The 230,686-nt window shown below is 44.4% G+C and carries 216 protein-coding genes, 5 tRNA genes, 1 other RNA gene, 1 riboswitch and 1 other annotated feature (1 of these 224 cut by a window edge); of the genes, 93 read left to right on the top strand and 129 right to left on the bottom strand.

Features of this window, described 5'->3' with window-relative positions; all coding sequences use genetic code 11:
- A protein-coding gene (locus L4C44_RS01235; RefSeq protein ID WP_428804195.1) for a helix-turn-helix domain-containing protein crosses the window boundary here: on the top strand, window positions 1-1,768 show its 3' portion. Its footprint begins 92 nt before the window's first position; 1,768 of the gene's 1,860 nt are visible here — the last part of the coding sequence; the start codon falls outside the window, past its left edge; the stop codon is at window positions 1,766-1,768.
- A gap of 17 nt (window positions 1,769-1,785) precedes the next feature.
- Here L4C44_RS01235 and L4C44_RS01230 read toward each other — a convergent pair whose 3' ends face one another.
- Entirely contained in the window at window positions 1,786-2,652 is an 867-nt protein-coding gene (locus L4C44_RS01230; RefSeq protein ID WP_327783984.1) for a LysR family transcriptional regulator, read from the bottom strand.
- 142 nt (window positions 2,653-2,794) lie between these two features.
- On the opposite strand from L4C44_RS01230, the gene L4C44_RS01225 reads away from it, so the two are divergent.
- A complete protein-coding gene (locus L4C44_RS01225) occupies window positions 2,795-3,169 on the top strand; it encodes a YybH family protein (RefSeq protein WP_146491895.1) in 375 nt (124 codons plus the stop codon).
- Window positions 3,170-3,383: 214 nt separating this feature from the next.
- Here the strand turns inward: L4C44_RS01225 and proX are convergent, their stop codons facing one another.
- The 3 genes from proX to proV are packed head-to-tail and all read right to left on the bottom strand — an operon-like array spanning window position 3,384 to window position 6,669.
- A complete protein-coding gene (gene proX / locus L4C44_RS01220; RefSeq protein ID WP_285952948.1) occupies window positions 3,384-4,391 on the bottom strand; it encodes a glycine betaine/L-proline ABC transporter substrate-binding protein ProX in 1,008 nt (335 codons plus the stop codon).
- On the bottom strand, window positions 4,384-5,478 hold the full coding sequence (gene proW / locus L4C44_RS01215; RefSeq protein WP_327783987.1) for a glycine betaine/L-proline ABC transporter permease ProW: 1,095 nt from the start codon (window positions 5,476-5,478) through the stop codon (window positions 4,384-4,386). The genes proX and proW overlap by 8 nt, the downstream gene beginning before the upstream one ends.
- A 3-nt stretch (window positions 5,479-5,481) precedes the next feature.
- The gene (gene proV / locus L4C44_RS01210) at window positions 5,482-6,669 is read right to left on the bottom strand and encodes a glycine betaine/L-proline ABC transporter ATP-binding protein ProV (protein ID WP_428804194.1); all 1,188 of its coding nucleotides are present in this window, start codon (window positions 6,667-6,669) and stop codon (window positions 5,482-5,484) included.
- Window positions 6,670-7,310: 641 nt separating this feature from the next.
- Between proV and L4C44_RS01205 the strand changes: the two genes are divergently transcribed.
- Window positions 7,311-8,048 carry an HAD-IIB family hydrolase gene (locus tag L4C44_RS01205; protein WP_146491891.1) on the top strand — a complete coding sequence of 246 codons (738 nt, stop codon included), beginning with the start codon at window positions 7,311-7,313 and terminating at the stop codon, window positions 8,046-8,048.
- Window positions 8,049-8,097: 49 nt separating this feature from the next.
- Here L4C44_RS01205 and L4C44_RS01200 read toward each other — a convergent pair whose 3' ends face one another.
- Window positions 8,098-8,310, bottom strand: coding sequence for a TIGR02450 family Trp-rich protein (locus tag L4C44_RS01200; protein WP_017065368.1), 213 nt, complete (start codon window positions 8,308-8,310; stop codon window positions 8,098-8,100).
- A gap of 176 nt (window positions 8,311-8,486) precedes the next feature.
- Here L4C44_RS01200 and L4C44_RS01195 point away from each other — a divergent pair, with 176 nt between their 5' ends.
- Both L4C44_RS01195 and L4C44_RS01190 read left to right on the top strand, forming a co-directional pair.
- A complete protein-coding gene (locus L4C44_RS01195) occupies window positions 8,487-8,762 on the top strand; it encodes a nitrogenase-stabilizing/protective protein NifW (protein WP_146491890.1) in 276 nt (91 codons plus the stop codon).
- A gap of 136 nt (window positions 8,763-8,898) precedes the next feature.
- Window positions 8,899-10,023, top strand: coding sequence for a M14 family metallopeptidase (locus L4C44_RS01190; protein WP_146491889.1), 1,125 nt, complete (start codon window positions 8,899-8,901; stop codon window positions 10,021-10,023).
- A gap of 137 nt (window positions 10,024-10,160) precedes the next feature.
- On the opposite strand, the gene L4C44_RS01185 is transcribed toward L4C44_RS01190, so the two are convergent.
- Window positions 10,161-10,517, bottom strand: a complete 357-nt coding sequence (locus tag L4C44_RS01185; protein WP_048658352.1) for a hypothetical protein — start codon at window positions 10,515-10,517, stop codon at window positions 10,161-10,163.
- A gap of 232 nt (window positions 10,518-10,749) precedes the next feature.
- The gene (locus tag L4C44_RS01180; protein WP_428804193.1) at window positions 10,750-11,376 is read right to left on the bottom strand and encodes a LysE family translocator; all 627 of its coding nucleotides are present in this window, start codon (window positions 11,374-11,376) and stop codon (window positions 10,750-10,752) included.
- A gap of 209 nt (window positions 11,377-11,585) precedes the next feature.
- Between L4C44_RS01180 and L4C44_RS01175 the strand changes: the two genes are divergently transcribed.
- From L4C44_RS01175 to L4C44_RS01165, 3 genes are all read left to right on the top strand, one after another.
- Window positions 11,586-12,824 (top strand): DEAD/DEAH box helicase, encoded by a 1,239-nt coding sequence (locus tag L4C44_RS01175; protein ID WP_428804192.1) that lies wholly within the window; start codon window positions 11,586-11,588, stop codon window positions 12,822-12,824.
- Window positions 12,825-13,077: 253 nt separating this feature from the next.
- A complete protein-coding gene (locus tag L4C44_RS01170) occupies window positions 13,078-13,299 on the top strand; it encodes a hypothetical protein (protein WP_146491886.1) in 222 nt (73 codons plus the stop codon).
- Window positions 13,300-13,426: 127 nt separating this feature from the next.
- Window positions 13,427-13,729: a thiamine-binding protein gene (locus L4C44_RS01165; protein ID WP_061018985.1), complete on the top strand. Its 303-nt coding sequence runs from the start codon at window positions 13,427-13,429 to the stop codon at window positions 13,727-13,729.
- Between the two features lie 74 nt (window positions 13,730-13,803).
- Here L4C44_RS01165 and L4C44_RS01160 read toward each other — a convergent pair whose 3' ends face one another.
- The gene (locus tag L4C44_RS01160) at window positions 13,804-13,971 is read right to left on the bottom strand and encodes a hypothetical protein (RefSeq protein WP_186728085.1); all 168 of its coding nucleotides are present in this window, start codon (window positions 13,969-13,971) and stop codon (window positions 13,804-13,806) included.
- A gap of 109 nt (window positions 13,972-14,080) precedes the next feature.
- A complete protein-coding gene (locus L4C44_RS01155) occupies window positions 14,081-14,341 on the bottom strand; it encodes a DUF1289 domain-containing protein (RefSeq protein ID WP_032545919.1) in 261 nt (86 codons plus the stop codon).
- Window positions 14,342-14,532: 191 nt separating this feature from the next.
- On the opposite strand from L4C44_RS01155, the gene L4C44_RS01150 reads away from it, so the two are divergent.
- The 5 genes from L4C44_RS01150 to L4C44_RS01130 all read left to right on the top strand — a co-directional run bounded on the left by L4C44_RS01150 (window position 14,533) and on the right by L4C44_RS01130 (window position 19,457).
- The gene (locus L4C44_RS01150) at window positions 14,533-14,979 is read left to right on the top strand and encodes an META domain-containing protein (RefSeq protein WP_004734625.1); all 447 of its coding nucleotides are present in this window, start codon (window positions 14,533-14,535) and stop codon (window positions 14,977-14,979) included.
- A 382-nt stretch (window positions 14,980-15,361) separates the two neighbouring features.
- Window positions 15,362-16,528 (top strand): ABC transporter substrate-binding protein, encoded by a 1,167-nt coding sequence (locus tag L4C44_RS01145; protein WP_146491885.1) that lies wholly within the window; start codon window positions 15,362-15,364, stop codon window positions 16,526-16,528.
- 5 nt (window positions 16,529-16,533) lie between these two features.
- On the top strand, window positions 16,534-18,234 hold the full coding sequence (locus L4C44_RS01140; RefSeq protein WP_428804191.1) for an ABC transporter permease: 1,701 nt from the start codon (window positions 16,534-16,536) through the stop codon (window positions 18,232-18,234).
- Complete coding sequence (locus L4C44_RS01135; protein WP_146491883.1) at window positions 18,200-18,850, top strand: ATP-binding cassette domain-containing protein; 651 nt, start codon at window positions 18,200-18,202, stop codon at window positions 18,848-18,850. The genes L4C44_RS01140 and L4C44_RS01135 overlap by 35 nt, the downstream gene beginning before the upstream one ends.
- Window positions 18,840-19,457 carry a CDP-alcohol phosphatidyltransferase family protein gene (locus L4C44_RS01130; RefSeq protein WP_146491882.1) on the top strand — a complete coding sequence of 206 codons (618 nt, stop codon included), beginning with the start codon at window positions 18,840-18,842 and terminating at the stop codon, window positions 19,455-19,457. The genes L4C44_RS01135 and L4C44_RS01130 overlap by 11 nt, the downstream gene beginning before the upstream one ends.
- Before the next feature lie 66 nt (window positions 19,458-19,523).
- Here L4C44_RS01130 and L4C44_RS01125 read toward each other — a convergent pair whose 3' ends face one another.
- From L4C44_RS01125 to L4C44_RS01115, 3 genes are all read right to left on the bottom strand, one after another.
- On the bottom strand, window positions 19,524-20,477 hold the full coding sequence (locus L4C44_RS01125) for a class I SAM-dependent methyltransferase (RefSeq protein WP_146491881.1): 954 nt from the start codon (window positions 20,475-20,477) through the stop codon (window positions 19,524-19,526).
- 8 nt (window positions 20,478-20,485) lie between these two features.
- A complete protein-coding gene (locus tag L4C44_RS01120) occupies window positions 20,486-21,184 on the bottom strand; it encodes a TIGR01621 family pseudouridine synthase (protein ID WP_146491880.1) in 699 nt (232 codons plus the stop codon).
- A gap of 306 nt (window positions 21,185-21,490) precedes the next feature.
- The gene (locus L4C44_RS01115; protein WP_080967341.1) at window positions 21,491-22,924 is read right to left on the bottom strand and encodes a sodium-dependent transporter; all 1,434 of its coding nucleotides are present in this window, start codon (window positions 22,922-22,924) and stop codon (window positions 21,491-21,493) included.
- Window positions 22,925-23,291: 367 nt separating this feature from the next.
- Here L4C44_RS01115 and cls point away from each other — a divergent pair, with 367 nt between their 5' ends.
- Window positions 23,292-24,746 (top strand): cardiolipin synthase, encoded by a 1,455-nt coding sequence (gene cls / locus L4C44_RS01110; RefSeq protein ID WP_428804190.1) that lies wholly within the window; start codon window positions 23,292-23,294, stop codon window positions 24,744-24,746.
- 181 nt (window positions 24,747-24,927) lie between these two features.
- On the top strand, window positions 24,928-26,112 hold the full coding sequence (locus L4C44_RS01105; protein ID WP_050645075.1) for a cystathionine beta-lyase: 1,185 nt from the start codon (window positions 24,928-24,930) through the stop codon (window positions 26,110-26,112).
- A gap of 86 nt (window positions 26,113-26,198) precedes the next feature.
- Here L4C44_RS01105 and L4C44_RS01100 read toward each other — a convergent pair whose 3' ends face one another.
- The 9 genes from L4C44_RS01100 to pspA form a co-directional block, all read right to left on the bottom strand.
- A complete protein-coding gene (locus L4C44_RS01100; RefSeq protein ID WP_146491878.1) occupies window positions 26,199-26,669 on the bottom strand; it encodes a hypothetical protein in 471 nt (156 codons plus the stop codon).
- On the bottom strand, window positions 26,660-27,598 hold the full coding sequence (locus L4C44_RS01095; RefSeq protein ID WP_428804189.1) for a winged helix-turn-helix domain-containing protein: 939 nt from the start codon (window positions 27,596-27,598) through the stop codon (window positions 26,660-26,662). Before L4C44_RS01095 ends, L4C44_RS01100 begins: the two co-directional genes overlap by 10 nt.
- Before the next feature lie 109 nt (window positions 27,599-27,707).
- Window positions 27,708-28,274: a DNA-3-methyladenine glycosylase I gene (locus L4C44_RS01090; RefSeq protein ID WP_428804188.1), complete on the bottom strand. Its 567-nt coding sequence runs from the start codon at window positions 28,272-28,274 to the stop codon at window positions 27,708-27,710.
- 76 nt (window positions 28,275-28,350) lie between these two features.
- Entirely contained in the window at window positions 28,351-31,461 is a 3,111-nt protein-coding gene (locus L4C44_RS01085) for an efflux RND transporter permease subunit (RefSeq protein WP_146491875.1), read from the bottom strand.
- A complete protein-coding gene (locus L4C44_RS01080) occupies window positions 31,454-32,539 on the bottom strand; it encodes an efflux RND transporter periplasmic adaptor subunit (RefSeq protein WP_146491874.1) in 1,086 nt (361 codons plus the stop codon). The genes L4C44_RS01085 and L4C44_RS01080 overlap by 8 nt, the downstream gene beginning before the upstream one ends.
- A 1-nt stretch (window position 32,540) precedes the next feature.
- The gene (locus L4C44_RS01075) at window positions 32,541-33,575 is read right to left on the bottom strand and encodes an efflux RND transporter periplasmic adaptor subunit (RefSeq protein ID WP_146491873.1); all 1,035 of its coding nucleotides are present in this window, start codon (window positions 33,573-33,575) and stop codon (window positions 32,541-32,543) included.
- Window positions 33,576-33,732: 157 nt separating this feature from the next.
- On the bottom strand, window positions 33,733-34,119 hold the full coding sequence (gene pspC / locus L4C44_RS01070; RefSeq protein WP_428804187.1) for an envelope stress response membrane protein PspC: 387 nt from the start codon (window positions 34,117-34,119) through the stop codon (window positions 33,733-33,735).
- On the bottom strand, window positions 34,112-34,345 hold the full coding sequence (pspB, locus tag L4C44_RS01065) for an envelope stress response membrane protein PspB (protein ID WP_004734605.1): 234 nt from the start codon (window positions 34,343-34,345) through the stop codon (window positions 34,112-34,114). The genes pspC and pspB overlap by 8 nt, the downstream gene beginning before the upstream one ends.
- Before the next feature lie 14 nt (window positions 34,346-34,359).
- Entirely contained in the window at window positions 34,360-35,031 is a 672-nt protein-coding gene (gene pspA / locus L4C44_RS01060; protein ID WP_010440091.1) for a phage shock protein PspA, read from the bottom strand.
- A gap of 272 nt (window positions 35,032-35,303) precedes the next feature.
- Here pspA and pspF point away from each other — a divergent pair, with 272 nt between their 5' ends.
- From pspF to L4C44_RS01025, 7 genes are all read left to right on the top strand, one after another.
- On the top strand, window positions 35,304-36,326 hold the full coding sequence (pspF, locus tag L4C44_RS01055; RefSeq protein ID WP_428804186.1) for a phage shock protein operon transcriptional activator: 1,023 nt from the start codon (window positions 35,304-35,306) through the stop codon (window positions 36,324-36,326).
- A 102-nt stretch (window positions 36,327-36,428) separates the two neighbouring features.
- Window positions 36,429-38,051 carry an ABC transporter substrate-binding protein SapA gene (gene sapA / locus L4C44_RS01050; protein WP_428804185.1) on the top strand — a complete coding sequence of 541 codons (1,623 nt, stop codon included), beginning with the start codon at window positions 36,429-36,431 and terminating at the stop codon, window positions 38,049-38,051.
- The gene (locus L4C44_RS01045; protein ID WP_060982810.1) at window positions 38,051-39,013 is read left to right on the top strand and encodes an ABC transporter permease; all 963 of its coding nucleotides are present in this window, start codon (window positions 38,051-38,053) and stop codon (window positions 39,011-39,013) included. Before sapA ends, L4C44_RS01045 begins: the two co-directional genes overlap by 1 nt.
- Window positions 39,000-39,887: a putrescine export ABC transporter permease SapC gene (gene sapC / locus L4C44_RS01040; protein WP_060982811.1), complete on the top strand. Its 888-nt coding sequence runs from the start codon at window positions 39,000-39,002 to the stop codon at window positions 39,885-39,887. The genes L4C44_RS01045 and sapC overlap by 14 nt, the downstream gene beginning before the upstream one ends.
- Window positions 39,887-40,888 carry a peptide ABC transporter ATP-binding protein gene (locus L4C44_RS01035; RefSeq protein WP_060982812.1) on the top strand — a complete coding sequence of 334 codons (1,002 nt, stop codon included), beginning with the start codon at window positions 39,887-39,889 and terminating at the stop codon, window positions 40,886-40,888. Before sapC ends, L4C44_RS01035 begins: the two co-directional genes overlap by 1 nt.
- Window positions 40,885-41,667 (top strand): peptide ABC transporter ATP-binding protein, encoded by a 783-nt coding sequence (locus L4C44_RS01030; protein ID WP_017060304.1) that lies wholly within the window; start codon window positions 40,885-40,887, stop codon window positions 41,665-41,667. The genes L4C44_RS01035 and L4C44_RS01030 overlap by 4 nt, the downstream gene beginning before the upstream one ends.
- Window positions 41,668-41,703: 36 nt before the next feature.
- A complete protein-coding gene (locus L4C44_RS01025) occupies window positions 41,704-42,483 on the top strand; it encodes a DUF2927 domain-containing protein (protein ID WP_146491870.1) in 780 nt (259 codons plus the stop codon).
- 97 nt (window positions 42,484-42,580) lie between these two features.
- On the opposite strand, the gene L4C44_RS01020 is transcribed toward L4C44_RS01025, so the two are convergent.
- Window positions 42,581-42,970 (bottom strand): DUF2750 domain-containing protein, encoded by a 390-nt coding sequence (locus L4C44_RS01020; RefSeq protein WP_428804184.1) that lies wholly within the window; start codon window positions 42,968-42,970, stop codon window positions 42,581-42,583.
- A 149-nt stretch (window positions 42,971-43,119) separates the two neighbouring features.
- Window positions 43,120-44,025 carry a manganese-dependent inorganic pyrophosphatase gene (locus L4C44_RS01015; protein ID WP_146491869.1) on the bottom strand — a complete coding sequence of 302 codons (906 nt, stop codon included), beginning with the start codon at window positions 44,023-44,025 and terminating at the stop codon, window positions 43,120-43,122.
- A gap of 199 nt (window positions 44,026-44,224) precedes the next feature.
- Here L4C44_RS01015 and L4C44_RS01010 point away from each other — a divergent pair, with 199 nt between their 5' ends.
- A complete protein-coding gene (locus tag L4C44_RS01010) occupies window positions 44,225-45,439 on the top strand; it encodes a putative manganese transporter (protein ID WP_428804183.1) in 1,215 nt (404 codons plus the stop codon).
- A gap of 295 nt (window positions 45,440-45,734) precedes the next feature.
- Here the strand turns inward: L4C44_RS01010 and torA are convergent, their stop codons facing one another.
- From torA to torE, 3 genes are read right to left on the bottom strand one after another with little or no spacing between them, the layout of a single operon-like run.
- Complete coding sequence (gene torA, locus L4C44_RS01005; protein ID WP_146491867.1) at window positions 45,735-48,197, bottom strand: trimethylamine-N-oxide reductase TorA; 2,463 nt, start codon at window positions 48,195-48,197, stop codon at window positions 45,735-45,737.
- Between the two features lie 24 nt (window positions 48,198-48,221).
- Window positions 48,222-49,403, bottom strand: coding sequence for a pentaheme c-type cytochrome TorC (gene torC / locus L4C44_RS01000; protein WP_146491866.1), 1,182 nt, complete (start codon window positions 49,401-49,403; stop codon window positions 48,222-48,224).
- A 50-nt stretch (window positions 49,404-49,453) separates the two neighbouring features.
- On the bottom strand, window positions 49,454-49,636 hold the full coding sequence (torE, locus tag L4C44_RS00995; protein WP_008222628.1) for a trimethylamine N-oxide reductase system protein TorE: 183 nt from the start codon (window positions 49,634-49,636) through the stop codon (window positions 49,454-49,456).
- A 436-nt stretch (window positions 49,637-50,072) separates the two neighbouring features.
- Here torE and L4C44_RS00990 point away from each other — a divergent pair, with 436 nt between their 5' ends.
- Window positions 50,073-50,867 carry an ABC transporter permease gene (locus tag L4C44_RS00990; protein WP_428804182.1) on the top strand — a complete coding sequence of 265 codons (795 nt, stop codon included), beginning with the start codon at window positions 50,073-50,075 and terminating at the stop codon, window positions 50,865-50,867.
- A gap of 321 nt (window positions 50,868-51,188) precedes the next feature.
- On the opposite strand, the gene focA is transcribed toward L4C44_RS00990, so the two are convergent.
- Both focA and L4C44_RS00980 read right to left on the bottom strand, forming a co-directional pair.
- Window positions 51,189-52,031, bottom strand: a complete 843-nt coding sequence (focA, locus tag L4C44_RS00985) for a formate transporter FocA (RefSeq protein WP_048614492.1) — start codon at window positions 52,029-52,031, stop codon at window positions 51,189-51,191.
- Between the two features lie 362 nt (window positions 52,032-52,393).
- Entirely contained in the window at window positions 52,394-53,701 is a 1,308-nt protein-coding gene (locus L4C44_RS00980) for an ATPase (protein ID WP_146491864.1), read from the bottom strand.
- Window positions 53,702-53,958: 257 nt separating this feature from the next.
- Between L4C44_RS00980 and L4C44_RS00975 the strand changes: the two genes are divergently transcribed.
- The 3 genes from L4C44_RS00975 to L4C44_RS00965 all read left to right on the top strand — a co-directional run bounded on the left by L4C44_RS00975 (window position 53,959) and on the right by L4C44_RS00965 (window position 55,816).
- Window positions 53,959-54,189 carry a TIGR02647 family protein gene (locus tag L4C44_RS00975; RefSeq protein WP_428804181.1) on the top strand — a complete coding sequence of 77 codons (231 nt, stop codon included), beginning with the start codon at window positions 53,959-53,961 and terminating at the stop codon, window positions 54,187-54,189.
- A 114-nt stretch (window positions 54,190-54,303) separates the two neighbouring features.
- Entirely contained in the window at window positions 54,304-55,158 is an 855-nt protein-coding gene (locus L4C44_RS00970; RefSeq protein ID WP_428804180.1) for an NAD(P)H-binding protein, read from the top strand.
- Entirely contained in the window at window positions 55,151-55,816 is a 666-nt protein-coding gene (locus L4C44_RS00965; protein WP_327784003.1) for a YdcF family protein, read from the top strand. The genes L4C44_RS00970 and L4C44_RS00965 overlap by 8 nt, the downstream gene beginning before the upstream one ends.
- 105 nt (window positions 55,817-55,921) lie before the next feature.
- Here the strand turns inward: L4C44_RS00965 and L4C44_RS00960 are convergent, their stop codons facing one another.
- Window positions 55,922-56,500, bottom strand: coding sequence for a thymidine kinase (locus tag L4C44_RS00960; protein ID WP_017060277.1), 579 nt, complete (start codon window positions 56,498-56,500; stop codon window positions 55,922-55,924).
- Window positions 56,501-56,597: 97 nt separating this feature from the next.
- Window positions 56,598-57,983 carry a cysteine--tRNA ligase gene (gene cysS, locus L4C44_RS00955; protein ID WP_017060276.1) on the bottom strand — a complete coding sequence of 462 codons (1,386 nt, stop codon included), beginning with the start codon at window positions 57,981-57,983 and terminating at the stop codon, window positions 56,598-56,600.
- Between the two features lie 190 nt (window positions 57,984-58,173).
- Between cysS and L4C44_RS00950 the strand changes: the two genes are divergently transcribed.
- The 4 genes from L4C44_RS00950 (at window position 58,174) to L4C44_RS00935 (ending at window position 61,458) form a co-directional block, all read left to right on the top strand.
- Entirely contained in the window at window positions 58,174-58,668 is a 495-nt protein-coding gene (locus L4C44_RS00950; protein ID WP_017060275.1) for a peptidylprolyl isomerase, read from the top strand.
- A 77-nt stretch (window positions 58,669-58,745) separates the two neighbouring features.
- Window positions 58,746-59,480 carry a UDP-2,3-diacylglucosamine diphosphatase gene (gene lpxH, locus L4C44_RS00945; protein ID WP_146491861.1) on the top strand — a complete coding sequence of 245 codons (735 nt, stop codon included), beginning with the start codon at window positions 58,746-58,748 and terminating at the stop codon, window positions 59,478-59,480.
- A gap of 123 nt (window positions 59,481-59,603) precedes the next feature.
- Window positions 59,604-60,821, top strand: coding sequence for an EAL and HDOD domain-containing protein (locus tag L4C44_RS00940; RefSeq protein ID WP_285952928.1), 1,218 nt, complete (start codon window positions 59,604-59,606; stop codon window positions 60,819-60,821).
- A 127-nt stretch (window positions 60,822-60,948) separates the two neighbouring features.
- A complete protein-coding gene (locus tag L4C44_RS00935; protein ID WP_372384433.1) occupies window positions 60,949-61,458 on the top strand; it encodes a YchJ family protein in 510 nt (169 codons plus the stop codon).
- 182 nt (window positions 61,459-61,640) lie between these two features.
- On the opposite strand, the gene hisIE is transcribed toward L4C44_RS00935, so the two are convergent.
- From hisIE to L4C44_RS00890, 9 genes are all read right to left on the bottom strand, one after another.
- Complete coding sequence (hisIE, locus tag L4C44_RS00930) at window positions 61,641-62,291, bottom strand: bifunctional phosphoribosyl-AMP cyclohydrolase/phosphoribosyl-ATP diphosphatase HisIE (RefSeq protein ID WP_428804179.1); 651 nt, start codon at window positions 62,289-62,291, stop codon at window positions 61,641-61,643.
- Window positions 62,288-63,061: an imidazole glycerol phosphate synthase subunit HisF gene (gene hisF / locus L4C44_RS00925; protein WP_017060270.1), complete on the bottom strand. Its 774-nt coding sequence runs from the start codon at window positions 63,059-63,061 to the stop codon at window positions 62,288-62,290. Before hisF ends, hisIE begins: the two co-directional genes overlap by 4 nt.
- The gene (gene hisA / locus L4C44_RS00920; protein WP_372384457.1) at window positions 63,043-63,780 is read right to left on the bottom strand and encodes a 1-(5-phosphoribosyl)-5-[(5-phosphoribosylamino)methylideneamino]imidazole-4-carboxamide isomerase; all 738 of its coding nucleotides are present in this window, start codon (window positions 63,778-63,780) and stop codon (window positions 63,043-63,045) included. Before hisA ends, hisF begins: the two co-directional genes overlap by 19 nt.
- Before the next feature lie 43 nt (window positions 63,781-63,823).
- Window positions 63,824-64,438, bottom strand: a complete 615-nt coding sequence (gene hisH / locus L4C44_RS00915; protein ID WP_060982828.1) for an imidazole glycerol phosphate synthase subunit HisH — start codon at window positions 64,436-64,438, stop codon at window positions 63,824-63,826.
- A gap of 9 nt (window positions 64,439-64,447) precedes the next feature.
- Window positions 64,448-65,536: a bifunctional histidinol-phosphatase/imidazoleglycerol-phosphate dehydratase HisB gene (gene hisB / locus L4C44_RS00910; protein ID WP_285952925.1), complete on the bottom strand. Its 1,089-nt coding sequence runs from the start codon at window positions 65,534-65,536 to the stop codon at window positions 64,448-64,450.
- A 131-nt stretch (window positions 65,537-65,667) separates the two neighbouring features.
- Complete coding sequence (gene hisC / locus L4C44_RS00905) at window positions 65,668-66,708, bottom strand: histidinol-phosphate transaminase (protein WP_048609393.1); 1,041 nt, start codon at window positions 66,706-66,708, stop codon at window positions 65,668-65,670.
- A gap of 9 nt (window positions 66,709-66,717) precedes the next feature.
- Window positions 66,718-68,019 carry a histidinol dehydrogenase gene (hisD, locus tag L4C44_RS00900; protein ID WP_102433208.1) on the bottom strand — a complete coding sequence of 434 codons (1,302 nt, stop codon included), beginning with the start codon at window positions 68,017-68,019 and terminating at the stop codon, window positions 66,718-66,720.
- Entirely contained in the window at window positions 68,019-68,915 is an 897-nt protein-coding gene (gene hisG, locus L4C44_RS00895) for an ATP phosphoribosyltransferase (RefSeq protein WP_048617711.1), read from the bottom strand. Before hisG ends, hisD begins: the two co-directional genes overlap by 1 nt.
- A gap of 53 nt (window positions 68,916-68,968) precedes the next feature.
- Window positions 68,969-69,104 (bottom strand) — a sequence feature (His leader region).
- 190 nt (window positions 69,105-69,294) lie between these two features.
- On the bottom strand, window positions 69,295-70,887 hold the full coding sequence (locus L4C44_RS00890) for a Na+/H+ antiporter NhaC family protein (protein WP_132744986.1): 1,593 nt from the start codon (window positions 70,885-70,887) through the stop codon (window positions 69,295-69,297).
- Window positions 70,888-70,999: 112 nt separating this feature from the next.
- Window positions 71,000-71,177: riboswitch (Lysine riboswitch) on the bottom strand.
- 364 nt (window positions 71,178-71,541) lie between these two features.
- Here L4C44_RS00890 and L4C44_RS00885 point away from each other — a divergent pair.
- The gene (locus tag L4C44_RS00885; protein ID WP_017060262.1) at window positions 71,542-71,952 is read left to right on the top strand and encodes an H-NS family histone-like protein; all 411 of its coding nucleotides are present in this window, start codon (window positions 71,542-71,544) and stop codon (window positions 71,950-71,952) included.
- 193 nt (window positions 71,953-72,145) lie between these two features.
- On the opposite strand, the gene L4C44_RS00880 is transcribed toward L4C44_RS00885, so the two are convergent.
- Both L4C44_RS00880 and L4C44_RS00875 read right to left on the bottom strand, forming a co-directional pair.
- The gene (locus L4C44_RS00880) at window positions 72,146-73,450 is read right to left on the bottom strand and encodes an inosine/guanosine kinase (RefSeq protein ID WP_017065317.1); all 1,305 of its coding nucleotides are present in this window, start codon (window positions 73,448-73,450) and stop codon (window positions 72,146-72,148) included.
- A 102-nt stretch (window positions 73,451-73,552) separates the two neighbouring features.
- Window positions 73,553-73,822 (bottom strand): hypothetical protein, encoded by a 270-nt coding sequence (locus L4C44_RS00875; RefSeq protein WP_010439986.1) that lies wholly within the window; start codon window positions 73,820-73,822, stop codon window positions 73,553-73,555.
- Window positions 73,823-74,026: 204 nt separating this feature from the next.
- On the opposite strand from L4C44_RS00875, the gene mnmA reads away from it, so the two are divergent.
- From mnmA to purB, 3 genes are all read left to right on the top strand, one after another.
- On the top strand, window positions 74,027-75,163 hold the full coding sequence (mnmA, locus tag L4C44_RS00870; protein ID WP_048609389.1) for a tRNA 2-thiouridine(34) synthase MnmA: 1,137 nt from the start codon (window positions 74,027-74,029) through the stop codon (window positions 75,161-75,163).
- Between the two features lie 43 nt (window positions 75,164-75,206).
- The gene (hflD, locus tag L4C44_RS00865; protein WP_428804178.1) at window positions 75,207-75,824 is read left to right on the top strand and encodes a high frequency lysogenization protein HflD; all 618 of its coding nucleotides are present in this window, start codon (window positions 75,207-75,209) and stop codon (window positions 75,822-75,824) included.
- Between the two features lie 143 nt (window positions 75,825-75,967).
- Window positions 75,968-77,338: an adenylosuccinate lyase gene (purB, locus tag L4C44_RS00860; RefSeq protein WP_019822492.1), complete on the top strand. Its 1,371-nt coding sequence runs from the start codon at window positions 75,968-75,970 to the stop codon at window positions 77,336-77,338.
- 266 nt (window positions 77,339-77,604) lie between these two features.
- Here the strand turns inward: purB and htpX are convergent, their stop codons facing one another.
- The gene (htpX, locus tag L4C44_RS00855) at window positions 77,605-78,468 is read right to left on the bottom strand and encodes a protease HtpX (RefSeq protein ID WP_060982833.1); all 864 of its coding nucleotides are present in this window, start codon (window positions 78,466-78,468) and stop codon (window positions 77,605-77,607) included.
- Between the two features lie 277 nt (window positions 78,469-78,745).
- On the opposite strand from htpX, the gene L4C44_RS00850 reads away from it, so the two are divergent.
- Window positions 78,746-78,913 (top strand): hypothetical protein, encoded by a 168-nt coding sequence (locus tag L4C44_RS00850; protein ID WP_186728084.1) that lies wholly within the window; start codon window positions 78,746-78,748, stop codon window positions 78,911-78,913.
- Window positions 78,914-78,996: 83 nt separating this feature from the next.
- Here the strand turns inward: L4C44_RS00850 and bioD are convergent, their stop codons facing one another.
- Genes bioD through bioB form a run of 4 tightly spaced genes read right to left on the bottom strand, consistent with a single transcriptional unit; the run spans window position 78,997 to window position 82,731 of the window.
- Window positions 78,997-79,680 carry a dethiobiotin synthase gene (gene bioD / locus L4C44_RS00845; RefSeq protein WP_327784007.1) on the bottom strand — a complete coding sequence of 228 codons (684 nt, stop codon included), beginning with the start codon at window positions 79,678-79,680 and terminating at the stop codon, window positions 78,997-78,999.
- Window positions 79,677-80,480, bottom strand: a complete 804-nt coding sequence (gene bioC / locus L4C44_RS00840; RefSeq protein ID WP_428804177.1) for a malonyl-ACP O-methyltransferase BioC — start codon at window positions 80,478-80,480, stop codon at window positions 79,677-79,679. Before bioC ends, bioD begins: the two co-directional genes overlap by 4 nt.
- Complete coding sequence (bioF, locus tag L4C44_RS00835) at window positions 80,481-81,692, bottom strand: 8-amino-7-oxononanoate synthase (protein ID WP_146491935.1); 1,212 nt, start codon at window positions 81,690-81,692, stop codon at window positions 80,481-80,483.
- Window positions 81,679-82,731 (bottom strand): biotin synthase BioB, encoded by a 1,053-nt coding sequence (gene bioB, locus L4C44_RS00830; RefSeq protein ID WP_016792500.1) that lies wholly within the window; start codon window positions 82,729-82,731, stop codon window positions 81,679-81,681. Before bioB ends, bioF begins: the two co-directional genes overlap by 14 nt.
- 158 nt (window positions 82,732-82,889) lie before the next feature.
- Between bioB and bioA the strand changes: the two genes are divergently transcribed.
- Window positions 82,890-84,167 carry an adenosylmethionine--8-amino-7-oxononanoate transaminase gene (gene bioA / locus L4C44_RS00825; RefSeq protein ID WP_428804176.1) on the top strand — a complete coding sequence of 426 codons (1,278 nt, stop codon included), beginning with the start codon at window positions 82,890-82,892 and terminating at the stop codon, window positions 84,165-84,167.
- A 105-nt stretch (window positions 84,168-84,272) separates the two neighbouring features.
- Here bioA and L4C44_RS00820 read toward each other — a convergent pair whose 3' ends face one another.
- The 6 genes from L4C44_RS00820 to lrp form a co-directional block, all read right to left on the bottom strand.
- Window positions 84,273-84,539, bottom strand: coding sequence for a DksA/TraR family C4-type zinc finger protein (locus tag L4C44_RS00820; RefSeq protein ID WP_146491846.1), 267 nt, complete (start codon window positions 84,537-84,539; stop codon window positions 84,273-84,275).
- A 221-nt stretch (window positions 84,540-84,760) separates the two neighbouring features.
- Window positions 84,761-86,068, bottom strand: coding sequence for a serine--tRNA ligase (gene serS / locus L4C44_RS00815; RefSeq protein WP_048658298.1), 1,308 nt, complete (start codon window positions 86,066-86,068; stop codon window positions 84,761-84,763).
- A gap of 142 nt (window positions 86,069-86,210) precedes the next feature.
- The gene (locus tag L4C44_RS00810) at window positions 86,211-87,560 is read right to left on the bottom strand and encodes a replication-associated recombination protein A (RefSeq protein WP_428804175.1); all 1,350 of its coding nucleotides are present in this window, start codon (window positions 87,558-87,560) and stop codon (window positions 86,211-86,213) included.
- Window positions 87,561-87,630: 70 nt separating this feature from the next.
- Window positions 87,631-88,227: an outer membrane lipoprotein periplasmic chaperone LolA gene (lolA, locus tag L4C44_RS00805; RefSeq protein ID WP_285952917.1), complete on the bottom strand. Its 597-nt coding sequence runs from the start codon at window positions 88,225-88,227 to the stop codon at window positions 87,631-87,633.
- 81 nt (window positions 88,228-88,308) lie between these two features.
- The gene (locus L4C44_RS00800) at window positions 88,309-91,470 is read right to left on the bottom strand and encodes a DNA translocase FtsK 4TM domain-containing protein (protein ID WP_146491844.1); all 3,162 of its coding nucleotides are present in this window, start codon (window positions 91,468-91,470) and stop codon (window positions 88,309-88,311) included.
- A 163-nt stretch (window positions 91,471-91,633) separates the two neighbouring features.
- Complete coding sequence (gene lrp, locus L4C44_RS00795; protein WP_004734558.1) at window positions 91,634-92,128, bottom strand: leucine-responsive transcriptional regulator Lrp; 495 nt, start codon at window positions 92,126-92,128, stop codon at window positions 91,634-91,636.
- 156 nt (window positions 92,129-92,284) lie between these two features.
- Here lrp and ald point away from each other — a divergent pair, with 156 nt between their 5' ends.
- Entirely contained in the window at window positions 92,285-93,409 is a 1,125-nt protein-coding gene (gene ald / locus L4C44_RS00790; protein WP_428804174.1) for an alanine dehydrogenase, read from the top strand.
- A 192-nt stretch (window positions 93,410-93,601) separates the two neighbouring features.
- Here ald and L4C44_RS00785 read toward each other — a convergent pair whose 3' ends face one another.
- Both L4C44_RS00785 and cysB read right to left on the bottom strand, forming a co-directional pair.
- Window positions 93,602-94,804: a methyltransferase gene (locus L4C44_RS00785; RefSeq protein ID WP_428804173.1), complete on the bottom strand. Its 1,203-nt coding sequence runs from the start codon at window positions 94,802-94,804 to the stop codon at window positions 93,602-93,604.
- 145 nt (window positions 94,805-94,949) lie between these two features.
- Complete coding sequence (gene cysB, locus L4C44_RS00780; RefSeq protein WP_017060244.1) at window positions 94,950-95,924, bottom strand: HTH-type transcriptional regulator CysB; 975 nt, start codon at window positions 95,922-95,924, stop codon at window positions 94,950-94,952.
- Window positions 95,925-96,246: 322 nt separating this feature from the next.
- On the opposite strand from cysB, the gene L4C44_RS00775 reads away from it, so the two are divergent.
- Window positions 96,247-97,011, top strand: a complete 765-nt coding sequence (locus tag L4C44_RS00775) for a DNA repair protein (RefSeq protein WP_146491842.1) — start codon at window positions 96,247-96,249, stop codon at window positions 97,009-97,011.
- Between the two features lie 102 nt (window positions 97,012-97,113).
- On the top strand, window positions 97,114-97,908 hold the full coding sequence (gene miaE / locus L4C44_RS00770) for a tRNA isopentenyl-2-thiomethyl-A-37 hydroxylase MiaE (RefSeq protein ID WP_285952914.1): 795 nt from the start codon (window positions 97,114-97,116) through the stop codon (window positions 97,906-97,908).
- Window positions 97,909-97,997: 89 nt separating this feature from the next.
- Here the strand turns inward: miaE and pyrF are convergent, their stop codons facing one another.
- The 11 genes from pyrF to L4C44_RS00715 all read right to left on the bottom strand — a co-directional run bounded on the left by pyrF (window position 97,998) and on the right by L4C44_RS00715 (window position 109,605).
- On the bottom strand, window positions 97,998-98,693 hold the full coding sequence (pyrF, locus tag L4C44_RS00765; protein WP_061031782.1) for an orotidine-5'-phosphate decarboxylase: 696 nt from the start codon (window positions 98,691-98,693) through the stop codon (window positions 97,998-98,000).
- Between the two features lie 126 nt (window positions 98,694-98,819).
- Window positions 98,820-99,995: a lipopolysaccharide assembly protein LapB gene (gene lapB / locus L4C44_RS00760; protein WP_060982844.1), complete on the bottom strand. Its 1,176-nt coding sequence runs from the start codon at window positions 99,993-99,995 to the stop codon at window positions 98,820-98,822.
- Window positions 99,996-100,007: 12 nt separating this feature from the next.
- The gene (locus L4C44_RS00755; RefSeq protein WP_010439925.1) at window positions 100,008-100,280 is read right to left on the bottom strand and encodes a LapA family protein; all 273 of its coding nucleotides are present in this window, start codon (window positions 100,278-100,280) and stop codon (window positions 100,008-100,010) included.
- Between the two features lie 129 nt (window positions 100,281-100,409).
- Window positions 100,410-100,694, bottom strand: coding sequence for an integration host factor subunit beta (ihfB, locus tag L4C44_RS00750; RefSeq protein ID WP_010439923.1), 285 nt, complete (start codon window positions 100,692-100,694; stop codon window positions 100,410-100,412).
- A 121-nt stretch (window positions 100,695-100,815) separates the two neighbouring features.
- The gene (gene rpsA / locus L4C44_RS00745) at window positions 100,816-102,486 is read right to left on the bottom strand and encodes a 30S ribosomal protein S1 (RefSeq protein ID WP_010439921.1); all 1,671 of its coding nucleotides are present in this window, start codon (window positions 102,484-102,486) and stop codon (window positions 100,816-100,818) included.
- A 106-nt stretch (window positions 102,487-102,592) separates the two neighbouring features.
- The gene (cmk, locus tag L4C44_RS00740) at window positions 102,593-103,273 is read right to left on the bottom strand and encodes a (d)CMP kinase (RefSeq protein WP_017060237.1); all 681 of its coding nucleotides are present in this window, start codon (window positions 103,271-103,273) and stop codon (window positions 102,593-102,595) included.
- 293 nt (window positions 103,274-103,566) lie between these two features.
- Window positions 103,567-104,313, bottom strand: coding sequence for a 3-deoxy-manno-octulosonate cytidylyltransferase (kdsB, locus tag L4C44_RS00735; RefSeq protein WP_146491841.1), 747 nt, complete (start codon window positions 104,311-104,313; stop codon window positions 103,567-103,569).
- Entirely contained in the window at window positions 104,313-104,492 is a 180-nt protein-coding gene (locus L4C44_RS00730) for a Trm112 family protein (protein ID WP_004736429.1), read from the bottom strand. Before L4C44_RS00730 ends, kdsB begins: the two co-directional genes overlap by 1 nt.
- Window positions 104,473-105,480: a tetraacyldisaccharide 4'-kinase gene (gene lpxK / locus L4C44_RS00725; RefSeq protein WP_146491840.1), complete on the bottom strand. Its 1,008-nt coding sequence runs from the start codon at window positions 105,478-105,480 to the stop codon at window positions 104,473-104,475. The genes L4C44_RS00730 and lpxK overlap by 20 nt, the downstream gene beginning before the upstream one ends.
- A 14-nt stretch (window positions 105,481-105,494) precedes the next feature.
- A complete protein-coding gene (gene msbA, locus L4C44_RS00720; RefSeq protein WP_146491839.1) occupies window positions 105,495-107,243 on the bottom strand; it encodes a lipid A ABC transporter ATP-binding protein/permease MsbA in 1,749 nt (582 codons plus the stop codon).
- A 31-nt stretch (window positions 107,244-107,274) separates the two neighbouring features.
- Window positions 107,275-109,605: a DNA internalization-related competence protein ComEC/Rec2 gene (locus L4C44_RS00715; protein WP_428804172.1), complete on the bottom strand. Its 2,331-nt coding sequence runs from the start codon at window positions 109,603-109,605 to the stop codon at window positions 107,275-107,277.
- A 17-nt stretch (window positions 109,606-109,622) separates the two neighbouring features.
- Here L4C44_RS00715 and L4C44_RS00710 point away from each other — a divergent pair, with 17 nt between their 5' ends.
- Window positions 109,623-110,135: a DUF2062 domain-containing protein gene (locus tag L4C44_RS00710; protein ID WP_086712207.1), complete on the top strand. Its 513-nt coding sequence runs from the start codon at window positions 109,623-109,625 to the stop codon at window positions 110,133-110,135.
- Between the two features lie 170 nt (window positions 110,136-110,305).
- Here L4C44_RS00710 and lolE read toward each other — a convergent pair whose 3' ends face one another.
- From lolE to lolC, 3 genes are read right to left on the bottom strand one after another with little or no spacing between them, the layout of a single operon-like run.
- A complete protein-coding gene (lolE, locus tag L4C44_RS00705) occupies window positions 110,306-111,550 on the bottom strand; it encodes a lipoprotein-releasing ABC transporter permease subunit LolE (protein ID WP_061018948.1) in 1,245 nt (414 codons plus the stop codon).
- Window positions 111,551-112,243 (bottom strand): lipoprotein-releasing ABC transporter ATP-binding protein LolD, encoded by a 693-nt coding sequence (gene lolD / locus L4C44_RS00700; protein ID WP_146491837.1) that lies wholly within the window; start codon window positions 112,241-112,243, stop codon window positions 111,551-111,553.
- Window positions 112,236-113,444: a lipoprotein-releasing ABC transporter permease subunit LolC gene (gene lolC, locus L4C44_RS00695; RefSeq protein ID WP_285952909.1), complete on the bottom strand. Its 1,209-nt coding sequence runs from the start codon at window positions 113,442-113,444 to the stop codon at window positions 112,236-112,238. The genes lolD and lolC overlap by 8 nt, the downstream gene beginning before the upstream one ends.
- Window positions 113,445-113,671: 227 nt before the next feature.
- Between lolC and L4C44_RS00690 the strand changes: the two genes are divergently transcribed.
- The 4 genes from L4C44_RS00690 to L4C44_RS00675 all read left to right on the top strand — a co-directional run bounded on the left by L4C44_RS00690 (window position 113,672) and on the right by L4C44_RS00675 (window position 119,236).
- Complete coding sequence (locus L4C44_RS00690) at window positions 113,672-114,241, top strand: PilZ domain-containing protein (RefSeq protein WP_146491835.1); 570 nt, start codon at window positions 113,672-113,674, stop codon at window positions 114,239-114,241.
- A gap of 6 nt (window positions 114,242-114,247) precedes the next feature.
- Window positions 114,248-117,709, top strand: coding sequence for a transcription-repair coupling factor (gene mfd, locus L4C44_RS00685; protein WP_428804171.1), 3,462 nt, complete (start codon window positions 114,248-114,250; stop codon window positions 117,707-117,709).
- Between the two features lie 62 nt (window positions 117,710-117,771).
- Window positions 117,772-118,539 carry a peptidoglycan binding protein CsiV gene (locus L4C44_RS00680; protein WP_146491833.1) on the top strand — a complete coding sequence of 256 codons (768 nt, stop codon included), beginning with the start codon at window positions 117,772-117,774 and terminating at the stop codon, window positions 118,537-118,539.
- A gap of 151 nt (window positions 118,540-118,690) precedes the next feature.
- The gene (locus tag L4C44_RS00675; protein ID WP_327784020.1) at window positions 118,691-119,236 is read left to right on the top strand and encodes a GNAT family N-acetyltransferase; all 546 of its coding nucleotides are present in this window, start codon (window positions 118,691-118,693) and stop codon (window positions 119,234-119,236) included.
- A gap of 110 nt (window positions 119,237-119,346) precedes the next feature.
- Here L4C44_RS00675 and L4C44_RS00670 read toward each other — a convergent pair whose 3' ends face one another.
- From L4C44_RS00670 to hinT, 7 genes are all read right to left on the bottom strand, one after another.
- Window positions 119,347-120,636: an NAD(P)/FAD-dependent oxidoreductase gene (locus L4C44_RS00670; protein WP_060982856.1), complete on the bottom strand. Its 1,290-nt coding sequence runs from the start codon at window positions 120,634-120,636 to the stop codon at window positions 119,347-119,349.
- Between the two features lie 489 nt (window positions 120,637-121,125).
- On the bottom strand, window positions 121,126-121,665 hold the full coding sequence (gene ycfP, locus L4C44_RS00665) for an alpha/beta hydrolase YcfP (RefSeq protein ID WP_060982857.1): 540 nt from the start codon (window positions 121,663-121,665) through the stop codon (window positions 121,126-121,128).
- A gap of 108 nt (window positions 121,666-121,773) precedes the next feature.
- Entirely contained in the window at window positions 121,774-122,628 is an 855-nt protein-coding gene (locus L4C44_RS00660; RefSeq protein ID WP_146491831.1) for a phosphotransferase, read from the bottom strand.
- Window positions 122,629-122,831: 203 nt separating this feature from the next.
- Complete coding sequence (gene lpoB, locus L4C44_RS00655) at window positions 122,832-123,422, bottom strand: penicillin-binding protein activator LpoB (protein WP_048658277.1); 591 nt, start codon at window positions 123,420-123,422, stop codon at window positions 122,832-122,834.
- An 86-nt stretch (window positions 123,423-123,508) separates the two neighbouring features.
- Window positions 123,509-123,892, bottom strand: coding sequence for a YcfL family putative periplasmic lipoprotein (locus tag L4C44_RS00650; protein ID WP_017060222.1), 384 nt, complete (start codon window positions 123,890-123,892; stop codon window positions 123,509-123,511).
- On the bottom strand, window positions 123,892-125,283 hold the full coding sequence (locus L4C44_RS00645; RefSeq protein WP_146491830.1) for a COG3014 family protein: 1,392 nt from the start codon (window positions 125,281-125,283) through the stop codon (window positions 123,892-123,894). The genes L4C44_RS00650 and L4C44_RS00645 overlap by 1 nt, the downstream gene beginning before the upstream one ends.
- Before the next feature lie 224 nt (window positions 125,284-125,507).
- Entirely contained in the window at window positions 125,508-125,858 is a 351-nt protein-coding gene (hinT, locus tag L4C44_RS00640; RefSeq protein WP_004736268.1) for a purine nucleoside phosphoramidase, read from the bottom strand.
- Between the two features lie 277 nt (window positions 125,859-126,135).
- Between hinT and L4C44_RS00635 the strand changes: the two genes are divergently transcribed.
- On the top strand, window positions 126,136-128,127 hold the full coding sequence (locus tag L4C44_RS00635) for a methyl-accepting chemotaxis protein (RefSeq protein ID WP_428804170.1): 1,992 nt from the start codon (window positions 126,136-126,138) through the stop codon (window positions 128,125-128,127).
- A 197-nt stretch (window positions 128,128-128,324) separates the two neighbouring features.
- Complete coding sequence (locus tag L4C44_RS00630; protein ID WP_146491828.1) at window positions 128,325-129,491, top strand: DUF1887 family protein; 1,167 nt, start codon at window positions 128,325-128,327, stop codon at window positions 129,489-129,491.
- A gap of 212 nt (window positions 129,492-129,703) precedes the next feature.
- Here L4C44_RS00630 and udp read toward each other — a convergent pair whose 3' ends face one another.
- The 4 genes from udp to L4C44_RS00610 all read right to left on the bottom strand — a co-directional run bounded on the left by udp (window position 129,704) and on the right by L4C44_RS00610 (window position 135,310).
- Window positions 129,704-130,462, bottom strand: coding sequence for a uridine phosphorylase (gene udp, locus L4C44_RS00625; RefSeq protein ID WP_061018938.1), 759 nt, complete (start codon window positions 130,460-130,462; stop codon window positions 129,704-129,706).
- Between the two features lie 283 nt (window positions 130,463-130,745).
- Window positions 130,746-133,103, bottom strand: a complete 2,358-nt coding sequence (locus L4C44_RS00620; RefSeq protein ID WP_146491827.1) for a zinc/cadmium/mercury/lead-transporting ATPase — start codon at window positions 133,101-133,103, stop codon at window positions 130,746-130,748.
- 153 nt (window positions 133,104-133,256) lie between these two features.
- Window positions 133,257-134,720, bottom strand: a complete 1,464-nt coding sequence (locus L4C44_RS00615) for an MATE family efflux transporter (RefSeq protein WP_285952903.1) — start codon at window positions 134,718-134,720, stop codon at window positions 133,257-133,259.
- Between the two features lie 173 nt (window positions 134,721-134,893).
- Window positions 134,894-135,310 (bottom strand): CBS domain-containing protein, encoded by a 417-nt coding sequence (locus tag L4C44_RS00610; protein WP_060982864.1) that lies wholly within the window; start codon window positions 135,308-135,310, stop codon window positions 134,894-134,896.
- Window positions 135,311-135,613: 303 nt separating this feature from the next.
- Between L4C44_RS00610 and L4C44_RS00605 the strand changes: the two genes are divergently transcribed.
- Both L4C44_RS00605 and L4C44_RS00600 read left to right on the top strand, forming a co-directional pair.
- A complete protein-coding gene (locus L4C44_RS00605) occupies window positions 135,614-135,847 on the top strand; it encodes a hypothetical protein (protein ID WP_146491825.1) in 234 nt (77 codons plus the stop codon).
- A 184-nt stretch (window positions 135,848-136,031) separates the two neighbouring features.
- Window positions 136,032-136,328 (top strand): hypothetical protein, encoded by a 297-nt coding sequence (locus L4C44_RS00600; RefSeq protein ID WP_285952901.1) that lies wholly within the window; start codon window positions 136,032-136,034, stop codon window positions 136,326-136,328.
- Window positions 136,329-136,427: 99 nt separating this feature from the next.
- On the opposite strand, the gene L4C44_RS00595 is transcribed toward L4C44_RS00600, so the two are convergent.
- On the bottom strand, window positions 136,428-137,414 hold the full coding sequence (locus tag L4C44_RS00595) for a glycosyl transferase family protein (RefSeq protein WP_428804169.1): 987 nt from the start codon (window positions 137,412-137,414) through the stop codon (window positions 136,428-136,430).
- A gap of 287 nt (window positions 137,415-137,701) precedes the next feature.
- Here L4C44_RS00595 and L4C44_RS00590 point away from each other — a divergent pair, with 287 nt between their 5' ends.
- The 5 genes from L4C44_RS00590 to L4C44_RS00570 all read left to right on the top strand — a co-directional run bounded on the left by L4C44_RS00590 (window position 137,702) and on the right by L4C44_RS00570 (window position 141,557).
- On the top strand, window positions 137,702-138,076 hold the full coding sequence (locus L4C44_RS00590) for a hypothetical protein (RefSeq protein ID WP_060982868.1): 375 nt from the start codon (window positions 137,702-137,704) through the stop codon (window positions 138,074-138,076).
- Between the two features lie 89 nt (window positions 138,077-138,165).
- Window positions 138,166-138,765 carry a thiol:disulfide interchange protein DsbA/DsbL gene (locus tag L4C44_RS00585; protein ID WP_428804168.1) on the top strand — a complete coding sequence of 200 codons (600 nt, stop codon included), beginning with the start codon at window positions 138,166-138,168 and terminating at the stop codon, window positions 138,763-138,765.
- A 215-nt stretch (window positions 138,766-138,980) separates the two neighbouring features.
- Window positions 138,981-139,475 carry a peptidylprolyl isomerase gene (locus tag L4C44_RS00580; protein WP_285952898.1) on the top strand — a complete coding sequence of 165 codons (495 nt, stop codon included), beginning with the start codon at window positions 138,981-138,983 and terminating at the stop codon, window positions 139,473-139,475.
- A 232-nt stretch (window positions 139,476-139,707) separates the two neighbouring features.
- On the top strand, window positions 139,708-140,850 hold the full coding sequence (locus L4C44_RS00575) for a BamA/TamA family outer membrane protein (RefSeq protein ID WP_285952897.1): 1,143 nt from the start codon (window positions 139,708-139,710) through the stop codon (window positions 140,848-140,850).
- Between the two features lie 278 nt (window positions 140,851-141,128).
- Complete coding sequence (locus tag L4C44_RS00570; RefSeq protein WP_052879847.1) at window positions 141,129-141,557, top strand: MarR family winged helix-turn-helix transcriptional regulator; 429 nt, start codon at window positions 141,129-141,131, stop codon at window positions 141,555-141,557.
- A gap of 45 nt (window positions 141,558-141,602) precedes the next feature.
- Here L4C44_RS00570 and L4C44_RS00565 read toward each other — a convergent pair whose 3' ends face one another.
- From L4C44_RS00565 to L4C44_RS00550, 4 genes are all read right to left on the bottom strand, one after another.
- Entirely contained in the window at window positions 141,603-142,469 is an 867-nt protein-coding gene (locus L4C44_RS00565; protein ID WP_428804167.1) for a DMT family transporter, read from the bottom strand.
- A gap of 110 nt (window positions 142,470-142,579) precedes the next feature.
- Complete coding sequence (locus L4C44_RS00560) at window positions 142,580-143,677, bottom strand: alkene reductase (RefSeq protein WP_146491819.1); 1,098 nt, start codon at window positions 143,675-143,677, stop codon at window positions 142,580-142,582.
- Between the two features lie 14 nt (window positions 143,678-143,691).
- Window positions 143,692-144,069, bottom strand: coding sequence for a lactoylglutathione lyase (gene gloA, locus L4C44_RS00555; RefSeq protein ID WP_428804166.1), 378 nt, complete (start codon window positions 144,067-144,069; stop codon window positions 143,692-143,694).
- 216 nt (window positions 144,070-144,285) lie between these two features.
- Complete coding sequence (locus L4C44_RS00550; RefSeq protein ID WP_428804165.1) at window positions 144,286-145,221, bottom strand: LysR family transcriptional regulator; 936 nt, start codon at window positions 145,219-145,221, stop codon at window positions 144,286-144,288.
- Window positions 145,222-146,266: 1,045 nt separating this feature from the next.
- On the opposite strand from L4C44_RS00550, the gene L4C44_RS00545 reads away from it, so the two are divergent.
- The 4 genes from L4C44_RS00545 to L4C44_RS00530 all read left to right on the top strand — a co-directional run bounded on the left by L4C44_RS00545 (window position 146,267) and on the right by L4C44_RS00530 (window position 150,809).
- Window positions 146,267-146,878 carry a magnesium transporter gene (locus tag L4C44_RS00545; RefSeq protein WP_327784026.1) on the top strand — a complete coding sequence of 204 codons (612 nt, stop codon included), beginning with the start codon at window positions 146,267-146,269 and terminating at the stop codon, window positions 146,876-146,878.
- Window positions 146,878-147,867 (top strand): efflux RND transporter periplasmic adaptor subunit, encoded by a 990-nt coding sequence (locus tag L4C44_RS00540; RefSeq protein ID WP_327784027.1) that lies wholly within the window; start codon window positions 146,878-146,880, stop codon window positions 147,865-147,867. Before L4C44_RS00545 ends, L4C44_RS00540 begins: the two co-directional genes overlap by 1 nt.
- A 321-nt stretch (window positions 147,868-148,188) precedes the next feature.
- Entirely contained in the window at window positions 148,189-150,165 is a 1,977-nt protein-coding gene (locus L4C44_RS00535) for an alkyl sulfatase dimerization domain-containing protein (protein ID WP_327784028.1), read from the top strand.
- A 155-nt stretch (window positions 150,166-150,320) separates the two neighbouring features.
- Entirely contained in the window at window positions 150,321-150,809 is a 489-nt protein-coding gene (locus L4C44_RS00530; RefSeq protein ID WP_428804164.1) for a hypothetical protein, read from the top strand.
- A gap of 77 nt (window positions 150,810-150,886) precedes the next feature.
- Here the strand turns inward: L4C44_RS00530 and cyoE are convergent, their stop codons facing one another.
- The 7 genes from cyoE to L4C44_RS00495 all read right to left on the bottom strand — a co-directional run bounded on the left by cyoE (window position 150,887) and on the right by L4C44_RS00495 (window position 160,621).
- Entirely contained in the window at window positions 150,887-151,807 is a 921-nt protein-coding gene (gene cyoE, locus L4C44_RS00525; RefSeq protein WP_428804163.1) for a heme o synthase, read from the bottom strand.
- On the bottom strand, window positions 151,768-152,079 hold the full coding sequence (gene cyoD / locus L4C44_RS00520) for a cytochrome o ubiquinol oxidase subunit IV (RefSeq protein ID WP_114633190.1): 312 nt from the start codon (window positions 152,077-152,079) through the stop codon (window positions 151,768-151,770). Before cyoD ends, cyoE begins: the two co-directional genes overlap by 40 nt.
- On the bottom strand, window positions 152,079-152,696 hold the full coding sequence (cyoC, locus tag L4C44_RS00515) for a cytochrome o ubiquinol oxidase subunit III (protein WP_016786087.1): 618 nt from the start codon (window positions 152,694-152,696) through the stop codon (window positions 152,079-152,081). The genes cyoD and cyoC overlap by 1 nt, the downstream gene beginning before the upstream one ends.
- Entirely contained in the window at window positions 152,686-154,767 is a 2,082-nt protein-coding gene (cyoB, locus tag L4C44_RS00510; RefSeq protein WP_372151909.1) for a cytochrome o ubiquinol oxidase subunit I, read from the bottom strand. The genes cyoC and cyoB overlap by 11 nt, the downstream gene beginning before the upstream one ends.
- A 5-nt stretch (window positions 154,768-154,772) precedes the next feature.
- Window positions 154,773-155,669, bottom strand: a complete 897-nt coding sequence (cyoA, locus tag L4C44_RS00505) for a ubiquinol oxidase subunit II (RefSeq protein ID WP_080968015.1) — start codon at window positions 155,667-155,669, stop codon at window positions 154,773-154,775.
- 729 nt (window positions 155,670-156,398) lie between these two features.
- On the bottom strand, window positions 156,399-159,497 hold the full coding sequence (locus L4C44_RS00500; RefSeq protein ID WP_428804162.1) for an efflux RND transporter permease subunit: 3,099 nt from the start codon (window positions 159,495-159,497) through the stop codon (window positions 156,399-156,401).
- 8 nt (window positions 159,498-159,505) lie between these two features.
- The gene (locus L4C44_RS00495; RefSeq protein ID WP_428804161.1) at window positions 159,506-160,621 is read right to left on the bottom strand and encodes an efflux RND transporter periplasmic adaptor subunit; all 1,116 of its coding nucleotides are present in this window, start codon (window positions 160,619-160,621) and stop codon (window positions 159,506-159,508) included.
- Window positions 160,622-160,825: 204 nt separating this feature from the next.
- Here L4C44_RS00495 and L4C44_RS00490 point away from each other — a divergent pair, with 204 nt between their 5' ends.
- The gene (locus L4C44_RS00490) at window positions 160,826-161,440 is read left to right on the top strand and encodes a TetR/AcrR family transcriptional regulator (RefSeq protein ID WP_327784033.1); all 615 of its coding nucleotides are present in this window, start codon (window positions 160,826-160,828) and stop codon (window positions 161,438-161,440) included.
- Window positions 161,441-161,527: 87 nt separating this feature from the next.
- Here L4C44_RS00490 and L4C44_RS00485 read toward each other — a convergent pair whose 3' ends face one another.
- Together L4C44_RS00485 and L4C44_RS00480 are read right to left on the bottom strand one after the other, a co-directional pair.
- A complete protein-coding gene (locus L4C44_RS00485) occupies window positions 161,528-162,046 on the bottom strand; it encodes a lipocalin family protein (RefSeq protein WP_146491805.1) in 519 nt (172 codons plus the stop codon).
- Window positions 162,047-162,193: 147 nt separating this feature from the next.
- On the bottom strand, window positions 162,194-163,054 hold the full coding sequence (locus L4C44_RS00480; protein ID WP_428804160.1) for a helix-turn-helix transcriptional regulator: 861 nt from the start codon (window positions 163,052-163,054) through the stop codon (window positions 162,194-162,196).
- A gap of 154 nt (window positions 163,055-163,208) precedes the next feature.
- Between L4C44_RS00480 and L4C44_RS00475 the strand changes: the two genes are divergently transcribed.
- The 3 genes from L4C44_RS00475 to L4C44_RS00465 all read left to right on the top strand — a co-directional run bounded on the left by L4C44_RS00475 (window position 163,209) and on the right by L4C44_RS00465 (window position 166,067).
- A complete protein-coding gene (locus L4C44_RS00475) occupies window positions 163,209-163,385 on the top strand; it encodes a hypothetical protein (protein WP_428804159.1) in 177 nt (58 codons plus the stop codon).
- Window positions 163,386-163,509: 124 nt separating this feature from the next.
- Window positions 163,510-165,228, top strand: a complete 1,719-nt coding sequence (locus L4C44_RS00470) for an amidohydrolase (protein ID WP_428804158.1) — start codon at window positions 163,510-163,512, stop codon at window positions 165,226-165,228.
- A gap of 143 nt (window positions 165,229-165,371) precedes the next feature.
- A complete protein-coding gene (locus tag L4C44_RS00465) occupies window positions 165,372-166,067 on the top strand; it encodes an outer membrane beta-barrel protein (RefSeq protein ID WP_428804157.1) in 696 nt (231 codons plus the stop codon).
- A gap of 236 nt (window positions 166,068-166,303) precedes the next feature.
- Here L4C44_RS00465 and L4C44_RS00460 read toward each other — a convergent pair whose 3' ends face one another.
- Window positions 166,304-166,960, bottom strand: coding sequence for a hypothetical protein (locus tag L4C44_RS00460; protein ID WP_428804156.1), 657 nt, complete (start codon window positions 166,958-166,960; stop codon window positions 166,304-166,306).
- 480 nt (window positions 166,961-167,440) lie between these two features.
- Between L4C44_RS00460 and L4C44_RS00455 the strand changes: the two genes are divergently transcribed.
- Window positions 167,441-167,806 (top strand): YgiW/YdeI family stress tolerance OB fold protein, encoded by a 366-nt coding sequence (locus tag L4C44_RS00455; protein ID WP_146491801.1) that lies wholly within the window; start codon window positions 167,441-167,443, stop codon window positions 167,804-167,806.
- Window positions 167,807-167,907: 101 nt separating this feature from the next.
- Here L4C44_RS00455 and L4C44_RS00450 read toward each other — a convergent pair whose 3' ends face one another.
- A complete protein-coding gene (locus L4C44_RS00450) occupies window positions 167,908-169,413 on the bottom strand; it encodes a trypsin-like peptidase domain-containing protein (protein WP_428804155.1) in 1,506 nt (501 codons plus the stop codon).
- A gap of 435 nt (window positions 169,414-169,848) precedes the next feature.
- Window positions 169,849-170,328 carry a hypothetical protein gene (locus L4C44_RS00445; RefSeq protein ID WP_146491799.1) on the bottom strand — a complete coding sequence of 160 codons (480 nt, stop codon included), beginning with the start codon at window positions 170,326-170,328 and terminating at the stop codon, window positions 169,849-169,851.
- A gap of 304 nt (window positions 170,329-170,632) precedes the next feature.
- Between L4C44_RS00445 and L4C44_RS00440 the strand changes: the two genes are divergently transcribed.
- Both L4C44_RS00440 and L4C44_RS00435 read left to right on the top strand, forming a co-directional pair.
- A complete protein-coding gene (locus L4C44_RS00440) occupies window positions 170,633-171,895 on the top strand; it encodes a metal-dependent hydrolase family protein (RefSeq protein ID WP_285952875.1) in 1,263 nt (420 codons plus the stop codon).
- Window positions 171,896-172,129: 234 nt separating this feature from the next.
- On the top strand, window positions 172,130-173,380 hold the full coding sequence (locus tag L4C44_RS00435) for a lipase family alpha/beta hydrolase (protein ID WP_428804154.1): 1,251 nt from the start codon (window positions 172,130-172,132) through the stop codon (window positions 173,378-173,380).
- Between the two features lie 173 nt (window positions 173,381-173,553).
- Here the strand turns inward: L4C44_RS00435 and blaGMA are convergent, their stop codons facing one another.
- The 4 genes from blaGMA to L4C44_RS00415 form a co-directional block, all read right to left on the bottom strand.
- Complete coding sequence (blaGMA, locus tag L4C44_RS00430; RefSeq protein ID WP_428804153.1) at window positions 173,554-174,402, bottom strand: GMA family class A beta-lactamase; 849 nt, start codon at window positions 174,400-174,402, stop codon at window positions 173,554-173,556.
- Between the two features lie 303 nt (window positions 174,403-174,705).
- Complete coding sequence (locus L4C44_RS00425) at window positions 174,706-175,719, bottom strand: manganese-dependent inorganic pyrophosphatase (protein ID WP_428804152.1); 1,014 nt, start codon at window positions 175,717-175,719, stop codon at window positions 174,706-174,708.
- Between the two features lie 201 nt (window positions 175,720-175,920).
- Window positions 175,921-176,373 carry a septal ring lytic transglycosylase RlpA family protein gene (locus tag L4C44_RS00420; protein ID WP_428804344.1) on the bottom strand — a complete coding sequence of 151 codons (453 nt, stop codon included), beginning with the start codon at window positions 176,371-176,373 and terminating at the stop codon, window positions 175,921-175,923.
- Between the two features lie 308 nt (window positions 176,374-176,681).
- Window positions 176,682-177,173 (bottom strand): VOC family protein, encoded by a 492-nt coding sequence (locus tag L4C44_RS00415; RefSeq protein ID WP_008220945.1) that lies wholly within the window; start codon window positions 177,171-177,173, stop codon window positions 176,682-176,684.
- Window positions 177,174-177,655: 482 nt separating this feature from the next.
- Between L4C44_RS00415 and ahpC the strand changes: the two genes are divergently transcribed.
- Both ahpC and ahpF read left to right on the top strand, forming a co-directional pair.
- Complete coding sequence (ahpC, locus tag L4C44_RS00410; RefSeq protein ID WP_016798107.1) at window positions 177,656-178,213, top strand: alkyl hydroperoxide reductase subunit C; 558 nt, start codon at window positions 177,656-177,658, stop codon at window positions 178,211-178,213.
- A gap of 198 nt (window positions 178,214-178,411) precedes the next feature.
- Window positions 178,412-180,004 (top strand): alkyl hydroperoxide reductase subunit F, encoded by a 1,593-nt coding sequence (gene ahpF, locus L4C44_RS00405; RefSeq protein ID WP_428804151.1) that lies wholly within the window; start codon window positions 178,412-178,414, stop codon window positions 180,002-180,004.
- Window positions 180,005-180,140: 136 nt separating this feature from the next.
- Here the strand turns inward: ahpF and L4C44_RS00400 are convergent, their stop codons facing one another.
- Window positions 180,141-180,740, bottom strand: coding sequence for a LysE family translocator (locus tag L4C44_RS00400; protein ID WP_285952865.1), 600 nt, complete (start codon window positions 180,738-180,740; stop codon window positions 180,141-180,143).
- Window positions 180,741-180,862: 122 nt separating this feature from the next.
- Here L4C44_RS00400 and L4C44_RS00395 point away from each other — a divergent pair, with 122 nt between their 5' ends.
- Window positions 180,863-181,348, top strand: coding sequence for an Lrp/AsnC family transcriptional regulator (locus tag L4C44_RS00395; RefSeq protein ID WP_428804150.1), 486 nt, complete (start codon window positions 180,863-180,865; stop codon window positions 181,346-181,348).
- Between the two features lie 127 nt (window positions 181,349-181,475).
- Here the strand turns inward: L4C44_RS00395 and L4C44_RS00390 are convergent, their stop codons facing one another.
- A complete protein-coding gene (locus L4C44_RS00390) occupies window positions 181,476-183,017 on the bottom strand; it encodes a sodium:solute symporter family transporter (protein ID WP_285952864.1) in 1,542 nt (513 codons plus the stop codon).
- Between the two features lie 348 nt (window positions 183,018-183,365).
- On the opposite strand from L4C44_RS00390, the gene L4C44_RS00385 reads away from it, so the two are divergent.
- From L4C44_RS00385 to L4C44_RS00370, 4 genes are all read left to right on the top strand, one after another.
- Entirely contained in the window at window positions 183,366-184,661 is a 1,296-nt protein-coding gene (locus L4C44_RS00385) for an MFS transporter (protein WP_409438327.1), read from the top strand.
- Window positions 184,662-184,804: 143 nt separating this feature from the next.
- The gene (locus tag L4C44_RS00380) at window positions 184,805-185,821 is read left to right on the top strand and encodes a nuclear transport factor 2 family protein (protein ID WP_017629761.1); all 1,017 of its coding nucleotides are present in this window, start codon (window positions 184,805-184,807) and stop codon (window positions 185,819-185,821) included.
- Window positions 185,822-186,055: 234 nt separating this feature from the next.
- Window positions 186,056-187,132, top strand: coding sequence for a porin (locus tag L4C44_RS00375; protein ID WP_146491784.1), 1,077 nt, complete (start codon window positions 186,056-186,058; stop codon window positions 187,130-187,132).
- Between the two features lie 256 nt (window positions 187,133-187,388).
- Entirely contained in the window at window positions 187,389-188,420 is a 1,032-nt protein-coding gene (locus L4C44_RS00370) for a LacI family DNA-binding transcriptional regulator (protein WP_428804149.1), read from the top strand.
- Window positions 188,421-188,584: 164 nt separating this feature from the next.
- On the opposite strand, the gene L4C44_RS00365 is transcribed toward L4C44_RS00370, so the two are convergent.
- The 3 genes from L4C44_RS00365 to L4C44_RS00355 form a co-directional block, all read right to left on the bottom strand.
- Window positions 188,585-188,986, bottom strand: coding sequence for a globin (locus L4C44_RS00365; protein WP_285952861.1), 402 nt, complete (start codon window positions 188,984-188,986; stop codon window positions 188,585-188,587).
- Window positions 188,987-189,105: 119 nt separating this feature from the next.
- Window positions 189,106-189,486, bottom strand: a complete 381-nt coding sequence (locus L4C44_RS00360) for a VOC family protein (RefSeq protein ID WP_146491779.1) — start codon at window positions 189,484-189,486, stop codon at window positions 189,106-189,108.
- Between the two features lie 76 nt (window positions 189,487-189,562).
- A complete protein-coding gene (locus tag L4C44_RS00355; protein WP_327784050.1) occupies window positions 189,563-190,447 on the bottom strand; it encodes a LysR substrate-binding domain-containing protein in 885 nt (294 codons plus the stop codon).
- 104 nt (window positions 190,448-190,551) lie between these two features.
- Here L4C44_RS00355 and L4C44_RS00350 point away from each other — a divergent pair, with 104 nt between their 5' ends.
- Window positions 190,552-191,880 (top strand): 6-phospho-beta-glucosidase, encoded by a 1,329-nt coding sequence (locus tag L4C44_RS00350; RefSeq protein ID WP_428804148.1) that lies wholly within the window; start codon window positions 190,552-190,554, stop codon window positions 191,878-191,880.
- 109 nt (window positions 191,881-191,989) lie between these two features.
- The gene (locus L4C44_RS00345) at window positions 191,990-192,754 is read left to right on the top strand and encodes a carbohydrate deacetylase (protein ID WP_428804147.1); all 765 of its coding nucleotides are present in this window, start codon (window positions 191,990-191,992) and stop codon (window positions 192,752-192,754) included.
- A 17-nt stretch (window positions 192,755-192,771) separates the two neighbouring features.
- Here the strand turns inward: L4C44_RS00345 and soxR are convergent, their stop codons facing one another.
- Window positions 192,772-193,212 (bottom strand): redox-sensitive transcriptional activator SoxR, encoded by a 441-nt coding sequence (gene soxR / locus L4C44_RS00340; protein ID WP_102315208.1) that lies wholly within the window; start codon window positions 193,210-193,212, stop codon window positions 192,772-192,774.
- Window positions 193,213-193,366: 154 nt separating this feature from the next.
- The gene (locus L4C44_RS00335) at window positions 193,367-194,326 is read right to left on the bottom strand and encodes a LysR family transcriptional regulator (RefSeq protein WP_428804146.1); all 960 of its coding nucleotides are present in this window, start codon (window positions 194,324-194,326) and stop codon (window positions 193,367-193,369) included.
- Window positions 194,327-194,456: 130 nt separating this feature from the next.
- Between L4C44_RS00335 and L4C44_RS00330 the strand changes: the two genes are divergently transcribed.
- A complete protein-coding gene (locus tag L4C44_RS00330) occupies window positions 194,457-195,269 on the top strand; it encodes an enoyl-CoA hydratase/isomerase family protein (protein WP_428804145.1) in 813 nt (270 codons plus the stop codon).
- Window positions 195,270-195,399: 130 nt separating this feature from the next.
- Here the strand turns inward: L4C44_RS00330 and L4C44_RS00325 are convergent, their stop codons facing one another.
- The 3 genes from L4C44_RS00325 to L4C44_RS00315 all read right to left on the bottom strand — a co-directional run bounded on the left by L4C44_RS00325 (window position 195,400) and on the right by L4C44_RS00315 (window position 198,519).
- On the bottom strand, window positions 195,400-195,921 hold the full coding sequence (locus L4C44_RS00325; RefSeq protein WP_146491772.1) for an NADPH-dependent FMN reductase: 522 nt from the start codon (window positions 195,919-195,921) through the stop codon (window positions 195,400-195,402).
- 253 nt (window positions 195,922-196,174) lie between these two features.
- The gene (locus tag L4C44_RS00320; protein ID WP_428804144.1) at window positions 196,175-197,737 is read right to left on the bottom strand and encodes a glutamate synthase-related protein; all 1,563 of its coding nucleotides are present in this window, start codon (window positions 197,735-197,737) and stop codon (window positions 196,175-196,177) included.
- A 224-nt stretch (window positions 197,738-197,961) separates the two neighbouring features.
- Window positions 197,962-198,519: a YceB family lipoprotein gene (locus tag L4C44_RS00315; RefSeq protein WP_146491933.1), complete on the bottom strand. Its 558-nt coding sequence runs from the start codon at window positions 198,517-198,519 to the stop codon at window positions 197,962-197,964.
- Between the two features lie 285 nt (window positions 198,520-198,804).
- Here L4C44_RS00315 and L4C44_RS00310 point away from each other — a divergent pair, with 285 nt between their 5' ends.
- Window positions 198,805-200,148 carry a sigma-54 interaction domain-containing protein gene (locus tag L4C44_RS00310; protein WP_428804143.1) on the top strand — a complete coding sequence of 448 codons (1,344 nt, stop codon included), beginning with the start codon at window positions 198,805-198,807 and terminating at the stop codon, window positions 200,146-200,148.
- A 114-nt stretch (window positions 200,149-200,262) separates the two neighbouring features.
- On the opposite strand, the gene L4C44_RS00305 is transcribed toward L4C44_RS00310, so the two are convergent.
- A complete protein-coding gene (locus tag L4C44_RS00305; protein ID WP_327784055.1) occupies window positions 200,263-202,053 on the bottom strand; it encodes a hypothetical protein in 1,791 nt (596 codons plus the stop codon).
- A 396-nt stretch (window positions 202,054-202,449) separates the two neighbouring features.
- Here L4C44_RS00305 and L4C44_RS00300 point away from each other — a divergent pair, with 396 nt between their 5' ends.
- From L4C44_RS00300 to L4C44_RS00285, 4 genes are all read left to right on the top strand, one after another.
- Window positions 202,450-202,836, top strand: coding sequence for a thiol-disulfide oxidoreductase DCC family protein (locus L4C44_RS00300; protein ID WP_146491768.1), 387 nt, complete (start codon window positions 202,450-202,452; stop codon window positions 202,834-202,836).
- 221 nt (window positions 202,837-203,057) lie between these two features.
- Window positions 203,058-204,380, top strand: a complete 1,323-nt coding sequence (locus L4C44_RS00295) for an ABC1 kinase family protein (protein ID WP_146491767.1) — start codon at window positions 203,058-203,060, stop codon at window positions 204,378-204,380.
- Between the two features lie 97 nt (window positions 204,381-204,477).
- Window positions 204,478-205,023 carry a glutathione peroxidase gene (locus L4C44_RS00290; RefSeq protein ID WP_428804142.1) on the top strand — a complete coding sequence of 182 codons (546 nt, stop codon included), beginning with the start codon at window positions 204,478-204,480 and terminating at the stop codon, window positions 205,021-205,023.
- Window positions 205,020-205,487, top strand: a complete 468-nt coding sequence (locus L4C44_RS00285) for a DUF3429 domain-containing protein (RefSeq protein WP_428804141.1) — start codon at window positions 205,020-205,022, stop codon at window positions 205,485-205,487. Before L4C44_RS00290 ends, L4C44_RS00285 begins: the two co-directional genes overlap by 4 nt.
- Window positions 205,488-205,528: 41 nt before the next feature.
- Here the strand turns inward: L4C44_RS00285 and L4C44_RS00280 are convergent, their stop codons facing one another.
- From L4C44_RS00280 to L4C44_RS00260, 5 genes are all read right to left on the bottom strand, one after another.
- Window positions 205,529-205,963, bottom strand: coding sequence for a GNAT family N-acetyltransferase (locus L4C44_RS00280; RefSeq protein WP_146491764.1), 435 nt, complete (start codon window positions 205,961-205,963; stop codon window positions 205,529-205,531).
- A 48-nt stretch (window positions 205,964-206,011) separates the two neighbouring features.
- Window positions 206,012-206,626, bottom strand: coding sequence for a LysE family translocator (locus L4C44_RS00275; RefSeq protein ID WP_285952847.1), 615 nt, complete (start codon window positions 206,624-206,626; stop codon window positions 206,012-206,014).
- Between the two features lie 109 nt (window positions 206,627-206,735).
- Entirely contained in the window at window positions 206,736-207,089 is a 354-nt protein-coding gene (locus L4C44_RS00270) for a hypothetical protein (RefSeq protein ID WP_146491762.1), read from the bottom strand.
- Window positions 207,090-207,202: 113 nt separating this feature from the next.
- Entirely contained in the window at window positions 207,203-208,639 is a 1,437-nt protein-coding gene (locus L4C44_RS00265; protein WP_285952846.1) for a lipopolysaccharide biosynthesis protein, read from the bottom strand.
- A gap of 16 nt (window positions 208,640-208,655) precedes the next feature.
- On the bottom strand, window positions 208,656-209,582 hold the full coding sequence (locus L4C44_RS00260) for a glycosyltransferase family 2 protein (RefSeq protein ID WP_428804140.1): 927 nt from the start codon (window positions 209,580-209,582) through the stop codon (window positions 208,656-208,658).
- Between the two features lie 316 nt (window positions 209,583-209,898).
- On the opposite strand from L4C44_RS00260, the gene L4C44_RS00255 reads away from it, so the two are divergent.
- Window positions 209,899-211,047, top strand: a complete 1,149-nt coding sequence (locus tag L4C44_RS00255; protein WP_146491759.1) for a glycosyltransferase — start codon at window positions 209,899-209,901, stop codon at window positions 211,045-211,047.
- A gap of 193 nt (window positions 211,048-211,240) precedes the next feature.
- Here the strand turns inward: L4C44_RS00255 and L4C44_RS00250 are convergent, their stop codons facing one another.
- The 5 genes from L4C44_RS00250 to L4C44_RS00230 form a co-directional block, all read right to left on the bottom strand.
- Complete coding sequence (locus L4C44_RS00250) at window positions 211,241-212,014, bottom strand: ribonuclease H1 domain-containing protein (protein WP_428804139.1); 774 nt, start codon at window positions 212,012-212,014, stop codon at window positions 211,241-211,243.
- An 81-nt stretch (window positions 212,015-212,095) separates the two neighbouring features.
- Window positions 212,096-212,401, bottom strand: coding sequence for an NIPSNAP family protein (locus tag L4C44_RS00245; RefSeq protein WP_146491757.1), 306 nt, complete (start codon window positions 212,399-212,401; stop codon window positions 212,096-212,098).
- A gap of 50 nt (window positions 212,402-212,451) precedes the next feature.
- Complete coding sequence (locus tag L4C44_RS00240; protein ID WP_050644634.1) at window positions 212,452-212,781, bottom strand: AzlD domain-containing protein; 330 nt, start codon at window positions 212,779-212,781, stop codon at window positions 212,452-212,454.
- A gap of 2 nt (window positions 212,782-212,783) precedes the next feature.
- A complete protein-coding gene (locus L4C44_RS00235; protein ID WP_285952844.1) occupies window positions 212,784-213,512 on the bottom strand; it encodes an AzlC family ABC transporter permease in 729 nt (242 codons plus the stop codon).
- A gap of 145 nt (window positions 213,513-213,657) precedes the next feature.
- Complete coding sequence (locus L4C44_RS00230) at window positions 213,658-214,491, bottom strand: AraC family transcriptional regulator (protein WP_428804138.1); 834 nt, start codon at window positions 214,489-214,491, stop codon at window positions 213,658-213,660.
- Window positions 214,492-214,738: 247 nt separating this feature from the next.
- On the opposite strand from L4C44_RS00230, the gene L4C44_RS00225 reads away from it, so the two are divergent.
- The 4 genes from L4C44_RS00225 to L4C44_RS00210 all read left to right on the top strand — a co-directional run bounded on the left by L4C44_RS00225 (window position 214,739) and on the right by L4C44_RS00210 (window position 218,949).
- A complete protein-coding gene (locus L4C44_RS00225) occupies window positions 214,739-215,077 on the top strand; it encodes a hypothetical protein (protein ID WP_428804137.1) in 339 nt (112 codons plus the stop codon).
- Between the two features lie 330 nt (window positions 215,078-215,407).
- A complete protein-coding gene (gene gad, locus L4C44_RS00220) occupies window positions 215,408-216,802 on the top strand; it encodes a glutamate decarboxylase (RefSeq protein ID WP_076671228.1) in 1,395 nt (464 codons plus the stop codon).
- A 74-nt stretch (window positions 216,803-216,876) separates the two neighbouring features.
- Window positions 216,877-218,604: an aspartate:alanine exchanger family transporter gene (locus L4C44_RS00215; RefSeq protein WP_428804343.1), complete on the top strand. Its 1,728-nt coding sequence runs from the start codon at window positions 216,877-216,879 to the stop codon at window positions 218,602-218,604.
- A 93-nt stretch (window positions 218,605-218,697) separates the two neighbouring features.
- Complete coding sequence (locus L4C44_RS00210) at window positions 218,698-218,949, top strand: GlsB/YeaQ/YmgE family stress response membrane protein (protein ID WP_017105442.1); 252 nt, start codon at window positions 218,698-218,700, stop codon at window positions 218,947-218,949.
- Window positions 218,950-219,037: 88 nt separating this feature from the next.
- On the opposite strand, the gene ffs is transcribed toward L4C44_RS00210, so the two are convergent.
- Both ffs and L4C44_RS00200 read right to left on the bottom strand, forming a co-directional pair.
- An RNA gene (gene ffs / locus L4C44_RS00205) (signal recognition particle sRNA small type) lies at window positions 219,038-219,134 on the bottom strand.
- 196 nt (window positions 219,135-219,330) lie between these two features.
- Window positions 219,331-220,074, bottom strand: coding sequence for a VP0952 family biofilm-associated protein (locus tag L4C44_RS00200; protein WP_428804136.1), 744 nt, complete (start codon window positions 220,072-220,074; stop codon window positions 219,331-219,333).
- Between the two features lie 51 nt (window positions 220,075-220,125).
- On the opposite strand from L4C44_RS00200, the gene L4C44_RS00195 reads away from it, so the two are divergent.
- Window positions 220,126-220,428, top strand: a complete 303-nt coding sequence (locus tag L4C44_RS00195) for an MGMT family protein (RefSeq protein ID WP_102464422.1) — start codon at window positions 220,126-220,128, stop codon at window positions 220,426-220,428.
- Window positions 220,429-220,533: 105 nt separating this feature from the next.
- Here the strand turns inward: L4C44_RS00195 and L4C44_RS00190 are convergent, their stop codons facing one another.
- Window positions 220,534-220,974, bottom strand: a complete 441-nt coding sequence (locus L4C44_RS00190; RefSeq protein WP_327784081.1) for a YbaY family lipoprotein — start codon at window positions 220,972-220,974, stop codon at window positions 220,534-220,536.
- Between the two features lie 168 nt (window positions 220,975-221,142).
- Here L4C44_RS00190 and tesB point away from each other — a divergent pair, with 168 nt between their 5' ends.
- On the top strand, window positions 221,143-222,003 hold the full coding sequence (gene tesB, locus L4C44_RS00185; RefSeq protein WP_029405291.1) for an acyl-CoA thioesterase II: 861 nt from the start codon (window positions 221,143-221,145) through the stop codon (window positions 222,001-222,003).
- Between the two features lie 125 nt (window positions 222,004-222,128).
- On the opposite strand, the gene L4C44_RS00180 is transcribed toward tesB, so the two are convergent.
- Window positions 222,129-222,785, bottom strand: a complete 657-nt coding sequence (locus L4C44_RS00180; protein WP_285952840.1) for a hypothetical protein — start codon at window positions 222,783-222,785, stop codon at window positions 222,129-222,131.
- Between the two features lie 72 nt (window positions 222,786-222,857).
- Window positions 222,858-223,313 (bottom strand): Lrp/AsnC family transcriptional regulator, encoded by a 456-nt coding sequence (locus L4C44_RS00175; protein WP_017056968.1) that lies wholly within the window; start codon window positions 223,311-223,313, stop codon window positions 222,858-222,860.
- Window positions 223,314-223,460: 147 nt separating this feature from the next.
- Between L4C44_RS00175 and L4C44_RS00170 the strand changes: the two genes are divergently transcribed.
- The gene (locus tag L4C44_RS00170) at window positions 223,461-224,528 is read left to right on the top strand and encodes a PLP-dependent cysteine synthase family protein (protein WP_017064069.1); all 1,068 of its coding nucleotides are present in this window, start codon (window positions 223,461-223,463) and stop codon (window positions 224,526-224,528) included.
- Window positions 224,529-224,611: 83 nt separating this feature from the next.
- Here L4C44_RS00170 and L4C44_RS00165 read toward each other — a convergent pair whose 3' ends face one another.
- From L4C44_RS00165 to L4C44_RS00155, 3 genes are all read right to left on the bottom strand, one after another.
- Entirely contained in the window at window positions 224,612-224,932 is a 321-nt protein-coding gene (locus L4C44_RS00165) for a DUF1244 domain-containing protein (protein WP_004736423.1), read from the bottom strand.
- A 127-nt stretch (window positions 224,933-225,059) separates the two neighbouring features.
- A complete protein-coding gene (gene vexH, locus L4C44_RS00160) occupies window positions 225,060-228,173 on the bottom strand; it encodes a vibriobactin export RND transporter permease subunit VexH (RefSeq protein WP_428804135.1) in 3,114 nt (1,037 codons plus the stop codon).
- Window positions 228,173-229,249 carry an efflux RND transporter periplasmic adaptor subunit gene (locus tag L4C44_RS00155; RefSeq protein ID WP_428804134.1) on the bottom strand — a complete coding sequence of 359 codons (1,077 nt, stop codon included), beginning with the start codon at window positions 229,247-229,249 and terminating at the stop codon, window positions 228,173-228,175. The genes vexH and L4C44_RS00155 overlap by 1 nt, the downstream gene beginning before the upstream one ends.
- Before the next feature lie 549 nt (window positions 229,250-229,798).
- Here L4C44_RS00155 and L4C44_RS00150 point away from each other — a divergent pair.
- The 5 genes from L4C44_RS00150 to L4C44_RS00130 all read left to right on the top strand — a co-directional run bounded on the left by L4C44_RS00150 (window position 229,799) and on the right by L4C44_RS00130 (window position 230,634).
- Window positions 229,799-229,883: transfer RNA gene (locus tag L4C44_RS00150), tRNA-Tyr, on the top strand.
- Between the two features lie 103 nt (window positions 229,884-229,986).
- Window positions 229,987-230,071 (top strand) — tRNA-Tyr (locus L4C44_RS00145).
- Window positions 230,072-230,174: 103 nt separating this feature from the next.
- Window positions 230,175-230,259: transfer RNA gene (locus L4C44_RS00140), tRNA-Tyr, on the top strand.
- Between the two features lie 103 nt (window positions 230,260-230,362).
- Window positions 230,363-230,447: transfer RNA gene (locus tag L4C44_RS00135), tRNA-Tyr, on the top strand.
- Between the two features lie 102 nt (window positions 230,448-230,549).
- A tRNA-Tyr gene (locus L4C44_RS00130) sits at window positions 230,550-230,634 on the top strand.
- Window positions 230,635-230,686: the final 52 nt, after the last annotated feature.

The raw sequence follows: 230,686 nt of genomic DNA, 5'->3' as shown, positions 1-230,686 counted from the left end.
TGAATTTAATGCGGTTGACGTCGTAACGATAAATCGTTGGGAAAACAATAAGGTAAAGCCAAGTACATACAAAGTACTCAAGATCTTACAGTATCTTGGCGGAGATTTGTTTGAGACAATAAAGAGCTTCAAGTCCGAACAAAAAGATACACTAATCGAAACGTTTTTTAACGAATCCCATGGCTCATTTCAAAGTCGAATTTCAGCTCTAGCAGGCCTCAATAAAAAACAAGGCCAACGAAATTTTAAGTCACAGCCTTTAATGTCAGAGCCGTGTGACACTAGCGTTATCGACAGAATCAAACTACTTTCTAAATTCACAAAAGTCGACATTTCGCCACTGGACCAAATTGATTTATATCTCTATTACCGTGAGAAAAAAGCACACGGTCACAAGCTCATCAATACAGATGGTGACATTGTGAGTCACAACGTAGGCTTTTTCTTTGAAGACCATCAATTTGAGATATTAAAAACTCAAGAGCTAGATCTCAGAATGGCCTGCTCTTTAAATTCAAGCAAAAGCATAAATTATTTTAATATAAGCTCACACTCAGAGACAAAAGATCATGTTATTGAGCATATAGTTTCAGATATACACTTACTTTCTCAGAACAAAAATATTAAAAAATATTCTGTTTTAGTAAAAGATCCCAACATGATGAAACTCTTGAAGGGCCTAGGGTTTGAAGTATTTAAATTTTCAGAACCTTCTGCTAAAAAATGTAATATCACATTCAAAGATAAACATTATAGCTACTGTATATTAACGATTGATAAAATAGACTATCTGACGAATCGGAACGTAATGTCACTAATCAAAGATGAATACTCTACCATGATGAAATTTCCGAAATTACTTCGCGAAGCGCGCAAGAAATTGAAGTTAACGCAAAAGGATTTTGCGGCATACATTAATCACTTAGATGATGAATTCAGCTCTGTAGATGTCGTAACGATAAATCGATGGGAAAATAGCAAAGTAAAGCCAAGTAACTACAAAGCCCTAAAGCTATTGGACTGCCTTGGTCTAGACTTGTATACAACGTTGAAGTCCTTTGATTCCGAAGAGAACGAAGACACTGCACTACTTGAAGATTTCCTGAGTGAACGGTTTTTTTCATTTCAAAGCCGAATATCATCTATCACTAAAGGGGATATTGAAGAAGGCTGTAACTGTAAGATCATGCCATTGATGACAGATCAGAATGACAAAGCAGTAATAGATAGAATAAAGCTGATTTCACAATATACAAAGGTGGATCCTTCAGCCCTCGATACTATCGATCTGTTTCTCTATTACAGTGAAAAAAAGGCGCATGGCAGAAAACTGGTCAATGTTAATGGCGATATTGTTAGTCATAGCCTAGGTTTTTTCTTCAACGAAGAGGTATTCGAGCAATACCAAAATAAGCATCTGCATATTAAGCAAGCCTGCTCTTTAGATTCTAATCATAACTTAAATTATATTGTGGTTAGCGGTCACTCTGAGAAGCGCGAACAATCTATTGCGAATCTAATTTCCGATATGAAGCTTCTTGCAAGAAATACTAAGATTAAAAAGTATTCCATGATCATCAAGAACCCAAGTGCATTGGAACTTATGAAGAACATCGGATTTGAAATATGGAAGTTTTCAGAACCAACAGAAGAAAAGTCGAACATCAACTTCAAAAACAAAAACTACCGCTACTGCGTACTGACTATCGACAAGATTGAATTACTGAGCAATAAACATGTTATTTCTTTTGTTAGTAAATATGGTTAAACACCGGGTATTAATAGCTATGCTAAGTTCTGCTTGAGCTTCTCTTCTAACGCTTGAACACACAATTGGATAGCGATTGGCGTATTTGAAGTAAACGGATTCAACGCATAAACCGTGTTAGTGGGTAATTGAAAACTAGGCATAATGTCGACCACCTCATCGGATAGCTGATGAAGGTAGAAATCTGGAATCACACCGATGCCAACGCCCGACTTGATCAAGGCAAGGCAACTGTGAAAAGAGTTGGTGGTACAGCTGGCTTGCTGTTGGTAGACAAAGTCTTGTTCATTTTGAGAACTAAAGTGATGAGTCACCTGTTTCCCCTGCCAAGAATTTGCGATGTAAGGGATGGATTCAAGTTCACGAACTCGCATACCTTCGACGCCACACAGCACGTCTTTAAACTCACCTAACCTCTTCTGCTTTAGGTTGCTATCACGTGAACTGCCCACTCGTACCGCGAGATCAATATCATGTTCCATGAAGTCTAGATGCTGGTCATCACTGATCAGTTCTGGTTTTAGCTTTGGGTATTGCTTCATCAGCTCTGCAATAACAGGCGCAACCAATAGATCCATCAACGCATTCGGAGCCGTAATTCGAATTCGACCTTGTGGCTCTTCTAACTCAGCTTTGGCCATATCCCAAGCCGAGTCTGCAATCACGTTAATGTCTTTGCAACTTAAATAGAAACGCTCACCCATACTGGTCAGGGTTTGTCTTCGTGTTGTGCGCTTGAGAAGTGAAGCCCCTAACTCTTGCTCCAGAATTTTGAGGTGCTGACTGACGACGGACTTAGATAACTCAAGCTTTTCAGCCGCAGCTGATACTGAACCCTGCTCTACGATGTGAGCGAAAATCGACATCTGCTTTAGCTTACTCATTTTATTGTTCTCTTTTTACATACAGTATTTTCTATTATCTCTGTTTTTCAAATTAATTTCCAAGACTAAACTCAATCCAACTTATCGAGACACTCAAATCAAAGACACAGTGTTTGAAAAAAGACTGCTATGGAGAAAAGCAATGTTAAACAACCAAGTATTAGAAGCATGTAAGCAAGGCATTAACGCATGGCAGAAAGCATTCAACAGCCAAGATGCAAAAGGTTGTGCGGATCAGTACTCGGAGTCGTGTGTGATGGAAGCTCGCCCATTTGGTACCTTTGAAGGTCGTGAAGCGATTCAAGCGTTTTGGCAAAATATCATCGACCAAGGCTTCAAAGACGTTGATTACACCGATGTTAAGTGGGAAGAGCACCCAGAAGGCGGCTACATTCTTACCGCTAGCTGGACAATGAACAAGGCGTTTGGTGTTGTACATCGTGAGCACTGGGCACTGGAAGCGGATGGCTGCGCTCGTTTAATAAGTGATGACTTCGAAGTTCAAGGCGAACGCTAGAGCTATAACTAAAAACTAGAAGCTAGAAGCTAGAAGCTCAAGAATAGAAACAGAAAACAAAAAGCCAGCAATCCAAATTGGACTGCTGGCTTTTTTAATGTTCACTCTGTCGCCATTTCACTTGATTTGAAGGTGATTGAGTGACTCTACACAATCACTCAACACGCTCATCAAATCAAAATGTCTTGTAAGACAGAGCAAATACAAGTCAAAGTTACAACGCTGCTTTCTTCGCTTCTGTAATCCAACCATCGAACGTACTTTGGTTCGCTTTGATCCAACCGTTTACGTGCGCTTCGATATCCGCAGAGCTGTTTTTACCTTTGCTCATCATCATGTTCTGAGCACTTACATCATTGATGTTAAGTTTGATGATTTCGAAAAGTTTAGCCGCTGATGGGTTGTTCTTAGCAAACTCTTTGTTCGCAATAATGCGCATTGAGTTCATTTCGAAGCCGTAGTTTTTACCATTAGACAAAGTAGTATCAACATTCGCACGCTCACCTGGTAGTGAAGAGAACGGAACTTCTAGCCATACTACATCTTCGTTAGGCACCAATACGCCACTCACCCAATAAGGTGTCCACGTGTAGTAAAGGATTGATTCACCTTTCTGGTAACGTGAAATTGTGTCGGCAATGATCGCCGCATAGTTACCTTGATTATGAGTTACCGTATCGTCCAGCTTGAATGCCGATAGTTGGTGTTCGATAACCATTTCACAGCCCCAACCTGGGTTACAGCCCGTAAGATCTGCTTTCCCATCACCGTCAGCATCAAACAGCTTGGCGATTTTTGGATCAGTCAGTTGACCAATATTAGTGATGTTGTACTTTTCTGCCGTTTTCTTATCGATTAGGTAACCTTGAGCAGCACCACTAACATATTGGCCTTCGCGGTAGAATTTGTCATCGCCGCCCGCCATTTTGTATTTATCAGCATGAAGCGGGAACCAACCTACCGTTAGGAACGTCGCGTCACCTTTTGCGATAGAGGTGTAACCTACATTGTAATCCACTTCTTGCGTAGATTTCACGTCGTAGCCAAGCTCTTCAAGAGCGCGGTTAACAATCAACGTTTGGAATGTTTCTTCCGCAACAGACGATTGAACTGGCTGAACTGATACACCTTCACCCGGTAAGCTTGCTGCCCACACGTTCGTTGATACTGCTAATGTAGAAACGATGCTAACTGCGAGTTTGCTCTTCCATGAATTATTCATTGGTGTTTTTCCTTAGTTGTAGTTCTGATTGTTTACCGCGATTTAAAGCTTTTAGCACAAGAGAAACAGGCCCCATGTGATACCAGCGTAATTTTGTATTGCCTGCATTTACCCCAAGAACTTGGGTAATGCGGTCAAGTAGGATTGCCAAAATAACAATGCCTAGACCACCAACAGCGGCCAATCCCATATCTAAACGGCCGATACCTCTCAGTACCATTTGACCTAAACCACCTACCGCGATCATTGATGCGATAACCACCATCGATAGCGACAACATTAGTGTTTGGTTTACGCCTGCCATGATGGTTGGCAACGCCAATGGCAATTGAATTCGATATAGCATCTGCTTTTTGCTTGCGCCGAATGAGTGACCCGCTTCGATCAAATCTTCCGGCACCTGTTGAATACCCAAGATAGTCAAACGTACAACAGGAGGAAGTGCGAATATGATGGTCACCACGACACCCGGAACGTTACCGATACCAAACAACATTACGATGGGTACAAGATAAACGAAGGCTGGCGTCGTTTGCATGGCGTCGAGAATTGGGCGTACGAATTTAGCCGCAGTATTACTACGCGCGAGCCATATCCCCATGGGCAAACCAATCAACAGACAGAAGAAGACCGACGTCATAACCAGTGAAAGTGTGGTCATCGCTTCAGACCAAGCGCCAATCAAGCCAATGAACGTCAACGATACTGCGGTAGCCACGCCAAGCTTCAGATTTGAAAACTGCCATGCGACGAGAAACAAGATGATCAACATAAACGGAGCTGGTGTAGACACCAACGCCGTTTCAAATGAACTTAGGATGAAATCGATAGGCACACGTATTGCTTGAAATAACGGACGTCCGTGTTCAACTAACCAATTTAATCCAGACTCAACCCAAGTATCAACAGGCAGAACTGCTTCTGCAAATGGGTTAAGTGGATCAAAAGGTGTCGTTTCGACGGTTTCGCTGCTTAGCCAATCTGCAGATGGTGAAGTATCAGCGGCTTGGCCCCAAGGATCACTTGCAGGTTGAGCGGCAGGAGTAGACTGTGACCATGGGTCATTATTTGTTTGTTCAGACGACATGATCTATCCCTTATCTAATGTTTGTAGCAGTCGTGACTTAGTCACAACGCCAAAGTAATTACCTTGCTCGTCCACAACAGGAACGGAATAAGGCACACCGCCAACAAGGCCAAGCACATCATTGATTGGTAAATCAGGGTTCAGCGTTAAACCATCATCGAGCTGCGCGCTGACGAGTGATTTGTTTTCTTTATGTGCTTTACGAAGGGAATCAATAGAGACGATGCCGGAGTAACGACTGGTCTTCTCAACTACGATGCCGTATTCGCGGTCGTTATCCATCAAAATTTGTAGAGCGGACGCTGGGCCATCGTGTTCTGATTTTTTAAATACCGCAGCTGGCTTCTTACGCGCAATGTCTTTCACAGTAAGCACGCTTGCTACGTTTACACCACGGAAAAAAGCTTCGACATAATCGTTAGCTGGGTTATTAAGAATATCGTCTGGAGTACCTACTTGAACCACTTCGCCATTTTGCATAATTGCAATTCGGTCACCGATACGCATCGCTTCATCCAAATCATGCGAGATGAAAACAATGGTTCGTTTATCGTCATTTTGCAGGCGAATTAGCTCGTCTTGCATTTCAGTACGAATCAAAGGATCGAGCGCAGAAAAGGCTTCGTCCATTAACAGAATATCGGGGTCGCATGCTAGAGCACGAGCCAAACCAACACGCTGCTTCATACCGCCAGACAATTCATCAGGGTAAGATTCTGAATACGCGCCAAGACCTACTCGCTCTAACGCTTCCAATGCTGACTGTTTTCGCTTATCGACTTCAACACCCGCTAGCTCAAGACCAAACGCGGCATTTTCAATTACTGTCATGTGAGGCATCAATGCGAAGTTTTGGAAAACCATTGAGATGTTGTTGCGGCGGACTTCGCGGAGTTCATCTTCTGAGATGTGGGCAATGTCTTTGCCTCGAAGAAGCACATTACCTTTGGTAGGTTCAATCAAGCGGTTAAGAAGGCGTACTAGGGTTGATTTGCCAGATCCTGACAGTCCCATTATTACGAAAATCTCGCCTTCTTGAATACTAAGAGAAACATCGTTAACGCCAATCGTTAAACCTGTTTCTTCGAAAACTTTATCTTTGTTCGCGCCTTCATTAATCATTGTAAAAGCACGGTCGGTGTCTTCACCAAACACCTTGTACAGTCCCTTAACTTCCAGTATGGGATCCATGTAATCTAATCCTTTCTCAGTTATTTAAACTTAAAAATGGTTATTTAAACCCGAAAAACGATTAGCACTCTAAGTAATTAACAAGTGTAAATCAAGGAGCTTCGTTCGGCAAAGAAAGGAGATAACCAGAAACCACACCAATAACGCCAAGTTCAAAAAACAAGCCAACACACAACAAGATATTGATAATTAAAAGAATAAATTAAACAAACATACGACCAATATTATGTATTGCTTACTCATAGATTATTGAATATTAATTTTACATTAGAGCAATTAATAGGCTGGATGAACCAAGAAAACCCACAATTAGTTCGTGCACAAATAATTCGAATACAAACTATTTATTAAGCTTTCATGGCGTTTCAGAAGCGAAAGTTCATTCGGCAACAAAGCTAAAATCTACTCTCAATCTCTACCTAAAAACCAAAGGTCAACCGGCTAAAGTCAGCGAGTCTAAATCAACTTTTTCAACCAAGAATTTTAATACACCACACCAACTGTGATACTTGCTGCAAACTCTCAATTGGTGATTACCTAAGCTGGATATCAACTTGTAGAGTGCTCATTGCTGAGCCATTCTTTATAAAAGAAATAAACATTTTCCCGTGACGAAATAGAGAAAAAGACAAGGAATTCGAATGATAAAAATGTTGGTGTGTGACTTTGACGGTACGCTTGATGGTGGTTCATCTCACGGTGTTAACCAGTTGTTTGATTACCTCACAGAGCAACCTGATATCCGCTTTATCATAGCGACGGGAAGAACATTACCTTCGATTCGAGTGGGTTTAGAATCGGATAACTACCCGAAACCACACAGTATTATTAGCGATGTGGGCACGAAAATTCATCATGTTCATTCCCAAAAACCAGACCATGTTTGGCATAACCAACTGGAAGCTTCTTGGAACAAATCAAAGGTAGAGACGGCTCTCGCACCACTTGATTTTATGGGTGAGCGCTTCGAAAACCATCAAGGTGATTACAAGATTACTTTTGAAGGGAAACTGTCTGATCCTCAACATGAGTTGATCGAATCAAGTTTGGAATCGCACGGATTGGATGTACATCTCACCTACTCTCACGACTGGTATCTGGACATCACCCCGAAGGGCGTCAATAAGGCTACCGCGATTCATCATCTGCTCAAACAACATGATTTGAGCGTTGCGGAAGTGTGCGTAGCGGGTGATTCTGCTAACGACACCTCGATGCTCACCATTGAGGGCGTAAACTCGATATTGGTCGCTAATCATTATCCTGAGGTTGCTCACCTATCGGATAGAGACAACGTATACACGAGTAGAGCAACACACGCTGAGGGTGTGTTAGAAGGCCTTAAATACTGGCAAGGGCGTGCGTCGAGTATCCGATAAACGCCAGTTCGCCATTAACAACAGATTAGAATCAAACAGGCTTCTAGCCCTACTTCCAGCCTGGGAGCCAATTTTGATTATCAGTAAGCTCTCGCCAATTGATGTTTTCTTCTCGTTTAGTCATTACTGCCTCTATCATGCAGCGCACTACTTCCCCTTCATCAAATTCAACTTCTGTGACCATAAAGTGCTTTTCTTTCTTCAAAGGGCTAACGGCCGTCCATTTACTGCGAAGTAGTTTCTTTGGATTGATTCGATTCATTGGTTCTGTCCTGTCTTAGTTTTTTAATACTTTATCTATAATCCTCAAAGAGTTAAAAAGATCACTTCAAGTTAAAAAAGCCCACGATTCAAACCCAGGTAAGTCATAACTAAAATCAATAAAACAAATCGTAAACTCGATACAATAGTTGTCACCAGAACAGAAACCTACTTCCCATGAGCCAAACAGAATTCCAACAAAAAATAGCGAGTTTCACTGCCATCGAACAAGCGCTTGATTACTTTGAGATTGGCTTTGATAGCAAGTTCATCGACCAAAATAGAGTCGAGCTTGTGAAACGCTTTAATGGTTATCTGATTCTTGCGAAACCTGATGATTGGTTTTCTGGACGAAGGGCATTGAAAAACGCTTATTGCAAGGTGCAACGCAGCAAGTTAGATCGCCACACACGTTCTGCCTGTCGCGGGTGTACGACTTGCCAGCGCCGATAGATTGGAAGTAATTGTTCAAAATAGACAACTAAAAAGTAGATAGTTGAAATAACATCTCATTACGATTTAGTTAGTGGTTTGCTCGAAAAAAAGTGTGCTAGTCTTACGGCAACTCAACTACGAGATAAAAACTACAATGAAAATTTTCAGCAATTTCGAAAGCGGCAACATTCACGTCGTTTCAGCAGATTCACCACAAAACATTCAACTGACTATCCCAGCAGACAACCAGACTGAAATCTCTCAGTGGTTTCACTTCCGTTTAGAAAGCGATGCTCAACAAGCACACCACTTTGAAATCGGCCAACTGGCAACGTCTGCATACCCTGAAGGCTGGAAAGATTACGATGTAGTTGCATCGTATGACCGCGAAGAGTGGTTCCGTATCCCATCTCAATTCGATGGCGACACACTAAGCTTTGATATCATTCCAGAGCACGATTCAATGTACTTCGCGTACTTCGCACCGTACTCATATGATCGTCATCAAGATCTTCTGCACAGTGCTCAAACGCACCCGGCTTGTAAGCTTGAAACTCTGGGTCATACGCTAGACAACAACGACATCACTTTGCTAACTATCGGCGAGCCAAGTGAAGAGAAGAAAAATATCTGGGTTATTGGTCGCCAACACCCTGGCGAGACTATGGCTGAATGGTTGATCGAAGGTCTACTTCAACGTCTACTCGATGAGACAGACACAGTGGGTCGTTCACTATTAGACAGCGTTGTATTCCGTGTTGTGCCTAACATGAACCCAGATGGCAGCATCCGTGGCCACCTGCGCACCAACGGTATTGGCGTTAACCTAAACCGTGAATGGCAGTCACCTTCTATGGAACGCAGCCCTGAGGTTTTCCTTGTACGTGAGCGCATGCTAGAAACTGGCGTTGACCTATGTCTAGACATTCACGGCGATGAAGCGATTCCATATAACTTTGTTGCTGGTAGCGAAGGCACACCTTCATACAATGAGCGTATTGCTAAATTAGAGAACCACTTCAAGCAAGCGCTACTGACGATCACGCCAGAGTTCCAAGATGAGTTTGGTTACGACAAAGACGAACCAGGCAAAGCGAACATGACCGTTGGTACAAACTGGATTGGCGAGCAGTTCAAGTGTTTGGCTTACACGGTTGAGATGCCATTTAAAGATCACATCAGCCACGCTGACGAACTTTACGGCTGGTCGCCAGAGCGTAGTGCCGCATTTGGGCACGACATGCTAGCAGCAGTTTGGGCAACAGTAGACGAGCTATAGATTAGCCATGCTCTTTATTTGACTCTCTATCTAGTTTGGTCAATATAACAAAGCCCAGCACTTATGAAAGTGCTGGGCTTTTTAATCTCTGCTTAGAATAAGCTATTTGCGCCTTAAGGAACTTACGTCAGCCGCTTTTAAGCCACTCTCAGGCTTGCAAAAAATACCGGGTATCTTTGCCTAATATGCCTTTGTTCAGACACCATATCTTTGAAGCTGGGGCCTTGTGATAACTGAACGATCACTTCATCGCCCTCTTGTCTCAATACAGCACCACTAATATCGACACTGTTGTTGTCATGCAGCCTCAAGGTGCCGGCCATTGAAAAGCCACGATAAACCGGAATGATGTTGCGCATCATCAGGCGTACACCTTTTTCAGACACTTCACTGACATGAAAAAGCTCATCCTTAATTCGCATCACCGGGCGTGCCTTTTGAGGGTACTTTAAGCGGTAATATTTGCGTTTCTGGGTGAATGAATCTTCACGCATTAATGACTCCCTGTCTCTGTTATTCGGTCAAGCAATAAACTTTAGCTTCAATTGGTTTCAAACAAACACATTCACCAAATTGATAGCTGATTATTATATCGACTTACCGGGATAATGCTTTAGAGATTTATACAGAGAAACAAGGATTGCTTAGCATTCAGTAGAAAATGAGAACTGAGACGGAAATCAGAACTGAACCGATAGCTAAATAGCCAATTCTTCACGTCGCCCCCTAAAGCTGAAACAACGCCAACTGGATGCTGAAGCCCACGAATAGAACACCACAAACGATGTTCATCATTTGTGAGATTCGCTTTTGAACCAACAAGCGCTTAAACGTATCCGCCATTAAGATCACAACCAAGAACCACATCGATACCACTGACGCCTGAATCCCACCAAGCATGAGACTGTTTGCCACAATCGCATCTTTTGAAACAAATTGAGGAAATATAGAAAGATAAAACAGGACGATTTTAGGATTCAGAAGATTAGTGAGGAGCCCTTTGAAAAATTGGTTATATAACTTACTTCCCGATGCACTTACCACAGAAAGTACGCCCTCTTGAGCGCGCAGTGCCGCACGAAAATGGTTATACCCAAGCCAGACAAGATACAAAACCCCAGCCCATTTTAGCCCTTCAAAGGCCATGGGGGTGTTCGACAGTAACAGACTTATGCCGTTGGCCGAGATAAAGGCATGAAAAAAGAAACCACATGACACGCCCAACACGTTCACAAATGCGAACAGCTTCCTTTGAGTTAAGGCTGTGCTTAATACCAATAAAGCATTAGGCCCCGGAATAATGGCAATAAAAAACACGATAACAATAAACAGCCAGATACTGTCCCAACTCATTTCGATCTCATTTCATGAACATTTTTAGGGCGGACATTGTACGTCCATTCATTGCCATTACAATATGACAAACGCTTAATTATCACGTATGGCTAACATATATAATTCGCGCGTATAATCAATACGTTTATCGTGTAACGTACAAAACTGATTCTCTAACATTTGCAGCCCTGTTAGACTCCACATCCCTTTTGATACTTGGTTCATTTATGTCATTTGATAGCCTAACCCTTAACGCAAAAACCGTGTCCGCGCTCCCATCTCAATTCAATAAGCCGACAGAGATACAGCAAGCGGTAATTCCTACAATTATTACGGGGAAAGACGTACTTGCATTGGCTCAAACGGGTAGCGGTAAAACATTGGCCTTCGGCTTACCTTTGCTGAACAACATCAATCATGATGTAAATGAACTGCAAGCACTTGTTATCGTTCCAACACGTGAACTTGCGTCTCAAGTCGCTGAGTCTTTAGAACCCATCGCAACTGCTCTTAATATCAGAACGATTACGTTAACTGGCGGTGTGAACGCAGATGACCAACAACAGCAATTATTAACGGGGCCACAGCTTGCTATCGCAACACCGGGCCGATTGCTGGCTGTTATCAAAAGTCACGAATTAGAGTTAACTCAATGTGTGTCATTGGTTCTTGATGAAGCAGACCGATTGATCGACATGGGCTTTTGGCCTGATATTCAAGCGATCATCGAAGCTCTGCCAGCGAAACGACAGTCACTGCTATTCTCAGCGACACTTCCTCCAGAGTTGGTCAATCAGGCTGAAGCGCTTTTATCAAACCCAGAGAAGATCACGATTCACCAAGAAAACAGCGTTGTCGAAACCATTGAAGAAACACTGTATCTCGTGAACAAAGGCAACAAGGCTCAAGCACTGATTGCCCTACTTAATCAAAACCAATGGCCGCAAGTGTTGGTTTTTATTGGCGCCAAAGACAATGCAGACGCATTAACCAAGCGATTGAACAAAGCCAAGATCAGCGTAAGTGCGTTACATGGCAACAAGAGCCAGGAAGAGCGCGCACAGGCATTAGAGAGTTTCAAAAATGGTGAAACTCGCGTGCTTATCGCAACCGATGTGATGGCTCGTGGCATCCATATTGATCAGCTACCTGTTGTGATCAACTTTGAATTGCCCTCTCACTCAGCAACTTATGTACATCGCGTAGGAAGAACGGCGAGAGCAGGAAGCGCAGGCTGTGCTATCTCGCTGGTTAGCCACAGTGAAAACGAGCACCTCAATGCGATTCGAACTCTGACTAATAAGCCACTTCCGTTGCAATCGTTGGAAGGTTTCCCTGTAACTGATAAACCTGCATCAGAATCAACAGCTCGTAAGCGTCCGCCAAAAGACAAAATGGCCAATCGAAGAACAGCCAAAAAGAAGAGCATTAAGCAGTTTAAAAGCAAAACAAATAGCTCAAAGTAACCAGGAATAGCTCTAAGCAATCAGAAATAGAATGGTCAGCTCAGTTTGCACTGGGCTTTTTTATATGCAACAAAACATAAATCCACACCCAAAAACTTCCCTAAAGCTGCCAACTTAAATGACACTTTTGTGAATTACGATGCCAACGTATTGATTCTTGGTTGCTCAAAAAAAATACTATCAAATCACGTTGACGCCCCTATATCTGGCAACTAGATTTTTCTATTAGTGTCTACAACAGGAGGTCATTGAAATGAAACGTGCTAGCTCTACATATCGATTACAACTGATTAAGGAAGTGGCAACCCGCCGAGATCGTCAACGTTCCAATGACCCGATGGCAAACTACATACAAACCCTATTAGATAACAAAGATGATTGTGATACCTCGGTGGAACGCAACCAGAGGTTCAGTGGCAGTCATTTTGATGAACACATAGGTGGTTGGGTAAGCGACCACTGGGGTAATAAGTAGAACAATAAGAGTAATCCAACCAGCATAGCCGCTGTAGTATTTATCTCCGCATTAACCTATCATCTGCAACAATTCCCTATCCTAGAGTAAGCAGAAAGTGTCTGAGTTAAAAAGAGAAAAAGAAGTGATGGTTGCCTTCCAAGTAATACCTCGCGTTAAAGAAGGCAACAACTTCGAAGTGGTTGATAAAGCCATTGAAGTTGTGAAAGCATCCGATGTGCCGTTCCAGGTTGGTGCAATGGAAACCACGATGAAAGGTGAACTCAACCAATTACTCGATATCGTTAAAAAAGCAGAGCAAGCTTGCTACGATGCAGGGGCTGTTGAAGTCATCACAAACATTAAGATCCATAGTAAAACCACCGAAGCCGATGATACATTTTGCACGTATCATCGTGGTGTAACGAAAGCGAATCACATGTTTGTTTAATAATATGTTTATTTCAGAAAGCTGTTTATTTAAGAAAACAGGGGTTTAAGAAAGACTCTGAAGAACCAGTGGTGTTATTGAAAAGGCATGTCTGAAAGGTGAGAAAGGATTTCCATTCGTTCTTCTTCTGACATCGAATGCCAATCACGCGGAGCCTCTTCAGGGTCATCTTTCGCCCCGATCGTTTTACGATCCAGTGCTTTGACTGGCTCTTTTTTGAGTTTTACGTTCTTTTTATTCATACCGACACCACTCCTTCAGGTACAAAGGTACCTATCTTAATATTACACCCCAACCATTATGTAAAGTAATAGTTACATCGGAGTTAAATAAAATCTTAATACATCCTCTTTAGCCAAAAAGATCTCTTTGGGGACTTGTATTTCCCTCTTCGTCGACCGACTTACCAACCAAGTTTTTTTGCTTCATTATTTTTCGTCTATAGCGCTGACGACACAGCTTTATCACGTGCAATTGTTCTGACGGTGTCATCGACATCCAGTTAAAGCGCTCTTCTCTCTTGCGCATACAACCATTGCAATAGCCTTTGTCATCGCTTGAACAAACCCCAACGCAAGGGCTTGGAACTTGGAAAAACTCTAACTGCTCCACCGTGCCTCCTTACACATTCAAAATTACGCTTACTATCTCAAAAATAAGCGATTAATTTATCGCCTAGCTCATGAAATCCATACTAAACTATGACCTTATACTGACACATATAGTGTTTTGTAAACTATACTTTGAACCCATCAAGTTACACTTATTCGGTAACTTCGTTCTTTCCTTTGGAGCCTTATAATATGAAGTTTAGTTCAAAAAAATTACTAGCAGTAGCCGCTTTACCTATGATGCTAGCAGCATGCACAACAACAGGTGACAACGCGATGCAAGTAACACCAACCGATCTACAGCACCATAATTGGGAACTTGCGCAAATTGATGGCAAGGACATTGTGAAAAGCGAAGACCAAGCAGCTCCTCGTCTAGAGATCGGCGAAAAGATGACTGCAAACGGCATGGCTGGTTGTAACAACTTCTTCGGTCAAGGCGAGCTGAAAGACGGTCAATTCCGTATCAAGCAAATGGGCATGACAATGAAAATGTGTCACGGCTCTGCGATGGAAATCGAACAGTCGGTTTCTGCTACTCTAAGCGAGTGGAGCGACGTAACCCTAACAAACGATACGCTAGTACTGAAAAACGATGTACACACGCTAACGTACACAATTCGTGATTGGGTAAACTAATCCGTTCTCGAAATAGATATTGATTAGAGGAGCCTTCATGGCTCCTTTTTTATTGCCTGCTTACCCTCACAACACCTTCAAAATTAACACTCATCGACTACTTTTCGTACCAACCTCCAATAAACCTCAAATATCTCTCATTTAGATGCAATAAATTCACTGGTTTATCGGTCTATTGCTAGGATGGTAAGAGCCTAAAGTCTGTCGAGCTTTCGAGACGATCGCATATCGAACAAACTCAACCGCGAACTCCCTGCCTGTTCTCAAGTAATTGATTGAATTTACTGTTGAATTAGAATTTATTTGAGAAACGGATAGAATAACTATTAGGGCGTTCGAAAACACAATGCTCTTGCCCGTTCACTACCAAATGGAAAAGTTTATGAACAAGATAGTAAGTACGTTAGGAATCATGGCAACCGTTGCATACAGCGCAACCACTTATGCTGATGAAGCAACATCCACCGACAGTTGGAACCAAATAGAACAGCAGGCAGAGGGAGAAACTGTCTACTTTCACGCTTGGGGCGGTAGCCAAGAAATCAATCGTTACCTACAGTGGGCGGGCAAGAAATTACAAAGTGAGTATGGTGTTACCTTAAAACATGTGAAAGTAACCGATATTGCAGAAACTACCACTCGCTTACTCGCAGAAAAGGCAGCAGGAAAGAACACTGAAGGCAGTGTTGATATCGTTTGGATCAATGGCGAGAACTTCCGCTCAATGAAAGACAACGCTTTGTTGTTTGGACCATTCACTCAAACACTTCCAAACTGGCAGTACGTGGATAAGTCTTTGCCGATTGATGTCGACTTCTCTGAACCAACAGAAGGCCTTGAAGCACCTTGGGGCGTTGGGCAACTTGTCTTCATCCACGATCAAGAAACACTGCACAATCCACCACAATCGTTTTCAGAGATGTTGAGCTACGCTCAGGCTTTCCCGAATCGCTTAAGCTACCCGCGCCCACCAGAGTTTCATGGTACGAGCTTCATTAAGTCTCTACTGATTGAGCTAACAAACAACAGTCCTGCGCTTGCTAAACCCGTTTCAGAAGATACCTTCCAAGAAGTTACGGAACCACTGTGGGCTTACTTAGATAAATTCCATAAAGTGGCATGGCGAGGCGGAAAGCAATTTCCTGCAGGTACATCTGAAAGCATTCAACTTCTGGATGACGGACAGCTCGACCTCGCGATTACGTTTAATCCAAACTCTGTTTATTCAGCACAAGCAAGTGGTCGCCTAGCGGAAACCACTAAGGCTTATGCTCTAGATAGCGGCGCTCTATCTAACATTCACTTCCTTGCGATTCCTTGGAATGCCAATGCAACCGCAGGTGCTCAAGTGACCATTAACTTCTTGCTGAGCCCAGAAGCACAGTCTCGCAAAGGTGACCTTAATGTTTGGGGCGATCCTTCGGTTTTGAGCAGCAAGTACCTCACTGGCAGCGCTAAAAACACCCAGCAATTTAAATCGATTGATGAACCGCATCCTAGTTGGCAAAACGCGCTCGAGAAAGAGTGGCTTAAGCGATACGGTAACTAACCTCCATGCTACGCGCTCTATATTTTGTTGTTATAGCTGTGTGCATTATCCCAACCATTCCTGGGGTAGCGGGAGTCGTGGCTTCATCACTGAGTTTCATCCCGCCCCTAGGTTTAGATGAGCCAACACTCAACGGTTTTAGCCAAGTCTTTCAATGGGAAGGGGCTTGGCACTCTATTGGCTTAAGTCTAGGTTCAGCGATTGCAAGCAGCTATATTGCCTGCTTCCTGACCTTTTGTATTCTTCAAGCCTCTTGGGGAAACCAATTTTGGAGAAAGATTGAGTTAACGCTATCGCCAATGCTTGCCATTCCACATGTGGCTTTCGCCATTGGCTTTGCGTTTTTATTTAGCCCAACAGGCCTTGGCGCAAGAGCCGTACATCACTTACTTGGTGAATCGGCTACGAGTTCTGAATTAGCTTTGTTGATCAAAGACCCATACGCATTCGGCCTCATCATCATGTTGGCGCTTAAAGAAGTCCCTTTCTTATTGTTGATGAGCATATCGATACTTCAGCAAATTGATGTAGAGCGTATCACTAAGGTCAGTGCATCTCTGGGTTATAGTCGTGCTCAGAACTGGTGGAAATGTATTTTCCCACAATGGTTTACTAAGCTTCGATTCCCAATGTTGGCGGTATTCGCCTACAGTGTGTCGGTTGTCGATATTGCTCTGATCATTGGCCCAACCAACCCGCCGACCTTTGCCGTTTTAGTATGGCAATGGTTCAACGATCCCGATCTTAATCTACTCCCGCGAGCTGCTGCTGGTGCTATCGTTTTGTTTGGCTTAGCTTCATTGATCATCGCCTTGGCGCGTTTAGTTGAATGGGCAATTCTTAAGTACTTTCGAACTTGGCAGTATTCAGGAAGAACAGGGGCTAACTTGCCGGGGAAAACCATATTCACTGTCCTTGCTAGCCTTTCATTGCTGGTCATTCCTTTAATGGCAATTTGGAGCGTTGCTCAGCGCTGGCGTTTCCCTGATTTACTGCCGAGCCGCTACAGCGTGCGCTTCTGGGAGTTCGAGTGGGATGGCATCATGAGCACCGTTAGTCAAAGCTTATGGATTGGTCTGATTGCGGCTTCAGTCGCTTTGTTGCTTGCGCTGGTTGCTCACGAATACCGAATCAAATACAAGTGGCAAGTTCCGGGCTTTATTATCGCGATTCCCATGTTGATACCTCAACTCTCAGTATTGTTTGGCATGCAAGTGACCACCCTATACATAGGCAGCAACGCCTATGAGTTTTGGGTGATTTGGGCACACGTATTCTTCGCCTTTCCATTTGTGTACTTGTCTTTGGACGGCCCATGGAAAAGCTTCAATGATGGGCTGATAAAAGCTTCACTGAGCTTGGGTAAATCGCCATTTCAGAGTTGGTATTCAATCAAACTGCCAATTTTGCTTCCTGCTATCGCCTTTGCTTGGGCGGTCGGAATCAGCGTGAGTTTGGCTCAGTATTTGCCAACATTGATGCTCGGTGCGGGTCGCATTAACACGATCACAACCGAAGCCGTTGCCCTAACCAGTGGTTTCGACCGCAGGGTGACAGCAATCTATGCCATTTGGCAGGCCCTATTGCCTCTGTTCTTTTTCTCTTTAGCGATATTAGTCAGCCGACTTCAACTTAGATATCGCCGTCTTACTTTTAAAGGTTTCCTAAATAATGAGTCTGTACCTCAACGACCTCACCATCCGTAAAACCGATGGCGAATCGCTGTTTTCAGCGCTAAACGTAACATTAGAATCAGGCCAAATATTGGCGTTGATGGGGCCAAGCGGCTGCGGAAAATCGACTTTGTTAGATGCCATCGCGGGTCACCTGAATGACGAGTTCTCATACTCTGGCACCGTTATTTTGAACGATATTCAGCTAGACGAGCTCCCATCACATCAGCGTGAAGTCGGCATTCTGTTTCAAGATGACTTGTTGTTTCCACACCTAAAAGTATGGGAGAACTTGGCCTTTTCGTTACCAAACTCGGTTAAGGGATCAGATCGCCAACAACAAGCAATGGAAGCGTTAAAAGACATTGAACTGACCCGCTTGGCGGAGTCATTTCCCGACCAAATATCTGGCGGCCAGCGAGCGAGAATTAGCTTAACTCGTATGCTATTGGCGAAACCGAAATTGGCGTTGCTTGATGAGCCTTTTAGTAAGCTCGATCAAGAACTCAGAGCTCAGTTTCGCGACTGGGTATTTGAGCAACTCACTAAAGCGGATATTCCGACATTAATGGTGACGCACGACCAAGCCGATGTGCCTCAAGGGGCAAAAGTTTTGTCTTGGCCATGGAGAAGTAACCATGTTGGATAAGTACTCTATTAAGGTCATTAAGTGGCCATTAAATCAATCAGCCAAACTACTTAATAGATTCGGCATCACAGCCAACCAAACCACCCTGTTTGGGTTTCTGGTTGGATGTTTAGCGTTTCCAGCATTGGCATTTCAACAATACGAATGGGCGTTAGGGTTTATTGTATTTAACAGGGTTTGCGACGGGCTTGATGGAGCCTTGGCTCGAATCCAAGGCATTAGTGATGCGGGCGGTTTCCTCGATATCAGCCTAGATTTCCTATTCTACTCATTAATCCCCTTTGGCTTTGTTATCGCCAACCCAGAACACAACGCTATTGCCGGTGCATTTTTGATTTTCTCTTTTATCGGCACAGGCAGCAGCTTTTTAGCGTTTGCGGTTATGGCTGGTAAGCGAGGCATTGAAAACCCAGTCTATAAACATAAGTCTCTGTATTACATGTCTGGACTAACCGAAGGCACAGAAACCATCGCTTGTTTCATTGCTTTCTGTATTTGGCCTCAACACTTTGCGGTTATCGCCTACACCTTTGGTGCCGCGTGTTGGCTAACCACATTTATGCGTATCTATTTTGGATTCCAGACCCTCAAGAATCAAACCAGCTAGTATTAGTTTATAAACAAAAACGCCGCTCAGATGGGCGGCGTTTTTTTAGCTGATTCTGAAATTCAATTAAGCATCGGCAGAGGCTTTAATTTGAAATCTCAATACCTTTAGACTTGAATCAAGATCGACATCCACAAACTCAGGTGGGTTATCTAAGCGTTCAATAAACTCAACGTTTGGCGCTTCTTCTGCCATCGTCTCGATAAGGAAGTTAGGTGACACTGCAGGTGAGTTCACACACGCAATCACTTCACCGCCTTCCGTTAGAAGCTCTGGCAAACGACGTAAGATCTTTTTGTAGTCTTTAGTTAGGGCGAAACTGCCTTTTTGGAACGAAGGTGGGTCGATAATCACCAACTCATAAGGACCGCCTTTCTTGATTTTGCCCCACGACTTAAAGATATCGTAACCAAGGAAATTCACCGAGCGCATGTCATGTTCGTTCAAACGGTGGTTATCACGGCCTTTGTTCAGTGAGCCACGTGACATATCCACGTTCATGCATTGACGGGCACCACCAGCGATAGCCGCTATTGAGAAGCCACAAGTGTATGCAAACAGGTTAAGAACGTTCTTATCCTTAGCATTATCTTGTACCCACTGACGACCATTACGCATATCTAGGAACAGACCAAAGTTCTGATTACGACCAATGTCTAACTGATACTTAAGGCCATGCTCAACAACCACTGGAGAGTCGTTAAGCTCACCCCACAGTACTTCCGAAGGTGCACCGTCAGCATAGCGGTGTTGCAGAACAATGCTTGTGCCCTGCTTTGATTGCCAGATATCTTTGTCGGTGAGTTCAACCAATCCAGCTTTGAGAGATGACAAGAATTCGTCGTCTACCTCTTTAAACACGTTAACCAGTAACTGTCCATCAACCCAGTCACATGTCAGTTGCTCTAGACCAGGCCAAAACTTACCGCGGCCGTGGAAAATACGGCGAAGTTCGTTTGGCACTTCATTTAATTGCTGTTCAATATGACTAAAAAACAGAGGTAAAGCTGATGCTTCCATTATTTCACTCACTTAGTGTTTAGCTTTGGCCAACTTAATGACCAAGGTTCAAGCCAACCGTCCAAACCGCTAGATACGGTTTCTTGGTGCCACTTCTCGCCTAAAGAGTCTAGGCTCCTTGGGTCACAGACATATTCGTAGGCTTCTGATTGATAAGTAAATCGAATCGCGAAGGCGTGCAGATAACCTCTGTCAGCCTCACTCGATGGATTATAAATAGGGTCACCAACAATGGCTGAGCCGATCGATTTCATCGCGACACGGATCTGGTGAGTTCGCCCTGTATAGGGTTTGCATAACAGCAGACGTTCACCGGGTTCCGCTGTTGCAGATAGAAATTGGGTAATCGCCGGGTTTTCTTTAGTTGCCAGAAGTTTCCAGCTAGAGCGTCTTGAACGCTCCATATCACCAGAAATCAGCCCCTGCTTTTTCTTTGGCTTCTTAGAACCGAGCGCAAGGTAGTATTTCTCTACTTCACGCTTTGCAAATAGCTGTGAAAGCTCGCTCGCCGCCGACGCACTTTTTGCTAGCAGCAGAATGCCCGAGGTCATTTTATCTAACCGATGAACGAGATACAGCTTAGGCTCATTGATTGCCTTAGCAACTTCTTGAAGTAACATAGTATCGCCATCGTCTTTGTGGACGCTGACTCCAGGATGCTTATTGATAAGTAAAAAATCAGAGTGGTTCAGAAGAATATCGAACATGTAAAGGCTAGCTCCATTGTAGAACGTGGAGTATACCGTGTCTGAATCCAGATTCCAGCTACGAAAAAGCCCAACTCATTCAATAAACATTGAATCATTGGGCTTCTTTTCAACCTGTACCAGTTAGTGCCTAGTATTTGCTCGATTAGATTTAAGTAATTCGCACAAAGCAACTCGCCCTATGCAAGATTTTATTTTTCGTCGAAAATCAAATTTCAGAAATAAAAAAACGGAAGCCAATGACCCCCGTTTCTTAATTTACTTTAGCTCGCGATTGTAGCTTCTAAGAATTATGGTTTCTAAGAACTATAGCTTCTTAGAGATTACCGCAGAGCCAGCAATGATACCAATACCTAGTAGCATGATTGCACCTTTACCGCTGTCAAAGCCAGAAGAGATACCCATAAACGCAACGATAGCGATAGCTACTGGGATGATGTACTTAACTAGTGTGTACCATAAACCGAATAGTGGGAAAGATACTTCACCGTCGTTAGTGATCTCTTTCTCTAGGTCAGCGCGGTTTAGTCTCCAACCAGCGAAGATACATACCAACATACCGCCAACTGCTAGGAAGATCTTATCAGTTAGTAGGTCGAAGATATCGAATGCGCCAGTACCGAACAGTGTAGGACCGAAGCCACCAAGTGATAGAGAAGCGAAGATACATAGAATCGCCATTACTACACTTGCAGACAGTACCGCAGTCACACGCTTCATGCCTTTCTCATCGATTAGGTAAGAAACCACAACTTCAAGTAGAGATACTGAAGATGTTAGTGCCGCAACACTTAGACCCACGAAGAACATAAGAGCAAACAGAAGACCAACTACGCCGCCCATTTCAGCGAATAGCTGAGGAACAACAACGAACACTAGACCAGGACCAGCTGCTGGCTCCATACCGAATGCGAACATTGCAGGGAACATTGCAACACCAGCTAGGATAGCAACGCCTGTATCCATTGCTGTAACCATAGCTGTAGTTTGAACTAGGTTCTCTTTCTTCTTCAGGTAAGAACCGTATGTCAACATACAACCCATACCAAGAGATAGTGAGAAGAATGCTTGACCTAATGCAGCTAGGATTACACCGCTGTCTACTTTAGAGAAGTCAGGGCTGAATAAGAACTCTAGACCAGCCATCGCGCCCGGAAGCATGATGCCTTTGATGGATACTACAATCAGGATGATGAAAAGAAGTGGCATCAAAATCTTACCCGCTTTCTCAATACCTCCAGAAATACCCTTCATAACGATTACAACGTTAAGTAGTAGGTATAAGCCCATCCACATAAGTGGTTGAACTGGGTTTGAGATAAAGCCACCAAAGCTGTCACCAATTGCTTCAGGTGCGTCTAGTAGACCACCAGCAATTTTACCGATGTATGCGATAGACCAGCCACCTACTACAGGGTAGAAACCCATGATTAGCAGGCCACTTACTACGCCGATTACACCAGCGAACGTCCAGCGACGGTCAGTTGATTTAAATGCACCTACTGCTGATCTCTGCGTATGACGGCCAATCGCAAACTCAGTCAGCATGACACTGAAACCGATAAAGATTACAAAAAACAGGTAAATTGCAACGAATGCACCGCCGCCACTTTCGCCTGCTGTGTATGGGAATTTCCAAATGTTACCTAAGCCAACAGCAGAACCTGCTGCAGCCATTACGAATCCTAACTTCGAACCCCAGGTATCGCGGGGTGTTGTGGTTGTATTACTAGTAGCCACGTTTACTCCAAACTTTTGTGTTATGTGATGTTGTGTTTTGCTTTGGGTGGCGTCTTTAAAAGATAAGGTGTACATGAAAATTTACACACCTAAAAGATTTGATTGACGCTCGTTATATAGCAAGTAAACCAGTTTAAGAATAAAATTGGAAGCCCGAACCGTATAAATTTCGTTACCAATGTAAATTTTTATGGTTAAATGCCGCCTTTTCATACAAAACAATCGTTTTCGTCTTAAGTTAACCAAAACTTAACAACTATAACCTGTTTACAGCTTTAGCTCTAATTTGTAAATAGTTGATTCCTTAAATTCCCATATCCGTAAAATAGCATTACTATCTAAGTGTCTCTTTTTTCGAGTATTCAATGTGGAAAAGCTCTACCATTTTTTAACTTTAGCCTCTGTCGCTTTGTACTGGGTACTTGTAGCCGGTGTGACTTTTCGTGTCGTACTAAAACGCCGCTCTGTCAGCGTTTCTCTCGCGTGGCTCATGGTTATCTACATTATCCCAATAGTTGGTGTGGCTTGTTACTTCCTTTTCGGAGAGCTAAACCTAGGCAGAAAGCGGGCTGAGCGCGCACATCGCATGTTTACTCCGTTTGGCGATTGGTTCCGAAAACTAGATGATTGTCAGCTCCACCTTCCAGGAAAGGTCGGCTCCCCTATCCACAAGATTGATGAACTTTGTAACAATCGGATGGGCATTCCTGCACTCAGCGGAAACACGCTTTCACTGCAAGCTTCTCCCAATGAGATCTTACACGCAATTATCGAAGATATAGAAAATGCCCAAACTAGTATCAAGATGGTTTTCTATATTTGGCACCCAGGAGGCTTAACTGATTCGGTTGCTTCCGCTCTCATTCGAGCTGCCAAACGTGGCGTAGATGTTAAGGTTTTACTTGATTCTGCAGGTAGCCCGCGCTTTTTCAAAAGTCACTGGCGCTCAATGATGAAAAACGCCGGTGTGCAAGTTGTACAAGCACTGGAAGTAAGCCCTTGGCGTATTTTCTTACGCCGTTTAGATCTGAGGCAGCACCGTAAGATCATCGTGATTGATGAAACCATTGCCTATACCGGTTCAATGAACATGGTTGACCCTGCTCACTTCAAACAGAGTTCAGGTGTTGGCCAGTGGATTGACGTAATGGTTCGCGTAACTGGCCCAACCGTAAATGTGCTGTCAGCCATTCATGGTTGGGATTGGGAAGTCGAAACAGGTGAACGAATCCTTCCTGATTTACCAGAGTGTCCGGTCGAAGAGGTAATAACGCATCACCCTGTTCAAGTAGTGCCATCAGGTCCTGGCATGCCGGAATATTTGATCCTACAAGTTCTGACCATTGCGATTAATCAGGCAAACCATTCTGTTCGCATCACAACCCCCTACTTTGTACCGAGTGCCGATTTATTAGAGACACTGAAAATGACGGCGCAACGTGGTGTAAACGTAGAACTGATCATTCCACATAACAACGATTCACTGATGGTTAAGTGGGCTTCGCGCGCGTTTTATACCGAACTACTTGAAGCAGGCGTGAAGATTTACGAGTTTTACGGTGGGCTTCTTCACACCAAATCGGTAGTGATTGATGAAGAGTTTTGTTTAATCGGAACGGTCAATATCGACATGCGCAGCCTTTGGTTAAACTTCGAAGTGACGCTCGCCGTTGACGATGTACACTTCACTCAACAGCTCTCTGAGCTACAGCAATCGTACATTGAATTATCTCACCCAGTTGTACTGGACCAGTGGGAACAGAGAAAGTTGCGAAATCGCTTCTTTGAAAGATTGTTCTATTTGTTCAACCCTCTGCTGTAATACCTATGATGAGTCGATTGCGGCTCATCACTTCCTCCCGTAAGTTTTTAACCTTTCACCATTAATTAAGTGAAAGGTTAAAAAGCGAAAGAAAAGCGTAAAAACTCCCGCTCCCCTCTTGCTTTGAAGGCTATTGGCATGTTTTAAATAGGACATAACCGATTGATAAGGAATTCACAGCATGTCCGAGAACAAAACCACTAAGCTGATCACTGCAGGTCGTGATAAGAAGTGGACCAATGGTGTCGTTAACCCACCAGTACAGCGCGCTTCAACTGTCGTATTCAACTCAGTAGAAGAGAAGCGTAAAGCTACGATTAACCGCGCTAACAAAACACTTTTTTACGGACGCCGTGGAACCAATACTCATTTCGCCTTCCAAGATGCCATGGTTGAAGTTGAAGGCGGCGCAGGCTGTGCACTCTACCCTTGTGGTACAGCTGCCATTTCTAATGCTATCCTCTCTTTCGTAGAAACAGGTGACCATATTCTGATGGTCGATACCTGCTACGAACCGACACGTGATTTCTGTGACACCATCATGAAAAAGATGGGAGTCGAGACAACTTACTACGAGCCAACGATTGGTGAAGGCATCCAAGACCTTATTAAGCCAAACACTAAGGTTCTGTTTACCGAATCTCCGGGTTCAGTCACCATGGAAGTTCAAGACATTCCAACGCTCGCGCGAATTGCCCATGAACATGACATCATCGTTATGTTAGACAACACTTGGGCAGCCGGCGTTAACTTCTCACCATTTGATTTCGGTGTTGATATCTCGATCCAAGCAGCGACTAAGTACATCGTGGGCCACTCTGATGTGATGTTAGGGACTGCGGTCGCCAATGAAAAATGTTGGGACCAACTGAGAGAACAGAGCTACCTGATGGGCCAGTGTGTATCGCCAGATGACGCTTACCTAGGACTACGCGGTATTCGTACTCTTGATGTTCGCCTACGCCAACACGCAGAAAGCAGCTTGAAAGTCGCAAAATGGTTAGAGACTCGCCCTGAGGTTGACCACGTTCGTCACCCTGCGCTTGAGTCTTGTCCTGGCCATGAGTTCTTCAAACGAGATTTCACCGGTGGTAATGGCTTGTTCTCTTTCGTACTGAAGAACTCCAACACAAAGGCGACCACAGCGCTACTTGATGGTATGACGCACTTTAGTATGGGTTACTCATGGGGCGGCTTTGAGAGTTTGATTCTAGCAAACGAACCGAACAGTTTTGATAGCCTAAGAACAGTAGCGAACCCTAACTTCGAAGGTACCTTAATTCGCGTTCATATCGGCTTAGAAGATGTTGATGACCTGATTGCAGACCTAGAAGCAGGGTTAGAGCGTTACAACGCACTCGTTTAATTTAAAGCGTTAACAGACTCAGACCAAAAAGGCAGGATATTCCTGCCTTTTTCAGATTAGCGTATTAGACACATAGCTTTAAAAAGCTATTGAACGTTAAAACAGGCCCAATTGAAAATTTCAGAACGGTGTTCATTGAACATATACAACGACTGTTCCTTTACCACAATGGCGTAGTCTATTGTCACCCCTTTATACTCACTGTAATCCTGATTAATAATAGGATCATGAAAAGGGGTCGCCGTTCTCACATCAATAATGCTCATCGACAAACGATTACCATCAAGGCCATAGTACCCGGAATACAAATTTTCCATTGTACTCTCCTTCCCATCTTGTTCGGTAATCGTCACAAACTCTCTCATACTGAAAGTATGGTCAGACTGAAAAGTAATACTTATACGCTCATAAAGTGATTGGTATGGTTGGAATGCCTGAGATAAAAAATCAGTTTTGACCGTTTTACAGTGCCATCGAGTACCTGCTAGTACGTTTTGTTCCAACAAAAAGCTCGCAGCAGCGATTGCAACAAGAACGAGTAAGCCAATTAGTCGCAAAAGTAACTCCTCTTTTCCATGTACTGAGCAAATGAATCAAAAGATGACTCTACATTGAAAATTGAAGCACCGTAATTCAAAGCTTCCCCATTTTCTCTCTGAACCAGCATATATAACGCATCACTTTCCGGTTGATCGACTGATGGATAGATACGGACAAACACATCAACATTACACTGGCTAGGTATCACATCCGTTAGCTTTTGAGTAATCGCAGGCAACGAATAGGAATCATTGTGCGCAATATGGAAAAAGTAGTGATTGGTATTATCTGTGTAGCTGTCGCGATATTCCGTCTTATCCACAAAATAAGGCTGTGGCGTATAATAGGTTTGGAAAAGGTTGAACGCCGTTACGACGACACAAATCAATGCGACTAAATAGCCCGCTTGAACGACATGAGAATTACTTTTTGAATTTGAAGGTTCTAATTCAGTTGAGTTCGGTTCTTGGTTGGAAGGCGTCTTGAAACCAGTATCAGTTACCGTTGCCGTGTTAACATCTGTAGATATTTCAGTTGCAGCCAACACTTCTTTAGCGATAGGCGAAGAGTTTGATTTAGATGCCTTCGCAGTCACTTGAGAAGGCAAAATTTCAGTTTTGCTTGGCTTTATCGACTCGTCGATTTCAAGTGAATAACCCGTTTTACTGACCGTGCGAATGGTCGCACAGCCACAAGTCACTCGTGACAGCGTTTTTCTAATCTTAGATATCACGTTAGTGAGCGCTTGCTCTGAGACAATCACATTGCCCCAGCACCTATCAAATATCAGGCCTCGTTCAATGCACTCACCTTCATTTTCAAGTAAGAACAGAAACACCTTACCTTCTATCGGCGCGATAGTTTCTACGTGGCCATCTTCACGCACAAACTGCCTAAGCAAAGGATCATAACGAGCATCACAGATTTGGTAGCTTTGTTGTTTCACTATCGTCTTCTAGGTTTGAATTTGGTCGCATATGATATTGAATAGTTTATAAATGACCAGTAAATTTTCCTATATTAACGCAATTATTTTTCGACAATAAATAACACTTTTATTTGTGCGGACAACCCACAACATGGTCATTAACCATGCCTGTCGCTTGCATGAACGCGTAACAGATTGTTTCCCCTACAAACTTAAAGCCTCTCTTCTTCAAAAACTTACTCATCGCTTTAGATTGCTCGGTAGAAGCGGGAACTTGAGACATCTCAGTCCATTGATTCACAATCACCTTGTTATCGACAAACTGCCATAAAGCATTTGAAAGAGAGCCGAACTCTTGCTGTAATTCAAGCGTTGCTCTCGCATTATTGTATACCGAAGCAATCTTGCCCTTGTGCTTAACCACATCGAAGTTTTCAATGATGTGCGGCACGTTGTCTTCATTCAACTCAGCTAACTTATTTAGATCGTAATTATCAAATGCAGCACGATACCCTTCACGCTTTTTAAGGATCGTAATCCAACTCAGACCCGCTTGAGCACCTTCTAAGGTAATGAACTCAAATAGAGCTTGGTCATCATAAACAGGTACGCCCCACTCTACATCGTGGTACTCCCTTTCAAGCTCGTGTTTAAGTGCCCATGCACAGGTTCTATCCACTGTATTCGCTTCCATTTCGATAGTCTCTTTTAGTAATCGTACATAAAAATAATGCCCCATTCAGGGGCATTATTTCAAAGGTTAATTAGCGTTAAGCCACTTCAATTTTATGGAACAGACGATACAGCACGGGTACCACGATTAGCGTCAGTACAGTCGCAAAGCCCAAACCAAACATAATGGTCACCGCCATTGGTTTGAAGAAGATATCCGGCAATAGAGGGATCATACCAAGAATGGTTGTGATCGCTGCCATACATACCGGACGAACACGACTCAGTGCCGCATCAACAACCGCTACATACGGGTCTTTGCCTGATTTCATCTCAATCTCAATTTGATCAAGCAGCACGATTCCGTTCTTCAGAAGCATCCCAGATAGACTCAAGAAACCCAACAGCGCCATAAAACCAAATGGTGTATTCAAGGCTAACAAGCCTGTCGTCACCCCAATCAACGCCAATGGAACCGTTAACCAAACAATCAGAGGCTCTTTAACCGAGTTAAACAAGAACACAGTGATTAAGAACATAAACAAGTAACCCAGAGGCATGGTCGTGAACAGTGACGCCTGCGCATCCGCTGATGACTCATATTCACCACCCCACTCCAGTGAGTAACCCGGCGGCATCTCAATCGCTTCAATCTGTGGTTGTAAGCGTTTCTGTAAAGTTGATGCTGTCTCTTCACCCAGTAGATCTGGATCCGCCATTACTGTCAGCATGCGCTTACGGTTCTTACGAATGATCAGTGGATCTTCCCACTCCAACTCGTAACCTAAAGTCACTTGTTGCAGTGGGATGTATTCACTTAACGCAGGGCTCCAGATCTTCATGCCTTCGATGTTACGAATATCAACACGCTCATCTTCAGGCAAACGAGCCACAATCGGCATCAGCGTTGTACCATCACGGTATACACCAATTGATTTACCAGAGAAAGACATCGCTAGGAAGTCATCGACATCAGACTTGGTGATACCGTAACGACGCGCTTGGCTTTCGTTGAACTGAGGTTCTAAAACCTTAGTTCTTTCACGCCAGTCGTGACGAACGTTAAATGCACCGCTATCGGCACGCATTACATCCATCACTTGTGCTGCGATTGAACGTAACACCGTTGGATCAGAACCCACAATACGAGCTTCAATCTTCGCACCGCCACCAGGACCTAACTCAATCTGTTTTAGCTTGTAGTCGATCTCTGGGAATTGGCCGTTTACATGTTCACGGAAACGCTTCATCAACCCTTCAAGCACTTCGTAACTCTTCACACGAACCGTTATCTCGCCGTAAGCGCTATAACTTTTCTCTGGCGCATAGGTCAACATAAAACGTTGCAGACCTTTACCCGCCGTTGTCGTAATGTGTTCAACTTCGTCCTGCTCAGCTAACCAACTTTCAAGCACTTTAAGCTTGGTATTCGTCGCTCGAATATCCGTCCCTTCCGGCATCCACACATCAACTTGGAACATAGGTGTCGTTGAAGAGGGGAAGAAAGCTTGTTTCACAAAGCCAAAACCGTACACACTCGCGCCTAAACCAATAATCAGGACAAACATGGTGAGCCAAGCACGCTTCATGCAGAACTCAAGGAAGTTTTTGTAGATAACAAAAACCATCCCGTTGTATGGGTCTTTACCTTCGCTATCTGGGTCGACCTTCTGACCTTTAAAGAACATGTCAGCAAAGAACGGCGTGAGCGAGATGGCAGTAAACCAACTCAGCATCAAGGAGATAAGTAGAACTGTGAACAAGGTTCCACAGTATTCGCCAGTTGAGTCTTCAGATAAACCAATTGGAGCAAATGCGGTTACTGCAATGACGGTAGCACCAAGCAAAGGCCATTTGGTTTGGGTTACGATATCGGTGGCGGCCTGCATCCGGGTTCGCCCTTTCTGCGTGCCGATCAATATCCCTTCCACCACCACAATGGCGTTATCCACAAGCATCCCCAAGGCGATAACCAATGCACCTAATGAAATACGCTGGAGGTCAATCTTGAAGTACTGCATGAAAATAAAGGTACCGAACACGGTCAACAGCAGTATCAAACCGATCAACAGACCTGAGCGTAGACCCATGAAGAACAGTAGAACTACAATTACGATCGCAACCGCCTGCCCTAAGCTCACCACGAAGCCGCTTACTGACTTATCTACTTCCTTCGGTTGGTTGTAAACCTCTGAAATATCGATCCCGACCGGCTGTTGGTATTTCAATTCAGCAAGTCTGCGGTCAAACGCTTCACCCACTGCGACCACGTTCACACCTTGAGCAAAGGACACCCCAAGGTTAAGTGCGAGTTTACCGTTGTAACCGATGATGTTGCTCGGTACTTCAACATAGCCACGAGTGACGTCAGCTACGTCTTTCAAATAGATAAGACCTTGAGCACCGCCTTCAGTCAGAATCAAATCGCCAAGCTGTTCTACATTCTGGAACTCACCCGTTGGATGGATTCGAATGTATTCGTCACCAATTCTTACCGCACCCGCACTTGATACAATGTTTTGAGTCGATAAAAGATTAAATACCGTGCTTGGAGACAGACCTAAGGAGCTTATTCGCTTCATTGATATTTCAATGAAAACTTGCTCTTGTTGTTGACCAGAAACAGAGACCTTACTGACCCCATCAACCAACTCCAGCTCTCGCCTTAGGTAATCGATATAATCCAGCAGCTCTTTATAGCTGTAGCCATCACCCGTTACCGCCAGCAAAATACCGTAAACGTCACCGAAATCATCGATAACTTGAGGGTCATTCACGCCCGGTGGCAGTTCGACCTTCAAATCATTCACTTTTCGACGAAGTTCATCCCATATTTGCGGAAGATCATCGGGGCCGTAGTTATTCTTCATCGTTACCGTTACCTGAGACAAGCCACGGCTAGAAATAGAGTTCACTTCATCGACATAGGTAAGCTGTTGAATCGCTTTCTCTAGTGGGTAAGTCACTTCTTCTTCCACCTGCTGAGGCGTAGCCCCTGGGTACGAAGTCACTACCATTGCATCTTTGATGGTAAAGGCAGGGTCCTCTAAACGACCCAAACCGAAGAAGGCAGAAACACCACCAATAAGAAAGATCAGAGACAGCATCCAGCTGATGACTTTGTTACGTATAAAGTAAGCAGCAACACCTGTGATCTGTTCATCACCTTGTTGAGCGTCATTTTGGGGCTTGTTATTCTCTTCACTCATTGTTTGTCTCCTGAGATAGTACTTCCACTGTCATCCCATCTCGCAATCGCGATACGCCTGCAACAACCACATGCTGCCCCATTTCTAATCCTTTCGTAACCTGCAATGTTTTCTGATTTGCTTTTCCTAACACGACTTGCTGTTTCGATACAGTCTTGTCGTCGTTAAGCACCCATACATATGAGTTTTGACGAGTTAATTCATCCCCATCAGCGTTAAAAACTGCTTCAATAGGAATAAGTACACCGGCTTTTAAGTCCAATCCGATATCTCTACCGTTTGACGTCACTTCAACTGCCATACCATCAAGAATCAAATCATCTTCTGGCATAGGTAGAGCAAGCGTAACGGTGAATGTACCTGTGCTTGGGTCAGGCTCAGTAGTGAACTCCTTAATACCTGCTGTGTATTCATTTCCACTGGGTACTCTAACCACAGCTTCAACGTTCGCGAGCAATTGTTCGTTCGGTTGATTCACATAGATTTGATCAGGGAGTTGAATCACAACCTCAACATCTTCAACACTGTGAATATTAACGACCTGTTGACCTACCTGAATATTTTCATATTGATCGACACTGACACGTGAAATAATCCCATCAACAGGAGCACGAAGCTTAGTGAACGACAAGCGAAGTTTTGCTAACTCTAATTCGGCATAAGCAATCTGACGTTGAGCTGCGATTTCATCAAACTGCGACTTAGCCAATAAGCCTTTCTTCACTAGCGGGCTTGAACGTCTGTATTGACTGTTGATTACCGTGTAACGCGCCTGAGCGTTGTCGACATCCAATTGATAATCGGTTGGGTCAAGCTCTGCAATGATGTCCCCTTTAGAAACACGTTCACCCTCTTTGACATCAAGCTTATTAATTTCACCAGCCACACGAAAACTGAGGTGAGCTTTCTCAGCAGCGTTTGCTACTGCTGGGAAATAGAGTTTGTCACTAAAATCGATGACTGAAATCTCGATAGCTTTAACCAAGGGCGAATTATTCACCTCTGCAGCTTGCTTATCTTTACAAGCCGTAAGTAAGACCAAACACGACAGGCCAGCGGCCACTTGAAGTATTTTCATGTTATAGCCCCCTTTCCTTTATCCACTCTCGAACTTTAATGCCCGATTCAAGACCATTGACGCCAGAAGTCACAATGCGATCGCCATCGTCCAGTCCAGAGACAATATGGCGTTTTTCATCGATGACGATTGAGACACTCTCAACAATGCCATCGCTGTTAACACGCCAAACAGATACATCATCCCCGTCGACTACCATTGCTGACGTTGGAATTTTGGTGGCGGCTGCTAACGCTGAAACCAAATTTACCGTGCCAGACATGCCCGGCAAAATACCCACATCGGTTGGTCTTTCCATTACCATAGTGACTTTGTACGAACCTGTTTTCGGGTCTGCTTCGGTATCCACTTCTTGGAAGGTTAGAGCATAAGAGTTTTCAGGAAATGCATCAAAAACCATGGTTGCATCCGTCTCAAACCCTGAAGAAAAGCGCGTAATAAGTTGGTCGGGTAATAAGAAGACGACTTTAAGAATTTGATTGGTTTGAATATTCATCACGCCTTCTTTAGCAGCAATGTATTCATGGTTTTCAGCCGGAATAATGGAAATTGTTCCATCGTAAGGCGCAACTAGAGTGGTATAGCGAAGGTTTGCTTTGGCTTGATTAAGCATCGCTTTAGCAGAATTGTGATTGGCTTTCGCTTGATCGAAATCTTGCTCTGATACCACTCGGTCTTTACGTAGCTTAATCGAACGTTGGTATTGAACATCAGCAAGCTTAAAATTGGCTCTTGCTTGCTTCTCTAACAGCTGATATTCGTCAGGGTTGAGCGTTGCAAGCCCTTCACCTTTGCTGACCTTTTGACCAGAGGTGACATCGATAGTCTGAAGCAATCCAGGAACACGGAATGCAAGTACCGCTTTGTCACCGGCTTCAGTGGTGGCTGGAAAGCTACGTTCAAAGGCATTACTACCGACAGAGACAGTGAAGAGTTTGGCGGGTCTAGAATCAGGTTCAGGTACGGGAGGAAGCTCCTTACCACACCCAGACAACCCAGCTAAAGCTGTCAGAAGGACAACGGAGGCTCGATACATTGGTGATCATCCATATCTATAAATATTTTTATAACATAGATTAATCACATGTAACTTACCAGTTATCGTAAGATTTATTTAGACAAAATTATTAAAAAAAATAACGGCTTGGGATAAATTTTCCTAAACCGTTATCTAATCTTTTTTAGACTTATCGTTACATGTTCTTAAAAGCGCGGTCGACTTTGAAAGTGTCGGAGGTCACATAAGCTTCCATGTTGCGGACACTGGTCTCTAACTTCTGGAAATCACCCTCTAAAGTGCCCAGTAACGACTCTGCCGTTTGCCCTTTTTCCCAAGGTTTTTGCTTGAGTGTGTGCTCTTGCTTGGCTTTCATCTCATCAACATAGTGAGGTGGTTGTTTTTCAAGCATAAATGTCAAAGCTAAATACGCTAATAACACCAGAAAGCTACCACCAAGCAGTGCCGTAGAGATAACTAAGATGCGAACCAACCACACTTCAAGGCCAAAGTAGTTCGCTAACCCTGCACACACACCAGACAATTTGCCGTTAATCGTGTCGCGATACAGTTCTCTACTCATAGTTTCGTCTCCAGTTAGGCGACTCCGCATCCAGTATTTTTTCTAGCGTTTTCACTCGGTCTTGCATGGATTCGGCTTGCGCAGAAAGCTTATGCAGACGTTGAAGGTCGGTTTCTGAAAGACCATTGCTGGATTTCTTCTTGCTGCGGTAATGTAAGAATAACCATAGCGGTGCCACGAAGATTAAGAAGACAATCAGTGGACCTGCAATTAGAAATGTTGACATAGACAACTCCTAAATTATTTATCGCGGTTTTCAACTTGTTGCTTCAGTTTCGCTAGCTCTTTTTCGATTTCATCTTGAGCTTGTAGTTCGGCAAACTCTTGGTCTAAAGATTTTGCGTTACCCGTTTTAGCGTAAACGTCCGCTTCAGCTTCTAATTCATCCACTTTACGCGAGAATTGCTCAAACTTCGCCATTGCTTCGTTGGTTTTGCTTGAATGCAGATGTTTTTGAACATCACGACGATTGCTCGCCGCATTATTACGAATCATTAATGCTTGTTGCTTTGCGCGAGTTTCTGCAATTTTAGTTTCAAGCTTGCCGATCTCACTGGTTAGCTTTTCGATGGTTTCATGAACCAAAGTTTGCTCGGTGTGCAGGCTCTTGATGATGTCTTCCAGTTTTTGCTTTTCGATTAGAGCCGCTCTAGCTAAATCTTCTCGTTGTTTAGTCAGTGCTAGAGTCGCTTTATTTTGCCAATCTAGAATCTGAGTTTCGATAGCTTCAACTTTACGTGCTAACTCTTTCTTATCTGCGATCGCTTTTGCGGAGTTAGTGCGAACCTCAACCAGCGTATCTTCCATTTCTTGAATAATTAGGCGAATCATCTTTTCAGGATCTTCAGCCTTATCTAATAGTGCACTGATGTTTGAATTTACAATGTCTGCAAAGCGAGAAAAAATGCCCATGAGGAACTCCTTAATTACAATGATGGCAAATGTGTTTTAAATCGTTATTCGACTCTCAATCCACTTGCTCAAAAATTTACGTTAGTTGTTAAACCTACCATAAATAATCCAAGTTGCGTGCCAACTTTTAAGGCATTGTTTATCAGTCACTTACGATAAAATGGTGATTAACTCGAATCATGCTATGATGAATTTAACCAAGTATTGGTATTTTTCACCACTACAGCCTTAACATGACCTTCTTCAGTACTTAAATCGCATAAGGACCCGCTATGCAGCAGAACCTCATTGGTGAGTCACCTAGCTTTCTCTCTGTTTTAGATAAAGTTTCTCAGCTGGCTCCAATCGAAAGACCTATTCTGATCATTGGCGAGCGAGGTACGGGTAAAGAGCTGATCGCACAAAGGCTGCATTACCTTTCAAAACGCTGGGATCAACCTTTGATCTCATTGAACTGCTCAACCCTCAGTGAAGGTTTGATTGACTCAGAACTGTTTGGCCATGAATCCGGTTCTTTCACGGGCTCAAAAGGTCGTCATCAAGGTCGTTTTGAGAGGGCCGAAGGTGGGACACTGTTTCTGGATGAGCTCGCGACCACTCCCCTTGCCGTTCAAGAGAAATTGTTGCGTGTTATTGAATACGGACAATATGAACGTGTCGGTGGACAAAAAGCCTTAAGTGCCAATGTAAGGTTGGTGTGCGCGACCAATGCCGACTTGCCAGACATGGCATTAAAGGGTGAATTCAGAGCCGATTTATTAGATCGACTGGCGTTTGACGTGATTACTATCCCTCCTCTTCGTGAGCGAAAAGAAGACATCACGCTGCTAGCAGAATACTACGCTATTAAGATGTGTCGTGAATTAGAGTTGGAGCTGTTTGTCGGCTTTGCTCCGTCTGCTGTTGAGGCGCTGCTGGATTATTCTTGGCCGGGGAATGTTCGAGAACTCAAGAACGTCATTGAGCGTGCTATCTACCAACACGGTAAAGATCCATATCCTATTGAATCTTTGGTGTTTAACCCATTTAAGCCCGCATGGGAAACAGAGCAATATTCCACGCAGGAAACTGGCAATGAGCCGTCTAACAGCCATACTTCATCAGAGAGTTCGTTTTCTTTGCCGCTTGATTACAAAGCATGGCAAGAACAACAAGACATCAAGCTACTCAATCAAGCCCTAAAACAGAGCAAGTATAGCCAGAAACAAGCCGCAGAATTACTTGGGTTAACCTACAACCAATTGCGTGGAATGGTGAGGAAGTATGCGATTGTCGGACAAGCTAACGATAAATAGCTGTCCACACTTGATTATTATTTGGAGCCGAATAAATAAAATGTTAAATTGTCCGGATCTTGAGGCTCCTCTAACGCCTCGTTTCGAAAAGTATTTCTTTTTATGAAAGCACTAATAAGACTATCACTGAGCATCTGTACGCTGAGCTTTCTAGCTGGATGTGGTGAGAGTGTGAATCACGAGCAAATCCGCGAAAAAGGCTTCATTTATTGCGGCCAAGGTAATCCTAGTACCTTCAACCCACAACTGGTTGATAGTGGTATTACCGCAGAATCGCTGAGCCCTCAAATCTTCGATACACTGCTCACTCTTGATCCAATGACTTACCGACCAAGACAGAACTTGGCGACAAGTTGGTCTGTTGATAAATCAGGTACAGAGTACACTTTCAAACTGCGCCCAAATGTTGCGTTCCAAACTACAGACTGGTTCACCCCAACTCGTAGCATGAATGCACAAGATGTGGTGTTTAGCTTTGAACGTGTCATTGATAGTTCAAACCCATTTCATTATGTGGGCGGCGGCCTATATCCATGGTTTGCCGGCATCGACTTCAAAAACCTGATTGTCGATATCACTGCCATTGACGACTTAACGGTGAAATTCCAATTAAGTCGCCCAGACAATTCATTTCTCAACAATATCGCCACCAGCTATGCGGTCATTCACTCTAAAGAATATGCCTACAAGCTCATTGCAGCGGATGAGAAAAATCAAATCGATTCCAACCCTGTCGGCACCGGACCTTTCTACTTAGATGAATACCAAATCAATGATCTAGTTCGCTTAAAAAAGAACAAGCATTACTGGAAGGGTGACGTAGAAATGGACCAAGTTGTGTTTGACACATCACAACGAGGGACTGGGACACTTGCCAAACTCCTTCGCAGTGAATGTGACGTGTTGAACTCACCGATTTCTAGCCAAATTCCTATTATTCAAGCTCATGAAGAATTGCAGATTTCCGCCACGCCTGCGGTCAATGTCTCTTTCATCGCGCTAAATACTGAGCACCCAGCCCTGCGTGACTCTCGAGTACGTAAAGCATTGAATTTAGCCATCAACCGTCAGAACATTCTTGATTCTGTATATTACGGTACCGGTACTAAGGCCTATACATTGCTTCCTCCTACTTCTTGGGCTCACCAAAAAGACAGTGTTCAAGTTCGCTACGACCGAAACTATGCGATTGCGCTTCTTAAAGAAGCCGGTGTCGAGCCCGGATTAGAGCTTTCGATGTGGGTACCACTAGAGCCACGCGCATACAATCCAAGCCCAAGAAAAACGGCAGAGCTGATCCAAGCAAACTTGGCCGATATAGGTATTGAATTGAAACTCTATACCGACGACCGATTTGACCGCACACAATTGTCTTCTATTTCCTCAACAGATTTGTTGCTTACAGGCTGGATAGGCAATACGGGTGATCCTGATAACTTCTTACGTCCGCTTCTCTCATGCAGCTCTGAACGTGCAGGGTTAAATGTCTCTATGTGGTGTAATTCAGACTTTGATTTCCTCCTCGACTTAGCATTAGAGATCAATCAACAAAGGCACCGTGTGAACTTGTATCGACAAGCCCAAAATATTCTCAATGAAGAAGTTCCTGTTATCCCCCTGGCTCATGGCGTGCAATTCCGCGTGCACGATCGTTCACTAACCGGTTTTAAGCAGAGCCCTTTCAATGCTCAACCTTTTGATCAAGTCAGAAGAGAGGTGCAGTAATGTTTTGGTATACATTAAGACGTGTAAACTTATTCATTATTACGTTAGGAATTCTGACATTAGTGGGTTTTGCTCTGCTTCGATTAGACCAAACCTCACCTTGGGCAATTCAAGATTTTTGGCCCGGTTGGCTTAGTTATATCACTGAATTGTCGACACTAAACTTTGGTCTAAGCAAGCATGGTGTCCCTATCATCGATGAGTTAGCCGTGGTTTTCCCTGCAACGCTAGAACTGTGCTTCTTTGCCTTTGTGCTTGCGCTGTTTATAGGTATCCCTTTTGGCACGATTGCAGGTATGAGGCAAGGCAAGTTCGTCGATACCACCATTTCCTTCACCTCAATGGCTGGTTACTCTGCACCTATCTTTTGGGTCGCATTGCTGATGATCATGGTGTTTTCACTGCACTTTGAAATGTTCCCAGTTGGTGGTCGATACGACCTGCTTTACGAAATTGAACACGTGACTGGCTTCGCGATGATCGACGCCTTTTTTGCCGAAGGTCGCTACCGCGCACACGCATTACAAAGTGTTATCGAGCATATGGCGTTGCCTTGTCTTGTTTTAGCGCTGGCGCCAACCACTCAGGTCATCCGATTAATGAGAGCGTCAGTGGCTGAAGTAATGACGCAAAACTACATCCGTGCTGCGCGAATTAAAGGTCTTTCTACGAGAGAGATCATCACGCAGCACGTGCTAAGAAACGCGATACCTCCGATTATTCCTAAGGTCGGTGTTCAACTATCGAGTATGTTGACGCTTGCTATTATTACCGAGTCTATCTTTAACTGGCCGGGCATTGGCCGCTGGTTATTGGATGCATTATCGAATCAAGATTACGTTTCTATTCAAGCAGGCGTGATTGTGGTGGCAACCTTGGTTTTGACCGCAAACATTTTGTCCGATCTACTGGGCGCGATGATCAACCCACTGGTAAGGAAGGAATGGTATGCTAACAAATAACGTCTACCAAGAAGAACAAATTCCAACCCAGTTCGAACGTTTCTGGCGCAGCTTCCGTAGCAATAACCTGGCTATGTTTGGCTTGTGGTGTTTGGTGCTTATCATTCTGGTTACCGTCACCTCTCCGTGGCTAGCACCCCATGATGCACAAGAACAAACCGGTCACCTATTAACACCACCCTCTTGGGATCCTGCTGGCACGGTCGAATACTTTTTAGGTACCGATGACTTAGGTCGAGACATTCTTTCTCGCCTGATTATTGGCTCTCAGCTTACTTTCGGCGCTGCGGTGGTGATTACCTTTATCGCAGCAGTCATTGGTTGTCTGATTGGCGTACTCGCCGGGATGACTCGTGGATTGCTATCAAGCACGCTAAACCACCTGCTTGATACCGTTATGTCGATTCCATCTCTTCTGCTGGCGATTATTTTCGTGGCGTTCCTGGGCTTTGGTGAGTTTAATATCTTACTGGCCTTGTGTTTGGCATTGATTCCGCGCTTTATACGCTCAGTGTACATTGCCGTGCATGCTGAAGTAGAAAAAGACTATATTTTGGCTTCTCGCCTTGATGGCGCGAACGATTTCTATCTACTCTGGAACTCAATCCTTCCTAACATTCTTACCGTGGTGGCACTTGAAATTACACTGGCACTATCAGTCGCAATTCTTGATATCACAGCCTTGGGTTTCTTAGGGCTTGGCGCTCAAGCACCAAGTACTGAATGGGGATCAATCTTGGGTGATTCAGTCGAGCTGATTTACCTTGCGCCATGGACAGTAACCCTACCCGGCTTAGCTATTATGTTTACAGTTATCGTGATTAACCTCGTCGGTGAAGGTGTTCGCCAAGCGCTAAATGCAGGAATCGAATAATGCCGTTACTTGATATTCGACATCTAACTATCGAAATTGAGACTCCTCAAGGGATGGTTAAAGCCGTAGATCGAATGAGTATTACCCTCAATGAAGGGGAAATTCGTGGCTTAGTGGGTGAATCAGGCTCAGGTAAGAGCTTGGTTGCAAAAGCGATCGTCGGGGTTTGTAAAGAAAACTGGAAGGTTTCTGCAGACCGAATGCGCTTAGGTAATATCGACCTACTGCAACTGACTCCTAAAGAGCGCAGGCGTGTAATTGCTCGTGATATCGCGATGATCTTCCAAGAACCTTCTACGTGTCTTGATCCATCGGAAAAAGTGGGCAATCAGCTCATTGAAGCGATTCCTTCACACGCATTTGAAGGTCGTTGGTGGCAGCGATTTAAGTGGCGTAAGAAGCAAGCGATCGCGTTATTGCACAAAGTGGGCATCAAAGACCACTCTCGTCTAATGGACAGCTACTCTTATGAACTGACCGATGGTGAGTGTCAAAAAGTCATGATCGCAATGGCAATTGCTGCCAAGCCAAAAGTCTTGATTGCAGATGAGCCAACCAATGATTTGGATCCGATTACTCAGTCTCAGATCTTGCGTTTATTGAGCCGAATGAATCAGATCAATAACACGACCATCATTCTGATCGGCCATGACTTAACCACCATTACTCAATGGGCGACTCGCATTACCGTTATGTACTGTGGTCAATCTGTAGAATCAGCTGATACGCAGAAGCTATTGGATGCACCCAAACACCCATATACCGTTGCTCTGCTAAAAGCGATGCCAGACTTTAACGACTGGATTCCCCACAAAGAGAAACTGCAATCTTTGCCAGGATCAATTCCGCCGCTGCAGCATCTTCCTATTGGTTGTCGATTAGGGCCTCGTTGCCCGTATGCGCAAAGGCAGTGTGTCGAGATCCCACATACCAAGCGAATCAAAAACCACAAGTTTAACTGTCACTTCCCTCTGAATATGGAGAAGAAAAAGAAATCATGAGTGCATTATTAGAAGTCAGTGATTTGTCTAAAGACTTTACGACTCGCTCTGGTCTTTTCCGTAAAAAGATCCATCAGGCGGTGAAGCCAGTTAGCTTTTCCCTCGAAGCAGGTCAGACGATAGGTTTTATCGGTCAGAATGGCTCTGGCAAATCAACATTAGCAAGAATGCTCGCAGGCATGGTTGAACCAACCGCAGGCGAGATCCGCGTGAATGGCGAAAAGCTAGAGCACAAAGACTACTCGACTCGTTGTAAGCTGATTCGAATGATCTTCCAAGATCCGAATACCTCGCTAAACCCACGCATTCAGATCGGTCGAATTCTTGAAGGTCCATTAAAACGAAACACCAACATGCCACCAGAAGCCCGTATGCGTCGTGTGAAAGACACACTACTGCGCGTGGGGCTTCTACCAGAACATGCTTACTTCTACCCTCAGATGCTTGCGGCAGGCCAAAAACAAAGGGTTTGTTTGGCTCGTGCCTTAATACTTCAGCCATCCATCATTGTCGCTGATGAAGCGTTGAATGGTTTGGATATGGCAATGCGCTCGCAAATCATCAACCTGTTCTTAGAGTTACAAGAAGAGATGGGCGTATCGTTTGTTTATGTATCCCAACACCTCGGTATTGTTAAGCACATTACCGACAAGATCATTGTCATGCACGAAGGTAATGTGGTTGAGAGTGGGGAGACGGATCAAGTGTTGACCAATCCAACTCACCAAATCACCCAAAGATTGGTTGAGAGCCATTTCTCCAAAGCGCCGAACCACTAATCTGTAATCACGCTTCATTCAGCAGAGGGGAAAAGTATGTTACGAACAGCTTCAATGCTTCCCCTCTTGTTGGTACTGTTTTCCTTTAACGCAACAAGCACACCACTCACTTGGCTAGATAGAACCTTCGTCGAAACTGCCTTTTATAACGTCGCGCTTCAACACGAATATTCCCAAGGCACCAAACCGCTCGCCAAATGGAAACAACCGATCAAGATTTGGATCGATCACCGCGTCGGTGATGAGGAACTACACCAAGAGCTCACAGAGCTTCATATCCAACACCTATCTGAAGTCACTCAACACCCGATAACAATCGTCAGTAAAGAGTCCGAAGCGAACGTTAAGTGGATATACACGAGGCAGAGCCAGTGGATATCTGAGGCGAAATCAGTGCTCAAGCTCAAATCAACTCAGCATTTAAATAGCGCCATCTGTACGGCAGGTTATCAAACCAATTCTAAAGGTGAGATTGTTTACGCTGGGATTGTAATTCCCGTTGATCAGGCAAGATCGCGAGGTAAGTTAGTCGCATGTATCGTAGAAGAGATCACACAAGCTCTAGGCCTGCCGAATGATTCAGATAAAGCCTACCCTTCTATTTTCAATGACCATACACCAGAAGACTTGATATCGCCCTTAGATGTGGTGCTATTGCAACTACTGTATGAACCCGAATTGAAAGCTGGAATGACAAAGTCTGAAGTAAAGCCTATCGTTCGAAAGATACTCAAGAGATACAGCAAAACAGGTGTGCTTCAACAAGCTTCTAAAGCCGCACAACAAGCGCCCTTGTATCAGTTGATTGGGTATTGAAGAAAATACGTTGAAACAGCTTAGGTGAGATAATTGAATGATAGCGCTGCCTAAGAAAGGCAACGCTGACTTACGATGTTACAGTATTACGAAAGAACTAGCGCTTAGCAGCCTGCTTTTTCAATTCGAAATCGAACTCATCCGGGAACAAGATAACGCCTTCTTCTTGCTCGTTCGGGAATACTACAACAGCAAGCTCGTCCTCTTCTAGACCATTCGTCCAGCGACTGTGCCATTTGTTTAGCGAAATAGACTCAGCTTTACACTCAGACCAATCACCCGTTGCCCATGATTCTGCGAACTCTTGGTTTGGCCATACTGGAACACAGTCTTCATCTTCTGTGTTCAGCATTACACAACCGTGTTCATCGGTTAAGATCCATACTTCACGGTTTGCTACGATTTCTTTCACACAGTATTTCAGGCGTTGCTCGCCTGTATACTTGTTGATTTCAGCGATTTTTTTATCGTCTAGCTGTGTAGTCATCTTAATTTCCTACTTTAGTCAGTAACTTTGCTCTCAAAGCTATTCTATGCCGAGTGCTTTTAACTTCAAACATTATCGATGAAGAAGAAAATCTACTTCAAAGAAAAACGCCTGCTAAAGTAGCAGGCGTTTATTATTAAGTGACTTGATTAAACAAGCTCACCTTGCAGCCAAGGCCAGCCTTGCTTCTTACGGCTTAGTGTATTTTCCATCATCAATACGCCGTCTTTCTCGTGCTTAACCAATTTCTCAGCCCACTCACCTTTGTAAAGAAGGCGAGTTTGCGCAGTAGTGATGTCAGTTAGCATTACCGCAGCAAATGCTAGACCATCTTTCTCACAACGCTCTTCAAGATCAGCTTCTAGCGCTTCGATCATGCCGTCTACTTGCTCAAGAGTCGCAAGTTCAACTTGACCAACAACAACATCACGACCGTTGAATGGGTAGCCTTTAAGGTCTTTTTCTACTAGCTGTGCAGCAGATAGGCCTTCAATGTTTGTTTTAGCGATTAGAAGTGCTTTGATGAAAGCATCAACGTCTGTTACGCCAGCGATTTCAGCAAGCTCAGCAACAGCGTCTTTGTCTTTTTGAGTACATGTTGGAGAAGCAAAACCAACTGTGTCTGAAAGAATTGCAGACATCATTAGTTTAGCGATTTGTTGAGAGATAGAGTGGCCTTCAATCTTGAACATGTTGAAAAGTACAGTGTTTGTACAACCAACAGGCCAGATCCAAGCTTCCATTGGATTTACTGTCATCACGTCGCCTAGACGGTGGTGATCGACAATACCTACGATCTCTGCTTCAGCAACATCATCTGGTGCTTGTGCTAGATCTGAGTAGTCTACTAGCCAGATTTTCTCACCAGCAACAGAAGTACGAAGTTCTGGCATTTCAGCACCAGCAACTTCAAGAATGTGTTGAGTTTCGCGGTTGATCTCGCCTTGGCGAATTGGTGTCGCTTCCTCGCCACGAGCTTTAAGAAGCTCAGTTGCAACTAACGCACTACAAATACTGTCACTATCAGGGTTTTTGTGACCAACAACTAAAATCATGTTTCTTCCTATTACATAACAATTATGACTCTACCTTTAGAGCCTCTCTTTATTACCCATACTTTACCTCATTTTTTTAGATTGGTCATGTTTCGTAGGTTTAGCCAATAGTAACAATAGATAAAAAACAACAAATGCAATTGATAATTATTATCATTCGTATATATTTATCTTAAGCCACTAATTTTGAGTAACACCTATGGATCGACTAATCTCTTTTTTACCAAGCAGTAGCGCTGCGAAAACAACTCAGTTTTCACTGTCATTTAAACGGCTACTATTACCTATCTCACTTGCAGCATTGGTTGCGGCGCCTGCTACGCGAGAACTGACGGTCACTACTTTATCTGACGCCTTCTGGGCAGTGTCATGCTATGTGGCTTTAACCTTGGCGATTTACCACTGGTTAAGCCTGTACATCAACAAAGATAACGTCTTCAACAAACTCGTCCATCAATCCCGCTCCAACCAAGTTGTCTTCGCAGCACTTATGGGGGCGCTACCCGGCTGTGGCGGTGCGATCGTGGTGACCACACAATTTATCTCGGGAAGACTCGGATTTGGTGCGGTAGTTGCTGTACTTGTCTCCACCATGGGCGATGCCGCCTTCTTGTTGATAGCAAGTGAACCCAAAACAGGTTTGGCTATGATGGCGATGGGTGTGATTGTGGGTACTGCGTCAGGTCGAATCATTAACCTATTCCATGCGGATGACTTCTTACGTCCAAAACAAGCTGAGCAAAATGAAGCCGTTCGCAGTTGCTCATCTCAATCCCAAGACAAAGAATCCGTATCTAAAAAGGCGATCAACCTGCAAGGCTACCTATGGTCTGTACTCATTATTCCCGGCGCTGCAGTGGCCTTACTTGGCTCTTTCCAAGTAGATGTAAACGAGTTACTCGCGTTGCCTGAAATGTCGATGGAATGGACGGGAACAATTTTACTGATTAGCTCAATGTTTCTATGGGGTCTCACTCGCGAAATTGAAGATTACAAATCAGCAGTAAGTGAAGATGAGAAATGTTTAGGCTCTCATCCACTGCAAAAAACCGCTCAAGACACCAACTTTGTCACAGCGTGGGTTGTGGTTGCCTTTCTCTTCTTCGAATTTGGCTCTGTGCTAGCAAATGTGGATTTTGCGACGCTATTCTCAAGCTGGGGCATTATGCTCCCCCTGGCAGGGGTCCTGATGGGCTTGCTACCGGGCTGTGGACCGCAATTATTGGTGACTAGCCTTTACCTTTCAGGTGCGCTTCCACTTTCTGCTCAGGTAGGTAATGCAATTTCAAATGATGGAGATGCGCTATTCCCTGCGATTGCGATGGCACCGAAAGCAGCACTGGTCGCAACCTTGTATTCAAGTGTGCCCGCTTTAATCTGTGCTTATGGCTATTGGTTTATGTTTGAGATCTAACTTGATCAGAGTTAACTACATAGGCTTCTGTAAGGTCGGTACTTTGTATCGGCCTTTTTGTTTCCGTCTGCTTAAGTTTTTCCACAGGTTCTTTTTGCATTCCCTTCCTGCTTCACTGCTTCTACCACCTCTCTCAAACAGCGCGTTACAGCCTGCTCAAAACTTCCTCTATTAGCCCTGTTACAATGCTTATTTAATAAACACTAACACAGACATCTAAAATACAAAAAACCCCTGTAAGAGTGCTTACAGGGGCTTTAATTCAAGCTTTAATCTTAGCTTTTAAGCGAGATGCTTAAGAAACTTCGATTGGACCACCGAATGAAGTTACTGGAGGCAGCTTGCCTTGGAACTTCTCGAAGTCGACCAAACATGTGTTTGCTGACGTTGCTTGAGCAAGTTCAGACGTACCGATGTCTTGAGTCAGTGTGTTTGGATCGCCGTATGTATCTAGCGCGCCCACTTTCTCGTTGATCGGACCGTACCAAGCACCTTCTTCGATACGAACAACACCAGGAGCATAGCTATCCATTAGAACAGCACCCGCTAGTAGTTGACCACGGTCGTTGAACACACGTACTACATCGCCATCTTTGATGCCTTTCTTCTTAGCATCTACTGGGTTGATGTAGATTGGCTCACGGCCTTGTACCGCGTAAGTCGCACGCCACTCTTCAGATTCACACATCTGAGAGTGAAGACGCTTGTCTGGGTGACAAGATTGTAGCCAGTACGGGTGTTTGTCAGAGCCTGGACCACCGTGTGAACGTTCAGATTTCTCGAACCACATTGGGTGTTCTTGACAGTGCTCGTAGCCCATATTGCCAACAGTACGGCTTGTGATTTCGATGAAACCAGAAGGTGTACCTAGTGCGTTGATCTCTGGATCTTCACGGAATGAAGCGTGACGAGTCCATGGCTTACCTTTACCGAAGTCTAGGAAACCTTTCTCCCAGAACTCAGCAAATTCAGGCATTTCAAAGCTGCCTTCATTTGAAGCGCGACATTCGTCGTACAGTGATTTAACCCACTGCATTTCGTCCATACCACGCGTGTAATCGTCGTAACGACCCCAACGCTTAGTCAGGCTAGACATGATCTCGAAGTCAGTCTTAGACTGGAACAGAGGATCCACTAGCTTGTGCATCGCGATCAAACCACGACCAGAGTATGCGCCATAACCATCAATATCGTTTCGTTCCCACTGAGTACATGCAGGAAGCACGATGTCAGAGTGACGACAAGTTGCAGTCCAAGCAAAATCAACAGCCACTACAGTTTGTAGGCTCTTGAATGCTTTACGCATCTTGTTGCGATCTTGGTGGTGGTGCCACGGGTTGTTACCACTAAATACCATCATCTTGATATCAGGTAGTGTTACCGTTGAACCATTCGCTTTGATCTTCTTACCAGGCTCTAGCAAGCTATCAACCCAACGAGCAACTGGGATTACGCGGCTGTAGCCGTTGTAATCTGTGTTGGTGTACTTAGGTGATTGACCTTGGTCGATGTTCAGCGGGAAAGAACCCGGAGCAGCGAAGCCAGTTGAAGATACACCGATACCAGAGTAGTGGTGACCGTAAGAGATACCACCGCCCGGTAGACCAATTTGGCCAACCATTGCTGCGATAACTGCACACATCCAGTAAGGCTGTTCACCGTGCTCTTGACGTTGGATACTCCAACCCACAAGAATCTGTGTACGACCGTTAACCAGCATCTTAGCGAAGTCACGGATAGAGTCCGCGCTTGCGCCACAGATAGCAGAAGCCCACTCAGGTGTCTTCTCAACTTTATCTTTCGTTTCACCTTGAACGTACTTGATGAAGTCTTCAAAACCTAGACAGTAAGTTTCGATGAACTTCTTGTCGTATAGGCCTTCGTTGTAAAGCACGTGAGCAACACCAAGCATGAACGCCACATCAGTTTGTGGGTTGATGTACATTTGCTCGTTTTCTAGGTAACGACCTGTTTTGTTTTTAACAGGGTCAACAGAAACAACGTTGATCTCTTTCTTAGCAACTTTTTCTTTCAGCTGTTCTAGGTATGCGAACGACTCGTGAGTCTCACATGTCCAACCTACTTGCAGGTTTTTAACTGGATCGTTACCCCAAAGAACAATGTTGTCACTGTTTTCTAAGATAAGTTCCCAAGATGTACCTTGTGCGTAAACTTCAGTAGAACCTAACACGTAAGGCATGATCGTTTGACCTGCACCTGTTGAGTAGTCACCGATTTTCTTCACAGAGTAACCGTGAAGTGCCATTGCACGTTGCATGTGGTTAGTACAGCTGTGGAACTGACCCGTTTGTCTCCAACCAGTTTGACCTGTGTGAAGCGCCCATGGACCGTAATCTTTCTGTACGCGCTCTAGCTCGCGGTAAACAAGGTCTAGTGCCTCATCCCAAGTCACACGAATAAAACGGTTGTTACCACGCGTGTCTGCGCTGTATTTATGCTTCTTCAACCAATCTAGGCGAACCATTGGGTAACGCACACGTGATGGGCTGTAGATAATACCTTTAATACCTTTCAACATCTCAGTTGGGTGTTGATCGATTTCTAGAGGTTTAATTTCTTGTACTTTACCCGCATAAACACGAGCTCGGAATGCACCCCAGTGAGAACCAGAGACTTTCCACGCACCGTCTGTTTCTGCTGCAGACGCTGATGCCGACGCCAATAAGCTTGGACCGATAACCGATGCCGCACTTGTAGTAGCGACACCTTTCAGAAAACTTCTTCTTGTAATTGCCATTGTGTTACTCCAATTGACGTCTTATTAGTGATGGCCTTCAGAAAAATCTGATGAGTGCTTCTGTAGATACTTAAGAACTAGTGCTTCTGTATCTGTATCGAAGTTAACGAATGCAATCATACCATCTAGCATGCCTACCCAACCGTTAGCGCTGAAGTGAGCTTCATCTGGCTGTGAGTGACACGTTGAACAGTTAGATTGGTACGCTTGACCCGCTGCGTTCCAGATTGGATCGAAGTTATCAACCATAGACTCTTTCTTCATCCAAAGTGCTAGGTTAACTTCTTCCCATGGAAGGCCAGTAAGCTCATCTTCTTTCTTCTCACCAACAGTGATAACGTCACTTTGAGATACTTCTTTCGTCAAGATTGCAGTTGAGATGTTCATACCGAAGTCTTCTTGGATTACACGTCCGAAGCCTTTCGCTTTACGCCAACCGTCGATTTGAATCTTGATCATGTCGCCTTTTTCGTCGATAACCGCAACTTTACTTGCAGGGCTTAGTAGACCCGCTTCTACTGTTGCTGTTTCATCTGTGTACATTGGTAGGTGACGAATAGAGATCACGTCAGAACCATTTGTGTAAGATGTGCTGCTTGCTACGTTTTCTAGCTCGCCAACAATGCCGCTTGCTGATGCCATATCCATTGGAAGGTTGTGAGCAATACCTTTATGACAGTCAACACAGCTTTGATCACGTTCTGCTGCATTCTTCATCTGGATACGCGCTGTTGGGCGCATGTTCTCGAAGTCCATTGAATCGTAGTTGTGACAGTTTTTACACTCTAGAGATTTGTTCGAAGAGAAACGATCCCATTCGTGTTTAGCCAGTTCGATACGACGAGCTTCGAATTTCTCAGGTGTATCTAGGTCACCAAATACTTGAGCGAATACTTCTTTAGATGCTTGCATCTTACGAGCGATTTTTGCTGTCCATTCATGTGGAACGTGACAGTCAGGACAAGTAGCACGCACACCAGAAGTGTTTTTCCAGTGAACCGTTTCTTGCAGTTCTACGTACACGTTGTCACGCATCGTGTGACAGCTTACACAGAACTCTTCTGTATTTGTGTGTTCTAGCGCTGTATTGAAACCGCCCCAGAAAATAACACCGGCGATAAAGCCACCCATAGTTAGTACACCAAGACTGATGTGTACTGCAGGGCGAGTCATTGTGCGCCATAATTTAACTAAAAATGATTTCATGTTTAGCTCTCTTAAATATTGATTTTAAAAAATGTTGTTACTAGAGGGCATTACATGCCGCCGTGAGCACCAGGAGGTCCGAATACAAACACTTGCAGTGCCCAAACTAGGAAGCCGTAACCGCCTACAAAAGCTACACTTAATATTGGAAAGAGAACCACCGCGATGAAGAGGAAAGACTTCCACTCCAACGAGCGTTTTTCGCCAGTTTCAATTTTATTAACATCACTCATACATTTTGCCTATTTTGTATTTAGTAATTTCGAGTAACCCATTCTATGGGGCTAAAGTTCTTGAGTATCTAACAACAAATTTTAGACCATACACAAAGTAGGGTTCAATCAAATCCCCCGTTATAACCCTTGCTAATCAATACTTTTTTGAGGTCATCCAAACTTGTTTTCAGTTAAACAAAGTTATTAAAAAGTATTAACAAATGTGAAGAATTAAGTATATTTCACAAATGTTAAAAACCAACATACACGCAACCATCTGACAACCAATTTTAACTTTTTACCTACTAAGTAGTAGCTAAAAAAGCCTCAAACAACCACTATTTTGTGTTTTGTTTGTTAAATGATTGATCATTTTTAGAATTGGTGACTTTACAGTTGAAATGCATGATTTGGTACTTTCAGATATGATGGAGACCACTTAAAAGGAATCATTATGCAAGACGTTATTGATATATCTTGGTGGCAGTTATTGTTCTTCAGCTCACTTCTCTTGCTACCCATTACCATCAACCACAAATTAAAACTCGGCCTTGGCAAAGAAGCTTCTATCAGCATAATTCGCATGGCTGTTCAATTATTTCTCGTTGGTCTTTACCTAGAATATCTGTTCACGTTGAATAGCTTGGGGGTCAATTTACTGTGGTTGCTTGCGATGATTGTCGTCGGAGCAAGCTCGATTGTTGAAAAGTCTAGGCTACCAAGAAACCTACTTTTGGCTCCTGTCGCCATTAGCCTTGCGGTAACTTGTGTACCTATTGTCTTGTTCATCTGCTTTTTCATCATTAAACCAACACCGGTTTTTAACGCGCAATACCTTATCCCGATAGCAGGGATGTTATTGGGTAATAGCTTAAGCAGTAATATAGTGGCATTGCAGAACCTGTTTGATGCTTTTGAAACGCAGAAATCAGAATATGAAGCGGCAATCGCGTTAGGAGCCTCACCAAGCTATGCAGCTTCGCCTTTTGTACGTAATGCAATACAGAAAGCGATGTCTCCGATTATGGCTTCTATGGCTACGACAGGCTTAGTGACACTACCAGGAATGATGACAGGACAAATTCTTGGTGGGGCGTCACCGATGATCGCGATTAAGTATCAACTGATGATCATGCTGGCTATTTTCGTGATGATGAGTTGCTCTTTGGCACTTGCTCTTCACCTTTCATTGAAGAATTGCTTGACGAAAGAAGGACGAGTTCTCGCTAAAATACAGCCTTCGAAATAACCTCCCCACTCCCTTGAGGCCTGGTTACTCACTGAATTTGAGACAGGTTATCCACAGAAATTGTGGATAACCAAATCAATATAGATCCTTTTTTGTCCATTTCCATCCAAAGAACGATCATTACCGTTGATCCTTCGGTGTTTTCAAAGACATATACACATACGTTGAGTAATACTATTGAGCGTTCACATGACAATTTGAGAAATGAGTGAGTAGGTTTTCCACAAATAAAAAACGGCCTGCAATGCAGACCGTCTTCTGGTAAATGTCATAAGTCAGTTCAGTATTGTCACTGAGCTTCAACTAATCCCGTAAACTGAATTAGTCACGTAAATAGATTAGCCAATACCACATACCAACAAAGATACCACCGCCAATGATGTTACCGATGGTAACGGGCAGCAAGTTGTTCATCAAAAAGTCCATCATGTTCAGGTCAACATAGTCCGCTGGGTTAGCGCCTGTCATTGTCCAGAATTCAGCTGGAGCAAATGTTTTAATGCCGATAGCTAAAGGGACTTGGAACATATTCGCAATACAGTGCTCGAAACCAGCCGATACGAACATCGCAACAGGTAAAATCATTACTGCGATTTTGTCGGTCAGTGTACGTCCACTAAACGTCATCCATACCGCGATACAAACCAATACGTTACACATGATACCAAGCGCGATAGCTTGGATAAAATCGTGGTGCATCTTGTGTTGGGAAATCGCCATTGCATTTAAACCAACCTGGCCATGGTCAAACATGTACTGTTTGGTCAGAAGCATACATGCCACCAGCAACAATGCGCCAATCAAGTTACCTACATAAACCGTAGCCCAGTTCTTGACGAGCGTGCGCCAAGTAATTTTGCCACTTGCACGAGCAACCAGAGTAAGCACCGAGCTGGTAAATAACTCACCACCGGTAACAACAACGAGAATTAAGCCCAAGCTAAATGCAAGGCCACCTAATAGGCGAGTAATACCCCAAGGCAAATCACCAGCACCGGTCGTTACGATGGTGTAGAACACAAACGCAATACCGATATGTATGCCAGCGGAAATCGCTAAGAGAAAAGATTTGATTGGGTCTTTGGTTGCTTTACCTACGCCAATATCTGCAGCGCGCTCAGCCATTTGTGGCGGTAATAATGAGTCAAATTGGTTTAGATTCATGATGATTTACATTTTGAAACATGTCGTCGGGAGCGCGATAATCCTCTCTTTCATTTCTGAATTCAAGAGCTATTTTAGGCTCAAAATGCCTCTCACAGCCTTGTTGAAAGCAAATAGTCCGAGTTATTCCAAATTCATACGACTTTAGTAGTAAAAAGAAAACTCTGCTGAATGATTAGTTATCAGCATAGAAAATAACACACCTATAAATATCAACAAGTTACATTAAAACCAAAAGAATGACGTACACTATAACGACTCACTGAGCGCTTTTATTTGTAGATTTTGATATAGATCAACAGAACGCAAAAAAGCGCCCTTAGGCGCTTTTAACTCAATCACAAATAAAGAAATTAGTGATACTAAACCGAAGGTTCAATCACTCCTTCTGATGATTGTTCTAAGGTTGCATCCTCTAAATTAGATTCAATAGTCGGGGGCATCACATCAGAGTCACTTTCGTTGGCAACTTTGCCACCTAAGCTTTTCAAACTATCCACTAACTCTTCTAAGCTTTTTATGTGAGCATCACTCTTCGTAATCTGCTCACCTAGAAACTCACTGTGCTTGGTTGCTTCAGACAATTGCTGCGCTTGCTTCTGGTTTTCAGACTCCAGCAGAGCTAATTGCTCAGTTAAAGTTTCAATCTCTGACTTTAACAGCTCTGTCATATCGGAGTTTTTTAACGCTTTAACACTCGCTACAATCTTCTGTGATTGCTGACGTAGCCCAACATCACGGTAATCTTCATCATTGACGATTTGTGAAATGCTCAATAGCTGATTCTCAGTATTCAAAACCGACTGTTCGAACTTGTCGCCTTTTACACTCGCGAGCACTTTGACTTCATGAGCGACACTGCGCACGTGATTCAATTCAAACTCTGCAGCGTGAACCGCGTCTTCAATGATCGACTTTTCACGAGGGCTGGCTTTCACTTGGCTTTCGGCCAACGCAATTTGAGATGTCGCCTTCGCAAAGGTCAGCGGAGCAACATCATCAAAATCTTCATCTTCCAAGAACTCTAATTCGTTCTTCAAAGGTTCGATGTATTTCTTATGCGCCACTTTAACTTCGAGTAAACGAGCATTGTTAAGAAATTCGACCTGCGCTTCTTGAGCGTCTTCAAGCTCATCGACCAGCACATACTCGAACAACTCACTGTATTCTGAATACAAACGTTTATAGCTCGAGGTAAACATGGTATCTGCGCCAAGGAACTTTAGGTAATCCATTTGGACAATCGAATCAGCGAGTACTCGGTCAGCCTTCTTCTTTAACACTAAGATCGAGTCATAGTTTGATTTGATCAAAGCGATTTTTTCATCGAAGGCTTCAGCGTAAGTTAGGCTCGAAAAAATGGAGTAACTCTTGGTTATTCGAGTTTCGTCTTTCAATAAGTCCGCATAAATGCTTTCAGCATCATCCCATGCGTCTAATAGTTCATTGTAATTCTCTGGTGCATAGAGAGACAATTGAGCATGGTCTTCAAGCTTAACTTCCCATTCGGAGTAAACGCTTTGGACAGACTGAAATGAACGGACTTCTATTGTAGATTCATTATTGTTGTTTGTGTTTTGGTTCGCGTCTGTCTGCTCTGAGGGTGTGCTTTGACAACCTGAGATAGCAAATAGCATACTGATCGTTAATGCTACTTTGTTCGCTCTCACTTATGCATATCCTTTTTATACAATATTCGCTCAATGCAAATTATTTCTAGTCACAATATATTACAACCACTTAGCAATAAACATCACTGATGATTTAAGTGGGTGCAAATCACCCAATATAAACAAAATAAACTCATCACTCGATGATTAATCAATCAATTTGGTATCACTTATCAATTCTCTTTATTTGCTATTGCCTGAGCCGAGAATGCGCACTAAGGTGAAGGTAGAGAACGTTATGAATATATAGGTTAATTATGAAGTACAACGCTGAACATATTGCTGATTTAAACCTCCTTCTTCAATTTGATGTAAGTAGCGCAGCTACGGGCATTAAAGTTCATCAAGAGGCTACTCAAGAAACTCAAGACGCTGTTAAGCGCCTATTCGAAAAGAACCTTTGTACTCAGCCAGACGGCGGTTACCTAACAGATGAAGGTATCGAAATGGCAGAGCGCGCAGACAAACTACTTCGCGTACTTAAATAAAGCTTCATTGTTCTAGTAAAAACTCCACTCGCTTCGGCCGTGGAGTTTTTTCATTTTTGGCCAAAGGTTTGTTAGGCTTATTGTAAATTCGTCCTTTGCAGTTGGGAGGTACAGATGGCTTCTATATTTATTGTCGGTGCAGGATGGGTAGGCGCGCCTTTATCTGAGCATCTAGAGAGACATGGTAACCGAGTGGTCGTCACCAAGACGACCCAAGCGGGTGCAAACACTATCGGTAATGAGCGTATTCCCTGTGAGGTATTCAGCTTTAACGCATCACAGGCTGACCAAACTATCGGACAACTCTATTCGCTATTACTCGAAAACAATGCCGAGATTGTAATAGGCAGTTTCCCACCTGGTTTTCGAAAAGGTGCAGGTCAAGAGTATGCCGATTACTGGCAGCAACTAACGAGTGCTTGTCAGAAGGCGAACGTTAAGAAGCTCATTATGGTTAGCTCAACCACGGTTTATCCGACTAAACCCGGTGTATTAAATGAGCAAGACGCCTCACTTCTCCTCTCCACCTCAGATAAAGAGCACGCATCTTCATTTTCTGATAATGCGCGCGTCATGCTACAAGCTGAACAATTGGTGATAGATTCAGGTATCGATTACACCATTCTTCGTTTTAGTGGCTTGATTGGCCCAAGTCGCCACCCATCAAGGTTTGCAAGTAAACTGAAGCAAGTGAGCACTCAAGCTCCGGCCAACATGCTTCATCTTGATGATGCCATTGGCGCAGTCGACTTCGCTATCAACCAACTACATAATGAAGTGGTTAATGTTACTACCCCAAACACCGTGAGCAAGGCGGAGTTTTATGCCGCGGCACTGAAAAGCGCGAATAGCAGCGAGCCTCTACCCGCCGTTGTTGATACGCCAGACAAACTGATCTCTTCAAAAAAGATTCTCGACTTAGGTTATTCATTTAAATTCGAATTCACACTGGACGCACTTCATGACTGAACAATCTATAGCTAACAAAGATCCCAACATAAAACTGCATCGCTCAGTCGACACCCTTTGGAACTTTATGTCTATGGGTCACAAGGTTACGCCTTCAGACTGTATCTTTGTATTGTGCAGTAATGATACTCGCGTCGCTGAGTACGCAGCGGATCTGTATAACCAAAAGGTCGCGCCATACATCGTTTTTTCCGGTGGTGTTGGACGCTTCACTGAAGGCAATTTTGAACGTTCAGAAGCAGAAACCTTTGCCGCGATAGCGCGAGACTGTGGCGTGCCAGATTCAGATATTGTCATTGAAAAACAAGCGTCTAATACTGGAGAAAATGTCCGTTTCACATACGAGTTGCTTACTGAGCGAGGCCTATCACCAAAGAGGATGACCTTAGTGCAAAAGCCGTTTATGGAGAAACGAACCTACGCTACCTTTAGCAAACAGTGGCCTGAAGAAACGACAGAAGTCACGGTGACTTCAAAATGGCAGGATTGGGTTGATTACTTTAACGAAGAGTTGCCGTTAGACATGGTGTTAGGTGCATTAATTTCTGATTATGAACGAATCAAATCCTATCCAGATAAAGGGTTTCAGATTGAAATGCCAATACCCGACGACGTTGATCACGCTTATCAAGCGTTGAAGAAGCTCGGATTCGAATAAATCAAAAGCTCTGATTGGAATAAAGAAACAGCACTGGCTCAATAAACAAAAACGGTGACACTTGGTCACCGTTTTTCGTTTTAGCTAGCTGAACTATAAATCGACTTATTTACCTAACGCTTCTTTGTAGTGCAGGCGGCAAACAGAAACGTATTTGTCGTTACCACCAATAGCCACTTGGTCGCCTTCAGCAATCGCGACACCGTGCTCATCGGTACGGATTACCATGTTCGCTTTACGGCCACAGTGACAAATTGTTTTAAGCTCAACAAGTTTATCTGCCCAAGACAGTAAGTAACGGCTACCTTCAAACAGTTCACCCAAGAAATCGGTACGTAAGCCGTAACAAAGTACAGGGATGTGCAGTTTATCAACCACTTCTGTTAATTGGTACACCTGCTCCTTCGATAAAAATTGGCACTCATCGATCAAAACACAATGACGCTTTTCTTCCTCATTAAGCTTTTTGATCGCATCAAACATGTTGGTGTCATTTTTAAACAGCTGAGCTTCAGATTGCAGACCAATTCGTGAGCTCACTTTACCGATACCATAACGGTCGTCCAACGCTGCCGTAAAGATCACTGGCGTCATGCCACGTTCTTGGTAGTTGAATGAAGATTGAAGAAGCGTTGTTGATTTACCCGCATTCATTGCCGAGTAATAAAAATACATCTGAGCCACAGAAATATTCCTGTTAATTAAAAGTTGAAGATAGAAAGGTGAAAATAGAGAATTCGTGCTAGAAAAAAGGGCTGAAAATCAGCCCTTTTTATAAGATTTACTTACGACGCCAAGTCGTACCTTCTGGGCCATCTTCCAGAACAATACCCAACTCGTTTAGCTTGTCACGTGCAAGATCGGCGTTTGCCCAATCCTTTGAAGCACGAGAGTCGTTACGCAGTTTGATCAACGCTTCGATTTCAGCCACTTCATCGTCATTACCTGCCGCATCACCTTGTAGGAAGGCTTCTGGCTCTTGGTGAAGAATACCGATGATGTCTGCTAGTTCACGCATCAATGCACCAAGTCCACTCGCTTTTTCGATGCTTTCAGGCTTGATACGGTTGATTTCACGAGCCATTTCAAACAGTACTGAATAAGCTTCAGGCGTGTTGAAATCGTCGTTCATCGCTGTAGAGAATCGAGTCACGTACTCTTCGCCACCAGCAGGAGCTGCTGTAAGGTCTAGGCCACGAAGTGACGTGTATAGACGCTCTAATGATGCGCGAGCTTGGTTTAGGTTATCTTCGCTGTAATTTAGCTGGCTACGGTAGTGACCAGACATTAGGAAGTAACGTACCGTTTCAGCATCGTAATGTGCTAGCACATCACGAATAGTGAAGAAGTTACCAAGTGACTTAGACATCTTCTCTTTGTCTACCATCACCATACCGCTGTGCATCCAAGTATTTACATACTGAGTGCCGTGAGCGCAGCAAGACTGTGCGATTTCGTTCTCGTGGTGAGGGAACTGTAGATCTGAACCACCACCGTGGATATCGAAGTGGTTACCAAGAATAGATGAATTCATTGCTGAACATTCGATGTGCCAACCTGGACGACCCGGGCCCCATGGCGATTCCCATGTAGGTTCACCAGGCTTAGACATCTTCCAAAGAACGAAGTCTAATGGGCTACGTTTTGCAGATTCAACATCAACTCGAGCACCCGCTTGAAGCTGATCAAGGTCTTGCTTAGAAAGCTTGCCGTATTCGTCGAATTTCTTTACTTCGAACATCACGTCGCCGTTGCTTGCAACGTAAGCGAAACCACGTTCAATCAGCTTTTCAACAAGCTCGATGATTTCAGTGATGTATTCTGTAGCACGAGGCTCAACGTCAGGACGTTTCATGTTCAATGCATCAAAGTCTGCGTGCATTTCACCGATTAAACGCTCAGTCAGAGAGTCACAAGACTCACCGTTTTCGTTAGCGCGTTTGATGATTTTATCATCGATATCTGTGATGTTACGAACGAAGTTCAAATCGTAGCCAAGGTAACGAAGGTAGCGAGTTACTACGTCGAAAGAAACGAACGTACGACCATGACCAATATGACAGAGATCGTATATGGTTACCCCACAGACATACATACCGACTTTGCCAGCTGTAATTGGTTTGAATTCCTCTTTCTGTCTTGTGAGCGTGTTATATATCTTCAGCATGATCTCTATCTATTTTATGGATTAATCAAAAATAAGCTCGCAGTATAACAAGTCATACCTTAATAGGTAATACCTTTCACCACCAAATCGGCTAAACTCCTTGTTATCTATTGACGATTTCGTATTTTGAAACTCAATCAAACTAGGCTAGAATCGCTTTTCATATTAAAAAGACAGTAAGGTAACAATCATGATCATCCTTCACACAAATTTTGGTGACATCAAAGTTCAACTTAATGAAGAAAAAGCACCAGAAACAAGTGCAAACTTTCTACAGTATTGCCGTGACGGTTTCTACGACAACACACTATTCCACCGTGTTATCGATGGTTTCATGATTCAAGGCGGCGGCATGACTTCTGGCCTTAAAGAAAAAGCGACTCGTGCAACGATCAAGAACGAAGCAAACAACGGTCTTGCGAACAAAGTTGGTACGCTAGCAATGGCTCGTACTATGGAACCGCATTCAGCGAGCTCTCAGTTCTTCATCAACGTTAACGACAACTCTTTCCTAAACTTCCGTAGCGAAAGCCTAGACGGTTGGGGTTACTGTGTATTCGCAGAAGTTGTTGAAGGCATGGACATCGTAAACAAGATTAAAGGTGTTAGCACTGGTTCTATGGGTATGCACCAAGACGTACCTCTAGAAGAAGTGATCATCACTGGTACTACAATCGAAGCTTAATTCATCGCTTTCGGTTAGTATTGATGAGCCGATAAAATCAGGATATAGGGAGCGAATCGCTCCCTTTTTTTAGACCTATGAAAACATATTTTATATCAGACTTGCACCTTGCTCCGTCACGACAAGACATCACAGACTGCTTCTTAACCTTTATGAGGAAGGAAGCCATCGAAGCAGATGCACTATACGTGCTAGGCGACCTTTTCGAATTCTGGATTGGTGACGACGACAAGAGTGAGTTCGCGACTTCTATTCGCCAAGCGTTTATCGATTTGGTGAAAACAGGCGTACCTTGTTACTTCACTCAAGGGAACCGTGATTTCCTTGTCGGTAAAAAATTTGCCAAGCAAACGGGCGTTCAACTTCTCGACGAAGTATCGACAATCGATATCTACGGGCAAAAAGCAGTGGTGTTGCATGGTGATACGCTATGTACTGAAGATGTAAAGTACCTCGCCTTCCGCGAAAAAGTGCATCAGCCATGGTTACAATGGGTCTTCAATCGAATTCCATTTTTCATCAAGAAGAAAATTGTTTCGAAGGTTCAATCTGATATCAAAGATGACAAGCAGACCAAGTCTCTCGACATCATGGATGTGACACAGCAAGAAGTTGAAGATGTGATGGAACGAAACAATGTCGCTCTGATGATCCACGGTCATACTCATCGTCCAGACATCCACACATTCAGTGCCAATAATTGCACTAAAACCCGTATCGTACTTGGCGATTGGTATACGCAAGGTTCCGTGCTGGTGTTCACGCCGCAAAGTTTTGAACTACAGAATCGAGCGTTTAGCAATAGCTTTTAACGTCACTCTTAAACTTTCAGTTTGATTATTATTGTCGGTCAGACTTTCTTAGAAAGTGTATGGTAATTTCTACTGAATTAGCTATTATCTCTCTACCAGAAATAAACCGAACACAGTACCAAGTTGAAATATTCATACGTAGCGCGTCAACCAATACTCGATACAAGCAAGAAAACCATAGGTTACGAGTTGCTATTCAGGGACGGTCCTAAGAACACTTTCCCTGAAGTAGAGCCGGAGCTCGCTACTAGCCGTTTGCTTTCCGATCACTTCTTATCAACTCACTATAATACGTTGGGTGATAAGCTTGGGTTCGTAAACTTCCCTTACGCAAGCCTAATCAACTTAGTCCCTACTCTGTTCCCCAAAGAAAGCCTCGTTGTAGAGGTTCTTGAAGACTGCGAACCAACAGACGAATTACTTGAAGCAATCAAAACAATCTATGACGCGGGTTACACGATCGCGTTAGACGATTTTGTGCCAAGTAAAGCTTGGAAACGCTTCTTACCCTTCGTTTCGATTATCAAGTTTGATATCCGTTTGACTCCAATTGCCAAAGCGGCGATGTTTATGAACTCTCTCAAAGGGCTAGATATCACGTTCCTTGCCGAAAAAGTAGAGACATACGAAGAATACCAAGAAGCGAAGAAAGCCGGCTTTACCTACTTTCAAGGTTACTTCTTTAGCAAACCAGAGATGATCCAAACCCGTGCGCTCAATCCTGCATTTCTGACTACCGTTCAACTGTTAAAAGAGATTGCACACGACCCTATCGATTTTGGTGAAGTAGAGCGTTTAATTACGCTTGATGTGACCATGTCGTATAAGCTGCTTACGTACGTAAACTCCGCAGGAGGATCAGCAACGACAATTCGTTCATTCCGCCAAGCGCTTATTTACCTAGGTGAACAGAAGCTACGTAAGTTCGTTTCACTAGTGGCTATCGCATCCGCGAAAGAAGATAAGCCCGACTCTCTTTATGGTTTAGCGGTAATACGCGCACGTCAGTGTGAACTCTTAGTCGAAAAGATGAATGTTAAGGTTGAGCCTGGACAAGCCTTTTTGACTGGTATGTTCTCTCTATTGGACTCACTCTTTGACCAACCATTGAAACAAGTACTCGATTCAGTGCCGATAGACGTAGAGATCAAACAAGCCTTAATTCAACGTAAAGGCGTGTTAGGTGCTGTATTGGCAATGGTCGTTGCTTATGAACAAGCTCGTTGGGATGAAGCGACTCGTATTCGCCAGCTTCTCAAACTGAGTGAAGCTCAACTTGGTCAAGCTTATGACGAAGCGACAACTTGGGCCCAAGAGCTATTGGCTCCAGCCCTGAAATAACATACTTCGTACTATAGCTTTAATAGTTTCAATAGAAACTAAGCTTTGGTGAGCGATCGTTTCTTGGTAAACTCCCACGTATTCATTTATGGCCTCTTAATAGAGGCCATTTTTACAGGACCTGACTATGTCTTTATGCCCATGCGGTAGCAACAATACTTACCAACAGTGCTGTGAATCAGCGCACCTTAACCACAGTGCCGTTGAAACACCAGAGCAATTAATGCGCTCTCGTTATTCAGCACACGTGCTGGGTTTGGTTGACTATGTTGTTGCGACTTACCACCCTAGCTGCAATGCAGAAGCACAAAGAGAAGGCATTGCCGAATCTATCGACAGTGACTGGGCAGGTTTAGAAGTCATCGATACCGCGGCAGGCTCGCACCAAGACGAAGGCTTTGTTGAATTTAAAGCTTACTTCAATGAAGACGGCGCGCAGTACTGTATGCAAGAGCGCTCGCGTTTCGTTCGTAAAAACGGCCTATGGTTTTATATCGACGGTGAATTCCTAGAACAAAGCCAACCAGAACCAGAAATCGATCCTCGCCTAAACCAAACGGTTGAAAGCTTCAAGATCGGCCGTAATGATCCGTGCATTTGTGGTAGTGGGAAGAAATATAAAAAGTGCTGCGGGTAACTCGCACAACTAGGAAGTCAGATTAATAGAAGAGATTCCTGATGTCGCTTAGGCTCCTCGGAATGACGAGGCCTAAAAGTGAAAATATATACTCAGGAGTTGAACGCTAAAAAGCCCCGTAAACGACAACGCTTACGGGGCTTTATCTATCTGTTACGTGGTTCGATTAATCCTAAGAGAGCTTACTTATGGCGCTCTTTTAATTTGTTCACCACATCGTTCATCGATAAGCCTTGGTCTTGAAGAAGAACCATTAGGTGGTAAATCAAATCTGCTGATTCACACACTAATTCCGCCTTATCGCCCGACGTCGCCGCAAGCGCGACTTCAACGCCTTCTTCGCCCACTTTTTGCGAAATACGCTTGGTGCCACGGGCATATAGGCTGGCAGTATAAGAAGACTCAGAGTCTGCGTCCTTGCGGGCAGCCAATAGCTGCTCAAGCTGATGAAGCCACACCATCTGAGACTCTTCTTGCTTGTCTCCATCCCAACACGTTGTTGTACCTGTGTGGCATGTTGGGCCAATGGGATTAACCTTAATCAGTAAAGTGTCGCTGTCACAGTCCAAGGCGATGTTTTGTAGTTGCAATACGTTGCCTGACGTTTCACCTTTCGTCCAAAGGCGCTCTTTTGTGCGAGAGAAAAACGTCACATTGCCAGTTTCACCTGTTTTCTCAAGTGCTGCTGGGTTCATGTATCCCATCATTAAAACTTGGCTCGATTGGTAATCTTGAACAATAGCTGGCACTAAGCCATCTACTTTTTCCCAGTTAATACGCTCTGACAATGCGCCTACTTCTGTTTTTGATAAGCTTGCGGTTTCAAAACTCATAGTCGCACCTCTACATCTTGTTGTTTTAAATACTGTTTAAGTTCACCAATATTGATGACTTGCTTGTGGAATACCGAAGCTGCTAACGCTCCATCCACGTTGGTCTTCTTATAGGCTTCAGCAAAGTGTTCCATTGCACCCGCGCCACCAGAGGCAATCAACGGCACATTACACACTTCACGCACCATGTTTAGCTGATCGATGTCATAGCCGTTACGAACGCCATCTTGGTTCATCATATTTAACACAATCTCACCTGCGCCACGTTTCTGTACTTCCTGCACCCAATCTTTAGTTTCCCATTTGGTTGCTTTAGTACGCGCCTCATCGCCAGTGAATTGGTAAACCTGATATTTACCGGTTTCTTTATCGAAGTATGAGTCGATACCGACGACGATACACTGCACGCCAAACTTATCAGCAAGGTCAGTGATCAGTTGTGGATTAGCCAATGCCGGTGAGTTAATAGACACTTTATCCGCACCAAACTCAAGAATGCGCGCTGCATCTTCTGCAGATTTAATACCACCAGCCACACAGAAAGGAATATCGATCACTTCTGCTACGCGTTTTACCCAGCTCTTATCAACCACGCGACCGTCACTTGATGCGGTGATGTCATAAAATACCAGCTCATCGGCGCCCTCTTCTGCATAGCGTTGTGCTAGCGGAACGATGTCACCAATAATTTCATGGTTACGGAACTGAACGCCCTTAACCACTTGTCCATCACGGACATCCAAACAAGGGATTATTCGCTTTGCCAACATGCAAATGCCTCCTCTGCGGTAAACTTGCCATCAAGTAGCGCGCGACCCACAATCACACCAGCCACACCGCTACCTTTTAGAGCTTCGATGTCTGCTAGGTTGCCAATGCCGCCCGATGATTGGAATTGCACTTGTGGGTACTGCTTACAAAGATCAACATAGAGCTCTACGTTTGATCCTTCTAGCGTACCGTCACGTGAAATATCGGTACACAGAACGTGTTTAAGGCCAACCGTGAGGTAGTCTTCAATTAGCGCTTCAATGGTCACGCCTGAATCTTCTTGCCAACCTGAAATCGCGACTTTACGTGTACCGCTTTCGTCAATGTTGATGTCCAGAGCAAGCACGATTTTTTCCGCGCCGTATTTCTCCATCCAGCCTTTCACCAACTCAGGTTGTTTTACTGCTGTAGAACCAACCACAACACGCTGTGCACCCGCTTCTAGCAGATCAACGACATCTTGTTCGTTACGCACGCCACCACCAATCTGGATATTGGCAGGCGTGCTAGCCAGTAACTTAGCAATCAAGTTTAACTGACGAGCCGTTGTGTCTTTTGCACCCGTTAAGTCAACGAGGTGAAGCCAACCTGCACCAGCTTGGTGGTACAGGTTAAACTGCTCTGCTGGGTCTACTTTGTATTCTGTTACTTGCCCGTAATCACCTTGGAATAAGCGAACTACTTGGCCTTCAATTAAATCTAACGCGGGAATAATCATTTACATTCCTTATATGGCAACGTTAGCCGCTGCCTAATCCTTATTACAATTCCAAGAAGTTCTGAATCAGCTTAGAGCCAGCTTTTGACGAGCGCTCCGGGTGGAACTGAACACCATAATAATTGCCACTTTGCACCGCTGCAGTGAACGGATTACCGTAATCACATTGTGCGATTGTGTAGTCACCCACTGGCATTGCGAAGCTGTGAACAAAATAGAAGTACTCACCTTCTTCAATGTCTTTAAACAAAGGGTGATTCGGTGTTGCCGTTACAGTGTTCCAACCCATGTGTGGTAATGGCAAGTCGCCCGTTTCAAGTAAACGAACTTCACCATCACACAAACCTAAGCATTCAACTAACTCGTCAGCCTTTTGGCCTTTCTCTTGAGACAGTTTGCCTAACAGTTGCATACCTAAACAGATACCTAGCAGAGGCTTCTCTACTTGCTTCACAAGGCTAACAAGGTCGCGCTCTTGTAGGTTCTTCATTGCCTCACTTGCTGTGCCTACACCGGGTAGGAATAACTTATCGGCAGCAAGAACAACTTCTGGTTCTTTTGAAATTTCAACTGCGTAGCCCAGACGTTCAATCGCAAACTTCACTGAAGAAACGTTGGCACAACCAGTATCAATAATAACTACTTTCTGCTCTTTCATACCGATCCCTTACAGAACGCCTTTGCTGCTTGGTAACTCATTACCTTCAACTTTGATTGCTTGGCGAAGAGTACGACCAAACGCTTTAAACAGGCTCTCAATGATGTGGTGATCATTATTACCATTAGAAGAAAGGTGTAGCGTACAAGCCAGTGTGTCGGTTAGAGAGCGGAAGAAGTGAACCACCATCTCGGTTGAAAGATCACCCACTTGCTCACGGCTGAACTTAGCATCGAATTTCAGGTATGGACGACCAGAAAGGTCTAGCGCACACTGAGCCAAACACTCGTCCATTGGCAGGCTAAAACCAAAACGGCCGATACCACGCTTGTCACCTAGTGCATCTTTCAATGCTTGGCCTAAAGCCAGAGCGGTATCTTCTACTGTGTGGTGATCATCAATGTGCAGGTCGCCCTTCACAGTCAGATTCATTTGGAAGCCACCGTGTGTCGCGATTTGGTCAAGCATGTGGTCGAAAAAGCCCATGCCTGTATCGATCTTGTTGCCACCAGTTTCATCAAGGTTTACTGCCACCTTGATATCTGTTTCTTTAGTGGTACGAACTACCTCGGCAATACGCGCATTAACCGTCAGATCTTTAACGATTTGTGGCCAGTTAAGCGTGCCTTCAGTTTCCGCATCTGGGCCATATTGGATACCGCGGATAGCCATGTTTTCAGCCAGTTGAAGATCCGTCATTCGATCGCCAATCACAACAGAGTGTTGGAAGTCGACTTTACCGCCTTGTAGATACTCTTTAACCATACCCAGTTTAGGCTTGCGGCAAGAGCAATTGTCTTCGTCAAAGTGAGGGCAAATAAGGACTTCATCAAACTTAACGCCCTGAGATTCAAAGAACTCCATCATCATATTGTGCGGAGCATCGAACTCTTCTTGTGGGTAGCTATCTGTGCCTAGACCATCTTGATTCGTTACCATCACCAAGCGGTAACCAGCATCTTGCAGTGCAAGTAGGCTAGGAATCACTAGCGGTTCAAATTTTAGTTTGTCTAAACGGTCTACTTGAAAGTCAACTGGCGGCTCAACAATTAAGGTGCCGTCACGGTCTATAAAAAGTATTTTCTGTTGTTTACTCACTTGAACTTCCTTTTAATTTTAAATCTGGTGGCCTAGCTAAAATCAAACGCTAACCCAAAATATTGGTTTCACTTGCCAGCCTGCGATTAATCAACTCAAACTGGCAAATGTTATTACTGGTAAGCCTTTCGTTACTGATAAAAGTTACGAATGAATCCAAGTGTCTTTTCGCACTCTTCGCGGTTACCAATACTAATACGAACACAGTCTTCAATTGGTGAATTACGCAAGATGATGCCCGTATCCCAAGCCGCTTTAAACAACTCATCGCCGTTCGGGAATTTAACCAGTAAGTAGTTACCCCAACCATCAAATACCGTCACTTGAGGCATGCCTAATAGACCCGCTTGCAAATACGCTCGGTTAGCACTTAAATCCAGAACTTGGAACTTAGCTCGCGCTAGTCCTTGTTCTGAAAGTGCTTGAACGGCTATGTCAGCAACAGGGATTGGCACAGGATAAGGAGCAATCACTTTCAACAGCACATCGATAAGCTCTTTATTCGCTAGCGTAAAACCACAACGTAAACCCGCTAAAGCAAAAGCCTTCGACAAGGTGCGCAGGATCGCTAGGTTTGGATATTGCTCAAGCAAATCAACGGTTGAAGCTTCTGGACAAAAATCGATATACGCTTCATCCATCACCACAATCGCTTTGTCTTGTGTCATTTCAAGCAGCTTGATGATGTCTTTACGATCAACCAAATTACCGGTTGGGTTATTTGGACTACAAACAAAGACCACTTTTACGTTGTCGAGTTGAGCTTCAATCGCTGGAAGATCCAATTGCCATTCAGAAGTCAGAGGCACAACTTTACGCTCAACACCAATCGTCTCTGCACTGATTGCGTACATACCGTAAGTGGGTGGGCAGTAAAGAATAGCGTCTTCGTTCGGCTCACAGAAAGCACGAATCAGTAATTCAATGCCTTCGTCAGCACCACGCGTTGTCAGTGTTTGTTCTGATTTCACACCAGCGTATTGGGCGTAAGCGTCAATCAGCTCTTTTGGCTGACACTCGCTGTAGCGGTTAAGACGAGACAAGTTCAGGTTGTACTCATTATCAAACGGAGATTCATTGGCGTTCAACCATACATCTCCACTGCCACCAATGCGTCTTGCAGACAAGTAAGGTGTCAGAGCCTGAACTTGTTTTCTTGCTAACTTTTCCATGCCCTACCCTTATTTTGCTTTATTTAACTTTTCAACTCGGATGGTCACAGCGCGTTTGTGTGCATCCAAGCCCTCGGCTTCCGCCATTGTTACTACTGTTGGCGCTAGGCCTTTCAAACCATCAGCCGTTAGCTCTTGAACCGTCATTCGCTTAGAGAAATCAGCCAAACCTAGACTCGAATAAGTCTTGGTATAGCCGTAAGTCGGAAGAACGTGGTTTGTGCCTGATGCGTAGTCACCTGCAGATTCTGGAGACCAGTCACCAAGGAAAATTGAGCCTGCATTATCTAACAATGGCAGCAATTCACGTGGATTCTTAGTTTGAACAATCAAGTGCTCAGGACCGTAGAAGTTCGAAATCGCAATAGCTTGAGTGATAGATTCAGCAATGATGATTAGGCTTGAAGCCAATGCTTGCTGAGCGATGTTCGCACGAGACAGTTCTTTCAGTTGCTTCTGAACCGCTTCTGTTACTTGGTCTGCAACCACTGGAGATGGTGTTACCAGTACAACCTGAGAATCAGGACCGTGCTCCGCTTGGCTCAACAAATCCGCAGCAATGAAGTCTGCATCTGCAGTTTCATCGGCAATCACTAACACTTCAGACGGGCCCGCAGGCATGTCAATCGCTGCGCCGCGGAAGTCATTGCTTACTTGACGTTTCGCTTCCGTTACATAGGCATTACCCGGGCCGAAGATCTTGTCGACCTTAGCCACGCTCTCGGTACCGTAAGCCATTGCAGCCACCGCTTGACCACCACCAACGTTGTATACCTCGTCGATCTTACAAAGCTTGGCGACATACAAGATTTCATCAGCGATTGGCGGAGGTGAACAAAGCACAACCTTACGACAACCTGCGATTTGAGCTGGAACACCTAACATAAGAACCGTTGACGGAAGTGGCGCACTGCCACCTGGAATATAAAGGCCAACAGTATTAATGGCGCGCGTCACTTGCTCACACACAACACCAGGCTGTGTCTCAACCTTAATTGGCTGTGGCTTTTGAGCTTCGTGAAACTTAGCAATATTGCTATAAGCTTGCTCTAACGCTTGCTTCATCTCTGGTGTTAGACGAGCACACGCCTCTTCGATCTCACCCGAGCTGACACGGATAGACTCTGGAGTCACACCATCAAACTTTGCAGTCAGCTCTCTAAGCGCGGCATCGCCTTCATTTCGTACTTTTGCAATCACATCAGAAACAGTCGCTGTGATGTTTGCACCTTCAGTAATAGCTGGACGCTCTAATACCGAGTCTTGCTGTGATTCACTTAAAGATTGCCAAACAACGGTTCTCATCGTCACTACCCCATCATTTTTTCGATTGGTAATACTAGAATCGAGCTAGCACCCAACTCTTTCAGCTGTTCCATTGTTTCCCAGAACAAGTTCTCTGTACTTACTAGGTGAACGGCAACTTTGTCTTTGTCTGTAGATAGTGGAAGAACAGTCGGATCTTCAGCACCGGGTAATAGTGCTTTGATTTGCTCTAGCTGAGATGTTGGCGCGTGAAGCATGATGTACTTCGACTCTTTCGCTTGTTGAACACCCTGCATACGAGTCAGTAGTTTTTCAATCAATGCGGTTTTGTCTGCGTCGAACTCACCAACACGTTGAATCAGTGTTGCTTTAGATTGGAAGATAGCTTCTGCTTCTTTTAGGCCGTTTGCTTCTAGCGTTGCACCTGTAGAAACTAAATCTGCGATAGCGTCTGCTAGACCTGCACGAGGGGCAACTTCAACCGAACCTGTTAGCATACAAGTGCTGAATTCAACACCCTGCTCATCCATGTAGGCTTTTAGTAGTTGTGGGTAAGTTGTCGCAATACGTTTGCCCGCGAGATCTTGTGGGCCGTTGTATACTTCATCTTTGTTGATTGCGATAGAAAGGCGGCAACCACCGAAATCTAAACGACGTAGTGTACGAAACTCTGATGGCTCTTTTAGAGCAACACGGTCTAGGCGAACTTCTTCTAGTTCATTTTCACCGATAAAACCAAGGTCAACCACACCATCCATGATAAGACCTGGGATGTCATCATCACGAACTAATAACAAGTCGATTGGCATATTTAATGAATGAACAACTAGGCGCTCACCCATGATGTTAAATTTAACACCACATTTTTTAAGTAGATCTTGGCACTCTTTACTTAAGCGACCTTTCTTTTGAATTGCGATTCTTAGGCGTTGTGTCTGCATTGCTGTATCCCTGTGCAAATATTTGAATTTATTGATTATTTAAAAGCGCTAAAACTAAAAAACCCTCGGAAGACTTTGTCATCCCGAGGGTTTAAATCTAAATTCTTTGACTTAACCTCCGGGAGAATTCTTGCTCCCGGGTATACGTAAATCTCCCCGAAAGACTAGATAGGGTGATGATGGTGATGAATGTTCATTACTAATTTACGCATACTTATAAGCTCTTCAGTTGTTTGCTGTCTTGTCTCCACACTAACTAAGCTGAGATCCTTTTTCAACCATTTATTCGAACTTTTTTCACGAAACTTAAAATTAAATTAACAAGCACAAAAAAGGGAGGCTAACGCCTCCCTGATAGTTTACTGATTAGCTTTCAGTTTTAGCTTTTGCACGTCGCCATTTTACAGCGAGAGAAGTAAGCCAATGCAAAACATACAGCGACAAACGTTAGAGACGCTGCGCCAAATGCGATGCTAATTGAAGATGTCATACCTAGGGTAATGAAACCAATGCACGATACGAACGCCACAGACAGCGCGTATGGAAGCTGAGTCGATACGTGGTCAATATGGTTACAACGAGCACCAGTAGAAGACAGAATCGTTGTGTCTGAAATTGGAGAGCAGTGGTCACCAAATACAGAGCCCGCAAGAACCGCACTTAGCATCGGCAAAATTAGCGCGATGTCAGATGCTGCAGCCATGTCACCCGCAATAGGTAGCATGATACCGAACGTACCCCAAGATGTACCTGTCGAGAAAGCCATCAAACCAGCAAGAAGGAACAAGATAACTGGTAGCCAGTGGTAATCAATATTGCCAGTTGCTAAAGATGATAGGTACGAACCTGTTTTCATGTCGCCGATAACAGAGCCGATAGTCCAAGCGAACACAAGAATTAGGATAGCGCCAAACATAGAGCTTGCACCGATCCACATTGTTCTTGCGATGTCTGCCATAGACAGCTTTTGCTTAAATACAGTCGCTAGCGCCACAAGTAGACCGATGATGCCACCGTAAACAAGAGACTTACCTACATCCGTGTTTTCAAACGCACCTAAAAGGTTAAATGCTTGACCGTCAGCAGTAAGCGCTTGCCCACCTGTGTAAAGCATCGCGGCAACGGTCGCTACGATTAGCGATACGATTGGCATAACCAGATCAGAAACAGAACCATTCTCGCTCTCTTCGATATCTAGTTCTTCATTTAGATCATGCGCTTGCTTTTGATCGTTGTCGCCTTCAAAGCCACGGCCTTGAGATGCTTCGATCTCATGCTCACGCATTTTACCAACGTCTAGGCCGAACCATGCAACGGCAAACACCATTAACAGAGCGAATACAGCGTAGAAGTTCATTGGGATAAGACGAACGTAAGCACCCAGTGCAGAATACTCTGTCACACCGTGTGTCACTAAGATGCCACCAATGATAGTGATGATGTAAGCACCCCAGCTAGAAGCAGGCATGATCACACACATAGGAGCAGCCGTTGAATCTAGGATATAAGCAAGCTTAGCGCGAGATACGTAAAAACGGTCTGTTACAGGACGAGAGATGGCACCAACCGCTAGGCTGTTAAAGTAGTCATCAACAAAGATGAATACACCTAAGAAAGCAGCAAGTAGTTTTGAACCACGTTTGCTCTTAACGCGAGACTGTGCCCATTCAGCAAATGCGCGAGTACCGCCAGACAGTGTTAATAGTGCAGTTGTCATTCCAAGAATAATTAGGAATGCAATGATGCTCATATTCCAAGTGTTGATGCCACCATCTTCGATGAAAACACCCGATGCTTTAGTAAACACGTAGCTAGCTGCGTTACCTACTGAGTAATCAGCAAGTAGAATCGCACCCATAACAATACCGACACCCAAAGAAACCAATACACGTCGGGTAACAATAGCAAGAGTCAATGCAACCAAAGGAGGAAGCAGTGATAAAGGCGATGTTGCAAAATCTATTAAATTCATGATCTTCAAAAACCAGTTTTTTATTTGGCTAGAGATCTACTGCAGACAAACTTGATACGGCTGACCAAGTTCATGTTGAACTAAGCGAAAGGGAAGTGAACACTTCACCCAACCCTACAGTAGCGCTCCATAGTTTAAAATTAAGACTATGGCAGTGTTGTACCTATTGAGCACAACCCCAGCAAATTGCTTAGATATACAATTTACTTCGGCAATTACACCTTTCATTCCCGCTCATTGGCATCACCCCAACGGAAGTTACTTTTTATAATTGCACCTCTACGTGCGATAACATTATTAACCGTGTAAACCAGAGTTTAACAACAGATTAACCAAAGCCTCGCATCAGGTAGCCGCAATTGTACTCATGAAGAGCAACAATGCAACATATCATTCCGAGAAAAATAGCTTTTTGTTAATGAAGCAATCAATAACAGAATAGTCAACTCTGGTGAACTACTCCACCAGTCACATATCATTTTTTAAGATAATCTTAATAATTATTATAAATTCGATAGGAATACAACGTTGAGTTTTCAACTATTCATCTCACTTTTATATTTTAATATGTAATAGAAGAAATACTATTTGTTTTATTCTTAGGCTCTGTTTATTATTAGGAGGATTATTTAGTTTACCTTGATGGAAAATATCATGTCTGAATTAACAAAAACTCTATTAAATATCCGTAGCCTTCGTGCGTTCTCACGTGAATTAACTCTTGAGCAACTTGAAGAAGCGCTAGACAAGCTAACTATTGTTGTACAAGAGCGTCAAGAGTCAGAAGCTGAAGAGCGTGCGGCTAAAGCAGAACAAGAAGCTAAACTTTCTGCTATTGCTGAACAAATTGCAAAAGACGGAATTGATGTTGCCGATCTTATTGCTGCACTTTCTGGTGAAGCAAAATCTAAAACAACAAAAGCTAAACGTGCTCCTCGCCCAGCGAAATACAAATATGTAGATGCGAACGGCGACGAGAAAACTTGGACAGGTCAAGGCCGTACGCCTTCAGCTATCCAAGAACAGCTAGATGCTGGTAAATCTCTAGAAGAGTTTGCTATCTAAGCATTTAGTTTACTTAGTGAGTAATCAATTACACACTAAGCAATAGAATTAATATTTAAGTCAACCAAAGTATTATTTACGACTTCAATATATTCAGAAACAAAAAAGGCTCCTTTCGGAGCCTTTTTTATATTTATACTATCAGTATTAAAATGAGCTGATACTGATAGTACTACTGATTAAAGAAAGTAGCTTATCTTTCCCAGTACGCTTCTTCTAGGCTATCTTCTCTTTCAGGAAGGCCGCGAGATAAACGTGGAGAGTGTTGAACTAACACTTCATAGCTCGCACGGTTTGAATATTTACAAACTTGTGAGAAAGAAGAGTACGTCAAGAATGAATGTTGGTGCTTACTTGAGTTTGGTACGTTTTCTTTGTGGTACTTATTAGCAGCCATATCATGTAATAAAGCTGATAACGCAGCATCACCTGCACCGTTAGTGTTTTTGATCTTTTCAGGACCACCCATGTATGGCGCAATGTGCGAATACACTTTAGTTGGGTTTTCACATAAATCTTTATGCGCAGGACGACTAAATTCAAAACGGTTGAATTCCGCAATTGAACCTGGAAGTAAAGGCAGTGACGTTTCACGCTTAGCTGCATCTTCCGTATAGCCAGCCATAAATAGACCAACAGGTCCCGCAGTGCATAGAACAAGATCTACCCACTCTAACGCTTTATCTGATGCAGCCAGTGGATCGCTTTCACCCGTTAATGCTTCAGCTTCGTCTTCATTCATTGCAACAACCGTTACGTGTTGCTCAAGGAAATCTTTCCAGAATTCTGGATCATCTTGAATAACGAACTTAGTACCCAATGTAAGAACTACTGGCACATCGTATTTCTTCGCGTACTCGATCGCTTTCATTGTTGCTTCAGGCATAGGGTCACCTGGTTTACAACGAACTAAATAAGCCGTTAAAACTAAAGCAGAAGCACTTTTGAAGATTTTTTCAGGAATGCTTTCTGGTTTTAATTGGTTCATTTGTCCTTCGCTAATTGCGAAAGTACGTTCACCGTCTTCTGTAATTAATGCAAAACAGCGACCGATTGCACCATCTACCCCTTGTAAATGGTTCAGATCCATTCTGCTTGATGTATTACATAAATAGCGGTAACCGTAGCTACCAATCTTAATATCTTGGCTCATGACACCCAGTAGAGTAGAACGGTCATCCGCTAGCACTGAATAGTTGTGTAATGTGTTACCAATTGTGCCACCAGCGTATTCATTGGTAATCAGGCACTGTTCTTTTAATTCTTGATATAAAGATTCAGCGGCTGCGTCACCAATAACCAGTGAATGTCCCTTGCTCAAACCATACTTCTCAATAAGTTCAGAACTCACCTTTGCTTCAATATCCACCAATGTTTGGTCAATACCGATAATATGAGTGCGTGACATTCTTTTACTGCTTTGAGCTTGGCTCACTAGAGGATCACGAGCGTGAACCGGAAAGTAGTGCTTTGATTTACGTTGTCCAGGGAATTTCATAGGGCTAGTCTAAGTCAAGGGGAAATAGGTGGCGGATTCTACCGCGCTATATTTAACGCGGCAATCTTTCAAACTATAGCAAACGTTTGCTGAAGGTTTTTTTTATTCGCCTTCCATAAAGCTTAAATCAGGCAGCATGCCCAAATGCTCTGCGTAACGTTTCTGATTAAACTCCGCGCCGTTTTTCATAACGTCAAATACTTCAATTGCCAATGCACATGCCATAGCCGCAATTGCCTCTTCACGAGGAGTACCAGTCATCATTAAACGCATCAACGTCTCTTTCACTTTCACTGGCTCGCCATCTTCAAGCTGGTTCTCGATAATCTCAATCAGCTCTTCTTCTTGCATAAATTCATTTTGTTCAGACATTTTTTTATCTCAGGTCTTGGATTTCGAGCGACTATGCCACATATACTTCTGACATCCTAGCGACTCACCTCGCTCTCATGCGATTCTCTAACAAAGTCAGCGCACTATTTGTGCAAATGAAACTGTGATTCCGGTCTCGGATCTGTCACGGCGTTTCTCTTTCTGTTAGAATCTGCGACCAAGTAATAGTAACGGTGTTTAGACATGTCAGATATCAGCTCTGGAAACAGCGAAAAGAAAGTAATTGTCGGTATGTCCGGCGGTGTAGATTCGTCAGTATCGGCGTATCTTCTTCAGCAACAAGGCTATCAGGTAGAAGGCCTTTTCATGAAAAACTGGGAAGAAGACGATAACGAAGAATACTGCACGGCAGCTGAAGATCTTGCTGATGCTCAAGCGGTATGTGACAAACTAGGTATCCACCTTCACACTATCAACTTTGCTGCAGAATACTGGGACAACGTATTCGAATACTTCCTTGAAGAGTACAAAGCAGGCCGTACGCCTAACCCAGATATCCTTTGTAACAAAGAAATCAAATTCAAAGCATTCTTAGAGTTTGCGGATGAAGTGCTAGACGCAGACTACATTGCGATGGGTCACTACGTTCGTCGTACTTTCCCAACTCAAGAAGAGCTTGATGCTGGCGTAAAACCAGAAATGCTACGCGGTCTAGACAGCAACAAAGACCAAAGCTATTTCCTATACACGCTAAGCTCAGATCAAGTGGCACGCAGCCTATTCCCTGTCGGTGAATTAGAGAAGCCAGAAGTACGACGTATTGCTGAAGAGCAAGACTTGATCACAGCGAAGAAGAAAGATTCAACAGGCATCTGCTTTATCGGCGAGCGTAAGTTCACTGAGTTCCTAGGCAAATACCTACCAGCACAACCTGGTAACATCGAAACACCTGAAGGCCAAGTTATTGGTCAACACCAAGGTTTGATGTACCACACGCTAGGTCAGCGTAAAGGCCTTCATATTGGCGGCACTAAAGGTGGCGGCGGTAACGAAGAGCCATGGTTTGTTGGTGAAAAAGATCTCAAGCGTAATGTTCTGATCGCAGTACAAGGTAAAGACCACCCTCTTCTAAAATCAGAAGGTTTGATCGCATCTCAACTTCATTGGGTAAATCGCACACCAATTACTGAAGTTATGACATGCACGGTAAAAACACGTTACCGTCAAACCGATATTCCTTGTACAATCATCCCAATTGATGATGAGAACATTAAGGTTATTTTTGATGAACCACAGATTGCTGTGACCCCAGGTCAATCGGCAGTGTTCTACCTAGACGATGTTTGTCTTGGTGGTGGTATCATCGAAAAGCGCATCTAATCGAACGAACAACAAACGATAGAAGACAACTAGGAGTTACTACGTGGCTAATACACTTTATGACCGTACGATTGCTTTCGCCGGAATTTGCCAAGCTGTGGCTTTGGTTCAGCAAGTAGCGAAAGACGGCCATTGTGATAAAGATGCCTTCGAAGCTTCACTCAGTGCTATTTTAAATACCAACCCGGCGAACACTGTGGGCGTATTTGGACGTGAAGCGAACCTAAAGCTAGGTCTTGAGTGCTTAGTAAAAGGTATCGATAGTACTCCAGCTGGTGGCGATATTACTCGCTACATCATCAGCTTGATGGCTCTTGAGCGTAAGCTATCTTCTCGTAACGACTCAATGTCTCAGCTTGGCGATCGCATTCAAACTGCAGAACGCCAAACTGAACACTTTGATCTGTTTGACGAGCAAATGATCAGCAACCTAGCGAGCATCTACCTTGATGTTGTTAGCCCTATCGGCCCTCGCATTCAGGTTTCTGGCACACCGTCTGTACTTCAACAGACATCGAGCCAACATAAGGTTCGTGCACTGCTTCTATCAGGAATTCGAAGCGCTGTGTTATGGCGTCAAGTTGGCGGCAAACGTCGCCACCTTATCTTCGGTCGCAAGAAGATGATCGAGCAGGCTCAAATCCTACTAGCTCGAATGTAATTTATTAGCTCGCGCCTCGTCGCGAGCTTGTTTTTTGTATCAACACAACTCTCACGCAAACGATTGCGCAATGTGCGTGACAATTGAGATTGTTACTGGTATAAACCTCTCAAAATTTAGAAAACTCAATTCAGGAGAACACCATGGAACTGTCAGCATTGACTGCTGTTTCACCAGTAGACGGCCGTTACGGAAGTAAGACTATTGCATTACGCAGCATCTTTAGTGAGTTTGGACTACTAAAGTACCGCTCTATCGTTGAAATTCGTTGGTTACAAAAGCTTGCAGCAACTGATGCAATCAAAGAAGTACCAGCGTTCAGTGCAGAAGCTAACCAGTTTCTTGATGAACTAGCCGCTAACTTCAGCGAAGAAGACGCTCTGCGTATCAAAGAGATCGAGCGCACGACAAACCACGACGTAAAAGCGGTTGAGTACTTCTTGAAAGAGAAAGTTGCGGGCGTTCCTGAGCTTCACGCAGTTAACGAATTCATTCACTTTGCATGTACTTCTGAAGACATCAACAACACCTCTCACGCGCTTATGCTTAAAGAAGCTCGTGACACAGTGATTCTTCCAGAAATTCGTAACGTAATCGATGCTATCAAAGCACTTGCGAACGAGTACCGTGATATTCCTCTTCTTTCTCGTACACACGGTCAGCCAGCTTCTCCTTCGACTATGGGTAAAGAGATGGCGAACGTTGCGTACCGTATGGAACGTCAATTCAAGCAAATCGAAAGCGTTGAGATCCTAGCGAAAATCAACGGCGCTGTAGGTAACTACAACGCTCACCTTTCTGCATACCCTGAAGTTGAATGGCACCAATTCAGCGAAGAGTTCATCACTGAATCTCTTGGCGTAACTTGGAACCCGTACACAACTCAAATCGAACCTCACGATTACATCGCTGAGCTATTCGACGCTGTTGCTCGTTTCAATACAATTCTTCTAGACTTCGACCGTGACGTTTGGGGCTACATCGCTCTTGGTCACTTCAAGCAGAAGACTATTGCTGGCGAAATCGGTTCTTCTACAATGCCGCATAAAGTAAACCCAATTGACTTCGAAAACTCTGAAGGCAACCTTGGCCTAGCTAACGCAGTATTTAGCCACCTTGCACAAAAGCTTCCAGTTTCTCGCTGGCAACGTGACCTAACTGACTCTACGGTTCTTCGTAACCTAGGTGTTGGTGTTGGCTACGCAATCATTGCATACACTTCAACTCTGAAAGGTATTAGCAAGCTAGAAGTTAACCGTGAAGCGCTACTTGCTGAACTAGACAAGAACTGGGAAGTACTAGCTGAACCAGTACAAACAGTGATGCGTCGCTACGGTATCGAGAAGCCATACGAGAAGCTAAAAGAGCTAACTCGCGGTAAGCGTGTAGATGGCGAAGGCATGCGTGCATTCATCGACGGTCTTGAAATCCCTGCAGACGAGAAAGTTCGCCTGAAAGAGATGACACCAGCGAACTACATTGGTCAAGCAATCGAGCTGACTGACAAACTGTAAGATTCGAACAAACGAATAGACGAAGGCTTCCCATGTGGAAGCCTTTTTGTTGCGTAGAACAAATATCTCGAACAGCAGTGCCCTAAGTAAAGCAACAGCCGTCAATCAAACCTGGCATATCCAACTAGCCTCTCCCATTCAAGTACTGTAAGTCGTATTAAACAAACACCCGTTCCTTTTCTTAAGCAGCAAGTACAAAAAAGGCCTCCCGAAGGAAGCCTTTAGAATACATATTGCCGCTTAACGATAGCAGCTTGTGTTAGAAATTACATGTTACGTAGAGACGCAATACGTTTATCTAGCGGCGGATGGCTCATTAGAAGCTCTGTAAGAGACTTCTTACCGTTGATACCAAACGCCATCATAGAACCTTCTAATTGTGGCTCGTGGCTCACTTTTAGACGCTCTAGCGCTGCAATCATCTTCTCTTTACCTACCAAGTGCGCAGCACCTGCATCGGCATGAAACTCACGATGGCGGCTGTACCACATCGTAATGAAGCTCGCTAGGAAACCAAATACCAGTTCCAACACCATAGACACACCGAAGTACACCATCATGTTGCTGCCACCCTCTTCTTCATTGTCATTCGACGCAACAATATTCGCAATGAAACGAGATAGGAAGATAACGAACGTGTTCACAACACCCTGCATTAGAGTCATTGTCACCATATCACCATTCGCAATGTGGCTAACTTCGTGAGCTAATACCGCTTCAGCTTCGTCACGCGTCATGTTGTGTAGCAGGCCCGTTGATACTGCGACCAATGAATCGTCACGCTTAGCACCTGTAGCAAATGCGTTGATATCTGGCGAGTCGTAGATCGCCACTGTTGGCATACCAATACCAACTTGTTGAGATTGACGGCTTACCGTCTCCATCAACCAATGTTCTGTTTCGTTACGTGGGCTTTCAATGACCATGCCGCCTACAGAGCGTAGCGCCATTTTCTTCGACATCATTAATGAAATGAATGAGCCGCCAAAACCAAATACCGCAGCCATCACCAATAAGCCTGATAGGCTACCGGGTTGCATACCTGTGACTGCGTATACAATATTAAGAACAACACTTAGTACCAATACAACCGCTAGGTTGGTTGCAAGGAACAACATTACTCGCTTCATTACTTATCTCCGCATGAAAGCTGTTTTTATAAAACTTATTGTTATAGACAAGGCAGACAGCAATAGATTCCAACCTTGAAGACTTATACTTACTTATACATATAGTCTTAGATTAAGAAAACAAGGTTAAGCATTAAATTGCAACATTTGATTACGAGATTATAGCTGAGTTAATCACGGTCTATTAGACCTAAGTCGTATGGTGTCGATATAACAATCCGTTTACAGTGACTTCAGATGATTTATTGGCTAGTCCATGTACAAAAAGGGAAGGATCATGGTTGAAGGTACTAACACTCAAATGGCTATCGATTTACTGTGCTGTCACCTAGGGATTACTGAAGAAGAAGCGAAAAAGCAGATCGGTATTCTTACGCCAGAAGCAGCGCAAGCAAACATCACAGAGACACAGCAAGCACTAATGGGACTCACTAAAGAGCACTAATCCCTCGCTTGACTCTATAAAGGCTTAAATAGCAAAAGGGCTGCAATCGCAGCCCTTTTCTTGTTCTATGCCCTAATAACCAATTACAGTGCTAGCAATGGTTGAACATCGATGTACTTACCAATGTTCTTAGACTTAGCTTTTGGTACGTAAGGGATCTCACCTAGCTTTGGCGCACCTAGTTTGTCTTCAAGCATCGCAATAATATCAGCGTAGTGCTCAGTGCCTGGATTAATGCGGTTTGCTACCCAACCAACTAAGTTTAGCCCGTCAGCACGAATCGCTTCTGCCGTTAATAGAGCATGGCTCAAACAGCCAAGTTTAATACCCACAGTAAGTACTACTGGCAGCTGCTCTTTTTTAACCCAGCTAGAGAGATATTCATCGTCTGAAACAGGTACACGCCAGCCACCCGCACCTTCAACTAGGACGATGTCAGAGTTTTGCTTATGCTCGTCTAGCTTCGCTGATAATATCGCTTCATCAATCACGACACCGTCATGCTTGGCTGCGATGTGAGGTGATGATGGTAGTAACAATGCGTACGGGTTAACGTCTTCGTAAGCAATGTCTTGTGTCGCCGCTTCTTGAAGATGCAGTGCATCACTGTTACGTAACCCTTCAGGGTATTGCTCACACCCTGCAGCAACTGGCTTGTAGCCAATTGTTGATAAATCTTGTGCGGCTAAAGCTTGAAGAATCGCTTTTGAAACCACAGTTTTTCCCACTTCGGTATCCGTACCTGCAATGAATAATGCATCAATCATAATTGAATAACCCCTAAACAAACTTGATATGTTGCTGGTAAGAAACCTTGATGGTTTTTAAACTCTCGATATTCCCGTTCAACAAGCTGCAACATGCGACGACTTGTTAAACCTTGTGAGCGACCACTTACGTGATTAGCGCCGATACCTTTAAGGTCGCGCATCAGTTCAAACGCAGTATCGTACCAAACGGTGATGGTGGGCAAGTCTAGTTGATGAACCGTACAGCTAGATTGCGCTAACGCAATTTTTACCTGATTGATTGTAATAAAATGGTTAACGTGTTGATGTGCGTCAATTTTGGACCACGACTTTTTCAGCTCAAACAGTGACCCATCAAGCAAAGTTGAGAAAATAACACGCCCACCAACCGCTGTAACACGCTTCATCTCTCTCAAAGGTGACGATAAGTCGTCACACCATTGCAACGCAAGGCTAGAGAAAACGATGTCAAAACACCCATCTTCAAACGGTAATTGTTCAGCATCGGCTTGTTGATATAAAGAGACAGATGCACCACAACGCTTCTCTGCGGTTTCTAACATTCCAACAGAAAGATCAGCGCAAACCACTTCAGCGCCTCGTTTCACCATCTGTTCGGAGAAATAGCCAGTGCCACAGCCTAAATCGAGCACCTTAAAGCCTGACAGATCGCTGGGTAACTTATCCAGCAGTCTGTGGCCGACATCTCGCTGGAATTCAGCGTGTTTGTCATAGGTTGTTGCTGCTTTACCAAAGGCTTCGGCAATCGCACTTTTGTCTTGGCCGACGTAATTATCCACTACTGCTTCTTGTGACATTTACTGAGCCTCTTTAGTTGATTCAAAGCTTGGATGGATACCCGATTTAACGCCTGAGTCGATGTTTCGTTCAATGGCTTGATGCAACGACCTGGTTAACTGGAGAATCTGTTTTTGGCTATGTTTAGCCGTTAACGTGATTCGTAATCGAGCGGTTCCAGCAGGAACGGTTGGCGGCCTTATTGCGGTCACCCAAACTTGGTTTTGCTTTAACTCTTCAGCAATAGATAGTGCAGACTGGGCTTCGCCGATTAAAAACGGCTTGATCGGCGTCTGAGTATCCACAAAACCTTTCAAGCCGCTCATTTGCTCTGCATAGAGAGAGCCTAACTCCGCCAGCTTTTCTCGGCGCCACTCTTGATTTTGAATCATCTGACAGGCATGAGACAAAGCCACCGCTTGTGAAGGTGGCATTGCCGTAGAGTAAACGTGATGACGAGCAAATTGAGTTAAGTAATCACCCACCTCTGACGAGCACAAAATCGCAGCACCAGAGAGGCCAAATGCTTTACCAAAGGTCACCACCAAGATATCAGGTGAGACTTGTGCCGCACTGCAGCTCCCAGCCCCTTTATCACCTAATACGCCGATACCGTGGGCATCATCAACCGCCAACCAATTGTCGTATCGATTAGTCAGGTTAAATATCTGGCTAAGAGGTGCTTGGTCGCCATCCATGCTAAACACACCTTCAGTAACGACTAACGATTGTGGAGAGCGGCTTAGTAAAGACTCGAGGTGCTGAGTATCGTTGTGCTTGAAACGTTTCATTGTTGCAGGACAAAGCATCCCCGCTTCCATCAAAGAGGCGTGGTTAAGTTTGTCTTGCAGCAGAGAGTCGTCTTTTTCGAGCAGAGAAAACAACAAGGCTTGGTTCGCACTGAAACCAGAACTAAAGAGAATGGCACGTTCAAAACCTAACCATTCACAAAGTTGAGCTTCTAAATTTCGATGAGCAGGAGTAAACCCCGTGACCAATGGCGATGCCGCACTACCAGCACCATACTGAGAAAGTCCCGCTTGCCACGCCTCCACCAATTCAGGATCGCTCGCCAAGCCTAGGTAATCATTACTCGAAAAATTAATGAAGCTAGAACCTTCGCTAGTAAGCAAAGGACCATTACTGTTTTCTAACACCTTAAGTTGGCGAGTTAACCCTTGCTCACGGCGATGAGCAAGAGCTCTTTTGATACGAGATTTAAACAGTGGCATCGTAGAACATGTCATCTTTCGTTGGACGAGCAGCAACGCGCTCCACCACTTGATCTAACAGTTCGTTTTCTTGAATTTCATCAGGCTTCTGAGCCACTTGTTGGCTGTTGATCCCTAACTTCTTAAATAACTGCATGTCCGTGTCTTCATCTGGATTTGGCGTAGTCAGTAGCTTACAGCCGTAGAAAATAGAGTTCGCGCCAGCCATAAAACACATCGCCTGCATCTGTTCATTCATATTTTCACGACCGGCAGATAAGCGAACCGCAGACATTGGCATCATGATACGAGCAATCGCAATCAACTTAATGAAGTCAAAAGATTCAACATCATCGACGTTTTCCATCGGTGTGCCTTTCACTTTCACGAGCATGTTGATTGGCACACTCTCTGGGTGTACAGGAAGGTTCGCTAGCTCTACCAGCAAGCCTGCACGGTCATTAGTACTTTCGCCCATACCGATGATGCCACCAGAACAGATCTTCATCCCGGCATCACGTACGTGAGATAGCGTATCTAAGCGATCTTGGTAAGTACGAGTGGTAATAATACTACCGTAGAATTCTGGCGACGTATCAAGGTTATGGTTGTAGTAGTCCAAACCTGCGTCTGCAAGCTCACCTGCTTGATCAGGCGTTAACATACCTAGTGTCATACAAGTTTCTAGGCCCATGCCCTTCACACCTTTGATCATGTCAGTTAGGTGAGGCATATCGCGTTCTTTCGGGTTTTTCCATGCAGCGCCCATACAGAAACGAGTTGAGCCCGCATTTTTGGCTTTTTGCGCCGCATCCAAAACACGCTCAACTTCCATTAAGCGTTCTTTGTCGACATCCGTTCGGTAGTGAGCACTTTGAGGACAGTACTTACAATCTTCAGGGCAAGCACCAGTCTTTATCGATAACAGCGTACTCACCTGCACGTGGTTGTGCTCTTGGTACTGTCTATGAACCACTTGAGCTTCAAACATTAAATCCATAAACGGTTTTTCAAGCAGCGCTGTTACTTCAGCAACTGTCCAGTCATGACGAACTTCCACGTGTCGATCCTTTTTATTATTTGATGTTGCATCTCCATCACTAGAGATTGCATTTATGCTTGGCTAGTCTACCGACAAGCTTTAGACTGTCAACACATTGATAATATCAAAAGTTTACATTTGGTTATCTTTTAATCACATCAGGAATGGGAATTACTATGGATCTCGCCTTTGATCGCCAGCATATCTGGCATCCTTATACATCAACGTTAACACCTCTGACCTGCTACCCAGTCACCAACGCAGACGGTGTTTACCTAGAATTAGAAGGCGGAAAACGAATTATTGATGGCATGTCATCTTGGTGGTCAACCATTCATGGCTACAACCACCCAGAACTAAACGCTGCGGCTCACAGTCAAATTGATAAAGTTTCACACGTTATGTTTGGTGGTATCACCCATCAGCCCGCTATCGATTTGTGTAAAAAGCTTTTGAATCTCGCACCAAGTAATCTTGAACATGTATTCTTGGCTGATTCAGGTTCAGTCGCGGTAGAAGTAAGCCTTAAAATGGCGCTTCAATACTGGCATGCCAAGGGGCAACCTCGTTCGAAATTCCTCACACTCAGAGATGGCTACCACGGTGATACCTTTGCAGCGATGTCAGTGACCGATCCTGACAACTCAATGCACAGCCTCTATAAAGGTTTTCTGCCGGAACACATTTTCGCTGATTCACCAAAAACTGGCTTTTGGGATGAGTGGGACGCCAAAGACATTGATAGCTTTCGCGAAAAGTTGACCGTACACCATGAAGAAATCGCTGCCGTGATCCTAGAGCCAATTGTTCAAGGTGCTGGCGGTATGCGCATCTACCACCCTGAGTTCCTAAAACAGGTTCGATTGCTGTGTGATGAATTCAACGTATTGTTGATTTTGGATGAGATTGCAACTGGATTTGGCCGCACAGGGAAACTGTTCGCGTGTGAGCATGCCGACATTCAACCGGACATCTTATGCGTTGGAAAGGCTTTAACTGGCGGCTATATGACCCTTTCAGCAACGCTGGCGAGTAAAGAAGTTGCTGACACGGTATGTGGCGGTGAAGCGGGCTGTTTTATGCACGGGCCAACCTTTATGGGCAACCCATTGGCTTGTGCAGTCGGTGCGGCAAGTTTATCCATCATAGAGCAAGGCCATTGGCAAAATCAGACTCAACAGATTGAACAGATCTTTTCAGAATTGCTGCCACCTTTGCGAGAGCATGATCTGGTGAAAGACGTACGCTGGTTGGGCGCGATTGGTGTAGTTGAAACGCATTCGCCTGTCGATATGGAAACCATTCAAGCTCACTTTGTTGAACAAGGTGTTTGGATTCGCCCATTTGGTAAATTGATTTATATGATGCCTCCCTTTATTAGTAAGCCAGAACATATCGAGCAGCTTGTTTCAGCCATTGAAAGTGTATTACAGGATAATAACTGCTTTAAGTAAAACTAACGGAGTTTACTCTTATCTTCCTTTGTTAGTGAATCTCATAAATTAAAAGGCCTTACGTGAAAGTAAGGCCTTAGTATATTTTCGGTGATAGTTAACAATTTAACGTAATTGGCTATCTTTACTTGCTCGACGGTTAAACAATGAATGTCGATGTGCGTCATGCTCTAATATTGACTGACATTCAATACAGAAACGTACGCCTTTAATCGCAAGACGTCTTTGTTCTGGTATCTCATCACCGCATTCATCGCAATAACGCAAGCTTTCTCCGCCTTGAATGTTACCTCTTACTCGAGAGATCTCATCATCAATGGTATTTTGAATTTGCTGGCTGACACTATCGTCACCAGCCCATCCTACGGCCATAAGCCCTCCTCAGTATTTGAACGAGAAAATCTATACCTACCGCGGTAAGAGCATATTATAGCCACATTTAAGGATTGTAATAATTATCAAAATTAATAAAACACTATTACGCACAGGTAACAAAAGTTATTTATTTCTCGCCACCGCACTATTCTATAGGCAATAAAAAACCCAGCCTGCTGGCTGGGTTTTATGAGCAATCTGATGCTTAATCAGTCTAATTAACCGATGTGCGTTACGCCGCCCATGTATGGCTGAAGCACTGCTGGGATAGCAATACGGCCATCAGCTTCTTGGTTGTTCTCAAGAATAGCAACCATAGTACGACCAACAGCAAGACCAGAACCGTTTAGTGTGTGTACAAGTTCAGGTTTCTTCTCGCCTTTACGACGGAAACGAGCTTGCATACGACGTGCTTGGAAATCCCACATGTTTGAACAAGAAGAGATTTCACGGTAAGTCTCTTGTGCTGGAACCCATACTTCTAAGTCGTAAGTTTTCGCAGAACCGAAGCCCATGTCACCTGTACATAGAATCACTTTACGGTAAGGAAGCTCTAGAAGTTGAAGTACTTTCTCAGCGTGACCAGTTAGCTCTTCAAGCGCTGCCATTGAGTCTTCTGGCTTAGTGATTTGTACTAATTCAACTTTGTCGAATTGGTGCATACGGATAAGACCACGAGTGTCACGACCGTAAGAACCCGCTTCAGAACGGAAACACGGCGTGTGAGCCGTCATCTTAAGTGGCAGTTCAGCTTCATCAGTAATTGTGTCACGAACCATGTTCGTTACCGGAACTTCCGCAGTAGGGATAAGCGATAGAGTCTTAAGAGGCACATCACTTACTTGCTCAGTTAGCGGGCTTGTGTGGAACAAGTCTTCGCCGAACTTAGGAAGTTGACCAGTACCGTAAAGGCTATCGTGGTTCACTAGGTACGGTACGTACATTTCTGTGTAGCCGTGCTCATCTGTGTGAAGGTCCAACATGAACTGAGCAATAGCACGGTGTAGACGCGCAAACTTGCCTTTCATCACGATGAAACGAGAACCAGAGATTTTAACTGCGCTAGCAAAATCAAGACCGCCAGACATTTCGCCAAGATCTACATGATCTTTCACTTCAAAGTCGTAAGCCTTAGGTTGACCCCAACGAGAAACTTCTACGTTGTCGTCTTCATCTTTACCATCTGGCACTTCTGCATCAGGTAGGTTAGGAATAGACATTGTGATCGTTTCTAGCTCAGATTGAAGATCAGCCAATGCTACTTTAGCTTGGTCTAGTTCTGCGCCTAAGTTGCCTACTTCTGCAAGGATACGCTCAGCTTCTTCATGGTCGCCTTTTGCTTTCGCTTGACCAATGGACTTCGATCGAGAGTTACGTAACGCTTGTAGCTCTTCAGTTTTCATCTGAAGGGACTTACGTTTTTCTTCAAGTTCACGAATTGTCTCTACATCAAGGGTGAAGCCTCGACGTGCTAATTTTGCCGCTGTTTCATCCAGCTCAGCTCGAAGTAATTTAGAATCCAGCATTGCTAATCCTATGCTTTAGTTATTTGAATATTCAGTAGTTTGCTACTGAATCACTGCTAAACCTCTAAAACTGGTGCTATTTCGACCAACTTTTAACGATTTAATTGAATTTTTATGACTAGGTAACGATATCCAAAAAAGACTACTTTTCATAGCGTTTTTGTGGGCTTTTTGCGTCCAAATCCGCCAGATAATCTAGCTTCTCGCCAATTTTGGTCTCTAAGCCTCGTTTTGTTGGGAAATAGTATTGCTTCTCTCCCATTTCAGGAGGCAGATACTTTTCGCCAGCCGCGTAGGCTCCAGGTTCGTCATGAGCATAACGGTATTCTTGCCCGTAGCCCATGTCCTTCATCAAAGTTGTGGGTGCATTCCGCAAATGATAAGGGACTTCATACTCAGGCAGATTGTGCGCGTCTGTTAACGCTTGCTTCCAAGCTGTATAAACGGCGTTACTCTTTGGTGCACACGCGAGATAAACAACCGCCTGTGCAATCGCACGCTCCCCTTCAGCAGGGCCAATACGTGTAAAACAATCCCAAGCCGACATCGCGACTTGCATTGCGCGAGGGTCAGCATTGCCAATATCTTCAGAAGCAATCGCCAGCAAGCGTCTAACGATATACAGAGGATCGCAACCTGCCGCAATCATGCGTGCCGACCAATATAAAGCGGCATCAGGGTTTGAACCACGAATTGACTTATGAACTGCAGATATTAGGTCGTACCAAATGTCGCCTTTATTATCAAAACGAGCGACCTTCTCACCGGCCACTTCAGCCAGCAACTGCAAGGTTATCGCTTTCTCGCCTTTATCGTTGTCTTCTGCCATGTCATACAGCAGTTCAAGATAGTTAAGCGACATACGCGCGTCGCCGTTAACCAGTTCTGCAAGGCGATCTAAAACATTATCAGCAAAATCAGCAGGCACATCACCTAACCCGCGTTGCTTATCTTCAATCGCTTGGCGGATAACGAGGGAAATATCCTCGGTATTGAGAGAAGTCAGTTTGTAGACACGCGCACGTGACAACAAAGCATTGTTCAATTCAAAAGAAGGGTTTTCTGTCGTCGCACCAATAAAGGTCACGGTACCATCTTCGATATGAGGCAGAAAAGCATCCTGCTGACTTTTGTTAAAGCGATGGACTTCGTCCACAAACAGGATGGTTCTGCGCCCTGCTTGCTTGTTCTCGCGCGCTTTTTCAATCGCAATACGAATGTCTTTTACGCCCGAAGTTACCGCCGATACGCGTTCAACTTCTGCATTCGCATAGTTTGCTGCTACTTCGGCTAACGTCGTTTTACCGGTGCCCGGAGGCCCCCACAAAATCATCGAGTGGATATGGCCCGCTTCCAATGCTCTGCGAAGTGGTTTACCTGGGCCTAATATATGCTGCTGACCGATGTACTGCTCGACAGTTTCCGGTCTCATACGAGCAGCAAGGGGACGAAAATCTTCGTCCCCCGCAAAATCTAAGCTGTAATTACTCAATTGCAATCTCTTGATTCGTTGATGGCATTAATGCCTATCGACGTACTACCAAACGATCTGCTTGTTTAGATCAGTTTCTTTGGTCGTCGACCTCGACACCTTCCGGCGCCACAAAAGTAAAACGGTCTGCTGCAGGTTTACCCAAGTCAACATTGCTAAAGGTAAACTCACCTTTTTGACCGTCTTGTTCAATCACATTAAAGCCCTGAACAATGCCGCTCTCGGTGATATTAATCTGGAAGTCACCCTGATTAGAGTCCGCTGCCGTTGGTGTTAGTGTAAATTGGTTACCCGTTTGCGCTACGTTGTAGTTATCCCAATCGCTTTCTTGGTTACGAGTCAGCAGTACGAAAGGCGTTTGCGACGTCGCTTGTTCTTGCCAGTAAATGCTCACTTGCTCAATGAACGGGCTGTAGTACCACAAGCTTTGGCCATCAGATACCAATAGGTTTTCATCAGGGAACGTGGTTTCCCAGCGGAATAAGCTAGGGCGCGCAATCTCTACAGTGCCCTCGCCTTCCATTACTACATCACCATCAGGGCTGGTCACAACTTGTTTAAAGTCAGCACTAAAACCTGCGTTCAATGCCAAACGGCTACTCAACTCTTCTTTCGGAGAAGCAAATACTGAGAAGCTCATAAATAAAAGTGCAAATACTTTTTTCATCAATAATCCTGTTAAAACATAAGTCGGTCATATTCTCGATTTGACCGACTTAATGGACATAAGTTCATAGGGCGTGTTGACCTAATCTTTTGGTGGCGCTGGTGCTAATACTTCTCGGTTACCGTTATGGCCCGGAGCACTCACAATACCTTGAGCTTCAAGTTGCTCGACAATACGTGCAGCACGGTTGTAGCCAATCTTAAATCGACGTTGCACGCCTGAAACTGAACCACGACGTGAATGAACAACGTGCTCTACCACTTGATCAAACAGAGGATCAACCTCTTCATCACCTTCCATCTTCTCACCCGGAAGTAAGGTTTCAGGAGTTTGTTCACCGTTGGTGATTTCATCAATATAATTTGGCTTACCACGCGCTTTCCAGTTATTCACGACTGCGTGTACATCGTCATCAGACGCAAAGGCACCATGAACACGAGTTGTATGACTAGAACCCGGCGGCAAGTAAAGCATATCACCCATGCCCAATAGTGATTCGGCACCACCTTGGTCAAGGATAGTTCGTGAATCCGTTTTGGTTGATACCGTAAAGGCCACACGAGTTGGAATGTTCGCTTTGATAAGGCCGGTAATAACATCCACCGAAGGACGCTGCGTCGCTAGGATCAAGTGAACACCCGCCGCACGAGCTTTTTGTGCCAAACGTGCAATCAGTTCTTCAACCTTCTTACCGACCACCATGATTAGGTCGGCAAATTCATCAACGATAACCACAATGTAAGGCAGCTTCTCAAGCAATGGCGCTTCAGGGTCCATGCTGTCGCCCGGCTTCCACAGTGGATCGTGAATTGGATGACCCGCTTCCGCAGCCATCTTAAGCTTATCGTTGTAACCTTTAATATTACGAACGCCTAACGCTGACATCAGCTTATAACGGCGTTCCATCTCGCCTACACACCAACGAAGGGCGTTCGACGCATCTTTCATGTCGGTTACCACTTCAGACAATAGATGAGGGATGCCTTCATAAACCGATAGCTCAAGCATTTTCGGGTCGATCATGATGAATCGAACATCTTCCGGTGATGCTTTGTAAAGCATACTCAGAATCATTACGTTCACACCTACCGACTTACCAGAACCGGTTGTACCAGCAACCAGAACGTGAGGCATTTTCGATAGATCAGCAATGACCGCTTCACCTGCGATGTCTTGTCCTAGAACCACTGTCGTCGGCGATTTCGCTTCTTGGAACTGGGGGCTAGCAACCACATCTGAGAAGAATACCGTTTGACGACTCATGTTCGGCAGCTCTAAGCCAACATAAGGTTTACCCGGAATCACCTCTACAACACGTACAGCCAATGCAGAGAGCGAACGAGCCAAGTCCATAGAAAGGCCCGAAATACGGCTCACTTTCACGCCTGGAGCCAGATCAAGTTCGAATCGAGTGATTACTGGACCTGGGAAAATATCAACCACATCAGCTTTGATCTTATAGTCCGCTAGCTTAGATTCAACAAGGCGAGCAATCGCCTCTAATGCATCACGGTCAATAAAGGTTTCACGCTTTTCAGGGTGGAATAACAATTCAAGCGTTGGTAATGGCTCAGCAGGTTTCGGTAAATTAACATCTTGTTGAACCAAGAACGGGTTCTGCGCCGCTGCCATATTCGCTTGTGCTTCAGAAACAATGCTTTGGAATGCGGCGACATCTTGATCTTGATGCGAAGGTTCTTCTTCCGTTACCTCTTCCCAAGGAAGATCAACAGCTGGTTCTTGGCTTTGCTCTGTTGGTTGTTCAGGTTCTGAATGTTCTTCTTGGTAAGAGAAAGGTTCAAACTGCTCGTCGGTTAATGCTGCGTCAGCTAACTCAGCTTCAGTCTGTTCAGATTCAAGATCTGAAGCCTGTTCGTAGCTTTGATCTTCCGTTACATCAAACGGTGAAGGTTGTGCAGAGAAATCGTCTTCCACTGTTGCTTCTGGCTCGCCTATAGGTGAAGCGTATAAAGATTCAGGCTGAACATCTTCAGCACCGAATTCGCCATTTACTTGTGGTGAGCTATCTAACTCTGGTTCAGCACTTTCAAGTTCAGCATGAGTAGGGCTAACTTCTGATTGTTCGTTCTGCATGTATTGTTGGTACGCAACCTGAGACTCATGCGCGTCGACCTGATCTTGTTCCGCTAGATCATCTTCATACATGGCCGCATTTTCTAGCTGCTCTATCGTTGCATTCAACTGCTTCGAGCGCTCAATACCTTCTTCTAATGGCTCTTCTGGCGTTTGGTAAATAGGAGCAGTAGGGATCGGTTGCTCTGGCTCAATTGCAGCTTGAAGCTGAACCTGAGGTTGTTCATGAACAGCAACATCTTGCTTCGCAGCAGCTTCGACTGGCATGTGAATATTGTAATGACGCTTCGGCGATGCAGCATTGTCTAGCGCACTTGCCGCCACACCTGAAGAATCATTAGTCGCGGAAAAGCTCATCGCAGGATCTAGCGGGTCATGCTCTGTTGATTCTTTGTTGTCTTCTAAAGCAGGAACATCACGGTAAGTCGGCTCTTGATGACGCTCTTCGATTAAATCGCGGTCTGCTGATTCTCTTAACTGAGGCTCTAGTAGCTCTTGATCTTGGCCACGAGCCTTATTAACAGCAGATGTGAAGAATTTGATGGCACATTCACCCAGCCATTCCACAATGCTTAACCAAGAAATACCGGTTAATAGAGTAAAGCCAGCACCCCATAAGAAAAGAAGGACTAGCGTACTACCAAGAACATTCAACGTCGGAAGTGCAAGGCTGGTTAAGACGTCGCCCACTACGCCACCTGATGAAAAGTACCAGATGTCGTCAAAGTTGATATCCGCTAGACCACAACTAGTAAGGATTAAGATAGTCAGGCCGAGTAAGCGAGTGCCCCACAGCATGAAGTCGATCTGCTCGTCTTCATTACGTTTGCGGAATAATACCCACGCAGCAACCGTCACTAAGATAGGCAAAGGGTAAGCCAAAGAACCAAATACGAAGAAAAGCGTATCCGCCAACCAAGCACCTAGGTAGCCACCCGCATTTTGAATGTCACCACCCCACGCCGTTTGCGACCATGATGGGTCTGCAGGACTAAAAGTTAATAACGCAACGGCAAGTAGAATAGAGAAGAGAACACCGAGAATCAGACTGCACTCTTTGAGACGTTGAGAACCACTCAAACGAGGAGACTGGGGCTCTTCACTCGTTTTAATGATTGTTTCTACTTTATTACTGCTCTGCTTGAACATAAACCAACTTAATAATTAAACGGGATAAAAACATCTCGAGCGGCCGAAGCCGCTCGTTTCAATGAAACTACTGTTGATTTAACCATATCAAACAGAAAAACCCAATTCCAGAAAGCAAGAAAGCGGAACAAATGTCCGCTTTCTTTCATTTCACCAATTGTGACTAACGAGTTTTAATCACAAGTTGATTGGTTTGTTTCACTTCTTCCATTACTACGTAAGTTCGAGTGTCGTTTACGCCCGGTAGACGAAGTAACGTATCACCCAGTAGCTTACGGTAAGCACCCATATCAGATACACGTGTTTTTAGAAGATAGTCAAAATCACCCGACACTAAATGACACTCTTGGATGTCATCCAGTTTCTGCACAGCGGTGTTGAATTGTTCGAACACATCTGGCGCACCACGGTTCAACGTAATTTCAACAAACACTAAAAGTGAAGCATCAAGGTACTGTGGGTTCAGCAACGCTGTGTACCCAGTAATGTAACCTTGACGTTCTAAACGACGAACACGTTCAAGACATGGAGTCGGAGAAAGTCCTACTCGTTTTGAGAGTTCAACGTTTGAGATACGACCGTCTTTTTGCAACTCATTAAGAATGTTGCGGTCAATACGATCTAGTTCCTTGGACGGCTTCTTATAATTGTCTGCCATTTTTTATTCCACCTTATTACTTCCTTGCAAAAAAATATACTACAACTTTTTAATATTCAGTATCAAATTTTATCTGAACCTATCTATACTAGATATTAATTCGACAGAATTACCCTACACATAGATAAAACAACCAAAATAAAATGAGGAGTCAGGATGATCATTGGCGTACCTAAGGAAATCAAGAACCACGAATACCGCGTTGGTATGACCCCAGCTAGCGTGAGAGAACTAATCTCACACGACCACCAAGTTTTTGTAGAAACCAATGCCGGTACTGGTATCGGTTTTTCAGACGATGATTACATCGCCGTAGGCGCATCCATTCTTCCTACTGCTGCTGACGTTTTCGCGAAAGCAGAGATGATTGTAAAGGTTAAAGAACCTCAAGCTGTCGAGCGAGCTATGCTTCGCGAAGGGCAAATATTATTTACCTATTTACACCTTGCACCAGATTTTCCACAAACTGAAGAGCTTATCAAGAGCAAAGCTGTCTGCGTAGCCTATGAGACTGTAACAGATAATATGGGTCGCTTGCCACTATTAGCACCAATGTCTGAAGTAGCTGGTCGTATGTCTATTCAAGCAGGTGCACAAACATTAGAGAAATCTAACGGTGGTTGTGGTCTTCTTCTTGGTGGCGTTCCAGGTGTTGAACCAGCAAAAGTTGTTGTTGTTGGCGGTGGTGTTGTAGGTGCTAACGCAGCACGTATGGCTGTTGGCCTTCGCGCTGATGTTACAATTCTTGACCGTAACGTAGATACTCTTCGTCGTCTTGATGAAGAATTCCAAGGTCGCGCAAAAGTGGTTTATTCTACTGAAGACGCTATCGAGAAGCATGTTCTAGAAGCAGACCTAGTGATTGGTGCAGTACTAATCCCTGGTGCAGCAGCGCCTAAACTGGTTACAAAAGAGCACATCGCTAAGATGAAGCCAGGTTCAGCTGTTGTTGACGTTGCAATCGACCAAGGCGGTTGTTTCGAGACATCTCACGCAACCACTCATGCAGACCCAACTTACATTGTTGATGACGTAGTTCACTACTGTGTTGCAAACATGCCAGGTGCTGTAGCGCGTACTTCAACTTACGCACTAAACAATGCAACACTTCCTTACATTGTTAAGTTAGCGAACAAAGGCTACCGCGAAGCACTTCTGTCTGATGAAGGCTTCCTAGAAGGTCTAAACGTCATTCACGGTAAAGTAACTTGTAAAGAAGTTGCAGAGAGCTTTGACCTTGAATACGTAGATCCAGCTGAAGCAATCGCAATGTTTAACTAATGATGTAGTGGTTAACTGAACGTAATAATTTTCTCGTTGAAGCGTTCAGTTGATTAATACACATTAAACAAAAAGCCAGTACGACATTATGTCGCGCTGGCTTTTTTGCGTTTATGACTTTATTTGTATCTATAGCTTTATTTTGCATTAATGGATTTAGGTCGAAAAAACACGTAATAGTACGGTTTACCACTAGTGCTCGATTTTAATCCCATGAATCAATAGGTTTCTTGGCGTAATACTGCGTTCGCAGAACTCTTCAATCGAGGCTTCATAACCTTGCTCTTGTAGATAGATAGCGCGATCTAAAGCTAGCCATACCTCTAAAGGTCTTCTAAAGACTTGTTGAACCAAACTCAGCTTTTCCATTTCCCAGAAAAGCACTTCGCCTTGAACCAAATAAGAGTCAAAATCGATATCTGAACCAAGCGACATCTCTTTCACATCAGATGCCCAGCGGCAGAATGATTCAAAACCCTCAGCTAACTCTGATTTTTTGATGCTCGGTACAGGAATGTATTCTTCAATATGAAGTTCAGCCTTAAGTAACTGGCTGAAGCCTAGACGATAGCTCATCTCTAGTTGGCGATGTCTCTTTACTCTTTCACCACCAGTTACGGTTTCTTGAAGCGGGATTCTTAAGTCGCTCTTACTTAACGTTAATGCTGATCTTTTCGCGACAGAAGACATCGCTTGGTAGTTTTCGCTTCGAATAAGATGATAACAACAAGGGGAAATCGTGACCGCGGGTAGCCCATGTGACACTGACTTTTTAACCAGCTCAACATGAAGATCGCCACAAGCATGAAGGGCTACGGCATGCTGGTTTGAGTTAAATACGTCATCGGCATCGTCAGAAAACGCATCACCTTGAACAAAGTTCATCTCTAATTTCTGGTCATCCGCAATCTTTTGTCCGCTTTCGCATAACGATTGCTGCCATTCAAAGCTAGTGACTTTTTGATCAGATTGTTGAGATAGAATTCGACCAAGAAAGCCTTTACCAGAACACCACTCGAGCCACTCTTTGCCATGGTGATGATCTAATACAGCCTCGCCCATCGCGATAACTTGATATAGCTTTCGGCCAGGAATACCCTCAGCAGTACCACGAGGGAGGTCTAAACCAACCAAAGCTGTGTTATCGAACTGGATATTCTGAGTGGCACTATCTAATTCAGGGAGGAATCGAGTCAGTTCCTCAACCAAAAGCTTGGGCTGCTCTTTTAAAGTTTGAATGCTTTCATTATTTAAGCTTTCTAACCAATCAACGAGTGGACGATTGACCTCTTTCCACGGCTGCTGTTGAGTTTGGCATAGGTGAAAAGGCTCTGAACGCCAGTAAATCTGGTGCTCTAGCAAAAATGAATCGAGTATTTTAAATCGTGAATGCATGCTTCCCCCTATGATGCGTGGATTGTAGGGGGAAGAGGTCAAAATGGAAAGGGGCGATAACGAGAACTAAAACGAAAGCTAAAGCCCAAAAGAAAAACGGCCTGCAAATACAGGCCGAATAAAAATCTAGATTTACACGATGAGATTAACGAACAGGTAGCTCAATATCTTTAAACATCTCTTCGATCTCTTCATTCGATTTCAAAGAAATAGCTTGCTCAACCACTGGGCGAGTTAGGTGCGGCGCAAAACGCTCCATAAAGTCAAACATGTAAGAACGCAGGAAGGTACCTTTTCTAAAGCCAATGCTGGTTGTGCTTGCACCAAATAGATGGCTCGCATCAATCGCAACCAAGTCAGTATCTTGCTCGTGGTCAATCGCCATACTTGCGATGACACCAACACCAATGCCCATACGAACGTAGGTTTTGATGACGTCTGCATCGGTTGCGGTAAACACAACGCGCGGTGTTAGACCAACTTTGTTGAACGCCGTATCAAGCTCAGAACGTCCAGTGAAACCAAATACGTAGGTCACTAGGGAATAAGCCGCAAGATCTTCAATCGTGATATTGCGCTTCTGTGCCAGAGGGTGATCTTTGGTCACGACGATCGAACGGTTCCAGTGATAACAAGGCAGCATAATTGCGTCTTGGTATAGGTGCAGCGCTTCCGTTGCAATCGCAAAATTCGCTGTCCCCTTAGCGACTGCTTCTGACATTTGGCTTGGTGTGCCTTGGTGCATGTGAAGCGATACTTTTGGATAGCGCGCCGTGAAACCTTTAATCACATCAGGCAGTGCATAACGAGCTTGAGTATGAGTGGTTGAGATATTCAACGTGCCCATCTCGGGATGAGTGTGCTCGCCGGCTACGGCTTTAATACTTTCAACACGAGCCAAAATCTCTTGAGAGATACGAATGATATCCTCACCCGCTTGGGTAACCTGTGTTAAATGCTTACCACTACGCTCGAAAATCTGAATACCTAGCTCATCTTCAAGTAATCTAACTTGCTTACTAATGCCAGGCTGAGATGTATACAAACTCTCTGCTGTCGCTGAAACATTTAGGTTATGGTTTACAACCTCAACAATGTACTTCAGTTGCTGTAACTTCATATCTAACCTCGTAATCCTTTACTCATTTCTGTGCTAACTTATTTGCAAAGAGAGCGTGATAGTCTCGTGTAATATAATTATTAGTTATAACGCTTCGAGCACAGAAATGACAGAAAAATTGAATTTTTATAGCTCAACAAACAAAAACATCACTAACGCTTTGCAACCAAGTCCTCATTCTCATACATTAGTTGGTAAATTTTGATTGCCGATTTCGCTCAACAAGAGATAATCAGAAATTGCAATTTACGAGTGCCGATACACAATGGAATCGTGTATCCTCTCTAGTTAGCTATAGAAAACAATAAGCAGACACAACTATATGAATATTGGTTTAATAATCGCCTTAGTAGCCGTTCTTTTGGTGTTGGTTTTAGGCTACAACATCATGCTTCAATACAAAGTTAAGGTAGAAACAGCGAAGAAACAGGAAGCATCTCGTTATCTAACCATTATTGACGGAACAGAAGAGCTGATTGGCAATGCTCACCATATGCCGTTTAGCCAAGATCTTCTTATATGCTTAAACAATCGAATTCTTGATGCATTAGAAAACATGTATCAACTCGATCCAAAAAATAAGCAGCTTGCCCAACGCATTGAAAGCGTAAAACAACAGATCACGCAACTTAAAGAGAACTACCAAGGTGGTGAAAGCACTACTTTCCGCGTGCCAAGCAGTGACAAGCAAGCAATCATGATGCTTAAGCTAGTTAAGCGCCTACGTGACACGGTACGTAACGAGCACAATAAAGGCCGCTTCGAGACTCAAGCTTATGTGGTTGAAAACGCTCGTCTAGAGACGATTCAAATTCGCATCAACATCGAAAATGTTATCAAGCGTGCAAACGACTCGATTTCTCGCGGACAACCAGGAACGGCAATTCAGTTACTGCGTAAAGGTATTGACGCACTAGCCACCAAGAACGATTCATATTCAACTCAAGCAAAAGAAAAGCTTCAGCAGATGCTTAACGAGCTTGATCAGAAGCGCCAAGATAAAAACGCGCAAGATTTACAACAGATCGAATCTAAAGAGCGTGATGACGACATGGATGCCCTCTTTGGTCAGAAGAAGAAATGGTAACAGTCTAACTCAACACTTAAAGGCCGCCTTATTTACACAAATAGGCGGCCTTTTTTGTGCCTGTCGAATTTCCTTTCTCTGTATAGGGAGATCTCTTGAGCTGTGATAAAATCTCGTATTATCAACAAACTTGCCCTGACCATGTATCAAGAATTATTAGCTCCAATCCACTCTTTTCTTAAAGCTGAAACGCCAGATTCATGGATCGATGAAGCCAAAAAGCCTGAAAATCTGCACATCATTCTACGCGACCACATGCTTTGTGAACTTAAGGCGGCACAGAGTGCTTTGTTCCTTATCCGCAAGTACGCCGTTGATAAAGAAAGTGCAAAGCAACTGAATGAATGGATTTTGCCATACGAGCAATTTGCTTACCGTCGTATCGGAGACTTAGAGTCTCTGCGTGGTAAAAGCAACGTATCCAAGCAAATCACAGCGAAAGAAGGCTGTAATTACGGTGCTGACCTGATCGATAAGATGGTACTACTGATCAAAGAAGAGCTGCATCACTTCTACCAAGTCATGGAGTTGATGGAGAAGAAAGGCGTGACTTACCAACCGATCGAGGCGGGTCGTTATGCTAAAGGCTTGATCAAACAAGTTAAGACTTACGAACCTGATGCTTTAGTTGATAAGCTTATCATCGGCGCGTTTATTGAAGCACGCTCTTGTGAACGTTTTGCAAAACTGGCCCCTTTCTTAGAAGAAGACATGGAGAAGTTTTACGTATCCCTACTTCGTTCAGAAGCTCGTCACTACCAAGATTACCTTGAGTTAGCAGAGCAAATCGCAGGTAAAGATATCTCGGAACGTATCGCCCACTTCGCTCAAGTAGAAGCGGATCTGATCACCTCAGACGACAGCGACTTTAAATTCCACAGTGGCGCACCAGTATAATCCGCTAAGAAAGCACGCTCCAATCCAAACAAAGAAGGCCAGCTATTTGCTGGCCTTCTTATTTGTTTCGCGCTAGCTATAAGAGAAAGTTAAGCTAGCGTGCCGTTGATCTCAGCAAGCACAGCTGCAGGGTCTACAGCTTGAGTAATTGGACGACCGATAACCAAGTAGTCAGAACCTGATTCAATCGCTTTAGAAGGCGTCATGATGCGCTTCTGATCACCAACATCAGCGCCAACAGGGCGGATACCTGGAGTCACTAGTTTAAACTCCTGACCAAGCGCACCTTTCAATAAAGAAGCTTCTTGTGCTGAACACACCACACCGTCGAGACCAGAGTTTTTTGTAAGAGAAGCTAAACGCATCACTTGTTGCTGTGGTTCTAGATCCAACCCGATACCCGCTAGATCCGATTGCTCCATGCTCGTCAGTACTGTTACGCCAATCAGCAATGGACGATCTTTACCGTAAGGCTCCAAAATTTCGCGAGAAGCCGTCATCATGCGCTCACCGCCACTTGCGTGTACATTTACCATCCATACGCCTAGTTCAGCGGCTGCACGAACGGCTTTTGAACATGTGTTCGGGATATCGTGGAACTTTAGGTCCAAGAATACTGAAAAACCACGCTTGTGTAATTCACGAACAAACTCAGGACCAAACAGGGTGAACATCTCTTTACCCACTTTAAGGCGGCAAGATGCTGGGTCAATACGATCAACAAAGGCTAACGCATCCGCTTGGTTGTCATAATCCAAGGCTACAATGATTTTTTGGTCGTTCATTTCATCTCCTAACGCAGTTAACTTTCTTAAAAAATATCTATCTACCCTTGCAGGCGATATATAACAGTCATAAAAATGCAGCCCGAAAGCTGCAATTAATAATTTGGTCTTTTAATGACCACAAATCTATTCACCATCCAACCCACGAATAGGCTTGATCGTTCCCCACCCCTTACATGAAGGGCAGTGCCAATACATTGAGTGTGTTGAGAATCCACACTGACGACAACGATAATGAGGCTTAACCTTAAGCTGTTCACCAACCATAGATTGAAGCGTAGTTAAACTTTCTTTTGCTCGACCTTCTTCGGCTTCTGCTAGGTGATAATCGATTAATCGATAAAAACCTTTCATAGTTGGGTTTTTGACAAGCTGCTTGGTCAGTAACTCTTGAGCAGAACCAATGTCTTCATGATGCGCGACCAACTGAGCAAGCATCAATTCAGCGGATACACCGGCTTTATTCTGGATACACGCTTTAAGGAACTCGACCAGTAGTGCTTCTTGCCCAAGTTTGTGGTAACACTCAGCAAGGGTTGGCAACACCTCACTAATAAAATCGATATCTTGTTCGAGTACCGACTCCAGACAATCAATTGTCTTTTGGTAATCTTCATTCGCTAAGTGGAACTTACCTAAAGCAATACTGGCACGGACACATTTAGGGTCTTCAGAAAGCGCCTTCTTGAAGTGCTGAAGTGCTTTTGAGCGATTGCCATCAGCTTGTTCCTGCATCGCAAGTTCACACCAAAAATGCGCTACTGTCGCACGCATCTTCATTTTCTTCTTACCAAGCTTAACGAGGATATTTCCGTAATGGATAGCCTTATTCCACTCTCGAGTTTGCTGATAAATAGCAACTAACTGCTGCAAAGCACCCTCTTTGTGGTCGGGTTCTTCTACAAGCTGTTCAAAGATTTTTTCGGCGCGATCAAGAAAACCAGAGACCATGTAGTCTTTAGCTAATTGTTGCAGTGCGAGATTTTTCTGGTCGAGAGTAAGCCCCGAACGGGAGATAAGATTTTGGTGAATACGAATAGCGCGGTCGACTTCGCCTCTTGAGCGGAACAAGTTGCCCAAAGCCAAGTGAGTATCAATGGTTTCATTGTCTACTTGAAGTAGTTCAATGAAGTGATCAACCGCTTTGTCAGATTGGTCTGACAGTAATAGGTTCAAACCCGTCACGTATTGACGGGAGATCTGGTGTGATTGCTTTTGTTTTTCTTGCTGAGCATTACGATTACCCATATACCAACCATAAGCGGCTGCGATGGGCAAAAGTAAGAACAGTAACTCTAACATCAAATATAGCCTTTAAGCTTTAGTATCAGCAGCGACCTGCTTTGATTGCTTATTGAGTTGCTTCTTCAAGCGATGAATTTTTAGCTGAGACCGCATGTGCATATTGCCAAAGACTAACCAAGCAAGGCCGAAGCCTGAAACGAACACAACGCCTAGTAAACTTGATAGATGGAAGTCACCTTGCGCTAGCAGATAGTTGAAATTCACAGTTGTTTGGTTTTGAGAGCCTAAAGCCAGTGCAATTAGGAAAAGTGCGATAACGGCGACTATTTTTATAATTTTCATAGTTCATCACTCATTGGTTAGTTAGCTGTACGATTATGCAGGAAAATTACTAATCAGACCACCATATTATGGTCATAAAAAAGCGGCATACATTATAGTATGCCGCTTTTCTTAATTCCGATAAGTAGGCTACAGTCCTGAGTTTACTCGTTCACGTAGCTCTTTACCTGGTTTAAAGTGAGGAACGTATTTGCCTTCCAACTCAACCTTGTCACCAGTTTTAGGATTACGTCCAACACGAGGCTCACGGTAATGCAGAGAAAAGCTGCCAAAGCCGCGAATTTCGATTCGATCACCACTTTCTAGTGTTGAAGCCATGTGCTCTAAAATGTCTTTTACAGCGTCTTCAATTTCTTTTGCAGAAAGATGCGTTTGCTCAGCGCATAGTCTTTCAATCAATTCAGACTTAGTCATAGTTACCCTCGTTGGTTTTCTTTTTAGAAATTATAGACCTATCGGAAAAATAAGCAAAAAAAAAGGAGCCTTACGGCTCCTTTCTTGGCTAGATAGCTATAATTCTCTTAATGAGAAGCTATTATTCGCCTTTAGCAGCTTTGAATGCGTCTGCCATTGCGTTACCGAACGCGCCTTCTTCAGACTTGTTCAGTGAAGCCATTGCTTCTTGCTCATCAGCTTCATCTTTAGCTTTGATAGATAGGTTGATTACGCGGTTCTTACGGTCTACACCAGTGAACTTCGCTTCAACGCTGTCGCCAACGCTTAGGATTAGAGATGCATCTTCGATACGGTCGCGAGAAACTTCAGAAGCGCGGATGTAACCTTCAACGCCTTCGATTAGCTCGATAGTAGCGCCTTTCGCGTCAACTGCAGTAACAGTACCGTTTACAAGAACACCTTTCTTGTTGTCAGCAACGTATGCGTTGAACGGGTCGTTTTCCATTTGCTTAACGCCAAGAGAAATACGCTCACGCTCTGCATCTACTGCTAGAACAACAGCAGAGATTTCGTCGCCTTTCTTGTATTCACGTACAGCTTCTTCGCCTGCAGCGTTCCAAGAAATGTCAGATAGGTGTACTAGACCGTCGATACCGCCTTCTAGACCGATGAAGATACCAAAGTCAGTGATAGACTTGATCTTACCAGTAACTTTGTCGCCCTTAGCTTGCATTTCTGCAAATGACTGCCATGGGTTAGCTTTACACTGTTTCAGACCTAGAGAGATACGACGACGCTCTTCGTCGATATCAAGAACCATAACCTCAACTTCGTCGCCAACATTAACAACTTTAGAAGGGTGGATGTTCTTGTTAGTCCAATCCATTTCAGAAACGTGTACTAGACCTTCAACGCCTTCTTCGATTTCAACGAAGCAGCCGTAGTCAGTTAGGTTTGTAACACGACCAGAAAGCTTGTGACCTTCTGGGTAACGCTTAGCGATTGCTACCCATGGATCTTCGCCTAGTTGCTTAAGACCTAGTGAAACACGAGTGCGCTCACGATCGAACTTAAGAACTTTAACTAGGATTTCGTCACCAACGTTAACGATCTCTGATGGGTGCTTAACGCGCTTCCAAGCCATATCTGTGATATGTAGAAGACCGTCAACACCGCCAAGGTCAACGAATGCACCGTAGTCAGTAAGGTTCTTAACGATACCTTTAACTTCAGTACCTTCTTGTAGAGTTTCAAGAAGTTCGTCACGCTCAACACTGTTTTCAGATTCGATAACAGCACGACGAGAAACAACAACGTTGTTACGCTTCTGGTCTAGCTTGATTACTTTGAACTCTAGCTCTTTGTTTTCTAGGTGAGCAGTGTCACGGATAGGACGTACGTCTACTAGAGAACCTGGAAGGAAAGCACGGATACCGTTAAGTTCAACAGTGAAACCGCCTTTAACTTTACCGTTGATGATACCAACAACAGTTTCAGCTTCTTCGCAAGCTTTCTCAAGTACGATCCAAGCTTCGTGACGCTTAGCTTTCTCACGAGAAAGTTGAGTCTCACCGAAACCATCTTCAACAGCGTCTAGAGCTACGTCTACTTCAGCACCAACTTCAACTTCAAGTTCGCCAGCAGCGTTCTTGAATTGTTCAGCAGGGATAGCAGATTCAGACTTAAGACCAGCGTCTACAAGAACGAAACCGTTCTCGATAGCTACTACAGTACCTTTAACGATGCTGCCTTGTTGGAATTCAGTTTCAGATAGAAACTCTTCAAAGAGTTGAGCAAAAGATTCAGTCATTATTTAATCTTCAATAATTAAACGTCCATGGGTATCCTACCGCATGGGGTTGATAAATTCGCCGGTCATCATCCTTGCGACCAACGTTCGTACTAGCTCGGCGAAATTACCCAGCCAGTTTCGATTCAATATAGTGTAGTGCTTTTTCTACTACCTGCTCAATATTCATTGAGGTGGAGTCAAGCACTAGAGCATCCTCTGCAGGGCGAAGTGGCGCCACTGGGCGATTACGATCTCGATCGTCTCGCTCTTGGATCTCGCTCAAAAGGTCGTCAAATTTAACATCTAACCCCTTCTGTTGCAACTGTTTAAGGCGGCGACTCGCACGCTCTTCAGCACTTGCATCTAAAAATATTTTCGCTTCAGCTTCAGGAAACACAACCGTTCCCATGTCACGGCCATCTGCAACCAAACCAGGCGCGGCGCTGAATGCACGTTGACGACGAAGCAGTGCTTCACGAACGCGAGGTAAAGCAGCAACTTTTGAAGCCGCCATGCCCGTCTCTTCTTTACGAAGTTCACCAGACACATCTTCACCTTCTAGTATAACCTTAACTAAGTCGCCTTCAGCAATAAACTGCACGTCTAAGTGTGTAGCAAGCGGTACTAAAGCATCTTCTGATTCAGTATCCACACCATGGTGAATTGCCGCTAAAGCCAATACGCGATAGATCGCGCCTGAGTCTAGAAGATGAAAGCCTAGCTTATCTGCTAGCAACATACACAGGGTACCTTTACCTGCACCACTTGGTCCATCAACCGTAATCACTGGGCTTTGAGAAGGCATCTTTTACTCCACGTTTTGTCGTAAGTTTTATTCTGTACTAGCGATTCGCCACTACTTTATAGGCGGCATATTATAGAGAAAAATTGAAAGTCGAGCGAGGTAAATCTCAGATAATTCCGTGTTGATGATGCATAAACCAATGCAACCGACTCAATATCCGTTTGCTTAGGTCAATCAGACACGCATCCGCTTTTCGATAGCGTACTTTTCGATAGATAGAAAAAAGCCTCGCAACAAGCAAGGCTCATGATTTTGCATTTTTGTAGAGCAAAGAAGTAGTCGCTCAAAGAAGCTTAGCCAATAATAGCTCGAACCGCTTCAAGGTCTTCAGGCGTATCAACACCAGCAGCTGGTGCTTCAGCCGCAACATCTACATGGATTTTTTCACCGTACCAAAGCACTCGTAATTGCTCTAGGCACTCAATACGCTCAAGAGTACTTGGTTCCCAGTTGATGTAGGTATTGATGAAACCCGCTCGATAAGCATAGATACCAATATGACGCAGCAAAGGAGATTCCGCTGCAGTACCGTTGTTCGCGTAAGCATCGCGATCCCAAGGGATGGTTGCTCGGCTGAAATACAAGGCATAACCGTCTTTATCGGTTACAACTTTAACGGCGTTAGGGTTAAACACTTCATCAGCATGAGTGATTTCCACACCTAACGTTGCCATCGGAGCAGTACTGTTCGCAAGATTGTTCGCAACCTGATTAATGATCGCAGGTGGGATAAGTGGCTCATCACCCTGAACATTCACGATTATATGATCATCAGGAATATTCATAACTTCAATCACTTCAGCTAGGCGCTCAGTGCCTGACTCATGATTCGGTGATGTCATACAAACGGTCGCACCAAATGCTTTAGCCGCTTTTTCAACTCGAGCGTCGTCGGTAGCGATAATAACGTTATCGGCACCCGCCTTCATTGACTGTTCGTATACCCATTGAATCATCGGCTTGCCACCAATGTCAGCAAGTGGCTTTCCTGGTAAACGGCTCGATTGATATCTTGCAGGTATAACAACCGTATAAGACATTACTTACCCTCATCCATAGAAACGGTGCGAGCTTCAGGTTCTAAAAGAACAGGAATACCCTCTTTAATTGGGTAAGCAAGGCGATCAATTTTACAAACAAGCTCTTGCTTATCCTTGTCAAAAGTTAGTTTACCTTTACATACAGGGCAAGCAACGATCTCAAGTAGACGGTGATCCATAGTATTCCATAACCTCTTTTATTCTTTTTAAAATTTGCTGTTGCGAACCTTCATCAAACTGCGCAGAAACTGGAAGATACCACCAGTTGTCTTGAGCATATTCCTCGCATTTTACAGCGTCTTTTTCTGTCATAATCAGATTCATGCCTTTCTTAGCTAAGGCATGAAGTTCATCTTTATCAAAATCTTGGTGGTCGGCGAAGCCCTGTGTGAAAACCACATCACCATCAAGATCGTTTAATGTTTTAAAAAAGCGTGGCGGATGACCTATTCCAGCAAAAGCCACAAGCTTCTGCAGTTCTGCTACCGATATTTTCTGACCAGTTTTTAGATTCACAGCTTGGCTTGGTTGCAAAGACATTGAAAACTCTCGCCCTTGCTCCTTTCCGCCATTATTAATCAAGAAATCTACATCATCCAAACGTGATACTGGCTCTCGTAATGGACCGAGTGGAATCAAACACTCATTACCAAAACGTCTTGCACCATCGATAACTGAAAATTCAATGTCACGTTCAAGCGCATAATGCTGGAGACCATCATCAGTGATGATGACATTAACACCTTCACTCAACAAAGCCTTTACTGCATTCGCCCGTACAGGGTCAACCGCAACAGGACAACCAGTTCGCTTTCGAATCAAACGAGGTTCATCACCCGAATATTCGGCTGGTGTATTTTCATCTAGTACGAGTGGATAGCTTGGCGCTTTAGCTCCATAACCTCGCGACACCACACCTGGTTTAAAGCCGTTAGCTTGCAACATCTCAACCAACCAAATCACAACTGGTGTTTTACCATTACCGCCAGCGGTAATATTACCAACAACAATTACTGGCAGTGGTGGACGGTAGGTTTCTTTCTTCCCCGATAGATAAGCGTCACGACGTTGACCGCTGATCATTTTGAACAGCAGACTCAGTGGCCACAATAGCGGCCAGAGAAGATATTTCAAAGGGTGATTGTTAAACCAAATCTTTTCGATCACAACAAGACCTAATCTTATCCACTGAATTGAATTCGGTGTAACTGCGCATAAGCGCCATCATGTGCGATTAGTTCTGCGTGCGCGCCTCTTTCTACAATTTGGCCATCATCAACCACTAAGATCTCATCGGCTTGCTCGATAGTAGATAAACGGTGAGCAATCACCAATACAGTCTTATCTTTTTGTAGTTCTTCCAATGCAGACTGAATCGCTCTCTCTGATTCAGTATCCAATGCAGACGTCGCCTCATCAAGAATCAGCACAGGTGCATCTCTTAATAGAGCGCGTGCAATCGCAATACGCTGTCTTTGACCACCAGAAAGGCTTGCGCCATTTTCACCAACAACGGTATCGATGCCATTTTCCATGCCTTCGATAAACTCACTCGCATGAGCAAGCTTGGCTGCGTGTTCAATCTGTTCGCGAGTATATTGCTCTTCTGCGGCATACGCGATGTTGTTCGCGACCGTATCGTTAAACAGGTGAACATTTTGAGAAACAAGAGCAAAGTGCTCACGTAGGTTTCTCAATTCGTAATCACGAATGTCGTGTCCATCCAATTCGATAGAGCCCGAGTCGACATCATAGAAACGAGTAAACAGGTTAGCGATGGTACTCTTGCCCGAACCTGAACGGCCGACAAGTGCGACTGTCTTACCTTTCGGGATATTGAAACTCACCTTATCAAGTGCTGGTTTCTCTGCACCATCATAAGTAAACGTCACATCTTTTACTGCAACTTCACCGGTTACGGTTTCAGGTTTCAACGTGCCTTTGTTTTGTTCTGTATCTAGATCCATCAAACCAAATAGCGTGGTACTTGCTGCCATACCGCGTTGGAATTCAGACGTTACGTTAGTTAGCGCTTTTAGTGGACGCAACAAACCAAACATTGCAGAGAACACAACAGTGAATGTACCCGGCGTTAGTTCTGCTTTGATAGAGTCGACACTCGCCAAGAAAAGAACCACCACAATCGCAACCGAAGCGATCATTTGAATGATCGGGTTAGCAGCGGCTTGAGCGGTGATTAACTTCATGCTTTGTTGGCGCATCTGGTTACTTACTTTGTCAAAGCGGTGTTTTTCTAGATCCTGACCACCGTAAGTAAGAACCACCTTGTGGCCTTTTAACATTTGTTCCGCAGAAGAAGCAACGTGGCCCATGCTAGTTTGCATGTTTTTAGAAATCTTTCTAAATCGCTTCGATACAATGCTGATCGCCCACGCAACAAGAGGAGCAACCGCAAATAGAACCAAAGACAACTGCCAGCTGTTCCAGAACATCAATGTTAGCAAGCCAATAATGCTTGCACCTTCACGCACAATGCTGACTAGCGCTTTACTCGTCGCGGCAGACACTTGCTCAGAATCGTAAGTAATTCGAGATAGCAGCGCACCTGTCTGTTCTTTATCGAAGAAAGAAACAGGCATGTGCATGAAATGACTGAAAATTTTGCGACGAATTTCCATAACCACATTGCCAGAAACCCAGCTCAAGCAATAGGTTGAGACGAAACCACTGACACCACGAATGAACATCATGGCAAAGATAATGATTGGAAGCGTGCGTAAAAAGTCAGATTCAGCATTACCAAAGCCTTCATCAAGTAACGGCTTTAGTAAGGAAATCATATAAGTATCAGAGACGGCATTTATAATAAGCGCAATAACCGCAACACCAAGGCCGGCCTTATATAGTCGAATATAAGTCCAAAGTCTTTTAAATGTGACCCAGGTAGTTTCATCTGTTTGTGTTGACATAGAATCGCTTAATTTTCTCACAATAATCTATCTATTCTACTCCCTTACGAAGCATCTGCCTATACCACTGCCTGCCTTGTTGTTCTCTAATCGTATGATATTGCCAACCTTCTTCACTAAGAGTGATGGTTATTTGTCCACTTTCTCCAGTATCAAGCCAGGTACTCCCTGCTTCCTGATAACGTCCCACAACAGATCTGCTCGGCATTCCCCACTGATTGCCTTTGGCCAAAGAAGCTATCGCTAGCAGAGGTGACACGGCCTCAATAAACGGTTTAATCGACGACGAGTCACTACCATGATGCGGAACAAGCATTACATCACTCCTGAGCTGCTCACCTTCACGAGCTAGTAACCACTCACTTACCAGTTCAATATCACCAGTGAGTAACATCGAAAACTCTAAACTGGGTGCCGAGAGCCTGACCACACACGAATGTGGGTTATACGCCCTCTTCACTTGTTTGGGAGGCCACAACACCTCAAAAACAAGATCTTGCCAGGTCCATACTTCTCCTAAAATACATGCTTGAATATTAGACGACTCTTGAATCGTAGATTGTCCTTGTTGACTGATATTCTGACTAGCTCTAACCCACTTAGGGTTGTAATTTTCAAGTAACGCCGGATAGCCACCAGCGTGGTCAGAATCGAAATGACTCACAATCACCCCCTCCAACTCATTAATTCCCCTCTGATTCAAAGTAGGAATCAACAAGGATTCGACAACCGAACCTTCTGGCCATGCATTACCAAGATCGTAAACAATGACTTGATTGTTCTTTTCCAATACCAAAGACAACCCATGTCCGACATCTAATATATCTATGGTTAATTTTCCTTGCTGGGGCTTGCCGAATTCCCACCACAGCACAAACACTGCAATGACCAATATCGATACTGTTGTCTTGAGATATCGACTAACAAAACTCAAAAACAAAATAAGGAATACAGATAGCGCAATCACATGATTATCGACTTGAATCCAAAATGGCTCAGAGAAAGGAAGGCTAAATACGAGAGGCTCAAGCGACAAGTCGACCAACTTCCACAGCTGACTAACCAAACCATTGTCTAGCGCTGTTATACCAACCAAGCCAGACACTGACTCCGATATTAAGCTGAGAAACATTGCCAAAAACAACAGCGGGATCGTCACCATCGATATCCAAGGCAAAAGGAGTAAATTGTAGAAAACAGAGACTAAGCTAACTCCGCTAAAGAACAGCATCGAAAACGGTGTGATCAGGAATGTCAGTATTAGCTGAATCTTGAAGAGCTGTAGTGCTCGGTCGATAAATGTTGAGTTTGAATAGGATGGCTGACTATTCAACGCAATATAAAGAACGGCGCCCAACGCGCCAAATGACAACCAAAAGCTGCTCGACAATGCTGAAAATGGCCAAATCAGCAGAACCACGCACAAGCTTAAACCAACATATCGGAGCAAACTGATATTTTGTCCACGCCATAAAAAGTAACTTGCGATGACACACATCACCAAAGCTCTTAATGTAGGTAGCGTGAATCCAGCAAACCAACTATAGAAATAGGCTAAACCGAGCCCGAATATTGTGGGTAACCAAAGAAATGAAGGTGACAGTAACCTGAATATCTTTCCGACCTGATAACCGATACCAAAGGCAATCCCAATATGGAGCCCCGAGATAGCCATCAAGTGGATCAAGCCACTACTTTTAAGCAAATCCCAACGCTGAGGATTAATTAGAGCTCGATAGCCAAAACTTAAAGCCATAATGAGGTCTTTGTTTTCTAGCTGGCTTAACCTTCCAAGGCTGGTTTCAAACCATTGAGATCGCAAGCTCGTGCTAGAGTGAATCCGATATTTGGTATCGGCTCTGTAAGTTGCATTGGCAACCACGCCGGAACTAAACAAGTACTTTTCTAGATCAAAGCCCGCTTCATTGAGTTTGCCCCATACCGGCTTTATGGACGCAGATAAGTAGACGTCATCTCCAAGCGTTAACTTAAAAGGAGTAAATAATCGTAATTTTATCAATTGAGGAAAGATTAATTTTTCGCCGCCAATTGATCTGGCTACTATTACACTTTCAAAACCGTGGCTATTTTCACTAAAAAGGCTAACAACCGAAGCATTTATGGTAGTATTCTGCCCGGATTGAAATAATCGACTTGTCTGTATTTCAATTGTATTCCCAAGGCAAATAACTAGTATCAATGCTGTTACTGGACCTCTTGCACTCCGGAAAACGCTATACTTTGTTGATGCCATAAGTAACAAAAGCATCAATGATGCCCAAACCCAATGTGGCATCACAGGCCAAAAGCTGGCAGACACAACTGTCGCAGCAAATGAAATCAAGAACCAAGTGTTAAACAAGAGAGTAGCTTCCTCCTATGCCAAGAAAGTTTATCAAACGATTTATGCCTGACCATGAGCTCATCAAGCGTCAGAAAGCATTGAAAGTTTTTGGCAATGTTTTGTACAACCCCAACTTATGGTGCCTTAATCGTCGCTCTGCGGCTGGCGCATTTGCTGTTGGGTTATTCATGGCGTTTGTCCCTCTACCAAGTCAAATGATTATGTCTGCAGGCTTAGCCGTTGTATGTGGCGTTAACTTACCGCTAGCTGTCGCTCTTGTTTGGATAAGTAACCCCGTAACCATGCCGGTATTGTTCTACTTTGCTTATAAAGTAGGAGCATTCGTTATGCATGTTCCGCCGCAAGCCTTTCATTTTGAACTGTCTTGGGACTTCATTTTGGCTCAAATGAGCACCATTGGGCCTCCGTTCCTGCTGGGTTGTATGATTTGTGGTGTGATTTCAGCAATGATTGGTTATTTCGGCATTCGCGGCTTATGGCGCTACTCAGTGGTAAGAAGCTGGAAGAAACGACAAGCAAGATACTGAACGTATACTGACGCGCTCTCCACTTTTAACGGATAGCAATAAAAATCAGACAAGTTATAAGCCATTAGGTGATAGGCATGTAATGAAAGTCTTAAATAATACAGTTTGAGTTCAATAAAAAAGGATCCCACAAGGGATCCTTTTTTGTATCTGTCGAAACAGTAGATTTGTTATTTGGAGCTCAACACAGAAGCGGGATTTAGCTTCGCAGCTCGTGATGCTGGGTACCATGTTGCCAGCAAGCTCAACACAATCGCAGTTCCTGAAACGACAATTACATCCATCATATTCAGTTGTGATGGCAAGAAGTCGACAAAGTAGATATCACCGGATAAGAACTGATGATCGACCAACTTTTCAAGCCCTTTGATAAGTGTCGTGAGATTAAGCGCGACTAACACACCTATTGCACTGCCCACCAAACTACCTAACACGCCTGAGAATACGCCCTGCCAAACGAAAATGCGTTTCACAAGGCCGTCCGATGCGCCCATGGTTCTTAATATTGCGATCTCTGATGCTCTGTCTTTTACTGCCATCATTAGCGTCGAGACAATATTGAAACAAGCCACACCAATAACCAATACCATCACTAGATACATGATAGTACGAACCAACTGGATATCTCGGTACAAGAAACCAAACTTCTGTTGCCAACTACGTAAGTACACGTACACATCAAGCTGGTTACCAACTTCACGCACAATCGAGTTTGCGTTCAGCACATCGGTCACTTTTAAAGAAACCCCTGTCACTGCCTCGCCTAGGTTTGCGTAAACTTGAGCATCACCAATAGGGATGAGAGCCAAGCTGTGATCTATCTGTCCGTTAAGCGTCAGTAAGCCAACCACTTTCACTCGAACACGTTTTGGCGCCTGGACCTTCACAGAACCATTCACCGTTGGAATCATCAAAGTCAGATAATCACCGACTTTCGCACCCAACACATTAGCTACACCAGAACCCAAGATAATTTGCTGTTGCCCGGCCTTAAACTCGCTCCAAGCTTGCTTATCAATAAAGCTCGATAAACTCGAGACTTGTTGCTCAAGTTGTGGGTCAACGCCTCGAACTTCGATCGCTTTCAGCTCTTTGCCCTTTTCTGCAAGCGCAGTAATTTTTACATAAGGCGCCGCAGCAATGACTTTATCGTGCTTTACCGACTCCTCAATAACATGTTCCCAACGAGTCACAGGCTTATTCACACCTTCAAACTCACCGTGAGGAATGACAGAAAGTACTCGCGATTCAAGCTCTCGTTCAAAACCATTCATGGCAGATAAACCGATAATGATCACGGCTACGCCAACCGCAATACCAATCGTCGAAGACAAAGAGATAAACGACACCATTTTGTCTCGTTGTTTCGCTCGGCTAAAGCGACCGCCTATCAATAAAGATAAAGAAGAAAACACTTAGCTCTCCTCTTTTTCTACGTTGACCAGTAAACCGTCTTGCATGTGAAGTTGGCGGTCCATTTTTCCAGCCAGCTCACCATCATGAGTGACCACCAAAAAAGCAGTATCGTACTCACGGTTCAGTTCGCGCATTAAGTCGTAAATAGAAAGTGCGGTGTTGTGATCGAGGTTACCGGTTGGCTCATCCGCCAAAACCAAAGCAGGCTTATTCACCAATGCACGAGCAATCGCCACTCGTTGTCTCTCACCACCAGAAAGTTCTGAAGGTCGGTGGTCGACACGATGACTCAATCCAACCTTATCAAGCAAACGCTGCGCTTCTTGTTTTGCTTTAGCTGGCTTTTCACCACCAATCAACAACGGCATTGCTACATTTTCTAACGCTGAAAAATCAGAAAGAAGGTGATGGAATTGATAAACAAAGCCAAGATGCTGGTTGCGAAGCTTGGCCTGCTTATTCGAACTCAAAGATGCTAAGTCCTGACCAAGAAAGCTCACCCTGCCCGCAGAAGCGTCGTCTAATGCGCCTAAGATATGCAGCAAGGTACTTTTGCCCGAGCCAGAGGTACCGATGATTGCTACTAGCTCACCCTTTTCGATTTCAAAGCTGACTCCCTTGAGCACCTCAGTATCTAACGAACCTTCACGGTACGTTTTACGGATATCATTACATTGAAGAAAATTACTCATAACGGAGGGCCTCAGCAGGTTTCACAGACGATGCACGATAAGAAGGGAATACAGTGGCAATCAGGCTAAGTGCAATAGCCAAAACCACAACAACAGCGATTTGAATCGGATTAATCAAAATTGGCAATTGCCCCCCAAACGAGAACAGAGCAACACCCATCGCCTCTAAAATAGTATTCAAGTTCATGGCCAAGACAACGCCTAACACGCCACCCGATAGCGCACCAATCACGCCGCTACTTGCACCTTGAACCATAAAGATCCCCATCACTTGACCATCGGTCATGCCTTGGGTCTTAAGAATCGCGACTTCAGATTGCTTCTCCATCACCACCATGATAAGCGCGGAAATAATATTGAAAGCAGCAACACCGATAATAAGCCCAAGCATTAAGCCCATCATGTTTTTTTCCATACGAACGGCTTGGAATAGCTCACCACGTTGGTCTCGCCAATCACTCCACAACCAACCTTCAGGTAATGGTTGAGTCGATAACTCCGCGACTTCAAACGGGTCTTCAAAAAACAGTCTCCAGCCTGAAATGGTACCTGATTTGTAGCGCATCAAACGCCCAGCATCTTTAATATCGGTCACCATCAATTGAGCATCGATATCAGAGCCCGTATTGAAAATACCAGCAACGGTGAAATTTCGTTGGCTTGGAATACGTCCGAGCGGTGTGTATTGGCTAGCGCTGGTCACCATCAGGCGAACTTTATCCCCCATAGATACCTTTAGGTTTCTCGCCAAGGTATGACCGAGGAACAACTGGTATTGCCCCGCTTTAAGTGAAGACAATCGACCTGCAATTAGATGGTCTTGAAGAGGGTCATCAGAATTAGGTTCAATACCGATTAACAGCCCTGCAGATAACTGGGCAGGACTTTGAATTACCGCCTCACTGCGGACAATCGGTTCAACGTGGCCATTAAGCGAGATTTGCTCTGCAAAATTAGGCGCTTGAGCAGAAAGAGAGGTGGTACCGCCCTGTTCATAAACCACCGCTTGAGGAAGAACACCAAGAATTCGGTCTTTTAACTGCGCTTCGAATCCATTCATTACCGATAAAACAGTAACCAAAGACAAAACGCCAATGGTGATACCTGCCGTCGACATATAAGAAACAAAACGGCTAAAGCGATCACCTGAACGGCCTTTCAAATAACGTAGGCCAACAAACAACGAAATAGGATGAAACATACTTTGAACCATCTAAAAGGGATGCGGGTTAATGTAACGGGTATTGCTGTTACTGTGTAGGGGGTAATTGAAAATATAGAGTGAATTAACTCAATTAGTTAGGCTTGAAAAACAGAACCTTGTCAAATAGCCAAATTTCAAACAACTATTTGAGACTTTCAATTAACTGACCTTGATTACTGCGGCCACATAGCGATAATCAATAGATCACTTCAAGGAACTAACGCATGACAGAACAAGAGTTTTTCACCGTTCACCACAGCCTTACCGCGAATATTGAACCAATGGACAGCGGCTTCAGTTTACCTTCTCAAATTCAATTCGAATCTGAGATCCCAGCCCCGTTTGTAGTGGCAAGTGAATTTAGCCAATTGGATCTGCTAGCTGACAGTGCTCGTGCTGAACTGAAAAACAGCGACTTGAAGAATGTCACCAGTTTATTGGATGCACAGAACTCCAAATTAAACCTGCTGTTGAGCTTTATGTTATCGCAGCAAGATGATGAGAAGTTTCGAACTCACACCTACTCCTTCGGTGCGAGCCAATTTTCCTGTTTTTCTAAGACAGACATCGAGCCGGGTCGCTTAGTAAAAGCTAAGCTGTTCTTGGAGCATCCTGCCGCAGCGATTTACTGCTACGCGGAAGTGTTTGCAACCCAGCCTAAAGATTCAGGTTTCGAAATTAACTTCAAATACGCTCATCTTCGCGATACCGACCAAGACCTGCTGATCAAAGCGGCGCTTCATCAACAACAGAAACTTTTGCGTCAACGCTCTCTAGACCGAGATAACAAGTAAATTAACATGACCAAACAATCTATTTTTACCCTACCAACCCTCAAAGGAGCCGGTGACAAAAAGCACATTGGTAACCTTGTTGGTTCGTCTCTCGCTCTTGCTATCGCTAAACTCGCAGAGCAACACAACAGTCATACTGTACTTGCTGTGCCAGATCCACAAATCGCACTCAAGCTGCAATCTGAAATTGAACAGTTTACGGCGAGTGAAGTTGCACTATTCCCAGACTGGGAAACTTTGCCTTACGACAGCTTCTCACCACACCAAGAGATCATTTCTGATCGTATCGCGCGCCTTTATGCCTTGCCGACCTTAAAAGACGGCATCACGATCGTGCCGATCAGCACGCTACTCCAGCGCCAATCACCACGTGACTTCTTGCTACAGCACACTCTAATGGTGAAAACTGGTGATCTTTACTCACTAGAGAAACTGCGCCTGCAGCTTGAAAAATCGGGCTATCGTTACGTTGATCAGGTATTTGGCCCGGGCGAGTACGCAAGCCGAGGTTCGATTCTTGACCTGTTCCCGATGGGCAGTAAAGACCCATATCGTATCGACTTCTTCGATGATGAGATCGATACCATTCGTACCTTCGATCCTGAAAACCAACGTTCTATCGAAGATATCTCTGAGATCCGCCTGTTACCTGCTCACGAATTTCCAACCTCGGAAACGGCAATTGAAGATTTCCGTATTCGTTGGCGCCAACAGTTTGATGCCCGCCGCGAACCAGAATCGGTTTACATGCAGGTATCTAAAGGCACATGGCCGGCTGGTATTGAGTATTGGCAACCGCTATTCTTCGATCACACAGAAACGCTTTTTGACTATGTTGCCGATGAAGCGCAACTCTTGATTCTTGGTGACGTAGAAACCGCTGTTGATTCGTTCCTTGCTGATGTCGCTCACCGATACGAGCAACGTGGCGTTGACCCACTACGACCACTACTGACACCTGAACAACTTTGGTTGAAAAAAGACGAGCTGTTCGCTCACTTCAAACAGAAGCCGCAGGTAAACCTAAGCTTAGATTCGATTGAAGAGAAAGCCGGACGTACCAACCTTCCGGTTGTGTCTCTGCCTGATCTCAGCGTTCAACATCAGAATAAAGAGCCACTCGCAAACCTAAGAAAGTTCACTGAAGCCTTCGACGGTAAAGTCGTCTTTTCGGTTGAATCTGAAGGTCGCCGTGAAGCACTGAGTGAATTACTTCGAGGCATCAAAGTTCGCCCTAGCGAAGTTGAAAACCTCGATACAGCGATTAACGGCAAAGACAAGTTCAGCCTGATTCTCGGTTCCGCTGAACATGGTTTTATCCACGAAGAACAAAACATCGCCCTTATCTGTGAAAGCGATCTATTAGGCGATCGTGTTATTCAACGCCGTAAGAAAGATAAGAAAAGCGTAAACAGCGATACTGTAATCCGTCACTTAGCGGAGCTTAAACCGGGTCAACCTGTTGTTCACATTGACCATGGTATTGGTCGCTACATAGGCCTGCAAACACTCGAAGCCGGTGGCATGAAAACCGAGTACGTAACCCTTGAGTATCAAAACGATGCCAAGTTATACGTACCTGTTGCTTCTTTGAACTTAATCGGACGTTACTCTGGCGGCGCAGAAGACTCTGCACCACTGCATAAACTCGGTGGCGAAGCGTGGCAAAAAGCTCGTAAACGCGCCGCGGAGAAAGTACGTGATGTTGCAGCGGAGCTGCTTGATGTTTACGCTAAGCGTGAGCTGAAACCTGGCTACAAATTTGTGCTCGACCGTGGCCAATACGCGACTTTTAAGTCTGGTTTCCCATTTGAAGAAACCGATGACCAAGCAATGGCCATCAATGCTGTTATGTCAGACATGTGCCAAGCAAAAGCCATGGACCGTTTGGTGTGCGGTGATGTTGGCTTTGGTAAAACTGAAGTCGCGATGCGCGCGGCATTCGTATGTACCGACAACAGTAAACAAGTAGCCGTGTTAGTGCCAACCACCCTGCTTGCTCAACAACACTTTGAAAACTTCCGAGACCGTTTCGCCAACTTACCGATTCGTGTTGAGGTACTGTCTCGATTTAAATCAGCTAAAGAGCAAAAACTGATCATGCAAGATGTCGCCGAGGGTAAGGTTGACATCTTGGTGGGTACTCACAAGCTGCTTTCTAGTGATATTAAGTTTAAAGACCTTGGCTTGCTGGTTGTCGATGAAGAACACCGCTTCGGTGTGCGTCAGAAAGAGAAAGTGAAAGCGATGCGTGCGGATGTCGACATCCTAACGCTCACTGCTACACCAATCCCGCGAACGCTGAACATGGCAATGAGTGGTATGCGTGATTTGTCTATCATCGCAACACCACCCGCACGACGCTTGGCAATTAAAACCTTCGTTCGCGAGAGTGATGATGCGATCGTCAGAGAAGCGGTGCTGCGTGAAATTATGCGTGGTGGTCAGGTTTACTTCCTGCACAACCAAGTCGACACGATTGAGAAAACAGCAGAGTCACTACAGAAGCTGATTCCAGAAGCGCGCGTTACCGTGGCTCATGGCCAAATGCGAGAGCGCGAACTGGAACGCATCATGAATGACTTCTACCACCAGCGTTTTAACTTGCTAGTGTGTACAACCATCATCGAAACCGGTATCGATGTACCAACGGCCAATACCATCTTAATGGACAGAGCCGATAACCTTGGTTTAGCACAGTTGCACCAATTGCGTGGGCGTGTGGGGCGATCTCACCACCAAGCTTATGCCTACTTGCTAACACCTCCCCCGAAAGCAATGACCAAAGATGCCGTCAAGCGATTAGACGCGATAGCTTCACTTGAAGACTTAGGTGCAGGCTTTACGCTAGCAACCCATGACTTAGAGATTCGTGGTGCAGGTGAGCTGTTAGGCGATGAGCAAAGTGGTCAAATCCAGTCGGTTGGCTTCACCTTGTACATGGAAATGCTTGAACAAGCGGTTGAAGCATTGAAGGAAGGTCGAGAGCCATCACTTGATGACCTACTGCGTGAACAAACTGAAATTGAGATGCGCCTGCCTGCACTGTTGCCTGATGACTACATCCCAGACATCAATACACGTTTGTCTACCTATAAGCGTATTGCGAGTGTGAGTGACACCGACGAATTGGCCGAGTTGAAAGTCGAGCTGATTGATCGCTTCGGCCTTCTGCCTGATGCAACCAAGAACTTGTTGTCAGTTTCTGAGCTAAAATTAGCCGCGGCGTCAATCAAAGCGAAGAAAATTGAAGCGCACGATAAGGGTGGATTCTTAGAATTCTACCCGGATGCTGACATAAACCCGGCCTACCTTGTTAAACTGTTGCAATCTCAACCGCAAAAGTTTTCAATGGAAGGACCAACAAAGTTCAAGTTTACGATACCATTGGTCGACAGACGGAAACGAATTCAATTTGTTAGTGATTTATTGGGCGAATTCAGACAAAACTTGCTGCCTTCAGCATAAGACCCAATCCACTGCACATATAAATTATCCGGCCGGTAGTTCGGCTGGAAGACGGAGTAAAAATGAAAAGACTGATCCCACTGCTACTATTGTTCGTCTCACTGCCAAGTTTGGCGCAGAGACAATTTGATATAGAAGTGATCATTTTCAAGCGCGCAGTTGATGCAGAGAAAGTGAATGAGTCTTGGCCAAATACACAGCCAAAGATTTCGCTTGAACGCGTTGGTTCATTTCAAGACACCCAATACCGAGCAAAGAAAGGCGTAAAAATGCTTCCTTACTCGGAATACAAGTTAACACCTCAGAAAGACAAGCTACGTAAACACGCAGGCTTTGAAGTCCTGATGCATACGGCTTGGCGTCAAGGTGACCAAGGTAAGAGCTCAGCACCTGTTTTCCACATTCAAGCAGGTAAAGACTTCTCTAAACAGTTTAATGCTGACGGTTCTGAGAAAGGTGCTGTAACTACAGAAAATGCCGATGGCTTCCAAGAAGAGACTATTGATAAGCCACTCTACGAATTAGACGGTAAGCTGCAAATCTACGTACAGCACTACCTATATGCTGAAACGACCCTAGATTTAAAAGCACCAAGCGTTCGTGAAGTCACTCTACAAGAACAACAAATCGAGCTAGACTCACCAGTAAGCGGTGCCGAAAGCAATGTTCAGGTGGGTAATCTAACCGAAATCTCTCCAACCGTTGAAGTGGAAGAGTTCCTTAAGAGCTACCGCATGGACCAAAAACGTCGTATGCGCAGTACAGAAACTCACTACCTTGACCACCCGCTTCTTGGCATGGTGATTCAAGTTCGTCGCGTCGCTCAGTAACCAGCCCAGAGATATAGCGACTGAACCAGTTACTCTGTTGGCGCCCAAGCTATACTCATATTAATCATTCAAAACGCCCTCCATTGTGAGGGCGTTTTATTAAGTGCTGGCTACTTTCAGCAGGTACTTATAAATTTAATTGGTACACCCTATGAGCCCTGAATTTCAGATCAACACACAAAACCTCAGTCTGAAGATTATTGAAGCTTCCGATGCTCAAAAGTTTTCACAGCTCATCAAGTCCTCCCCTAGCTTGCTGCCATGGGTCGACTGGTGCCACGATGAGTTTTCTATCGTCGAAGCAGAAAAATTCATTCTGGCAACTCGTTTAAATTGGGTCAAAGCCGACGCGTTTGGCTTTGGTATCTTTGAGCGAGAAAGCAATAAACTTGTCGGCATGGTGGCGATCAATGAGCTTTACCACACCTTTAATATGGCGAGTTTAGGTTATTGGGTTGGTGATGAATTTCAAAGAAAAGGAGTCGCCAAAGAAGCGATGCTAGCCCTATTCGAATTTTGCTTCGCACAACTGAAGTTAACGCGTTTAGAGATTGTCTGTGATACCGAGAACTTACCCAGCCAAAAGCTGATAGAGAAGTGTGGAGCCGAAAGAGAAACCATTGCCAAGAATCGATTTCTGTTTAACGGTAAGCCAAAAGATGGCGTGGTTTATTCTGTGCTACCTCCAACCTCTTAACGCTTTAGTTAGTTTGCAACCAGCGATAGCACGTAATCAATACGATCAAAAAAGAGCTCCGAAGAGCTCTTTTTTATTATCAGCGTAAGCCCCTTAGAGGGCTTACCTGATTAGTGAAGCTTTAGGTTTGGACGAAGTACACGGTTAATACGACCAACCAACATCATCAGTGATGTTTTGATTAAGCCGTGAAGCGCCATCTGGTGCATGCGGTACAAAGAGATGTAAACCACACGAGCAATACGACCTTCAACCATCATCGAACCTTTGGTCAGGTTACCCATCAAGCTACCTACTGTAGAGAAACGGCTTAGTGAAACCAGCGAGCCTTTGTCTTTGTAGATGTAGTCTTTCAGGTCACGACCATTCAACTTAGCAATGATGTTGCTGAATGCACAACTTGCCATTTGGTGAGCCGCTTGTGCACGTGGTGGTACAAATGAACCATCAGCTTGGGTACATTGTGCCAAGTCACCGATAGCAAAAATGTTGTCATCCAGTGTCGTTTGCAGCGTATTTTTCACAACCAGTTGGTTGATACGGTTAGTCTCAAGACCACCGATATCTTTCATGAAGTCCGGCGCTTTAATGCCTGCCGCCCATACCATGATTTGAGCAGGGATCTTATCACCGTCTTTGGTTGTTAGACCATCAGCATCAGCTTGAGTCACCATAGTATTAGTACGAACGTTCACACCAAGCTTTGTTAGCTCAGAATGTGCAGCACTTGAAATTCGAGGAGGTAGCGCTGGAAGAATACGCTCACCTGCTTCAACAAGGTTAACATTCAGCTTGCTTGAATCTAGATCACCGAAGCCGTAGGTGCGAAGCTCTTTAACTGCGTTGTGTAGCTCTGCAGAAAGCTCAACACCTGTCGCACCTGCACCAACAATCGCGATGTCTACCGTACCTTGACCGTTCTTAGCATGAAGCTTTAAGAACTGGTTGTTCATTTCAGTACGGAAACGGTGCGCTTGTTCTGGGCTATCAAGGAAAATACAGTTGTCACGAACACCTGGAGTGTTGAAGTCGTTCGACGTTGAACCTAGCGCCATAACAAGAATATCGTATTCAAGTTCACGGCTTGGCATCAGCAGTTCACCGTGCTCGTCGGTCAACTCACTCAATGCAATCACTTTACGATCACGATCGATGTCGTTCAGGCTGCCCATTTGGAAATCGAAGTAATGGTTTTTTGCGTGTGCGCGGTAGCTTAATGCATCAACACCTTCATCCAGTGAGCCAGTTGCTACTTCATGAAGTAATGGTTTCCATAGGTGGCTTGCTTTACGGTCTACCAGAGTGATCTGGGCACGTTTCTTACGACCTAAAGTTCGGCCTAGCTTAGTTGCTAGTTCTAAACCACCAGCACCGCCGCCTACTACGATAATTTTTGTCACAATGACAATCCTCTACAAAATGAATAAATGGGGTTCGGTCCGATTACTCCAACCGATAAATTCTATGTATCTACTCGGCCTTGTTGATAAGGCTGTGACATATTGGATAACCGCGAAAAAGAATAACGACAGCTCACCGAGTAGTTAGAGGGATTACAAACAACAAACATTCGTTTGTCGCTTTGCTCACATGGATAAAAAGGCGTCTAGCTGAGAGATAGAGCGCAAATAATGGGCAAGTTTTTCACTCGCTCTCAATTTTTTTTGATATTTGTCAAAATATTTTGCTTGGGAACATTATATATAGCAAAAAGATGACCGCAACAAAAATCCTTATCCACAATGAGGATTCGCCACAAAATAGTTAACGTTTGCGCAAGCTCGCTAACATAGCGGCTACGATAGCATCATCAATAGTAACCTTTGTTATCCAGATACAAAAAAGCAGCACCCTAATGAGTGCTGCTTTTATAAAATAACCAGAATAATTTAAGCGTTTTTAAATGCTTTCATTGCCTGAAGATGTTGAGAGATCTTTTTGAATTTATGACTCTCTTTATCGTCCCAGATTACGTCGTAGTAATCTTCTAGCGCTGCAGCCGTTTTGGAGTTATCGTGAATTTCGTCTTCACGAGAAAGCACCACTAGGCAGCGACCTTTGTTTTTCATACGGTACTGCTCAACACACTTGGTCGCAATATCTTCGTACTCTTCAGGACGGTCAATTCGACCTACCATGTTGTTTTCAGGTTGCAAGTTTGGATTGAAAATCACCTGCTTAATACCACACAAGAAACCAATGCGCTCAGACCAAAAGCCACCTAAGCCTACACCACAAATAATTGGATGCGGATCGTCGGATTGCTCTATCACTTTATGCACTTCTTTAAGCAAATGTTGCATATCGTGTTTTGGATGCAAAGTACTGTAGTTGATGAAACGAACGTCATCATCAATGAATTGCAACTGCAGTATTTTTTCGTGATTGCCCGGGCTTGTTGAGTCGAAGCCATGTAGATAGATAATCATTGTACCTCCCCCATTGAATATTGGTACGTTTTGATCAATCTAACACGAAAAACAAGGTTTTAAAGGGAAGACCACCGAAATTATATTTTTCACTTCCTAAACGTGATCCTAGCTACATAAAGTGTGACTTAGAGCCTCTGCTTCCTGCAAATAACTTTCATCGCCCCAAAGCTGATGAGCAAGTAAATACCAAAGCATTGCCATCATTTGGCTTCTCGGTAACCACGCTTCTACACCATCTAGCCAAGGCTGAACATCATGGATGCCTCGCAGCTGGCAGTACTTCTCAACCGCTTCATTGGCCTGCACTCCAGTAACCGCAATGGTCAGGGTTAAGTCGAGCCTAGGGTCGGCTAGCGCGGCGTATTCCCAGTCGATAATCTTAATACCGTCACTGTTTCTCACTAGGTTATAACCACCTAAATCAAAATGGCACAAAGACAGGTCGACATTGGTAACACTCGGGGCCACGCGCCACTCTTGATAAATCTTAGTGCAGGTTTCGGTCTTATGAATCGCATCAAGCTGAAGCCAATAGTGGTCGACTCGCGCTGTGAAACTGAAAGGTTGGAGCGGCAATCGTGCAGTGTTAACCAGATGCACTGAGATCAACGTTTTCAACAGGTCTTCAATGTCTAACCCTTCATAAAGAGTCTCACCATCAATCCATTCAACCAATAACCCTTGCTCATTCACCACCATCGGGCTTGGGCCAATACCAAGACGCTCAATCGTCGAGAGCACTTGATACTCTTCATGACGAGAGATGAAGAACGCTTTGGTGATAGGTGTGGTTGGTCGCCAAACGTAAGCAGTGCCATCGGCAGCTACTAGCTTCCAACATCGATTGGTCAATCCACCAGTTAGTGTCTGCGCTCTGGCTGGAGGCTCAGAAAAGTAACCATCAAGCGAACTCAAACTGGTATCAAGAAGCTTAGCCTCAGACCAAGAAAAAATTGCCATTGTTTATTCCCTATAAACGTCTTCATTTCCCTACAAAAAAGACACTGACCAAAAGCCAGTGTCTCTTAATAAACAGCGCATCATGTACTGCATTGGCGTACGACCAACCTATATGCAGCCAAGATTGAACACTGTCAAGCTTATGGTCAGCCAAGACTAGACGCTGTCAAAACTGGCTGCGCATAGTTGGCGAGTAAGCGAGATTAAAGACCCAGTAGGCTCTTAGATTGTTGCTTACGGATTTCGGTCTCGTCAGCCCATTCAATCAAGCCAGACTCAAGATCCATTAGACGCATGGTCATTTTGTAGTATACGTCTTCATCGCTACCCGCTTTCTTAACGATGCTTGATAGGTTGCCGTACAACATGTACTGAGCGCCAACCATTTTACCAAACTGAATAGCTGAGCTTTGGTTCACTAGCTCATCGTTGTTTTGGAAATTCAATTGGTCACGAACAGACTCAACACGGTCCATATCAACAAAACGGAACTTACCAGAGTTCAGCATTTTAGTACTAATGGTATCAGTGATTGACTCTGTATCGATATGCTCACTCGTTTTGTTCTTGATTCGCTCTACAAACACGATTGGACGCTGTTCACGAGTAATGTAAGCCACTGAACCAGACGCCATCATGCTATCGACCATTTCACCCGCAATCGTTTGAAGGTCAGTTGAACCGAAATCGATTGTCGTGGTTTCTACTGCTTGTGCATCACCGTAGCTTACCTTGTTCGAACAACCGCCTAAAATAACCGCTAAACCTAGTAGCGCAATGACACTCTTTTTCATTTTGTTTCCTCAACTTATCACTGAGTGGGGTTACCCACACTCTTAAATTCTTGTATTTACGAATCATTAGACCCGTTTAATCTAACTTACTGCTCTCGGAACTGGACTCTGAACTGAGTCGCTTTCGGGTTTACCGACACTTCCGACAACGAAATACTTTCAAAACCACGAACAATCGCTTGCTTCCAAGGGCCTTGCTTTAGGTTGACCTCAAGCCCGGCATCGTCGTACCAGTAAAAACGATAAAGGATATGTTGATCGCCCTTATAGTTACTGTTTAAACGAACGATTCCTCGCGTATGACCGTCGACCAGATCAGTGCGGATATCTTCAACCTGTAAACGGCTGCCCAATACCTTGTCACCAAAGAAAACGTTCTGAGTCAGGCTATCGACCCTTACGCCAGCTGTATTATCTGCACAACCAGCTAGAGCCATCACCGCTGCTAAGCTCACTAACCACTTTTTCATTACAGCCTCCCTAGCTGTTTATGCCACATTGTTGCGTTGTTTCCTTGTCGAGAAATCCACACCAAGGTGGTTTGCCCTTCTCGAATATCAAAGTCATACGTTTTAGCGCCCGCTTCCAACGTATATTGACCGTTGTTTGCTACAAACGTGCTGCTCTTAATCTCTGCAGGTAATGATTGCCAACTACGTGTGTCTGGTTGCTCTGTCAGTGTGTTCCACACGTTGAACAAAATATTGCCGACATCATCGCCTTTGGTGGCTTCTTTACGAATGCGATCTTTCGCGACTACGCGTAGCGCTTGGCGAATAACAATGCTCGTCATACGCTCGGATAAATCATTCTGCGCCATTGCATTTACGTCAGTGATCAAGTGCTCTTGTAGCGGTTGCCCACTGATTCGCAACGCAGAAAAACGCTCTACGTTTTGGCTTGGGTAATATGGCAGCGCAAGAGAGTATATTGCTCCCTGATCGCGACTGTCATAAACAGGTAAATCTAGTCGCCAACTGTCCATAGCTTGCACAGCGCTCTGCTCTTGGAGAACAATTACTCGCCCTTCTCCTGCACCAAGCTTAGATGATTGCTTGTAACGCTTTTCCAATGTCGCTAAATCTTGTCTCATCCCTAAACGAGCGGCTGTTGCCATGGTTCTATCTATAATTTCTTGGTTGTTTGGCATCACAGCCAAAGCACGACGATAGTCAACATAAGCGCTGTTTAGATCATTCGAAGCTTCATAAAGCAGACCAGACAAGAACATCAGATACGCATTTTGTACCGACTGTAGTTTTTTACCCGCATCAGGATAATTAGAAAGGATGCTACCCACATTGGCAGACAAACCCTGCTTCTTCGCATCGTTGGCTGCGCGATCTAACTCGGCTTCACGTTGCTTCTTTGCTTGTTCTTGAACTTGATTGGCGCGACGCATTTCGATCACCGCACCTTCTAAATCATTTTTCTTAAGGTAATTTAATCCGAGATATAGATGAAGAAAGCCCAACTCATAATCGGCTGGCACATACTCGGTAATATTGTCATTCACTGCCAACGCACCAACACTGGTTGCGCTGTCTGAGATTGAGATCACCGCTTTTCGTTGCTGCTCGGTTACTGCTTGATCAGCCACTTCAAACGAAGACTTACTCTCAGGGTATTTTTGATCCAGCAGATTAATTCTGCCTCTTTCAAAATTATCAAGGATGTCGCCTGCCGTGTAATCTGGTAGATCTTGCTGAGCCTTTGAATAATCTCCAGACTTAACGGCTTGGTAGATCGCTTTGTTTTGCGCACTGTAATGACTGAACAGGCTTCCTGCAGACATACTCGCACAACCCGCGGTCAACGCTGATAACAGGGCAATGGAAGCGAATCTAAACTGTTGCTTCACTTATCGTCTCCGTGCATGTTTAAAATGCCAACTTTAGTTAGTTGTCTCATTATCAAAACGAAACGTGTTGTAAAAAGGATCTCAAGCCAGTTGAAACCCTACCGATTTAGCCTCGGCCTAGGCGATGCCGACATTCAGACAACAGATAGAACTTAAAGTTGGCATACAAACTACAAATTTTCCAACTAACTACTTGCGTTAGCCCGCTAATGAGCTCGCTTAAACTAGCTCATTAATAGGGGACCAAGTGGACGGCCACCAACCAAGTGCATGTGAATATGGTAAACCTCTTGGCCACCGTGAGAGTTACAGTTCACGATAAGACGATAGCCATCTTCTGCGATGCCTTCTTCTTTTGCTAACTTGCGTGCAACGGTAAACATACGTCCCATCATCGCTTCATCTTCTACTTCAACATCGTTAGTTGTTGGAATCAGCTTATTAGGAATAATTAGAATATGGCTTGGCGCGCGAGGGTTAATATCGCGAAAGGCCGTTACTAAATCGTCTTGGTATAATAAATCTGCTGGAATTTCTTTATTGATGATCTTACTAAAAATGGTTTCTTCAGCCATGTTTCTCTCCGATAAAACATTTATTTTTTAATGCTTTGAGTATGCGCTATGCCGCATCAAACCACAATAAATCTGCTTTAAAGCATAATAAAAAACACCGTTCAAATCAAAGAAAACGAGTCTTAGTTCTCAAGAATGGCATGTTGGTTATAACTGAGGGTTATTTTTGACGTGTGCGTCATAAAATGCGTAAGCCGAGCTCAATAGAATGCTGATAATTTTGTTAGTTTTACTTTGACCTGACATTAGGTCTGCATTTTTATTTAGGGAGAAAGCCATGAAGGGATCTGTGATCAAGCGTATGTACGCTGGTTTCGCACTGATCATCATCATGTTCGCAGTCACGATAACTATCATGATGAACAGCATGAATCAGATACACAGCAATTTTGAGAGTGTCTCAGAAACCTCATTACCACTTGTCGCGCTTTCAAATCAAACAAGTGTTCAATTGCTTTCTGCTGATAAGTCATTCAAAGATTTCTTAACCACACAAAATGCTGAACGCATGTCTGCAATGCGTACAGAGTTTGCTGCATCACAAAACTCGTTTTCTGAAGTGCTAGGTAACTTAGAAGCAGCGAGCCAAGACAATGTTTCGCTCACCGAACGTATCGCGCAATTAAGAGCGATGGAAGAGCGCTACTTCGCCGAAGCAGACGAAGCGATGAACAACTACGTCGCAATGTTTGAAGCACAAGAGCAGGTACAAAAAGCCTCTCGTGACTTCCAACGTCTGCATTCAGAATTAACTGTTGGCATGAAAGAGTACGTTGCTGATCAAAAAAGCATCTCTGTAAAAGTGATGGCAAAGAGCTACTTCATTAAACTGCAAGACGCAGAAGTCATTACCTCTGATGCGCTTGCTAGCTCTGATGTTACCTTCGTTCAGAAAGCCGTTAACCAAAACAAAAAGGCCGTTACTCACCTTAACTACGCTTATCGCGGTCTATCCACACAGCTACCGGCGCTTAAAAATGTCTTCGATGAGTCGGTTCAGAAATTCACCAAAGACGTTGGCCAGAAAGGTGGCGTACTAGACAAACACAACAACTACCTACAAGCCAAGCAAGCACTGTACGTGAACATCGCCAACCTAGCCGTAGAAGTTGACCAAGCGATGGCTGTTTTAGACTCATTCAACGTGACCGCTGAAGAGCAACTCAACTCGTCGTTAGCTGACGCAAGCAGCATCTACGACAAAGGCCTATTCAACGCGATCACAATTGGCATCATTGTGACCGTATTCGCTGCAGCGATTGGTTACCACATTGCACATAGTGTAAGAGAACCACTAACTCGCATTCTCGGGACATTAGAAGGCCTGACTCAAGGCGATATGACTCAACGTATCGATATTCGATACGACAACGAATTCAGCCGTGTGAGTCGTCACATCAATACCTTGGCTGACAATTTGCACAATATTCTCGTGAAGCTAAATGACGCTTCAGATGACCTAACCAAGACCGCAAGCGTAAACCAGAAGACTTCTTCTGAAACGCAAGCTCAGCTGAACAGCCAACGTGAACAAACCGCTACCGTTGCGACCGCAATGACAGAGATGTCTCATTCTGTACAAGAAGTGGCAAACAGCGCGCAAAGCTCACTAACCATGGTTCAACAAGTAGAATCGGCTTCTGAATCTGGTCGCCAGATCATGAACACCAATATCAGCACCATTAATCAGCTTGAGGTTCGCCTTACCGAATCAGTGGGTGCGGTGGGCGAGCTACAACAAATGAGTAGTCAGATTGGTTCAATCCTTGACGTTATTCGTGGCATTGCTGAACAGACCAACCTACTTGCACTCAATGCGGCAATCGAAGCAGCGCGTGCTGGCGAACAAGGTCGTGGCTTTGCCGTTGTTGCCGATGAAGTACGAGTGCTAGCGCAAAAAACTACTCAATCAACCTCTGAAATCGAGACCATGATCAGCAATCTGCAGTCAAGTTCGAAAACCGCAAGCAACGTAATTGAAAGTTGTATGAGCGATATGGACATGTCGGTTCAACAAGCTTCAAGTGCAAACAGTGCGATGGAAGAGATACAAGCCTTGATTCTAGAGATCAGCCACATGAGCACGCACATCTCTCAAGCAGCCGCAGAGCAGAGTGAAACGTCTGGTGATATCGCACGTAATATCGAAGACATCAACCACATCGCAGATAAGAGTTACCAAGCGATGTCTTCAATTGCGGAAGCAAGCCAAAACCTCACAATTCTGGCAAATCAGCAAGGTGATTTAGTACATCAGTTCAAACTATAGATAAATAAAGAATCGATAGATATTTAGTGAGATTGTTGAGACTTCATACCCAATAGTGGTAACTAATTGAGCTAGGGCAACTTTTATCAAGGGTTGCCCTTGTTTTTTATGAGCTTTGTCATTATATGATTATTAAGGCTTGCTGCTTCCCGTTTTTTCTTTCACCTTTATGAGCGAGCCGCTATTAAGGAATTTATATGGCTGTTCATGTTGGCATTATCGATCAAGACCCCATTCGCTTGCTCACCCCTTTACTTGATAACCGAACGGTCAGCACTCATATCGTGTTTATCGGCGACAAAAATCAAGTCAGTATGTACAAACGTTTAGACAGCGTTTTGCAGAAGCGCGACATTACCAGTGAGTTTTTCGAAATTCCGACCATCGTAAATACGTCCGTCATTAAAGAATCTATCCAAACCCTTGCCGAAGACCTGAAAGCACGCGGTCAAGAAGTGAAACTCAACGCGAGTTGTGGCCTTCGTCATCGTCTACTTTCCGTCTACGAAGTATTCCGTACTTATCACTGGCCAATCTTTGTTGTCGAACCAAACAGTGACAAGCTGTGCTGGTTGTATCCAAATGGCAAAGAAGACGCACAAGTTCAAGACCGCATTACTATCGACGACTACCTAACGGTATTTGGTGCTCGTGGTGAATTCAGCGATGTACAACTATCGCCGCAACTTGATCAGAAGCTTTATGAGTTAGGTGAGCGCTGGGCAAGTAACGCACTCGAATTAGGCCCTGGCCTTGCGACATTGAACTACCTTGCAACGACCTGTCGTAAAGAACAGAAGCTTGATGTTGAGCTCTCTGAGAAGCAACAAGGCTATCGCGAACTGAACATGCTGCTGAGCGATTTGGTTGAAGCTAAGATTGCGACTTACAACAATGGTATTTTAACCTTTACCAATGAAGACGCGCGACGCTTCTCAAACGGTGAATGGCTTGAAACATTAGTTCACAGCACAGTTAAGCAGATCCAAGATGACATGCCGACCATTCAAGACCGTTCTTTGAATGTTCAGGTGTACCGTCAACTCGGTGAGCGTGAGGTTCGAAACGAGCTTGATGTTGCATCTGTGGTGAACAATAAGCTGCACATCATCGAATGTAAGACCAAAGGCATGCGTGACGATGGTGATGACACCTTATACAAATTAGAATCGCTGAGAGACCTGCTAGGTGGCCTACAAGCGCGTGCAATGTTGGTGAGCTTCCGCCCTCTTCGCCATAACGATATCACTCGAGCAGAAGATCTTGGTCTTGCACTGATTGGCCCTGACGAACTAAAAGACCTTAAAACACACCTAACGGCATGGTTTACAGCTGCTGGCGGTAATGAAGATCTAGAGTACTAAAAACAAATAAACTCATGAGAGCTAAACGCTCTAAAGCAGATTATAAAAAAGGCGAATGACCATTAAGTCACTCGCCTTTTTCTTGTCTATTCTCTCTATCGATTACTTTAAGACGACATAAAAAAATGGCCACATCATTCGATGCGGCCATTTTCAAAATTTGAAGTCAGTTTAAGGCTTAATGCTCTCTACTACTCAGAGCACTTTAAAACTTAAAGCATTTTACGAGCAGCTTCTACAACCACTTTGATTGAACGAGCTTCTGTTACTTTTAGTGTGTCGTGGTCTGGAATCTCTTTTTGAGTACGGTTGATGATTACACCAGCAACACAACCCGCTTTAAGGCCAGAGCTTGCACACATTGTTAACAGCGTTGCAGATTCCATTTCGAAGTTCAGAACACCCATGTCTTGCCATTCTTGCATAGAACCTTGGAAGCGCTTAACTACGCGACCAGAGAACGTGTCGTAACGCTCTTGACCTGGGTAGAAAGTGTCACTTGAAGCTGTTACGCCCATGTGAACTGCTGCACCTGATTCTTCAACTGCCGCTTTCATTGCTGTTGCCACTTCGAAGTCAGCAACTGCTGGGAACTCCATTGGAGCAAAGTGCAGGCTAGCGCCGTCTAGACGAACAGAACCAGTAGAAACAATCATGTCACCCACGTTTACGTGAGGTTGGATAGCACCCGTAGTACCAACACGCAGGAAAGTGCGAACACCCAGTTGAGCTAGCTCTTCTACAGCGATAGAAGTCGATGGACCACCGATACCTGTTGAACATACAACAACTGGCTTACCGTCTAGTTCTGCGCGGTAAAGTGTGTATTCACGATGGCTAGCAAGAAATACTGGATTCTCCATCTCTTCTGCAATTTTTTGTACACGAGCAGGATCACCAGGGATGATCGCAAGAGTAGCACCGTTAAGATCTGCTTCAGTAACACCTAAATGGAAAACAGCTTGAGACATAGTTCGCTCCTTTTGGCTTATTGGGCTTTTTACCCTTATTTAAGCTCATAGTAAATTCGTGGGGTACGAACACACTCTAACCAAGCTAACCACAAAATGAAGTGATACTCGTCACATGAATGATCGCAACAAGATTTCAAGTTTCACGAAAAACCGATTGGCATCACAAAAATAAGCAATCCATACGCCTGTGTTGCATACTAATGAGACAAAAAGCGCCTTTACCGTATTACCGCTAAAGGCGCTTTTTATATTAAGAATGCTCTATGTCGGTGAGCTCGATTTAATCCGCTTTAGATTTGAATCGAAGCAGGCGCAGTGCGTTTAATGTCACCAAAGCTGTCGCACCACTATCGGCTAACACAGCAACCCATAAACCGGTAATACCAAGCAAACTGGTCACCAAGAATACACCTTTCAAACCGAGCGCTAGAGCAACATTTTGACGGATGTTGTTCATAGTTGCTTGCGATAGCTCAATCATCGCTGGCAATTCTGTTAAGCGGTTATGGGTTAGTGCTGAATCCGCCGTTTCCAAGGCGACATCAGTCCCTCCGCCCATTGCGATGCCGACATTCGCCGTTTTCATTGCTGGCGCATCATTGATGCCATCACCAACCATTGCAACGTGCGACTGTTGAGATAACTCCTCAACGTAAGATACCTTGTCGCTTGGTAATAGACTTGCCTTGTACTGCATACCAATCTTGCTACTGATCGCTGCGGCACTGCGTGGGTTATCGCCAGTCAGCATGATAGATTGAATGCCCAAGTCATTAAGTCGCTCAATCGCAAGCTTAGCGTCACTGCGTAACGTATCTTGCCAAGCAATCAAGCCAATCACTGCCGTTGCGTGTTCTGTTGATTCTTCTTGATCTTTAAGCTCAAGAGCAACCACAACCGTCTTACCTTCGCCTTCTAATGCTTCAACCTGAGAAACCACATCGACACCAAGTTCGAACGTGACTTTAGACGGCGACAGAACCTGATACTTAACACCATCAACATCACCTTCAACACCACTGCCAATCAGCGCTTTCTTGTTGTGTGATTCAGGAATCTCAATATTCAGATCTTTTACTTTAGCGACAAGTGACTGCGCCAACGGGTGAGTAGAGCCAACTTCAATCGCTCCAACCACACGCAGCATCGCATCTTGTTGCCAACCCGATAGAGGCTGAATGTCCGTAACCTGGGGCTTACCTTCGGTCAGTGTGCCCGTCTTATCGAAGGCAATAGTTTGGATTTTGCCAAGCTGCTCCAGTGCTGCACCGCCTTTAATTAGTGCACCACGTTTCGCTGCTGCCGCTAAACCAGAAGTAATCGCTGCTGGCGTCGAGATAACCAAGGCACACGGACAAGCAATCAACAATAGCGCTAGGCCACGGTATACCCATGTTTCCCAAGGTTGAGCGAACAACAGTGGTGGCGTGATAATAACGAGCAAAGCCACCACCATCATCAATGGCGTGTACCAACGGCTGAACTTATCAAGGAAACGTTCCAGTGGTGCTTTACGAGACTCTGCTTCTTCAATCAGGTGAAGAATACGGTCGATTGCGTTTTCACCTTGTTTTGAAGTGATGGTTATACGAACCACTTTGTCCACGACGACGGCACCAGCCATAATACTGTTACCTTCGGCGTGTTCAACAGGAACAGATTCACCGGTTAACGCACTTTCATCAAAGCTTGCCGCGTCTGTAATCAATTTGCCATCAGCAGGCAAGCGAGAACCTGCTGCGACTTCAATGATATCACCAGGAACAAGCTCACTTACTGCCACTTCAACACGTTCACCGTTGATAATCTTGGTCGCGTTCTCTGGCACTAATGCCATTAGCGCTTGAACGCCACTTCTTGCTCTAGATGAAGCAAACGCTTCTAAGCGCTCACCAATCAAGAACAATAATAGAACCATCGCCGCTTCCGCGGTTTCACCCAGGTACAAAGCACCCAGCGCGGCAACACTCATTAAGGTTTCAATAGCAAACGGTGTACCTGAACGTGCCAACTGAACCGCTTTCTTCGCCACCGGATATAAACCAAGCAGACAAGTTACCGTAAACAAGCCTTCACTTAATTGAGGAGAGGTACTTTTCAGAAGCGCAGCAAACAGCATTGCCGCTGCAATCGCGATAATCTGTAAATTAGGTTGGATATGAGCTTGCCAAAAAGTCTCAGGCTGTTGTTTTTCTTTCTTAGAACCAACTTCCGTTAATGGGAAGCCAGTTTTGATAGAGACCTGTTCAATAGTGTTGGCAAGGCTTTCATTATCGAATTTCACAACCAGCTTTTCGGTAGCAAAGAGAACCTTCGCTTGAATAACACCGTCAATATTGCTGATCGCGTTTTCTATTTTTCTTGCACAAGCTGGGCAGTCCATTCCGGCAACCAACCAACTTTTGGAAAATTGGGCGTCGAGAGATAAGGTTGAGGACTGACTGTCTTCTTCTCCACTATCCGACGAACTACAACAATCATCTCCAGACGGTGACGGAGCAGCAGAAGAGCTACAACAACCAGATGAGGTACCTGCTGCTGTGATACTTGAAATTTTAGGGCTAGAGCAACTTGCTCCTGCCGCTTGAGGTTGAACGTCCACTTTTGCTGAGCGGCACGCTGCATGTTTTGCGCACATAATGTATCTCCTTAATACTCAAAAGCCTTGAGGTTGTTGCTAACTCACGAGCAACAGAACCTTAAGTTCACCAAAAGTATAAACCTTGGAGGCTACTCCAAGGTCAAGAAGAAGTTATCGAGAAAACAAAAATATTATGCCAGCGCCAATGGCTTACGGAGATTTAAGCTCCGCACACTCTTCACGATTCGCCGATACATCATCAATAAGAACCGCATCGTGTGAACAAAACGGCTGTGTGTTCAAGCTGACAATCGACACATCGTCTTCAACTGGATCAACTTGAGAACCTTGCATCAGCTCAGTAATATGATGTCGAAGTACCAAAATACCTAAAATCCCGAACAGAACATTACCTAACGCTTGTCCGTACAAAACCCCCAAAGCGCCATACCACTGAGAACCTAGATAGACGAATGGTAAAGTACCTAACGTCGCTTTGCCCAAATTCAACGCCGTTGAGTAAAGCGGTTTACCTAGATTATTAAAGGAGGTATTGGCAACAAATAGCGCGCCGTTAAAGGTGAAGGTTAACGCCACATAGGTACAGAAAGCCGCCACAATGATTGCCGCATCACCTTGTAAGCTAAAGCCTTGAATGACATAACCTTGAACGAGGTACAACAGAATACAAACGGCAATAGTATAAAGTGTCGTCACCAGCAATGAGTTATTAAGTGTTTCTTTAACTCTGTCCATGCGTTCTGCACCAAAGTTCTGACCAATGATTGGTCCCACAGCGCCAGACAAGGCAAAGATAACCGCAAAACAAACCGGTGTTAGACGACCGATCACGGCAAAACCCGCGACAAAATCCTCACCATATTGTGCGATACCTGTCGTCACAATCGCATTACCGATAGGCGTTGCGGTATTGGTGATAATCGCAGGCAGCGCAATCGCCAATATTGGTCGAATATTAAGGCGCCATTGCACAAACGAAGGTGGAGCCACCAGCTGATGGCTGCGAATCAAAGGATAAAGCGAGAAGAACAGCACCGAGAAGCGAGCAACAACCGAAGCGATAGCTGCCCCTTCGATGTTCCAACCAAAACCAAAAATAAACAGAGGATCGAGAATCGCGTTAACAATACCGCCCGACAAAGTCGCCCACATCGAGCGTTTCGCATCTCCTGCCGCTCTTAAGCCCGCACCCGCCGCCATCGCTAACGCCAAAAATGGACCACTCGGTAGCAAAATCTGTAGATACGCTTGAGCACGCTCAGCAGCAATCCCTTTTGCGCCTATCGCGGCTAACAGCTCTGGAATATAAGCGAACATGATTGCAGTTACGGTGGAACTGATAACAAACGCAGTCAGCATGATGCTGGTGCTTAGATTTCGAGCGTGTTCTTGATTCTTTGAGCCAATAGCTTTGGAGACTAATGCGCCCATGGCAATCGAAGTACCAATCGAAACAGAGGTAGAGAAAAAAGTCAGCGTACCTGCAAAGCCCACTGCCGCGGCCAATTCAACCTGCCCGAGCATACTGATGAACAGCATGTCGAGTAAATCTACGACAAATAACGCCATCAAACCGACAGAGCCAGCCCCCGACATCACCAATATATGGCGCATCGTTGAACCTTCAACAAACTTTGCCGTTTGATTTGACATGAAACCTCCAAAAGTTGGCATACCGCAAACTAAAGCTTAATAAACTAGTCAACCACAAGTTGGGGATCCACAAAGAAAGGATCTATCTAGAAAAGCTCTATACAGAAAAAAGGCGCTAGTGCGCCTTTTGTCAATTATGGGTATTGATAAAAATAATCGTTCTTAACACCTTACTATACAGGATGTTTGAAACATTCATCTAAGTTCTTGCCGATTGCTCTCAAAACATCGGTTCGGGTGATCATACCGACCAGCTTCCCGTTATCAATTACTGGGTATGCCTTAGGTTTACCAACTTGCATCATGTCCGCCAGCTCAATAATAGATAATTCAGGTGAGACAGACAGTACTTCTTGATACATGCAGTCACCCACAATGTGTGTGTCTTGGCAGAAATAGCTCACCTTCACCAGCTTCTCGAGTAAATCTTGCTCAGAAAGGAAACCAATCACTTGCTCATTATCGTCAATTACGGGTCCACCCATATGGTGGCTACGCATCACTTTGTCTAACGCTAGACTTAACGGCATATCAGGAGTAAATGTCACAACCTGTTGCGTCATATAATCTTTCACTTTAATAGAATGCATTGCGTTCTCCCTAAATACTTTGCGTTATATATTTTTCTATCTTGTTAAGTTAATTGTTGTCTAAAATCTTGATTTTACTAAATGGATTTCAACAATTTTATTGATAGGCAAAACCTAACAAGACAACAAAGCGAGACAAACAAAGGCTTGAGCACGTTTTAGACCACCAGAAAAAAGGGGGAAAAGAGCCCTTACAAAGCCTTACTTTTCCTTGCTTAACCTTACTTAGCCGAACTAGCCTGAGTAGATAAACCCTGTAATCTTCACCGCACTAATAATTAGAAATCCGGATTTAGGAAGTTTATGCAACACGACAACAACATGTACGCGTATGTTTATGCAGGTAACGACGGCACAGAAAACACTCTCATCGCCACTATCGATAATCAAGAAAAACCGCTTATTTCAAGCTGCGTTGATGAGATAAAACGCATGTCGTGCTTAGCCATTGACTTAGCAGCAAAACACGACCTAAGAGTGAAGCTGGTGAAATACCAAAGAGAACAAGAGATTGACTTCGGCTTGTTCGTTAAATAGCAGACTCATCACACATGTCTTGACAGTCAAGCTCAACAAGCATTGTCAGCGACACATGAATACCGTATTTTGTGGCAAGTTCTTGAGCAGGTAATCACATTGACGATGATTACCTGCTTTAACCGATAAGCGCTCGAATTGGACACATCCGTCGCACCGCTTTTCATTGTCTAAACGGTTCACTATGACTTTGCTTCGTTCTCCTCAAACTGTTCTATCTCACTTTATACCTAAGCTAAAAAGCTACTTTAGCGAATTGTTAGATTTCCAATCACGTATTTGGGTGGTTCATATCTTTGAAGACTCCTTCACCGATCAGTCCTTTGTGATTAATGAAGATGGCTTTAAAGAGCCGTTAGAGTGGATGAAGAAGCGAGCCTATCAAGCAGCAATGCTTGAACGAGTTGAGAAAATGAAAATTTCACAAGTCATTGAGATTCAATTTGAAGGCAAGATGCATCGATTGATGCGAGTAAAGTAACTCTTATTGCTTGAGCATTCACGAAAGCCCTTTGCTAGAAATCAAGCACAAAAAAGGCCAGCACACGCTGACCTTCTCTCATTGGTTAAAAACCATCATCTAACTCGCACAATACTCATGCCACAGGCGCACCGCTTTCTGGTATGCCTCAGTTTTATCGTGCGTTTCTGCAAAGAGAATAGCTGTCATGCTGTCAACAACGGTATTCGCCATTAACGCCATCTCTTCAGCCGGTGTACCAAGTACACATTGACTAGGAATTGGCAGCTCTAGGTTCATCATCTCTTCCCAGTAGAACGATTCAACTTTGTCAGGAGAGCTCATCCAAACCGTTTGGCTAACTTTAGGGTTATATTCCGACTCACCATTCATCCCTTTGAATGAAATCACCGAGTGGGATTTATTACCAATGACATGCTCAACTTCCGCATGAAGCTGTGGGAAGCCAGGATGGAAACTGCCACGCAGGCCTAAACGGCCACCACCTGGGTTCAATGCTCGAACCACAGTGTTGATTGGTGTGCGCAAACCGTAACGGTGTTTCCAGCCGATCATGGTCTGAGCTTCTGGTGCAAAGTTGGCAAGCGGTAAATAGGCGATACCATCAGATTCAAGGATCTGCTTCGCGTCTTCTGGATCTTTCGCACTACGCACACCGACACACTCAAGGTGAGTCTCTACGTGCGTGCGGCCACTTGGTTTATCCATATAGCCATGCATCAATACCTTATAACCGTCGGCAGCCAATATCTTCGCAGCAAGCAAATTCCACGGCTTACCACTGGCAGTATCATTACGTTTACCGGCGTAACACGGCCAGTCAATATCTGCGCCTAAGTCTGGCACTCGTGACTGAAAGGCTTTTACAAAGCCAGCAATCTCTTCATTGGTTTCATTCTGCACACGAATCAACATCAGTAGCATCGCCATTTGGTCGTCACCGACCTCTCCGCTTAAATACTCATCCATGATGCGGTAGGCTTGTTCGAACGACAAAGGCTTACGCCCTCTTTCTCCTCGTCCAACTGTACGAATACACTCTAAAATACTACTCATTGATTGTTTATTCTCTTCCGTTGATATCAATAAAATTCGAATACGTTTTCGATTCTATGATACCCGCAGTCCATTGCAAAGCGATTCAACAGCTGCTCCCTAATTATCAATACACAGATTGAGGTAAAATTAACGTATGCAGCGCACCTTGATAGGTCAAACAAAAATAGAACCCTGGCAAGTTTCATCGGGTTTGATTAGAGATGCTGAAACAAGTCGTGTATTATCGGAACGTTTGCACTTTACCTATTTTACGGTTAGCGGTTGCACAATTTTATTCGCACCAACACACGTTCATATACCAAGACTAAGAATTGATGCCAAAGTTGATTAACAAAATTTGGGTACACGCTTTCATGCTCTTCGCTATGCTAATGGCCACCATTAGTGTGGACAGCATCGCGAGCAGCAATGCTCTGCAAGCCCCTCAAGCTCAATCAACTTCCACCAATAGCTTCTCTTTCTCTGCTTCTAACATCAGTTCTGTAGAAAGCGCCCCTACACCTTTTCCCAGCGCACAACCCAACGTTGAACACCATTGCTGTGGATCAGTCTGTCTACTGAAAATGCCACCACTTATCGTTTCTGAATCTTTCGATACGCAGATTGAATCGCTGGCATTGATAGAAAAAGAGCCTTCACACAAAGCGATCATTGCACCACAAGCGCCATATCGCCCTCCTATTTCTTAATCGTTTGTCCCTATTTGGCAATATCTGCCGCCAAGATATAACAGCGCATTTGCTGTATCTAATGACATCCGAATTTAGGAAATGAACACATGAAAAAACTATTTAGCCTCTTTGCCGCTCTTATCTTGAGCGCTTCAGTAAACGCCGCACAATTTGAAGAAGGCACGCACTACAAAATCCTTGATGTAGCGAAGGCCGACAAGCCTGTCGTAACCGAATTTTTCTCTTTCTATTGCCCACACTGTTACAAATTTGAAGGGGTGATTAAGTATCTAAAAGAAGACTTACCAAAGTCAGCAAACTTCCAAAAAGTACATGTCGCTTTTATGGGTAACAACATGGCCGTGCCAATGGCAAAAGCTTACGCGACCATGATTGCTCTAGACGCTGAAGAAAGTATGGTTCCTGCGATGTTTGCTCAAATCCATGAGAAGCAACAAACACCAAAAAATGAAGTAGAGCTGCGTGAAGTTTTCATTGATAACGGTATCGATGCGAAGAAGTTTGATGCGGCATACAACAGCTTTGCAGTGAACTCGATGCAAAAACGTTTCGATAAAGAGTTTGAACAAAGCACACTAACAGGTGTTCCTGGAGTTCTGGTTAACAACAAATACATCGTGAAACCGGACCAAATTAAGAGCTACGAAGAGTACAACCAACTAGTGAATTACCTGCTAACTCTTTAGCAATAACTAGGGCCTATTTTAGATATCTCAAAGTCAGCGATTTCATCGCTGGCTTTCTTATATATGATGTTTCCTAGCCACTCACCAATCCCGTCAATACGCTTGGGAAGTATTGTTAACTGGCATCCTCCATAATTTTTCATATACTGCACTCAATTAAGCTATCCACTGTGCTGTAGCATTCCAAATAATAGCACTCAAATATTGGGACCTTTATGATCATTCTGACCACTAACTTTGGCGACATTGAAATTGAACTGAACCTTGAAAAAGCGCCAGTAACGTCGAAAAACTTCCTTAAATACTGCCAAGATGGCTTCTACGAAGGCACGACATTTCATCGTGTTATTGAAGGTTTCATGATTCAAGGTGGTGGGCACACTATTGACATGACAGAAAAACCAACTCGCGCACCCATCGTCAATGAAGCAAACCGTGGCTTAAAAAACGTGATCGGCTCTGTCGCTATGGCTCGTACCGACGCCCCACATTCTGCAACAGCGCAGTTCTTCATCAACCTTGATGACAACGACTTCCTAGATCATACCTCAACGACGAATGCTGGCTGGGGTTACGCGGTATTCGCTAAAGTTTCAGCAGGTATGGACGTGGTAAACAAAATCGCTGTAGCGCCAACAACCACTCGCTGGGGACACGAAGATGTGCCTTGCGAAGATATTGTGATTACTAAAGTCACCATCAGCGAGTAAAAAGCACGGGGTCACAAGTAACAAACGCCCCCCTGCCCACCATCCCGAAGTGGTGAGAACTTTTCTCACCATTTTTTATTGTCGATGTTATCAACTGTACTCATTTCTGTACGGTATATTTATAGGGTTAACCATTCCCTTACTATTAATCAGTATAAATGACGTGTTATGCTCCAGATCCGCAAGCTCCCATAGCACTGCGATCAACCTTACATTGGACGTAACTCTCTACATGATTCGACACTCTTTTTGGACAACAGCCCTTTTCTCTTCTGTTGCCAGTTTCTCTAGTTCAGCATTCGAAGTTGATACGCGAGAATCCCAAGAACCAGAACTCGATGACCAATTTCGTGTTATCGCGATCCCCTTTTATGACCCGAGTGTAGATACCGGGCTCTCTGTGGTTCCCATCTATAACTTCTACGCCGATGGCGAAACTAAGAACGCTTCCACGTTATCAGCGACACTGACTTACACACAGAACGACAGCTATTACATCAAAGGTAATGCGGAACTATTGCTGAAAGGAGATTCGGTGAGATTCAGTGGCGAAATGGGGTTCTCTAGCACTAACATAACCTTAGTCGACCTTGTTGATACCAACCATCAAGAGTACGCGTTCGATGGCGATTTCTACTTCAAAGTATATGACAATATCTATCTAGGTATGGGGTTAGACTTTTCCACGGCTCGCTATTTGGCAGACACTCCCCGCAACAAATTGTTGTTGAAGTTGACGGGTTTTAGCGAAGAATATGAAGCCGATACTGGCGCTAAACTTTCATTCTTATGGGATGAGCGAGAGCATTACTATTATCCGTATCATGGCTTTTTGTTTGAGCTCACGTATGAGAACCACGGGACTTGGTTAGGCAATGATGAAGATGCTACCTACTCTTCACTGTTTTCAGACTACCGTTTTTTCTACAGTTTAACGCACAATGACAACCATATTATTGCCAGCAGGTGGGTTACTCGCTACCTACTTGATGCTGAAAATGCCCCAAGCAGTGCATACAGCACTTACGGGCGACAAGGTCGTAACGTGCAACGAGGCTTTGTTGCAGGGGATCACATTGCCTCTCATATGACCAACCTAGAAATGGAATATCGCTACTCACTTTCTGGCTCATCGATCAACTTCCTAAACAACGTGTCAGTGGTCGGGTTGACCGGTGTCGGCAAAGTATTTGGTGAGAGGCTCAGTCCAAAAGATCCCTATCATAGCTTTGATGATGGTGATCTTTTATCGATGATTGGACTTGGCTTACGTTATCGCTTGATGCGTCAAGAGCGTATTAATGTGCGTATGGATTTCACCTACAACAGCGAAGATGAAGTATTGGCGTACTTTAGCTTGGGTGAGAACATCTAGTTTCGGTGTCACTGAATCAGGATCCAATAGACAGATTCCCAATGTATTAGCTATCCAGAACCCTCTTAAAAACTTTCTGCGTAGAAAAGTCCAATCAACACCGATAGTTCTCACCATACTCTCCGGAAAAAAAATCATTGAGAGTCAAAGGATCATTTTAGAAATGGCAGTCAATTAGCTTTTTCATCAAATAGAAAATCATTGTTGATGCTAATTGCGTTCATATTAGTTACGATGACAATAGTTGTAATGTCATCGTAAGAATTAGGTACAAGCGGATGTCAGTAGAATTTGATAGACAAAATAGCTTTGGATGGATGATCAATGTAATCGCCAACAAAGCGAGTAAAGATTTCGACCTAGAGCTGAAGAAGCACGGCCTAACCATCGCATTGTGGCCAACATTGATGTGTCTATGGGAAGAGGAAGGTATTACTCAGCGTGATATCGCGGCAAAATCCAAAGTCGAAAATTCAACCACGACACGCACACTAGACAAGTTAGAAAAGCTTGAGTTGGTTGAGCGTAGAGCCGATCCAAACAGCCGTCGCTCTTTCCGAATCTACTTAACCGAAAAAGGCAAAGCTCTCGAAGAACAACTCATCTCTATCCCTGCTCGTTTAAACAAAGAGTTAATGAGCGAGTTGGACGAGCAAGAGCAACAACAAATACTCAAGCTACTTCAGAAAATGGTCGCGGCGATTTAAGCGTACATTAGAGAACAAGCAACACTCGGTCTCGCACCGAGTGTTTTATTGTCGTCTCGACCACTTAATATAGCAGAACAGTGAAGCAATAATCACAGCTCCACCTAGCAGCTTTTGCATCTCTACACTTTCGTCTAACACACTCACACTCAGTAACAGCGTCCATACTGGCTCAAGAATCATGATCAATGCCGCTACTTCCATGTTGACAGAGTGTTGGCCGACGGTTTGAAGCAAGTAACGAATAGAAGTCGCAATAACCGCAGACACGATAAACCAGAAAACTAAGGTTTTGGTTATTTCGAACTCCGGCTGAGCGGTCATCGAAGTAAAGGCTAAACCACTCACGCCCACCACAAACAACTGCACACAGATTGATGCGATAGGTTTGATATTGGTAATCACGCGCTTGTTCATCACAAAATGAACGGACAACAACATCGATGCTAGCAGAAAGTAAATCTGACTCTGCTCGACATGCCAGCCGTTACCCAAAGTCAGCAACAGCATGCCGATAATCGCGATGGGGAACGACATCCAAAACGCACGATTAGGCTTAACTCGAAACAAAATCCAAGACACAAACGGTGCAATGATCATCGCGAGGCTCATGATGAATGCCCCTTCCGATAAGCTTTCTGTCACCGATACCGCAAACACCCATACCTGCAATGAGGCAGACAACAGCAAACCCACTCCGCAAAGAGAAAGTATCTGCTTGAACGAAAGCTTACGAATATGATGAATACAAAACGGAAGTAAAATCAGGCTTGCCACAACAAACCGCACACCAATGAACACTGGTCCTGGCATTTCTAATACCACCAGCTTAGATGCAATCCATCCAACCCCGGCTAACAGGGTGGCAAATAGGAGATAAAGTTCCCCACGCATCGCTTTCACGTTCATCATTTTATTCGGTCCAATAACGAAAAAAGCAACCTGGCTCTGCTAGGTTGCTTTTTATAAACATTCAACAGGATCAAGATACTATCTCAATACTCTGCTTCAGGCAGCTGTTTTTAGCCTGCGTATTCTGGGTAATCCGTTAAACCTTTTTCAGCACCACCGAACAATGTGTTTGGATCGTGCGCCGCAAGTGGGTAACCATTTTGAATACGAGCAGGTAAGTCTGGGTTAGCAACGAACGGACGACCAAAACCAACCATGTCAGTTACGCCTTCAGCAACCGCTTTTTCGCCACGCTCGCTATCGTATTTACCCGCATAAATCAGAACACCTTGATAAGCATTACGTACTGCTGATTTAAAGGTTTTTGGTGTTTCAGGTGCATCGTCCCAATCGACTTCTGCAATGTGCAGGTAAACAATTTTGTATAGATTAAGTAGTGCTGCCGCCGCTGTGTAAGTCTCTACTGGCGTAGCATCAACGGTACCATTCAACGATGTAAACGGAGCAAGACGCACACCAACGCGGTCAGCACCAATCGCTTCAACCATAGCCTCAACCACTTCACCTAGGAAACGTAAACGGTTTTCGATTGAACCACCGTATTCGTCAGTGCGATTGTTTGCTTCAGAATCGATGAATTGGTTGATTAAGTAACCATTCGCGGCGTGAAGTTCAATACCATCAAAGCCCGCTTCAACCGCATTCAAAGCCGCTTGGCGATACTGTTCAACCACTTGTTTGATGTCTTGTTTCGTCATCTCACGAGGTTCAACCACATCTACAAAGCCCGGTTCATCAGTGCCGTTATCGATGAATACTTTTACGTTTTCTGCTTTAAGTGCAGAAGACGAGATTGGCTGTTCACCGCCGATGTTATCTGGGTGTGTTACACGGCCTACATGCCAAAGTTGAGCGAAGATAACACCCTCTTTGTCATGTACTGCATCGGTGACTTTTTTCCAACCAGCAATCTGCTCATCAGAATAGATACCCGGAGTCCAAGCATAGCCTTGACCCATAGGTGAAATTTGCGTGCCTTCAGCGATAATCAAACCTGCAGAAGCGCGTTGAGCGTAGTAAGCCGCCATCATGTCGTTTGCTGAATTACCAGGTTGCGTTGCACGAGAACGCGTCATCGGAGGCATAACAATACGGTTTTTAAGCTCGATATTACCAAGTTGAATTGGTTGAAATAGTGCGTTTGTCATTGTTATATCCTCGATTAACCTAGTTGAATCAGTTCGATTTGGTAGCCGTCTGGGTCAGTAATGAAGGCAATGTGTGTTGAACCGCCTTTCACTGGACCCGCTTCGCGAGTGACGTTGCCACCTAGCGATTTGATCTTGTCGCATGCTGCGTAAATATCTTCTACACCCAATGCCAGATGACCAAACGCGCTGCCCATCTCGTACCCATTCGTATCCCAGTTGTACGTTAGCTCGATAGTCGTGCCGCCTTGCTCGTAACCAACAAAAACCAATGTGTAGCGGTAGTCTTTGTTTTCATGGCGTTCAAGTTCCTTCATTCCCAATACCTTGGTGTAGAACTTGATAGACTTGTCTAAATCAGTAACTCGGATCATTGTGTGTAGGAATTTCATATTTCACCCTTATTAGCACCACAAGCATGGCGCCGTTATTATTTTAAGTGGAGGTTATCCACTAATCTCTGAGTGAAATAATACGATTCTTCGGGGAATTAAGGAAATTATCAAAAATTCTCAATGTGATAATTTTTTGTTATGAACCTCATAACTAACACGAACTCAATGACACAAAAAAGGGAAGCCAATGCTTCCCTTCGGGTTAGATTCCAATTAAAACCGCAAGCGCCTATCTTTAAGCGCCTTCGACATTGCATCTGACGTACTGATGACTTGTTCTCTGAACCATTTATGAGCAGGGTCACTGTTCTGCTTCTTCAACCAAATCAGGTAGTGAGATATCGGCTGATATTCAAAGGGTGGTTTGAACAGCTGCAAACTTAACTTTTCTTGGAACTGCACGGCCATAGATAAAGGCACTACAGTAATGTAATCGGATTGGCTACACAGCAAGATATTACTGAACAGCGAGCGTCCATGAAACACGATTTTACGTTGGGATAAATCCAAAGACGTATAGTGATTCAAACTGCGAACTTTGCGTCGGGTTCTGTCTAGTACAGCATGTTTTTCACTGAGGAACTGCGCTTCGCTGATTTCCCCTTGAATTCGCGGGTGATCAGATCGACATACGATCACAAACTCCCCATCATACAAGGTTTCAGTGACGATACTTGGATGTTCAGGCACCACAATATCGATCATCGCATCAAACTCTTGAGTCAAAAGATCTTCGTAAATTCGCTCATCACTGTCTGGTTGATCAAAGACTTCTAGCGACAAGTTTTGATTAGGAAGCGCCGCGAAACTGTTGAGCAGAACCCACTGTAAGTGCTCAGGTGCAGAAATCACAAACTTACGCTCAGAGGATTGCTCATCAAAATTAGCCATCGACTGAAACACGCCATTGAGTTCATTGATCGGCGTTTTTATCTGTTCGTATAAGCTTTGGGCATAAGACGTAGGCGCAACACCTCTTCCTTTACGAACAAAAAGCTCTTGGCCGATCTCTTTTTTTAGGCGCGCTAATGCGGTACTGATGGTCGATTGATTGGTACTGAGTTGATCCGCAGCCTTACTCAAACTGCCCTGCTCCATCACCGCAGAAAACACGGCAAGTAGGTTGAAGTTGGGAATGTCATTGCTCATATATCATTACTCATTACTCATTACTCATTACTCATTAGGCGACCATGAGCACTATGCTATCGTAAAAACGATTAAATAAAATAACAATCCCTCGTTTGACGTCGCAAATTGAGACAGTAGCACCCCTTCATATCGATCACTTTTGAAGAAGGGCCTCATCGATGAGTGGTTCTCCAATAACAACGAAAAATGCACAATTGTCTCATTTGTCATGACACTGTGTTGAGTGTCATTGAGATATACATTTGAGTAACTAGCGCTACAATATTCAAATTGAATCTTCTACGAAGGGAGCTTATCTAAAAACTAAACCCATATATTTGACACATCATCGGTATAATTTTCTAACCTTTAGTGAATATTTTTCCGACAGGCAAAACTTATTATCAGTCATCTATAATTCATCATTCATATCCATCACTCCTTTTATTGTAAAAACTGTGTAAAAAGATTAATTTCGACAAATTACTTATTGATGCTTTTATTAATCATTTCATTGATCCAAGCCAATTTAACTCACAATGTTTTAAAGCCGAATTTGAGCGCTAGCAAATAATTCAACCTGCCAATTCAGAACCACAACAACTCATCGTAATTACGATATTATCAAATCGTATTTCTGGGTAGATACCGCTCAAAACTCTTCCTATTATCCTGCCAACAAATCAATTATTAACCCAAACAGAAAGCTGACGAATATTTTTACTGCAATGTGTCAACTGCCATGGAAGAGCCCCTCGATAATTGAGGTATTACACATAATAACGACAGCGGCTAATAAAACAGGTCGAATATATTTTCGATAGCCAAATAGCCATTCAGTTTACGTCTGCCAACAAGGATTGATTTGTAATGAAGCACATTAGCTTCTTGATACCGAGAATCCGTTGTCTGGACTGCGTAGTATCACTTTAAATACCATCTAATACTTTTGTTTATTATGCGCATCAATCAACCCACATAATAAACACCTACTTTTTAAGATGTTGTTAAAGTTAAACTTCTAGGCTGCAAATTCTCTCTTCTTATTTATGTAGGTTGAGATATGAACTTTATAAAAATCGTTTTCCAGAAAATCTGGGCCATTGTGATGGTCTTGGTCAAATTCTGTCTGTTTATGGCAGTGATGTTTGCTGGTGCATGGGCGCTTGCACCATTAGGCACAATCCACTCTAAAGACATCGACATGTCTCAGTTCAACAACCACCCCAATGAAATGATGATGAACTTCTTCCAGATGGAGTACTTCTCTGGCTACTTGTTCTCAGTGACAATTGCTGTGGTATTAGCCGGTGTTTACGGCATGTGGCAGTTACATGAACTGGGTGTGCATAAAGCAAAAGAACACAAAAGCGCTCACGTTCAAATCGTGTTTGCACTGTCACTTTGCGGACTCTTCATCAGCAAAACATTCTGGGTTATCGCCTTGGTTATCGCGCTAGCGAACTGGAAACATATTGGTCAATCACTGAGTGATGTGATTCGCCGTGGTGTACAACCTAAACGAGACGCGACTAATACAGAGGCCTCCGTAGTCCACGTATCACCTGAAGAACCAGTAACGGAGCCGTCTCAAACCAAACAATCTCCAGTAGAACAGTCTCCAGAAGCTCAGCCTTCAAAAGAAAAGACTCCAACAAATAAAGAGGTCGCATAATGAAAGAGATGATGATTCCATACATCCTAATTGTATGGTCACTATTTGCGACAGGCGCACTTAAGAAGAACTTCAAGAACTACACCTGGGCTGCCATTGGGGGTGTAACGATTCTTGCAGTATTAGCAGTAATCTCTCGCTTGTGGGCACCCGTTGATTTAACCAATTCAACCACAGTCAAAGCACCACACGCGGTGATGTCACCTATCTTTGGTCAGCAGATCGACCAAGTGCTTGTTGAGCACAACCAAATGGTTAAAGAAGGCGACATAATCTACACTCTCGTCGACATCAATTCTGCCGCAGATAAAGCCAAGATCGAATCTTCAATTGTTCAGAAAGAAGAACAAATCAAGCAGATGGATCGCGATTTAGAGCGTGCTGAAACGTCACCTGAAATCTTCAATATGCGTGACGTAGAAAAGTACGACTCAGATCTTCGAGTACTGCACGCTGAACTTGTGTCGCTAAAAGCCGATCTACAAAAAGTAAATTGGGCGCAAGAGAAGAAAACCATTAAAGCTGAGTTTGACGGTCAGGTATCGATAGTGAACATTGCTGAAGGTTCTGTAATGGGTAATATGCACCTCTACAACACCAGCAAAAAGTTTCTCGAGATGCGTATTTCAGACCAGACTTACGGCTATGTTCAAGTAGGAGATTTCGCTGAATTCTTCGTTGATGCATACCCAGGTCACGTGTTCCGAGCAAAAGTACACAGCTTCAATGCCGGCACCGGTGAGTCGAGTATTTCTCCACTTCAGGGACCACAAAGCGTCGGCCAACACGTGGTAAGAAACGGTAATGGTTTAGGTCGAACTATCGTACTTGAGATCATCGAACCAGAAGGTTTCAACATCCCAATTGGTTCAACTGGCGCGGCTTGGATCTCGGCTGAGAAACCACACCCGTTCTGGGGCTTCATTGATGTAATCGGCGCAGCAACGGTTCGTCTACAATCTTACAAGTCATACTTAGGTGCTTGGTAAGCTCTTAGTAAACGATTAGCTCTTGGTAAACGAATAAGTCATCAATGATGTGACTGTTATTCTCTCGTATAACAGCCACTCATTAACCTGCGACTAGTTTCCTCAAAATGCCCCGAAATTCGGGGCATTTTTGTATCCGTTACAAGCTCGACTGACTAATTGATTTAGATCAATATAAATCGCCAATATAATCATTAAATAAATAAACCATCGAAAAAGCGATAGATTGAAATCCTTTTACCGCGTAGATAGCGGCCTCTTCCACCTTTATCATTTGGCTCAAGAAATCCAATTCCTGTATCCAAATATAAGGTCACTACCATGACTAATACATTTAAGAAAATGGCGCTTCCTGTTGCTATCGCAAGCGCTTTATTTGCTGCTGGTTTTGCATCTGCAACGCCAACTGTAGAAGCGACATCGAAAGTAGGCCAAGAACTTCAGACAGCAAATGCTGCGCAATACCAAGACATTGACCTTGATGCTCGCTACAAAAGCGAGGTTCTATTCGAACACAAATCAAACATGTTCTGGGGCACAGGCGAGCGTATCCAAGTTGTTTCTAAAACTGGCCAGTCTCTGGCTTACACAGAAGAATCTGACCACGTTCATCCAACTCTAACTAAGCATGGCCGAAAAATGGACCAAGCAATCATCAAAGTTGATGACAACATTTACCTTGGTTACGGTTTTGGTCTCGATACACCAGTAATGATCGAAGGTACTGACGGTATCATTATTGTTGATCCAGGTGAGTCGGTAGAAATGGCTCAATCGGTTAAAGAGCAGTTTCGTCAAATCACAGACAAGCCAGTTAAAGCCATCATCTACTCTCACAACCACATCGACCACATCTCAGGTGTGCGTGCATGGGTAACGGATGAAGAAGTGGCATCAGGTGAAGTGAAAATCATCGCAGAAGAAGGCCTAACCGCGGCAGTGGCTAACTGGTCTTCAAACTTAGGTACTCTATTTGGTCACCGCACTTCTTACACAGGCGCTAAGCACGTAGAAGAAGGCGAGCACGGCACAGTAAACGATGGCCTTGGTCCACGCTTCATGCAAGGTGCTATCTCGTTCATTGAACCAAACCTGCTTGTACCAAGCCAAAGCCACATCGAAATCGAAATTGCTGGCGTGAAAATGCACATCGAGAACGTGCCATCTGAAACTAAAGATGAGTTAGTGGTTTACTTCCCAGAGCAGAAAATCCTGCACGCAGCTGAAGTACTTCAAGGAGAGAACTTCCCTAACCTTCACACAATCCGTGGTACTAAATTCCGTGACCCATCAATGTGGTTCAAAGGCATCGACGTAATGCGTAAGTTTGATACTGAGATCATGATTAACTCTCACGGTCGTCCTGTTGAAGGCAAAGAAGCGGTATCTGACGTATTAACGGCTTACCGTGATGCGATTCAATACACGCATGACCAAACTATCCGTTACATGAACAAAGGTATGACGCCAGATGAGCTAGTTGAAGTCGTTAAACTTCCGAAGCACCTTGCAGAACACCCGTGGTTAGGTGAGCACTACGGCACTGTTGCACACGCCGTGCGTCAGATTTACGTAGGTTACAACGGTTTCTTCGAAGGTGACCCATGGCAGCTAGAGCCAATGGCTTACGAGCAACGCGCTAAAGCCTTCGTAGAGGTCATGGGCGGTCGTGACAACATCCTTACGACTGCACAAGCAGCAATTAAGGCAGAAAATTACACATTTGCAGCAGAAATTCTTTCTTACCCGATCACGGTAAACAAGCAAGATATGGAAGCTCGCGAAATGAAAGCACAAGCTTACAAAGCATGGGCTGCTGACCAAGTGAACATCAACTGGCGTAACTGGGCACTTAACGCTGCTGCTGAACTTGAGAACAAGCGTGACTTCTCTAATATGATCAGCTTCGCTTCTGTTGACGTTCTTACTGCGCTACCAAGCAAGCAGATCTTCGACATGATGACCTCAACGCTTATCGCAGAAAACTCGTTAGACGTAAACATGATGCTAACGTACAACTTCTCTGATACGAACGAAGCATTCACTATCGAAATCCGTAACGGTATTGCTCAGTTACACGAAGAAGCAGTGAAAGGTGCAGACGTTCAAATCGACACTACTCGTGCCGTACTGAACCAAATATTGATTGCGGGTCCAAACGCTCAACAAGTGATTGGTACTAACCTACAGTCTGGTGCATTCAAGTTCTCGAATGGCGACATCAAAGGCTTCGGTCAATTCATGAGCTACTTCGATAAGCCAATGACTCCAGAAGAGATCATGCTCATCGTTCGCTAATAATCAAATGCTGCTAAGGATGGCGAGTCGATAACTTAGGGACCCATTGTGGTCCCTTTATCGTTTATTTATTGGTACAGTTCGCAACCTTAACTCAACGATCTAGGTCTATTGTTGGAGTAAGGAAACTGCCCTGCTTCTTTTAAGGTTCACACATGCTAAAACGTTTTTTTCTTTTGCTTTCACTCAGTTCTTCTCTGGTATTAGCTTGCGGCTTACACCAAGAAACCGGATTTAGTTTAGTGACAGAGCCCGGTTCACTGGAGGTATTTGGCAATGTCATCACAGCAAGGCAAGATGACGAGTTCGGAAACCTAGATAAACCGGATCATTTCAAACTGTTTTCGATAAAGTCAGCACTCGCAAAGGCGCATCCGAGTAAGATTGAATTCAACTTATTTGAAGCGATTAAAGGTCACTACAGCCAAATCAGCATTGAAAAAGGCGTGAACATTTCAGGAAGAGACACTTTGCCGACAGAGAACGATTTATTACTTATTACAGAGCTCGACGTGTTCGATGCATTAGCGAACGGAACGATATCTTGGGATCAAGCAACACTGAATGGATTAGTGGTAATCAATGGCCCTCAAGACAAACGAGAGCAGCTTGAAGATTGGATTAGTGATATTTTTGAAGGGTAATAACTTAAAGCGGGACAGATAAAAAGTCGTCAAACCCTCGGACTTCAGAACATTGAGGGTTCAACGACAAACTTAAATCAAAAAAGCGTAGGCAGCGGAATCAGTTCGAGCCCTAGTACGCCACTGATGCTCATCACCACCAGCAGAGAGACCTTGAAAACGGTCTTTGACCACTGAATGTAGTTGAGGCAATCGACCTTGCGGAATGTCACCTTGGTCCACATAAAGCAAACGGCCGCCGACACCGCTAGGTATTCATAACCCGCCTCTCCGAGTAAGAACAACGCCAGAGCAACTGCGCCAAACGCTACTACATACGCTTTCATGTGCTGATGTGCTTTATCGACGCCCTCTTTCACCGGTAACACAGGAATGCCTGCATCTCGGTAATCTTGAATGCGGAACATCGCAATCGCATACGAGTGTGGCATCTGCCATAAGCAGAACATGATGAACAGCAGAACGGCTTCTAAGCTCAAGTAATTCGTCACACCAAGGTAACCAACTAATGGCGGAACTGCGCCAGAGATACTGCCAACTAAGGTGCCGTAAACCGAATTACGCTTGTACCACATGGTGTAGAAAAAGACGTAAAACACATAGCCAAGCAACACCACCACCGCAGACATCGGATTAACGAATTGAAACAGCAACGCCGTGCCAGCCAACAACATGACTAACGCATAAATAAATGCGACGTCTATGTTGATGTTGCCCTGAACCAATTCGCGGTTCTGGGTTCGTTTCATTTTCTGGTCGATATCTCGGTCAAAGATGTTATTCACCACACAACCTGATGCAATCACAAGCCCTACACCCGCTAACGTCGTCAGTAACAACATCGCACTGGCTGGTTCTGTTTTGGCGGCGAGAAAGAACCCCGCCGCAACAGAAATCAGGTTGCCGAAAATGATGCCCGGTTTGGTAATAGACAAATAACTTTTCAGCATACCCGAGCCTACAACTTCATGTTGACGTTCATGTTGTAGATGATCCATACCGAGCCAGCGATAAGGATCAATACAACAATGGCGGTAAACATCAGTGATACCAAGTTCCAGCGCCCATCGGAAGATTTCGCTTCCATGTGCAAGAAGTACTTAAAATGCACAAAGATTTGCACCAGCGCGCAACCGAACAAGATCACGTAAGTTTCAGTGCTTGGTAGCGCATGTTCCCACACAATGTAGAACGGAATAATGGTCAGAATCAGTGACGCAATAAAGCCTTTCACGTAATCCGTTGCACCGCTATCTAGATGCTGTTCCATTACATCACCCCCATTAAGTACACGATGGTAAATACACAAATCCAAACGATATCAAGGAAGTGCCAGAACAAGCTCAAGCACTGGAAACGCATCGACATGTTGTCGTTCAAGCCTTTGGTTGAAAGCTGGTGATACGCCACCGCCATCCAGATAAGACCGAACGTTACGTGCAAACCGTGTGTACCAACCAAGGTAAAGAACGCAGAAAGGAACGCACTCTCTTGAGGACCATAGCCTTCTGCAATCAAGTGGTGGAACTCATACACTTCCATACAGATAAAGGCTAAGCCCAATACGAAAGTAACTTTGATCCATCGCTTGAGTCCTAGAACGTCTTTGCGCTTCATCGCAATCATGCCAAAGCCGAAGGTGATACTACTGAACAGCAGCATCATGGTTTCGACAAACACGAACGGCAGTTCAAAGATGTCTTTACCTGTCGGCCCAGCGATTGAGCCACTCTCAAGCACGGCATAAGTCGCGAAAAGCGTGGCAAACAGGACACAGTCACTCATCAAGTAAACCCAGAAACCAAACAACTTGTTGCCCGCGGCTTCGTGGTGATGATCATGCGAGTGTGCAAGATCATAAGTGTGTGACGGAGTATTAGCTTGCATACGTCGTCTCCAAATCATCTTTATTTTCGTTGTTATCACTGTCACCGTCAGCGCTGTTACCACGACTAGAATTGTCGCTTTTCACTGACTGTTTCTTCGCTTCTTCAAGCTGTGCACGTCGAGCCGCTTCAATCGCTTTGATCTCTTCAACTTCCACGTAGTAGTCCACATCGTCGTTGTAGCTGTGTTGAATACACGTCACCACGATGCCCACTAGGCTTGCAGCTGCTAACCACCAGATGTACCAGATCATTGCGAAGCCAAATGCCAACGCCCATGCAGACACATAAATACCTGTTGGTGTGTTCTTTGGCATATGAATACGTTCGTATTCTTCTTCCTGAGTTGGGTCAAACTCGCCACTTTGCTTTTGGTACCAGAACGCATCTAGTTCATCGCCCTTAGGCAGTTTTGCAAAGTTGTAGAACGGCGGTGGTGAAGACGTTGCCCATTCGAATGTACGTCCACCCCATGGGTCACCGGTTAGATCTCGGTTTTGGTCGCGGTCACGAACACTCACGTAAATCTGAACGAACTGACAAACAACACCCATCGCAATCACGCCCGTACCTGCAGCCGCAACCGCCAGTAGTGGGAAGAATTCAGGGTTGATGTCTTGGCTCAAACGACGCGTCATGCCCATAAAGCCCAGAGCGTAAAGCGGCAAGAACGCCATCAAGAAACCGATGATCCAGCAGTAGAATGCGCGTTTACCCCAAAGCTCGTTCAGAGTGAAACCGGTCGCTTTCGGGAACCAGTAACCAATCGCAGCAAAACAACCGAACACAACACCACCAATGATTACGTTGTGGAAGTGAGCAATCAGGAATACTGAGTTATGCAGTATGAAGTCTGCACCCGGTACCGCCATCAACACGCCTGTCATACCACCAACAGTAAAGGTGATAAGGAAACCAACTGTCCACAGCATAGGTGTTGTGAAACGGATGCGACCTTTGTACATGGTGAACAGCCAGTTGAAGATCTTAACCCCGGTTGGGATAGAGATAATCATGGTTGCGATGCCGAAGAAGGCATTCACATTTGCGCCTGAACCCATAGTAAAGAAGTGATGCAGCCAAACCACAAACGCAAGGATGGTGATAGCCACCGTCGCCCATACCAGCGAGGTATAACCAAACAGTTTTTTGCGAGAGAAAGTCGCAGTAACTTCAGAAAACACACCAAAGATAGGCAAGATTAGGATGTACACTTCAGGGTGTCCCCAAGCCCAAATCAGGTTCACATACATCATCACGTTGCCACCGAGGTCGTTGGTGAAGAAGTGCGTGCCGATGTATCTATCCAACGTCAGTAGCGCGATGGTTACTGTTAGGATCGGGAAAGAGATGATGATCAGGATGTTGGCACACAGAGATGCCCACGTGAATACTGGCATCTTCATCATTGGCATAGACGGAGTACGCATGCGCAAAATGGTCGCAAAGAAGTTCACGCCCGTTAGCGTGGTACCTACACCGGATATTTGCAGTGCCCATATCCAATAGTCGACACCCACTCCCGGGCTTGCCTCAATGCCGGAAAGCGGCGGATACGCCAACCAACCTGTGCGGCCAAATTCACCTAAGCCCAGTGACATGTTGGTTAGGATAATACCCACCACAAACAGCCAGAAGCTCAGGTTATTCAGATAAGGAAATGCCACATCACGAGCACCGATTTGCAGTGGCACGATGATGTTCATCAAACCAATAACCAAAGGCATCGCTACGAAGAAAATCATGATCACGCCGTGAGCCGTGAAGATCTGGTCGTAGTGATGTGGCGGTAAATAGCCTGTCTCACCCGCTGCGGATAGCAATTGCTGACTACGCATCATGACAGCATCAGCAAAGCCACGAACTAGCATCACCATCGCGACCGCAATGTACATGAAGCCTAGTTTTTTGTGGTCTACAGAAGTAAACCATTCATTCCAAAGGTATTGCCACTTACCGGCTTTGGTTACCGCGTACACCACTAAACTGCCCACTAGAGCGATCATGGTCAACGTGACCAAAATAATGGGTTCGTGGTAGGGAATAGAGTCTAGAGTTAATCTTCCAAACATGACGATTATCCTTGGGTTTCCGGCAAACAGTTCATTGAACCAGGGTGCTGGGTCACGACATCGGTGAATAAAAATGGTGGGATACTGGAGAACAGAGTCACAGGTTCAGCCACACTTGGCGCAGCCAATGAACGGAACTGCTCCCAATCTTCAATGCGATCAGGGCTTGCTTTCACTTTTTCCACCCAGTTTAGAAATGCCACTTGATCAGGCATGGCTGATGCAGTGAATTTCATCTGTGAGAACCCTTTGCCACTGTAGTTAGATGCAAAACCTTTGAAGTCACCTTCATGGTTAGCAATCAAGTTCAGCTTGGTCACCATTCCCGGCATCGCGTAGATCTGCGAACCAAGACGCGGGATAAAGAACGCGTTCATGATGTTGTCTGAAGTTAGCTTAAACGTCACCGGTACATCTTTCGGGAACGCAACATAGTTAACCGTCGCAATGTTTTGCTCCGGATAGATGAACAGCCATTTCCAGTCCAGAGAGACCACTTCGATCACCATAGGTTGCACATCACTTTCCAGAGGCTTTGAAGGCTCTAGTTCGTGTGTTGTTCGCCAAGTGATGGTGGCAAGAATCGCAATGATGATGATTGGAATCGTCCATACCACCACTTCGATCTTGGTTGAGTGCGCCCAGTCAGGTGCATACTCTTCTGTGGTATTGCTTTCGCGGTATCTATAAGCAAAGTAGATGGTCATCAGAATCACGGGGATGACGACAATCAGCATCAGCAATAGAGCCGTGATAATCAGCTCCTTTTCCTGAACGCCAACGCTACCTTTTGGGTCGAGCAATGCGGAGTTACATCCTTCGAGCATCAGGACGGTTCCCACCAAACCAATCCTCGACAGATTTGCTCTCGATAAAATGCGTTTATATCTTGAAGCTTCCATTAACTTTCTCGATGGTTATCCAGCCTCAGAACGAACGCCCGAGTACTGGTTGTCATGGTCATTAGAATATTTATGTGTTGAGCATGTGAAACGACGCATCTCAAAGCGAAACTGAATTAGCCACGATTTTGAACAGTAGAACTGCCGAATTAAAACGACAGCACAGCGCAGCCGAAACATTGCCACACGGTTAAAACCACACAAAAAATATGACTTAATTGTTACATTTTGAAATACATTGTTACATTTGGCGCATTATGAGGAGTCGAAATTGAAAGCTCACCAAACAAACTTGGAAACTAACCTTCCAGTTATGAAAGTGAAACATGGGAAATAGATAGAAAACCAGCTGCACGACATAGGCGTGCTACACATGCAAAACCAACGCTGATAAGGGATGAGTAAGAATAGGGAGAGTCGGCGACCAACAATGAAGAAGCGAAGTGATGTTTGAGTACATTAGAAAGAGCGAATTAAACAAAGTGTGACGATTGTCAAATTTATGAATTCACATAGGATTTTAATGGTATTTAGAAAAGATATTGCTCCAATCAGAAACCCATTAGATATTCGAATGACACGCTGCTTATCATTGATAATAATGCCAGTTAGGTGCCGAAGAATAGTGGCAAAGATCGACCTGAAAAGCCGATTTGATGAGTATTTTGATATGTTTCAAGTGGGTATTACTCCCCTCAAAGGAGAGGAGTAATGAACATTAAGAAGGGATTATGCTGTAGCTGTGACGACTTTCTTGCGCTGGTTTTTAGTCATTAAGTGATAAACCACAGGCACAAAGTAGAAAGAAATAAGCGTGGTTAATACCGTTCCGCCAACAATCGCGACCGCGAACGGGGGCCAAAAGCCACCACCAGCAATAATCAGTGGCATAAAGCCGCCAACCGTCGTAATCGTGGTTGAGCTAATATGCCGCGTACACGACATCACAGCTTCTACCACCGCATCCACATTACCGGATGAAGCTTGTTCATCGAGCTTTAATTCCGTCAGAATCACGATGGCAGCGTTAATCGCTAAGCCCGCGATCCCGAGCATGGCGATGATCACCGTAAAGCCAAATGGATACCCGAAGATCCACACCGAAAGCAACCCTAGGCCACCAGCTAACCCTGCCACCATGAAAATGATGCTACTCATTCGGAACGAGTTGAACGACATCACCACCACTAACACCATCAATACCACTACAACGGCGACATTCGAGATCAGGCTATTGACTGAATTGTCTCGTTCCGCTGATTCGCCACCAAAGCCAATCGTGTAACCCGATGGCATCTGATAGCTTTCTAAACGTTTTTGGAACTCATTAAGCACGGTTTGAGGCAAGACACCCGCTTCAATATAGCCCTCAATGGTATTGACACGCTGCCCGTTACGACGAGTAATCGCACCACGACTTGTGGTTAATTCAAGTTCGGCGAGTGTCGATACGTTAATACCTGTCGAGTACACCTCAGAACTGATTGGCAACCGAATATTGCTTAAATGCGCCAAGTTTTCACGCGCATCATCCGCGACGCGAACACGAATCGGCACCGATTCACTGCCCTCAATCACAGAGCCACTTTCACGGCCTGTAAGCGTAGTTTGCAACATGCCCGCAAACTGGTTCAGCGAAATACCGTTAAGTTTTGCCGTATCTTCATCGACCTTCAACCACACCTTAGGCGTACCCGGTTGCAATGTTTCTCGCGTGTGAGTGACATGAGGCACACCTGCCAGAATCAAGCGTACATCTTCACCAATCGCTTTTAACGTATCGAGGTTTTCACCATAAACACGCAGCTCAACTGGCGCGGTAAATGGAGGCCCTTGGTTAAGCTTTCGTACCAAGATTTGTGCTTCCGGTACCTCTTCATCCAACACCTTTTGCAGTTCTGGAATCAGCGCATTGGCTTGGTCAAAGTTCTCTGTTTTCACCATGGCTTGCGAGAAGTAAGGCGCGTTGTTTTGCCTTGCCTGCAAGTTGTAATAGAAAGATGGGAAATTAGCGCCCACTAGCCAATCAATGCGCTCCACTTCAGGGTAACGATGAATGATGTCATCGATTTTTTCAGAGGTATTTTTGGTCGCATAAATGCTCGCTTGCGGTGGCATGTAAACTTGAATCTCAAACATATCTCGGTCTGATGGCGGGAAGAATTGCTCAGTCAGTTGAGACATGCTCCAGTAGCCAGTAAACGGCACCAACAATACCAAAGCAATAGTGATGATTGGATGTGTGACACCAAAGCGAACAGAAGATGAGAACCAACGTGTTAATGCAGGAATTCTTAAGCCTGTCATATACCAGTGATGTTGCCCTTTCTTATCGACATCACTGAGTTGTTTCGGCAGTAACTTGGTCGCTAAACCTGCAATCAAGGTATGCGAAATCACATAAGAACCGATCAGTGAGAAAGACACAGTAATCGCGATACCACCGACAAACTCACCCGATGCACCCGGCATCAGAATGATCGGCGCAAACGCCAATACGGTGGTTAATGTTGAGCCCAGCAAAGGCACCCACAAGTGCTTCAAGGCATTCATGGTCGCTTCCGCTCTGTGCTGCCCTTTCAAACGATACGCCTGAATGGTATCAACCATTACCACCGCGTTATCCACCATGATCCCGAGCGCGACTATTAAGCCCGTCACCGACATCTGGTTGATTGGCACGCCGGTCATCTTCATAATCGACAGTGTAAGCAGCGAAGTCAGTGGCAGAGAAATCGCCACCAATATTGCAGCGCGCACACCTAAAGTCACGAACAGAACAATCAAGATCAAGCCAAAACCGATCATCAAGCTCTTGCCTAAATCGTCTAAACGAGTTTCGGTATAGCCTTGTTGATTAAACAACACGGTGACATCGATATTGCTTGGCAGCTCTTGTTGAAACTTCTCAATCAGAGCATTCGCTCGTGACGTCCAGTTATCGACTCGGAGATCAGGGTGCATTCTCGCCGCGACAATCACACCCGGCTCACCATCAATAATCGCAATCTGATCTTGTGGGGTTTTCTCGCCACGCCTCACCGATGCAATGTCTTCCATGCGGATGATGTGACCATTGCTGTCGGTCGCGATTGGGACTTGTTTAATGCGTTCAATCGAATCCAGTTCCGATTCAATCTCTAAACCAAAACGAGAATAAGCACTGACCAATTCACCCGCCGAGTTCTTAGCATCTGCCCCTTCTAGCGACTCTGCGATGTTTGAACTCGAGCGACCAAGCGCTGCAGCATCAGCCGTTCGTAGACTTATCTGGATTTCTTCTTGTGGCATCCCGTATTCATCTACGAATTCAGTGCCCGAAAGGGTTCGTAGCCGCTTAGCCAGTTCTTTGGCATAACGCCCGAGCGTTAATCGGTCAGGCTCGCCTGCACCAGACCAAGTCAGAGATGCGATGGTTGTAAAAGCGTAGGTATGGTCACTGTCGAGATCGGGAGAATGCGCACCCGCAGGTAAAATGGATTCGATGTCAGACAGTTTGTCACGCGCTTGCGACCAGACTGGTTCGGGCTCGGTAATGGTATCGTTAAGTTCAAGCGTGACAATTGATACGCTTGGCCTTGAAGTTGAGCTCACCAGCTTGACTTCACTCAGCTCACGTAGCTTGTTCTCAATCACCTCAGTAACTAAGGTTTCTACACGTTCGGCACTGGCACCGGGAAAGCTGGTTGTGATGTTTGCATAACGGTTAATGATCACTGGATCTTCTGCGCGTGGCAGCGTCATGAAGGCAGAAATACCACTCACCATGAGTAGCGCTGTCATCAAGATGAGCAATCGAGTATTGGAAATAGTCTCTATGATTTTCATACTATTTCCTATTCAGCAGTAACGCTGGCTGGCTTCACGGTTTGACCAGGAACCAAGCGATGTAAACCACTCGCGATCACGTGTTCGCCATCCTCGATTGCACCACTCACGTACGCTTGCTGATTATTGGCAAACAACACCTGAACACTGCGACGTTCAACCTTATTGTCTTCACCCACTACAAAGATGTTCCACACACCGCGCAGGCCATCAATCAAACCCGTTAATGGCACCCAATAACCTTGGTCGTCGATTTGCTCGTCAAACTTAAGATACGCAAGTTGACCTTCTAAAACAGTCGCTTGCTCAGGGAAAAGATAACGTAAAGCGACACTGCGAGATTGCGTGTCGACCATGGCACCCGGATTTAGCAGCGTCACTGTATAATCATCTCGCCCAACACGAATGCTTGGCGCAGAGAGTGAGGTCACTTTTTGCATTTGGTGAGCTGGAATACCGATAAAAGCTTCTTTGCCTTCAGAAGCGAGTAACGTAAGAGTTGGATTGCCAACATTGACCACATCACCGAGCGACACAAAACGGGTTGCGATGGTGCCCGAATACGGCGCAAGAATCGTCGATTTCACCAGTTTGAGATCGTTGCCTTTTACCGAGGCATCAATGCGCAGTAAGTTAGCTTGCAACACACGCTGCTCACTGGTTAACGAATCAATTTCCGCTTCGGCACTAAAACCTTTTGCTTTCAGTGAACGCTGACGTTTTAAGTTCGCCGCAACAAGGCTCAGTTGAGCTTTCACTTCTTCGGCTTGCGCCTTTAGTTGGCTCGATTCAGTCTGTAACAGTTGAGTGTCTAATCGAATCAGGGGCTGACCTTCGGTTACTGTGTCACCGACATCAACCAGAATCTCATTCACTTTACCCGCCAGTTCGAAACCTAAATTGGCTTGCTGACCCGCCTTAACCACACCAACATATTCACGCTGCACTGCATAAGAGGAAGACAGCGCTAAGGCCATCGTTTCTACAGTTAAAATGGTTTGGATGCTCGAAGCCGTTTGATTGGTTGAATCAACCGAATCTTGGGCTTGTTCCTTTTCGCCACATCCAACAAGAAAAGCCGATAGAGACAACGCCACCGCACTTCCCTTCATCAATTTATACATACTCACTGTTCCTATGCAGTACTCAATCATGTTCTTTTTTTAGACTAACCAAACCAAACTAGACTGTCTAGTTTGGTTATGTTAAAAATAAGTTTCATCGTTAATGATTGATAAAACCATCACAAAAAGCATAATGCTTAGCGCAGAACCCAGTGTATTAAGCTGAGCAACACCAAGTACCAAGCAAGTAACGAGAAGCAGCACGTGACTAAAATCATCAAGAGTGAACAGAAGAGATCGCAGATCTTAACCGCAGCAAGCCAGCTTTTCTCTGAACATGGCTTCAAGATCAATATGGATCAGATAGCCAAAGCGGCGAACGTTTCCAAGCAAACGGTCTACTCTCACTTTAAAAACAAAGACGAACTTTTCGAAACCTGCATGCAAACCAAGTGTGCAGAGCGCGAACTTAGCCCTGCAGCCTTTGATATGAATGCGGCGGTGGGTGATGAGTTGGTGAAATTTGGTGTGAAGTTTCAGGATTTGCTGCTTGATGAGCAGTCACGACAAACCTTTCAGAACGCGGTGAGTCAATCCAACACGCACCCAGAGATCGCCTCTATCTATTTAGAAAGTGGCCCTCAAAAAACGACCAAATTGCTCGCCGATTACCTGCAATCAAAAATAGATTCTGGTGACCTTACTCTGTCGACGTCTAGCTCACCGATCATTGCAGCTCGTCAACTGCTGCTGATGTTTCATGGCAAATCAGCCTATTGGTCGTTCTTCGGTCACGATAGCGGCGAGTCAGAAGAAGAAAGGCTCCACTACACCCGTGAATGTGTCGCGCTCCTCTTGAACGGCAACCAGCCTCGCTAGTTGTCGCTCTATCTTTGAATAAAAAAGGCACAGAGAAATTCATCCTCTGTGCCTTATCAATCACTCTCACCAATAACAGCGTTCGGTTTATTGGGTATGTTCCACAACGATCAGCTCATCGGTATTGAACCCACGATCTTTCGACATCGCTTTAAACTTCTCCATCACTTCTGGTGCGACTTCAGGAGTTCTTGCTAGTAGCCATAAGTAATCAGTGTCTGGCCCAGAAACGAACGCGTATTGGTATCCTTCCTCTTCCAATTCAAACACCACATAGGCACCATAAAACGGACCGAAGAACGACACTTTTAAGTAACCTTGGTCGCTACCTTCAACAAAGTACGCTTTGCCTTCAGCCTCATTCCATTCGCCCTCTTCAGCCGAATAGCCGCGGTTAATCACTTTCACGCCGCCATCGTCGCGTAGGCTGTATTCAGCGCTCACATTACTTAAGCCGCGTTCAAACGAGTGGTCTAAGCGAGCCACTTCGTACCATTTCCCTAAATATCGATCCAATTCAAACTGCTGAACTGGCTTGACGGTTTCTGGCATGCCAACGCATCCGCCCAATAAAATCACACTCAGCAGCAAAAGTATTTTCTTCATCCTAACCTCGACTTGTTTTAATCGTAATACGAGTAAGTCATTTGAGTCTTAACTTACGTCCTTGTTAATACGTGAACCCCATTAGCATGGTTCATATAACATTAAATTATTCAGACGTTTATGGAAATCGTTTCGTTGGTGAATAAATCAAAGTCGCTTCATTGACTCTCGATATTGAGTAGGAGTCACCTGCTTATAAGATTTGAACTGGCGATTGAAGTTAGCTTGGTTGTCATAACCGACTTTTTCCATAATCAGATTCACAGGCAGAGGTGTATTTAGCAGTAAATCACACGCCACATTTAATCTAATTTTCTTCAACCGCTGACTGAAGCTCTCGTTGTAGTGCTTTTGAAACAGGCGCCTGACGCTACTTTCACTAACATACAAATGGCTAGCTAAGTCATTTACTGAAATATCGTGGATAAAATGATTCATCAGAAAGGCTTCGACCTTATCTAGTTTGTCGCTGACTTCGTCTTCTTCAACCGAGTTAAAAGTTGGGTTAATTAACTGCACGACTTCTTGGTCATCAATCAGCAGAGCAAACAGAGAGAATAGAGTCAGCAGCTGTTGATGAGGAGGCTGAACCATCACCTTATCTAGCAGTTGTGTTGCCCTCTCAGCGGTACTAGGAGAAAACTGCAATCCTTTCTTTGAGTCTTCTAGCAGTGTACGTAACGGTTCAAGTTCACGACAGCACGCTATCAACGGCTCAATCCAATCTTTACGAAACCAAATCACATGGGTTTCGCAAACACGTGAGTCATCACTGCTCTCTTCGGAATAAATGGCATGAGGCAAGTCTGGGCCAACCAAAATCATATGGTTATGGAACACATCGCTTTGGTGGTGGCCGACAAAGCTATGCCCCGAGAAGTGACGATGAATCGCTATCTCATATTCTTCATGTCGATGCCCACCGTAACTCTTGCTACCTTCAACGATTTTCTTGTAGCGCCATGACGCACCAATCCTTTGCGGCACCTTTTCTAAGTAACCTTTCATTACGACACTCTGTGACCCTCTAATACTGAAAGTATACCCATCAAACCATTTAAGTGAGCACTTTGACTGAAAAGTATTGGACATTGCGCTAACGGTACTCTTCCGACTTTCTCCGCTAAATATACTGCAGGTGAACTTAATCAGGAGAGCAACTATGGACACTTTATTAATAAAAATACGCGATATGATTCATGCAACACGTCAGCAGTGGATCGGAGAAATCACCTACAGGCACAATATTAAAGGTGATCACACGTGGAAACTCTATGGCTACAACTCTTATGACGAATACAAAAAAGATCTGCGTAAAAGCATGAGGCAAGAGTCGTAATCAAAAGCTCATTCAACGACAGCTTGTTGATTAAATACAGTTTTTATTTGTCATTCATGTAGAGTTTCCCACTGACCACTCGCTTTCTATACTTATTACACAGTGGAACATGGAAGACACAATAATGAACAACAAGCTCACTCTGCCACACACTGCATTGGCCATCTTAATCGCAGGTCTAAGTGCTGTATCACCGACTCTTGCACAAGCCAGCGCAGCCAATCAAGACCAAGCGGCTGACCAAATCTTCACTAATGCCGATATATACGGGCATCGAGAGTCAGACTCGATCGTTACCCATAACGGCAAGATCATATTCATTGGTGACCACGAACAGGCGCAGACTTTTAAAGGGCTGAATACCGATGTCATAGACTTGGAAAATGCCTTTGTACTACCGGGCTTCATTGACAATCATAACCATGTTTTTGAAGCCGCCTCGGAGCTGGGTGGTAATTGCGAACTGGATTCGGAAGCCACACTCGAAGAGCAAACCCCTTACTTAGAAGCGTGTAAAATCAATGCCGAAACCAATGGTCGAGGTTGGCTGATGGGTTATGGCTTTTCTCTGGAGTCTACACTCGACAGCGATTCGGAATACACACCACTTGAGATCATCGATAGTGTCTTTCCCGACCGACCTGTCGTGATCATGGAGCAGACTTCACACTCAATGTGGGTTAACTCCAAAGCACTAAAAATTGCCCGAATTAGTCCGCAATCGTCAGATCCACAAGGCGGCGCCTATTTAAAAGACCAAGACAGCGGCAAGCTCAATGGCATCTTATTGGATAATGCTGGCGACCAAATTATGGAGATGGCGTGGAACAGCCAAAGCGAACTGTTTGAGCAAAGCTACCAAGGCTTAGTGTACGGACTTGAAGAAGCGGCAGCACACGGTATCACCACCATAGGTGACGGTCGACTGTACTGGAAACGCGGTTGGTATGATGTTTGGCTCGAAGCGGAGCAAAACCAGGATTTGACTGCTCGCGTGTCATTACGCCCTTGGGTTTACCCATCAATGGCAATGCCCTCTCAATTAGAAGTGTTTGAGAAGATGTATTCCGATGACAAAAACCGTCTACTGCTGGTCGATCAGGTGAAAATGTACAGCGATGGCATCTTTATCAATGGCACAGCAAAAACGCTCGCTCCTTACTTAGATACTTACTCACCAAGCTTTCCTAATGGCTTGAACTACATTCCACCAGCACAGATGAAACAGTGGTTAACGGCCCTAGAAAAAATCGGCTTTAGTGCCCACATACATGCCATTGGTGACGGTGCGGTTCGAGAGTCTTTAGATGCCATCGAGAGCGTACGTAAACAAGGTTCGCAAAAGCCATACACGCTAACCCACGTTGAATTGATCAATGATGAGGACGTTCCACGCTTTAAACAACTCGATGTTTCGGCGGACTTCCAGGTCGGGTCAGACTACGTAGCACAGCACGATCACGAATGGGCTAATGCCTTCTTAGGTGCGAGACGCGCAAAAGCCATGATGAACCTCGACGCAATACTCAAAACCGATGCCAATATCACATTGAGCAGTGATTGGAATGTGCACGACATCAACCCACTGGTGGGCATTGCTAATAGCTTGATCATGGGCAAAACCGGTCTAACCGATATCTACACAGCCATCGACGCTTACACGCTTAACGCAGCTAAAAGTCTAGGAATTGACGATATAACGGGAACGATTGAGGTAGGCAAGTCAGCGGACTTCGCCATTCTCGACCGTGACATCACCACTTTATCAGCAAGAGGCATTGCCAAAACGCAGGTGTTGATGACGGTGTTGCGAGGGGATGTGGTGTATCAAAACGGTGAATAGATTTTACAACCAACAATAAGCAACACTATTCACCACAAGGAAACAATCATTACATGTCATTTTCAGAATATTAGTTTTCGCAACAGACAGGTTAAATAAAGTAACTACAATGCCGCAACTTTTTACAAATAATGAAGTTACATATGAAGAAACATTTAATTTTACTTGCTGCGTTAACATCTTTACCTGCTGCTGCGAATGACTTCTCTTCTATCTCATTTGGTGCTCAATATGGCATTGATGATGGCCTATCTGACTCAGTAATTGGGCATGCAGAAAGTAGCCTTGGTGGGTACGGTCGTTTATCTTGGAATTTCTACGACCATATCTTTGCTGACTACAACATCAGTTATAGCTCATTTGATGGTCCTAGTTTTCAAAGCCAACATTTTTCAACATCAACCTATGCTTCAACAACAAAGCAAGATTTCGGCATTGGCTACTACTTCGAATTAGGCTCTTATTCACCTTATATAAAAGTAAACAAGACATCATTTAAACAAAGCTACAAAGGTACAACCGGAAGCTTTACTCCTGGCACAAATGGTATAACACCACCTGACATATCTGATGCGAGCTACACCGCGGATGGTTATGGTTTAGAGCTAGGCTCATTCATTCATATGAGTGCGAATTGGACGCTGAAAGTTTTAGGTAGCATGAGTAAGCTTGAAGAGAGCGGTCAGGACATTGACTTATACGAAACGTATGCCATTTCAGATACGAAATTCGGCAGCAATTGGGCTTTTGAAGCAGCGCTCGGCTATCGAAAACTCAAAGCTCAAGGTGCCGACTTAGGCGAATTCATGCCACAAGTTGGTCTAAAATACGATTTTTAAATCTCTGTTTAATAGAGACTTATAAACTGAATGCTATATAGCTCAGATTTTTAACCCTTTTAATAAAAACACGATTCTGAGTTTTCTGTGGCATATCTATATGTACATACACTTCGATAGACCTAAAAGGGTTGGTATTTAGTACCAACCCTTTTTTCATTTAATACTAAATTAGAATAATCAAATGGATATGGGTCAGATTATTAATATAAAAATCCGCTCAAACTTTCACACGATTAAATAGCGTAAAAATTAACAAGTCGCTCACTGTAACCAAAGTTAGCGGGTGTGTGATTAATTTCCACTATAATATTCCCAGACAGTTCTCCATCTGTTTTATACACTGGACATGATGCAATATCGGATAAGTATGACTCTTCTGTTGGAGCGCTGAAGTAATAAATTTTTTGTAGATTACATTCACCTACCTTCATTCCCAACGCTTCAACTTCAGAACGCTGACGGTAGTAATGAGGACCGATATCAAGAAGATACTCAGGACTATGTGTATAGATCTCGCTAGTGTAGCGCTCGGTAAACTCACTCTCCGCAATAAAGTGTTCATTTTCCATGCTGTAAAGCACATTCAGGTGCCAGTAGATCAACTCAGATTCATCACTTGTTGATACTCCCGGCTTGGAGTAAACACACTGGATCTGGCTATGGGGAACTTCAAGGCTCTGATTAGATTGGACATTGTTACGAAGGGCCTTGATACCACAGCGATGCATCGTAAAGCCATCTTGCTTCATCGATTCAGCCACTTGATTCATCGATTGGTATTGAACGTAGACACCTTCAGGCGATTCACCGGTGATAACGTTACTATTATCAGCATAAGCAAACGGACTTAGGCAGGCAGTTACAGACACTAACGCTATTGTTTTTTTCATTATTATTTTTCCTTTTTGATTGGCGGCAGGAAAATAACCCAGAAACCAAGTGCGCAATAGGTTGTATATTAATATTTGTGATCTTGGTTGAAGCAATGATTGGTTTTGTGAATATTTCAATTTGTGGTTTTTATATGGAAGAACAAGAATCCCATAAATTAGCCATACTAATATAAAGGCCTTATAGTTAACAAAGACTAAATTATTGAGTATTCTGTTTAAATGGACATGTAGAACCAATTAACGAGAGGGGTACCCACTTACAAAGAGATATGCATGGATTAATTAATAGATTAATTAATAGATTAATTTTACAATCCTGGATTACTCTAATGAGGAATATCGTGTACGTGGGTGGTATTTACCTATAAGTGTTCAGTAAATAGAATTGATAATATACCTCCTTTATACTAAATTAATATATCACCGATAACATAGTGTTATCGGTATCTAAAAGACAAAATGAGCTGGGGAAATACAATGAAAAAACTCGTACTAGCAATCATCTTGACATTATCATCAACAAGTACATTTGCAGATCAGAATACTCAAAATGATAAAGGTGGCTTTACCGGCCCAAGTGCAGTGAAAGTAAAGACTGTTGAGATGGCTTTAGAAGCAGAAAACGACACACCAGTAATATTAACAGGTCATATTGTTTCTTCATTGGGTGATGAAGAATACCAATTTAAAGACTTAACCGGCGAGATGGTTATTGAGATTGATCAACGTGATTGGAACGGTATTGAAGCAACACCCGACACAAAACTCATAATTCAAGGGGAAGTTGACAAAGACTGGGAAGATACCGCTATTGATGTGAACACGATTAAACTAGCAAAATAATTTTCAACCCTAGTGAAAAAGAAAGAGGTCAGAAGTAATTATCTGACCTTTTTTGTATAAACTAGGAACCAAAACCACATGACTCACGTTTCGGGAGCAATCTACCTAACTTCATTTTTAGATACTGATTGAGGTTTTGATAAAGAAAGAGATACACCAGAAAAACTTCGGAACGCATTGATCATGATGTAGAGATCTTCATCAGCTCTAGGCACCTCGCAAGTTTCAAAGTTGCCAGAGCGATAAGGTCGGCAATCGTAAGTACTTTTCGTTGGTTGCGCGCCAGAACGAATGTAGAGATCAGCATCCCCTACTCCAGACTTGATAACGATATTCACGTCCGTGGTGCGATTTGCTGCTTTAAGCACAAACAATTTCTGTTGTCCGGACGTCGCGGCAAGATCGGTAGTCACGCTTCCTAAAGTGACCTCAGGAATATCATTGTTCGGCTCACCGACTGAGCCATCTGGCAACGTATCACCAAAGTATGAAGACACGAGTGGCCAAATCTTACTCATTTTCACGCCTTGGTTTTCACAACCTCCAAAATGATGTAGCGCAATCGCTTTGTTATTGTCGGCGCGTAAAACGGGTGAACCGGATGAGCCACCAATGGTGTCACAGAAGTAGCCAGTGTCAGTATTGGTACCTCTACCACCAGTTGAAGCTACATCAATCTGACACATTCCCGAGCCATTTTGGTCACTTTCAATTGCCAGTTCTTTCGGTTTGCCTGCTCCGTGTTGAGGAATGTATATACCATCTCCAAAGATGGGTTCTTGGGCATCTAGGCCTAGATAACCAAACGACGCTATTTTGGCGAAATCATCAACGGTGAAAAGCGTGTAATCCAAATCATAATCGGTGCTGAGTATTTTGCTCCCCATCACTTTTACCATGGTGGCCATAGATCCATCACAAGTGCGACGCTGATAATTAAACCACACCTCTGTATTTCTCAATTCAGACTCAGATGCGACACAATGGTTATTGGTGAACATATGGTTATTAGGCCCAACGCGCCAGGCGGTACACAAACTACGCCCATTAATTAAAAGCCTTGCAACGGGTGTTGTCCAAGCCACTTTACCTGGATGAGAGTCTTCCCAGCAAGCAACGTCTTTGCGTTCATTCACACCACAGGTCGATAGCGTCGCTAAGGCCTCTTCGTCTGCACTTTTACCAGCCATGTAATAATTAATTTCAAACTGAACATGCTGCCCGTTTGAATTGGAGGTTGATTCAATAACGACAGAATCACTGGAAATCGATTGAGCGAACCAATCTATTTGGCTCTCACGATACTCCACAACCTCACCAGTAATGTTTGACTTAATACGTAACACGCTCCCTTTCGGTACAGTAACAGACTTGAAATGAAGCTTAATGAATGACGCACCAGCGTGTTCAAGTTGCAGTGTGTGTGTACCACCCGATGTCTCAACCAACTCTTGGTTCGACAACTGATGTTTCACTTCATCGGCAATAACCGGAAGATCTGGTTGAACGGGAGGATACGGTTGAACGGAAGGGTGCGGTTGTGCATTAACGAGCGAAGAAAAGAACCATATTATCGCAAGCCCAAGGTTAGATAAGATTACTTTCATTGGATTTCCTTTATCGGTTTGTGGTGTTCCCTTCACAAACATATGTGTAAAAAACACATGTGACACAAAATGCATATTAATTTTTGAGTAAAGAAATATCGACACCAATGACAATTGAGAGCATTCAATAACATAGCTCTCAACAGTACTTATTCGTACCTCTCTAGCTGTACAAATTGATGAGCAACTTGAAGACAAAAAGAATCATGGATAAGCAGCGAATTTTGCTATTCTGAAGATAGTTTCGGCAGAGCTATACTCTTCATATTGCCAATAGGGGAAGACTTTAACTGGCAAATAGAGCTGCGAGGATTAGATTCGTAAAAAGTAAATAAGTGGAATGCAGATAAACAGAAACAAAAAAGGGCCAGCAAATCTGCTAACCCTTCTCAACCAAGAGTTCGTTTCAAACTCTCTACTTTACTTAGCTTCCGCTTAGGCTGTCTTTTCATTCAAGTTTGCGTCTGGCTTATCATCCAGAGCAAAGTAGATCTTCGATACAATCACTTCAGCAATCAGAATCGTAAATACCACGGCGAAGAACGCCACTACACCATTCCAAGGGCCTGTGAAGCTCACCTTGTCACCGAACATAAGGTTTATCGCTTCTAGCATAACGAATTTTGAGCCCACAAGAATAATGTATGTCGACAGTGCTCGATACACCTTAGGTGCTGTTCCAGATTTCTGTTTAAAGTAATCCGCTACCTTGTGCTCTAAGCCAATAGAGAGCTTCAACAATAACTGCAGTAACAACGCCGCTATCAAAGAAATAGTGAAAGATTCAATGTTGACGAAGTCCCAGTACTCATCGAAAAAGTTAAGCACTACTAAGTCCACCAGCACGGCTAACGTGTAACCTACGAATAGACGTTGTGGTGTGTTGAACCCGTAAACTTTGTCTGATTTAGTCATTCTGTCTCTCTCTCTAATTTGATAAGTAGCCTTGATTTGAAATACATCTTAGCGTTCGAATCGAAGCAAAACTTACCATTTGATGACACCACCACAATTCCATTCGAAATTATTAGTTTTTATAGATTGATCATTTCTCACACCAATAATTCACTCCCCTCTATAAAGCAATTTTCAAAAATATAGAAAAGCACCAAAAAATAAGTCTCATCATTGCTTGTCACCAAATGGCCATTATTCAAATTCTGCGCGCCATAAGATGATTCCATCAGCGACACACACTCATTTGAAAAAGGTGCAGACTATGAAAAAGCTAATCACTAACGCGAACGTATTTAACGGTGTTGATAACAACCTAATCGAGAACGTATCTATCCTAATCGAAGATAATCTTATCACTCAGATTGGAGATATTGACCCAACGGTTGCCGATGAAATTATTGATGCTCAAGGTGGCACAGTAATGCCCGGCCTGATTGACGCCCACGTTCATATCACGCTATCTGCCCCTTTCAATGTCATTGATACGATGACTCGTGAAGAAGTAGCGATTCGCTCAGCGAAGATTTCAGAAGAGATGCTGATGCGCGGCTTTACTACTATTCGTGATGTAGCGGGTAACACGCTTGGTCTTAAGAAAAGTATCGACAACGGCTACGCGACTGGTCCACGTATTCTTCCTTCAATGGCGGCTATCTCGCAAACGTGTGGTCACTCGGATTACCGTCAAAACCAAGCACAAGAACGTTTAACCAATGGACACGAAGACTCACCAATGATGAAGCAAGGCTCAATGAAAGTGGCCGATGGGCGTTCAGAAGTATTGAAAGCGGTGCGTGAACAGCTATTCATGGGCGCGTCACAAATCAAGATCATGGCTGGCGGTGGTGCATCTTCAACCTTCGACCCGCTAGACACATTGCAATTTACATCAGACGAGATGAAAGCCGCAGTTGAGGCCGCTTCTGACTACGGCACTTATGTCGCCGCGCACATCCACACCTCTGATGCGATGCGCAGAGCAGCAGAAGCAGGCGTGATGTCTTTCGAACACGCGACTATCATGGACGACGACATTGCAGAGATCATTAAAGAGAAAGGCATCTGGGTGATTCCTTCTTACTTTACTTCTTCATTGATTGCAGAGCGCAAGATCCCGTTGCCAAATGAAGAGACGTACCGCAAGACAGAACGAGTGGGCAAAGCCATGTTCAAATCGGCAGAACTGATTAAGAAATACGATATTCAGAACATTGCTTTTGGTACTGACTGTGTAGGCGAAACCAATGTGCATGCGACACAGTTGAACGAACTGGGTGCGATTGAGCAAGTATTCGATACCATCACCGCACTTCGCATGGCGACATCAAACTGTGGACGTTTATTCGAAATGTCAACTTACCAACACCCTTATCAAGAAGGCAAACTAGGCCAAGTAGTTGAAGGGGCATATGCCGACCTATTGATCATCGACGGTAACCCTTTAGAAGGCGTTGCATGTGTAGCGAATACAGAGAGTCAAAAACTGATCATGAAAGACGGCAAGGTGTATAAAAACACGCTTTAACCTCTGAACCCTCTCCCCAAAAATAAACCTAGGGCAAATAACCGAGACTGTTGACTTGGTTGTTTGCCTTTTTAGTTCAGAGGTACAAATCAAGACCCAAACGTTTCCTTTTCCTGCACAAGTCATTGAGTGAATAGCACGAGCTAAATACATGCTCAAAAATAACACATAAGATTACTCTGTATTTTCTTGCTACTATTAAAAACAGGTTGTTGAATTAAGGATAAAATAGCAATGAAGCTAATACTTACTGCACTATTGCTCGGTACCTTGCTGTTACTCAGCTCAGTGCTATCAGGATGCAGTAACTTTAGAAACCTATCTCATGAAATAAAAGAAATTGATTCTATAACCAATCAATACCAGCTTATCTTGAACCAACCAGCCACAGACTCAGCCGTAGTTATTGAACAAATCAAAGACATCAATAAAAGCGAAGTGGATGGTTACGACGGAATAATCGCTAGTGACCGTATCGACTTACAGCTATCGAACAACATCCATTATCTACTTGTCTTTGAAGATAGAAATCAAGACTTAACCCTACAAGCAGACGAAGCATTCAGTGTCATTAACCTTCGTAACCATCAAGACAAATCCACCATTGAAGTATCCCTGGAAGTTAATGAAAATGAAGTCCCAAGCGCGTTTGTTGATCGCTCACTCTCTTCACTGTTGAAAATCGAACTGGATCTTGTCGATATTGGCACTGTCGTGAGCCTAGAAGATCCTCCTTTTGACAGAAAAAACGCCAAGCTCGGGATGTGGCAGCCACTAACATTCTTGCTCGAGCATAATGCTGGGGTCTACTTTTTATCAGAGTACGACCCGAACAAAATCCCTGTATTGTTTGTTCATGGCATCAATGCCACCGCGTTAGACTTTGCTCCGCTGATTGAAAAAATCGACCAATCTAAATATCAAATATGGGTATTTAACTACCCTTCAGGTTTGTCTTTGGCTTTGAACTCAAAGGGCCTGAATAACCTAATGCACACTGTCGTCACTCAATACAAGATTCAACAATTGCATGTGGTCGCGCACAGTATGGGCGGGCTTATCGCCACCAACAGTCTCCGTCAGTGCAGCATTGGGCAGCTGTGTGATTTTGTTAGTAGTATCACCACTATATCTTCCCCGTTCGGTGGCGTGGCATCAGCCAAGCAAGGTATAGAGTACGCCCCTGTCGTGATGCCTGCTTGGGTAGATTTAAACCCAGACGGTAAGTTTATCGCTGATTTGTTTTCTGACAACAATGACAACAACACACCACATTTTCTCGCGTTTGGCTATAACTCGGGCGAGCTGTTCAATACAAAAAGTAATGATGGTGTCATTAACCTCTCAAGCCAGTTGTCGCGCCCAGCCCAACTGCATGCATCACAAATCCTCGGCTATGATGAAGACCATACCAGCATCTTAGACAACGATGACCTGTTTGAAGACCTATCCGACTTTTGGTTGAGAGCAGAGCAAGGGAAATAACAATATTTCATCACACCTTTCTCCTCGAACGCCCCCTCAAGTTAAGTTAATCAACCCATGTCGATTAACGACCAAGTTGGAGAACCTTTTTTGACGTTGTCGAACTAACTGTTCCCAAAAATGATTTATAACCAAGTAACGAAGGTGGTCAATAGTATGACAATCTCATCTAGTTATTTTACAGCATACTCTTCGAAAATAGCCTTACCAATTTCATTAATAACTTGGTTACGTTCTGGCATTGATAGATTGGTTTGTGTCAGGTAGATACTAATGATTAATGGCTCGCGCTTGTCAGTCCAAATTGCTGCTGTAATACCGCGCGAACCGTTAGCACCTGCGCCAGAGCGATCAGCAATAGACCACCCTTGTGGCAAAACAGAACGCAGTAAAGAATCGGAAACAGTGTTCCCTTGCATCCATTCCTTAAGTTGTTTTTTTGAATTTTGAGCTAATACATCTTCGAATAAAATATGACGTAGGGTCTTATTCATCGCATTTGGCGTCGTTGTATCTCTAGGGTCATCAGCTTTGGCTTGGTTTAGTTCAGGTTCAAAACGATCTAATTGAGTTACTTCATCTCCGGTCAAACGTAGAAACTCAGTGACACCCAGTGGGCCTCCGATATGCTGTAAGACTATGTTTGCAGCAGTATTATCACTAGTTTTCATCGTAGCTTCACAAGCATTTTCAATGGTGATTGAACTGCCAACCATGTTTGTTGTTATTGGTGACCAAGCGATTAATTCATCGGATTTTACCGGCGCCATTGTACTTATATCTAAAATGTCTCTATCAGAGTCTTGTAGCATTTTTGCACATGCTAATGTCTTGAATGTACTCATCATAGGGAACCTTTCATTCCCTTTATAGTGCCATTGTTGATCCGTGGAATCTAAAACTGATACACCTATTCGTCCCAAGGTGCGTTGTTCTATAGAATAGACCGAGTCGTTTAATGTTGAAGCGGTCGATAAAAAAGAAATGCACAAGCAGCTCGAAAGTAAAATTGATTTTTTCATGATAATCCGATTGTTCATGTAATAAGACTAAATTTACGGAGCGAAATAATACAGGCCATAAATTATAAATCAACAATGAATCATATTAAGTTTTTATGAAAAGAAGAGTGTGTTTATGGAGCGTTATTTTCTACTCAAACTAGGATGAAGGCTGGGCTATATGAATCTCATACACATAAGTCAACTATAAGTTGCGAATAACTCATTTCCGTCCAAATTCAATTCAACACATAAAACAAAAAGGGATTGGTATCTCTACCAATCCCTTTTATTACTTATTTATAAAATAACGAATCTTACTCTCTACAAGCTCTCAATTGCCTTTTGTACCGCAGGGCCAATCTGACGCTTACGTGAGGTTACGCCTTCCAGAGTCAGCATATCGCTTGTCGGTTCAGCGTTGAAAGCCGACTTGATGACTTGATAGTCGCTTTCGTCCACCCACAATAGGTTAGCTTCTTTGTTCTTCGTGTCTGTGATTGAGAAGAACAGATGATCTAAGCCGTTCTCTTCTTTGTAGGTTTTCATTGCAGCTAATAGCTCGTCTTTACGGTCAATCAGTTGTTGAGCCGTTAGCGTTTCAGCCACACCGATGCCCACCTGTTTGCCACCGTACTTAAAGTTTTTGTAATCCAGCGTCAGAATGGTTTCAGATGAAAGGTGGCTAAGATCCGATTTAGCAATCAACATCTGTTGGCCGAAATCTTCGATATCTAAAATGCCTGCAATTTTTGCCAGCTTTTCAGCGTACTCACGATCATGCTCAGTGGTGGTTGATGATTGGAATACCACAGTATCAGAGAGAATCGCGCCTAAGCCGACACAAGCAAGGGGCTTAGGTAGGGTCACATCCAACCTTTCAGCGTTGTCAGCCAGAATAGTTGCAGCCGATCCCCAGCCTCGGATATCCATCTCGACAATTTGTGGCGTGTTAATTGGAGAGCCACCAATCGCATGATGATCGACCACAGCCACAATAGATGCTTGGTCAATAGTTGGCGCGAGTTGAGTCACTTGGTTGAAATCCACCAGCCCTACTCGGTATGAAGAGTAATCTTTCTCTACACGTGGTGATTCCGCATTACAGTAATTCAAGATAAACGTTGATTCAGGATTGATTGGCTCAGGCACTGTCGCCGTACCACCATAGATATGAGCCGCGAGCATCGCAGACATTACCGTGTCGCTGTCTGGGCTAAGGTGCCCCGTCCATACGAGATCTTCACTGTTTTCATTGGCAGATTGTTGCAGGCTGAAAGCAAAACTTGCTGAACTGAAAGACATGATTACGGCGGCAACGACAGGTGCTAGCTTCACGGGTATTTCCTTATTTGGATTCGTTTTAGAACCCCATACGCTAGCCTTGAAAAATTTCATAACCGTGTCAGTAATATTTCAGATTTACTTCAGTAAGTAACGAAATGTAATTTAGATCTCGTTAGGTTTCCCAAAAACAAAAAAGGATCAGTATCTCTACCAATCCTTAAGTTTCACAAACCATTGCAGGCTTAAAGGCAGTTAGTGCTTGTACCTAAAAGTTTTACTGTCATCAACAATCTCGATTCTGACAGGAACTGTGCCTTGCTTAACATTGCCGATTTTGGCAAATGCTTTGTGCGAAAGATCGATTACTCGGCCTTTTACGTAAGGGCCTCGGTCGTTAATTTTAACTTCGACAGACTTATTATTGGCAGTGTTAGTCACTCTCACGATCGTGCCAAAGGCTAAGGTTTTATGCGCTGCCGTATAAGCATTCATATTATACGTCTCACCACTTGCTGTGAGCTTTCCATGGAACTTATCACCATACCAAGAAGCTTTACCAGTCAAAGCATGTGACTTAGCATATTCCTTTGTTTTAGAACTGCCGACCGCCGACGTTGAGGTGCATCCGGCTAGTATCATAAGAATAAGAGCGGTAAAGATAATATGTAATTTTTTCATATGATTTGGGTGAGCTAATCTCTGCATTTTCTCTGTTTTCGTTGTGTTTTGGTTCGCCATGTAATGCTGAGTATAGTCACTGCTCAGCAAAGGCTACCGTCCGGTATGAACGCACAATGTTTTCATGAAGCACGCTTCCTTCCGTCATATCCATGAAAGGTTTTATCTTCAAAACGTCAACTTTAACAATGAATTAGAGTTGTATACTTCTTAATCAGCGCATATGGTAAGCCACTCGGCCAAAAACACCCAAACACCAAAAAGGATTGGTATCGCTACCAATCCTCTTTAGGGGGTGTTTCGGTTCTTCTACCTTGTCGAAGGCAGTAACGCGATTACTCGTAATCAGTCGCGTACGTATCTTCGTATGAGTGAGAGTAGAATTCGAATAAGTTGCCAAACGGGTCTTCTAGGTAAACCATTTGCGCTTGTTTTAGTTCGTCTTCTGGGTGGTAACGGTGGATATCCATACGTACCTTACCGCCAAACTCTTCAACGCGCTTGATAGCTGAATGAAACTGCTCTTTAGGAAGCTGTAGACAGAAGTGGAAAATGCCCAGGCGAGAGAAATCAACGTTGTGACGCTCTTCACGGTCAACCATTTCGAACAGCTCAACACCGATACCATCAGATGTTACTAAGTGAGCGATGTTGAAACCTTTGAAGCCTTCGCCAAATACGGCGATACACATACGGCCGATTGCTGATTCGCGTTCTTCCATCACTTTAGTGTTGTTCATTACGATTCTTAAACCTAGAGCCTTAGTGTAAAACTCTACTGCTTGGTCCATGTCGCCTACCATGATGCCTACGTGATTCATTTTCATAACTTTCTCCAATTCGTTTTTATTCTGTACTTTCGAAGCTTAGCTTCTGTATTTCGTTTCGATGAAGAGAGTATAGGGAGAGACCGTAATTAATTGAAATTATCATAAATTATATCAATGATAATTTTTTGTTATCTACCAGTAAAAGATCTCAACTCACTTAAAGAAACACTGTCTACATAGATGTTCACGCTATACACAGTGCTCACACTATAAACAGATGTTCACGCTAATAGAGATAAGCCAAATGTAGAGGACAGCCTAAAGAGCATAGCTCCTCAAATGGGTGATGCTGATGTTTGATGACTTTTGCTAATAGTTTTTGTTGATAGCTTTTATCGATAGCTTTCTTCCATCAAAGATAGGATTTGCCTATTGAATCTATAGAAATGTCCGATTTCACTAATTTACGGTGCAGATGCAATATATCTCCATCGACGCGGGATAGCGTTAAACACTACAAATTAGAAAGAGAGTCCAACATGATCAACACAGAAATCAAACCATTCAACGCAACAGCATTCAAAAACGGCGAATTCGTAGAAATCACTGAGCAAGACGTTAAAGGCAAGTGGGCTGTATTCTTCTTCTACCCAGCAGACTTCACGTTTGTATGTCCAACTGAGCTAGTTGACCTACAAGACAAATACGCAGAGCTTCAATCTCGCGGCGTAGAAGTTTACTCAGTATCAACTGACACGCATTTCTCTCACAAAGCTTGGCATGATACTTCTGACAAAATCGGCACTATCGAATACTTCATGGTAGGCGACCAAACTGGCAACATCACAAACAACTTCAACGTAATGCGTGAAGGTCAAGGCCTAGCAGACCGCGCTACGTTCCTAATCGACCCAGAAGGCGTTATCCAAGCAATGGAAATCACTGCTGAAGGTATCGGTCGTGACGCTGAAGACCTACTACGCAAGGTTAAAGCAGCACAATACGTAGCGGCTAACCCAGGTGAAGTTTGCCCAGCTAAATGGAAAGAAGGTGAAGAGACTCTAGCTCCATCTCTAGACCTAGTAGGCAAGATTTAATCTAAGCCTATCTAAAAAGAACAAATAAACGGTTCTACAGGCGCGCTTCGGCCTCCCTCCTAAAGGGCAGTTGCGCGCCACCCTTTCAAACCATCAACACCACAATATTTGCCGACTTGCGCCCCCTTTTTATTTTCCTTTTTCAGCAAGAAGGTATTGGTCAATACCAAGACACAGAATTTAAGAGCAGGCACGATTATGTTAGATCAAGCAATGAAGCAGCAGCTAAAAGCATACCTAGAAAACTTAAAAACCAATGTTCAGTTAGTGCTGAGCCTTGATGACAGCAATACCGCAAACAAACTCCAAGACCTAGCAAATGACATCGCGTCTTTGACGGACAAAATTGAAGTGACTCGTGATGATAGCGCAAGCACGCGTAGCCCTATCATGCAGGTAGTCAACCAAGATAAAGGCACTGCGATCGGTTTCGCCGGTTTACCAATGGGTCACGAGTTCACGTCACTGGTACTGGCACTGCTTCATAGTGGTGGTCACCCTATCAAGCTTGAAGCTGATGTAATCGAGCAAATTAAAGAACTCGACCAAGAGCTCAATGTAGAGATTTTTATCTCACTCTCATGCCAAAACTGTCCAGAAGTGGTTCAAGCATTCAACATGATGTCGGCGATTAACCCTCTGGTTAAGACAACGATGATTGATGGCGCAGCATTCCAAGACGAAGTGAAGTCTCGCGACATCATGGCAGTACCAAGCGTATTCGTTAATGGTGAGCTATTTGGTCAAGGCCGTATGTCACTGGCAGAGATCCTGAACAAGGTTGATTCAGGCGCAGCAGAAAAGAAGGCAGCAAACCTAAACCAACAAGCACCGTTTGATGTATTGGTGGTAGGTGGCGGCCCTGCAGGTTCTTCAGCGGCAATTTATGCTGCACGTAAAGGCATTCGCACTGGTGTGGTTGCTGACCGATTTGGTGGCCAAGTGATGGATACCATGGCGATTGAGAACTTTATCTCAGTGAAAGCGACAACTGGCCCTAAATTAGTGGCAAGCCTTGAAGAGCACGTAAAAGAGTACGGTGTTGAAGTGATGACGGAGCAGCGCGCTGCGAACATCATTGCGGCAGAAGACACCGAAGACGGTTACATCCACGTTGAACTAGTGAGCGGCGCAACACTGCGAGCTCGCACAGTCATCACCAGTACCGGAGCTCGCTGGCGTGAAATGAACGTTCCAGGTGAACAAGAGTACCGCAACAAAGGCGTTGCTTACTGCCCACACTGTGACGGTCCACTGTTCAAAGGTAAGAAAACAGCGGTTATCGGTGGCGGTAACTCAGGCATTGAAGCGGCTATCGACTTAGCAGGTATTGTGGAACATGTAACCGTACTTGAATTTGCAGACACACTGCGTGCTGACCAAGTGCTTATCGACAAAGCGAACGCAACACCAAACATCGAAATCATCAAGATGGCTCAAACCACAAAAGTGTTGGGTGATGGAAATCGCGTAACCGGTCTGGAATACAAAGACCGCAACACTGAAGAACTAAAACAGATCGAACTAGCGGGTATCTTTGTTCAAATCGGCCTAATGCCAAACAGCGAATGGTTGAAAGGAACGAAGGTAGAACTATCACCACGCGGTGAGATCGAGATTAACGCTCATGGCGCAACATCAATGAAAGGTGTCTTCGCGGCAGGCGATGTGACCACAGTACCTTACAAACAGATCATCATTGCGATGGGTGAAGGTGCTAAAGCAAGTTTAGGTGCATTTGACCACCTAATCCGTAACTCAGCTCCAGTTAAAGAGGCTGAATCCGTTTAATCTTTAAACTGAAAAGCTTTTAACTCAAGTTCCTTAAATATTTGTTAACTTAATTCTTTATTGTTAACGACTTAGTCGACATTTAGACACCACTCCTATGGATTTAGGAGTGGTTTTTTTCTTTGGTAAAAACGCTTTACGCTGGCTGATAAAGCATAAAAGCAACCACTAACGCTAAGCTTCCACCCAAGCAGCGGTTCACAAACATCATCTGTTTTGGTGATTGCAGCAACTTTTTAAGCATGGTACCGCAATACGCCCACACCAACATACATGGTACACCGGTAATAACCATGCCCGCGATAATGGTCACCACTTGAATCAAGTAATCTGCATTCGGAGTGATGAACTGTGAAAACACGGTTAATGACGCTATCCAACCTTTAGGGTTTAACACCTGCACCAGCACACCAGACATGAAACCTGAACGATTGTCGGTGGTGCTTTCTTCGATTTGCATGTTAGCAATCGACCATGCCATGAACAGCAAATAAGCCGCGCCCGCGTACTTCAAAATGTTGTATAGATCTGGATAAAGGGTAAATAGGCTCACCAAACCGACACTGGAACCCGCCAGTACAATGATGATGCCAACAGCGTTCCCAGAGATAAAAGGTAAAGTCGCAGCAAATCCATAACGACTTGAAATCCCAAGTAATGCGATATTGCCTGCCCCAGGGGTAATTGCAATTGATGTTGAAAATAGCAAGAACGCCAGCATTAATTGAGAGCTCATTTCCTCTCACTCCTAATAAGTAAAGTATTTATAGGGAGAGAGTTTACAGATTCGACTAGGAATTAAATTGCTATATAGGCTAATATTAATCCAAATTTGAGCAAGATTTTTCTAAAAAGCCCATGAAACAGAAAGAATCCACCAAAGATGTGTTAGATGACACAGATATCGCCATCTTAGAACATATCCAACAAGACGGACGCATGAGCAACAGCAAGCTCGCAGAGAAGGTCAACCTCAGCGAAACCCCTTGCTGGCGTCGTTGGAAACGCATGGAAGAAACTGGCTATATCGATGGTTATGCCGCGAAGCTGAATCGTAAGAAATTAGGCTTTCATGTGGCTGGTTTTACTCTTGTGACTTTAGGTAATCATGAAGTAGAAAACACAGAACCGTTCGAAGAGTTTGTCGCGGTAACCGATTGGATTCCAATGTGTCACTGCATTGCAGGCGGCGCCGATTACATGGTGCAAGTGTTGGCAAAAGATTTAGAAGAGTACTTTGAGCGTATTAGCTCGATTCGAAGAGTGAAAGGCGTGAGTGCGATTCAATCCAACATCTCAGTGAAAGAGTTGAAAAACAGCTATCAGCTGCCGCTTTCAGACTAGTCAGCTGTCTCTCCCTAAAACACATCAAACAAAAAGCCCAGCCGCTATAGATTTCTGAATTCTAAAGCGCTGAACTTAACGTGATTACTTGTTTGGTTTAACCAACTTGGCTATTCACAAGGGTGAGTTAAGAAAGAGCGGTATAAAGCCAATCAGGGATAACAGTACAAGCAGCAATGGTCACAACGGCGAACACCAATAAGCCGTAGTGACTCGCGGTTGGCTTAGCGAACAAATGTTTTTGCTTAGCGATAAATTCATTCTGTTGTTGAGTGACTTCACCAAAGAATCGGCTCACGATAACACCAAGAACGAGAAAAACGACGGTGCCAATCAGTGCAAACCAAGGCCAAGAAATACCACTGTATTTGGCAATGAACACCACAACCACACTACCGATACTGCCGGCAATCACGCCCTTCTCATTCGCTTTCTTGAAGAACAAACCAAGGATGAAAGAGCCAAGACGAATACCAACAAAAATTGAAGTCAGGCTGGCAATGGTTTTGAGTACAGATTCGTTAGAAACCGCCAGTAAAGCAGGCACAACAACCGAAGCGGCAGCAACGAGACTCATTTTTCTTGCCACCGATTCTAAATGCGCATCGGAGACTGATTTACGGAAAAAGCGCTTATAGAAATCGAATGTCGCCACAGTTGCCATTGAGTTATAAGTAGAATCCAGTGTCGACATCGCCGCAGCCGACAGTGCTGAGATTACAAGCCCAACAATGATTGGGTTAGTGTGGTTAAACACGAAATCGAGAATCACTTCATTACTATTCTCAAAACTGGTGTCTTGATAAAAGACACTCAACAAAACGCCCATCACAGCAAAAAACAGATAGATGAAGAAAGCGCCGTAACCACAAAGCAGCATCGATTTTTGCGCTGTTTTAACGCACTTAGTCGCCAACGTTCTTTGAATAATCAGCTGGTTAGTACCATACACACTCAGGTGCAAGAAGCTCACAGCCACGACACCAGCCCACAATGTGGTATCAACGCCCAAGTCAAAATCGAGATTGATGATATTCAAATGTTCAGGAGACAACACCTCGCCCGCATCGATTTTCATCAACAATAAAACAAAGATCGCAATGCTGCCGATAATCAACACTGCTGACTGAAGCATGTCAGTCCAGATTACTGTCGAGATACCGCCTGCATAGGTATACAACGCAGTAAATAAGCTGATGTAGATGATCGCCTCAGAGATACTCACCGGCAGCACTTGCACCAAGATCAATGCCACCGCATACAAAATCACCCCTGCCGAAATACACTGAACCACAATAAACACGACGGAGTTGATCGTGCGAGCAACAACGCCGAAGCGGTGCTCTAAGTATTCATAAATCGAGGTCAGGCCAAGTTTGTAAAACACCGGAACAAAGAAAACCACAGCGAAAAAGATCACTATTGGGTAATTCAGATGAACGCTCATTGCTTCCATGCCTGAGCTATAAACCCAGCCCGGCATACCCACGAACGTCATCGCACTGATGTAGGTTGCAAGAATCGACACACCCGCCGTAAACCAACCAAATTGTTTTCCACCAGTCGAAAAGTCGCCACCAACGCTATAGCGTTTATTTACTAAGTAGCTGATAAATAAAGTAGTTAACACATAAATAGCAATAACCACAAAACTTGAGTACGTAACCATTTTGAGATTCCGTTTATTGTATTCTTCTAATCATTCGTCGCCAATATTACTCAAAATTGGATATTTTCCCTCAAAAACCCACAGTAAGTGTGAGTATTGTCACTAATATAGACGAATAAACGCTCAAAACGCCCAGAAAAGCCCAAATACACGATCTAACAGGATCCAGATCACTAAAACACATGAAATGGGTACGCACTCATTTCAAAGTTGACTTTGATCACGGATCTAATAACCACAAAAACTCTATTATCTCTCCCGAAACGACGACGGTGTGGTGAATATCAATAACCACTGCACAATAATCAAAACTAAAACCACCCTATATAAAATAAAGGTTTATCGGTCATGACTACTAAAAAACACATGAGCGAAGTTCCTATGATTCAAAGGGTAGCTGCTTATCTTGCAATTCTAGTGGGCTACTTTTTCTATTGTTATAACTTTGTAATTATTGACTACGTACGCCCATACATCGTTGATGCGTATGATGGTATTAACTTGGCGGATACCGCTCAGTTCTATACATGGCAGTCGGTTGGCGCACTTATTGGTGCCCTAAGCTGTGCATGGGTGGCATCAAACTTTGGTAAGAAATCTACTCTTATTGTCATCACTGCACTAAACGGTGGCGCAACCATCATCAACATGATGTTTACCGACTACGCGATGTGGGCAGCGATGCGTTTCATCATCGGTATTTCTTTGGGTGGTTACTTCACCGTAGCAGTAAGCCTGATGATCGGCCTATTCACACCAACGGTTCGCGGTAAGTTGACGGCATTCGCTTCTTCTATGTTCTCTGTTGCGCTAATGGCAATGGGCGCATACGCGGCATTCATTTCTAGCATCGACGCACCTTGGCAGAGCCTAATGTGGGTGGGTGGTATTCCTCCTCTAGTTGCTGCTGCACTGATGATCTTCATCCTACCTAGCGACAAGAAAGTGATCGCCTACGGTGAAGAAGATCAAGCCGCGGCTGAAGCATCGAATAAACCAGCGAAGAAAGGTTCTTGGGGTGAAATGCTAAGCGCACCATACCGCAAGCTAACGATCACTTGTCTATTACTGGCCGGCCTTAACTTCTACGGCTACCAATTCTTCTCTGGCTTTGTGACAACGTACCTAAAAGATGTTCGTCAATTTGACGGTGCGACCATCGGCATCATCTTCTCTATCTCGGCATTCGGTTCTCTATTCGGTGCTTGGGTATGGGGTGCAATCGCCGATAAATACGGCCGTAAAGTGAATGCGTTTGGCTTCATCCTTGCGGGTGTTATGGCTTCAGTATTCTTTGTCGCACCAAGCGACGTGATGATCGGCAGCCTAAACATGCTGGCTATTCTAGGTCTTATCTACAACTTCGGTCTGTCAGCTTCTGCAGTATGGGGTGGTTACTTCTCAGAACTGTTCCCAGCTCACCTACGTAGCTTCGGTGCTGCACTGTTCCACGGCGGTCGTATCATCGGCATGTGGGCACCAATGGTGTTGGTATTCATTCAAGAGCGCAGCGACCTTGCGACAGCAATGTGGGGCTCACCAATCGTATGGATTGTGGCTGGTCTACTGTGGCTATCACTACCAGAAACATTGAAAGGCGGCATCTTCGACAAGAGCAAAAAAGCGGAAACAGCAAAAGCTTAATCCCCTTTAGTTGAAACCTCAAAAAGTTGAACGCCTCTAAAGACGCGAAACAAACATCAATCCGGCTGAGTAGTCAGCCGGTAACAAAATCCAAATCGAGTCCTGTTCCGAATGTTGACTCGACAACAAAAAGAGAATGAATTATGTCTAAATATCAAGAAGCTAAACGCATTGTTCGCGAATACTTTGATGCAATGGAAAACGCAACTCACGAGAACGTTGCTGAAGTTTTAAAAGCACACACTTCTGAAGATTACTTGTGGCGCGGTGTTTACCCATTCCGTGAGCAAGAAGGCGCACAAGCTGCGGCTGACGTATTCTGGGCTCCTATGATGAAATCAATGACTCGCATGCAGCGTCGTCAAGACATCTTCATCGGCGGTAACAACGAAGTTAACCCAGATGAGATTTGGGTAATGAGCATGGGTCACTTCATGGGTCTGTTCGATGCTGAATACCTAGGCATGCGCCCTACCGGCAAAATCATGAACGTTCGCTACGCAGAATTTAACTGTGTTGTTGATGGCAAAATCACAAAGACTGGCCTGTTCCTAGATCTACTAGGCATGATGGACCAAGCGGGTTGCTACCCACTTCCACCTTCAACTGGTAAGCACTTCGTTTACCCTGGTCCACGTAACCACGATGGTCTGTTGTTTGAAGATGCAGATCCAGAAGAAGGCGTTGCAACACTAGCGCTAGTAAACAAAATGGTTGATGACCTTTCTGCTCTTAACGACAGCGGCGCGATGGGTTGCCCACCAGAAGTACTAGCGAAGAGCTGGTCAAAAGACATGATTTGGTACGGTCCATGTGGTATCGGCGCGTCTTACACAATTCCTCGCTACCAACAGCAGCACCAACTGCCTTTCCGTAACAATCTGAAAGACAAGAAGTTCAACGGCCACGTTTGTCGCTTCGCTGAAGGTAACTTCTCTTGCTTCTTCGGTTGGCCAAACCTATCAAACACACCAACAGGTGGCTTCCTAGGTATGACTGGCGGTGAAGTCCGTGCAAACATGCAAGTGGTTGACGTGTACTACCGTGATGGTGACAAGCTGTCTGAAAACTGGGTTCTTATCGACCTTCCTTACTGGCTACAACAGCAAGGTCTAGACGTGTTCGAACGTACTTCAACCATCATGAACCCAACGCTTTAATCCAAAAGATTGAAACGAAACAGTGGCAACCTAAATAGGCATCTGATTTGGGTTGCTACGCTTACTGGGAGATCCTTCTCGCTCCTAGTAAGTGCTCCAACCAATTCATTATTGCTCCACTAATAATTGAATCCACTAGTACCTCATGGATGGGGTACACCCTGCCAAACCATTACCAATATAACGGGCTCGAAAGCACGGTGGCTTTCTGCGGCCTGAATAAAGAGAATAACAATGAATAAGTCGATTCTTTCAGCAGTGATCCTGACAGCACTTACCTCGGGTTCTGCTTTTGCTGCACACACTTTTACCAATGACGCGGGCGATAGCCTAACACTAGATGGTCGTTTCGACGTTCGTTACCAAGATAAAGGTGGCGATCACAACGGCGAATGGAACAGCGGTAGTTCGCGTTTCGGCCTTAAGGGTCAAATGGGACTAGACAACGACTGGACTGGCTTTGGCCATGCCGAATGGGGTTATAACTCAGGCGCTAACGGCAATAACATTTACGACCGACTTCTATACGCAGGCGTTGAGCACGAGAAATACGGTAAGATTGCTGCTGGCACAAAACAATGGTCTACCTTCTACGACGTGGCTTGGTTTACCGATATGGGCCGGGTATTTGGTTCACGTGGTTCTGGTTACTACAACCTATCTGACTGGGGTATTGCTTCTGGTACAGGCCGTGCTGAAAACTCAATTACTTACCGCAACAACATCAATGACAACTGGAAATACGGCTTCACTTACCAAACCACTCGCGAAGATGTTGGCCTAGCAGACGGCTTAACAGCAACCCTGAAAAACGGTATGGGCGCATCAACGCTGTACACTATTATGGATGGCCTAACCATTGGTTTAGCTTACCACCAGAATGAGTTTGATGATGTCGATGCGGGCGTTCAAAACATCAAAGATGGCGATACACAACGCATTGGTCTATTAGGCGTTAACTATACCAATGATGGTCTATTCGTTGGTTTCACCTACAGCCAAGGTTCAAACTGGGAAACCACCAGCCAAGCTGAATTCTACGACCACCGTGGTGCTGAATTCTTCACCTACTACCACTTTGAAAATGGTCTACGTCCAACCTTTAACGTTAACTACTTAACGGACACAGACGACAACGCAAATGGCTACGAGCGTCAGCTAATTATCCCTGGCCTTGAGTACCACTTTAAGAAGAACAAGTTCTTAGTGTGGACGGAATACCAGTTTGATAATGGCAACGACAAGTCTGTTGGTAACCATTACGAGAATAGCGATGATCAATTCGCGGCTGGTATTCGTTACTACTTCTAATGGCTTATGGCTTAGTAATATGTCACTCAATTTGTGGGTAAACTCGTAATCTAAAGCTCTGCTCTCACGCAGAGCTTTTTAGTCACTATCTCTGTAATCATACTTTTTTCCAACACAGAGAATGGGTTATACCCAACATCAAATTCAAAATAGTCATTATTCCTTATTTTTCATATCATTCCTTGTTATTGCTTTATGAGTACGTACCTAATTATGGTATCCTGTGCGCAGTTAATTAGGTTCAAAAGTATGGTCTATGAACTCTCCAAAACACTCCACGGCGTCAAAGCCAACCGTTACTTCAAAAGATGTCGCTAAGCTCGCTGGCGTTTCTCAATCAACGGTATCTCGCGTATTTGTACCGGGCAGTTCGGTGTCTGAAAAGACCAAGCAGAAAGTGTTCGATGCAGCAAAATCGTTGAATTATCGTCCCAATGCCTTTGCCCGCAGTCTGACGACAAATGAATCCAAATTGATTGGCCTAGTTTTTCCTGACGCTGACTACCCTATCCACATGAAAACCCTACAGCTTATCTCCACTGAGCTACAAAAACAGGGTTACTCTGCGGTATTGATTCCTTGGCAAGTTGATGGAAACGATAACCACTCTATTCCTAATATCTTCCAATACCGAGTTGATGGCGTGATTGCCGCTTCTGCGACCTTTAATAAGTCGCTTTATGAAGAGTGTGAAGAGTTCGATATCCCGATCGTTCAATATGCACGAGTGGTTGAAGGGACTAAAAGTAGCCATGTAGTGAGTGACAACTACGCCGCAGGCCAAGTTGCCGCTCAACACTTTCATAGCGTGGGAACGAAAACAGCAGTTTACCTGACAGGTAACGTACCAACCTACACCAACGGCGAGCGTGAATCGGGCTTTTGTTCAGAATTCGAAGACCTCACTGGCAAGCAAGCTCGTGTTATTGAAGCTGACTACGACTACCTTGATGCACTCGATACCATTCGAACCCTATTCTCAGAACCCACACATCCTCAAGCGATTTTCTGCGCGACAGATAACCTAGCGATGGCGGTAATGGATGTGGCGCGCTTAGAGTTCAACCTGCGTATTCCAGAAGATCTTCAAGTGATTGGTTTTGATGATATTCCGCAAACTCAGTGGTTGAACTACCAACTCACTACCTTCAAGCAAGATTTCAGACGCCTTGCCCGCGAGTCAGTAAAAATTGTTGTTAGCCAGATTCAAGAGCAAGACACGAGCTTAGTTAAGCTGATGGTGCCAGTGAAATTTATTGAACGAAACACCACGTTGAAAATGAAATAGTGTTTTTCTTCAACCTGGATTTGATTGGTATCAGTTCGGAGGAAGTACTGATTGGTATACCCCTGAGTCGGTACTAAGTATCCAAGCAGGCTTTACCTTTTAATTGAATAGATAAAATGAGTAAGCCTCTTGTTATGCGAGACTTACTTTGTACACATTTTGATTCAGACTACGCACTCTTTCTTCATGATAGTTAAGCCTGCTTCGAGAGTTTCTGTCCAAGCTAGTTCGACGCTTTCATCATAGTGAGGATCGTATTTTTTAACCGTATTGAGTAACGAGTTGAACCACTCGTTGAGCTCTTGCTCAGAGATATCCATCCCTAAATCTTTATGCCGCTTTCCAAGCTTTCTCACCGAGTTTCGTACGCTCGGCAGACCAGCAGAGTTGTAGATAAGGATGATCGAGGCTTTAAGCATCTTAGTTTGTTGCACTAACCCTATCTTTTCAAAACGTTCTGAAAACCTTGGATTATGCTCACAAAAATCCGCCAAAAACGTTTCAAGAAATTCTTGGTCTATCCGGCAGCGCTCAAAGCTTTCATAAAACAGTTCGTTCGATGTCATCTAGCTGATCCTTTGCAAAATTTTGAGTCTTCAGGACGCTAACAAGTTCAGAGCCGCGACTTCGCCAACTCCGAACCATCAACATGATCTAAGTATACGCCACTATGGCATAACGTAAACTATGGCATAAAGTGAGTTGCACAGATCTTGTTCCCATCAGGATCTCGCAAATAAGCCATGTACAAGCGACGCTCGTCAGAACCTCTCACTCCGGGGCCATTTTCAATGCTGGTACCGCCATTTTCGACGCCAATCCGATGCCACTCATCTACAACTTCAGGAGAAGACGCAAGAAAACCCACCGTCATGCCATTACCGTGCGTTGCTGGCTGCCCATCAATCGGCTTCGTTAAGCCCAACACACCCGTTTGGCTAACGTAAACACAGCGCCCTTTAGGGTCAACCGAGCCTTCGCTATAACCAAGCACTTTCATGATTGGGTCATAAAAAGCCTTCGCGCGTTCAATATCTTCGGTACCGAGAAAAACATGGCTGAACATAACTAACCTCTTCTTTTATTGAAAGAACACCCTAAACTAGACCTATAATTTGCGTTTGTCTAGGCACGCTATTCGGTCACAACTGCTGCTTAACCCATTGAGTAAACACCTGAAACTTAGTTCGTTGTTCCATCCCTTTCGGACACACTAAATCATATCCTTTGCCCGATTCAATGCTCATAAAAGGCGCGACTAGCAAGCCTTGTTCAATCTGCGGTGTCATGAACTCTAACCGCCCTAGTGCCAGCCCCATCGATAATATCGCCGCATCCATCGCCAAGCGGTTATCGCTGTAATAGTCACACTGAAGTGCGCAGTTGGTATCACTTTGAGCTTCATGTAACCAACGTTGCCACGCAGTGATATCACCACTGTGGATGAAACGCACATCATCTAAGTGTTGTATGCCTTGGTCTAAGTTGAAGCGTTTCGCGTATTCAGGGCTGCACACTGGAGTTCTTACTCCACTGAATAACCGCTCACTGTAATGGTTTGGGTAATGACCTTCGCTATAGAAAATTGCCACGTCATAAGGTTCAAACTGGAAGTCTGACTGGCTCTGTTTGGTTTGTAGTTTGATGCTTAGATTCGGATACAAACGTCTGAATTCCGGCAAGCGTGGCATTAACCACGAGGAAGCGAAATAAGGCGATGTCGCGATATATAACTCCCCGCTGAGCTCACCCGTTTGAATATCCATAAGCTCGGAAAAAATAGACTCAAACGAGACGTTTAACATGGATAACACGCGCTGCCCTTCTGGCGTCAGTTCGAGCTTTCTTGTCTTGCGCACAAACAGATTAAACTTCAGTTGTTGCTCGAGTTTTTTAATGCGATGGCTGACCCCTCCCTGAGTTAAGAAGAGCTCATCGGCGGCAAGCGTAAAGCTTAAATGTTTAGCCGCAACACTAAAAGTGTGCAGCAGTGACAGCGTTTGTTGGCGATTTTCGAACAGCCCCATGGATTAACCTCACTAATTCATAAGTCGTCATAACTGGTTTGTCTAGGTATGTAACCATCATATAAATTAATTCACGTAATCTACAACATTAAATGGTGAACAACATGCAACAGAATCAAAAACTCAAAGTAACCGTGATTGGTGGTGGCTCAAGTTACACCCCAGAGCTCGTTGAAGGGCTACTCAAACGCTATCACGAATTACCTATCTCTGATCTGTGGTTAGTCGATATCGAAGAAGGCATGGAAAAAGCAGAGATAATCGCGGCGCTCACCAAGCGAATGATAAACAAAGCAGGCTGTGAGATTAATGTTCACCTAACCACGGATCGAAAATCAGCCCTGAAAGACTCGGATTTTGTCTGCTCACAGTTTCGCGCAGGAAGAATGGAAGCAAGATTACGTGACGAAAGGATTGCTCTGAAATATCGGATGATCGGCCAAGAGACCAATGGCTTGGGTGGCTTCTCTAATGCTTGCCGAACCATTCCTATTGCACTCGAGATAGCGAAAGAGATGGAAGTATTGTGTCCGAATGCGTGGCTACTCAACTTCACCAACCCATCAGGTATGGTAACGGAAGCACTGATTAAGCACTCAACCATTAAAACCGTTGGTCTATGTAACGTCCCCGTCAACATGGAGCTAGGCGCGGCAAAAATGCTCGGTGCAGAGCGTAAAGATATGACGATGCAAATCGCTGGCTTAAACCATCTAGTGTGGGCTCGTAAGGTGCTTCATAAAGGTGAAGACAAGTTGGGAGAACTCATCGAACAACTTCTCGGTGGTAACGATCAAATGATGCCAAAGAACATCCCTCCTTTTGAGTGGGACGCAGAACTGATTCGTTCTCTGAATATCGTTCCTTGTGCTTACCTACGTTACTACTACCAATCCAGAGACATCTTAGACAAAGAGTTTGCTGCGTCTGAAAACAGTACTAATCGCGCAGACTTAGTTGCCAAAGTTGAACAACAGTTGTTAGAGATCTACAAAGATCCAACGCTCAATACCAAGCCTAAATTGTTAGAAGAACGAGGTGGTGCTTACTACTCTGAAGCGGCCTGTGAGCTCATGAGCAGTATTCACAATAACAAACGTTCTATCATGCACGTTAACACTCGCAACAATGGTGCCATTCAAGGATTACCTGATGACTGTGCGGTAGAAGTAAGTTCGGTAATCACCAGCAGTGCGATCCTGCCACTGAACGTTGAACCTTTTGATAGCGACACGCTGCGCTTGATACAGCAAATGAAAGAGTTTGAAACCTTGACCGTTAAAGCGGCCATAACAGGTGACATCGCGTTAGCAAAACGTGCTCTGATCCTCAACCCTATCGTCGATAGTGGCTCGCACATCGATGAGGCCTTGCTAGAAACCATTCGCGAGAACTTAGACTTCATGCCTGCGTTCGCTCATCGACTCGCTTAGTGTGGCACTTTGTTAGCAGCTAATGAACTTGATGATAGAAGCTAATGAGCCTGGCTAAAGCTGAGCTCATTCAAGATATTAAATCCAAATCTTTTAATAAGAGGTCATCATGAAATTGATACTCAACGCCGATGATTTCGGCCTCACTGAAAGCGTGAACCATGGCATCGTCGACTGCTTTAAGGCGGGTTTGGTTAAGTCGACCACCATCATGATGAATCAACCGGGTACGCAGCACGCGATTAAGCTCTTTCATCAAGGTTTAGTCCCGGAAGTTGGCTTGCACTTTACGGTCACCGCAGGCAAACCACTGACGCCACCAGAGCAGGTTCCGAGCTTAGTCGACGAGCACGGCCACTTCTTTAGCAACGTCACTTTGTTCGATAAATCAGATGTGAATGAAGATGAGGTGATGCTCGAACTCAACGCGCAATATCAAGCCGCCCTCGATGCAGGCTTAAAGATTAACCATATCGACAGCCATCACTTTGGTGGTGTGTTTAAGCCTCTAAAAGCAGCGTTTACCCGCACAGTGAATCGCATTGGTCTTCCAGTTAGACGAATCGATAACATCTTGAGTGGCCAAGACTCACTGCAAGTGCCAACGCCTGATGTTTTCGACATGCGTTTCTTTGACGACGGCGTATCGTTTAATGCCCTGCAAGATTTATTGCTGAGCTATCAAACCGTAATGCCGAAAGGGGTTGTCGAATTGATGTGTCACCCATCGCTTTCTGTCACTGATGAGCTTAAGTCATTATCTGGTTATCGTGAGAAGCGCGTTGAGGAATACCAACTTCTCACTAGCTCGGCACTAAAGCAGTGGCTAAAAGACCATCAGATTGAGTGTATTGGATTCGACGCTCTCAGATAAGATCCCTCGATTCGGGGCTACTCAACAATGCGTTGTGCGCCCTGCCCTTGGTCATGCAGAATATCTTCAGGGTTCAACAATTGGCATTTCTGCATACTCAAACAACCACAACCGATACAACCGGTTAGGTTTTCTTGTAGCGATTTAATCTGCGCCATCTTGCTGTCGAGTTGCCCCTGCCATTTCTTCGCAACGCGTTCCCAATCTCGCTTAGTCGCGGTATGGTTCATTGGTAAAGTAGACAACTCTTCGGTGATCTCTTCCAGCGTGAAGCCTATTGACTGCGCGACTTGAATCAGCGCGATTCGGCGCAGCATCGCCGACTGATAACGACGTTGATTTCCGTTAGTGCGAATCGAAGCAATCAACCCTTTGGTTTCATAAAAACGCAACGCCGAAGGTGCGACCCCACTGCGCTCTGACAGCTGACCAATGGTGAGGTATACAATGTTTCTCATGATCTTTCACTTCCTGTTTGAATGGCCATTTCGTCCTGATACTGACCAGTATAATAAAGTTCACTTTAACTTTAACTTTAAGTATGAGTTAAAATTTGGGTTTGGACTAAATTGAAAACGACGATCTATCAAGAGCCCAGACTGAACCTTTGGTCTATGACTTGGCTGGACGATTACCATACATGCTGTCAAAGCCGGGAATACCTTGCTCCCACACAGGCTGCTCTTCACCAACAATGTTTTTCAATGTATCAATGAAAAGCTTGGTTTTGATTGGAGCATCTCGATGCGGGTACACCGCATAGAAAGTACCAAAGTCATCCAAGTGTAAATGAGTCATGATAGGCACCAACTCACCACTCAGTACTTCATCGTCAATCATTTGCGCTGTGACTACTGCGAGCGTACTGCCCGTTAAAGCACTCTTAGAAATCATCTCAACATCATTCACTTTATAGGTCGCGTTGAGCTGAAAATGCTGCGCTTGCCCCTCTTGGTCAACATAGGAAAACTTGTCGATCAGCAATCCCGGTGCGGCATAGATGGTCGCAGGTAATGACTCTAGCTTTTCGATGGTGTTGATCTCTCCATGCTCAGCAATGAACTCTGGGGAAGCAACAACCAGCAATCGACTTCTGGCAATCTTACGGCTAATCAGGCTCGAATTCTTTGGCTTACCGATACGAAAACCGATATCAAACCCTTCTTTAACCATGTCTACGATTCGGTCTTCAAGTCTCAATTCAAAATCGACGTCTGGATATTGTTTTTGAAACACAGCAATCGCTTGTTGAACATACTGTCGACCAAACATGGTTGAGCTGGTGATTCTCAGTAAACCACGCGGCTCTGCGTGGTAGTTTTGCGCTAGGCGTCGAGTGTTGTTCAACAATGCTCGAAGTTGATGCGCTTGATTGACCATCTCATTGCCAGCCGCAGTCAGAGATAACGAACGGGTTGTTCGATTTAATAACCGAACGTTGAGCTCTTCCTCAAGACGGCTAATCTGCTTTGAGATAACAGAGCGATCAACGTTTCTTTGCTCCGCCACTTTGACAAACGAACCAAGCTCGACCACTTCAAGTAACAATAATAAACGACTCGATATATCCATAACGCCCTTTGTTGCATTTAAAGCACCAATATTGTGCCAATTTGCCTATTTTTCTCATCTTATTACAAATCTATAGTAGCTGCACATAACGGAGACAACATTAAGTCCCAAACTAATAGAGGAACATCCCATGACATTACTATCTGTGACTAACCAAAATGGCATTGCAACCGTATCGATCAACAATCCACCGGTGAACGTGCTGACTTTCGACTTGATCAACGAGATCAATGCTTTTGTGATTTCATTGAAAGATGATCGTGATACTAAGGTTGTGGTATTTAAATCATTACATGAGAGCTTCTTTCTGGCTCATTTAGATCTCAATGTGATCAACGGTACACAAGGTGGACAAGCCGGTTCGATTGAATTCAACCATATGATTGAAAACATCAAATCAATGAAGCAAGTCTCTGTTGCGGTTGTTGATGGCGTAGCTCGTGGGGGCGGTAATGAGTTTGTGATGGCGTGTGACCTTGCTTATGGCACTGAAAACTCAGCGTTCGCACAACCAGAAATTCATGTAAACATCCCAACGGGTGGCCAAGGCGCAGTGCAATTTGCAAGACGCATGGGCAAAAACAAAGCGCTACAAGCTTTGCTACTCGGTAACGATTTTACCGCTCAGCAAGCTGAAAGCCGTAACATCATTACTCAGTTCGTGCCGAAGGCTGAGCTAGAAGATTTCTTAGCAGCGACACTCGGTGTGATCAGCCAGTTGGAAGTGCGTGATATCGTGATGTACAAAGAGATCATCGCAGCTTCAATCAAAGATGAGCAAGCGGGTGCAGAGCTAGAATTGCGTTACTTCTTAGAGCGTGCAAAAGAGCAAAAAACAGCAGCCATTATTGCAGCATTCCTAAAGCATGGCGGTCAAACTGAACGCGAAGCGAAAGACATTCAAGGTATCTTCGTTGACACCGCTGCAGAGCTATCACAATAGACACTGACGTAATTAAATGGCCATCGCTTGATGGCCATTTATGTATCTAACTGTTTATCTATGTATCTATGTATCTATGTATCTATGTATCTATGTATCGATTTATTAATTATCTCACTCACTGAAGCCATTAGATCTGACTCATGATCGATTTCAAGTTCTCGGCCATTTCGGCATTGATGATCTCTCCCGTTTCTACATCAAAGTTGTCGTAGAAACTTGGCACCGACATAGAGCCTTTCACATCAGCATCAAAGTAAGGTGCCGAATTTACCGCTGACGACAGCACAGAACTTGCGCCGCCTGGGCCTGGTGATGTGGAAAGCATAACAACAGGTTTGCCTTGGTACACTTTCATGTCGATTCGTGATGTCCAATCAAACACATTCTTAAAGGCTGCGGTGTATGAACCGTTGTACTCTGCAAAAGAGATGACCACAGCATCAGCTTCGCCAATTTTGCTGAAAAAGCGCAGCGCGTGGTGATGAACGCCGGACTCTTTTTCTCTGTCTTCACTGTAAATAGGCATCTCGAAATCATTAAGATCGAGCACCTCTACTTGCGCGCCCTCGGCTAAGCTTGCAGTGTACGCTGCTAATTGTTGGTTAATCGATGCTTTACTGTTGGTCGCGCCAATCGCTAGTACTTTCATTGTTGGTTCCTAATTCATTTGTATCACCTTTCCACATTCATGGTTTCAGAGGCGATTGTCTGTATATTTAGATTGGGGAGGATGATAAAACCTCAAGTTAACTTGAGGTAAAGCGATATTTTCAAAAAATAGAAAATAATTCAAAAGAACCTATAAATCAGCAAATTACGACTGGTGAAGTATGGCGTTGTATGACACAGGCAAAAATAAGCACACCCACAAATGCAGTAGGTGTGCTGTATCGAAATGCTGTTTACTTAAGTGGATTGAGTGGACTAACACCAGAATAGGCAACGCCCGATAATTCAGCCATCTCACGATTCCATGTAGCCAAATCGTGAGGGTTGAATTGATTCAGATGATCATGCCCACACGCTCTCGCCATCACTTGCATTAATTCTGTCGACGCCTCGAAGAAATTTTTAAGCTGATTCGAGGCCTTCTCTACATTTAAACGCTGACGTAAGTCGGCCTTTTGAGTCGCAATACCCGCCGGGCAATTATTAGTGTTACACATTCTCGCCGCCACACACCCTATCGACTGCATAGCGCTGTTTGAGATAGCGACGCCATCAGCACCAAGCGCCATCGCTTTCACAAAGTCCATCGGAACGCGTAAACCACCCGTGATGATCAATGTAACTCGGTCACTGACGCCTTGTTTATCAAGGTAAGCTCTAGCGCGAGCCAAAGCTGGAATCGTTGGCACACTGATATGGTCTCGGAACATTTCTGGCGCAGCCCCAGTACCGCCGCCTCGACCGTCTAGAATGATGTAATCGGCACTGGCATCTAATGCGAACTGAATGTCTTCTTCGATATGGTTAGCACTTAGCTTGAAGCCTATTGGGATACCGCCCGTCACTTCTCGAACTCGGTCGGCAAAATTTTTGAAATCCTCGACAGTTTTTAGATTAACAAAGGTGGGTGGGGAAATCGCGGCGGTACCTGCTTCAATACCACGCACCTCTGCAATCTTGCCGATGTTCTTCGCCCCCGGTAAGTGACCGCCTGTTCCGGTTTTAGCACCCTGCCCACCTTTAAAATGGAAGGCTTGGACATTTTTGAGCTTAGCTTCATCGTAACCAAATTGCGCGCTGGCTAATTCATAAAAGTAACGTGAGTTCGCCGCTTGCTCTTCAGGCAACATTCCGCCCTCTCCGGAGCAAATCCCAGTTCCTGCAAGCTCTGCGCCTGTCGCTAAAGATATTTTCGCTTCTTCAGACAAAGACCCAAAACTCATATCAGAAACAAACAAGGAGATGTTCAATTTGAGCGGCTTTTTCGCTTTTGGCCCAATAATAAGCTCAGTTCCGACGGGCACATTTTCCAATAACGGTTTGGTCGCCATTTGTGCAACCATCACTTGAATATCATCCCAGTGAGGCAATAGGTGTCTTGGCACGCCCATAGAGGTCATTGGCCCATGATGCCCGACCTTGGATAAACCATCACGCGCTAGCTGATGAATAAACTCGACGGTCGGTTCTTCTTTGGTTGCACTCGCAGCAGGAGACAAATCTGGCGCAGCAGCTTGAACATGAACTTCAGGGCCCTCTTGCCCAACTTGCTCCGCAGTGAACTGTTTATGAGTGCCATCGCAAAAAGGAAGGTTGTTAGAATACTTACAGCGGCACAGGTACGCATCACCACTCTCTTCGGCGACAAAGCTTTTCGGTTTGAAGCCGGTTCCTGCATGAGAACCGTCACAAAACGGTTGGCTTTTCGATTTCCCACAGGTACAGAAGTAATACTCCTCTCCCTTCGTCAGCTCTACTTTGACGGGTTTGTTATCCGCGATTACTGGACTCTTCATAGTTCGTTCACCTTTTCTTTTTTATGATTTGATGACTGAAGCGATGACTTGCTCACAAGAGTAAAGTAAAGGTGAGATACGCGGCTAATTCAATAAATGAGACTGATAGACAAGGTAAGTAAACCGACTAAAAACAGTCATGACCGACTCAACACAAACAAAAATGGCTACCTAGTAGGCAGCCATTATGTGTTGGAGCTTAGTCAAAGCTAATGCACGTAGGGTTAATCGAACAGTTCGATAACCAGCTTGTTGTCTCTGATCACTAGATTCGGTTCCGATGACTTAATCAACGACTCTTGAACCTTATTGCTGTCGAGTTTGTAAACAGGAGACTGAGACAAAGCAAAACCTATCATCGATACCGCAGGTTTGAGTAGTGTCTCTATTTCTGGCGAAAGTTGTTTGCCCTTCTCCTCAAAGCGTTCTAGTCGCAGCGACTTTAAGTAAACCTCACCACTTTCCTTGTCGTATTCAGGAATCGCGCTGAACTCTAAGTCTAAATCCAACCCCATGTTTGGCATGTTAAACACTTGAACCTTTGCATTGGTATTCGCCAGAACAGACACACGCTCGGCATCAGATCGACCAATTTGCACCGCTAAGTCATCAACCGCCACTTGCGCATACATAACGTTTTGCACACCGACTTCTTGCTCTAACATCACAGAATCTTGTAGGTAGTTCGTCATTTCTTGTTCAGTCACGCTATAGCTCACACAACCACTTAGCACCAGCGCAGACGCTGCCAAAATGAACTTTTTTGCTACGTTAATTATCATCAATATCAGCTCTTTATCGTTAGTGACTAGCGCGGAGTTTACTGTGTGATCATCAATAAACAAAACAGTAAAAACACGATATTCGTGAATACCTTTATTAATAAGCATAAATATCAGTAAGTAAAGCACCAGATTGGATTTCCCGCTTGAGAGAATGACACATGTCAGCCAAACGCCATCAGATTTGTGTACTCGAATTAATTGAATTTTGCTTCTAAGCTTATGGGATATTTAGGGGGCTTACTAAAGGTTTCATCATGGATGAAAACATGAAGAGTGAGCACAATGCCATCAAAAAGAGTATCACCTGAACCAACAACTCGTTCCGTGATTCTATTATGCAACACCGCATGCCTGCATCATAAACAGTGGGTAGAGGAACTGCGTCTCCATAAATGGGAAGCTCAAATTGCAGAAACTAGCGAGCAGGCCATTCACTTGCTCAATTCCCGCAGCCACTGCTGCGCACCAATTGTCGTTTCCTGTCTAACATCATCTTCAATCGACAAACAATGTGAGCAAATTTCAGTACTGAAGGCTCATTCTCCAAGTTTAAAAGCAATCGCTATCTGTAGCCTGCCACCAAGTCACGACTTACCACTCATTAAGCAAACCTATTGGGATTATTACCATCTACCTATTGATACAGAATGGCTTTGTCGAAATTTAGGGCATGCATATGGCATGGTAGACACCAAGCAAAACAAACCTAAGCCTTCCTCGTGCCATGAATATCAATTGGTGGGGCAATCCAGCACCATCCAACAACTTAAAAAGAAAATAACTAAGATCGCTAACAACGATTTTCCAGTACTGATTCAAGGGGAAACAGGAACAGGAAAAAGCCTATGTGCACGTTTAATACATGAAGCCTCAGCTCGTAGCCAGAAACCTTTTATCGCAGTAAATTGTGGCGCAATTCCACAGTCACTGATTCACTCCGAGTTATTTGGTTTTGAAAAAGGCTCGTTCACTGGAGCAAACAAACGCTACGTCGGACATGTAGAAAGAGCGAATGGTGGCACACTATTTTTAGATGAGATCGGCGACCTTGAACTATCGCTGCAAACCTACTTACTCCATTTTCTAGAAAATAACTTGATAGAGCGATTAGGCAGTAACAACCAATTGCCCGTAGATTGCCGTGTGATTTTCGCCACCAACGTCAACATCGAACAAGCCGTTGCTGCGGGTAAATTTCGAAAGGATCTCTTTCACCGGATCAATGTACTTCCATTGGATTTAGTGCCACTCAATGATCACAAAGAAGACATAGAAGATTTGGTTCGATTTGAGCTGAAGCACAAATATGCATCCAAAACCAAACTGCCTAGTGACACCCTTGAGCAAATGAAACAGTACCATTGGCCGGGCAATGTCCGAGAATTATTCAACTGCATAAGAAGAGCGATTGTTCTTTCTAATTCAAGTGCCCTCTCTACTCGTCATATGGGGATTCAATTGAAAGACGAGTCGCCCGACACTGAGAGTGACACTCGACTTTCTTCAAAAAATGTTCGTCGAGTGATTCAGCAACACCACTACAATATTTCCCAATCTGCTAAAGCGTTGTCTATTTCTCGGACAACCTTGTACAAGCTAATCAAAAAACATCAGATAGTAATTTAAGTCGCCTAACTAGCTAACTAAATAACTAAATAACTAAATAACTAAATAACTAATAAAGCAGCCTAACGAGCTAGGCTGCTTTAAAGTTTAGTTGTACTCAATTAATGAAAGTGCTTATGGCTCTGGAACAGTAAATGGACAAACATCACAGGTTGCAATGTTCGATGTTTCCATAAATGCTTCTTGCAAGAACAGCGAGTCAAACGTTGCTGTAACTTGATTAGATAGCATTCCGTCTACTCCAGTTGGTAACACATTTGGCGCATAGGTTTTGCTTACTTGCGTACACACTTGACCAATCGCATCACCAAAGTTCGGTATCCACTTTCCTTCACCCGTCTTACAAGCAAACAGCTCAGGGTCGGCACTTAATGCACTACACATATTACCAGCACCACATGTGGTCACATCCTCAAGATCATCACAAGGTAAAGCGAAGTCGAGGTAATAACTGCTGTTGACGACTTCGGTAGGTAAGTCAGAACGGCTCAAAGAGTCATCCTTAGAATCCACCAGCGATTCAATGGCCAATGGGATATCACCGGTATTACATATTTCAACATCATAGGTTTTTTTAAGCACAACTTGACCACTATCAACCTCTAAGAAGCTATTACATACCTTAGAAATCTCAACCATTGGACTCAAGTCGATTGGCGGACAATTGTAAGCCACAGGAGCTTGAGCATTCACGATAAGCCCATCAAGATCCACTGAACCATCTATCACGCCGACGGCACCGTTATTTACAGACAAGTAATTACCCATGAATGAGAATGACTCACCGACGCTCCACACTTCATCACCGTTCCCAACCACAGGAAGCGCACCTAAGATTGGTGACTCCGATAAAAAGGCCACGTCATAATCACCATTGGTGCCTAACGAACCAGGACCAGTGTTGGTCACCGTCACGGTATAATCGATATTGAACATGCCATCAACCGTAAAACTGGTTGTGTTACAAGTCGCCGCTATGCTGATACTACATAAACTGAATGAGCCGACAACGAAGTCAGCCAAAGATGCATCAATCGAACGGGAAGCTCGTGACTCCACTAAGAAGCTACTGAAACAAGGAATATCCTCAATACCAAACTCATCATTTAACAGAGCTGACAAGTTTAATCGACCTTCCACAAAGCTCTCTGTTGGAATCGTTGTAGTTTCACCCGTTTTAGCTAGATAATCCCAACCTTGTACATTGGGTAAAGCAATTGCCCCGATAGAATCATCATTTGAAATCGCACATATCTTCTCGACACCGACAGCGCCACTGCCACATCGTGCACCAACAAAATCATTCGATTTAGGATCTCCGTCAGTTTGGAAAATTCTCGTCATGTTGTCAGTCACATCACCATTATTCAAATCCCATTGGAATACTTCAATGTAGGGGTTACCACCGCTCGCTTGTGGGAATGAAATCAGCACAAGGATGTCCCCATTGACATGCTGCCCAACAAAGTCGCCCTTAGTTTGTCCATCTGGTAATCCTACTTGGTCTTGTAAGAACCAGAAACCAATGTACATATCACCATTGTTGGCATATCGGTCTGCACCAAAGTAAATCAGCAAATCGCCTTCGCTTTCAAAGGCAGCAGCATACGCATTAGTAAAGTCATCTTTTGGTTGTGGTGACGCAGTACGGAACGCCCAATCCGTAATGTCGGAATCATCTTTTGATCCCCCCTTCCAAAAAATTTGGTCGATACCGTTACGGTCTTTTTGGAAAAATTCTGCAATCCCAACCATGCTATTGGGATCATTTACATCGTCCCAATCAATACCACTATTATCACTGGTCGCATTACCATCAAGTTCCATCACATCAACAGTAGCCCACGCCAACTGGGGGCTACTAAACAACAAAAGCACACTAAGTAAATAATTTATAACCTTCATGTTCTCTCTCCATTTGTTCATACTTATGCTGTTAGGGTTTTCTGCCTTGCCCAAATTGGAGAAAATCCTTTAGCAATTCGTAGGTTCGATAGAGCACATTCCAAGCCAAGTTCAACTAATTGATTTGGTTGATGTTTATATATTGAAGGCACACCTTTATTGGACGCTTTGTTATCATTTGTCCATAAAGTCGAGATTTGACCAAATAATCAAGAACTTGAAAGGGTGAACAAAGTGTCTAAGTCAGACATATTTAGAGCTTTGATACGAGGAGAGTGATCTTTAAAAGGTACAATAGCGTAGCCACTTTAAGCTTATCGAATAACAAGCGTGTGAAGGGTGCCGATTTAGCGGGCAACTTAAGGTTCTTCTAACTAAGCCACAGGCGGAAAAACAATGACACAACTGACGATATTTTACGATGGAACCTGCCCACTTTGCGCAAAAGAGATGGCAGCACTGACTAAGTCTGATTCCAAAAATCAGATCCAGACCATCGATATCTACAGTGAAGCGTTTTCAAACTACCCACAAATAGATGCCGAGGCAGCCAATACAATTTTGCATGCACTGGACGAAAACGGAAAGCTGCTGCTCGGTCTAGACGTGACTTACCAAGCGTGGAAGCTAGTAGGAAAAGGTTGGCTGTATGCCCCGTTACGTTGGACGATGTTCAAGCCAGTGGCAGATTGGTGCTATCTACGGTTTGCCAAGAATCGATATAAAATTTCGTTCTGGCTAACCGGAAAGTCGCGTTGCAACGGAAACAGCTGCATCAAATAGTATTGAGTTAAGATATGCCGCTGGCGACTTTGTAGTAAACGATGCCAAACAGTGCTGCGAACACCAATACAGTAACGGCCACTTTCAACCAAATAAATTTCATGCTTTGTCCTTTTAATTCTGTTTACTGTTACACGCGACAAGTTATCACAACAAAACATAACGTTGTGTAATGATTGATAGAACTTTGTAGTGAACCCAGATTCCCAGAGAGAGACTTTATGTCGGCAAAAGAGAGAAATCTTCCCACTCATCGACTTTCTAGATTTAGTAAGTTCGCCTCGTTGGCGACAAGAGTCGCAGGTAACGTACTAACAGAAGGCACCAAGCAAATCGCACAAGGCAACAGACCCAAGGCAAAAGACTTGCTGTTAACGCCACAGAACATTGCTCGCCTGACCGACCAGCTCGCGCACCTGCGTGGAGCAGCGATGAAACTCGGTCAAATGCTGTCGATGGATGCGGGTGATATTCTTGAACCAGAGTTAGCCAACATTCTTGCTCGCCTACGTTCAGACGCTGACCCTCTGCCAGCCAAACAGCTCAATCAAGTGTTAGAAAATTCGCTCGGAATGAACTGGAAGGTGGAGTTTATCTCCTTCAACTTTAAGCCTATCGCCAGTGCGTCCATCGGTCAGGTTCACCAAGCGTATAGCGACTCTGGAGACAAACTTGCCATCAAAGTCCAATATCCAGGCATTCGAAAAAGCATCGACAGTGATGTGGACAACGTGGGCACATTACTTAATATTGTTGGGTTGATACCCAAATCGGTCGACTACAAAGGCTTATTAGAAGAGGCAAAGAAACAGCTCCACGATGAAGCAGACTATGCTCGCGAGGCTGACTACGCGATTCGTTATCATGATGCATTAAAGGAGCACTCTCACTTCGTCGTACCTAAGATTCATCCTCAAGTATCCTCTGAATCGGTGCTCGCCATGGACTTCATCGAGGGCGTCTCGATAGAGCAAATAGAAAGTTACGATCAAAGCACCCGTGACTTTGTAATGCACAGCTTGCTCGAACTTCTGTTCAGAGAATTGTTCGACTTTAAGATGGTGCAAACCGACCCCAACTTCGCCAACTATCTCTACGTTGAAAACACTCGACAGATTGGGCTGTTAGACTTTGGAGCAACCCGAGAATACAGCGACCGCTTCAGCGAGGGTTATCGCTTGGCCTTTTCCTCTGTCATTAACAACGATGAGCAAGGACTCAACCAAGCGTTAGAGCAAATAGGGTTCTTTAGCGAGACGATTCTCCCCGAACAACGCCAAGCCATTCTCAACTTGGTGACTATGGCGTGTGAACCGATGTTGGTCGACGAAGAGTACGATTTTAAAGCCAGCGGTTTAGCTCAACGACTTCGTGAAGCTGGCACCATCTTGAGCATGGAACAAGAGTATTGGCACACGCCACCCGCAGACGCACTATTCCTCCATCGTAAAATCGGTGGCATGTATCTGTTAGCCGCTCGCCTTGGTGCAAGGGTGAACATAAGTCGTTTGGTCGCTCCATATCTCATCAGCGATGACACTTGATTCGTTCATAAATAGTGACGGTTAATGATTAGCAGAGTGATCATTTCGCGCTGCGCAAGAGTACTAACAGTTACGCCAACTAAAATGAGCCAAACCTATGAAACCTTCACTGCTTTGCTCCACCGCCCTAATCGCGAGCCTAACAAGTTCATTCGCTTTTTCAGCAAGCTGCCCAGAGATACTCAAAGGCAAACAAAGACTGTTAAATTCAAACGAAGAAATTGAGCTGTGTGAAGAGTTTCAAGGTAAGACTTTATTGATCGTGAATACGGCAAGCCAATGCGGTTTCACGCCACAGTTCGAGCAACTTGAGCAGCTTCACCAAACGTATAAAGATGAAGGGTTTACGGTTGTTGGTTTCCCAAGTAATGATTTTCGCCAAGACAGAGGAAGCGAGGAGCAATCCGCTAAAATCTGCTACCTAGATTATGGTGTGACTTTTCCGATGATGGCGCGCGCTTCACTCTCAGGGCCAGACGCAAACCCAGTCTTTGCCGAAATCCAACAACAAGCCGGTATCAAACCAAAATGGAATTTCTACAAGTTCTTGGTCAGCAAAGAAGGCAAAGTGATAGCAACCTTCCCGAGTTCTACATCGCCAACCAGTAGTACCCTCAAAAATGCAATAGAGCAGCAGTTATGAGGTCAGATTACTTGGAGACAACTCAAACACGAAACACCATGGCCAAGCTCGGTTATATGGGTTTAATCCCCTTTTTATTCGGCCTACTGTTATCACTCACCGACAGCCAATTATTTAGCTTGAGCGGCGAAACACTCTTCATCACCTACAGCGTGGTCATATTGAGTTTTTTGTCAGGTATTTTGTGGGGAAGTGGCATCGAAAATTTCGAAAGCCCATCCAGCAACAAGGCTCTGATTCTAAGCAATGTTATTGTGTTGACAGCTTGGCTGTCGGTGTTGCTAGGTGAGCAGCAAGAGTTTCTCACCATTATCCTTCTTATCATTGGCTACATTGCGGTTTGGCGAGCGGAAAGGTCTATGAGAGAAGAGAACCAAAGTGAACGCCCCGATGGCTATTTTGATATGCGAACCCGATTAACGTCCAGCGTGGTGCTAATGCACGGTATCGTGATGCTAACTTAAGCATGCGATGCCTACATCTAAACAGATACATGAAGCGGGAACTAGACGATGAGCTGCATGACCTGACGAGGCTCATCGTCACCGAAATAATTACTCTCTTCCTTGATAGTCACGAAACCCATCGACAAATACAGTTCACAAGCCGAGTTGTTATTTGGGTCAACGGTAAGCAGCAGCTTGGATTTTTGTGGCAAGGTTTCTATCGCCTGCTGCATTAGCTTTCTGCCAATCCCCATGCCTCGGTAAGCCGTATCAACAGCCAATGACAAAACCCAATACTCCTGTTGTTTATCGGTTGGTGTCATTAACACATAGCCCGCAACCTGCGAAGCTTGTTTCGCCACCAACAAGCCCTTCCCCCAGCAATCAAACGCCTGACGAAAGAAAAACAGCGGATAGGCGTGCTCGCCAAACAAAGCGTGTTCAAGCTGGTAGATATCCGCCAGTTCTTGTTTTTCCGCACAGACAACATTCATACATAGGCCTTAAAAGATTAACGATAAACTAAACAAACAAAATGAGAGCTACTGACGGCTCACCAACAAATTCGCACCAGACAAGGCAAGAAACACAGAACATGCTTTATTGAAGCGCTTGGCCATTTGAGGTTTTGAAAACCAATTTCGTAGATATAAGCCAAATGCCGCATAGATGGAAATCGCGAACATTTCTAACACAAGGAACGTACTACCTAAAGCAAAGAATTGAGTATTTACGTTCGCAGAAACATCAACAAATTGAGGAAGAAATGCGGTGAAGATAAGTATCGCTTTAGGGTTGCCAGCGGCAAGTGCCAATTCTTGTTTAACCAGACCAAACCAATTCTTATTTCGTTCGATTTCCTCGACCGGGCTCGCTTGTGAGCGCCATAGGTTGAACGCGATCCACAACAGATACATCGCACCAAATAGTTTGATAAGGAAGAACAGAGTTTCAGAGGTATAAAGCACAACCGCTAAGCCAGATGCAGCCAAAGCAATCATGCCAGAAAAAGCGAGGATTCTTCCTAACCCAGCGACAAAGGCGGCCTTAAATCCATAACAACGGGCGTTGTTCATTGATAACAAATTGTTAGGGCCCGGAGTCATGTTGAGCGCAAAACAAGCGGGGATAAACAGCAGCAACTTCCATATTTCCATTGGTATTTCCTAGTCTCAATACGCCAAGATTGTCGTATCATTAAATGAGATACGACCTTTTATAGCAGCTATTAAAACCAGTACCAATCCTACTGTCGTATCCTTTCAACTAATTCTCAAAAAATTTCTCATATTCTGGCGTAGACAAGTTTTCCGCGACACCAATTTCACCGATGATATAGATAGCACTCGCAAGAGTTTCAATGGTTTGGTTAAGCTCTCTATCAGGCACTTCACCAACAACAGGAACCGACTGGCGTGCAGACGTTGAATTGCAGACCACGCTTTCACAAACGATATTGTGCTGTTCCTGTTGAGAAACTTCAGGCGGCTTGAAATCCGGAGAATTGAAGTCAGGAGCAGTAATACCCTCACTTGAAAAATCAAAGGAGCTGTATGAGGTAGCTGAAAACAGAGAAAGGAGCAGCATCCACTTATTCATATATCTTCCCATCGCTAGCATTCACTGAATTTATAAATACTATCTAATTCGACCGATTATGAACAGCGTTTTATTATCGCGGATGATTGTGTGTCTAAGTGCCGATTACCCGCTGTACTTTGGGTGACACGAATTCAACCCACATGCGAATGCTTACCTAACATAAACTTATCGAGTAGCGCCTGTGGTACAGGGATAATAGAGTATCGAATGAAGGCAACTAACGTCACTATCGCAACAAAACTGCCTAAAACAAAATCATGCACATCAACCAGCACCCAACCAAGGAGCCTGTCACTGATAATCGCAAGTAGACCGATGCTCACCGCGACCATCCATTTACGGTGATCATAAGGTAAATATTCCATCTTTTGGCTCACGATATAGAGCAGTAACAATCTCACGGCGTAAGTGCCACAGAGCACCATCACAACTCCCCATACTTCATAGATAGGTGTCACAACAAAATAACCAATGGCTGCTAAGGCTGCACACCCACCCTGTATCCACATTTGCGATTGACTTGAGTCACCACTAAAGCAGCCTAGATTAAGGTAATCCCCTGCACTCTTTATTACACCAATAGCCAAGAGTGCCACGACGATAGTCCCCGCGTACTGATAACTACTTGGTAGAATCAAATCAATAAATCCAGGTACAGTGAGGATCATCAAACAGCCCAAAACAATGGCCAGATTAACGCCTACTAGCGCTCTCTCCGCACACACTTTATGACCACCGGATTGTTGAAGCATGGCAACACGATTTGGAAACCACCAAAGTGCATAAGGCTGCAACAGTAAGCCTAGAATCAACGCAAACTTACCGCTGACCGCATAAATCGCAAGCTCTTCAACGCCGACGAAACTCGCCATCACCCAACGATCTAGCCCTGTAATCATGTATATCGAAGCACCACCGACTAACGTGGGTAACCCAAATTTTAGAATCTTAGCAGAGTACTTGAGGCTGCCAAATGTACCCATCTCTTGCCATTGATAACGTAATAAACACAGCATCAACAACACACTCGACACCGCGGAAGATATCAGAACCCCATCAATGCCATAGCCTGCTTCCAGTAGGATAAAGGTCATTGCTGCTTGCACACTCGCCTTCAATACATTTAGCATGCAAAAACGTTTGGCCATCGCATTCATTCGCATCAATGTTAGCGGGATAGAAATCGCACCATCTAGCATGGTAGGGATCAATAGCAGTAGGATTTGATAAGGCTGGAACTCGACTGGCAACATCAATAACAACAGCGGCATACTAAGAGCTATTAAAGCACCTCCTAACACGCAGACTAAAACACTCAAAGTGAAACAGTTGGAGACAAGCTTTCTCTTTTCTTCACCCTCAGCCACCCCCACATATCGATACATTGCCTCAACAATACCGAAACTAAATAGGATCGTCCCTATATCAGCCAGCAAGACGATGGCCTCTAATGAACCGTATTCAGCCAACGTCATTTTATGGGTGATATAGGGGATCATCACAAGTGAGATCCCTTTCATCATCACAATACCGATGGCGTAATAGGCGGACTGTTTTAGTGAACCCATAGGAGACACCTATTCCCTACCATGCAGGCGTTAGGAAACTCTTACAGTCCCCAAGAAGATGTCGTAACGTTCGTTTTTGAGGAGCCAAAACTAACGAACGGATACTGTATGAGATGGCCAGTCGGTTTTTTTGTAAGCCTCGATAATAGTCAGCGTAACCTTCCAGAATTCTTGCTTTTGCGATTTTGAAACTCGAAGTTGGTAGGTCCCATCGTTGACTGTCATTTTGGTAACGCTGGAGAATAGCTTCTATAGACTGCAAATTTCTCAATTTAAGGCTTTCCGTTTGGGTAACGGAACTCGATCTCATCAAGTAGCCTACTTGCACTGAGTTCAATACACCAATCTGATGATTTTCACTCATTCGAAGCCACAACTCCCAATCTTCTGCGTATTTGATATCAGGGTTGAAACCGTCTGTTTGAGAAAACACATCCGCTTTCACCATGACCGTCGATGTGCCAATGACATTATTTTCAATAATGAACTCTAAAGGCTTCTCGATATTGATGAACAGCTCGTCTTGATCTTGAAACTGCGACCAATAACTAAAGCAATCGACTATCACTTGGTAGTCTTCAGTGAGATGTTCGTAATTGGTAAAGCTCATCGCGAGGTCTGGGTATCGTTGGTGAAATTCGAGTTGGTGTTCGAGTTTTTCGGGTAGCCAGAAGTCATCAGCATCTAAAAAAGCAATGTATTTACCCGTTGCTTTCGCTATTCCAAGGTTTCTTGCATGAGGTGCGCCAACACCCAAAGTGGATAAGGTAATAATGCGTTCATCGTCTATCGACGCGAGATACGTAGACGTTCCATCGTTACTGTTATCGTCAATGACAATGAGCTCAACATCTTGATGAGTCTGCTTTAGTACGCTGCCAATTGCTTTCGGCAGGTAATCCAAGCAGTTGTAGGTAGGAATAACAACACTTACTTTAGCCATAATGACGCCCTCAGATTTATACGTTATATGGCTGACGTTGCATGTTCTATGCCGAGAGTTTCTAGCTACAAAATCATTTCTAGATCAGCCACCTACGCGTCCATTCCCAAAATGACGACAAAACGCATCAGGTCGAAAAACCTACAACTTCAATTTGACTATCAATTTGAGAAAACGGGACACTTCTAGGTGGGTAGCCTTCAAAAAACCATTGAAATGCCCACCCAAGCTACGATTAGATCTTGGTTCGTATCTTGCTTTATTGGTTATTACATTGGCTTGATCGCTTTAATCATATGGATTTGAGGAGTAAGGAATGAAGAAAGTAGCATTTGTGGCGCCAACCTACCCTGTACTCAGTGAGACCTTCATTCAAACAGAAGTCGACTCCTTGAAAGATTGTGGACACGATGTCTGTGTCATGACCTTCAAAATTGAAAACAGCGAAAAACAATTTGACTACGACATTGTCGAAATTGGCAAAGACGTTCAGATGGGTAAAGTGACCCACATTAACTGGCTAGGGTTGTTCAAAGCTATCTCATTTATTTCTAAGCAAACCAGTATGCCTAAAAAGTCACTGTTCGCTTATGGATTCAAATTAGCACTGCAACTCGCAGAAAAAGACGTAGAACACGTTCATGCACATTTCTGTCAGCACACCACAGCTCACGCTATCGTAGCAGCAAAGCTTCTCAATATTACTTGCTCGTTTGTCGCTCATGGCCACGATGTTTACGAGTTTGCTTATGATATTGAACAGAAAATCTCTTCGAGTGATTTTGTGGTCGCTGTCTGCAAAGACATGCTCGCGGACTTCAATACTATGGCGAAAGGAAACGTTAAGCTCCTACACTGCGGAGTAAATACCAAACAATTCCAACTCAATCCAAAAACTGAAACGAAACAACTTCGCTTTGTTTTCCTTGGCCGGTTAGTTGAACAAAAAGGTCTCCACCACCTTATTGATGCATTAGCACCGATAGCCCAACCTCTTGACATTCATCTTGATATCATCGGTACTGGTGATTTAGAGCAACAATTAAAACTGCAGGTAAAAGAGCAAGGGCTCACTCGAAACGTGACCTTTCTTGGCGCCAAACCTAACGAGTGGGTGAAAGAGAAACTGTCGAACTATGAGAGCCTAATCGCACCATTCTGCTTTTCTGAAACAGGATGTGTGGATACCGGACCACTCGTTTTAAAAGAAGCGATGGCCGTAGGCACACCCGTCATTACGACCAACATCATGGGATGCAAAGAGATCGTCTCACCTGAAACCGGTTTTGTGGTTAACGAAAAGAACGTTGAGGAATTAAGAGAAGCGATTGAGCGTTTTGCACAGTTGAGCAGCAATGATAAAACGTCAATGGGATTAAAGGCACGTCAGAGAGTGAAGGACAGTTTTAATTCGATAAAACAAGCTCAGCAATTATCTCGCTGGATAGAAGACCCGGCTCAATAGTAGCTAATTAAAGTAGCTAATTACTACTAAGGCAACTAATTAACACTTAAGAAACTAAGCACCACCAGCTTCCACAAGAAAAGCAAAGCGCTACATCAACTTCAAATGTAACGCTCAATTTAGCATCTTCTACCTAATTATGAGATCTTCGGTTTTCAGTAACTTTTATTAGCTGTTCATTAAGAATGCCTAGCTAGCCAGCTCGCAGTGCCAAAATAGATTCAATATCTTCGATATCACGATATTGAGTCAGTTGTTGCTCTTGCGATGAAATAGCCACAATCGACATTCTGTCGGCCAATTCGTTACCTTCAATACCAACGTGCCCATTCACATGGTAGATGGTAATTTTTGAAGCCAGTTCTTGGTAGAGCGCATAGGCAGGTTTAATAATATCGAGGTTTTTGATCTCGCCGCCCGACTTCGTCCAGCCCTTTTTCTCCCAACCAGTTGCCCACTTAGTAATACAATCTATCGAGTACTTAGAGTCACAATAAATCGCAACAGACAAACCTGAGTTTAACTTCTCTTTTGCGAGTAAAAACGCCTGTTTAAGGCCATGTAACTCGGCGGTATTGTTGGTACCAACAGGCTGATACAAGCCATACCACAATTCTGTTAATTGGTTGTTTTGGTAAACCGCCAACCCCGTCCCTGCTTCACCAGGGTTTGGCTCACAAGCACCATCGGTAAAGATCTTGATATCAAAAGGCATATCAGTGATTTGCTGCTCTGAAAGAGGCGGCACCTTTGCTTTCGTCGACTTACTCGTAGAGCTTGGCTTTGTAGCCGTAGACCCTGACGCAGACGACGTTTTACCGCCGAAAGCAGACTCAGCCTCGCCTAGTGTTGGAAACGATTTATATCTCGCACCAGCAAAGCCATCAACTTGCGCTTTACACTCGTTCCAAGTGGTAAAAATACCCGGTGTGCGACCGTTCCAAACCACATAATATTTCTTAGCCAAACTAACTCCTTACCAAAACCTAAACACACAAACAGTGAATCAGTACATTAGATGCCACCACGCTATACGTTGCAAGGTCTATCACTCTAAAACAGGTCTAAAAAAACTGCGTTCATAACTCACGATGCAATCCACTTCGTCTGCAAATTCAAACGCTTTAATACACTCAGCATCGCTCAGCGACTTAATTCGATACTCTTCATAAGCAGCCAAACTTTCAAAGGTAAACAGCGCCAAGGCAATATTGTTCGCCCCTTCCGACGGTAAGAAATAACCATTGTGTTGGCCTCCAAATTTAGCGACCAAAGGAATCCACATTTTTGCGTATGCCTCAAACTCATTTACCTTCTTAGGATCAATCACATATCGAACATAACAAGTAATCATATTTATATAGCCTTTAAATCATGGGAGAAACATAAAACCTAAATTGAAGCTCAAGAGAAAAGGTAATCAACCGCAACGAGGTTATAGAACAAAAACACCGCCATGCTGACGCCGATCGTTAACAGCACATTGCCTGTTTTCCAAATCAGCAAGCCAGTCACCACCGCACCTATCAAGTATGGGTTTTCAAGGCTTGGCCAAAATGTTTGTTCAGGAGCAAATACAATGGGTCCCCAAATCGCTGTCAGTACCGCTGGGCTTGAATAGCGTAATAGGCGTCTTGCGGTTTGATTGAGCCGAAGCGGGATTGCAGGTTCTAAAAACAGATACCGACTAAAGAAAACAATCGCAGTCATGAGTAATATCGTTAACCAAATCATCTCTATTTCCCCTCTACGATTGTCTTGTTACCGTTGCTTCGCTCTTGGAAAGATTCGCTGAAAAAGCCCGCTAACATACCGGCAATCGCTGCAATCATTAGTCCACCCTCAATATTGTTAACCGACATGGCAACCGAAGTGACCAGAGAAACAACCACACATACCACGACGGGTAGAGTGCGGATTAATGGAAAAACCAAAGCGATAAAGGTTGCTGCAACCGCGAAGTCGAGCCCAATTTCGTTGAGTGACGGAATTTGACTACCGGCGACAATGCCAACAAAGCTCGCAATATTCCAAACAAAGTAAAATACCCCACCTACACCAACTGCGTACCAACGATTAAATTCCTGCTGAGATTGCCCACTGCAAATCGCAAACAGCTCATCGGTAAGCCAAAATCCAAGTAATAGGCGCCAGCGCACAGGAAGGTGACTGATTTTGTCGCGCATCGATACACTGTATAAAAAGTGCCTTGAGGTAATGAACAGTGTGGTCAGAAGCATAGTACCTAAGCCAATACCCGCTTTGAACATGCCTGCAGCAACAAGTTGTGCCGACCCTGCGAACAAAATAGCCGACATCGCTTGCGCTTGAAGTTGATTCAATCCGGCATCTATCGCATATGAACCGGCTAGAATTCCCCAAGGGATTACCGCAATACTCAAAGGCATTCCCGCTAAAACGCCCTTCCATAACTGTGTTCGTCTATCCATTGTTTCACTATCCATATAATTCTTTTTTCTCTCACATTGGCTATTCAATGTAAGAGGAGTTGAGTCGGTTCGATTGTACAAACTTGCTCAATTTCATGCCCCAATTCACCGTACCTTAGCCGCACTTAACACAAGTTAGCCATGCCTTAGCCACGCAAGTTTAGAGCATTTTGACGTATTGCCCCGGCGTGTAGCCATTGGCCTTTTTGAAGTGTCGATGAAAATGGCTTTGATCATGAAAGCCACATTCTTGAGCGGTATCTGAAATGGTATGTCCTTGTTTCAATAACTTACGCGAAAGCCTTAGCCGAGATTGGATCTGATACGCATGCGGCGGAAGACCAAACTCTTTTTGAAAGGAACGTACTAAATGATACGGGCTCAAAGCCGCTAACTTTGACAGCTCCTCTAAGGACACATCAGCTTGTGGAAAGTCATCTAAGAACTCTTTCACTAAGACAAGTTGGCGCTGAGTTTTTCCATCTAGTTGGGGTTTAAGCGGCGATTTTCCGTGTCGGCTAATCAGTTTAACCAACATCCCATACATCAATGTTTCTCTTAATAAGCGGTTATCAGACTCATCAATCGTGTTGAAGACTAATCTCAATTGATTGGCGAGCTCAGGGTCTTCTACAACCGCTCTTGGGAAGTATGGTGCACCGTAGTTAGGTAAGTTTAACTCTTGAGTGATCTTGGCAAGTTGCTCTGGGAGTGGATACATCGCTCGATACGCCCAACCGCCTTCTGTGGCAGAGTGCCCGCTATGAACTTCATCGGCATTCACGAGAATAATCGCATCTTGTGGTGCAATATGATGTCCGCCCGTTCGATAGAAACGCTGAGCGCCTTGCTCAATAACCCCAAGCGTGTAGCCCTCATGGCTATGGCGCGAGAAGTTCTGCTTCTCGTATTCAGCATTAAGGATTTCAAGGCCACCGAACTCTTCCGTTATCTTATATTCGGTCTTTTCTTTAGAGCGTTTCTTGTTCTCCATAACGATTCCCAAGCCTGTTAATTATCGAGCGACTTATCAGTCTACTCTATAGGCTCTTTCAACTTTTGTACAAAATTGCGCTTTTGTTTGTTAATACTGCTCTTATCGTTGCTTTAGGCCCTCGCGATATTGCTTTCTAACTGAGAGGAAAGTCTAGGTATGCCCCGAGTTGGCAATAAATTGACAAATTAGTAAAGAAGTCATGGCAATACTGTCTTCTAATCATCGGCAATAGACCTGATACACTATGAAAAACACGCTAATCCTTCTCTTTTTCTTCAGCCTAACTGGGTGTACACACAATCAATCCAAAGCTCTCAGCATGAACGCCTCTTCAGTTAATACGTATCCACAATCTATGTCTAACCTAGAACTGTGTGACACCTTGTATTACGGGCGCTCGAGCAACCAAACACTTGCGGCGATTGGCAGTGAGTTTAATCGTAGAGGATTATCAAAGCGTTGGTGCGATACCGAAACCAACAAGCTCTATCTAACAAAGACGATTGATTGGGTAGCTGAACAAGTCGAAGACAAAGAAGATTCAGAGGAAGAAGCGTCTGCGGTTGTTTTGCCTGCGAATTGAGAGGATTAAAAATTTAACATCGTAGAATGACCAAATTATAATCAGCCGACAAGATTATATATCCAAAATTTACAACACTAAAAGATAAGCATCAACACTCACATAAAGTTCATCATGACAACTCCGTTTTTTCACCACACAGTGTACTTTTGAAATATTTGTTTTACCGTGCACAAAACAAGATAAAACAACGTGAAATAAGCAACCAGACTCTTATTTAAGCTGAATTTTTATAAAATTCTGCTATGTTTATTTAGCTGCCAATATTGCTATTTACTGATATTTCAATAGCAATAAGTAAAATAAATTCAATAAGATAAAGGATTCACCATGCCTCTTCATAAAAAATCGACTGTTCGTGGTTCACTCTTAGATGATGTTTATTCTTCCAAAGATCTTTCCGTTGTTATGCCCAAGTATCGAATCCCAGAGCAAGAGCATGCACCCGCTCATGCTTACCAAGTCGTGCATGATGAACTAATGCTAGATGGCAATTCACGTCAGAACCTTGCGACCTTCTGTCAAACATGGGTCGAAGACGAAGTCCATAAATTGATGGATGAATGCATCGACAAAAACATGATCGATAAAGATGAATACCCACAAACGGCAGAAATCGAATCTCGATGTGTACATATGCTCGCCGATCTTTGGCATGCACCTAACGCTGAAAATCCAATGGGATGTTCAACAACTGGCTCAAGTGAAGCCGCAATGCTTGGTGGTATGGCGCTTAAATGGGCTTGGCGTGAGAAAATGAAGAAGCAAGGTAAGCCAACTGACCGTCCTAACCTTATTTGTGGTCCAGTTCAGGTTTGTTGGCATAAATTTGCCCGTTACTGGGACATTGAACTTCGCGAAATCCCAATGCAAGGTGATCGTCTGATCATGACCCCAGAGGAAGTAATCAAACGTTGTGACGAGAACACGATTGGTGTCGTCCCGACACTAGGCGTGACCTTTACTTGCCAGTACGAGCCAGTACAAGCGGTACACGAAGCGTTAGATAAACTACAAGAAGAGACCGGATTAGATATTCCGATTCACGTTGATGGTGCAAGTGGTGCCTTTCTCGCCCCATTCTGCGACCCAGATTTAGTGTGGGATTTCCGTTTGCCAAGGGTCAAATCCATTAATGCTTCTGGGCATAAATTTGGTCTTTCTCCACTTGGTGTTGGCTGGGTTGTTTGGCGAGATGCGGATGCTCTGCATGAAGACTTGATTTTCAACGTCAACTACCTCGGTGGCAACATGCCGACCTTTGCGCTCAATTTTTCCCGCCCTGGTGGTCAAATCGTTGCGCAATATTATAACTTTTTACGTCTTGGTAAAGAGGGCTACCGTAAGATCCATGATGCTTGTTATGACACGGCTCGTTACCTTGCCAAAGAAGTTGAAAAGATGGGTATCTTTCACATCATCTACGATGGCCACGGTGGCATCCCTGCCTTAAGTTGGTCAATTAAAGATGGCGCAAATCCAGGCTTTAACCTCTACGATCTTTCGGATCGCATCCGATCTCGTGGTTGGCAAATTGCCGCTTATGCGATGCCCGCCGAGCGTGAAGATCTGGTAATCATGCGTATTTTGGTTCGTCATGGTTTTAGTCGTGATATGGCTGACCTTTTGATTTCCGACTTACAACACTGCGTTGATTTCTTTGACAAACACCCGGTCGTCAATGGTAGCGACGCTGACGAGTCGAGTAACTTTAATCACAGCTAATTGTCCCATCTTACTTAAAGCAAGGAGCCTTCATGGTTCCTTGCCCTTATATCAACAAGTTAGCAGGTGACATTATGTCCTTTCTATTTAGTTACTTGTCAGAGAACCCGTTTGTATTTCTCTTTCTATCACTCACCATTGGTTATCCACTTGGTCGACTCACTTTTAAAGGTGTGAGCTTAGGCACAACAGCTGGCACCCTAATCGTTGGCGTTGGTATCGCACTAACGTCCTTCTCAGTTTATGGACTAAAAATTGAAGAACCAGGATTGGTCTCCGACATTTTCTTAATGATGTTCATGTACGCAATTGGGATGAAAGTGGGGCCGCAATTTTTTTCCGGTCTCGCCAGAGGAGGGATCGACTTTGTCGTGATCGGTTTAATTGTCGTGTTCAGCAATTTTGCGATTGTTGTCATCGGCGCCAAGCTCATGGGCCTTGAGCCCGGCTATGCCGCGGGCATCATTTCTGGCAGTTACACAGTGACGGCAGTAATGGGCGTAGCGCAGTCAGCAATTAGCTCAGGCGCATTTACTCCACCGGAAGGGATGAGCATTGATCAGGTCAGTGCCAATATCGCGGCGGGTTACGCGATAAGCTATGTCCTGTCGACCGTCCTCATCATCTTGTTCATTAAGTACCTCCCTTCTCTCTTTGGAATTGACCCCGTCAAAGCAGGTAAACAGGCAGAGGCCGAATTCTCCACAGGGGACGACAATGAAAAACTCCCAAGCACCTTTGGTTTTTCAGATGTGGGTGTTTTACCGATTGATGTTCGTGCCTATAAAGTCACACACCAAGAGTTAGTTGGCCGTTCAGTGCAAGAGTTGTATCAGAAGTTTCCTGATGCGGCCGTGCTTAAAGTGGTTCGAGGTGAGCAAGTCATTGATGCTTCTGATAACCCAATGCTTGAGTTAAATGATGTTATTGGCATTCGCGGAGAATATCGCGTCTTGATTGCGGAAGGTGAAGCTGATATCGGAAATGAAGTCGATGAACCACGAGCTAGAAATGTCGATATCGAAGTAGCGGACATTCACGTTGGGAAGTCCGAACATGCAGGAAAAACGATAGCGCAGTTACATTCCGAAGTCGGTTTTGGTGTTTACTTTAAAGCAGTCTTCAGACAAGGCCACCAGCAACCTCTATTACCACAAACCCAGATCGAAGTTGGCGATGTGGTTCGAATTGCCGGCTCTCAGTGGTGTGTAGAACAAACAGCCACTAAGTTGAACAGTGTACCCATCGTCGAGAGTACCGTCACAGAAACCTTCTATCTCGCCGTTTCTTTATTAATTGGTTATGTCTTCGGCCATTTAAGTGTCACAGTCGCAGGTATTCCATTTGCATTGGGAACCTCGGCAGGATGTATGCTCACCGGGATCATTTTTTCTTTCCTACGCACGCGAAATCCAAGTTTTGGCGGCCCTATGAGCGAGGGAGCAAGAAGCTTTCTTCAAGACATCGGCCTAAATCTGTTTGTTGCTGTATTGGCAGCGACGGTAGGCCCCAAAATACTGGCCTCTTTTCAAGGCATCGTTGTCATCAAGATAGCTTTGCTCGGGGTGACAGCTGCTTTAGTACCACCCTTATTAGCTTGGTTGTACGGCTTATATTTCCGCAAAATGAATCCTGCAATTTTAGCTGGCGCTTGTGCCGGAGGCAGGAACAGTACGCCTGCAATGAAAGGCGCACAAGATGCCAGTCACAGTGACATGCCAGCGATCGGCTATCCTGTGCCCTACGCTTTAACATCGGTATTGGTTCTTATTCTGGGTTACATCGCAATGGTCATCAGTTAGTTAAATCGAGCTTTGATTCATGGTCTATGATTTAAACGTAACCATAGATGTGTGACGACATACACCTAACACAATAATGAGTAAGGAGAAGTTATGGGGTTTATATCTTGGATTATTCTTGGGTTGATTGCAGGGGCGCTAGCTAAGTGGCTAATGCCGGGCAACGATGGTGGTGGATGGATCGCCACCATGGTTCTAGGTATTGCTGGTGCCTTTGTTGGTGGTTTTTTAGGGAGCTTCATCGGCCTCGGCAGTGCCGACGGCATTAACATCGGTAGTATTATAACCGCAACGCTTGGCGCATTCGTGTTGCTGTTTGTTTATAACCGTTTCCTCAAAAACTGATATTTTCGCACGTCTAGTCATAAACAAGATAAAATTAAGCTTCAGATAGCAAAAAGCCGCTCATTAAGAGCGGCTTTTTTAAGGGGTGGGAACCCAGCCACATCCCGGCACACAAGTCACTCGCTGCGGCTGCTCCCTTCCAGGCCTGACCGAGTTCACGAGCTATTGTTGCGGGAGGACCAGGCCCCCATAGATTCGTTTTCTTAGAGGCTTGCCTCAAAGAGTGATTGGATTATTAAGCATCACAGCAACCATTGCAAGCCCTTCCACCCTATTTTTGAACAATTGCGGTCTAAGTGCTTATCCTTTATTCAAACCACTAGAAAATCGCAGGTAAATTCACCATTTACCTGCATTTGGAAGGTTTGGATTGCTGAAGAACTAGACATCGATGTCTTCGTTATCTTCTGTACGAATGATGTAGTCTGTCATCCACGCGGTGCCTAATAGACACAACCACACCACAAAGACAGGGCTTGGTACTTCAATGCTTGGGGTTATCACCAAAGCCGCAAAACCGACCGTTGGCAGTGTCCAACACAGTAGCTTATTCCAGCGGAACGCTTTCAAGCGCGTCAGCGTTTCCATTGATGCCATGATGCCCGTTATACACAAGGCCACCAAAGCAGCATAAGGTAAATCGGCTATCCATAATGGAAGTATTAAGCCTAATGACCACCAGCTGTGTCGGCTGGCTGGCTTAAGATGATTGGCTGCCCACCAAATTACGATGATAGATAAGGTCTGAAGTGTGGTAACCCACGGGACGCCTTCAAGCTTGCCTGCTGATTGCGTGACCATGATCCCGACCTGCAAAGTAGTCACAATCAAGCCGGAAATAATCACGACTGACAAACTACTGCGTCTTGAGAAGACCACCATCAATAGCGGAAATAGTACCCATGCACTGACAGACAGCGTAATGGGCTGCAAAGGAAGGGTTAGACCATAAGTGGTCATGGAAATAAGCAAAGCTAATCCTGCTATGCCCCCCTGCGGTAAAATCCATAAAGCAGGAATTACCATTGCAAGCACAGGGATGTCTCCCTCACTTAAACTGATTGCTCTCGCGCAAACAACCGCTAATAATGTGGTTATCAAGAACTGAAACGTTGAAAATACCATAGCCCTCTCCTTCTACCGATCCGTGGTATTAATGAACTAGGAATTTTTAGTATGGACCAATTTTTGCCCCAAATCTTTGCAGTGATTCACCAAATTCCATATGGAAAAGTAACAACTTATGGAGACATAGCACGTTTTTCAGGTTTTCCGGGGTATGCACGACATGTCGGTAAAGCATTAGGTAACTTACCAGAAGGTAGCAAACTGCCTTGGTATCGAGTGATCAACAGTAAGGGCGAGATATCTTTGAAAGGTGATTCGTTTGACCGCCAGAAGAAGTATCTGGTCGAAGAAGGGATTGAAGTGAGTGATGCAGGAAAGGTTAAACTCAGAATATACAAATGGCAGCCCTAGAGCTGCCACTAATCACCTAGTTAGCGAGTAGACGAATTAGCTAATCAACTTACTAACTAACTAACTAACTAACCAAGATGCCTTAATATTGGCATCCATTTCTAATTAACGAACACCAACCAAGCGTAGATCTGCTTGTTGCGTGTTTTCTACATCGGTAATCACTGACTTAATTGTGTCAGTTGTGAAACGCAGTTTGCCGTCAACATGAATCGTTGCGCGCATGTTGTAGCGGTGGTTCGGTTGAATCTTGTTGTTGTCGTAGCTCAACTCGAATGCGAACGGTACTTGCTTACCATCAGTAGTGAATTCTTGAGTCGCGATAACGGTCGATGGTGCGTCAGCCAGTGAAATATCTTCTAGCGTTACGGTAACCACTGCATTCTCGGGCAATGCAATTCTTTCGCGATAGCTTACTGTTCCTGAAATCACTTGAGCGTTCTCTGCAACCACTTCCTGAGAAGTGTTCGTTTCTGATGTTGCTTGGCAACCAACAAGTAGGCCAAACGATACTAAAGACGTAATAAAAATTAGAGCCTTTTTCATATTCAATTTCTCTCAACATGTTTGCCGGACTCGGCAAATCTACCCACCAATTATAAGAGAGCTTTCATATTCTGTCTTGAAACCCTATGATTTATTGACAGATATCTGACTAAGCTAAATGATTAGCACCATAATCTGACACCCATTTTACGAAGAGGAATGCTGGCGATGAGTCAACCTTTACAAGAATTACTAAGTTTACTTCAGCTAGAGAAACTGGAAGAAGGTTTATTCCGTGGGCAAAGTGAGAACCTCGGTCTGCCACAGGTATACGGCGGTCAGGTATTGGGACAAGCGCTTTCCGCTGCCCGTTATACTGTTCAAGATGACCGTAGTGTTCACTCGTTCCACAGTTATTTTCTATTTCCCGGCGATCCTGAAAAGCCAATTATTTACGATGTTGAGAACCTAAGAGATGGACGCAGCTTCAGCACGCGCCGTGTTAAAGCGATTCAAAATGGCCGCCCTATTTTCTATCTCACGGCTTCTTACCATGGTGATGCTCCAGGTTTTGAACATCAGAATGAAATGCCAAACATCCCAGGGCCAGAGAACTTTGCCTCTGAAACTGAGCTAGCGAGTCATATTGCTGAGTTCTTACCAGAGAAACTGCGTAAGACTTTCTGTGGCGAAAAGCCGATTGAGATGCGCCCTGTTACTGTCGTTAATCCGCTGAAGCCTAAAAAGACCGAAGCAAAGCAGTATCTTTGGGTGAGAGCGAATGGTGCGTTGCCAGATAACCAACTCATTCACCAATACCTGCTTGCTTACGCATCGGATTGGGGATTCTTGGTGACGGCGCTTCACCCACATGAAGTTTCAATCATGACGCCAAACTTCCAAGTGGCGACGATTGACCACTCGATCTGGTTCCACCGCCCATTCAAGATGGATGAATGGCTGCTTTATGCGATTGAAAGCCCAACGGCAGCGAACACTCGCGGCCTAGTGCGCGGCGAGATCTTCAATCAAAAAGGTGAGCTAGTAGCGACGGCAGTACAAGAAGGTGTGATGCGTTTTACTAAGTGACGAATAATTACTTCTAAATTGAATAAACAAGCCACATCAAAATAGAAAAAGGCTAGGTGTCACACCTAGCCTCTTTCTATTAAATATGACAACTCACCAAACTAGAAAACCAAGCCCTAACTCCCCTATTCTGCGGGTTCAAACTCGCCTTGTACGCGAGTTTTTATACCATCCCCCGCATCTCGCAATAAGTTAAATGGTGATAACACTACGCCTTTCACCGCCCCTTCTGCGGCTCCCTGAGCGAGCTCTTTACTCTTATCAGCTAACAAATTAGCTTGTGCCAAAATACCCGGAACTTCCGCTCGTAGCATTTCAGATTCAGTGACAATGACAGGAATAGTCTGTTCACGGTAAGACTTACTTTCCGCAAGCATTGGTGGCATTACGTCGACGCGATATCGTTTTAACTCAGTTAATGTTGGTGGAATAACATCAGTTCTTACCTGCTCAACTTCCGTTCGAACATTTTTAACTTCATCTAATATCGCAGGGATTTTGTTGTCGACCGACGCTACGGTTTGATTCACGTCATCGATGGTCTTTCTCACCTCTTCGACAGTATCTAAAACTCGAGGGGCTAGCTCGTCGACATGAGATGCAAACTCTAGCCACTCTTCAACTTTAAGACCTTTAGTCAATACCGATAAATCCTCAATAACCTGCGGATAGGTATCGACAATATCACCGACTTTATTGGTGAATGAGTAAATGGTGTAGCCAAGGTAAAAAATGGCGATCGCCAATACTAGTTGGATAGCGGTAGATACTTTTGCAAACATGAATAATCCTTTTCTTTATCGCAGGGACGATATCTAAACTGACATGATAGTTAATGAGTAACTAGGCGTAGCTTAAAGCGGCAATGCTGTCGTGTACTTCAATGGTTCCATCGCAAATGTCGAGGTCACATTAGAGATACCATCAATACTATTCACCAAGCGCTTGTAGAAATCATCAAAGCACTTCATGTCTTTAACCTGAACCTTCATCATATAATCATATTCGCCAGCCATGCGATAGAACTCCATCACTTCTGGAAATTCCGACACGGTATTCACAAAACGCCCATACCACTCATGAGAATGATCACTGGTTTTCACCAATACGAACGCGGTAAAGGAAAGGTCCAATTTTTCCGGGTTCAGTAACGCGACTCTTTTCTCAATAATGCCGTTCTCTTCAAGGCGCTTAAGCCTTTTCCAACAGGGCGTTGTGGTGAGATTGACCGCTTCAGAAATATCGTTCAATGACAACGTGCTGTCTTCTTGCAGTAACCCTAATATTTTTTTGTCTACAGCATCAATCACACTTTCACCAAATCGAATTTAAAGAGAATAATTTTCTACAATTTAAGCAAAACAAAGCAAATATGGCAAAGTTTTTCTCTCGAATTATAGATAAATTAGAACCATACCAATTACAAAGAATTCCTACACTCGATCAGGAGAACGCTTATGTGCACTGACCATCAATGGATTAACAACGCGATTCGTAAAATTGAAGCGGATTACCAACGCTCAGCGGATACGCACCTTATCAAGCTCGATCTACCAAGTATCGAAGGCATTGATGTTTACCTTAAAGATGAAAGCACACACCCTACAGGCTCTTTAAAGCACCGCTTAGCGCGTTCTCTCTTCTTATACGCTATCTGTAACGGTTGGGTTGGCCCAGAAACAACAATCATTGAATCTTCATCAGGCAGCACTGCGGTATCTGAAGCGTACTTTGCTCGCCTACTTGGCCTGCCATTTATTGCAGTAATGCCAAAGTGCACAGCGAAGAAGAAAATTGAGCAGATTGAATTCTACGGCGGCCAAGCGCACCTTGTTGACCGATCAGATGAAATTTACGATGAGTCTCGTCGTTTAGCAGAAGAGCTGAATGGTCACTACATGGACCAATTTACCTACGCTGAGCGCGCAACCGACTGGCGTGGTAACAACAACATCGCTAACTCGATTTTCAATCAAATGCAGATGGAAGATCACCCAGTTCCAGCTTGGGTAGTAATGAGCCCAGGTACTGGCGGTACTTCTGCAACTATCGGCCGCTTCATTCGCTACCAACAGCATGAAACTAAGCTTTGTGTTGTCGACCCTGAGAACTCTGTATTCCACGAATACTTCCAAACCGGCAATGCGAACGTGAAAGGCAGTACATTCAGCAAGATTGAAGGCATTGGTCGCCCACGAGCAGAGCCAAGCTTCATTCCTGGTGTGGTTGACGAAATGCGTAAAATCCCAGATGCCGCAAGTATCGCAACGACACATTGGTTATCTGACATTCTTGGCCGCAAGGTTGGCGCATCAACCGGTACTAACATGTACGGTGTGCTTCAGCTAGCCAGTGAAATGAAAGCGCGTGGCGAGAAAGGGTCGATCGTAACTTTACTGTGTGACAGCGGTGAGCGTTACCTAGACACTTACTTCAATGACGAGTGGGTAAATCTGAATATCGGTGACCTACAACCGTACGCGGCAAAGCTAGAAGCTTTCTCGCAGACGGGTGAACTGGCTTAAGTTCATATCAGCCGATAGTTCGAAGTAGAAAAGAGCCCTTGATGGGCTCTTTTTTATATCTTTGATAACCAAATTAGCCAGTTCTATTCTGGTTTTTGCTTCGCTTCAAATGCTGCTAGTTGTTCAGGCGTCGCTTTAGGCTGATGGTTTTGTTTCCACTCATCGTAAGTCATGCCATATACGCGTTCACGAGCGTCATCGATATCCAAGTCCAAGCCTTGTTGCTCAGCTTCCGCTTTGTACCATTTGCTGAAACAGTTACGGCAGAAACCAGCCAAGATCATCAGATCGATGTTCTGAACATCTTTATTATTATCTAGGTGTGCTAACAGGCGACGAAAGGTTGCTGCATCCAGCTTATCTTGTTCTTCTTGAGAAAGATCTTTGTATTTAAATTCAGCCACTTTACTTTCCTTTGGTATTTGTTTTCTTGTATTAATTCGTTGAGCTCTGTGTGTTATACAAAAAAAGCCTGCAATTCGCTAGGAGCAAACGCAGGCTTTTCAATATTGTTACACTATTCCGTGCTCATTAACCGTGACTGGTTCTTCCCACGTTGTCATGGCTAAGCTCTTTATTAAGCTCCGCTTCCACGTGACCCGGAGAGCGTGTTGAGCCAGAAATCAATCGATACATCGCAGGGATTACGAACAGAGTTACCAGTGTCGCGAAGCCCATACCGAAGAAGATAACCGTACCCACAGCCACTCGGCTTTCATAGCCTGCGCCTGTTGAGGTAATCAATGGGATGGCACCTGCTAATGTCGTGAAAGCTGTCATCATGATTGGACGTAAGCGTCGAGCCGAAGCATCAATGATCGCCTTTTCAAATTCAATACCACGGTCACGAAGTTGGTTGGCAAACTCCACGATCAAGATACCGTTTTTGGTAACCATGCCGATCAACATGATCATACCAATTTGGCTGTAGACGTTGAGCCCTTGACTCATCAACACCAAACCTAAGAAGCCACCGAAGATACCCATAGGTACGGTGAACATTACCACCAGTGGGTTAATGAAGCTTTCAAACTGCGCGGCCAGTACCAAGTACGCGACCAACATCGCTAGCGCAAACACCACTAAGATACTCGATTGGTTCTCTTTGAAGTCTTTTGACTCGCCTGAGTAGCTCACTGAAATATCACCCGGTAGCTGCTCAATCGCTTGTTCATCAAGGAAGTCGAGTGCATCACCCAGCGTGTAACCTTCCATTAGGTTCGCTTTAATGGTCACCGATTTCTGCTTGTTGTAGTGCGACAAACGAATCGATGAAGCGACTTCTTCAATGTGCGTCAGCGTATCGAGTGTAACCAACTCACCAGACTGAGTTCGCATGTAGATTTGGCTTAAGTCGTTCGCGTTATTAAAACTGTTCTCATCACCACGCAGGTACACGTCGTACTCTTCACCACGATCAACGAAGGTGGTTTCACTACGCCCCCCCAGCATAATTTCTAACGTATCCGAAATATCCGAAACGCTCACACCTAACTCAGCTGCACGCTGTTTGTCTACGGTTACCAATAGCTCTGGTGTTTTCTCAGAGTAATCGATATCCGCACCTTCCATCATTGGAGAGTCTTCAGCGGCTTGTTTTAAGATCTCTGCCCACTTCTGAAGTTCAGTGTAATCAGAACCACCCAGTACGAATTGAACAGGCTCACTTGAACCACCTTTGAAGCCCGGCATGAACGGGAATACACGTACATCAGGAATGCCATTTAAAGATTTACGAACTTGGTTCAACGCTTCTTGTGCTGTAACGTCACGCTCATCCCAATCTTCTAGGATCATGATTACGAAGCCCGTTTGGTCGCCCGCATTACCACCAAACGCTGGTGATTGAATACTGAATGACTTCAAGAAGCCTTGACCAAGCAGCGGCATTAGGCGTTCTTCAACGATGTCCATGTTGGCAGACATACGGTTATAACTGGTTGCATCAGCACCACGAACAAACGCAAAAATAACACCACGGTCTTCTTGTGGCGTCAGTTGTGACGGCACTTGCTGCATCAAACCATAGCTACCACCCATACACGCGATAATGATGATTGGAGCAGCCCAACGCCAGTTTAGAGCACGGCGCAATACCGCGCGGTATCCAGACTCAAGTTTGCCAAATACGCGCTCGACAAACAGGTTAAAACGATTTGGTTTAACGTTCGCTTTTAGGATTTTACTGCCTAGCACTGGCGTTAACGTTAATGCGACCAGAGACGAGAAGATCACCGACATAGCGAGCAATACCGAGAACTCGGTAAACAATAGGCCAACCATGCCGTCCATGAACGAGATTGGCAGGAATACCATCACCAATACCAGCGTTGTTGCGATTACCGCAAATCCTACTTCACGCGTACCTTTATAAGCTGCAAGCAAGGGTGATTCACCACGTTCAATATGGTGGAAAATATTCTCAACTACCACGATCGCATCATCAACCACCAAACCAATCGACAAGATAAGTGCCATCAAAGTGATCAGGTTAATAGAGAAGCCAAAGTAGTACGCCGCAATAAACGACGAGATCAGAGATACAGGTACGGTTACCGCAGGAATAAGTGTCGCACGTGCTTGACCAATAAAGATGTAAAGCACAAGGATAACCAAGCCACCCGTGATAAAAAGCGTGCTGTAAACCTCAGAGATCGAACGGTCGATAAAGACTGTTGAGTCATAGTCGACAGCCAAACGAGTACCATCTGGCAAGAACTTTTGAATTGCTTCGACTTCTTTATGGACTAAGTCAGCCACCTCAAGTGGGTTCGCATCTGACTGAGGCACAATACCCATACTTACGTTAACAACGCCGTCACTCTTAAAGGTCGAGTTTTCGTTCTCTGCGCCAATGTAAACATCAGCGACATCTTTAAGGTAAATAGGTGTATTGTCTGAAGCGCGTTTAACGACTAGGTATTCGAAGTCTTCCGCTTCAGTGTAAGAACGAGCGGTACGAACCGACATCACAATCGCATCGTTACGAACTTCACCACCGGGGCTTTCAATGTTCTCACTGTTTAGTGCAGAAGTTATATCCGAGGTAGTAACACCACGACCCGCCATCTGCGCAGGTTTCAGCTTGACGTACATTACTTTGTACAAGCCACCTGAGATATCCACCGAGCTCACACCAGAAATCAAACTAAAGCGGTCAATCAACACACGTTCGGTGTAGTCGGTTAACTGCGTTCGATCCATCTCTGTCGAGCTTAAGTTAATGTAGACCGAGGCTTCACCACTACCATTGTTCTTATAAACAATGGGGTCGTCGGCTTCATCGGGCAATGAACGCTGCGCACGAGCTACGGCATCACGAACATCACTCACGCCGGTATTGAGGTCGTAACCAAGCTCAAAGGTAATCGTGATACGCGACATGCCGTTACGCGTTGTGGATTCGATCTCATCGATACCACTGATGCCGGATAACTGATCTTCAAGATTGGAGGTTATTTGGCTTTCAATGATAGTGGCAGAAGCCCCCTCATAACGGGTACTGATCGATACCACCGGGCTTTCAATATCTGGCATCTCACGAACTGCGAGCTTGTTGAAAGAGACAATACCAAACACAACCAATAGTAGGCTCAATACGAAGGCCGCTACTGGTCTCTTTACAGAAACATCAGATAACAACATTAGTTAGCGCCTTCTTGTACTTTTTTATCACTCGCAGCATCAACTGGGCGATTGACGGCAAGCTCTTGAACCAACACGCCGTCACGCATGTTCACGATACCTTGCACCACGATCTTCTGACCAATTTCGATGCCTTTGTCGATCACGACTTCGTTGTCGATACGAGCACCTAAGAAAACTTCGGTACGAGTCGCTTTGTTATCTTCGCTGATAACATAAACGAAACGCTTCGTACCTGAATACTCAAGCGCTTGAACGGGAATGATTGGCGCTTCCACTGGTGGGAAGTCCATATCCGCTGCCACTAACATGCCTGGCTTTAGATAATCATTATTGTTATCAAAGTGGATTCGAACTCGAAGGTTCAAGGTTTCAGCGTTAATACGAGAATCAATACCGACCACTGTGCCAGTAAACTGAGTGTCGCCCCATGCGCTGGTGCGAGCCGTTACTTTCATACCTTTAGATAGTTTAGAAAGGTAGCGCTCCGGGATCTGAAGGTCTAACTGCATTACTGACAGGTCATCAAGGGTCACGAGTTCAGTACCTGCTGTCACCATTTTACCGCGGCTAAAGTCGATAAAACCAACAGTACCCGAGAATGGCGCGCTGATGTGCAGATCTTTCAGGTTGGCATTTGCAGCGGCTAAACGAGCGTTAGCGATCTCTACATTGGTTTTCTGAGCGTCAATTTCAGTTTGCGTGATCGCGTTGCGTTTCACTAGTCGTTGGAATTCCGCTAGCTTACGTTTCTCGTCTTTTAGGTACGCTTGCGCTTCTGCAACTGCAGCTTTTGCTTTGTCGTCATCTAATTGAACCAACATCTGCCCTTTGGTGACATCTTGATTGGCTTTGATGTTGATAGAGTCAACTCTGCCCGCTACTTCAGAGGTAATGATCACAGATTGTTCTGCTTCTAACTTACCGACCAACGAAAGAGATTGGCTAACTTGGTGAATATCAACTTGCTCAGTAACAACAGTGACAGTGCTAGGGCCCATGCGTTTAGCTAGTGCGGCTGGAGACGCCATAAGAATAGACAAGCTAAGCAGGGTTAAAACAGATTTACGCTTCATAATAATGGTCTGCAAGTAAGTTTATACCAATCACAGTAAGTAAACGGTCAGAAATAGCGCAGGAAAAAGGCTTGAGAACAAGGAAGAGTTTTCGATAAGTAGTTATTCTACAATCAAAAATTCTAACGCCGTTATCGAGCTTTTTAACAAGCTAGGATGACATGTTATTTACTACGATTGGTATTATTATCTATAAATGAAATTAACCGTATTCTATCAACTGATGAATGCTGTAACGTCAAGAAGTGTAAATCTAGATTAAATTCCATTTACGTTTCTTGGCTAATTACATAAATCAAACACAATACAGAAAGCCAGTTACCTCAAGGTGTTACCTATTAATACGTAAACCTTAGTACAGATGTTCACTTCCCGAGCAATATGCGTACTTTTCGCCATCTTTGCCCAAAAAGGCAGCATTCAACACAAAACCATAAGAAAAACTCTTTACAGGTTTAACGTGTTTGCTATGATGCGCTCCGCACTTGAGAGATGCGTTGGGAAAAACATCTCTTTAGCCTATCCATTATGAGTTAGGAAAAACACCCTGGAGGGGTTCCCGAGTGGCCAAAGGGAGCAGACTGTAAATCTGCCGGCACTGCCTTCGATGGTTCGAATCCGTCTCCCTCCACCATATTCTTCTTACCTCTTTTAAAGAGTTAAGAGAACAACCTAGTTGATGGGCTTATGGGAAAACATCAATTTAGGCTTACTTTGTGAAAAGTAAGACACACCCTGGAGGGGTTCCCGAGTGGCCAAAGGGAGCAGACTGTAAATCTGCCGGCACTGCCTTCGATGGTTCGAATCCGTCTCCCTCCACCATATTCTTCTTACCTCTCTTAAAGAGTTAAGAGAACAACCTGATTGATGGGCTTATGGGAAAACATCAATTTAGGCTTACTTTGTGAAGAGTAAGACACACCCTGGAGGGGTTCCCGAGTGGCCAAAGGGAGCAGACTGTAAATCTGCCGGCACTGCCTTCGATGGTTCGAATCCGTCTCCCTCCACCATATTCTTCTTACCTCTTTTAAAGAGTTAAGAGAACAACCTGATTGATGGGCTTATGGGAAAACATCAATTTAGGCTTACTTTGTGAAGAGTAAGACACACCCTGGAGGGGTTCCCGAGTGGCCAAAGGGAGCAGACTGTAAATCTGCCGGCACTGCCTTCGATGGTTCGAATCCGTCTCCCTCCACCATATTCTTCTTACCTCTTTTAAGAGTTAAGAGAACAACCTGATTGATGGGCTTATGGGAAAACATCAATTTAGGCTTACTTTGTGAAGAGTAAGACACACCCTGGAGGGGTTCCCGAGTGGCCAAAGGGAGCAGACTGTAAATCTGCCGGCACTGCCTTCGATGGTTCGAATCCGTCTCCCTCCACCATATTCTTCTTACCTCTTTCGAGAGTTAAGAGAACAACCTAGTTGATGGGCTT

This window comes from Vibrio satsumensis (assembly GCF_050337435.1).
Classification (GTDB): domain Bacteria; phylum Pseudomonadota; class Gammaproteobacteria; order Enterobacterales; family Vibrionaceae; genus Vibrio; species Vibrio satsumensis.
This window is presented reverse-complemented; position numbering and strand designations above follow the sequence as displayed.

Excerpts from the sequence above, each read along its gene's own strand:
- L4C44_RS01230 (WP_327783984.1), bottom strand. The coding sequence starts at position 2,652 with ATGAGTAAGCTAAAGCAGATGTCGATTTTCGCTCACATCGTAGAGCAG.
- L4C44_RS01225 (WP_146491895.1), top strand. The coding sequence starts at position 2,795 with ATGTTAAACAACCAAGTATTAGAAGCATGTAAGCAAGGCATTAACGCA.
- proX (WP_285952948.1), bottom strand. The coding sequence starts at position 4,391 with ATGAATAATTCATGGAAGAGCAAACTCGCAGTTAGCATCGTTTCTACA.
- proW (WP_327783987.1), bottom strand. The coding sequence starts at position 5,478 with ATGTCGTCTGAACAAACAAATAATGACCCATGGTCACAGTCTACTCCT.
- proV (WP_428804194.1), bottom strand. The coding sequence starts at position 6,669 with ATGGATCCCATACTGGAAGTTAAGGGACTGTACAAGGTGTTTGGTGAA.
- L4C44_RS01205 (WP_146491891.1), top strand. The coding sequence starts at position 7,311 with ATGATAAAAATGTTGGTGTGTGACTTTGACGGTACGCTTGATGGTGGT.
- L4C44_RS01200 (WP_017065368.1), bottom strand. The coding sequence starts at position 8,310 with ATGAATCGAATCAATCCAAAGAAACTACTTCGCAGTAAATGGACGGCC.
- L4C44_RS01195 (WP_146491890.1), top strand. The coding sequence starts at position 8,487 with ATGAGCCAAACAGAATTCCAACAAAAAATAGCGAGTTTCACTGCCATC.
- L4C44_RS01190 (WP_146491889.1), top strand. The coding sequence starts at position 8,899 with ATGAAAATTTTCAGCAATTTCGAAAGCGGCAACATTCACGTCGTTTCA.
- L4C44_RS01185 (WP_048658352.1), bottom strand. The coding sequence starts at position 10,517 with ATGCGTGAAGATTCATTCACCCAGAAACGCAAATATTACCGCTTAAAG.
- L4C44_RS01180 (WP_428804193.1), bottom strand. The coding sequence starts at position 11,376 with ATGAGTTGGGACAGTATCTGGCTGTTTATTGTTATCGTGTTTTTTATT.
- L4C44_RS01175 (WP_428804192.1), top strand. The coding sequence starts at position 11,586 with ATGTCATTTGATAGCCTAACCCTTAACGCAAAAACCGTGTCCGCGCTC.
- L4C44_RS01170 (WP_146491886.1), top strand. The coding sequence starts at position 13,078 with ATGAAACGTGCTAGCTCTACATATCGATTACAACTGATTAAGGAAGTG.
- L4C44_RS01165 (WP_061018985.1), top strand. The coding sequence starts at position 13,427 with ATGGTTGCCTTCCAAGTAATACCTCGCGTTAAAGAAGGCAACAACTTC.
- L4C44_RS01160 (WP_186728085.1), bottom strand. The coding sequence starts at position 13,971 with ATGAATAAAAAGAACGTAAAACTCAAAAAAGAGCCAGTCAAAGCACTG.
- L4C44_RS01150 (WP_004734625.1), top strand. The coding sequence starts at position 14,533 with ATGAAGTTTAGTTCAAAAAAATTACTAGCAGTAGCCGCTTTACCTATG.
- L4C44_RS01145 (WP_146491885.1), top strand. The coding sequence starts at position 15,362 with ATGAACAAGATAGTAAGTACGTTAGGAATCATGGCAACCGTTGCATAC.
- L4C44_RS01140 (WP_428804191.1), top strand. The coding sequence starts at position 16,534 with ATGCTACGCGCTCTATATTTTGTTGTTATAGCTGTGTGCATTATCCCA.
- L4C44_RS01135 (WP_146491883.1), top strand. The coding sequence starts at position 18,200 with ATGAGTCTGTACCTCAACGACCTCACCATCCGTAAAACCGATGGCGAA.
- L4C44_RS01130 (WP_146491882.1), top strand. The coding sequence starts at position 18,840 with ATGTTGGATAAGTACTCTATTAAGGTCATTAAGTGGCCATTAAATCAA.
- L4C44_RS01125 (WP_146491881.1), bottom strand. The coding sequence starts at position 20,477 with ATGGAAGCATCAGCTTTACCTCTGTTTTTTAGTCATATTGAACAGCAA.
- L4C44_RS01120 (WP_146491880.1), bottom strand. The coding sequence starts at position 21,184 with ATGTTCGATATTCTTCTGAACCACTCTGATTTTTTACTTATCAATAAG.
- L4C44_RS01105 (WP_050645075.1), top strand. The coding sequence starts at position 24,928 with ATGTCCGAGAACAAAACCACTAAGCTGATCACTGCAGGTCGTGATAAG.
- L4C44_RS01090 (WP_428804188.1), bottom strand. The coding sequence starts at position 28,274 with ATGGAAGCGAATACAGTGGATAGAACCTGTGCATGGGCACTTAAACAC.
- L4C44_RS01085 (WP_146491875.1), bottom strand. The coding sequence starts at position 31,461 with ATGAGTGAAGAGAATAACAAGCCCCAAAATGACGCTCAACAAGGTGAT.
- L4C44_RS01080 (WP_146491874.1), bottom strand. The coding sequence starts at position 32,539 with ATGAAAATACTTCAAGTGGCCGCTGGCCTGTCGTGTTTGGTCTTACTT.
- L4C44_RS01075 (WP_146491873.1), bottom strand. The coding sequence starts at position 33,575 with ATGTATCGAGCCTCCGTTGTCCTTCTGACAGCTTTAGCTGGGTTGTCT.
- pspC (WP_428804187.1), bottom strand. The coding sequence starts at position 34,119 with ATGAGTAGAGAACTGTATCGCGACACGATTAACGGCAAATTGTCTGGT.
- pspB (WP_004734605.1), bottom strand. The coding sequence starts at position 34,345 with ATGTCAACATTTCTAATTGCAGGTCCACTGATTGTCTTCTTAATCTTC.
- pspA (WP_010440091.1), bottom strand. The coding sequence starts at position 35,031 with ATGGGCATTTTTTCTCGCTTTGCAGACATTGTAAATTCAAACATCAGT.
- pspF (WP_428804186.1), top strand. The coding sequence starts at position 35,304 with ATGCAGCAGAACCTCATTGGTGAGTCACCTAGCTTTCTCTCTGTTTTA.
- sapA (WP_428804185.1), top strand. The coding sequence starts at position 36,429 with ATGAAAGCACTAATAAGACTATCACTGAGCATCTGTACGCTGAGCTTT.
- L4C44_RS01045 (WP_060982810.1), top strand. The coding sequence starts at position 38,051 with ATGTTTTGGTATACATTAAGACGTGTAAACTTATTCATTATTACGTTA.
- sapC (WP_060982811.1), top strand. The coding sequence starts at position 39,000 with ATGCTAACAAATAACGTCTACCAAGAAGAACAAATTCCAACCCAGTTC.
- L4C44_RS01035 (WP_060982812.1), top strand. The coding sequence starts at position 39,887 with ATGCCGTTACTTGATATTCGACATCTAACTATCGAAATTGAGACTCCT.
- L4C44_RS01030 (WP_017060304.1), top strand. The coding sequence starts at position 40,885 with ATGAGTGCATTATTAGAAGTCAGTGATTTGTCTAAAGACTTTACGACT.
- L4C44_RS01025 (WP_146491870.1), top strand. The coding sequence starts at position 41,704 with ATGTTACGAACAGCTTCAATGCTTCCCCTCTTGTTGGTACTGTTTTCC.
- L4C44_RS01020 (WP_428804184.1), bottom strand. The coding sequence starts at position 42,970 with ATGACTACACAGCTAGACGATAAAAAAATCGCTGAAATCAACAAGTAT.
- L4C44_RS01015 (WP_146491869.1), bottom strand. The coding sequence starts at position 44,025 with ATGATTTTAGTTGTTGGTCACAAAAACCCTGATAGTGACAGTATTTGT.
- L4C44_RS01010 (WP_428804183.1), top strand. The coding sequence starts at position 44,225 with ATGGATCGACTAATCTCTTTTTTACCAAGCAGTAGCGCTGCGAAAACA.
- torA (WP_146491867.1), bottom strand. The coding sequence starts at position 48,197 with ATGGCAATTACAAGAAGAAGTTTTCTGAAAGGTGTCGCTACTACAAGT.
- torC (WP_146491866.1), bottom strand. The coding sequence starts at position 49,403 with ATGAAATCATTTTTAGTTAAATTATGGCGCACAATGACTCGCCCTGCA.
- torE (WP_008222628.1), bottom strand. The coding sequence starts at position 49,636 with ATGAGTGATGTTAATAAAATTGAAACTGGCGAAAAACGCTCGTTGGAG.
- L4C44_RS00990 (WP_428804182.1), top strand. The coding sequence starts at position 50,073 with ATGCAAGACGTTATTGATATATCTTGGTGGCAGTTATTGTTCTTCAGC.
- focA (WP_048614492.1), bottom strand. The coding sequence starts at position 52,031 with ATGAATCTAAACCAATTTGACTCATTATTACCGCCACAAATGGCTGAG.
- L4C44_RS00975 (WP_428804181.1), top strand. The coding sequence starts at position 53,959 with ATGAAGTACAACGCTGAACATATTGCTGATTTAAACCTCCTTCTTCAA.
- L4C44_RS00970 (WP_428804180.1), top strand. The coding sequence starts at position 54,304 with ATGGCTTCTATATTTATTGTCGGTGCAGGATGGGTAGGCGCGCCTTTA.
- L4C44_RS00965 (WP_327784003.1), top strand. The coding sequence starts at position 55,151 with ATGACTGAACAATCTATAGCTAACAAAGATCCCAACATAAAACTGCAT.
- cysS (WP_017060276.1), bottom strand. The coding sequence starts at position 57,983 with ATGCTGAAGATATATAACACGCTCACAAGACAGAAAGAGGAATTCAAA.
- L4C44_RS00950 (WP_017060275.1), top strand. The coding sequence starts at position 58,174 with ATGATCATCCTTCACACAAATTTTGGTGACATCAAAGTTCAACTTAAT.
- lpxH (WP_146491861.1), top strand. The coding sequence starts at position 58,746 with ATGAAAACATATTTTATATCAGACTTGCACCTTGCTCCGTCACGACAA.
- L4C44_RS00935 (WP_372384433.1), top strand. The coding sequence starts at position 60,949 with ATGTCTTTATGCCCATGCGGTAGCAACAATACTTACCAACAGTGCTGT.
- hisIE (WP_428804179.1), bottom strand. The coding sequence starts at position 62,291 with ATGAGTTTTGAAACCGCAAGCTTATCAAAAACAGAAGTAGGCGCATTG.
- hisF (WP_017060270.1), bottom strand. The coding sequence starts at position 63,061 with ATGTTGGCAAAGCGAATAATCCCTTGTTTGGATGTCCGTGATGGACAA.
- hisA (WP_372384457.1), bottom strand. The coding sequence starts at position 63,780 with ATGATTATTCCCGCGTTAGATTTAATTGAAGGCCAAGTAGTTCGCTTA.
- hisH (WP_060982828.1), bottom strand. The coding sequence starts at position 64,438 with ATGAAAGAGCAGAAAGTAGTTATTATTGATACTGGTTGTGCCAACGTT.
- hisC (WP_048609393.1), bottom strand. The coding sequence starts at position 66,708 with ATGGAAAAGTTAGCAAGAAAACAAGTTCAGGCTCTGACACCTTACTTG.
- hisG (WP_048617711.1), bottom strand. The coding sequence starts at position 68,915 with ATGCAGACACAACGCCTAAGAATCGCAATTCAAAAGAAAGGTCGCTTA.
- L4C44_RS00890 (WP_132744986.1), bottom strand. The coding sequence starts at position 70,887 with ATGAATTTAATAGATTTTGCAACATCGCCTTTATCACTGCTTCCTCCT.
- L4C44_RS00885 (WP_017060262.1), top strand. The coding sequence starts at position 71,542 with ATGTCTGAATTAACAAAAACTCTATTAAATATCCGTAGCCTTCGTGCG.
- L4C44_RS00880 (WP_017065317.1), bottom strand. The coding sequence starts at position 73,450 with ATGAAATTCCCTGGACAACGTAAATCAAAGCACTACTTTCCGGTTCAC.
- L4C44_RS00875 (WP_010439986.1), bottom strand. The coding sequence starts at position 73,822 with ATGTCTGAACAAAATGAATTTATGCAAGAAGAAGAGCTGATTGAGATT.
- mnmA (WP_048609389.1), top strand. The coding sequence starts at position 74,027 with ATGTCAGATATCAGCTCTGGAAACAGCGAAAAGAAAGTAATTGTCGGT.
- purB (WP_019822492.1), top strand. The coding sequence starts at position 75,968 with ATGGAACTGTCAGCATTGACTGCTGTTTCACCAGTAGACGGCCGTTAC.
- htpX (WP_060982833.1), bottom strand. The coding sequence starts at position 78,468 with ATGAAGCGAGTAATGTTGTTCCTTGCAACCAACCTAGCGGTTGTATTG.
- L4C44_RS00850 (WP_186728084.1), top strand. The coding sequence starts at position 78,746 with ATGGTTGAAGGTACTAACACTCAAATGGCTATCGATTTACTGTGCTGT.
- bioD (WP_327784007.1), bottom strand. The coding sequence starts at position 79,680 with ATGATTGATGCATTATTCATTGCAGGTACGGATACCGAAGTGGGAAAA.
- bioC (WP_428804177.1), bottom strand. The coding sequence starts at position 80,480 with ATGTCACAAGAAGCAGTAGTGGATAATTACGTCGGCCAAGACAAAAGT.
- bioF (WP_146491935.1), bottom strand. The coding sequence starts at position 81,692 with ATGCCACTGTTTAAATCTCGTATCAAAAGAGCTCTTGCTCATCGCCGT.
- bioA (WP_428804176.1), top strand. The coding sequence starts at position 82,890 with ATGGATCTCGCCTTTGATCGCCAGCATATCTGGCATCCTTATACATCA.
- L4C44_RS00820 (WP_146491846.1), bottom strand. The coding sequence starts at position 84,539 with ATGGCCGTAGGATGGGCTGGTGACGATAGTGTCAGCCAGCAAATTCAA.
- serS (WP_048658298.1), bottom strand. The coding sequence starts at position 86,068 with ATGCTGGATTCTAAATTACTTCGAGCTGAGCTGGATGAAACAGCGGCA.
- lolA (WP_285952917.1), bottom strand. The coding sequence starts at position 88,227 with ATGAAAAAAGTATTTGCACTTTTATTTATGAGCTTCTCAGTATTTGCT.
- L4C44_RS00800 (WP_146491844.1), bottom strand. The coding sequence starts at position 91,470 with ATGTTCAAGCAGAGCAGTAATAAAGTAGAAACAATCATTAAAACGAGT.
- lrp (WP_004734558.1), bottom strand. The coding sequence starts at position 92,128 with ATGGCAGACAATTATAAGAAGCCGTCCAAGGAACTAGATCGTATTGAC.
- ald (WP_428804174.1), top strand. The coding sequence starts at position 92,285 with ATGATCATTGGCGTACCTAAGGAAATCAAGAACCACGAATACCGCGTT.
- L4C44_RS00785 (WP_428804173.1), bottom strand. The coding sequence starts at position 94,804 with ATGCATTCACGATTTAAAATACTCGATTCATTTTTGCTAGAGCACCAG.
- cysB (WP_017060244.1), bottom strand. The coding sequence starts at position 95,924 with ATGAAGTTACAGCAACTGAAGTACATTGTTGAGGTTGTAAACCATAAC.
- L4C44_RS00775 (WP_146491842.1), top strand. The coding sequence starts at position 96,247 with ATGAATATTGGTTTAATAATCGCCTTAGTAGCCGTTCTTTTGGTGTTG.
- pyrF (WP_061031782.1), bottom strand. The coding sequence starts at position 98,693 with ATGAACGACCAAAAAATCATTGTAGCCTTGGATTATGACAACCAAGCG.
- lapB (WP_060982844.1), bottom strand. The coding sequence starts at position 99,995 with ATGTTAGAGTTACTGTTCTTACTTTTGCCCATCGCAGCCGCTTATGGT.
- L4C44_RS00755 (WP_010439925.1), bottom strand. The coding sequence starts at position 100,280 with ATGAAAATTATAAAAATAGTCGCCGTTATCGCACTTTTCCTAATTGCA.
- ihfB (WP_010439923.1), bottom strand. The coding sequence starts at position 100,694 with ATGACTAAGTCTGAATTGATTGAAAGACTATGCGCTGAGCAAACGCAT.
- rpsA (WP_010439921.1), bottom strand. The coding sequence starts at position 102,486 with ATGACTGAATCTTTTGCTCAACTCTTTGAAGAGTTTCTATCTGAAACT.
- cmk (WP_017060237.1), bottom strand. The coding sequence starts at position 103,273 with ATGCCTTCTCAAAGCCCAGTGATTACGGTTGATGGACCAAGTGGTGCA.
- kdsB (WP_146491841.1), bottom strand. The coding sequence starts at position 104,313 with ATGTCTTATACGGTTGTTATACCTGCAAGATATCAATCGAGCCGTTTA.
- L4C44_RS00730 (WP_004736429.1), bottom strand. The coding sequence starts at position 104,492 with ATGGATCACCGTCTACTTGAGATCGTTGCTTGCCCTGTATGTAAAGGT.
- msbA (WP_146491839.1), bottom strand. The coding sequence starts at position 107,243 with ATGTCAACACAAACAGATGAAACTACCTGGGTCACATTTAAAAGACTT.
- L4C44_RS00710 (WP_086712207.1), top strand. The coding sequence starts at position 109,623 with ATGCCAAGAAAGTTTATCAAACGATTTATGCCTGACCATGAGCTCATC.
- lolD (WP_146491837.1), bottom strand. The coding sequence starts at position 112,243 with ATGAGTAATTTTCTTCAATGTAATGATATCCGTAAAACGTACCGTGAA.
- lolC (WP_285952909.1), bottom strand. The coding sequence starts at position 113,444 with ATGTTTCATCCTATTTCGTTGTTTGTTGGCCTACGTTATTTGAAAGGC.
- L4C44_RS00690 (WP_146491835.1), top strand. The coding sequence starts at position 113,672 with ATGACAGAACAAGAGTTTTTCACCGTTCACCACAGCCTTACCGCGAAT.
- mfd (WP_428804171.1), top strand. The coding sequence starts at position 114,248 with ATGACCAAACAATCTATTTTTACCCTACCAACCCTCAAAGGAGCCGGT.
- L4C44_RS00680 (WP_146491833.1), top strand. The coding sequence starts at position 117,772 with ATGAAAAGACTGATCCCACTGCTACTATTGTTCGTCTCACTGCCAAGT.
- L4C44_RS00675 (WP_327784020.1), top strand. The coding sequence starts at position 118,691 with ATGAGCCCTGAATTTCAGATCAACACACAAAACCTCAGTCTGAAGATT.
- ycfP (WP_060982857.1), bottom strand. The coding sequence starts at position 121,665 with ATGATTATCTATCTACATGGCTTCGACTCAACAAGCCCGGGCAATCAC.
- L4C44_RS00660 (WP_146491831.1), bottom strand. The coding sequence starts at position 122,628 with ATGGCAATTTTTTCTTGGTCTGAGGCTAAGCTTCTTGATACCAGTTTG.
- lpoB (WP_048658277.1), bottom strand. The coding sequence starts at position 123,422 with ATGAAAAAGAGTGTCATTGCGCTACTAGGTTTAGCGGTTATTTTAGGC.
- L4C44_RS00650 (WP_017060222.1), bottom strand. The coding sequence starts at position 123,892 with ATGAAAAAGTGGTTAGTGAGCTTAGCAGCGGTGATGGCTCTAGCTGGT.
- hinT (WP_004736268.1), bottom strand. The coding sequence starts at position 125,858 with ATGGCTGAAGAAACCATTTTTAGTAAGATCATCAATAAAGAAATTCCA.
- L4C44_RS00635 (WP_428804170.1), top strand. The coding sequence starts at position 126,136 with ATGAAGGGATCTGTGATCAAGCGTATGTACGCTGGTTTCGCACTGATC.
- L4C44_RS00630 (WP_146491828.1), top strand. The coding sequence starts at position 128,325 with ATGGCTGTTCATGTTGGCATTATCGATCAAGACCCCATTCGCTTGCTC.
- udp (WP_061018938.1), bottom strand. The coding sequence starts at position 130,462 with ATGTCTCAAGCTGTTTTCCATTTAGGTGTTACTGAAGCAGATCTTAAC.
- L4C44_RS00620 (WP_146491827.1), bottom strand. The coding sequence starts at position 133,103 with ATGTGCGCAAAACATGCAGCGTGCCGCTCAGCAAAAGTGGACGTTCAA.
- L4C44_RS00615 (WP_285952903.1), bottom strand. The coding sequence starts at position 134,720 with ATGTCAAATCAAACGGCAAAGTTTGTTGAAGGTTCAACGATGCGCCAT.
- L4C44_RS00610 (WP_060982864.1), bottom strand. The coding sequence starts at position 135,310 with ATGCATTCTATTAAAGTGAAAGATTATATGACGCAACAGGTTGTGACA.
- L4C44_RS00605 (WP_146491825.1), top strand. The coding sequence starts at position 135,614 with ATGCAACACGACAACAACATGTACGCGTATGTTTATGCAGGTAACGAC.
- L4C44_RS00600 (WP_285952901.1), top strand. The coding sequence starts at position 136,032 with ATGACTTTGCTTCGTTCTCCTCAAACTGTTCTATCTCACTTTATACCT.
- L4C44_RS00590 (WP_060982868.1), top strand. The coding sequence starts at position 137,702 with ATGCCAAAGTTGATTAACAAAATTTGGGTACACGCTTTCATGCTCTTC.
- L4C44_RS00585 (WP_428804168.1), top strand. The coding sequence starts at position 138,166 with ATGAAAAAACTATTTAGCCTCTTTGCCGCTCTTATCTTGAGCGCTTCA.
- L4C44_RS00580 (WP_285952898.1), top strand. The coding sequence starts at position 138,981 with ATGATCATTCTGACCACTAACTTTGGCGACATTGAAATTGAACTGAAC.
- L4C44_RS00575 (WP_285952897.1), top strand. The coding sequence starts at position 139,708 with ATGATTCGACACTCTTTTTGGACAACAGCCCTTTTCTCTTCTGTTGCC.
- L4C44_RS00570 (WP_052879847.1), top strand. The coding sequence starts at position 141,129 with ATGTCAGTAGAATTTGATAGACAAAATAGCTTTGGATGGATGATCAAT.
- L4C44_RS00565 (WP_428804167.1), bottom strand. The coding sequence starts at position 142,469 with ATGATGAACGTGAAAGCGATGCGTGGGGAACTTTATCTCCTATTTGCC.
- L4C44_RS00560 (WP_146491819.1), bottom strand. The coding sequence starts at position 143,677 with ATGACAAACGCACTATTTCAACCAATTCAACTTGGTAATATCGAGCTT.
- gloA (WP_428804166.1), bottom strand. The coding sequence starts at position 144,069 with ATGAAATTCCTACACACAATGATCCGAGTTACTGATTTAGACAAGTCT.
- L4C44_RS00550 (WP_428804165.1), bottom strand. The coding sequence starts at position 145,221 with ATGAGCAATGACATTCCCAACTTCAACCTACTTGCCGTGTTTTCTGCG.
- L4C44_RS00545 (WP_327784026.1), top strand. The coding sequence starts at position 146,267 with ATGAACTTTATAAAAATCGTTTTCCAGAAAATCTGGGCCATTGTGATG.
- L4C44_RS00540 (WP_327784027.1), top strand. The coding sequence starts at position 146,878 with ATGAAAGAGATGATGATTCCATACATCCTAATTGTATGGTCACTATTT.
- L4C44_RS00535 (WP_327784028.1), top strand. The coding sequence starts at position 148,189 with ATGACTAATACATTTAAGAAAATGGCGCTTCCTGTTGCTATCGCAAGC.
- L4C44_RS00530 (WP_428804164.1), top strand. The coding sequence starts at position 150,321 with ATGCTAAAACGTTTTTTTCTTTTGCTTTCACTCAGTTCTTCTCTGGTA.
- cyoE (WP_428804163.1), bottom strand. The coding sequence starts at position 151,807 with ATGGATCATCTACAACATGAACGTCAACATGAAGTTGTAGGCTCGGGT.
- cyoD (WP_114633190.1), bottom strand. The coding sequence starts at position 152,079 with ATGGAACAGCATCTAGATAGCGGTGCAACGGATTACGTGAAAGGCTTT.
- cyoC (WP_016786087.1), bottom strand. The coding sequence starts at position 152,696 with ATGCAAGCTAATACTCCGTCACACACTTATGATCTTGCACACTCGCAT.
- cyoB (WP_372151909.1), bottom strand. The coding sequence starts at position 154,767 with ATGTTTGGAAGATTAACTCTAGACTCTATTCCCTACCACGAACCCATT.
- cyoA (WP_080968015.1), bottom strand. The coding sequence starts at position 155,669 with ATGGAAGCTTCAAGATATAAACGCATTTTATCGAGAGCAAATCTGTCG.
- L4C44_RS00500 (WP_428804162.1), bottom strand. The coding sequence starts at position 159,497 with ATGAAAATCATAGAGACTATTTCCAATACTCGATTGCTCATCTTGATG.
- L4C44_RS00495 (WP_428804161.1), bottom strand. The coding sequence starts at position 160,621 with ATGTATAAATTGATGAAGGGAAGTGCGGTGGCGTTGTCTCTATCGGCT.
- L4C44_RS00485 (WP_146491805.1), bottom strand. The coding sequence starts at position 162,046 with ATGAAGAAAATACTTTTGCTGCTGAGTGTGATTTTATTGGGCGGATGC.
- L4C44_RS00480 (WP_428804160.1), bottom strand. The coding sequence starts at position 163,054 with ATGAAAGGTTACTTAGAAAAGGTGCCGCAAAGGATTGGTGCGTCATGG.
- L4C44_RS00475 (WP_428804159.1), top strand. The coding sequence starts at position 163,209 with ATGGACACTTTATTAATAAAAATACGCGATATGATTCATGCAACACGT.
- L4C44_RS00470 (WP_428804158.1), top strand. The coding sequence starts at position 163,510 with ATGAACAACAAGCTCACTCTGCCACACACTGCATTGGCCATCTTAATC.
- L4C44_RS00465 (WP_428804157.1), top strand. The coding sequence starts at position 165,372 with ATGAAGAAACATTTAATTTTACTTGCTGCGTTAACATCTTTACCTGCT.
- L4C44_RS00460 (WP_428804156.1), bottom strand. The coding sequence starts at position 166,960 with ATGAAAAAAACAATAGCGTTAGTGTCTGTAACTGCCTGCCTAAGTCCG.
- L4C44_RS00455 (WP_146491801.1), top strand. The coding sequence starts at position 167,441 with ATGAAAAAACTCGTACTAGCAATCATCTTGACATTATCATCAACAAGT.
- L4C44_RS00450 (WP_428804155.1), bottom strand. The coding sequence starts at position 169,413 with ATGAAAGTAATCTTATCTAACCTTGGGCTTGCGATAATATGGTTCTTT.
- L4C44_RS00445 (WP_146491799.1), bottom strand. The coding sequence starts at position 170,328 with ATGACTAAATCAGACAAAGTTTACGGGTTCAACACACCACAACGTCTA.
- L4C44_RS00440 (WP_285952875.1), top strand. The coding sequence starts at position 170,633 with ATGAAAAAGCTAATCACTAACGCGAACGTATTTAACGGTGTTGATAAC.
- L4C44_RS00435 (WP_428804154.1), top strand. The coding sequence starts at position 172,130 with ATGAAGCTAATACTTACTGCACTATTGCTCGGTACCTTGCTGTTACTC.
- blaGMA (WP_428804153.1), bottom strand. The coding sequence starts at position 174,402 with ATGAAAAAATCAATTTTACTTTCGAGCTGCTTGTGCATTTCTTTTTTA.
- L4C44_RS00420 (WP_428804344.1), bottom strand. The coding sequence starts at position 176,373 with ATGCAGAGATTAGCTCACCCAAATCATATGAAAAAATTACATATTATC.
- L4C44_RS00415 (WP_008220945.1), bottom strand. The coding sequence starts at position 177,173 with ATGAAAATGAATCACGTAGGCATCATGGTAGGCGACATGGACCAAGCA.
- ahpC (WP_016798107.1), top strand. The coding sequence starts at position 177,656 with ATGATCAACACAGAAATCAAACCATTCAACGCAACAGCATTCAAAAAC.
- ahpF (WP_428804151.1), top strand. The coding sequence starts at position 178,412 with ATGTTAGATCAAGCAATGAAGCAGCAGCTAAAAGCATACCTAGAAAAC.
- L4C44_RS00400 (WP_285952865.1), bottom strand. The coding sequence starts at position 180,740 with ATGAGCTCTCAATTAATGCTGGCGTTCTTGCTATTTTCAACATCAATT.
- L4C44_RS00395 (WP_428804150.1), top strand. The coding sequence starts at position 180,863 with ATGAAACAGAAAGAATCCACCAAAGATGTGTTAGATGACACAGATATC.
- L4C44_RS00390 (WP_285952864.1), bottom strand. The coding sequence starts at position 183,017 with ATGGTTACGTACTCAAGTTTTGTGGTTATTGCTATTTATGTGTTAACT.
- L4C44_RS00385 (WP_409438327.1), top strand. The coding sequence starts at position 183,366 with ATGACTACTAAAAAACACATGAGCGAAGTTCCTATGATTCAAAGGGTA.
- L4C44_RS00380 (WP_017629761.1), top strand. The coding sequence starts at position 184,805 with ATGTCTAAATATCAAGAAGCTAAACGCATTGTTCGCGAATACTTTGAT.
- L4C44_RS00375 (WP_146491784.1), top strand. The coding sequence starts at position 186,056 with ATGAATAAGTCGATTCTTTCAGCAGTGATCCTGACAGCACTTACCTCG.
- L4C44_RS00370 (WP_428804149.1), top strand. The coding sequence starts at position 187,389 with ATGAACTCTCCAAAACACTCCACGGCGTCAAAGCCAACCGTTACTTCA.
- L4C44_RS00365 (WP_285952861.1), bottom strand. The coding sequence starts at position 188,986 with ATGACATCGAACGAACTGTTTTATGAAAGCTTTGAGCGCTGCCGGATA.
- L4C44_RS00360 (WP_146491779.1), bottom strand. The coding sequence starts at position 189,486 with ATGTTCAGCCATGTTTTTCTCGGTACCGAAGATATTGAACGCGCGAAG.
- L4C44_RS00355 (WP_327784050.1), bottom strand. The coding sequence starts at position 190,447 with ATGGGGCTGTTCGAAAATCGCCAACAAACGCTGTCACTGCTGCACACT.
- L4C44_RS00350 (WP_428804148.1), top strand. The coding sequence starts at position 190,552 with ATGCAACAGAATCAAAAACTCAAAGTAACCGTGATTGGTGGTGGCTCA.
- L4C44_RS00345 (WP_428804147.1), top strand. The coding sequence starts at position 191,990 with ATGAAATTGATACTCAACGCCGATGATTTCGGCCTCACTGAAAGCGTG.
- soxR (WP_102315208.1), bottom strand. The coding sequence starts at position 193,212 with ATGAGAAACATTGTATACCTCACCATTGGTCAGCTGTCAGAGCGCAGT.
- L4C44_RS00335 (WP_428804146.1), bottom strand. The coding sequence starts at position 194,326 with ATGGATATATCGAGTCGTTTATTATTGTTACTTGAAGTGGTCGAGCTT.
- L4C44_RS00330 (WP_428804145.1), top strand. The coding sequence starts at position 194,457 with ATGACATTACTATCTGTGACTAACCAAAATGGCATTGCAACCGTATCG.
- L4C44_RS00325 (WP_146491772.1), bottom strand. The coding sequence starts at position 195,921 with ATGAAAGTACTAGCGATTGGCGCGACCAACAGTAAAGCATCGATTAAC.
- L4C44_RS00320 (WP_428804144.1), bottom strand. The coding sequence starts at position 197,737 with ATGAAGAGTCCAGTAATCGCGGATAACAAACCCGTCAAAGTAGAGCTG.
- L4C44_RS00315 (WP_146491933.1), bottom strand. The coding sequence starts at position 198,519 with ATGATAATTAACGTAGCAAAAAAGTTCATTTTGGCAGCGTCTGCGCTG.
- L4C44_RS00310 (WP_428804143.1), top strand. The coding sequence starts at position 198,805 with ATGCCATCAAAAAGAGTATCACCTGAACCAACAACTCGTTCCGTGATT.
- L4C44_RS00305 (WP_327784055.1), bottom strand. The coding sequence starts at position 202,053 with ATGAAGGTTATAAATTATTTACTTAGTGTGCTTTTGTTGTTTAGTAGC.
- L4C44_RS00300 (WP_146491768.1), top strand. The coding sequence starts at position 202,450 with ATGACACAACTGACGATATTTTACGATGGAACCTGCCCACTTTGCGCA.
- L4C44_RS00295 (WP_146491767.1), top strand. The coding sequence starts at position 203,058 with ATGTCGGCAAAAGAGAGAAATCTTCCCACTCATCGACTTTCTAGATTT.
- L4C44_RS00290 (WP_428804142.1), top strand. The coding sequence starts at position 204,478 with ATGAAACCTTCACTGCTTTGCTCCACCGCCCTAATCGCGAGCCTAACA.
- L4C44_RS00285 (WP_428804141.1), top strand. The coding sequence starts at position 205,020 with ATGAGGTCAGATTACTTGGAGACAACTCAAACACGAAACACCATGGCC.
- L4C44_RS00280 (WP_146491764.1), bottom strand. The coding sequence starts at position 205,963 with ATGAATGTTGTCTGTGCGGAAAAACAAGAACTGGCGGATATCTACCAG.
- L4C44_RS00275 (WP_285952847.1), bottom strand. The coding sequence starts at position 206,626 with ATGGAAATATGGAAGTTGCTGCTGTTTATCCCCGCTTGTTTTGCGCTC.
- L4C44_RS00270 (WP_146491762.1), bottom strand. The coding sequence starts at position 207,089 with ATGCTAGCGATGGGAAGATATATGAATAAGTGGATGCTGCTCCTTTCT.
- L4C44_RS00265 (WP_285952846.1), bottom strand. The coding sequence starts at position 208,639 with ATGGGTTCACTAAAACAGTCCGCCTATTACGCCATCGGTATTGTGATG.
- L4C44_RS00260 (WP_428804140.1), bottom strand. The coding sequence starts at position 209,582 with ATGGCTAAAGTAAGTGTTGTTATTCCTACCTACAACTGCTTGGATTAC.
- L4C44_RS00255 (WP_146491759.1), top strand. The coding sequence starts at position 209,899 with ATGAAGAAAGTAGCATTTGTGGCGCCAACCTACCCTGTACTCAGTGAG.
- L4C44_RS00245 (WP_146491757.1), bottom strand. The coding sequence starts at position 212,401 with ATGATTACTTGTTATGTTCGATATGTGATTGATCCTAAGAAGGTAAAT.
- L4C44_RS00240 (WP_050644634.1), bottom strand. The coding sequence starts at position 212,781 with ATGATTTGGTTAACGATATTACTCATGACTGCGATTGTTTTCTTTAGT.
- L4C44_RS00235 (WP_285952844.1), bottom strand. The coding sequence starts at position 213,512 with ATGGATAGTGAAACAATGGATAGACGAACACAGTTATGGAAGGGCGTT.
- L4C44_RS00230 (WP_428804138.1), bottom strand. The coding sequence starts at position 214,491 with ATGGAGAACAAGAAACGCTCTAAAGAAAAGACCGAATATAAGATAACG.
- L4C44_RS00225 (WP_428804137.1), top strand. The coding sequence starts at position 214,739 with ATGAAAAACACGCTAATCCTTCTCTTTTTCTTCAGCCTAACTGGGTGT.
- gad (WP_076671228.1), top strand. The coding sequence starts at position 215,408 with ATGCCTCTTCATAAAAAATCGACTGTTCGTGGTTCACTCTTAGATGAT.
- L4C44_RS00215 (WP_428804343.1), top strand. The coding sequence starts at position 216,877 with ATGTCCTTTCTATTTAGTTACTTGTCAGAGAACCCGTTTGTATTTCTC.
- L4C44_RS00210 (WP_017105442.1), top strand. The coding sequence starts at position 218,698 with ATGGGGTTTATATCTTGGATTATTCTTGGGTTGATTGCAGGGGCGCTA.
- L4C44_RS00200 (WP_428804136.1), bottom strand. The coding sequence starts at position 220,074 with ATGGTATTTTCAACGTTTCAGTTCTTGATAACCACATTATTAGCGGTT.
- L4C44_RS00195 (WP_102464422.1), top strand. The coding sequence starts at position 220,126 with ATGGACCAATTTTTGCCCCAAATCTTTGCAGTGATTCACCAAATTCCA.
- L4C44_RS00190 (WP_327784081.1), bottom strand. The coding sequence starts at position 220,974 with ATGAAAAAGGCTCTAATTTTTATTACGTCTTTAGTATCGTTTGGCCTA.
- tesB (WP_029405291.1), top strand. The coding sequence starts at position 221,143 with ATGAGTCAACCTTTACAAGAATTACTAAGTTTACTTCAGCTAGAGAAA.
- L4C44_RS00180 (WP_285952840.1), bottom strand. The coding sequence starts at position 222,785 with ATGTTTGCAAAAGTATCTACCGCTATCCAACTAGTATTGGCGATCGCC.
- L4C44_RS00170 (WP_017064069.1), top strand. The coding sequence starts at position 223,461 with ATGTGCACTGACCATCAATGGATTAACAACGCGATTCGTAAAATTGAA.
- vexH (WP_428804135.1), bottom strand. The coding sequence starts at position 228,173 with ATGTTGTTATCTGATGTTTCTGTAAAGAGACCAGTAGCGGCCTTCGTA.
- L4C44_RS00155 (WP_428804134.1), bottom strand. The coding sequence starts at position 229,249 with ATGAAGCGTAAATCTGTTTTAACCCTGCTTAGCTTGTCTATTCTTATG.